185 protein-coding genes and 1 riboswitch (1 of these 186 only partly in view) are annotated in these 230,686 nt (G+C 49.2%); of the genes, 102 read left to right on the top strand and 83 right to left on the bottom strand.

The window, feature by feature from the left end; translation table 11 throughout:
* Nucleotides 1–154 precede the first annotated feature (154 nt).
* The 5 genes from ASG34_RS09190 (at nt 155) to msrA (ending at nt 6,440) form a co-directional block, all read left to right on the top strand.
* The gene (locus ASG34_RS09190) at nt 155–814 is read left to right on the top strand and encodes an SDR family oxidoreductase (protein WP_235559746.1); all 660 of its coding nucleotides are present in this window, start codon (nt 155–157) and stop codon (nt 812–814) included.
* A gap of 237 nt (nt 815–1,051) precedes the next feature.
* The gene (locus tag ASG34_RS09185) at nt 1,052–1,564 is read left to right on the top strand and encodes an RNA polymerase sigma factor (RefSeq protein WP_235559745.1); all 513 of its coding nucleotides are present in this window, start codon (nt 1,052–1,054) and stop codon (nt 1,562–1,564) included.
* Between the two features lie 38 nt (nt 1,565–1,602).
* On the top strand, nt 1,603–2,463 hold the full coding sequence (locus ASG34_RS09180; protein WP_235559744.1) for a FecR family protein: 861 nt from the start codon (nt 1,603–1,605) through the stop codon (nt 2,461–2,463).
* Between the two features lie 76 nt (nt 2,464–2,539).
* Complete coding sequence (locus ASG34_RS09175) at nt 2,540–4,906, top strand: TonB-dependent receptor (protein ID WP_055829761.1); 2,367 nt, start codon at nt 2,540–2,542, stop codon at nt 4,904–4,906.
* A gap of 268 nt (nt 4,907–5,174) precedes the next feature.
* Nucleotides 5,175–6,440 carry a peptide-methionine (S)-S-oxide reductase MsrA gene (msrA, locus tag ASG34_RS09170; protein WP_235559741.1) on the top strand — a complete coding sequence of 422 codons (1,266 nt, stop codon included), beginning with the start codon at nt 5,175–5,177 and terminating at the stop codon, nt 6,438–6,440.
* Between the two features lie 8 nt (nt 6,441–6,448).
* Here msrA and ASG34_RS09165 read toward each other — a convergent pair whose 3' ends face one another.
* The 19 genes from ASG34_RS09165 to ASG34_RS09075 form a co-directional block, all read right to left on the bottom strand.
* The gene (locus ASG34_RS09165) at nt 6,449–10,633 is read right to left on the bottom strand and encodes a bifunctional nitrate reductase/sulfite reductase flavoprotein subunit alpha (RefSeq protein ID WP_055829758.1); all 4,185 of its coding nucleotides are present in this window, start codon (nt 10,631–10,633) and stop codon (nt 6,449–6,451) included.
* A 30-nt stretch (nt 10,634–10,663) separates the two neighbouring features.
* Complete coding sequence (gene nirD / locus ASG34_RS09160) at nt 10,664–11,056, bottom strand: nitrite reductase small subunit NirD (RefSeq protein WP_055829756.1); 393 nt, start codon at nt 11,054–11,056, stop codon at nt 10,664–10,666.
* 16 nt (nt 11,057–11,072) lie between these two features.
* Nucleotides 11,073–13,637 carry a nitrite reductase large subunit NirB gene (nirB, locus tag ASG34_RS09155; RefSeq protein WP_055829754.1) on the bottom strand — a complete coding sequence of 855 codons (2,565 nt, stop codon included), beginning with the start codon at nt 13,635–13,637 and terminating at the stop codon, nt 11,073–11,075.
* A 461-nt stretch (nt 13,638–14,098) separates the two neighbouring features.
* Nucleotides 14,099–15,787 (bottom strand): bifunctional protein-serine/threonine kinase/phosphatase, encoded by a 1,689-nt coding sequence (locus ASG34_RS09150; RefSeq protein ID WP_055829752.1) that lies wholly within the window; start codon nt 15,785–15,787, stop codon nt 14,099–14,101.
* A gap of 59 nt (nt 15,788–15,846) precedes the next feature.
* Nucleotides 15,847–17,058: a nitrate/nitrite transporter gene (locus ASG34_RS09145; RefSeq protein WP_055829750.1), complete on the bottom strand. Its 1,212-nt coding sequence runs from the start codon at nt 17,056–17,058 to the stop codon at nt 15,847–15,849.
* Between the two features lie 61 nt (nt 17,059–17,119).
* The gene (gene cobA, locus ASG34_RS09140) at nt 17,120–17,899 is read right to left on the bottom strand and encodes a uroporphyrinogen-III C-methyltransferase (protein WP_055829748.1); all 780 of its coding nucleotides are present in this window, start codon (nt 17,897–17,899) and stop codon (nt 17,120–17,122) included.
* Nucleotides 17,900–17,923: 24 nt separating this feature from the next.
* Entirely contained in the window at nt 17,924–19,369 is a 1,446-nt protein-coding gene (locus ASG34_RS09135; protein WP_055829746.1) for an alginate export family protein, read from the bottom strand.
* Nucleotides 19,370–19,456: 87 nt separating this feature from the next.
* Nucleotides 19,457–20,266 carry an ABC transporter ATP-binding protein gene (locus tag ASG34_RS09130; protein ID WP_088178553.1) on the bottom strand — a complete coding sequence of 270 codons (810 nt, stop codon included), beginning with the start codon at nt 20,264–20,266 and terminating at the stop codon, nt 19,457–19,459.
* 29 nt (nt 20,267–20,295) lie between these two features.
* Nucleotides 20,296–21,222: a nitrate ABC transporter permease gene (gene ntrB, locus ASG34_RS09125; RefSeq protein ID WP_055829742.1), complete on the bottom strand. Its 927-nt coding sequence runs from the start codon at nt 21,220–21,222 to the stop codon at nt 20,296–20,298.
* An 18-nt stretch (nt 21,223–21,240) separates the two neighbouring features.
* The gene (locus tag ASG34_RS09120; RefSeq protein ID WP_055829741.1) at nt 21,241–22,545 is read right to left on the bottom strand and encodes a CmpA/NrtA family ABC transporter substrate-binding protein; all 1,305 of its coding nucleotides are present in this window, start codon (nt 22,543–22,545) and stop codon (nt 21,241–21,243) included.
* A gap of 354 nt (nt 22,546–22,899) precedes the next feature.
* Nucleotides 22,900–24,168: a nitrate regulatory protein gene (locus ASG34_RS09115; protein ID WP_055830025.1), complete on the bottom strand. Its 1,269-nt coding sequence runs from the start codon at nt 24,166–24,168 to the stop codon at nt 22,900–22,902.
* Between the two features lie 139 nt (nt 24,169–24,307).
* Nucleotides 24,308–25,762 (bottom strand): efflux transporter outer membrane subunit, encoded by a 1,455-nt coding sequence (locus tag ASG34_RS09110; RefSeq protein WP_235559738.1) that lies wholly within the window; start codon nt 25,760–25,762, stop codon nt 24,308–24,310.
* On the bottom strand, nt 25,755–28,919 hold the full coding sequence (locus ASG34_RS09105) for an efflux RND transporter permease subunit (protein WP_055829738.1): 3,165 nt from the start codon (nt 28,917–28,919) through the stop codon (nt 25,755–25,757). The genes ASG34_RS09110 and ASG34_RS09105 overlap by 8 nt, the downstream gene beginning before the upstream one ends.
* Nucleotides 28,920–28,975: 56 nt before the next feature.
* A complete protein-coding gene (locus tag ASG34_RS09100; protein WP_055830021.1) occupies nt 28,976–30,187 on the bottom strand; it encodes an efflux RND transporter periplasmic adaptor subunit in 1,212 nt (403 codons plus the stop codon).
* Nucleotides 30,188–30,412: 225 nt separating this feature from the next.
* Complete coding sequence (locus ASG34_RS09095) at nt 30,413–31,033, bottom strand: ANTAR domain-containing response regulator (protein WP_055829736.1); 621 nt, start codon at nt 31,031–31,033, stop codon at nt 30,413–30,415.
* Nucleotides 31,026–32,183, bottom strand: coding sequence for a transporter substrate-binding domain-containing protein (locus ASG34_RS09090; protein WP_055829734.1), 1,158 nt, complete (start codon nt 32,181–32,183; stop codon nt 31,026–31,028). Before ASG34_RS09090 ends, ASG34_RS09095 begins: the two co-directional genes overlap by 8 nt.
* Before the next feature lie 58 nt (nt 32,184–32,241).
* On the bottom strand, nt 32,242–33,261 hold the full coding sequence (locus ASG34_RS09085; protein ID WP_055829731.1) for an aliphatic amidase: 1,020 nt from the start codon (nt 33,259–33,261) through the stop codon (nt 32,242–32,244).
* Between the two features lie 259 nt (nt 33,262–33,520).
* Nucleotides 33,521–35,218 carry a YbaL family putative K(+) efflux transporter gene (ybaL, locus tag ASG34_RS09080; protein WP_055829729.1) on the bottom strand — a complete coding sequence of 566 codons (1,698 nt, stop codon included), beginning with the start codon at nt 35,216–35,218 and terminating at the stop codon, nt 33,521–33,523.
* Nucleotides 35,219–35,430: 212 nt separating this feature from the next.
* A complete protein-coding gene (locus tag ASG34_RS09075) occupies nt 35,431–36,027 on the bottom strand; it encodes a TetR family transcriptional regulator (protein WP_055830019.1) in 597 nt (198 codons plus the stop codon).
* Nucleotides 36,028–36,148: 121 nt separating this feature from the next.
* Between ASG34_RS09075 and ASG34_RS09070 the strand changes: the two genes are divergently transcribed.
* The 5 genes from ASG34_RS09070 to hflX all read left to right on the top strand — a co-directional run bounded on the left by ASG34_RS09070 (nt 36,149) and on the right by hflX (nt 44,275).
* Nucleotides 36,149–37,333, top strand: a complete 1,185-nt coding sequence (locus ASG34_RS09070; RefSeq protein WP_055829727.1) for an efflux RND transporter periplasmic adaptor subunit — start codon at nt 36,149–36,151, stop codon at nt 37,331–37,333.
* Nucleotides 37,330–40,440 carry a multidrug efflux RND transporter permease subunit gene (locus ASG34_RS09065; RefSeq protein WP_055829724.1) on the top strand — a complete coding sequence of 1,037 codons (3,111 nt, stop codon included), beginning with the start codon at nt 37,330–37,332 and terminating at the stop codon, nt 40,438–40,440. The genes ASG34_RS09070 and ASG34_RS09065 overlap by 4 nt, the downstream gene beginning before the upstream one ends.
* The gene (locus tag ASG34_RS09060; protein ID WP_055829722.1) at nt 40,430–41,824 is read left to right on the top strand and encodes an efflux transporter outer membrane subunit; all 1,395 of its coding nucleotides are present in this window, start codon (nt 40,430–40,432) and stop codon (nt 41,822–41,824) included. The genes ASG34_RS09065 and ASG34_RS09060 overlap by 11 nt, the downstream gene beginning before the upstream one ends.
* A gap of 227 nt (nt 41,825–42,051) precedes the next feature.
* Nucleotides 42,052–42,615 (top strand): PEP-CTERM sorting domain-containing protein, encoded by a 564-nt coding sequence (locus tag ASG34_RS09055; protein WP_055829720.1) that lies wholly within the window; start codon nt 42,052–42,054, stop codon nt 42,613–42,615.
* Nucleotides 42,616–42,934: 319 nt separating this feature from the next.
* A complete protein-coding gene (hflX, locus tag ASG34_RS09050; RefSeq protein WP_055829717.1) occupies nt 42,935–44,275 on the top strand; it encodes a GTPase HflX in 1,341 nt (446 codons plus the stop codon).
* A 6-nt stretch (nt 44,276–44,281) separates the two neighbouring features.
* Here hflX and ASG34_RS09045 read toward each other — a convergent pair whose 3' ends face one another.
* The gene (locus ASG34_RS09045) at nt 44,282–45,166 is read right to left on the bottom strand and encodes a LysR family transcriptional regulator (protein ID WP_055829715.1); all 885 of its coding nucleotides are present in this window, start codon (nt 45,164–45,166) and stop codon (nt 44,282–44,284) included.
* A gap of 106 nt (nt 45,167–45,272) precedes the next feature.
* On the opposite strand from ASG34_RS09045, the gene metE reads away from it, so the two are divergent.
* Nucleotides 45,273–47,564, top strand: coding sequence for a 5-methyltetrahydropteroyltriglutamate--homocysteine S-methyltransferase (metE, locus tag ASG34_RS09040; protein WP_055829713.1), 2,292 nt, complete (start codon nt 45,273–45,275; stop codon nt 47,562–47,564).
* Nucleotides 47,565–47,652: 88 nt separating this feature from the next.
* On the opposite strand, the gene ASG34_RS09035 is transcribed toward metE, so the two are convergent.
* Nucleotides 47,653–48,921: an OmpP1/FadL family transporter gene (locus ASG34_RS09035; protein ID WP_055829711.1), complete on the bottom strand. Its 1,269-nt coding sequence runs from the start codon at nt 48,919–48,921 to the stop codon at nt 47,653–47,655.
* Nucleotides 48,922–49,331: 410 nt separating this feature from the next.
* A riboswitch (cobalamin riboswitch) is annotated at nt 49,332–49,556 on the top strand.
* Nucleotides 49,557–49,685: 129 nt separating this feature from the next.
* On the opposite strand from ASG34_RS09035, the gene nrdA reads away from it, so the two are divergent.
* The 3 genes from nrdA to yfaE all read left to right on the top strand — a co-directional run bounded on the left by nrdA (nt 49,686) and on the right by yfaE (nt 53,804).
* A complete protein-coding gene (gene nrdA / locus ASG34_RS09025; protein ID WP_055829707.1) occupies nt 49,686–51,965 on the top strand; it encodes a class 1a ribonucleoside-diphosphate reductase subunit alpha in 2,280 nt (759 codons plus the stop codon).
* A gap of 205 nt (nt 51,966–52,170) precedes the next feature.
* Nucleotides 52,171–53,304, top strand: a complete 1,134-nt coding sequence (nrdB, locus tag ASG34_RS09020; RefSeq protein WP_055829705.1) for a class Ia ribonucleoside-diphosphate reductase subunit beta — start codon at nt 52,171–52,173, stop codon at nt 53,302–53,304.
* 86 nt (nt 53,305–53,390) lie between these two features.
* Nucleotides 53,391–53,804 carry a class I ribonucleotide reductase maintenance protein YfaE gene (gene yfaE, locus ASG34_RS14270; protein WP_055829702.1) on the top strand — a complete coding sequence of 138 codons (414 nt, stop codon included), beginning with the start codon at nt 53,391–53,393 and terminating at the stop codon, nt 53,802–53,804.
* A gap of 96 nt (nt 53,805–53,900) precedes the next feature.
* Here the strand turns inward: yfaE and ASG34_RS09010 are convergent, their stop codons facing one another.
* The gene (locus ASG34_RS09010; protein WP_235559733.1) at nt 53,901–54,116 is read right to left on the bottom strand and encodes a hypothetical protein; all 216 of its coding nucleotides are present in this window, start codon (nt 54,114–54,116) and stop codon (nt 53,901–53,903) included.
* A gap of 213 nt (nt 54,117–54,329) precedes the next feature.
* On the bottom strand, nt 54,330–57,206 hold the full coding sequence (locus ASG34_RS09005; protein ID WP_055829699.1) for a pentapeptide repeat-containing protein: 2,877 nt from the start codon (nt 57,204–57,206) through the stop codon (nt 54,330–54,332).
* 200 nt (nt 57,207–57,406) lie between these two features.
* Between ASG34_RS09005 and rlmF the strand changes: the two genes are divergently transcribed.
* From rlmF to ASG34_RS08985, 4 genes are all read left to right on the top strand, one after another.
* The gene (gene rlmF / locus ASG34_RS09000; RefSeq protein WP_055829698.1) at nt 57,407–58,324 is read left to right on the top strand and encodes a 23S rRNA (adenine(1618)-N(6))-methyltransferase RlmF; all 918 of its coding nucleotides are present in this window, start codon (nt 57,407–57,409) and stop codon (nt 58,322–58,324) included.
* A gap of 89 nt (nt 58,325–58,413) precedes the next feature.
* Nucleotides 58,414–60,606 carry an OsmC domain/YcaO domain-containing protein gene (locus ASG34_RS08995; RefSeq protein WP_055829696.1) on the top strand — a complete coding sequence of 731 codons (2,193 nt, stop codon included), beginning with the start codon at nt 58,414–58,416 and terminating at the stop codon, nt 60,604–60,606.
* 246 nt (nt 60,607–60,852) lie between these two features.
* Entirely contained in the window at nt 60,853–62,424 is a 1,572-nt protein-coding gene (locus tag ASG34_RS08990) for a DEAD/DEAH box helicase (protein WP_055829693.1), read from the top strand.
* Nucleotides 62,424–62,873: a YaiI/YqxD family protein gene (locus ASG34_RS08985; protein ID WP_055829691.1), complete on the top strand. Its 450-nt coding sequence runs from the start codon at nt 62,424–62,426 to the stop codon at nt 62,871–62,873. Before ASG34_RS08990 ends, ASG34_RS08985 begins: the two co-directional genes overlap by 1 nt.
* Here the strand turns inward: ASG34_RS08985 and ASG34_RS08980 are convergent.
* Nucleotides 62,870–65,119, bottom strand: coding sequence for an EAL domain-containing protein (locus ASG34_RS08980; RefSeq protein WP_055829690.1), 2,250 nt, complete (start codon nt 65,117–65,119; stop codon nt 62,870–62,872). The genes ASG34_RS08985 and ASG34_RS08980 overlap by 4 nt on opposite strands.
* A 373-nt stretch (nt 65,120–65,492) precedes the next feature.
* On the opposite strand from ASG34_RS08980, the gene ASG34_RS08975 reads away from it, so the two are divergent.
* Nucleotides 65,493–66,062 carry a hemerythrin domain-containing protein gene (locus ASG34_RS08975; protein ID WP_055829689.1) on the top strand — a complete coding sequence of 190 codons (570 nt, stop codon included), beginning with the start codon at nt 65,493–65,495 and terminating at the stop codon, nt 66,060–66,062.
* A gap of 116 nt (nt 66,063–66,178) precedes the next feature.
* Here the strand turns inward: ASG34_RS08975 and nadD are convergent, their stop codons facing one another.
* The 5 genes from nadD to leuS form a co-directional block, all read right to left on the bottom strand.
* Complete coding sequence (gene nadD / locus ASG34_RS08970) at nt 66,179–66,820, bottom strand: nicotinate-nucleotide adenylyltransferase (protein WP_055829688.1); 642 nt, start codon at nt 66,818–66,820, stop codon at nt 66,179–66,181.
* Nucleotides 66,821–66,900: 80 nt separating this feature from the next.
* Nucleotides 66,901–68,157 (bottom strand): glutamate-5-semialdehyde dehydrogenase, encoded by a 1,257-nt coding sequence (locus tag ASG34_RS08965; protein ID WP_055829687.1) that lies wholly within the window; start codon nt 68,155–68,157, stop codon nt 66,901–66,903.
* Nucleotides 68,158–68,195: 38 nt separating this feature from the next.
* Nucleotides 68,196–69,239, bottom strand: a complete 1,044-nt coding sequence (gene holA / locus ASG34_RS08960; RefSeq protein WP_055829685.1) for a DNA polymerase III subunit delta — start codon at nt 69,237–69,239, stop codon at nt 68,196–68,198.
* Nucleotides 69,240–69,243: 4 nt separating this feature from the next.
* Nucleotides 69,244–69,777, bottom strand: coding sequence for an LPS-assembly lipoprotein LptE (locus ASG34_RS08955; protein WP_055829683.1), 534 nt, complete (start codon nt 69,775–69,777; stop codon nt 69,244–69,246).
* Between the two features lie 37 nt (nt 69,778–69,814).
* A complete protein-coding gene (leuS, locus tag ASG34_RS08950) occupies nt 69,815–72,430 on the bottom strand; it encodes a leucine--tRNA ligase (RefSeq protein ID WP_055829680.1) in 2,616 nt (871 codons plus the stop codon).
* A gap of 289 nt (nt 72,431–72,719) precedes the next feature.
* Here leuS and ASG34_RS08945 point away from each other — a divergent pair, with 289 nt between their 5' ends.
* A complete protein-coding gene (locus tag ASG34_RS08945) occupies nt 72,720–74,885 on the top strand; it encodes a TonB-dependent receptor family protein (RefSeq protein ID WP_055829679.1) in 2,166 nt (721 codons plus the stop codon).
* 75 nt (nt 74,886–74,960) lie between these two features.
* Here ASG34_RS08945 and adk read toward each other — a convergent pair whose 3' ends face one another.
* The 5 genes from adk to ASG34_RS08920 all read right to left on the bottom strand — a co-directional run bounded on the left by adk (nt 74,961) and on the right by ASG34_RS08920 (nt 81,230).
* Nucleotides 74,961–75,614: an adenylate kinase gene (gene adk / locus ASG34_RS08940; RefSeq protein WP_055829676.1), complete on the bottom strand. Its 654-nt coding sequence runs from the start codon at nt 75,612–75,614 to the stop codon at nt 74,961–74,963.
* Nucleotides 75,615–75,710: 96 nt separating this feature from the next.
* Complete coding sequence (gene rsmA, locus ASG34_RS08935; protein ID WP_055829674.1) at nt 75,711–76,493, bottom strand: 16S rRNA (adenine(1518)-N(6)/adenine(1519)-N(6))-dimethyltransferase RsmA; 783 nt, start codon at nt 76,491–76,493, stop codon at nt 75,711–75,713.
* Nucleotides 76,494–76,539: 46 nt separating this feature from the next.
* Entirely contained in the window at nt 76,540–77,538 is a 999-nt protein-coding gene (pdxA, locus tag ASG34_RS08930; RefSeq protein WP_055829672.1) for a 4-hydroxythreonine-4-phosphate dehydrogenase PdxA, read from the bottom strand.
* Nucleotides 77,539–77,577: 39 nt separating this feature from the next.
* Entirely contained in the window at nt 77,578–78,897 is a 1,320-nt protein-coding gene (locus tag ASG34_RS08925) for a peptidylprolyl isomerase (RefSeq protein ID WP_200934488.1), read from the bottom strand.
* Nucleotides 78,894–81,230: an LPS-assembly protein LptD gene (locus ASG34_RS08920; protein WP_235559731.1), complete on the bottom strand. Its 2,337-nt coding sequence runs from the start codon at nt 81,228–81,230 to the stop codon at nt 78,894–78,896. The genes ASG34_RS08925 and ASG34_RS08920 overlap by 4 nt, the downstream gene beginning before the upstream one ends.
* Before the next feature lie 246 nt (nt 81,231–81,476).
* On the opposite strand from ASG34_RS08920, the gene ASG34_RS08915 reads away from it, so the two are divergent.
* Genes ASG34_RS08915 through ASG34_RS08905 form a run of 3 tightly spaced genes read left to right on the top strand, consistent with a single transcriptional unit; the run spans nt 81,477 to nt 83,574 of the window.
* Nucleotides 81,477–82,448 carry an aminoglycoside phosphotransferase family protein gene (locus ASG34_RS08915; RefSeq protein WP_055829667.1) on the top strand — a complete coding sequence of 324 codons (972 nt, stop codon included), beginning with the start codon at nt 81,477–81,479 and terminating at the stop codon, nt 82,446–82,448.
* 2 nt (nt 82,449–82,450) lie between these two features.
* Nucleotides 82,451–83,116 carry an N-acetylmuramate alpha-1-phosphate uridylyltransferase MurU gene (gene murU / locus ASG34_RS08910; RefSeq protein ID WP_055829665.1) on the top strand — a complete coding sequence of 222 codons (666 nt, stop codon included), beginning with the start codon at nt 82,451–82,453 and terminating at the stop codon, nt 83,114–83,116.
* Nucleotides 83,117–83,142: 26 nt separating this feature from the next.
* Nucleotides 83,143–83,574: a phosphate-starvation-inducible protein PsiE gene (locus ASG34_RS08905; protein WP_229006986.1), complete on the top strand. Its 432-nt coding sequence runs from the start codon at nt 83,143–83,145 to the stop codon at nt 83,572–83,574.
* A 13-nt stretch (nt 83,575–83,587) separates the two neighbouring features.
* Here ASG34_RS08905 and ASG34_RS08900 read toward each other — a convergent pair whose 3' ends face one another.
* The gene (locus ASG34_RS08900) at nt 83,588–84,622 is read right to left on the bottom strand and encodes a GGDEF domain-containing protein (protein ID WP_055829663.1); all 1,035 of its coding nucleotides are present in this window, start codon (nt 84,620–84,622) and stop codon (nt 83,588–83,590) included.
* 183 nt (nt 84,623–84,805) lie between these two features.
* Between ASG34_RS08900 and ASG34_RS08895 the strand changes: the two genes are divergently transcribed.
* The 6 genes from ASG34_RS08895 (at nt 84,806) to ASG34_RS08870 (ending at nt 90,426) form a co-directional block, all read left to right on the top strand.
* A complete protein-coding gene (locus ASG34_RS08895; protein ID WP_055829661.1) occupies nt 84,806–85,051 on the top strand; it encodes a DUF3820 family protein in 246 nt (81 codons plus the stop codon).
* A gap of 22 nt (nt 85,052–85,073) precedes the next feature.
* On the top strand, nt 85,074–85,817 hold the full coding sequence (locus ASG34_RS08890; protein ID WP_235559729.1) for a DUF2927 domain-containing protein: 744 nt from the start codon (nt 85,074–85,076) through the stop codon (nt 85,815–85,817).
* 87 nt (nt 85,818–85,904) lie between these two features.
* Nucleotides 85,905–87,215: an aminopeptidase P N-terminal domain-containing protein gene (locus ASG34_RS08885; RefSeq protein WP_055829657.1), complete on the top strand. Its 1,311-nt coding sequence runs from the start codon at nt 85,905–85,907 to the stop codon at nt 87,213–87,215.
* 30 nt (nt 87,216–87,245) lie between these two features.
* Nucleotides 87,246–88,430: an FAD-dependent monooxygenase gene (locus ASG34_RS08880; protein WP_055829655.1), complete on the top strand. Its 1,185-nt coding sequence runs from the start codon at nt 87,246–87,248 to the stop codon at nt 88,428–88,430.
* Nucleotides 88,420–89,646 carry an FAD-dependent monooxygenase gene (locus ASG34_RS08875; protein WP_055829653.1) on the top strand — a complete coding sequence of 409 codons (1,227 nt, stop codon included), beginning with the start codon at nt 88,420–88,422 and terminating at the stop codon, nt 89,644–89,646. The genes ASG34_RS08880 and ASG34_RS08875 overlap by 11 nt, the downstream gene beginning before the upstream one ends.
* A 30-nt stretch (nt 89,647–89,676) precedes the next feature.
* The gene (locus ASG34_RS08870; RefSeq protein WP_055829650.1) at nt 89,677–90,426 is read left to right on the top strand and encodes a DsbC family protein; all 750 of its coding nucleotides are present in this window, start codon (nt 89,677–89,679) and stop codon (nt 90,424–90,426) included.
* 100 nt (nt 90,427–90,526) lie between these two features.
* On the opposite strand, the gene ASG34_RS08865 is transcribed toward ASG34_RS08870, so the two are convergent.
* The gene (locus tag ASG34_RS08865; RefSeq protein ID WP_055829648.1) at nt 90,527–91,750 is read right to left on the bottom strand and encodes a type II secretion system F family protein; all 1,224 of its coding nucleotides are present in this window, start codon (nt 91,748–91,750) and stop codon (nt 90,527–90,529) included.
* A 32-nt stretch (nt 91,751–91,782) separates the two neighbouring features.
* Complete coding sequence (gene pilB / locus ASG34_RS08860; protein WP_055829645.1) at nt 91,783–93,504, bottom strand: type IV-A pilus assembly ATPase PilB; 1,722 nt, start codon at nt 93,502–93,504, stop codon at nt 91,783–91,785.
* 339 nt (nt 93,505–93,843) lie between these two features.
* Between pilB and ASG34_RS08855 the strand changes: the two genes are divergently transcribed.
* Nucleotides 93,844–94,047 carry a cold-shock protein gene (locus ASG34_RS08855; RefSeq protein WP_015831543.1) on the top strand — a complete coding sequence of 68 codons (204 nt, stop codon included), beginning with the start codon at nt 93,844–93,846 and terminating at the stop codon, nt 94,045–94,047.
* A gap of 103 nt (nt 94,048–94,150) precedes the next feature.
* Here ASG34_RS08855 and icd read toward each other — a convergent pair whose 3' ends face one another.
* Complete coding sequence (gene icd / locus ASG34_RS08850) at nt 94,151–95,386, bottom strand: NADP-dependent isocitrate dehydrogenase (RefSeq protein WP_369814571.1); 1,236 nt, start codon at nt 95,384–95,386, stop codon at nt 94,151–94,153.
* A 10-nt stretch (nt 95,387–95,396) separates the two neighbouring features.
* On the opposite strand from icd, the gene ASG34_RS08845 reads away from it, so the two are divergent.
* The gene (locus ASG34_RS08845) at nt 95,397–95,927 is read left to right on the top strand and encodes an rRNA large subunit pseudouridine synthase E (RefSeq protein WP_055829642.1); all 531 of its coding nucleotides are present in this window, start codon (nt 95,397–95,399) and stop codon (nt 95,925–95,927) included.
* Nucleotides 95,928–95,971: 44 nt separating this feature from the next.
* A complete protein-coding gene (locus ASG34_RS08840; protein ID WP_055829639.1) occupies nt 95,972–96,682 on the top strand; it encodes a type 1 glutamine amidotransferase in 711 nt (236 codons plus the stop codon).
* A gap of 19 nt (nt 96,683–96,701) precedes the next feature.
* Here ASG34_RS08840 and ASG34_RS08835 read toward each other — a convergent pair whose 3' ends face one another.
* A complete protein-coding gene (locus tag ASG34_RS08835; RefSeq protein WP_055829637.1) occupies nt 96,702–97,583 on the bottom strand; it encodes a lysophospholipid acyltransferase family protein in 882 nt (293 codons plus the stop codon).
* Between the two features lie 133 nt (nt 97,584–97,716).
* Here ASG34_RS08835 and ASG34_RS08830 point away from each other — a divergent pair, with 133 nt between their 5' ends.
* From ASG34_RS08830 to ASG34_RS08785, 10 genes are all read left to right on the top strand, one after another.
* Nucleotides 97,717–99,198, top strand: coding sequence for a lipopolysaccharide kinase InaA family protein (locus tag ASG34_RS08830; RefSeq protein ID WP_055829635.1), 1,482 nt, complete (start codon nt 97,717–97,719; stop codon nt 99,196–99,198).
* A 20-nt stretch (nt 99,199–99,218) separates the two neighbouring features.
* Complete coding sequence (locus ASG34_RS08825) at nt 99,219–100,937, top strand: carbamoyltransferase family protein (RefSeq protein ID WP_055829634.1); 1,719 nt, start codon at nt 99,219–99,221, stop codon at nt 100,935–100,937.
* Nucleotides 100,938–101,156: 219 nt separating this feature from the next.
* Complete coding sequence (gene edd / locus ASG34_RS08820; RefSeq protein WP_055829631.1) at nt 101,157–102,971, top strand: phosphogluconate dehydratase; 1,815 nt, start codon at nt 101,157–101,159, stop codon at nt 102,969–102,971.
* 156 nt (nt 102,972–103,127) lie between these two features.
* Entirely contained in the window at nt 103,128–103,757 is a 630-nt protein-coding gene (gene eda / locus ASG34_RS08815; protein ID WP_055829629.1) for a bifunctional 4-hydroxy-2-oxoglutarate aldolase/2-dehydro-3-deoxy-phosphogluconate aldolase, read from the top strand.
* A gap of 69 nt (nt 103,758–103,826) precedes the next feature.
* A complete protein-coding gene (locus ASG34_RS08810) occupies nt 103,827–104,504 on the top strand; it encodes an HAD family hydrolase (RefSeq protein ID WP_055829627.1) in 678 nt (225 codons plus the stop codon).
* 52 nt (nt 104,505–104,556) lie between these two features.
* Entirely contained in the window at nt 104,557–105,375 is an 819-nt protein-coding gene (locus ASG34_RS08805; protein WP_055830011.1) for a glycosyltransferase family 2 protein, read from the top strand.
* A 7-nt stretch (nt 105,376–105,382) separates the two neighbouring features.
* A complete protein-coding gene (locus ASG34_RS08800; protein ID WP_055829625.1) occupies nt 105,383–106,459 on the top strand; it encodes a glycosyltransferase WbsX family protein in 1,077 nt (358 codons plus the stop codon).
* A complete protein-coding gene (locus ASG34_RS08795) occupies nt 106,456–107,502 on the top strand; it encodes a glycosyltransferase (RefSeq protein WP_055829624.1) in 1,047 nt (348 codons plus the stop codon). Before ASG34_RS08800 ends, ASG34_RS08795 begins: the two co-directional genes overlap by 4 nt.
* A gap of 4 nt (nt 107,503–107,506) precedes the next feature.
* On the top strand, nt 107,507–108,103 hold the full coding sequence (locus ASG34_RS08790; protein ID WP_157256776.1) for a class I SAM-dependent methyltransferase: 597 nt from the start codon (nt 107,507–107,509) through the stop codon (nt 108,101–108,103).
* On the top strand, nt 108,096–109,619 hold the full coding sequence (locus ASG34_RS08785) for a hypothetical protein (protein ID WP_055829621.1): 1,524 nt from the start codon (nt 108,096–108,098) through the stop codon (nt 109,617–109,619). The genes ASG34_RS08790 and ASG34_RS08785 overlap by 8 nt, the downstream gene beginning before the upstream one ends.
* Here ASG34_RS08785 and ASG34_RS08780 read toward each other — a convergent pair.
* From ASG34_RS08780 to hrcA, 9 genes are all read right to left on the bottom strand, one after another.
* Entirely contained in the window at nt 109,616–110,344 is a 729-nt protein-coding gene (locus ASG34_RS08780; protein ID WP_055829619.1) for a hypothetical protein, read from the bottom strand. The two genes, ASG34_RS08785 and ASG34_RS08780, sit on opposite strands and share 4 nt — an antisense overlap.
* Nucleotides 110,341–111,366 (bottom strand): lipopolysaccharide heptosyltransferase II, encoded by a 1,026-nt coding sequence (gene waaF, locus ASG34_RS08775; RefSeq protein WP_055829617.1) that lies wholly within the window; start codon nt 111,364–111,366, stop codon nt 110,341–110,343. The genes ASG34_RS08780 and waaF overlap by 4 nt, the downstream gene beginning before the upstream one ends.
* Entirely contained in the window at nt 111,363–112,835 is a 1,473-nt protein-coding gene (rfaE1, locus tag ASG34_RS08770) for a D-glycero-beta-D-manno-heptose-7-phosphate kinase (RefSeq protein ID WP_055829615.1), read from the bottom strand. Before rfaE1 ends, waaF begins: the two co-directional genes overlap by 4 nt.
* Nucleotides 112,835–113,395, bottom strand: coding sequence for a D-sedoheptulose-7-phosphate isomerase (locus ASG34_RS08765; RefSeq protein WP_055829612.1), 561 nt, complete (start codon nt 113,393–113,395; stop codon nt 112,835–112,837). The genes rfaE1 and ASG34_RS08765 overlap by 1 nt, the downstream gene beginning before the upstream one ends.
* 85 nt (nt 113,396–113,480) lie before the next feature.
* Complete coding sequence (rfaD, locus tag ASG34_RS08760; protein ID WP_055829610.1) at nt 113,481–114,470, bottom strand: ADP-glyceromanno-heptose 6-epimerase; 990 nt, start codon at nt 114,468–114,470, stop codon at nt 113,481–113,483.
* A 132-nt stretch (nt 114,471–114,602) separates the two neighbouring features.
* A complete protein-coding gene (hemH, locus tag ASG34_RS08755) occupies nt 114,603–115,709 on the bottom strand; it encodes a ferrochelatase (protein ID WP_055829608.1) in 1,107 nt (368 codons plus the stop codon).
* 127 nt (nt 115,710–115,836) lie between these two features.
* The gene (locus ASG34_RS08750; RefSeq protein ID WP_055829606.1) at nt 115,837–116,334 is read right to left on the bottom strand and encodes an FxDxF family PEP-CTERM protein; all 498 of its coding nucleotides are present in this window, start codon (nt 116,332–116,334) and stop codon (nt 115,837–115,839) included.
* A gap of 150 nt (nt 116,335–116,484) precedes the next feature.
* A complete protein-coding gene (locus tag ASG34_RS08745; RefSeq protein ID WP_055829604.1) occupies nt 116,485–116,694 on the bottom strand; it encodes a glycine zipper 2TM domain-containing protein in 210 nt (69 codons plus the stop codon).
* Nucleotides 116,695–116,829: 135 nt separating this feature from the next.
* Nucleotides 116,830–117,846 (bottom strand): heat-inducible transcriptional repressor HrcA, encoded by a 1,017-nt coding sequence (gene hrcA / locus ASG34_RS08740; RefSeq protein WP_055829601.1) that lies wholly within the window; start codon nt 117,844–117,846, stop codon nt 116,830–116,832.
* 102 nt (nt 117,847–117,948) lie between these two features.
* Between hrcA and ASG34_RS08735 the strand changes: the two genes are divergently transcribed.
* The 3 genes from ASG34_RS08735 to ASG34_RS08725 are packed head-to-tail and all read left to right on the top strand — an operon-like array spanning nt 117,949 to nt 120,937.
* Nucleotides 117,949–118,818 carry an NAD(+) kinase gene (locus ASG34_RS08735; protein WP_082504855.1) on the top strand — a complete coding sequence of 290 codons (870 nt, stop codon included), beginning with the start codon at nt 117,949–117,951 and terminating at the stop codon, nt 118,816–118,818.
* 19 nt (nt 118,819–118,837) lie between these two features.
* Nucleotides 118,838–120,499: a DNA repair protein RecN gene (gene recN / locus ASG34_RS08730; protein ID WP_055829599.1), complete on the top strand. Its 1,662-nt coding sequence runs from the start codon at nt 118,838–118,840 to the stop codon at nt 120,497–120,499.
* 57 nt (nt 120,500–120,556) lie between these two features.
* The gene (locus ASG34_RS08725) at nt 120,557–120,937 is read left to right on the top strand and encodes a VOC family protein (protein WP_200934487.1); all 381 of its coding nucleotides are present in this window, start codon (nt 120,557–120,559) and stop codon (nt 120,935–120,937) included.
* Here ASG34_RS08725 and ASG34_RS08720 read toward each other — a convergent pair.
* Both ASG34_RS08720 and fur read right to left on the bottom strand, forming a co-directional pair.
* The gene (locus ASG34_RS08720) at nt 120,934–121,449 is read right to left on the bottom strand and encodes a DNA-deoxyinosine glycosylase (protein WP_055829596.1); all 516 of its coding nucleotides are present in this window, start codon (nt 121,447–121,449) and stop codon (nt 120,934–120,936) included. The genes ASG34_RS08725 and ASG34_RS08720 overlap by 4 nt on opposite strands.
* Before the next feature lie 71 nt (nt 121,450–121,520).
* Nucleotides 121,521–121,940 carry a ferric iron uptake transcriptional regulator gene (gene fur, locus ASG34_RS08715; protein WP_055829593.1) on the bottom strand — a complete coding sequence of 140 codons (420 nt, stop codon included), beginning with the start codon at nt 121,938–121,940 and terminating at the stop codon, nt 121,521–121,523.
* 171 nt (nt 121,941–122,111) lie between these two features.
* On the opposite strand from fur, the gene ASG34_RS08710 reads away from it, so the two are divergent.
* The 6 genes from ASG34_RS08710 (at nt 122,112) to ASG34_RS08685 (ending at nt 130,974) form a co-directional block, all read left to right on the top strand.
* Nucleotides 122,112–124,421 carry a L,D-transpeptidase Cds6 family protein gene (locus ASG34_RS08710; RefSeq protein WP_235559728.1) on the top strand — a complete coding sequence of 770 codons (2,310 nt, stop codon included), beginning with the start codon at nt 122,112–122,114 and terminating at the stop codon, nt 124,419–124,421.
* Nucleotides 124,422–124,460: 39 nt separating this feature from the next.
* Complete coding sequence (gene dapB / locus ASG34_RS08705) at nt 124,461–125,264, top strand: 4-hydroxy-tetrahydrodipicolinate reductase (protein WP_055829588.1); 804 nt, start codon at nt 124,461–124,463, stop codon at nt 125,262–125,264.
* Between the two features lie 227 nt (nt 125,265–125,491).
* Nucleotides 125,492–126,649, top strand: coding sequence for a glutamine-hydrolyzing carbamoyl-phosphate synthase small subunit (gene carA / locus ASG34_RS08700; RefSeq protein ID WP_055829583.1), 1,158 nt, complete (start codon nt 125,492–125,494; stop codon nt 126,647–126,649).
* Nucleotides 126,649–129,864 carry a carbamoyl-phosphate synthase large subunit gene (gene carB, locus ASG34_RS08695; RefSeq protein ID WP_055829581.1) on the top strand — a complete coding sequence of 1,072 codons (3,216 nt, stop codon included), beginning with the start codon at nt 126,649–126,651 and terminating at the stop codon, nt 129,862–129,864. Before carA ends, carB begins: the two co-directional genes overlap by 1 nt.
* Nucleotides 129,865–129,977: 113 nt before the next feature.
* Nucleotides 129,978–130,460 carry a transcription elongation factor GreA gene (gene greA / locus ASG34_RS08690; protein ID WP_055829578.1) on the top strand — a complete coding sequence of 161 codons (483 nt, stop codon included), beginning with the start codon at nt 129,978–129,980 and terminating at the stop codon, nt 130,458–130,460.
* A gap of 58 nt (nt 130,461–130,518) precedes the next feature.
* Nucleotides 130,519–130,974 (top strand): DUF4149 domain-containing protein, encoded by a 456-nt coding sequence (locus ASG34_RS08685; protein ID WP_055829575.1) that lies wholly within the window; start codon nt 130,519–130,521, stop codon nt 130,972–130,974.
* A 47-nt stretch (nt 130,975–131,021) separates the two neighbouring features.
* Here ASG34_RS08685 and yhbY read toward each other — a convergent pair whose 3' ends face one another.
* The gene (gene yhbY, locus ASG34_RS08680; protein ID WP_055829573.1) at nt 131,022–131,330 is read right to left on the bottom strand and encodes a ribosome assembly RNA-binding protein YhbY; all 309 of its coding nucleotides are present in this window, start codon (nt 131,328–131,330) and stop codon (nt 131,022–131,024) included.
* A 54-nt stretch (nt 131,331–131,384) separates the two neighbouring features.
* Here yhbY and rlmE point away from each other — a divergent pair, with 54 nt between their 5' ends.
* From rlmE to ASG34_RS08655, 5 genes are all read left to right on the top strand, one after another.
* The gene (rlmE, locus tag ASG34_RS08675) at nt 131,385–132,005 is read left to right on the top strand and encodes a 23S rRNA (uridine(2552)-2'-O)-methyltransferase RlmE (RefSeq protein WP_055829569.1); all 621 of its coding nucleotides are present in this window, start codon (nt 131,385–131,387) and stop codon (nt 132,003–132,005) included.
* A 145-nt stretch (nt 132,006–132,150) separates the two neighbouring features.
* Nucleotides 132,151–134,070, top strand: a complete 1,920-nt coding sequence (gene ftsH / locus ASG34_RS08670) for an ATP-dependent zinc metalloprotease FtsH (protein ID WP_055829566.1) — start codon at nt 132,151–132,153, stop codon at nt 134,068–134,070.
* 68 nt (nt 134,071–134,138) lie between these two features.
* Nucleotides 134,139–134,963, top strand: a complete 825-nt coding sequence (gene folP / locus ASG34_RS08665; RefSeq protein WP_055829563.1) for a dihydropteroate synthase — start codon at nt 134,139–134,141, stop codon at nt 134,961–134,963.
* A gap of 52 nt (nt 134,964–135,015) precedes the next feature.
* Nucleotides 135,016–136,368: a phosphoglucosamine mutase gene (gene glmM / locus ASG34_RS08660; RefSeq protein WP_055829560.1), complete on the top strand. Its 1,353-nt coding sequence runs from the start codon at nt 135,016–135,018 to the stop codon at nt 136,366–136,368.
* Between the two features lie 46 nt (nt 136,369–136,414).
* The gene (locus tag ASG34_RS08655) at nt 136,415–136,900 is read left to right on the top strand and encodes a hypothetical protein (RefSeq protein WP_055829558.1); all 486 of its coding nucleotides are present in this window, start codon (nt 136,415–136,417) and stop codon (nt 136,898–136,900) included.
* A gap of 23 nt (nt 136,901–136,923) precedes the next feature.
* On the opposite strand, the gene ASG34_RS08650 is transcribed toward ASG34_RS08655, so the two are convergent.
* The 6 genes from ASG34_RS08650 to ASG34_RS08630 form a co-directional block, all read right to left on the bottom strand.
* The gene (locus tag ASG34_RS08650; protein WP_055829553.1) at nt 136,924–137,760 is read right to left on the bottom strand and encodes a mechanosensitive ion channel family protein; all 837 of its coding nucleotides are present in this window, start codon (nt 137,758–137,760) and stop codon (nt 136,924–136,926) included.
* A gap of 16 nt (nt 137,761–137,776) precedes the next feature.
* Nucleotides 137,777–139,729 (bottom strand): alpha-amylase family protein, encoded by a 1,953-nt coding sequence (locus ASG34_RS08645; RefSeq protein WP_055829551.1) that lies wholly within the window; start codon nt 139,727–139,729, stop codon nt 137,777–137,779.
* A 12-nt stretch (nt 139,730–139,741) separates the two neighbouring features.
* On the bottom strand, nt 139,742–141,982 hold the full coding sequence (locus ASG34_RS08640; protein ID WP_082504854.1) for an HAD-IIB family hydrolase: 2,241 nt from the start codon (nt 141,980–141,982) through the stop codon (nt 139,742–139,744).
* A gap of 19 nt (nt 141,983–142,001) precedes the next feature.
* Entirely contained in the window at nt 142,002–142,142 is a 141-nt protein-coding gene (locus ASG34_RS14000) for a hypothetical protein (RefSeq protein WP_156376472.1), read from the bottom strand.
* 175 nt (nt 142,143–142,317) lie between these two features.
* Nucleotides 142,318–142,872 carry a flavin reductase family protein gene (locus ASG34_RS08635; RefSeq protein ID WP_055829548.1) on the bottom strand — a complete coding sequence of 185 codons (555 nt, stop codon included), beginning with the start codon at nt 142,870–142,872 and terminating at the stop codon, nt 142,318–142,320.
* A 13-nt stretch (nt 142,873–142,885) separates the two neighbouring features.
* On the bottom strand, nt 142,886–144,664 hold the full coding sequence (locus ASG34_RS08630) for a glutamine--tRNA ligase/YqeY domain fusion protein (protein WP_055829546.1): 1,779 nt from the start codon (nt 144,662–144,664) through the stop codon (nt 142,886–142,888).
* Between the two features lie 168 nt (nt 144,665–144,832).
* Here ASG34_RS08630 and ASG34_RS08625 point away from each other — a divergent pair, with 168 nt between their 5' ends.
* Genes ASG34_RS08625 through ASG34_RS08615 form a run of 3 tightly spaced genes read left to right on the top strand, consistent with a single transcriptional unit; the run spans nt 144,833 to nt 147,386 of the window.
* Nucleotides 144,833–145,822, top strand: a complete 990-nt coding sequence (locus tag ASG34_RS08625) for a biotin--[acetyl-CoA-carboxylase] ligase (RefSeq protein ID WP_055829545.1) — start codon at nt 144,833–144,835, stop codon at nt 145,820–145,822.
* On the top strand, nt 145,819–146,613 hold the full coding sequence (locus ASG34_RS08620; RefSeq protein ID WP_055829543.1) for a type III pantothenate kinase: 795 nt from the start codon (nt 145,819–145,821) through the stop codon (nt 146,611–146,613). Before ASG34_RS08625 ends, ASG34_RS08620 begins: the two co-directional genes overlap by 4 nt.
* A gap of 2 nt (nt 146,614–146,615) precedes the next feature.
* The gene (locus ASG34_RS08615; protein WP_055829541.1) at nt 146,616–147,386 is read left to right on the top strand and encodes an SPOR domain-containing protein; all 771 of its coding nucleotides are present in this window, start codon (nt 146,616–146,618) and stop codon (nt 147,384–147,386) included.
* A gap of 56 nt (nt 147,387–147,442) precedes the next feature.
* On the opposite strand, the gene ASG34_RS08610 is transcribed toward ASG34_RS08615, so the two are convergent.
* The 3 genes from ASG34_RS08610 to ASG34_RS08600 all read right to left on the bottom strand — a co-directional run bounded on the left by ASG34_RS08610 (nt 147,443) and on the right by ASG34_RS08600 (nt 150,406).
* On the bottom strand, nt 147,443–148,024 hold the full coding sequence (locus ASG34_RS08610) for a hypothetical protein (protein ID WP_088178551.1): 582 nt from the start codon (nt 148,022–148,024) through the stop codon (nt 147,443–147,445).
* 101 nt (nt 148,025–148,125) lie between these two features.
* A complete protein-coding gene (lpdA, locus tag ASG34_RS08605; protein WP_055829538.1) occupies nt 148,126–149,904 on the bottom strand; it encodes a dihydrolipoyl dehydrogenase in 1,779 nt (592 codons plus the stop codon).
* Between the two features lie 76 nt (nt 149,905–149,980).
* A complete protein-coding gene (locus tag ASG34_RS08600) occupies nt 149,981–150,406 on the bottom strand; it encodes a hypothetical protein (RefSeq protein ID WP_229007029.1) in 426 nt (141 codons plus the stop codon).
* A 253-nt stretch (nt 150,407–150,659) separates the two neighbouring features.
* Between ASG34_RS08600 and ASG34_RS08595 the strand changes: the two genes are divergently transcribed.
* From ASG34_RS08595 to ASG34_RS08580, 4 genes are all read left to right on the top strand, one after another.
* The gene (locus ASG34_RS08595; RefSeq protein WP_235559721.1) at nt 150,660–152,267 is read left to right on the top strand and encodes a glycoside hydrolase family 17 protein; all 1,608 of its coding nucleotides are present in this window, start codon (nt 150,660–150,662) and stop codon (nt 152,265–152,267) included.
* Between the two features lie 32 nt (nt 152,268–152,299).
* A complete protein-coding gene (locus ASG34_RS08590; protein WP_055829529.1) occupies nt 152,300–154,858 on the top strand; it encodes a glycosyltransferase in 2,559 nt (852 codons plus the stop codon).
* Nucleotides 154,859–155,041: 183 nt separating this feature from the next.
* A complete protein-coding gene (locus ASG34_RS08585; protein WP_055829525.1) occupies nt 155,042–156,130 on the top strand; it encodes a PA0069 family radical SAM protein in 1,089 nt (362 codons plus the stop codon).
* An 8-nt stretch (nt 156,131–156,138) separates the two neighbouring features.
* Complete coding sequence (locus tag ASG34_RS08580) at nt 156,139–156,549, top strand: gamma-glutamylcyclotransferase family protein (RefSeq protein WP_055829521.1); 411 nt, start codon at nt 156,139–156,141, stop codon at nt 156,547–156,549.
* 49 nt (nt 156,550–156,598) lie between these two features.
* Here ASG34_RS08580 and aceF read toward each other — a convergent pair whose 3' ends face one another.
* Nucleotides 156,599–157,942, bottom strand: a complete 1,344-nt coding sequence (aceF, locus tag ASG34_RS08575) for a dihydrolipoyllysine-residue acetyltransferase (RefSeq protein WP_055829517.1) — start codon at nt 157,940–157,942, stop codon at nt 156,599–156,601.
* A gap of 58 nt (nt 157,943–158,000) precedes the next feature.
* Entirely contained in the window at nt 158,001–160,670 is a 2,670-nt protein-coding gene (gene aceE / locus ASG34_RS08570; RefSeq protein ID WP_055829514.1) for a pyruvate dehydrogenase (acetyl-transferring), homodimeric type, read from the bottom strand.
* A 302-nt stretch (nt 160,671–160,972) separates the two neighbouring features.
* Here aceE and ASG34_RS08565 point away from each other — a divergent pair, with 302 nt between their 5' ends.
* Entirely contained in the window at nt 160,973–162,424 is a 1,452-nt protein-coding gene (locus ASG34_RS08565; protein ID WP_055829509.1) for a M17 family metallopeptidase, read from the top strand.
* Nucleotides 162,425–162,428: 4 nt separating this feature from the next.
* On the opposite strand, the gene ASG34_RS08560 is transcribed toward ASG34_RS08565, so the two are convergent.
* From ASG34_RS08560 to ASG34_RS08550, 3 genes are all read right to left on the bottom strand, one after another.
* Nucleotides 162,429–163,655, bottom strand: coding sequence for an NAD(P)/FAD-dependent oxidoreductase (locus tag ASG34_RS08560; protein WP_055829506.1), 1,227 nt, complete (start codon nt 163,653–163,655; stop codon nt 162,429–162,431).
* 176 nt (nt 163,656–163,831) lie between these two features.
* The gene (locus ASG34_RS08555; protein WP_055829505.1) at nt 163,832–164,254 is read right to left on the bottom strand and encodes a TIGR01244 family sulfur transferase; all 423 of its coding nucleotides are present in this window, start codon (nt 164,252–164,254) and stop codon (nt 163,832–163,834) included.
* Nucleotides 164,255–164,272: 18 nt separating this feature from the next.
* Nucleotides 164,273–164,605 (bottom strand): ArsR/SmtB family transcription factor, encoded by a 333-nt coding sequence (locus ASG34_RS08550; RefSeq protein ID WP_055830005.1) that lies wholly within the window; start codon nt 164,603–164,605, stop codon nt 164,273–164,275.
* A gap of 242 nt (nt 164,606–164,847) precedes the next feature.
* Here ASG34_RS08550 and ASG34_RS08545 point away from each other — a divergent pair, with 242 nt between their 5' ends.
* Entirely contained in the window at nt 164,848–165,510 is a 663-nt protein-coding gene (locus tag ASG34_RS08545) for a Crp/Fnr family transcriptional regulator (RefSeq protein WP_055829502.1), read from the top strand.
* A gap of 125 nt (nt 165,511–165,635) precedes the next feature.
* Entirely contained in the window at nt 165,636–166,262 is a 627-nt protein-coding gene (locus ASG34_RS08540) for a glycine zipper 2TM domain-containing protein (RefSeq protein ID WP_055829499.1), read from the top strand.
* Nucleotides 166,263–166,350: 88 nt separating this feature from the next.
* On the opposite strand, the gene ASG34_RS08535 is transcribed toward ASG34_RS08540, so the two are convergent.
* The 3 genes from ASG34_RS08535 to ASG34_RS08525 all read right to left on the bottom strand — a co-directional run bounded on the left by ASG34_RS08535 (nt 166,351) and on the right by ASG34_RS08525 (nt 168,759).
* Nucleotides 166,351–166,899, bottom strand: coding sequence for a Smr/MutS family protein (locus ASG34_RS08535; protein WP_055829497.1), 549 nt, complete (start codon nt 166,897–166,899; stop codon nt 166,351–166,353).
* Nucleotides 166,900–167,019: 120 nt separating this feature from the next.
* Nucleotides 167,020–167,970, bottom strand: coding sequence for a thioredoxin-disulfide reductase (gene trxB / locus ASG34_RS08530; RefSeq protein WP_055829494.1), 951 nt, complete (start codon nt 167,968–167,970; stop codon nt 167,020–167,022).
* A 324-nt stretch (nt 167,971–168,294) separates the two neighbouring features.
* The gene (locus tag ASG34_RS08525; RefSeq protein ID WP_055829491.1) at nt 168,295–168,759 is read right to left on the bottom strand and encodes a Dps family protein; all 465 of its coding nucleotides are present in this window, start codon (nt 168,757–168,759) and stop codon (nt 168,295–168,297) included.
* Nucleotides 168,760–168,868: 109 nt separating this feature from the next.
* Between ASG34_RS08525 and ASG34_RS08520 the strand changes: the two genes are divergently transcribed.
* The 4 genes from ASG34_RS08520 (at nt 168,869) to serS (ending at nt 174,472) form a co-directional block, all read left to right on the top strand.
* Nucleotides 168,869–171,184, top strand: coding sequence for a DNA translocase FtsK (locus ASG34_RS08520; protein WP_055829488.1), 2,316 nt, complete (start codon nt 168,869–168,871; stop codon nt 171,182–171,184).
* A gap of 82 nt (nt 171,185–171,266) precedes the next feature.
* Nucleotides 171,267–171,848, top strand: a complete 582-nt coding sequence (gene lolA / locus ASG34_RS08515; protein WP_055830003.1) for an outer membrane lipoprotein chaperone LolA — start codon at nt 171,267–171,269, stop codon at nt 171,846–171,848.
* Nucleotides 171,849–171,871: 23 nt separating this feature from the next.
* Nucleotides 171,872–173,197 carry a replication-associated recombination protein A gene (locus ASG34_RS08510; RefSeq protein ID WP_055829485.1) on the top strand — a complete coding sequence of 442 codons (1,326 nt, stop codon included), beginning with the start codon at nt 171,872–171,874 and terminating at the stop codon, nt 173,195–173,197.
* Nucleotides 173,198–174,472 (top strand): serine--tRNA ligase, encoded by a 1,275-nt coding sequence (gene serS / locus ASG34_RS08505; RefSeq protein WP_055829483.1) that lies wholly within the window; start codon nt 173,198–173,200, stop codon nt 174,470–174,472.
* Between the two features lie 25 nt (nt 174,473–174,497).
* On the opposite strand, the gene mltF is transcribed toward serS, so the two are convergent.
* Together mltF and rpiA are read right to left on the bottom strand one after the other, a co-directional pair.
* Nucleotides 174,498–175,967 carry a membrane-bound lytic murein transglycosylase MltF gene (gene mltF / locus ASG34_RS08500; RefSeq protein ID WP_055829482.1) on the bottom strand — a complete coding sequence of 490 codons (1,470 nt, stop codon included), beginning with the start codon at nt 175,965–175,967 and terminating at the stop codon, nt 174,498–174,500.
* 21 nt (nt 175,968–175,988) lie between these two features.
* Nucleotides 175,989–176,663 carry a ribose-5-phosphate isomerase RpiA gene (gene rpiA / locus ASG34_RS08495; protein ID WP_055829480.1) on the bottom strand — a complete coding sequence of 225 codons (675 nt, stop codon included), beginning with the start codon at nt 176,661–176,663 and terminating at the stop codon, nt 175,989–175,991.
* Nucleotides 176,664–176,835: 172 nt separating this feature from the next.
* On the opposite strand from rpiA, the gene mfd reads away from it, so the two are divergent.
* Nucleotides 176,836–180,228: a transcription-repair coupling factor gene (gene mfd / locus ASG34_RS08490; protein WP_055829477.1), complete on the top strand. Its 3,393-nt coding sequence runs from the start codon at nt 176,836–176,838 to the stop codon at nt 180,226–180,228.
* Entirely contained in the window at nt 180,228–180,851 is a 624-nt protein-coding gene (locus tag ASG34_RS08485) for a DedA family protein (protein WP_055829473.1), read from the top strand. Before mfd ends, ASG34_RS08485 begins: the two co-directional genes overlap by 1 nt.
* A gap of 46 nt (nt 180,852–180,897) precedes the next feature.
* Here the strand turns inward: ASG34_RS08485 and ASG34_RS08480 are convergent, their stop codons facing one another.
* The 3 genes from ASG34_RS08480 to ASG34_RS08470 are packed head-to-tail and all read right to left on the bottom strand — an operon-like array spanning nt 180,898 to nt 187,709.
* Nucleotides 180,898–181,557 (bottom strand): NAD(P)H-dependent oxidoreductase, encoded by a 660-nt coding sequence (locus tag ASG34_RS08480; RefSeq protein ID WP_055829472.1) that lies wholly within the window; start codon nt 181,555–181,557, stop codon nt 180,898–180,900.
* A gap of 24 nt (nt 181,558–181,581) precedes the next feature.
* Nucleotides 181,582–184,980 carry a UvrD-helicase domain-containing protein gene (locus ASG34_RS08475; RefSeq protein WP_055829469.1) on the bottom strand — a complete coding sequence of 1,133 codons (3,399 nt, stop codon included), beginning with the start codon at nt 184,978–184,980 and terminating at the stop codon, nt 181,582–181,584.
* Nucleotides 184,977–187,709, bottom strand: coding sequence for a PD-(D/E)XK nuclease family protein (locus tag ASG34_RS08470; protein WP_055829465.1), 2,733 nt, complete (start codon nt 187,707–187,709; stop codon nt 184,977–184,979). The genes ASG34_RS08475 and ASG34_RS08470 overlap by 4 nt, the downstream gene beginning before the upstream one ends.
* Nucleotides 187,710–188,000: 291 nt before the next feature.
* Between ASG34_RS08470 and ASG34_RS08465 the strand changes: the two genes are divergently transcribed.
* The 6 genes from ASG34_RS08465 to ASG34_RS08440 all read left to right on the top strand — a co-directional run bounded on the left by ASG34_RS08465 (nt 188,001) and on the right by ASG34_RS08440 (nt 191,020).
* A complete protein-coding gene (locus tag ASG34_RS08465; RefSeq protein ID WP_369814181.1) occupies nt 188,001–188,375 on the top strand; it encodes a hypothetical protein in 375 nt (124 codons plus the stop codon).
* Nucleotides 188,376–188,565: 190 nt separating this feature from the next.
* The gene (gene greB / locus ASG34_RS08460) at nt 188,566–189,048 is read left to right on the top strand and encodes a transcription elongation factor GreB (RefSeq protein ID WP_055829458.1); all 483 of its coding nucleotides are present in this window, start codon (nt 188,566–188,568) and stop codon (nt 189,046–189,048) included.
* 57 nt (nt 189,049–189,105) lie between these two features.
* Entirely contained in the window at nt 189,106–189,495 is a 390-nt protein-coding gene (locus ASG34_RS08455) for a hypothetical protein (RefSeq protein ID WP_156376471.1), read from the top strand.
* Between the two features lie 90 nt (nt 189,496–189,585).
* Nucleotides 189,586–190,260, top strand: coding sequence for a hypothetical protein (locus ASG34_RS08450; protein WP_055829453.1), 675 nt, complete (start codon nt 189,586–189,588; stop codon nt 190,258–190,260).
* Nucleotides 190,261–190,286: 26 nt separating this feature from the next.
* Nucleotides 190,287–190,628, top strand: coding sequence for a heavy-metal-associated domain-containing protein (locus ASG34_RS08445; RefSeq protein WP_055829450.1), 342 nt, complete (start codon nt 190,287–190,289; stop codon nt 190,626–190,628).
* Complete coding sequence (locus ASG34_RS08440) at nt 190,628–191,020, top strand: hypothetical protein (RefSeq protein WP_055829447.1); 393 nt, start codon at nt 190,628–190,630, stop codon at nt 191,018–191,020. The genes ASG34_RS08445 and ASG34_RS08440 overlap by 1 nt, the downstream gene beginning before the upstream one ends.
* Before the next feature lie 125 nt (nt 191,021–191,145).
* On the opposite strand, the gene ASG34_RS08435 is transcribed toward ASG34_RS08440, so the two are convergent.
* Nucleotides 191,146–191,808 carry an OmpA family protein gene (locus ASG34_RS08435; RefSeq protein ID WP_055829444.1) on the bottom strand — a complete coding sequence of 221 codons (663 nt, stop codon included), beginning with the start codon at nt 191,806–191,808 and terminating at the stop codon, nt 191,146–191,148.
* 221 nt (nt 191,809–192,029) lie between these two features.
* On the opposite strand from ASG34_RS08435, the gene ASG34_RS08430 reads away from it, so the two are divergent.
* The 6 genes from ASG34_RS08430 (at nt 192,030) to ASG34_RS08405 (ending at nt 197,276) form a co-directional block, all read left to right on the top strand.
* Nucleotides 192,030–192,929, top strand: coding sequence for a ZIP family metal transporter (locus ASG34_RS08430; protein ID WP_055829441.1), 900 nt, complete (start codon nt 192,030–192,032; stop codon nt 192,927–192,929).
* A 309-nt stretch (nt 192,930–193,238) separates the two neighbouring features.
* Nucleotides 193,239–193,742, top strand: a complete 504-nt coding sequence (locus tag ASG34_RS08425) for a hypothetical protein (RefSeq protein WP_055829437.1) — start codon at nt 193,239–193,241, stop codon at nt 193,740–193,742.
* A 108-nt stretch (nt 193,743–193,850) separates the two neighbouring features.
* Complete coding sequence (earP, locus tag ASG34_RS08420; protein ID WP_055829433.1) at nt 193,851–194,963, top strand: elongation factor P maturation arginine rhamnosyltransferase EarP; 1,113 nt, start codon at nt 193,851–193,853, stop codon at nt 194,961–194,963.
* A 41-nt stretch (nt 194,964–195,004) separates the two neighbouring features.
* Nucleotides 195,005–195,565 carry an elongation factor P gene (gene efp, locus ASG34_RS08415; RefSeq protein ID WP_055829430.1) on the top strand — a complete coding sequence of 187 codons (561 nt, stop codon included), beginning with the start codon at nt 195,005–195,007 and terminating at the stop codon, nt 195,563–195,565.
* Between the two features lie 191 nt (nt 195,566–195,756).
* Nucleotides 195,757–196,233 (top strand): hypothetical protein, encoded by a 477-nt coding sequence (locus ASG34_RS08410; RefSeq protein WP_055829427.1) that lies wholly within the window; start codon nt 195,757–195,759, stop codon nt 196,231–196,233.
* Between the two features lie 20 nt (nt 196,234–196,253).
* Nucleotides 196,254–197,276, top strand: coding sequence for a trypsin-like serine protease (locus ASG34_RS08405; RefSeq protein WP_235559720.1), 1,023 nt, complete (start codon nt 196,254–196,256; stop codon nt 197,274–197,276).
* Between the two features lie 28 nt (nt 197,277–197,304).
* On the opposite strand, the gene ASG34_RS08400 is transcribed toward ASG34_RS08405, so the two are convergent.
* Nucleotides 197,305–197,592, bottom strand: a complete 288-nt coding sequence (locus tag ASG34_RS08400) for a DUF2934 domain-containing protein (RefSeq protein ID WP_235559718.1) — start codon at nt 197,590–197,592, stop codon at nt 197,305–197,307.
* 206 nt (nt 197,593–197,798) lie between these two features.
* Between ASG34_RS08400 and ASG34_RS08395 the strand changes: the two genes are divergently transcribed.
* A complete protein-coding gene (locus tag ASG34_RS08395) occupies nt 197,799–198,971 on the top strand; it encodes a sugar MFS transporter (protein WP_055829420.1) in 1,173 nt (390 codons plus the stop codon).
* Between the two features lie 11 nt (nt 198,972–198,982).
* On the opposite strand, the gene ASG34_RS08390 is transcribed toward ASG34_RS08395, so the two are convergent.
* From ASG34_RS08390 to ASG34_RS08375, 4 genes are all read right to left on the bottom strand, one after another.
* Nucleotides 198,983–199,348, bottom strand: coding sequence for a glyoxalase/bleomycin resistance/dioxygenase family protein (locus ASG34_RS08390; RefSeq protein ID WP_055829417.1), 366 nt, complete (start codon nt 199,346–199,348; stop codon nt 198,983–198,985).
* A 6-nt stretch (nt 199,349–199,354) separates the two neighbouring features.
* On the bottom strand, nt 199,355–200,794 hold the full coding sequence (gene tldD, locus ASG34_RS08385; RefSeq protein ID WP_055829415.1) for a metalloprotease TldD: 1,440 nt from the start codon (nt 200,792–200,794) through the stop codon (nt 199,355–199,357).
* Between the two features lie 93 nt (nt 200,795–200,887).
* The gene (locus tag ASG34_RS08380) at nt 200,888–201,745 is read right to left on the bottom strand and encodes a carbon-nitrogen hydrolase family protein (RefSeq protein WP_055829412.1); all 858 of its coding nucleotides are present in this window, start codon (nt 201,743–201,745) and stop codon (nt 200,888–200,890) included.
* Between the two features lie 52 nt (nt 201,746–201,797).
* Nucleotides 201,798–205,664: a YhdP family protein gene (locus ASG34_RS08375; protein WP_055829409.1), complete on the bottom strand. Its 3,867-nt coding sequence runs from the start codon at nt 205,662–205,664 to the stop codon at nt 201,798–201,800.
* Nucleotides 205,665–205,941: 277 nt separating this feature from the next.
* Here ASG34_RS08375 and ASG34_RS08370 point away from each other — a divergent pair, with 277 nt between their 5' ends.
* The 12 genes from ASG34_RS08370 (at nt 205,942) to ASG34_RS08315 (ending at nt 220,911) form a co-directional block, all read left to right on the top strand.
* On the top strand, nt 205,942–207,846 hold the full coding sequence (locus tag ASG34_RS08370) for an ATP-binding cassette domain-containing protein (RefSeq protein WP_055829405.1): 1,905 nt from the start codon (nt 205,942–205,944) through the stop codon (nt 207,844–207,846).
* Between the two features lie 43 nt (nt 207,847–207,889).
* Nucleotides 207,890–208,465 (top strand): hypothetical protein, encoded by a 576-nt coding sequence (locus ASG34_RS08365; RefSeq protein WP_055829401.1) that lies wholly within the window; start codon nt 207,890–207,892, stop codon nt 208,463–208,465.
* A 168-nt stretch (nt 208,466–208,633) separates the two neighbouring features.
* Nucleotides 208,634–209,314, top strand: a complete 681-nt coding sequence (locus tag ASG34_RS08360; protein WP_055829398.1) for a response regulator transcription factor — start codon at nt 208,634–208,636, stop codon at nt 209,312–209,314.
* Nucleotides 209,315–209,417: 103 nt separating this feature from the next.
* A complete protein-coding gene (locus ASG34_RS08355; RefSeq protein ID WP_235559717.1) occupies nt 209,418–210,485 on the top strand; it encodes a sensor histidine kinase in 1,068 nt (355 codons plus the stop codon).
* 75 nt (nt 210,486–210,560) lie between these two features.
* Nucleotides 210,561–212,105, top strand: a complete 1,545-nt coding sequence (gene lysS / locus ASG34_RS08350; protein ID WP_055829392.1) for a lysine--tRNA ligase — start codon at nt 210,561–210,563, stop codon at nt 212,103–212,105.
* Between the two features lie 163 nt (nt 212,106–212,268).
* Nucleotides 212,269–213,738: a porin gene (locus tag ASG34_RS08345; protein ID WP_055829388.1), complete on the top strand. Its 1,470-nt coding sequence runs from the start codon at nt 212,269–212,271 to the stop codon at nt 213,736–213,738.
* Nucleotides 213,739–213,900: 162 nt separating this feature from the next.
* The gene (locus tag ASG34_RS08340; protein WP_055829385.1) at nt 213,901–214,092 is read left to right on the top strand and encodes a YezD family protein; all 192 of its coding nucleotides are present in this window, start codon (nt 213,901–213,903) and stop codon (nt 214,090–214,092) included.
* Nucleotides 214,093–214,151: 59 nt separating this feature from the next.
* Nucleotides 214,152–215,852, top strand: coding sequence for an alginate export family protein (locus tag ASG34_RS08335; protein ID WP_055829382.1), 1,701 nt, complete (start codon nt 214,152–214,154; stop codon nt 215,850–215,852).
* A 12-nt stretch (nt 215,853–215,864) separates the two neighbouring features.
* Nucleotides 215,865–216,872 carry a sulfate ABC transporter substrate-binding protein gene (locus ASG34_RS08330; RefSeq protein ID WP_055829377.1) on the top strand — a complete coding sequence of 336 codons (1,008 nt, stop codon included), beginning with the start codon at nt 215,865–215,867 and terminating at the stop codon, nt 216,870–216,872.
* Nucleotides 216,873–216,937: 65 nt separating this feature from the next.
* Nucleotides 216,938–217,216, top strand: coding sequence for a DUF2325 domain-containing protein (locus ASG34_RS08325; protein WP_029146612.1), 279 nt, complete (start codon nt 216,938–216,940; stop codon nt 217,214–217,216).
* Between the two features lie 176 nt (nt 217,217–217,392).
* Complete coding sequence (locus tag ASG34_RS08320; protein WP_055829374.1) at nt 217,393–219,054, top strand: putative bifunctional diguanylate cyclase/phosphodiesterase; 1,662 nt, start codon at nt 217,393–217,395, stop codon at nt 219,052–219,054.
* A gap of 222 nt (nt 219,055–219,276) precedes the next feature.
* Nucleotides 219,277–220,911 (top strand): putative bifunctional diguanylate cyclase/phosphodiesterase, encoded by a 1,635-nt coding sequence (locus tag ASG34_RS08315; RefSeq protein ID WP_235559715.1) that lies wholly within the window; start codon nt 219,277–219,279, stop codon nt 220,909–220,911.
* 3 nt (nt 220,912–220,914) lie between these two features.
* Here ASG34_RS08315 and ASG34_RS08310 read toward each other — a convergent pair whose 3' ends face one another.
* The 4 genes from ASG34_RS08310 to epsC form a co-directional block, all read right to left on the bottom strand.
* The gene (locus tag ASG34_RS08310) at nt 220,915–222,282 is read right to left on the bottom strand and encodes a TAXI family TRAP transporter solute-binding subunit (protein ID WP_055829371.1); all 1,368 of its coding nucleotides are present in this window, start codon (nt 222,280–222,282) and stop codon (nt 220,915–220,917) included.
* Nucleotides 222,283–222,432: 150 nt separating this feature from the next.
* Nucleotides 222,433–224,439, bottom strand: coding sequence for a family 2A encapsulin nanocompartment cargo protein cysteine desulfurase (locus tag ASG34_RS08305; RefSeq protein ID WP_055829366.1), 2,007 nt, complete (start codon nt 224,437–224,439; stop codon nt 222,433–222,435).
* Nucleotides 224,426–225,340, bottom strand: coding sequence for a family 2A encapsulin nanocompartment shell protein (locus ASG34_RS08300; RefSeq protein ID WP_055829363.1), 915 nt, complete (start codon nt 225,338–225,340; stop codon nt 224,426–224,428). The genes ASG34_RS08305 and ASG34_RS08300 overlap by 14 nt, the downstream gene beginning before the upstream one ends.
* Nucleotides 225,341–225,386: 46 nt before the next feature.
* A complete protein-coding gene (epsC, locus tag ASG34_RS08295) occupies nt 225,387–226,289 on the bottom strand; it encodes a serine O-acetyltransferase EpsC (protein WP_055829360.1) in 903 nt (300 codons plus the stop codon).
* A 403-nt stretch (nt 226,290–226,692) separates the two neighbouring features.
* On the opposite strand from epsC, the gene ASG34_RS08290 reads away from it, so the two are divergent.
* The 5 genes from ASG34_RS08290 to ASG34_RS08270 all read left to right on the top strand — a co-directional run.
* On the top strand, nt 226,693–227,673 hold the full coding sequence (locus ASG34_RS08290; protein ID WP_055829357.1) for a sulfate ABC transporter substrate-binding protein: 981 nt from the start codon (nt 226,693–226,695) through the stop codon (nt 227,671–227,673).
* A gap of 42 nt (nt 227,674–227,715) precedes the next feature.
* Nucleotides 227,716–228,585 (top strand): EAL domain-containing protein, encoded by an 870-nt coding sequence (locus tag ASG34_RS08285; protein WP_055829355.1) that lies wholly within the window; start codon nt 227,716–227,718, stop codon nt 228,583–228,585.
* A gap of 230 nt (nt 228,586–228,815) precedes the next feature.
* Entirely contained in the window at nt 228,816–229,646 is an 831-nt protein-coding gene (gene cysT / locus ASG34_RS08280; protein WP_055829352.1) for a sulfate ABC transporter permease subunit CysT, read from the top strand.
* A 43-nt stretch (nt 229,647–229,689) separates the two neighbouring features.
* Nucleotides 229,690–230,580 carry a sulfate ABC transporter permease subunit CysW gene (cysW, locus tag ASG34_RS08275; protein ID WP_055829349.1) on the top strand — a complete coding sequence of 297 codons (891 nt, stop codon included), beginning with the start codon at nt 229,690–229,692 and terminating at the stop codon, nt 230,578–230,580.
* Between the two features lies 1 nt (nt 230,581).
* Nucleotides 230,582–230,686, top strand: the 5' portion of a protein-coding gene (locus tag ASG34_RS08270) for a sulfate/molybdate ABC transporter ATP-binding protein (protein ID WP_055829346.1). Its footprint extends 873 nt past the window's final position; the window shows 105 of its 978 coding nt (coding positions 1–105); its start codon is at nt 230,582–230,584; its stop codon lies off the right edge, out of view.

Raw genomic sequence — 230,686 nt, 5'->3', positions numbered from 1 at the left:
TTTCAAAGGTGAAAAAACGGATTGGGTTGAGCTAATACCAACCTGTGATGTCGATAAGAAATGCATGCATGAAAGCTATCAATCGCTGATGTGTTTCTTTATCAACTGCAATGATGCTTTGAATTAAACCTACAATTTATAACTGACTGGAGCAATGATGAAAACATTCTTAAGTATTGGTAGTGGCCCTGGCATTGGTTTCGCCACGGCTGAACGTTTTGCCAAAGAGGGATTCCACGTAGTGTTAAGTGCGCGTACCGTAGAAAAAACCAGCGCCTTGGTGGAGAAACTCAAGGCTAAAGGTTATTCCGCGGAAGCGAAAACGGTGGATGCCGGTAATCCTGCCAGCGTAACAGCGCTGGTGAGCGCAGTCGAAAAGCAACAGGGTGCGATTGACGTGCTGCATTACAACGCAGCATTTATACGCCAGGCGACGATTGCTACACAACCTGTCGAAAGCTTTAATAGCGATCTGGCCGTGAATATCGGCGGCTCGCTGGCCGCTACCCAAGCGGCTGCACCAGGCATGATCAAGCACGGTTCAGGCACAGTATTATTAACCGGCGGTGGTTTTGCGCTGTCGCCGCATCCTGACTACCTTTCGATCAGTATCGGGAAAGCGGGGATACGCGCCCAGGCGCTGGCATTGTTCGAATCCCTAAAAGAGCAGGGCATCCATATAGCAAGTGTTACGGTAGCCACATTCGTCAATCCGGATTCCAAAGAGGCGACCGATATCGGTGAGGAATTCTGGAAACTGTATTCCCAGCCCAAAGATACCTGGACAGCTGAAGTGGTTTACCCGCAAAGCTAATTTTTCCATTCACCTTTAACCAGCACCCTCAGCCAGTCACTCCCTGAAAGTGGCTGCTGTGGTGTTTGCTGTCTTTTAGCCAGCCAATGGTTAGCATGCATTCGAGGATTGCAGCGCATATTGATGAGTGCAGCACCAAGTTAAAGTTTGTTGGATTGCAGCAAGCCAGGTTGCCAATGAGAATCATTATCAATATAATTGATTGTCTTTCAACCGTTTGTTCACAGAAGTATCTCTTTGCAGATTGATCTCACAAAAAGTAGGCTGCTGTCATCACTGGTCTTGCATTATGGTGAGTTAGTCAATCACCTTAATCATCATTTTGGCAGCCGCCATTTTGCCGAAGACGTCGTGCACGATGTCTGCATCCAGCTCATGGAGAATCCCCCAACTGCCGAGATCAGGACGCCATTGAGCTACCTGAGAACAATAAGCATGAACAGGGCGCTGGACCGCACCCGGCATGAAAAGGTAGGTGCGAGCTACATTGCAAATCTGCCTGCTGAAGGCGATAGCCATTTTTATGATGGCGCCGCCGCACTGGAGTTTGCGCAAAAAATTGAGCAGATCCGGCAAATGATTGATGCCTTGCCGAAAAAGCAACGGCAGGTATTTTTATTGCATCAGTTGTACGAAATTTCGCAGCATGAAATTGCGGTCGAAATGGGAATATCCGCCAATATGGTGTCACGGCATTTCAATAAGGCGCTGGTAAATATCACCATAGCCAGGAAACAGCTATCCATTTAGAATAAATAAGCTGTCAACCCACTCCCACTTCTTACCAGATGAATACTTCCAAACAACCGCAGCCGCATCAGCCTCCAGACACCGAGTCTACTATTTCGGATTTGTTGCCTTATATCAAAGCGGCTAGAGATAAGTTTCCATCGAAAGAGGAATTATTTTCTGAGGTGAACCGGGATAGAGATAACCGCAAAAAAGTCCTTAAAACGGTGCAATATACCGCAGCGCTGGTTTTCTGTGCTTTGGGGGTGTGGACGGTCAATCCAACCATTTCAACGGATACTTATTCCACTCGATACTCCGAGAATGCAGAGTACACATTGACTGATGGCAGTCGTGTGCATTTAAATTCCAACACGACATTGCTGACCAGATTCAGGTTGCATTCCCGGGAATTGACGCTGGATAAAGGGGAAGCTTCCTTTACGGTCAAACATGAGTGGCGGCCATTCACGGTTGCGGTGGATACATCCAAAGTGGTAGATATCGGTACGGTGTTTAATATCTCGAAATGGGAACAATCGTTTGTTACCACTGTTTTGGAAGGTGAAGTGGAGTTACAAACTGGTGACCAGCAGACCAGGTTGATTGCCAGTCAATCGATTAAAGCGTCTGCCGGGAAGGCTGGTACACCATATCTGGCAGAGATGGATGCGGTAACGGCCTGGCATATCGGGAAAATTCTGTTTAACAAAACGCCATTAAAAGACGCGATAGCCAGCATCCAGCGCTACCGAAAAGCGCCTATCCAGCTGGACCCCCGAGTAGAAAACATGCTGATCACTGGTATTTATGACGTCAGCAAGGTTGAGCAATTGCTCGATAGCATGGATACCATGTTCCCGGTAAAAGTGACTCGTTCGAATAATGGGGAAATAAATATTCAAAAAATGCATTCATGACGTGCTAGTTTCATCGACGTTAATCGCCTTAAGGGTATAGCGGCAAATGTAGTCGCAAATATTTTTAAGGGAAACCATGACAGCACGTACTAATTTTCAGCTTAGCCGTCGTACTAAGTTGAAACAGTTATCTATCGCCGCATTACTTTCAATCAGCCTGCATGTGCATGCAGCCACTGCCAATATAGATATTGTCGCGCAATCACTAGATCAGGCTATCCTGTCGCTGGGCAAGCAAAGTGGTGAAAATATTGCCTTCCCATCAGATTTGGCCAGCACACTGAAAGCGCCTGCTGTGAAAGGTAATTACAGTGTTCAGCAGGCTTTGGAGTTGCTTTTAAAAGGCACCGGCTTAACCACCCAGAAAACCCCGGCCGGGTATTCAGTCGTTAAACAGGTCGAAAATAATACTGAGACGCTGCCTGAGGTGCAAATCAAGGATAAAGCGATTAAAGATATCACCGCTGAATATCCCGGGGGCCAGGTTGCACGCGGTGGTAAAGTAGGTTTGCTGGGCAATAAGGATTTGATGGATACGCCTTTCAGCGCCACACAATATACTTCTAAATTAATCGAAGACCAGCAGGCGCAGAATCTTGGCGATGTGCTCGTGAACGACCCTTCCATCCGCAATACCTATTCGCGTGGCTCAGGCCGTGACGAATTCAATATCCGTGGCTTTACGCTATTCAATTACGATGCCATGTTTAATGGCTTGTACGGTATTTCGCCGCGTGACTCTAGTTCGATGATAGGTATCGAACGTGTTGAAGTGCTAAGAGGCCCGAATGCGCTGTTAAACGGAATCGCGCCCGGTGGCTCAGTAGGTGGTGCAATCAATCTGGTCCCTAAACGTGCCGGCTATCAACCGCTTAATCGTATGACCTTATCTTATATTGACGATAGCCAGCTGGCGGCCCATGCGGATGTGGCAAGACGTTTTGGCGCAGATCAACAATTTGGCGTGCGTTTGAATGCGATTAAAAGTTCTGGTGATACGCCAGTGGACCATTCCAAAGAACGGCTGGATGCCATTGCCATCGGTCTCGATTTTCAAGGCGAACGGTTCCGTCTGGAAGGTGACATCAATTATCAAAATCGCCTGACTTATGCGCGTAGCGGTCTGCTGTTTGCAGATACTGGGGTAAGAATAGGTTCAGCGCCAGACGCTAAGAGCAACTTTTTCCCAAAATGGACTTATTGGGACAGTAACCAGATTTCAGGCACAACACGTGCGGAATTTGACCTGACAACAAACTGGATGGTTTATGGTGCATTCGGTGGTTCTGAGTATGACTTCAGTAGTTTGCAAACAAGCTGGTTATTGACCAATCAACAAGGAGATATTGCCTCACGTCCAGCACGCACACAACAATATGTCAAAACCCTGACCGGTGAGATGGGAGTTAGAGGAAAGTTTGTTACAGGCGCCTTGAATCACCAGCCGGTGTTAAGTGTTACTAATTATTTTATGGAGTCTGGATTCCAATCAGATCGAATAGGAGCAACATTTTCAAATATCTACTCACCGCAAGACGTAGCTAAACCAGCTATTTCATTAATAGGCAATGTCCCGAAAGCGGTGGAGACCAGGCTTCGCAGTATTGCTTTGGCCGATACCATGTCTATTCTGGATAACGCAGTACAACTCACACTTGGCGTGCGTCATCAAGAAGTCATTGTCGATAGCTTTGACGCAGCTGGCAACCGTCGACTTGATCAACACTATGATGAATCTAAACTGACACCTACCGTTGCCGTGGTCATTCGACCAACCGAAAAGTTGTCTTTGTATGCCAACTACATTGAGGCATTGAATCAGGGACCTATCGACCCGAATAGCGGACAGACATTTGCTCCTATGGTCTCCAAGCAGCGCGAAGCAGGTATGAAATATGATTTTGGCCGGTTTGCCACTACTGTGAGTGTGTTTGAGATTGAGCGCGCAAGCGAGATTACTGACCCGGCCACTTTGCTGTTAGAAGTGAATGGGAAACAGCGCAATCGCGGGATTGAATTCCTAACGCAAGGAGAAGTAGTCGAGAATGTACGGATATTAGGTGGTCTGGCGTTGACTGAAGGAAAACTTGTTAAAACAGAGGGTGGTACAACCGATGGTAATACGGCACCTGCAGTGCCTAGACAGCAATTCAATCTTGCCGCTGAATGGGACACGTCCATGCTGCCTGGACTGACACTGACTGCCAGAATGTTGCACACTGGCGAGCAATATCTGGATCCTGAAAATACGCAAAAAATTCCGTCATGGAATCGCTATGATTTGGGTGCGCGGTATGCGTTTACTACCGGCAAAGTGCCTGTCACTGTGAGAGGATCTATTGAGAACCTGTTTGACAAAAACTACTGGCTTTCTGCTGCACGTCAAGGACTGTCAGTGGGGGCACCAAGAACTGTATTGCTCTCTGTGACGGCTGATTTTTAAATGCATTAAACAGAAATAAACAGGGTCGTATTGAATAGGGAAGGCTTAAAGCCTTCCTTTTTTCTTTTGTGGACATTCACAAAGCACTTGTGCACTTAAGCCGGCCGAAACTTGCGAGAAATAGTTAGTCATTTTCATCACCTTCTGTAACCAATCAGACCGTAGCAGCGTACTAACAAGTGAAAATTGCATCAAAAAACTGCATACGACGGAACAGCTTTTTTCTCGACATGTTCGAAGATACGTTAAGTCATAAGGAGTGATGACTATGTTAATCAAAAAAGTTCAGGCAGCAGCGCTATGTTTGCTTGCATGTGTTGCCATGTCTGCAAGTGCAGAAAACGCGACGGCATCTGACACTATTGTTTTAGGCATGGGTTGCTTTTGGGGTGCAGAAAAACGCATAGCAGAAACCCCTGGGGTTATCCGCACTGAAGTGGGTTACGCGGGCGGCAATACCAAGTCTCCGACCTATGAAACCGTTTCCAGAGAGGGGCACGCAAACAAAGCAGAAACCCATGCTGAGGTTGTCAAGGTGACCTACGATAAAAATGCGGGTACGCTGGAAAAAGTGTTAGCTGCGTTCTGGCAAAACCATAACCCAACCCAGGGTAACCGGCAGGGCAATGATGTTGGTTCAAATTATCGCAGTGCTATTTTTTATAGTTCTGATAGCCAGCAGCAAGCCGCTCTGCAAACCAGGGAAATCTACCAGCAGGCCCTGACCAAGGCCGGGTTGGGGAAGATCACCACTGAAATCACGCCGCTGAAAACGTTTTACCCAGCTGAAGGTTATCACCAACAATACCTGAAGAAAAATCCCAACGGTTATTGTGGATTAGGTGGTACTGGCGTTGCGTTTCCTGGGACCACGCAAGTGACGCCAGTCGCGACAGCACCACTGGATGGCAAGAAACTTGCGAACAGGCAATTGGTGGTTTTCGAGTCTGAAACCTGCCATTTCTGCAAAGCGTTCGAGAAGGACATCATGAGTCAGTGGAAGTCTGAACTCGCTATCGCTAAAACCTACTCTACCCAGGCGCCGGCTGGCTGGGCACTGAAAGATTCTTTATGGGCAACGCCTACTATTGTCTTGTTTGAAAATGGTAAAGAAGCGTCGCGCTACACCGGTTATGACGGTAATAAACAGCGTTTTTGGCGCTGGCTTGGGGTGCAGACCTTAAGCGCTGAGCAAAGGAAAATCGCGTTTGAAAAAGGTACCGAAATGACGTTTAGCGGTTCGCTGCTTGATAATCATGCGTCGGGCTATTATGTGGACCCGGTTTCCGGCGAGCGACTGTTCAGGAGCGATAAGAAATTTAACAGCAAAACCGGCTGGCCCAGCTTTTTTGACCCATTGCCAGGCGCGCTGGTGATGAAAGAAGATTCAAGCCAGGGCATGCGCCGCACAGAGGTACTCAGCGCCAGTTCCGGTATTCATTTAGGCCATGTGTTTGACGATGGTCCGCCCCCGACTGGCAAGCGTTACTGCATTAATAGTGCTGTATTGAAGTTTGTGGCTGATAAAATATAAGCATATGATTAGTACACATCACGCACATACCGTTTTTCTCGGGCCATGGTTGAAACGTAATCAGCCGCCTGTTCTGCGGTCATGTTGCCATGCGTCTTGATAATGGCTTTCAAGGTGGCATCCACATCTTTCGCCATGCGGCTGGCATCACCACACACGCAGAACTGCGCGCCCTGTTGCAGCCATTGCCACAACTCTGCACCTTGCTCCAGCATGCGATGTTGCACATAGATCTTTTCTTTCTGGTCGCGTGAGAAAGCAGTATTCAGCTTGTCCAGCACACCTGTTTTTTGCAGAGAATCGAGCTCTTCTTTATAGTAAAAATCAGTGGCGGCATGCTGTTCGCCAAAAAACAACCAGTTTTTACCTTTGGCGGCAATTGCCTGGCGTTCCTGTAAAAAGGCGATGAATGGGGCAATGCCAGTGCCAGGGCCCACCATGATCAGCGGCGCATCAGGGTTTTTTGGTGGGCGAAAGTGTGCAGAGCGTTGCAAGAAAATATAGACTTCTGCCTCTTGTGCGCGGTCTGCCATAAACGTAGAGCAGACGCCACCACGTGCCAGGTCTTTTCCGTAACGTACTGTGGATACCGTTAAATGCACCTGGTCCGGAAAAACTTTAGGGCTGGACGAAATGGAGTACAAACGTGGCTGCAAACGCTTTAATACGGCCAGCCATTTGCTAGCTTCGACTTTAAACGGGAAGGCCAGTAAAAGATCGATGATTTGTTTTCCCCATAGCCAGTCTTTGAGGCGTTCGTCATCTTCCATCAATAATGCCAGGGCCGGGCTGGCGCTATGTTCCTGCACAAATTTCACCAAGTCCGGGGTAATCCGTGCGATTTCGTAGTGATGTAGCAAAGCATCGCCTAGTGCAAGCTCACCTTGCTCTTTGACGGTGACCATGGTCGAAGCGGAAAGCTTTAATGCGCGCAACATTTCACTGACCAACTCCGGGTTGTTTGTTGGCCACACCCCCAGCGCATCGCCAGCTTCATATTTGAACCCGCTATTGTTCAAATCAAAGCCAAACTGGCGGATTTCTTTTTCAGCACCTTCCGCGTTCAGGCGCTGGTTGATGATCAGCCTGGTTTTTAGCGGATGTTGACGTGTGTATGCGGGCGCTGCCGGGTATGCTGCAATATCGCTGACTGCTTCATCGATTAAATCCGCCATTGCCAGCACCGGTTGGTTGACGGGGGCAGACACAGCCGCCAAAGCCGCCACTGTTTTCTCTAGCCAGGCATTGGCTGGTTCCTCAAAATCCGGTTCGCAGTCAACGCGGTCAAGCAGGCGTTGCGCGCCTAGTGCTTCCAGTCTGGCATCCAGTTTGCGGCCAAAGCCGCAGAACTGGGCATAGCTGGAGTCGCCAAAGGCCAGCACGGCAAAACGGGTATTTTCAAGTGATGGCGCATTCTCTGCCTGCAGTCCACTCCAAAACAGGCTGGCATTGTCTGGCGGGTCACCGTCACCAAAGGTACTGGTCAGCAGCAAGACTTGTGCGTATTTAGCCAGGTCTGCCATGTTGATACTATCCATGGCCTTGACTGACGTTTGCAGACCGCCTGATCTGATGCGCTCGGCACATTTCTCGGCAAAGCCTTCGGCATTGCCGGTTTGTGATGCCCATAGAATAGCCACAGTAGCGGCAGCCGTTGCCGGGTTGGCCGAAAAATCCGGCAAGCCGCTGGGAAACTGGTCGCCATGCGGTAACCAGCTACGCGCAAATAATCCCGCCAGCATGCCATTGACCAGCAGGTGTTTGGCCGGAGCCAGTGGTGCGCTTTCCGGCAGCATGGGTACACCGCCCATTTTGCGTGATTCTTCGCTACGTAAACCACTAATAAAACCTTGCAGATAAAGCTGTTCCTGCGCCTCGAGGACAATTTCGGGTGCGGTATCCAGGCCAAGTAACCTGGCCAAAGCATCGATATCTCTCATGTCGAGTTCCTTGTTATTCTTGCTCGCCTCACCGGTGGCGATCAGGGCAAGCTCTTCTGCGTCCTGACTAAGCGGGGCAGGCGCGCTGGCAACGCGTGTCATGGTCACGGCGCAAAATTTGAATTCGGGTTGTTGCGAGATAGGGTCAATCGCATCGCTGGTCACGGCATTGATTGTCAGGTCGTCGCCATACACATCATTCCAGTGGAAGGGGGCGAAGCAGTTGCCAGGGCGTACGCGGTCGGTCACCACGGCGGGTAATACTGCACGGCCGCGTCGTGAGCGGATTTCAACCTGGTCCTTGTCTTTAATCCCTAAGGCGGCGGCATCTTCAGGATGCATTTCAACAAACGGTCCCGGGTTGAGTTTATTCAGGGTAGCGATCTTGCCGGTTTTGGTCATAGTGTGCCACTGGTGCTGCAAGCGACCGGTGTTGAGCACAAACGGGAAGTCGTCGTCGGGCAGTTCGGCCGGATCCATATGCGGGCGGGCAAAGAACACGCCTTTACCACTCGCTGTCGCAAATGCAATACGTGGCCGGCTGCCGTCTTCACGTATTTTTAAAACCTGGTTGATGCCATCGTTAAGGTAGCGAATCGGGTTTCTGTCATTCTGGCTATCCGGTGAACACGGCCATTGCAGCGATGTTTCGCGTAACTTTCCATGGCTGACGCCACGGATGTCATAGCCGGTGTTGAGATTGGTCGTGCGCGTAATTTCTTCAAATACTTCGGCACCACTGTTGTAACTGAATCCATCGCTAAAACCCATCTCGCAAGCGACTTTGGCGATGATCTGCCAGTCAGCCATGGCTTCGCCAGGTGCATTGACTGCCTGTTGCATCAGGGTCATATTGCGTTCGGAGTTGATCATCACACCTTCTGCTTCGGCCCACAAGGCGCCTGGTAGCAGAATGTCGGCATAACGGTTGGTTTCGGTGTCGAGGAAGGCATCCTGTGCAATGACCAGTTCGGCTTTCTCTAGGCCGGCAATCACATTTTTGCGGTTGGCCATGCTGGCGACCGGGTTGGTGCAGATCACCCAGCAGGCTTTGATCTTGCCTGCCATCATCTGCTCGAACATGGCTACGGTGCCGCCGCCGAGACGGGTATGCAGGGTGCCTTCCGGCACTTTCCAAAGCTGTTCGATAAACTGTCTGTCCTGTTCGACCAGCACAGAACGCTGACCGGGTAAGCCCGGGCCCATATAGCCCATTTCACGTCCGCCCATGGCATTCGGTTGCCCGGTCAGTGAAAACGGGCCGCTACCCGGACGGCAAATCGCGCCGGTAGCCAAGTGCAGGTTACAAATCGCATTGGTATTCCAGGTGCCATGCGTGCTTTGGTTCAGGCCCATGGTCCAGCAACTCATCCAGTTTTTGCTGGTGCCTATCCATTCAGCCGCCTGGAGGATATCCGCGATATTCAGGCCGGTGATCTCGGCCACTTTTTCCGGCGAGTAATCTTCCAGAAAGGCCGGCATCACTTCCCAGCCTTCGGTAAATTCGGCGATGAATTCGGCATCAGTATGGCCGTTTTTCACCAGCAGGTGCAGCAGGCCATTCAGCAAGGCGAGGTCGGTTCCCGGCTTGATCTGCATAAACAGGTGTGCTTTATCGGCAGTGGTACTGCGGCGTGGATCTACCACGATCAGTTTGGCACCAGCCTTGACCCTGTCCATCATGCGCAGGAACAGGATAGGGTGGCAATCGGCCATATTGGCGCCGGTCACAAAAAACAGGTCGGTCTGGTCAAAGTCCTGGTAGGAACCCGGTGGACCATCTGCGCCTAACGACAGTTTATAACCGCTGCCGGCACTGGCCATACACAGGCGGGAATTGGATTCAATGTTATTGCTTCCGAGGTAGCCTTTGACCAGCTTGTTTGCCAGGTACTGGGATTCAATCGACATCTGGCCGGAAACATATAAGGCAATGGCGTCCGGGCCATGCTCGTCGAGAATGCCACGCAATCGGCGTGCGGTTTCCTTGATGGCTTCGTCCATGCCGGTACGCACGGACTCCTGCCCGCGTTCAGGGCGCACATAGGCAGATTCGAGGCGCCCGGATTCAGCAATGGCTTGTATGCAGGTGCTGCCTTTGGTACACAAGCGGCCATAGTTGGTCGGATGCTGCTTGTCACCGTAGACCTTGATCACGCGCCGGGTCTTGGTTGCTAAGTCATCCTCCACTTCCATGACAATGCCACAACCTACGCCACAATACGGGCAAACTGATTTAACCTGCTTCACCATTGTTGCTGGTCCCGATTCTATCCAGTCAGCCTATACCTGTACCCAGACTGCGCCATCGCGCAGTTCCACCGGGTAGGTTTGCAGGCGGATATCCGTATCTTCCACGCAGATGCCGGTACTCAACTGGTAATGGTGCTTGTAAATGGGGGACGCGACGACACGTTCGCCACCCAGGTCACCGACGATGCCACGCGAAATGACGTTGGCATCACTGTGCGGATCGTAGTTGTCGATGGCGTACAGCAGGTCGTCCTGCAAGCGGAAAATCGCCACCTGGCGACCCTCTACCAGGGCGCATACGCCGGTGTTGGGCCAGATATCATCCAGTGCGCACACTGCATGCCAGGTGCCTGAAGCGGCAGTGGAAATCGCCGCCTGATTGGCTGTACTGTCTGATACGGCTGCTTGTTGTAATTGACTCATCGTTCTACTCCACTCATTACTCGGTCGTTGCCAGGATTGGGATGACCTTTGCCTGCTTCTTTTCTTCTACTGTTGCCGGGCGCATCTGGTCGCGTTCCTTGACGAAGACGATGTTGTTGTCGCCAGCCACGCTGTTGACGAAGCTGCGGAAACGTTTGCGCACTTCAGGATCATTGACGGCGGTTTTCCACTCATCCTGGTAGTTATCCACCACATGCTGCATCTGCGCTTCCAGCTCTGCGCCCAGGCCCAGGCTATCGTTGATGACCACGTCTTTCAGGTAATCAAGGCCACCTTCCAGGTTGTCACGCCAGGTACTGGTGCGTTGCAAACGGTCAGCAGTGCGGATGTAGAACATCAGGAAGCGGTCTATCATGCGGATGGCGTCTTCTTTGCTGAGGTCGCTGGCGATGAGTTCGGCATGGCGAGGTTTCATACCGCCGTTACCGCAAACGTAAAGGTTCCAGCCGCTTTCGGTTGCGATCAAACCCACATCCTTGCCTTGTGCTTCGGCGCATTCACGCGTGCAACCGGAAACCCCAAACTTGATCTTGTGTGGCGCACGCAAGCCTTTGTAGCGGTTCTCCAGCTGTACCGCCAGGCCGACACTGTCGTCCACGCCATAGCGGCACCAGGTGGAACCGACGCAGCTTTTTACAGTACGTAGCGATTTGCCGTAGGCATGGCCGGATTCAAAACCGGCAGCGATCAGCTCTTCCCAGATATTAGGTAATTGCTCGACGCGGGCACCGAACATATCCACTCGTGCACCACCAGTCACTTTGGTATACAGCTTGTATTTCTTGGCGATCTGGCCGATGGCGATCAGGCCATCCGGTGTGACTTCGCCACCCGGCATGCGCGGTACCACGGAGTAGCTGCCATCTTTCTGGATATTGCCGAGGAAGTAGTCGTTGGAATCCTGCAGTGAAGCCAGGTCTTTCTTCAGGATAAAATCATTCCAGACTGAAGCCAGTACACTGGCGGCAGTCGGCTTGCAGATATCGCAGCCCAGGCCTTTACCATGCTTGTGCAACAGTTCGTCAAAGGTCCTGATCTGCTCTACGCGCACCAGGTGGTAAAGCTCCTGGCGTGAATAGGGAAAGTGTTCGCACAGGTGATTGTTGACGGTCATGCCCAGCTTGACCATATGCGCTTTCATCACTTGCGTCACTAAAGGTACGCAGCCACCGCAGGCCGTACCCGCCTTGGTGCAGGATTTGATGGCGCCTATGCTGCAATTGCCGGCAGCCACCGCTTCGCCAATCTCGCCTTTGTTGACGTTGTTGCAAGAACATAGCACCGCCGTGTCTGGCAATGCATCCACACCCAGGCCAGGTTTTTCCTTGCCATCACTGGCAGGCAGGATCAGGAATTCAGGATTTTCCGGCAAGGCCATGTTGTTGACGGTCATTTGCTGCAAGGTGCCGTATTCATCGGCATTGCCGATCAGCACCGCGCCCAGCAGTTTCTTGCCATCTTCGCTGACGACGATTTTTTTGTAGATGTTGCGCACTTCATCTGTGTACTGGTAGCTACGGCAGCCATGGGTCTTGCCATGCGCATCACCGACACTGGCGACATCGACGCCCATCAGCTTGAGCTTGGTGCTCATATCTGCACCCTGGAAAGTTGATGCGGTTTCGCCAGCCAGATGCGCGCAGGCCGTGCGGGCCATATCGTAGCCAGGGGCTACCAGGCCAAACATCTCGTCGTTCCAGCTGGCACATTCGCCGATGGCGTAAATGTCGTGGTCGCTGGAGCGTGAGAAATCGTCAATCGCGATACCGCCACGTGCGCCTATCGCCAGGCCGGATTCACGCGCCAGTTCATCACGCGGACGGATACCGGCAGAGAACACGATCATGTCGGTCTCCAGCCAGGTTTCATCAAAAAACACCATGCGGTGGCGTGCAGTCGCGCCATCGACAATCGCGGTGGTATTGCGGCTGGTATGTACATGCACACCAAGCTCCTCAATCTTGCTGCGCAGCACACGGCCACCGGCTTCGTCCACTTGCACCGCCATCAGGCGCGGGGCGAATTCCACCACGTGGGTATCCAGGCCCATGTCACGCAATGCCTTGGCGCATTCCAGGCCCAGCAGGCCACCGCCGACCACCACGCCGCTCTTGGAGGTTTTACCTGCCGCGGTCATCGCTTCAAGGTCTTCAATGGTGCGGTACACAAAGCAGTTTTCGCGGTCACGACCCGCCACCGATGGCACGAACGGTACCGAGCCGGTGGCCAGTACCAGTTTGTCGTATGGCAGCGTCGTGTTGTCAGTCAGGGTGACGACATGCTGATGTCTATCAATATGGCTCACACGCGCATTCAGTCGCAATTCCAGGCCAGGGCGGTCATAAAAACCAGGCTCAACCAGTGACAGGTCTTCAGCTGTGCTGCCGGAGAAAAAGCTGGAAAGATGCACACGGTCATAAGCAGGGCGTGGTTCTTCGCCCAATACTGTCACTTGCAGGTTGGCGGCCGCCAGGTCAGGGTGGCGCTTGACCAGCTCCTGCATAAAGTAATGTCCCACCATGCCGTTGCCGACAACTACTATGCGGGTGTGTTGATTCATCGTAATGTTCCCCATCAGATGCAAGCATGTGACACGTTATTTCATTGATCATGCATTGCTGTTTACTAAGCTAAAAACGAAAAAAGGCGTCCATAGCTTATCTAGCGACTACCGATGGCAGTTCGAAAAACAAGCTATGGACGCCGTTGTCCATAAAAACTAATCGTTAATAAAACGAGATTTAATATCTATAGAGCAATTAGCAAGCGACATGCCAATCTGGATATAGAGTATTGATAAAATCTGAAAATTTTTTAAGTGATTGTTTTATTGATGTTTAATTCCGGTTTTTGAAGTGTCTGGATGTATTTTTGTAAAGGTGGCATGGCTTGAAAAACCAGCTGAGCGCACGGGAATGATGCAAATTAGAGCGTTTGCACCAGAATGGGTCTTGATTGAGGGTAAGCGTTTCAATCTGAACCCAGAGATGTTTTTAATTCTTTACGAGTAGGGTTATCTGGTCAGGTAATAAACAACAAGTAGATCAGGATAAGATTAGCCAGCAACGAGCAGATAGCCAGCCACTGCCATTTGACAAGCCTGGCGCGCGCAATCAGTGGCATGCGTGGAATCACTACCGGCTTCAATTCGCCATGCTCCATGGCAAGCAGCATTTCTTCGGCCGTTTCAAAACGGTCTTCCGCTTTCCTGGCGATCGCTTTAAGAATCACGTTTTCCAGCCAGGCGGGGATTTCTGGCCGGTAGCGGCTGGGTTTGATCGGCTCGCCAAAACGTGGTGACTGGAAAGGCTCTATTTCGCCGTAGGGATATTTACGGGTGAGCAAATGATAAAGTGTCACGCCGGCTGCATAAATGTCTGCTTGTCGGTCAGCCACTTTACCGTCAAACAACTCGGGTGCCATAAAACTGGGTGTGCCCGGGTTTTCCATCTGCTCTGGCATCGGCAGGGTAGGGTTGAGCGCGACACCCAGATCCAGAATCCGCAGGCGGGTGTCACTACCGATATGGATATTGGCTGGTTTGATATCGCGGTGCACAATATTCAGGCGGTGCAACATGCTCAAACCGCGCAATAAATCCTGGCCGATATTGGCAACGCCATTCATGGTGAAATGGTGGCCGGCATCCAGCCGTTGCTGCAAGGTTGAGCCTTCGTGCCAGGTCATCACATAATAAAGTGCGCTGCGCTGTTCCAGCGTCAGCGGCAATATCTGCGGCACACATTGCGAGACGACGCGCTTGGCTAGCCACTCTTCATTCAGTAAAGCTTCGCAACTTTCCTTGTCGTCCGCACGTGAGGGTTGCAGGGTTTTTAAAACAAACAGTTGCCCGGCTGGATTTTTCACCTGGTAGAGGATACTCAGGCGCGAATCGTGAATCACCCTGGTCACGGTGAAACCATCGATCTGGTCGCCTACAGAAAGTTTAGGCGGCAACGGCAGGCTGAGCGCATCGGCTAGCATATCGGTCAGATGGTCCTGGCCGACGCTTTCAATATTAACGATCACCGCGGAAGCATTATCCTGGCCGCCTTTTTCGATCGCCAGTGCAGTCAGGTATTCAGCCACCATTTGCGGGGAGTGGTAGAGCATCAACGCGCGGTGAATTTCCGCATCGCCCACTGCATCCCATACCCCATCACTGAGGATGGCATACACATCACCGGGTTGCAGCAAGCCTTCAGCATAATCCACCGTTAGCTGGTCATCCAGCCCGATCGCACGTTTAAGCACATGCCGCATGTCCGGTCTGTCCCAAACGTGATCCGTAGTCAGGCACTGCAATGATTGCTCGCGCAGGCGGTAAATACGCGTGTCGCCCACATGTGCCAGCACATAGCGCTGACCGCGCAATACCAGCATGGACAAGGTCGTTGCCATGCCCGCCATCTTGCTGTTCTTGCGTGCCTGCGACAGTACCCACAGGTTGGCCGCCTGCACGACCTTGTCCAGCGCATGCTGCACCGTCCAGGTTTCCGGGGTGGCGTAATAATCCGCCGAAATACTCCTGGCAGTCATTTCCGACGCTTCAGCACCACCGGCACCACCGCTGACACCATCGGCGACCAGCATCAAGGCACCTTTGATTGCCAACTGCGAGGCAGCGGGGGTGACCACGGTGACATAGTCTTCGTTACGCAGCCTGGGACCGGTTACGCTATGTTCACCGACTGTAAAAACGAGACTCATAAGCCAGCCATTTAAAGGTTTTTGGAATTATACGGTGGCTAGTCTATCTATTGGCCGGTTTATACCTTGGCCGCCGTCACGCTCGCTGCACCCCAGGTAGTACGCCAGCGGTTTTTAACACCAGTCAAACCTACCAGTGCCAGGATAGCTAATCCGGCAAAAATAATTAAGCCCAGCTGATAGCTACCGGTGATCTGCTTGGAGTAACCCAGGCTGGAAGCCAGGTAGAAACCGCCGATACCACCAGCCATCCCTACCAGGCCAGTCATCACCCCTATCTCTTTGCGGAAGCGTTGCGGCACCAGTTGGAACACTGCGCCATTGCCCATACCAAGTGCCGCCATCGCCAGAATGACTATGCCCAGGCCAGCCAGTTGCGTGCTCATGCCGAAACTCAGGGTAAACAGGAATACAGCCGCCAGTGTATACATGGTACTTAAGGTACGGATACCACCGATACGGTCAGCCAGAAGGCCGCCGAACGGACGCACCAGTGAACCGGCAAATACGCAGGCTGCGGTAAAGTATCCGGCATGCACAGGGTCCAGGCCGTACTGGTCGTGGAAGTAAATGGTCAGTGAAGAAGCCATGCCGACAAAACCGCCGAAAGTCACGCAGTAAAACAGCATAAACCACCATGCGTCCTTGTCTTTAAGCACAGACAGGTATTGCGCCAGCGATTTAGGTGCAGGCGTATCCGGCGCATCTTTGGCAAACACCGTATATACAATCAATGCCAGCAATAAAGGGATCAGGGCCAGGCCAAACACATTGTTCCAGCCAAACGCCACGGCCAGGCCAGGCGCGAATAATGCCGCCAATGCCGTGCCAGAGTTACCTGCACCTGCAATGCCTAAAGCGGTGCCTTGGTGTTCAGGTGGATACCAGCGTGAAGCCAATGGCAAGGCGACGGCAAAAGCGGCACCGGCAAAACCAAGAAACACGCCTAACAGTAACGCTTGCTGATAAGTATGTATGCCATGCAACCAGGCAATCAACAAAGCAGCCAGCACAATCACCTGGCCAATCAGGCCGGCTTTTTTAGGCTTAAGCTGGTCTACCAGCACGCCCATCACGATGCGTAATAATGCGCCGGTGAGTACCGGTGTTGCCACCATCAGGCCTTTTTGTGCCGGGTTTAATTGCAAGTCGGCGGCGATCTGAACAGCCAGTGGTCCCAGCATGACCCACACCATAAAGCTAAGGTCAAAATAAAAGAACGCTGAAAACAGCGTAGGCTTGTGGCCTACATCCCAAAAACTCTTTTTCATGTTAAATCTCCGTTTATTTCAAAAACATTCTATTCTTGACGCGTGTGAATGAGGTCTTTTTCTAGTTGCCATTCACCGCTTGTAAATATTCAACCTGGCCCAGCATTTCCAGAGTCTTGGCACTATTCGCCATTGTCACCACTTCACCGACGACTATCATGGCCGGGCTTTTCATCTGGTGCTGGTGGCTCAGCATAGGCATGGCTTCAATGGTGCTGACCAGTGCGCGCTCATCTGCACGGGTGGCGCTTTCTACAATCATGCAGGGCATATTTGTTGACATGCCGGCAGCGATCAATTCGCGGCTGATGTCGGCCAGGTGTTGCATGCCCATATAAATCACCAGTGTGGTGTTGCTTTCAACCAGTGCACGCCAGGGTAATGGTCCGCCATCCTGCGTATGGCCGGTTACCAGTGTCACACCATGGTTCAAGCCGCGGTGCGTGGCCGGTACATCCATACTGGCGCAGGCGCTGAGGCCGCTGGTCATGCCGGGGATAATCTCATAGGTCACACCTGCTGCACGCATAGCCAGCATTTCTTCACCGCCACGGCCAAACACAAACGGGTCACCGCCTTTCAGGCGCACGACTGTTTGCCCTTGTTCGGCCAGCGCAATCATCATGCGGTTGATAAAGTGTTGCGGGGTAGACTTGCAGCCGCCACGCTTACCCACGTGCACGATGCGTGCCTGCGGGCAATGCGTGAGCAGGTCCGGGTTGACCAGGTCATCGACCAGCACGACTTCAGCTTGCTGCAAGGCCTTGATGGCCTTGAGCGTAATGAGATCGGGGTCACCGGGTCCGGCACCTACTAAAAAAACTTTTCCGGCTGGAGTCATCACTTTTTCCTTACATTCAGACAATTAAAAGGTGTACATGGCGGTCAGCCATAATTTCTCGGTATCTTGAAAACGTGCACGATTGGTCGCGCCATTGGTCACGGCATTAGGGCCTGCTGCGTACTGGTCATTTTCGGTATATTTGCCGTATTCAAATTTGGTCATCCAGTTTTTGTCGATATTCCAGGTGACGGCAGCATTCCACTCGCGGCCATAGCGGTTACCATTGGCAGTTGCACCGCCATTGACAGTGAAGAAATCCTCATCGGAACTGATGTCGTGGTAATCGACAAAAAACAGAAAGTCGCCATATTTATAAGTGGCAGTAATGAAAGAGTCCTTGATGCCCTGGCGTGGCGTCACCAGGAATTTGTCTACCCAGCCCTGGAATAAATGGTTGGTACCAAACGGCGTCTGGAATGCATACTGGCCGTCATTACTGGAGAGCAGTTCCTGGTCCACGCGCAAGTTGAAGTTATCTATGCCGAAGCCGCCGCCCACTTTGTAGTAATGGGCATCAATGCGGTTGTCACCGCCTTTGTAATCGGTCTGTTTGGCATATTCAGCCGTGTAATGTGCACGGTAGTTAGGCGTGAATGGGTGTGTGCCATCCAGGCGCAAGCCTATGATTTTGTTGGATTGGTCGGCCAGTAAATTATTGAACGTGTTGTTCAACGCGCCTTGTCCAAACCAGGCATTGCCCAGTCCCAGGTTTTCGAAGTTGGAGAAATAGCCGTAACCGACCAGGAATTCGGTAGGTGAGATGCGGTAGCGGGCATTGGCGATTTCAAGATCGCCGCTGCGGTGCGTGGTGAATATCTGTCTGACGCGGTCAAAGTGGGCTAAGTAGATCTCGGTATCCGGCAAGGTTTTATTGAAAACCGACACACCGTCAAATACCTGAGTGTTCTGGCGGAAGGCGATGTCGCCTATGAAACGTACGTTATCTAGGTTGATCGCCTGACGGCCTGCACGGACACGGGTGTTCTTGATACCGGTCCAGTCCACAAACAACTGGTTGATATCGGTATAGTCGGGGTCTACCACTTTGGCATAGTTGATCCTGTCGCTTTCGTTTGATGCGCCATTGGTCCTGACCGTATTGGTACTGTCATTAAAATCATCCTTGAGTTTGCTGACATTGGTGATTTGTGCGGCAAAACTCCAGTTTTTGTAAGGTGCAGTTTGCCAGCCGATCAGGCTGCGCAAAGTGACCGCGTTGGCATTGTCCAGCTCACGGTTTGCGGTCGGGTTGGCAGAGCCATTGGCAAAGGTTGCCGGCTGTAGGCCATCCTGGTCAACATGCTCGTAACGTAATCTGAAACTGGTCATATTCTTGCCGGTTTTAATGGCATCCATAAATGTGTATTCAGGTAAAACTTCTTCTTCAGCCACCACTTGCATGCTCATTGCTGCCATCAATACAGCCAATGAGACTTGACGCAATCGTTGGTAAGAGTTAGCTTTCATGTTGTTGCTCCTTTGCTTAAGTGGGTAACCATACTTCGATGAGGTATGCGGTGCTGGTGGGTTGCCGCCCGTCAGCACCACTTTTATTTATGCCGCCTTTTTGGCGTGTCTTTCATATAAAAACTTCAATACTTCGCTACGCAGGTGCGTGTAAGCAGCGTCTTCCACCAATTCCAGCCGGTGGCGCGGACGTGGTAGGTCGACTTCCAGGATTTCGCCTATGGTGGCTGCCGGGCCATTGGTCATCATGACGATGCGGTCAGACAGCAACACTGCTTCATCCACATCGTGGGTGACCATCACCGCAGTACAACCAGAACGTGCCATGATGTTCATCAGTTCATCCTGCAATCCGGCGCGGGTCAGCGCATCCAGCGCGCCAAACGGTTCATCCAGCAGCAAGACTTTGGGTTCCATGGACAGGGCACGGGCGATGCCCACGCGCTGTTTCATGCCGCCCGAGATTTCATTCGGACGCTTTTCCATGGCATGGCTCAAGCCGACCAGCCCCAATGCCGCGCTGGTGCGCTCTGCCAGTTGCATTTTGCTTTCTGTATCAGCAAAAACACGTTCTACTGCTAGGTACACGTTTTCAAAACAGGTCAGCCATGGCAGCAGGGAATGGTTCTGGAACACAACTGCCCGCTCAGGGCCGGGCTTGGCGATTTCACGCCCGGCACAGAACAGGTAGCCATCAGTCGGTTGCAGCAGCCCGGCAATCAGGTTGAGCACGGTGGATTTGCCGCATCCGGAGTGGCCGATGATGGAGATAAATTCGCCTTCGCGGATATCGAGGTTGATATCTTTCAAGGCCTGGAAGCTGCCTTTTTTTGTTTGAAACGTCATATTGACGTTTTCGATCAGGACATAACGGTCTTGCAGTGCGGTTGTCATCATGAATTCCTTTATGGGTTTATTGTGATGGCTTATTCGTAGCTGTAGCGTTTAGCTGCCAGTACCAGCAACTGTTCCAGCAACAAGCCGACAATGCCGACGATAAAAATGGCGATGATGATGTGCTCTACATTCAGGTTATTCCACTCATCCCATACCCAGAAACCAATGCCCACACCGCCGGTCAGCATTTCTGCCGCCACAATCACCAGCCAGGCGGCACCGATAGACAGGCGTACACCGGTCATCATGTAAGGCATGACATAAGGCAGCAGGATTTTGGTGACCACTTTCCATTCCGACAGGTTAAGTACCTTGGCTACGTTCATATAGTCCTGTGGCACCTTGCTGACGCCGACGGCAGTGTTGATGATCATGGGCCACACCGCAGTGATGAAAATCACCCAGATCGCCGCAGGGTCAGCGGCTTTGAAGACCAGCAGGCCGATTGGCAACCAGGCCAGGGGTGATACCGGTTTCAGCAGGCTGATGATGGGTGCTGCCATGCGCGACATGAATGCGTAACGGCCAATCACAAAGCCCATGGGAATACCGACAATCGCAGCCAGCGCAAAACCGGTCGCCACGCGTTTGAGCGAGCTGAGGATGTTCCAGCCTATGCCCATGTCGTTCGGGTTATTGATATAAAACGGGTCGCTAAACAGCTCGACTGCCGACTGCCAGGTTTTTACCGGGCCAGGCAAGCCTTGCGTCAGGGCTGCCACAGTCGCCCAAATGGCGCCGAATACCAGTAAGCCAATCACAGGCGGCAACAACCATTCAAACACAGGTTTGGTGGTTGCCGCCCATGCGCTCCGCCGCTGCAACGACGGAGTGGCTACTGCAGCTGTGGTCGAGAGAGGGATAACCACAGCAACAACAGGTTGTGCAGGCGCTGCTTGAACAGCGCTCTCGCTTGTCTGGATCATTTTTTCCTTGTTAAAGCTGACGACACTCATGGTGACTCTCCTTAAGAATTAAGCTTTAACCTTGAAGCTGTTGGCATAGGCTTTCGGGTCTTTACCATCCCAGACGACGCCATCAATCAGCTTGCTGCTGCGCATTGGGTCTGCGGGGACGTTAATGCCAAGCGCTTTGGCCGCTTCGGTGTAAATATCAATCCGGTTCACTTTCTTCGCCACGCCCAGGTAATCCGGGTCAGACTTCAGCAGGCCCCAGCGTTTGTGCTGTGTCAGGAACCACATACCGTCAGACAGGTAAGGGAAGTTGACCTTGCCGTCGTTGAAGAACTTCATGTAGTTAGGGTCTTCCCATTTTTTGCCGATGCCATTGTCGTAATGGCCGAGGAAGCGGCCTTCAATCACTTCTTCAGGCGCATTGACATAGGCTTTACCGGCAATCAGCTTGGCTACTTCAGGGCGGTTTTTGGTGGCGTCTATGTAGCGGCAGGCTTCCAGGATTGCTTTGGTCAGTGCCAGTGCGGTATTCGGGTTTTTCGTAGCAAAGTCTGCAGTAGTACCCAATACTTTTTCCGGATGATCGGTCCAGATATCCTGGGTGGTCGCCACGGTAAAACCGATCTTGTCGTAGATCGCACGTGCATTCCACGGCTCGCCAACACAGTAGCCATCCATATTGCCGATACGCATATTGGCGACCATTTGTGGTGGAGGCACGACGATGGTTTTCACATCTTTCATCGGGTTGATGCCGTAGTTGGCCAGCCAGTAATACAGCCACATGGCGTGGGTGCCGGTCGGAAAAGTCTGTGCGAACGTGAAGTCACGGTTTTCGTTGTCCAGCAGGCGTTTCAGGGTGCCGCCGCTGGTGACGCCTTTTTCTTTCAACTGGTTGGCAAGCGTGATGCCCTGGCCATTGTGGTTGAGCGTCATCAGTACATTCATGTCTTTTTGCTGGCCACCGATGCCCATTTGCACGCCATACACCAGGCCGTACAGCACATGTGCAGCATGCAGTTCACCGTTCACCATCTTGTCGCGCACGCCAGCCCAGGAAGCTTCTTTCGAAGGCACAATCTTGATGCCGTATTTTTTATCAAAACCCATTTGCGCGGCGACTACGATAGGCGCACAGTCTGTCAGTGGGATAAAGCCGACTTTCACTTCGGTGATTTCAGGTGCATCAGAACCGGCAGCCCATGCCTGGCTGCGGATTGCAGACGGCACCATGTTCATCATGGCGGCGGCTCCAAATGCACCGGCTAGGGTATGCATAAAGAAATGGCGGCGCTGGTTATCTACCTGCTCAGGTTGACTGTCTGCCGCGGGAAGAATGACTGTTTTCTTATCTGAACTGCTCATTGCTGCTCCTTGATATGATTAATCTGGATAATGATGAATTTGGGAAACGTAAAACGAAAAAAGGCGTCCTGAGTGCAAACGAGGGTTCGTTTACACTCAGGACGCCTTTGTCCTCAATCTTTAAAAACTGCTTACGATGAGTGGCCTGATTTTTATCAAGCTCGCAATTTCAACTTACTCTACTCGTATCCAACCGCCGTTAGCTGAGTACTTAAAACCTGTTCAGCAATTGTTATGCCAAAAATGGTGTTGGATTTAAGTGGTTGTTCTATTGAGGTTTTTTGTAATATTCTTTAAAGAAGTGAGCGATGTGCATCGCACCATACAAGTGCGGATGCACCAAGGAAAGCGTGATTAACCGGTGTTTTTGTGCAGGGCGAGGATATTCTCGGCGACATCAATCACCTTGCGGTTTTGTTCCATCGCCATGCTGCGCAGAGACTTGTAAGCCTCCATTTCATTGATGCCCAGTGTACTCATCAGCAAGCCTTTCGCACGCTCAATCTGCTTGCGTTCAACCAGGGCTTTGCGGGTATCCGCCAGCTCGCTTTCCATATCTGCGATCTGCTGTGATTGTTGCTGCAACAGGCTGATCATCGAGGCGATCGGGTAAGTCTGGATTGTGTCTTGCGCCTGGAAATTCAAGGCACTTTCCACCGGGATTGCCAGGTTGAAAAACGTGCTATCCAAGGTTGAAGAGCGCTTGGCCGCAATCGTATTTAAATATTCCTGCGTTTGTTCCAGATCGTGCCTGGCCTGGTGTGCCAGCGCTTTCAGCATGCTATGCATTTTCTCGATTAACTGGCATTGAATCTGCCAGATTTCAGTTTGCAGTTGCGTGCATAAATCAAACCAGATATCTGCATCACTGGATTTCAGCGGCTGCTGGTCCAGGGCGGAGGTCAGTTTATGACGATATTTCAGGTGCTGCCGGTGCAGGCTGGTTGCTTGCAATGCAGTCCAGGCTTGTCTTAACTCATCACCGCCCAGTTGGCTGAATAATTCAAAATGCCGCTCTTGCTGGGCGACCAGTTCCAGTAGTTTTTGCTGGTGCGGCAGTTGCAAGCTACCTGAACCAAAGATATAAGAACCGACCGCGCGTTCCTGGCCTGCAAACTCCTTACCTTGAATCAAGTTGTACAGCGTGAGTAAACAGGTGGAAATCTTATTGTTTACCGAACTATCCGTGATTTCAAAAATGAGCGAAATCAGGCTGGCAATCAGGCGGCTGAATGACTCAATGCAATCGGTAAAAGAAATCTTTTGCAGGGTGATCTGGTGGCGCAACGATGTTTGCTGGTCCAGGCCTAGCAGTATCCAGGAAATTAAAGTCAGCTGCTTAGCATCTGCCAGTGCGTTCTGATCAAGATGCTGCGTTAACGCCTTTTTGAAGCGTGTTTCCAGCGCAAGATTTTTGCTGATGATCTCTGCGCGTTCGGAAGCAAAGCGCTTGCCCGCAGAAGCCAGGTACAGGGAGCTTGCCCCACGTTCAGCCTGCATCTGGTGCACCATCTGGCCTATGCTTTCGACAAATTGAATGCAGGTATCCAGGCGTTCAAGCTCTTCGATATGCCTGATTTTGGCCAGGATAATGGTTTGTTCGGGGGAAATATCTGTACTCATTACTGAAAACCTAAGCAAAAAATGTGCACGTTCCCGATGCACATTCATTTTTGTTTAAAACGGAATTAAAGCAGGCTTAATGAAAGAGGAACCTGATACGGATGACGCGGCAGCGAAGCAGTCGTGAACCAGGAGTCCACTAATGCCAGCCACCACCCAATACTTTGTATAAGGTCAGTTGGCTGGCGGCATCGCTTAACTGCAAAGTCACCAGTGTTTGCTCGGCAGTATAAAGCGTTCTTTGCGCATCGAGAACGACCAGGTAACTATCGACGCCATTTTTAAAACGGGCATCGGCCAGTCTGAATGCTTCAGCGGCGGCGCCATTTAATGACTGTTGTGCTTCCAGCTGTGCCTGCAAACCTTCGCGCTGTACCAGTACATCTGCCACTTCCCTGAAAGCAGTTTGTACGGTTTTTTCATATTGCGCGAGCAGAATCTGCTGGTTTTTTTCACCAATTTCCAGGTTAGAGCGGTTACGACCGGCATTGAAAATTGGCAGGCTGATTTGTGGCACAAAAGTCCAGATGCGGGAGCCCGGACCAAACAAGCCATCCAGCTCGGTGCTGGCCGTACCGATGGTGGTGGTCAGGCTGATGGTTGGGAAGAACGCAGCACGCAGCGCGCCAATGTTGGCGTTGGCACCTTCCAGCAAGTGTTCGGCTGCACGTACATCAGGCCGTTGCTGCAAAGTCGTGGAGGTGACGCCACGCGGCAATGCTGTAGTAAGTGCCACGCTGGAAAGAGCGCTATCCGGCAAAAAGGTTGAAGCCACCATACTGCCAGCCAGCAGGTTGAGGGCGTTGATATCCTGCTTGATCTGGATATTGTAAGTGGCGACGGCGACGCGCGCATTATCAACACTGGTTTGCAACTGCCTTAAGGTCAGGGCGTTGGCGACGCCGAGCTCAAACATTTTCTGGTTGATCTCGTAAGTATTTTGCTGGCTTTTCAATGTTTGCTGGGCGATTTCCAGCCGCCGTTTATCGGCAGCCAGCGTCAGCCAGGCTGTGGCGACTTCGGCGACCAGGCTGATTTGCGTACTTTTGCGGTTTTCCTCCTGTGAATAAAACGTCTGCAAGGCCTGCGCATTTAGATTACGGATACGGCCAAACAGGTCCAGTTCATAAGCACTAAAACCAACCGTGGCGCGGTAAACATGCGATACGTTCCCGCTGTTATTATTACTTGCGGCGACAGTGCCTGCAGAGACATTGCCATTGTTGCCAACGTTAGAAAGACCTTTAGAGGCAGTTTCTGACAAGGTGGCGGCTACGGTGGGAAACAAATCTGCGCGCTGTACCTGATATTGCGCCCTGGCTTTTTCTATATTCAGCGAGGCCACCCGCAAATCGCGGTTATTTTTTAATGAAAGATCCACCACTTGCTGCAAACGTTTATCGGTAATAAACGATTGCCAGCCAAGTTCGGTCAGCGCTTTCTGATCATTGTCGACTGTGCCAAAGGTGGCAGGCACCGGTGCTTCAGGCGGGCTGAAAAACGGCGCCAGGTTGATGCAGGCAGTCAGTAATAGTGAGCACGTGATTAACGCAGCCTGTTTAAAATATTGGCTCATGGCATGCAGCTTACTCATGTTCTGCCTTACTGTGCTGTGATACATCGGCTGAAACACTTTCGACCTGATAAGGGAACAAAGTACGTATCAACACATAAAATAAAGGCACGAAAAATATACCAAGGAAAGTCGCCGTCAGCATACCGCCGAGTACCCCGGTACCAATCGCCTGGCGGCTGACGGCACCTGCGCCTTCACTGAACGCCAGCGGCAATACGCCGAAAATAAACGCCAGCGAAGTCATCAAAATAGGCCGCAGGCGCAATTGCACCGCTTCCAATGTTGCTTCAATCAGCGGCTTGCCCTGTTCTTGCAGGTGTTTGGCAAACTCCACAATCAGGATCGCATTTTTGGCTGCGAGCCCTATGGTGGTCAGCAAGCCGACCTGGAAGTAAACGTCAGCCGTCAATCCGCGCAAAGTGGTGGCCAGTACGGCACCCAAAATACCCAGCGGTACGACCAGAATGACCGAGAAGGGTACCGCCCAGCTTTCATACAATGCAGCCAGGCACAGGAAGACAAAGATGATGGAGACGGCATAGAGTAACGGTGCCTGCGAGCCGGATAAACGCTCCTGGTAAGATTGCGCACTCCATTCATAACCTATGCCATCCGGCAATTGTTTAATGATGTCTTCGGCAATCTGCATGGCTTCACCAGTACTGATGCCTTTGGCCGGTTCGCCAACAATTTCCATAGAGGAAATGCCGTTAAAGCGTTCAAGCAAAGGCGAGCCGGACACCCATTTCGTGCTGGAGAAAGCCGAGAACGGCACCATATCATTCGTGGTGTTGCGAACGTACCAGCGTTCGATATCTTCAGGTTGCATGCGGAACGGCGCGTCACCTTGCAGATAGACTCTTTTCACGCGACCTTTATTAATGAAATCATTCACATAGGTACCACCCATGGCAATCGAGAGCGTGGAGTTAATGCTGGCAGTTGTCAGGTTGTAAATGCCGGTTTTCTGGTCATCGATATTTACCCTGAACATAGGCGTGTCATCCAGCCCGCTCGGGCGCACCCGGTTCAATTTTGCGTTTTGTGACGCCAGTTCAATAAAGCGGTTCCTGGCCGCCATCAAGCCATCATGGCCCAACCCCCCTACATCTTTCAATTCCAGCGTAAAGCCGGAACCCTGGCCCAGGCCGCGCACCGGTGCTGGCTGCGTCACAAATAGCTTTGCATCGCGTATCCCGGATAAAGCTTTGGTCGCCCTGTCAGCCAGTGACGCGGCATCCTCGCCTTCGCCACGTACCGACCAGTCTTTAAGACGGATAAATGCGCGCCCCGAGTTCTGGCTGCCCCCACCACCTTGTCCCTGCCCTGCAATTGTTAAAAACTGGTCTATCACCGCATCCTGGCTATTCAGGTATTTTTCAACCTGTTTCAGCACTTGTTGCATACGTGCATCAGTCGCGCCTACCGGCAGCTGGATTTGTGCGCTCAGTGTGCCCTGGTCTTCGGTCGGCAGAAAAGAGCTGGGCAGTCTAGCGAATAACACTGCCAGCACTATGATGATGACGCCATATACCAGCATGGTCAGCGTTTTTCTACGCAGTATGGTTTCCACCGAGGCATGGTATCGGGCTGACATCGTATCGAACGCAGGGTTAAACCAGCGGAAGAACCAGCCAAACATGCCCCCCGAGGTGGATTTTTCATGCGAGACCGGTTTTAGCAAGGTTGCACACAGCGCTGGTGTCAGCGTTAATGCGACCAGCACGGACAGCAGCATGGCTGAGACGATGGTGATGGAGAACTGGCGGTAAATCACGCCCGTGGCACCACCAAAGAAAGCCATCGGGATAAATACCGCAGACAACACCAGTGAAATACCGACCAGCGCGCTGGTGATCTCGGTCATGGATTTGCGGGTGGCCTCCTTGGGACTCAGGCCTTCTTCACGCATGATACGCTCCACGTTTTCAACCACTACGATGGCGTCATCCACCAGCAGGCCAATGGCCAGTACCAGGCCAAACATGGTCAATGTGTTAATGGAGAAGCCAAATGCCGCCAGCACGCCGAAAGTACCCAGTAAGACCACTGGCACCGCAATCGCCGGGATCAGGGTCGCACGCAGGTTCTGCAGGAACACGTACATGATAATCACCACCAGTAAGATCGCCTCCACCAGCGATTTCACCACTTCCTTGATAGAAAGCCGCACGAATGGCGTGGTGTCATAAGGAATATACACGCTAAGCTTCAACTCAGCGGGGAAGTAGGGTTCAAGTTCGACCAGTTTGTCTTTCACTGCCTGCGCAGTCGCCAGCGCATTGGCACCGGAAGCCAGCCGTACCCCAAAAGCGGCCGAGGTTTTACCATTGAGCCTGGCGACCGGCGTATAACCCTCAGCGCCAAGTTCTACTCTGGCAACATCAGATAAATGTACCAGGAAACCGTCAGCCCCGGATTTGACGATGATCTTCTTAAACTGGTCTACCGTCTGTAATTTGCTGCGTGCGGTGATTGGCGCGTTGAGTTCCTGGCTGTTCACGGCAGGTAATGCGCCCAGCTGGCCGGAGGAGACTTCGGTATTCTGTGCCTGCACCGCGGCTGAAATATCGGAAGGGATCAGATTGTATTTTTGCAGTTTGGCCGGATCCAGCCAGATACGCATGGCGTAGCCCGAGCCCAGTGTTTGCACATCACCCACGCCATCCAGGCGGCTGATCTGGTCTATCAGGTTGCTGGAAATATAATCACCAATATCAATCGCGCTTACGCTGCTGTTATCGGACATCAGCGATACCACCATCAGGAAATCGATACCGGTTTTAGCGACTGTCACACCCTGGCTCTGGACAATCTGGGGCAACCTTGGCATGGCCTGCTGCAATTTGTTTTGCACCTGCATCTGTGCCACATCGGGGTTGGTGCCGGCATCAAACGTCAGACTGATACTGGCCGTGCCGGAAGAGGTGCTGCTGGCCGACATATAGGTCAGGTTATCGATACCTTTCATGTACTGCTCAATCACCTGGGTGACCGAGTTCTCGATCGTATCGGCTGCAGCACCGGTGTAAGTAGCGTTAATCGATACGCGTGGGGGGGCAATATCAGGGTATTGCTCCAGTGGCAGCCATTCGATGGAGCCTATCCCGGCCAGCATGATGACGATGGCAATCACCCAGGCAAAGATCGGACGTTGAATAAAAAAGGCAGCCATGAAGTTAGTCTTTATCGTATGTGATTGGTACGCTGTGAATGAGTTTTGGCAATCTCTTAACGCGGTTGGCTATTCGTTGTAGCCGCGGGAGTAATGACAGTCCCCGGTGCAGCGCCAGTCGCTTTGTCAAATGGTACCGGCTTGACTATCGTGCCAACGCTGATTTTCTGGACACCATCCATTACCACACGTTCACCGGCCTGCAAGCCTTTGCTGACTCGCCATTCATCCCCGTATGTACCATTGGTTTCTATGTTTCTCTGTTGCACCTTTTGCCCGGCGTCTACGACGAGTACCGTAGGTTCGCCACGCGTATTACGCGTCACTGCCCGTTGCGGCACCATGATGGCATCCTTATCCTGCGCCACGTCAATCAGGGCGTGTACATACATGCCTGGCAGCAATACGCCATCAGGGTTAGGCACGACAGCTCGTAGCGTCACTGCGTCGGATGCAGTATTCACACTCACGCCACTGAATTTGAGTTTTCCGGCATGTTTGTAAATAGAACCGTCCTCCAGCACGACCCGCACCGGCACTTCTTTTTGCGTATTGCCGGTCAGTTTGCCGGCAGCAATATCGCGTTTCAGTTTTAGAAGATCACTACTCGACTGAATCACATCCACATAAATCGGATCCAGCTGTTGGACTGTGGTTAAAGCCGTTTCCTGGTTGGCCGTCACCAGCGCGCCCGGGGTAAAGGTAGAGGTGGAAACAAAGCCGGTAATCGGTGATACCAGTTTGGTGAAATCCAGGTTGATTTTGGCGGTGCTTAGTGCCGCCCTGGCCGCCGCCACATCTGCTTCGCCTTGTTGCAGCGCGGCTTGGGTATCATCGTTATCCTGCCGGCTGATCGCGTTGATTTTGACCAATTCTTTATAACGGTCTGCTTTAAGTTTCAGGGTGACCAGGGTGGCTTCGGTTTTTTGCAGCGCTGCTGCAGCACTTTGATAACTCGCCAGATACGGTGCAGGTTCAATCTGGTAGAGCAGGTCGCCCGCTTTGACCAGTGCGCCTTCAGTAAAAGTGCGTTGGCGAATGATGCCGCTCACCTGCGGGCGAATTTCGGCAATCAGGTAAGCATTGGTCCGCCCGGGCAGATCGGCCACGATAGGCTGGGTAACCTTCTGCACAGTCATGACCCCAACTTCCGGGATTTTTGGGACAGGTTTATTGTCGCCCTTGCCCGAGGTGCAGGCGGTCATTGTCAGGCCAATGCCGCATATCAGCCACAGGCAGTGCTTGAAAAAGACGCAGGAAGTGTTCATAGAAGTACCAATGAGGAAGTCATTATTCATGTCTGACAAAATTGTACTGCGTTTGATTGCATGCAGGTGTAACGATACGTATCTGCATGTGTACAAGTTGAAGGGTGTGGTTAGTTGGACGTCAGGAAAAGATGAGATCGAGGCTATTTGTGAAGGAGGGAACGATTATTATCGCCATGGTTGAACATGAGCTGTAGCAGGGTTTCTTGCATACACAAGCATGCATTAATTGAATAAAGTCCCTTCGGCATGCACAATCGCTCGCGCAATTTCTTCCACTGTCACACGCTTGAGCATGGCTTGTTCGCGCATGAGTTTGTAGGCTGCGATGGCGCTGATACCGCGTGCACGGGCCAGGATCGCCTGTGCGGCGCTGATTTCATTTGCTGCCTGCAGTTTTTGCTCCAGGCGCTGGTTCCGCTTTTGTAAGGTCCTGACTTCATGAAAATGGTGAATCGCCATAATAAGAGTAGACAGGATGCCATGTGGTTGCGTCGGACTGACCAGAATGCCATGACAGCCGAGTGTTGTAGCCGTATCGAGAATGGTCGGGTTTTCATACTCAATCATGCCAATCAGCGGAATTGGCGAGTCAGGCATTAACCAGGGCAGTTTTTTTCTATTACTGGCCTCCGCATTCAACAGAAAAATCACCAGATCTGTTTTTTCGGGCAGTTCAGCAGTGGGTGGCCACAGTGACACGGTCTGGCAGCCTATGCGCTCTAGTTGCTGTATCAATGTACTGCATTTTTCATCGCGTGGATGAAAAATGGTCATGCGTGACTGTCGTAGCTGGCGGAATAGCTCCAGGGTTGAGCGTGAGCCTGTTGCACCTTTGTTAGCCAATTTGCGGCTCCGGCATCATAAACTGACGCCAAGTCTCATTGGTATGCGTGACAAGATATGGATCCGGGCTCACGCCGGCTGACTCGGCCACAATGTCGAACTGACCATGGTGATTGACGCGACCTATACGAGGATGCAGTAAAGTGTGATGGTTGGCGGGGTTAATCGCCACACGACCCTGCAGTGCCTGATGTTCACGACCGAGTATATGGGGCAACAACACATCGTAGGTATCGTCGCCTGCTGCACGCATGGCTTCAGCGAATAAGTGTGTTTGAAAGTAAGCGGCTTCCCAGCACATGTTAGGCTCAATCTCGTCGCCATATTGTTCACGGAACTTGCGTAGGCAGGCCTGGTTTTCTGCAGTCTGAATCGACTGGAAGTAGGGCGCTGACGTGAAATGTCCAGCCGCAATCCTGCTGCCCATTTCAGCGGCTTCCGCTTCACAAGTGGTCAGGCTTGCAATCGGTGTTTTCATGGCATCCATGCCAATGTCAGCGTAGGCCTGGTACAACATGCGGGTGGCTTTGCCAACCACAGTGGAGAATACAAAGTCAGGAGATTTTGCCTTGATGTCGCGCGCAATCGGCAAAAAGTCTTTTTCCGTGGCATCCAGTGGCAAATAGCGCTCGGCCAGCTTTTTGCCACCAGGGACCTCGAGGATAAAGTCACTCATGATACGGTTGGACTCATAGGGATAGATATAATCACAGCCAATCAGGTAAACACGCGCACCAAAGTGACGGGTCATATAATCCGCCAGTTGTGCACTATTCTGGTTAGGTGCGGCGCCTGTGTAAATCACATGTGGCGAAAACTCAAAACCCTCATAAGGGGTTGGGTAAAACAACAACTTGCGCCATTTCTCAACTACCGGGATCACCGCTTTGCGCGTGCTGGACATGTAGCAGCCAAAAATCACATTGACTTTGTCCTCACGGATCATGCGTTCAGCCAATGCTTGATATTGTTGCGAAATGCCTTGCGGATTGTAATGTACTGGCAACAGTTCGCGGCCACAAATGCCGCCAGCCGCGTTGATTTCGTTGATGGCGAAAAAGGTCGCAAATGCCTGTGAGCGTTCTATGGTTGCAGTGGCGCCGCTGGTCGAAAACAGGACGCCGACCGAAATCGGGTCGGTATTTGCCATGATGCTGTTCCTTGCGGCATCCCGTGTGGCCTGGATGCCGGATTGCGGTTGATTCGCTTTAGTTTGGTATGCCGTCTATTGGTGCTTCTTTGGTGCCCAAGGTGGGGCGTGTAAACGATTCTACCATGTCGCGTGCGGCTGCCGGGTCTTGTATCCACTTGCTGTAAAAGCTGTAAGGGCACTGTGCGATGCCTTGGTCACCATCGCCAGAGTTAAGCACCCCGGTATAACCGCGGTGCAGCAACTTGAATAAGTGATTTTCAGATTGACCATGTTTGCGAAAGTCGCGGATCAAGTGCTTGCTCAGTGCTGCATACTGCACGCCATTTTCCTCTTCGCCACATTCGCCCAGGGTCCGGCCGTCAAAACCGATAATCGCAGAGTGACCAAAGTAGGAATAGACGCCATCAAAGCCGGCAGCATTGGACACCGCGACATAGGTGTTATTGGCAAACGCCATGGCCTTGCTGATCAGGATTTGCTGCTCTTTGGCCGGATACATATAGCCCTGGCAACGTACAATCAGCTCGGCACCTTTCATGGCGCAGTCACGCCAGATTTCAGGGTAGTTGCCGTCATCACAGATAATCAGGCTGACCTTGAGTCCTTTGGGCCCCTCGCTGATAAAGGTTTCCTTGCCGGGGTACCAGCCTTCGATTGGCACCCAAGGCATAATCTTGCGGTATTTCTGAACAATCTCGCCTTTGTCATTCATCAGAATCAAGGTGTTGTAAGGCGCTTTGTTCGGATGCTCTTCGTGCTGCTCGCCAGTAATGGAAAACACGCCCCAGACTTTCGCCTTGCGACAGGCTTCGGCAAAAATGTCCGTCTCGGGGCCGGGGACCGTCGTCGCATTGTCATACATCTCCTGGCCATCATACATAATGCCGTGCGTACTGTATTCCGGGAAAATCACCAGGTCCATGCCAGGCAGGCCAGCTTTCATGTTGACCACCATGTCTGCAATGTTGCGGCAGTTGTCCAGTATTTCTGCTTTAGTATGTAGTCGTGGCATTTTGTAGTTCACCACAGCTACGCCGACGGTATCGTTACTGCTTGAAATATCACCATGTATCATGTGCTTCTCCTGAATAAAAGTAAGTGAAATGAATGAATCACGCTGGCAACAGACGAAAAAAAAGCTCACCTGCCGTTTTAAAACGGTGGGTGAGCTTTTTTGCTCTGCTCATCGCCGGCTCTGTTGACGGCGTGAGAAATATGTCAGGTGCCTGTAACGGCAATCTTCATTCGTGAAGCTAGTTTAAGCGGCGGTGTGGCAAACAGCTATGCGTTATTTGACGTAAATTGCCGCCCGGACTTTAGTTTTTATACGCGTATCAGAGTACATGGCGTTCAAAGCGTTTTAGGACGTGTGCTGACATACCTTTGGCCAATTCTTCCTCACCAAAAAACACCGTATCGCCGACTTCTTTTTGCAGGCGCTGATATTCGTCTTCGTGATGCGTGCGGATCACCACTTCGATATCGGGCTTCAACTGCTTGGCAATATCGACAATTTTACGGATATCCATGGAGTCCGGTGTGGCAATAATCAGCATGGCAGCGTTAGCAATGTGAGCCTGTATCAATACCATTGGGTCAGCTGCGTTACCTGACACCGCAGGCTGGCCCTTTTTACGCAGTTTTTCTACCAGTTCCCGGTTTTGCTCAGCCACCACAAACGGGATGCTGGAAGCTTCCAATGACATGGCAATGCGTTTACCAACACGGCCATAACCCACGAGTACCACCTGGCCTTCCAGGAATTTTCTTTCGGTAGTCATCGGCAATTCACCGTAGGGGTCTATGCGTTGTGAAAGGCGACGCGCGACATCAGATTTATTCACCACCCAGTTGGCAAACGGTTTGATCGAGGCAAACACTAACGGATTAAGTGCAATTGAAATCAATGCCCCTGCCAGTACCAGGCTCATTGCGTCCTGGGAGAGTAAGCCCAGCGAAACGCCCAGCCCTGCCAGAATGAACGAAAATTCACCAATTTGCGCCAGGCTGGCAGCAACAGTTAAGGCGGTGTTCAGCGGGTAGCGAAGCGCAAGTACGATAGCAACCGCTGCCAGCGATTTACCGACCACAATAATGCCCACTACGGCCAGCACCTGGTAAGGTTGCTTGATCAGGATGCTTGGGTCAAACAGCATCCCGACAGCCACAAAGAACAGGACTGCGAATGCATCGCGGAATGGCAGGGAATCTTCTGCCGCGCGATGACTGTATTCTGATTCGCGCATGATCATCCCGGCAAAGAATGCCCCCAGCGCAAAAGAGACGTTAAATAAGGACGATGCAAAAAAAGCGACACCAATCGCAACTGCAATCACGGTAAGCGTAAATAATTCACGTGAACCAGTGCCTGCGACATACCACAAAAGCCATGGCAATACACGTCGGCCAACCACCAGCATGACTGCGACAAAACCGGCAATTTCGAGCATAGTCATGCCTATGGTTTCCCAAATGGCACCGGCATTGGCAACCTCACCCTGACCGCCTAATGCGCCAGCCAGTGCGGGCATCAACACCAGTACCAGCACGGTAATCATATCTTCCACCACCAGCCAGCCTACGGCAATTTTGCCGTTCATGCTTTCGAGGATGCGTCTGGATTCCAAGGCCTTCAGTAACACCACGGTACTGGCGCACGAAAGGGATAAGCCGAACACCAGGCCATGACCCACGCTCCAGCCCCAATAATGGGCGACCAACATGCCCAGCAGGGTGGCCAATGCCATTTGCACGAGTGCGCCGGGCAAGGCAATCCGTTTGACTGACATCAGATCCTGGATGGAGAAATGCAAGCCGACGCCAAACATCAGCAGCATGACGCCTAACTCTGACAATTGAGACGCGATTTCAATATCTGCCACGAAGCCGGGTGTAGCCGGTCCGATTAATATTCCGGCAAATAAATAACCAATCAGGGCGGGTAATTTTAGTTTTTCGGCAATTAATCCAAAAATCAGCGAAAGCGCAAAGGCTGCGGCAATGGTAGTAATGAGGGAAAGGTTGTGATCCATAAGGCGTGTTTTTCTTCTGGCAGATTGATTAGGTTTTGTAAAAGCTGTTTTTATAAGTTTGAATGAATGACCATGTTCATACTAAAAAGTTGAACATTTATAAATTTACATAAATGCATTCAACCCTTATCTTGCAGGAAGCCAAGGCCAGTCGTCAATGTTTAATGCATGAAAAACCAGCCCATTTGCATATCCAGACAATGCCTGTTTTTCTAAGTCGAAAGCCGTTGCAGGCCATATTCACATAGCTGTTCGGCTTTATGCCAGCGCTGTGTTTCCGGCAAATTGCCAAAATGCACAATGCTGAATACTCCTTCAATGATAGATTGACAATACAGGCTCATCAGCTCGAAATCTGCATCTGGTTTCAACTCGCCAACAGTGATCGCTTGTTTGAGTAAAGCATTAATCTGTGTAATCCGTTTTTTTTCCCACGCATAGCGGTGTTGCAATAGTTCAGGCGAATCATCAATGCCGACATACAGAAAAAACAATACTTTCTGTATAGAGCTGGGTTCAATGTAACTGCGGATTTCCTGCAGGCAATAGTGTTTCAGATTGAGTAGAGGGCTCAGGTTTTCATTCCCATGAAAAGGTGCGACTTGTTCTATCACGCGTTCAGCCATTGCAGTTGCCAGTTCCAGCTTGCTTTTGTAATGACCATAGACGGCACCGCGCGAAAGTGCGGCGGATTCCGCAATGTCTGACATGGTGGTGAGCGTAAATCCCTTGTTGTAAAACACGGTTTCCGCAGCATCCATAATCTGGTCGCGGGTTTTTTGGGCATCCTCTTTGGTTTTTCTGGCCATGGCTAATGACATGCTTAAGAAATGAATGGCTTCATCATAGCAAAAAATAATTAATCAGTCACGATTGATTAATTAAATGGCAGCGGATAGAATGGAGGCAATCCGCATTTAAGGCATGTGTATGTCGCTATTCCGTTCAGTATCCATTTCCTTGTTTTTATTATTGTTTTTGGCTGCCTGCAGCAAAACTGAAGAGGCAGCCGTTGACCAGGCTGGCGCGCCCGAGGTTGAGGTGGTTCAGGTGCAATATACAGAAATACCTACGGAAGTGGAGCTGCCAGGTCGGGTAGAGGCTTTCCGGATTGCTGAAGTGCGGGCACGCGTCACCGGTATTGTCGCCAAGCGTTTGTACCAGGAAGGGCAAGTTGTCAAAGCCGGGACAATCTTGTTTGCGCTGAATCCCGAACAATTACAGGCTTCCAAGCTGGAAGCCGAAGCTGAGTTAGCCAGGACAGAAGCCAACCTGGTAAATGCCAATGACAAATTGCAACGCTACCAGGCATTAGTGAGCGACCAATCGGTGAGCCAGCGCGATTTTCGTGCGGCGCAAGCCGAAGCGCAGCTGGCAAAAGCCGAAGTGGCTGCCGCCCATGCCAAACTCAATCGCGCCAAACTGGATGTTGGCTATGCCAATGTGGCTGCACCTATTGATGGGGTGGCAAGACGTGCGCTGGTGACTGAAGGTGCGCTGGTGGGGAAGGATGAAGCCACGCATATGACCACGGTGGAGCAGGTAAATCCGGTCTATGTCAACTTCGCGCAATCTTCTTCTGAAGTGTTTGCCTTGCGCAAAGCACTGCGGGATGGACAACTCAAGGGCAGCGATGGCAAATTTAAAATCGAATTGATCCTTCCAGACGGGACAGCTTACCCAAGCGCTGGAAAACTGTCATTCTCGGATGTGTCTGTCAACCAGACCACAGACTCAGTAGTGATGCGCGCCATTTTTGAAAACCCGCAGCAAGAGTTGATGCCAGGCGCCTATGTGCGCCTGAAGATACGCCAGGCAACAAACCCGAAAGCCATTCTGATCCCACGTGATGCCTTGCTTCGCGACCAGTTTTCAGCAAGGGTTTGGGTAGTGAATGCACAGCAAGCGCTTGAATCACGTGAAGTGCAAACCGGCAGCCTGTCCGGCAAACAATGGGTGATTGAGCAGGGCTTGCAACCAGGCGAAAAGGTAGTGATCACCAATGCGGCTACACAAGTGGCGGGTACAAAAGTGAGGCCGAAAGTGGTCGGCGTAAATGATAAAGACGCTAGCAAAAGCGACACCACCGAAAAAACAACGAAAGCCGCTTCATGAGCAGATTCTTTATTGATCGCCCGATATTTGCATGGGTGATTGCTATCCTGATTGTGCTGGCCGGTATCCTGGCGATTAAACAATTGCCGATTGCACAATATCCTGACATCGCACCGCCAGTGGTCAATATCGCGGCGACTTATCCCGGCGCGTCAGCAAAAGTGGTCGAAGAAACCGTCACCTCGATTATTGAGCGCGAGATGAATGGCATGCCAGGCCTGATGTATGTATCGGCCACCAGCAATGTGGGCATGGCTTCCATCAGCGTCACTTTCCGCCAGGGCACTAACCCCGATCTGGCGGCGGTGGATGTGCAGAACCGCCTCAAGAGTGTGGAAGTGCGCTTGCCGGAAATCGTCCGCCGTAGCGGCATCATGGTCGAAAAATCTGCTGACAGCTTCCAGCTGATTGTGTCGCTGACTTCTGAAGATAACCGCTACAGCGAAATTGACCTTGGAGAGTTGTCTTCTGCCACTGTGATGCCTACGCTTAAACGCGTGCAGGGGGTGGGTAAGGTGCAATCTTTCAGCCCGGAATATGCCATGCGTATCTGGCCTGACCCGCAGAAGATGGCAGGCCTGAATGTTAGCGTGTCGGAAATTTCCAATGTTTTGCGTAGTTACAATACCCGCCTGACTCTGGGCCAGGTGGGTGCCAGCGGTGTGCCGGATGGCACGCCACTCAGTGTGTCACTGGAAGCAGATGCCACGCTTAAAACCGCGGAAGATTTCGCCAATGTGCCTATCCGCACGCAGCCGGACGGCTCAGCGTTGCTGGTCAAGGACGTCGCGCGCGTCGAAATGGGCAGCAGCGACTATACCTACAGCTCAAAAGTGAATGGTAAGAATGCAGCCGGTATGGCGATCAAACTGGCACCGGGTTCGAATGCGGTAGAAACGATCAAGCGCGTGAAGGTTGCCATGGAACAGATGCAGCCATACTTCCCGCCGAATGTGGTGTTCCAGCTATCGTATGACTCCTCTGCCTTTGTATCTATTTCGATCAAAAAAGTGATCCAGACCCTGATTGAGGCGGTGGTGCTGGTGTTTTTGGTCATGTACCTATTTATGCAAAACCTGCGCGCAACGCTGATCCCGACCATTGTGGTGCCGATTGCGCTAATGGGTACGTTTGCCGTGATGTACTGGCTGGGTTATTCGATTAATGTACTCACGATGTTTGGTGTGGTGCTGGCGATTGGTATCCTGGTCGATGATGCGATTGTGGTGGTGGAAAACGTAGAACGCCTGATTGTTGATGAAGGCTTGTCACCCTACGATGCTACTGTGAAAGCCATGTCGCAGATCAGTGGCGCAGTGGTTGGGATTACTGCCGTTCTGGTATCGGTGTTTATCCCGATGGCATTTTTCAGCGGTGCTGTGGGTAATATTTACCGCCAGTTTTCGCTGGCATTATCCGTCTCGATCAGTTTCTCTGCATTCCTCGCATTGTCGCTGACGCCTGCCTTGTGCGTGACCTTGTTACGCCATGAATCCGGGGCAAAAGCCGGTTTCTTTGTGTGGTTTAACCGCAGCTTTCAACACTTGACCGAGCGCTATACGCGATTGACTGGCGGCTTGCTCAAAAAACCATTGCGCTGGCTGGTAGTATTCACACTGATTGTGACCTTGGTCGGCTGGTTGTTTATGCGGTTGCCAGGCGCTTTCCTGCCGGAAGAAGACCAGGGAAACTTTATGGTGATGGTGTCATTGCCACAAGGTGCGACGCTGGCGGAAACCGCACAAGTGCTCGGTGATATGAGCAGCTATATCCAGAAGAACGAACCGGTGGATATCATTTTTGAAGTCAGTGGCTTCAGCTTTTACGGCACGAGCACCAATAGCGGCATGCTGTTTATCACGCTCAAAGACTGGGCAGAGCGGCCTGAGGCTGAACAGCAGGTGCAGGCGATTGTCAACCGCGTCAACCAGCATTTCTATGGCCGCCCCAACTTGACGATTTTCGCCATGAATGCGCCACCGCTGCCTGAGTTGGGTAGCGTAGGCGGATTTGACCTCAAGCTGGTGGACCGGGCGAGTGTCGGCATAGAAACGCTGATGAAAGCGCGTGACCAACTGATTTCTGAATCGGCCAAACATCCTGAATTAGCCAATGTATTGTTCGCAGGTTTGTACGATACACCGGTGGTTAACATGCAACTTAACCGCACTAAAGCCAATGCGCTAGGGGTGTCGCTGGATGAGATCAATGAGACGCTGGCGACGCTGTTGGGATCTAATTACCTGGGGGATTTTGTCTATGGCAACCAGGTGCGCCGGGTACTGATTCAGGCCGATGGCAAACAACGCCAGACGCTGGAAGATATTAAGAAAATCCGCCTGAAAGCGGCGGATGGCAGCCTGATACCGCTTTCTTCCATCATGACGCTGGATTGGGCCATGGGCACGCCGCAACGCACCCGTTTTAACGGTTTTCCTTCCTTTAATATCAATGGCGGGCCGGCGCCTGGTTACAGCAGTGGCGATGCCATGAAAAAAGTTGAGACGGTAGTGCAGGGCCTGGGCAAAGGCATAGGCTTTGAATGGGCCGGGCAATCACTGGAAGAAAAACAGTCCGGCAGCCAGGCTGCTTTGTTGTTCGGTTTATCTATCCTGGTGGTGTTCCTGGTGTTGGCTGCCTTGTATGAAAGCTGGGCGATCCCGTTCGCGGTGATGCTGGTAGTGCCTTTGGGGGTATTGGGCGCGGTATTAGGCGTGACCATACGGGGATTGCCGAATGACATTTATTTCAAGGTGGGCCTGATTGCCACCATAGGCCTGTCGGCGAAGAACGCCATCCTGATTGTGGAGTTTGCGCGTGAACATGTATTGCAGGGCATGCCATTAATTGAGGCCAGCCTGCTGGCCGCCAAAGAGCGTTTACGTCCGATTGTCATGACATCTCTGGCGTTTGGGGTTGGCGTGATCCCGCTGGCTTTCTCTACCGGTGCAGCATCTGGTGCCCAGGTGGCCATCGGTACCAGCGTGCTCGGCGGTATTATCACTGCCACCTTGCTGGCTATCTTTTTTGTTCCCTTGTTTTTTATGGTGGTCGGGCGCTGGATGCGCAAGCCGGAAACTCAACAAAAGGTGTCCCATGAAGTGTAGTCGTATCAAAGGCCAACTGGCAGCAGGCGTTGCGCTGGTGTTCGCGCTCAGCAGCTGCTCGCTGGTCCCTGAATATTTCAGGCCCCCAGCACCGGTGCCTGAAGCATATCCCGGACAACCCGCCAGTGATGCCGTGACCGAGGTGCCACCATTAACCTGGCAAAGTTACTTCCCGGATACCGATTTACAAAAACTGATTCAGGTAGCTTTAGAGCACAACCGCGACCTGAAAACGGCGGTGTTGCGCATGGACGAAGCCAAAGCCACTTATGGCATCCAGAAAGCCGACCGGTTACCAACCATACAAGGCAACCTCGCTTACGACCGCAGCAGAACCGTATTCAGTTCCAGCCAGGCCTTTGAAGCAGAGTTATTCCGGGTAGGCGTTGGTATCTCCGAGTACGAAGTGGATATATTTGGTCGCGTTAAAAGTTTATCTCAGGCCGCACTGGAACAATATCTGGCTGTCGCGGAAAACAGGCAGGCGATACAGGCTTCACTCGTCACCGAAATCGCCACGCAATACGTCAACCTGTTGACCATACACGCACAGCTCAAACTCGCACAGCAAACGCTGGATGACAGAAAACAGACTTTGCAGCGCACCCAGCGCCGTTTTGATGCAGGCTTAGACCAGATACTGGATGTGAAATCCGCACAGATTCAGGTAGAGCAAGTGCAGGCGCAATATGCGCAATGGCAACGCCAACTGGAAACCACCAAGAATGCGCTTTATTTATTGTTAGGCGAACCCTCACAGCGCACGGCGTTGATCGTCAAGCCACTGGAAGCACTCAGGCTAGGTAATACACCCGCCGGATTGCCTTCAACGCTGTTAACCAGAAGAGCCGATATCCGCGCAGCCGAGCATCAGTTGAAAGCCGCCAATGCCAATATCGGTGCTGCCCGCGCTGCGTTTTATCCGCGCCTGCAATTGACCACCAATGTTGGCCTGGTCAATTCTGACTTTTCCAAACTGTTTACCCAGACCGGCAGCAATTACTGGGCATTCAGTCCGCAACTGGTTATCCCGATCTTTAACTACGGCAGAAACAAAGCCAACCTGAACCTGGCAGAAGCGCGCCAGCACATCGAAGTCGTTAATTATGAAAAAACCATACAGACTGCATTTAAAGAAGTGATGGATGTGCTCTCTACTCGCACCGCAATTGAAGAAGAGTCCGCCGCCAGGACTCGCTTGAATGACCTGGAAAGCAGTCGCCTGCAACTGGTCAAACGCAAACTGGATCAGGGGCTGGTGACCTATTTGGAATTATTGGATGCTCAACGTAGTGTGCTGGATGCGCAGGCACAGGCATTGCAAATCAGGCAGCTGGCACTACAGAATCAAGTGAGCCTGTATAAAGCGCTTGGTGGCAGTTAAAAGATAGAAAAGTCAGTGGAGATATTTAATCTTGCGTTAAGTGTTGAGTTAACAAAAATTTTCACCTGAATTCATTTGCAACAAGGGAAAGTCAATTGCAAATTTCATTGATGAATGTATATTTAAATCAAATATTAAAAAAATATAAATAATATAGTTTCAGGGCGATTTCCCAGTTTTTTAAGCGTTTTTTGAAGTTCTTATTATTTCTAATTGAGGAGACCCATATGAAACAACTTAGTAAATTTGCAGTTGCCTTAAGCTTGGCATTCGGCTACACGCAGGCTTTCGCTGCAGCGTCAATTTTTGTCACAGAACCCGGTGCCGATGGTTTTCATATCGAAACTGGTGGTTTTAACGGTTCCAGCTATGAAATCACCAAGCTGGTTTTTGATTTTAGTACTGCAATCACCTCAGATGGAAGTGCCCTTGTCATTGACGGAACTCCAACTTCCGTGACCAATCCATCAGGTGGTACAGCTACATTCTTCGGTAGCGGTTCCGTATTCGGTTTTGATTTCACAAGTTTCAATACTTTTGATACGTTCAGCTTCACATGGGATCCTGACTCAGCCCTGAACCCTGATTTTGGTGCAACAGGTCTTGATTTCATCGGTGGTATTGTCACTGCTTATACCACTAACGGCCTTTACTCAGGCAGTTTCCAGTTAGTGGGTAGTGGTCCGGATGTAGCTGCTGCACTTTCACCAGTGCCAGAACCAGTATCTAGCGCAAGCTTCCTGGCTGGTCTGGGTGTATTAGGTTTGATTGCTGCTCGCCGTCGTTCATAGTTCGATCTGCATATAAAAAGCCCGTCACAATGTGATGGGCTTTTTTATTTTTACTCACATAAAACCTGATATTAAACCTGGGCTTTTACAAGCGCACAATCGCCAGTAATCAAGCTATAACAAATTGCCGAGTATCAGATAAAAACAGGTTTAAATGCTTTTTAAGCTGAAAGAAATCTTTGATAGTTATAGGAAAAATGTTACAGAAACCGTGGCATATATGATGTGTCACTTCTGACTATATTTCAACGCGCATGAGGGAGATACTCGAATTTACCGTACTATCTACCCTCACCAATCCAAGAGATAAAACTCCCTAATGCAAAGTGAAGTAAAAGAGCCTATCAGATACGCCGTAGTTGCGGCTGTTCAGCTACCCAATGTGAGTGATATCGAGTTTGAAGCCTCTTTGAGCGAGCTGCGCGAACTGGCAAAAACGCTGGGCTACAAAATCGTAAACACATTTGTGCAGAAGCGCACCAGCTTTGATACGACCGGCTATCTTGGGATAGGTAAGCGCGAGGAAATCCGTGATTATGTAAGTATTGAGTCTGCCGAGGATGAATCTCAGTCGCTGGATGCACAGTTACCTATTATTGAGGCCGTTCTGGTTGACCACGAAATTTCGCCGGCTCAGGCGCGTAACCTGGAAATTGAAGTGGGCTGTGAGGTGATGGATCGCACCATGGTCATCCTCGAAATCTTTCATCGCAATGCCCGCTCACGCGCCGCACGCGCCCAGGTGGAGATCGCGCGTCTTGGCTATATGGCGCCACGTTTGCGCGAGGCGGCGAAACTGGCAGGTCCGCAGGGCCGTCAGCGCAGTGGGGCGGGTGGCCGCGGGGCAGGTGAGTCGCACACCGAGCTGGACAGGCGCAAGATTCGCGACCGCATTGCCGATCTGCAGCAGGAAATTATCGTGATGGATGGCGAGCGCAGGACACAACGCGCCCGCCGTCAGGAGCGCCAGACGATGGCGAGTGTCGCCTTGGTCGGTTATACCAACGCCGGTAAATCTACCTTGATGCGCGCACTGACTGGCAGCGAAGTGCTGGTGGCGAATAAGCTTTTCGCCACACTGGACACCACGGTGCGGGCCCTGTACCCCGAGAGTGTGCCACGCGTGCTGGTCAGTGATACGGTCGGCTTTATCAAGAACCTGCCGCATGGCCTGGTCGCCTCTTTCAAGTCCACGCTGGATGAGGCGCTGGATGCGTCATTGCTGCTGCATGTGATTGATGCAAGCGATCCCGGTTTTGAGCGCCAGCTTGAAGTGACAGATAAAGTACTGGAAGAAATCGAAGCGGACGATGTGCCGCGTATCCGGGTGTTCAACAAGATAGACTATGTTGGCGATGCCACGGCGCAAGCCGAGTGCGATGCTGCCCTGCGTCTGAAATACCCGGATTGCATAGTGATGAGTGCCCGCCGCCCGGATGAAGTGGCGGCGCTCCGCCAGAAACTGGTCGACTTCTTCCAGCAGGACCTGGTTGAAGCCGAGATTTTTGTGCCCTGGTCCGCACAACAACTGCGCGGCAAAATTTACAGTACCTGTCAGGTAGTGAGCGAGCGCTCGGAGGATGACGGCACTTTTTTCACTGTGCGTGGCGAAGCCAACGATATCGATAGCCTGCGTGAACAGTTAACCCAGCTAGAGTGATGACAGTCACTTCCGACCCTGAGCCAATTCAATAAACGCCTGCACATAATCAATCTGGGTATCGGTTTCACGGATACCCAGGTAGATCTGTTTGGCGATACCTTGCTTCCCCAGCTTTACCGGCGTGACGTCAAAACGGTTTTGATATTCCTCCACCAGCCAGCGCGGTAAAGCGGCTACCCCACGGCCACTGGCCACCATTTGCAGCATGATATCTGTGGTTTCAATCGGTTTATGCACGTGCGGGCTGATGCCCGCCGGTTGCAGAAACTGGTTATAGATATCCAGCCGGTCTATCTCGACCGGGTAGGTGATCAGCGTTTCGTTGCTTAACTGTTCAGGCACGACATAGGCCGATTTTGCCAATGGATGCTGGTGGTTCACGATAAGCACTTGTTCATAATCAAACACCGGTTGAAATACCAGGCCAGGTTTGTATAACGGGTCCGGCGTGACCAGCATATCGATCTCGTAGCCAAACAGCGCGCCTATGCCACCAAACTGGAACTTCTGTTTCACGTCCACATCCACATCCGGCCAGTCGGCCAGGTAGGGTGACACTACTTTCAGCAACCACTGGTAGCAAGGATGGCACTCCATACCTATGCGTAAGGTGCCACGCTCGCCCTGGGCAAACTGGCGCAGGCGCTCTTCCGCCAGCGATAACTGTGGCAGCAAACGGTTGGCGACTGCCAGCATATATTGCCCGGCCTGGGTCAGGCGCAAACTGCGGCCCTCGCGTAGCCAGATATCCGTGCCCAGTTGCTGTTCCAGTTTTTTGATGGAGTGGCTTAGGGCAGATTGCGTGACAAATAATTTTTCAGCCGCTGCTGTCAGCGAGCCTTGCCGTTCAACCTCACGAATAATCGCCAAATGGATACGTTCAATCATCGTTTATGTATGAATAAAATTAATCGATGATTGAAATAATACCATTTTACTTCATGGTTTGTGTTTTCTAGAATGCGTGTTCTTAACGATTACAGGCGAGACAACCATGGTCACCACACACAATCTAGGATTTCCGCGCATAGGCGCAAAACGCGAATTGAAATTTGCCCTTGAGGCATACTGGAAAGGGCAGTCTTCACTAGAGGCTTTAAAGCAGATCGGCAAAGATTTACGCCAGGGTAACTGGTCGTTGCAGGCTAGTTTGGATTTAGCGCCTGTAGGTGACTTTGCATTTTATGACCAGGTGCTGGACATGAGTTTTACCCTGGGTAATTTGCCAGCACGTGTGCAGGACTTTCATGGCGACCAACTGGATAATTACTTCCGTGTAGCGCGTGGCCGTTCCACAGCGTCTGGCGAAGAGCATGCACATTGCTGCGGCGGGGTTACCGCCGGGGAAATGACCAAGTGGTTTGATACCAACTACCACTATATCGTGCCTGAATTCACCGCTGAGACCCAATTCAAGCTGGATGCGACTCGTCTGCTCGAACAATTAGCCGAAGCCAAAGCGCAAAACGTCAGAGCTAAACCAGTGATTGTTGGCCCTGTGACTTACCTTGCGATTGGTAAAGTCAAGGATCACTCAAACCGGCTAGCCTTGTTGCCACAATTGCTGCAGGTGTATACAGAGTTGCTGGAGACATTGGCCGCGCAAGACGTGGAATGGGTGCAGATTGACGAACCACTCCTGGTGACCGAGCTGGATGCGGAATGGCAGCATGCATTTAACCTGGCCTACCACCAGTTAAAGAGCTGCCGCGTCAAGTTACTGGTCGCCACTTACTTTGGCCAACTTGTCGATAACCAATACCTGGCGGCCAATTTGCCGGTGGCTGGCCTGCATGTGGACGTCATCAACGCACGTAGTGAAGTCGTTTCTTTGATTGGCATGTTGCCTGCGCATAAAGTGCTTTCAGTGGGTGTCATCAATGGGCGCAATATCTGGAAAACGGATTTGAATGCCACACTGGACTGGTTGGAACCGATTGCAGAACGCCTCGGTGATCGTTTGTGGTTGGCGCCTTCTTGTTCTTTATTGCATGTGCCTGTGGATCTGGAGAGTGAGCAAAAGCTGGATAGCGAGATTAAATCCTGGCTGGCGTTTGCTACCGAGAAACTACAAGAATTAAATGTTCTGGCTACCGCCTTGAATCAAGGTCGAGCGGCAGTCAAAGACCAGTTGGCAGACAATCAGGCCGCGATTGAAGCGCGTCGCAGTTCGCAACGCGTCAATCATCCGGTGGTGAAAGCAGCATTGGAAAAACTGACGCCACAATTAGGTCAGCGCAAGAGTGCTTATGCACAACGTGTGGCCAAACAGGCGGCATTGCTCAAGCTGCCTAAATACCCTACCACCACCATTGGTTCTTTCCCGCAAACTGCTGAGATTCGTCATGCCCGCAGTGAGTTCAAGGCAGGGCGCCTGGATGAGGCTGGCTACAAAATAGCCATGGAAGCTGAAATTGCCCGTAGCGTCAAAGAACAGGAAACCCTGGGTCTGGATGTATTGGTGCATGGCGAAGCCGAGCGTAATGACATGGTGGAATATTTCGGTGAGCAGCTGGATGGCTATGCGTTCAGCCAGTTTGGCTGGGTGCAGTCCTATGGCTCACGTTGTGTGAAACCACCTATTTTGTTTGGTGATATCAGTCGTCCCAAAGCCATGACCGTGGAGTGGATCAAGTATGCCCAATCATTGACCAGCAAGCCGATGAAAGGCATGCTGACCGGTCCGGTCACGATACTGAACTGGTCATTTGTACGCGATGACCAGCCGCGTTCTGTCTCGTGCTACCAGCTGGCATTGGCAATACGCCAGGAAGTGCTGGACCTGGAAAAAGCGGGCATCAATATGATCCAGATCGACGAAGCAGCCTTGCGTGAAGGGTTGCCATTGCGCAAGTCGCAATGGAATGAATACCTGCAATGGGCAGTGGAGTCATTCCGCATCACCGCCAATGGTGTCGCCGATGAAACACAGATTCATACCCACATGTGTTATTCGGAATTCAACGATATCATCCAATCGATTGCCGACATGGATGCCGATGTGATTACCATTGAAACCTCGCGTTCAGATATGGAGCTGCTGGATGCATTTGATGGCTTCAACTACCCGAACGAGATCGGGCCTGGCGTTTACGATATCCACTCACCGAATATTCCTAGCGAGGCACATATTGTGCAGTTGATGCAAAAGGCCGCCGAGCGCATACCTGCGGAGCGTTTATGGGTCAATCCGGATTGCGGCCTGAAAACACGACAATGGGCGGAAGTGTTGCCGGCGCTGACGAATATGGTGGCAGCAGCTAAAACGTTGCGGGCAAACGCTTAGTGAGTCTGTTTTAAGCGTATTTTTGGCTAAAAAGCGCTGATATCCGTAATAGATATCAGCGTTTTCTTTTTATAGCTGGTCATTAAACCTACCAGCGGCGGCTCAGCATAAAGTGCAGCACAATCGCCTCATTACGGATTTCCGAGTCGCCTAGCAATGCACTGTTGTATTTTACGCTGACCGGCAGCATCCACTCCACGCCACCGGTTGCAAGCCAGTTCTGGTCTATCTTGCGCGCGGCACCAAACGTCAGGTGATGCTCTAAAATGCCAGCCAGTAACGGGTTGGTAGTCTCACGTGGAATCGGGTTTCTGCCATAGTTGTGGCCCGCATAAATGGTCGTGCGGTCATCCCAGTTGTAAGCAACGCCGGTGGCGACCACCCACTGGTTTTTCCAGTCAGCAGGGTTGGTTGAACCATACACAGCAGGTGCTAAAGAATTGTTAGGGTTGGTGGCGCGTAATTTCACGTCATTGATCGCATCATCCCAGTTAAGCCAGTTTAGCTTGAATGAAAGCAGCCAGGCATCCGCCGGTTTAAATGCCAAACCCACAGCGACTTCACGCGGCAACGCGAAGCCTTTGACTGAGGCATCGGAATACTTCACCTTACCTAACCCTGCGCCGGTGAAATCAGCTACTAATGAGCCGCCAGTAAGTGGTAATTCAGTCTTTTCGCTGTAAGCGGCAGCCAGGGTCAATGTTGGAGTGACACGGTATTGCATGCCCAGCTTGAATCCGGTGCGTATTGCCGATGCATCTTCTAACTTATAGCCAATAAAGGGCGCAGCAGGGACTGAGGTATTGGCAAAAAAGTCCTGCTCTATGCTTGCATAGACAAAGTTCAAGCTGGCCCCGATTGAAAGTTTCTCGTTCACTTCGCAGCCAATGCCGGGAATAACCTTAGCGATGCCGAACAGTGATGATAAATCATCGCGATTGCCAAACGGCGTGCGGATTTTATCAAATACACCACCGGCGCCGCCTTGTGCGAAGAAACCTACGCCCGCCGTGCAGGATGTGTCTTCAATTGGTCGCGCATAACCACCGCCGCCTAGAGGCGTGTAACGGTTAGAGGCATGTTCTTCGTTGCGGGGGTCTTTATGCACCAGGTCGGTGGTGCGTAGTATCGAGCCAAACATGTCCAGCAGCGGCGCCTTGATCTGCGTCAGCCCGGCCGGATTGGTATTCAGCGCGCTGGTGTCGCGTGCAACTGCTACATCAGCACCCGCCATCAGGCTGGATTCAGCGCCAAAGCCTATCAGGTTAATACCATTGGTGGCATGTGCAGCACTGCCAGTGATAGCCAAAATCAGGACGGTTGCCAGGCGAATCGTGGAGAAATTGAAGTAAGTCATTGCGAGTGTGGTTTTCGTTAGTGGCTTATAGTTTTACATAAACAGGCAAAACAGTATCGCGATAATAGAGCGGCAATTGCACTGTATTTTTAACCTGGAAAAGAGTTTTCTAACAGATTCATTTTGCCGATTTTGTCGCTGATAGCATAGTCTCATATTTGTTGGAGATCACCACTTGCAAGACTTGCGTTTTTATCGCCCATTCCTGTTTTAAGCACCCTGATTAAAAATGTTTCAGCTTTGTAACAAGCAATGCGCAAATTTATTAAAAATGCAATGCATTTCCACAAAATTTTCTTAAAAAAAATCTTAAAAATAATTCTTTAATAGAAACAACCAGTTGACTATTTTGGCGTGACTTTATAACTATATCTTGTGTTTTGTCTGATTGAAAAGCCATAGATATTGTTTTATAGTCGCATCCATACGGTTTGCAGGAGAAACACTTCTTCTGCATTTAAAAGGGAATCTGGTGCGTGAAACACTGCACGGTATTCATCAAGCCAGGGCTGCCCCCGCAACTGTGATCAGCGAGTTGTTTGCGAACACTTTAAGCCACTGAAGTAATTCGGGAAGGCGACAGCAAATAATCATGACCTGAGAGCCAGGAGACCGACCGTCAGTTTTTTTACTTGTTAACGTTTGAGGCGGGGTGTCCTCGGCAGTTGCAGTGCATTTATCATGATGTCGGGTGTTGCCCGGTGTGCCATGTTTGCGTTTGCGTCTTTGCTCCTGACCCCCGCTGCCAGAATTGGGAGCCATCAATGTCACAATACGAATCCATGCAGGCCACAAAAAGAGATGGTCGCAAGGAACCTATCAATCTCGACAAAATTCACCGCGTGATTGATTGGGCAGCACAAGGCCTGAATAACGTGTCGGTGTCGCAGGTAGAGTTGCGCTCCCATATCCAGTTCTATGATGGCATCCGCACTGATGCCATTCATGAGACCATCATCAAATCCGCGGCGGACCTGATCTCTGAAGAAACACCGGATTACCAGTACCTCGCAGCCCGCCTGTCGATTTTCCATTTGCGCAAGATTGCTTATGGCCAGTTTGAGCCACCGCACCTGTTTGACCATGTGACCGGCCTGACCGAGCTCGGCAAATATGACCAGCACTTGTTGCGTGATTACAGCCGTGAAGAATTCGATGTGCTCAATGGCTATATTGACCACTGGCGTGACCTGAATTTCTCTTACGCGGCGGTCAAGCAGCTTGAGGGTAAATACCTGGTACAAAACCGTGTCACCAAGAAAATCTACGAGAGCCCGCAGTTCCTGTACATTTTGGTGGCCATGTGCCTGTTTGCCAACTATAAAGGCCAGGCGCGTCTGGACCTGATCAAGCGTTTTTACGACGCTGTTTCCACGTTCAAGATTTCTCTGCCTACGCCTATCATGTCCGGCGTGCGTACGCCTACCCGCCAGTTCAGTTCCTGTGTGCTGATCGAGTGTGATGACAGCCTGGATAGCATCAACGCCACTTCCAGCGCGATTGTGAAATACGTCTCGCAACGGGCCGGGATCGGCGTCAACGCTGGCCGCATCCGCGCCCTTGGTAGCGAAATCCGTGGCGGCGAAGCGCAACATACCGGTTGCCTGCCGTTCTACAAACTGTTCCAGTCCGCAGTGAAATCCTGCTCGCAGGGTGGTGTGCGTGGTGGTGCGGCAACCTTGTTCTACCCGCTGTGGCACCTGGAAGTGGAGTCATTGCTGGTGTTGAAAAACAACCGTGGTGTGGAAGAAAACCGCGTGCGTCACCTCGACTACGGCGTACAGATCAACCGCCTGATGTACCAGCGCCTGATCAAGAGCCAGAACATTACCCTGTTCTCGCCGCATGATATTCCTGGCCTGTACGATGCTTTCTTTGCCGACCAGGATGAGTTCGAACGCCTGTATACGCAATACGAAAACGATGACAGCATCCGTAAACGGACTATTCCGGCGGTGGAGTTGTTCTCGCTGATGATGCAGGAACGCGCCGGTACCGGCCGTATCTACATCCAGAACGTTGACCACTGCAACACGCACAGCCCGTTTGACCCGGCTGTCGCGCCAGTGCGCCAGTCCAACCTGTGTATGGAAATCGCGCTGCCAACCAAGGCATTGAATGACATCAATGATGAAGAAGGCGAAATCGCACTGTGCACTCTGTCAGCCTTCAACCTCGGTGCGCTGGAATCACTGGACGAGCTGGAAGGCCTGTCTGACCTGGTGGTGCGTGCGCTGGATGCCTTGCTGGTATACCAGGATTACCCGGTCAAAGCTGCCTCGAACGCGACCGACAAGCGCCGCTCACTGGGTGTGGGTGTGATCAACTATGCGTATTACCTGGCGAAAAACGGCACCAGCTATACCGACGATGCAGCGCTGGGCCTGACCCACCGTACCTTTGAAGCGATCCAGTATTACCTGCTGAAAGCTTCGGTACAGTTATCACGTGAATTCGGCCCATGCCAGGCGTTTAACGAAACCACTTACGCCAAGGGCATTCTGCCAATTGATACCTATAAAAAGGATCTGGATAGCGTGACGACGGAACCGTTGCTGCTGGACTGGGAAAGCCTGCGCAAAGAAATCCAGAAAGATGGCTTGCGTAACTCCACCCTGACCGCGCTGATGCCATCAGAAACTTCCAGCCAGATCGCCAACGCGACTAACGGTATTGAGCCACCGCGCGGCCTGGTCACCGTCAAGCAATCCAAAGACGGTATCCTGCGCCAGGTCGTGCCGGAGATCGACCGCCTGCGTGACCAGTACCAGTTACTATGGAAAATGCCTAACAACGATGGCTACCTCAAGCTGGTGGGCATCATGCAGAAGTTTGTCGACCAGTCTATTTCTGCCAACACCAACTACGACCCGACCCGTTTTGAAGGCGGCCGTGTGCCGATGAAGCAGTTGCTGAAAGATCTGCTGCAAGTGTACAAACTGGGCATCAAAACGCTGTACTACCATAACACGCGTGACGGAGCCACCGAAGGCGGCACCGAGGCGGAGGATGATGGTTGTGCCGGTGGTGCCTGCAAAATCTAAATAATAAGTGGCTGCGCCGGCGAATAGCGGCGTTGCGCGGTACTCACAACCTCGCCGTACTATTTGTACTGTCTCGGTTGTTGCGTTCCGGGCGCCTTGCACTTCATCCGGCTCGCTCACTTATTTGGTATGTTTTGCAGTGAAGTAGTAAATACATTTTAAAAAGCAGTTTGAGTATTGAAACTTAAACATTAGGAACACGGCCATGGCCTACAGCATCTTTACCAAAACAGACAACGATCAACTCAAAGAACCCATGTTCTTCGGTCAGCCCGTCAACGTGGCGCGTTATGACCAGCAGAAATATCCGGTATTCGAGCGGTTGATCGAGAAGCAGCTTTCTTTCTTCTGGCGTCCGGAAGAGGTGGATGTGTCGCAGGACCGTTCTGATTACCAGAACCTGCCGGAGCATGAAAAGCATATTTTCCTCAGCAACCTGAAGTATCAGACGCTGCTCGATTCCATCCAGGGCCGTAGCCCCAACGTGGCTTTGCTGCCGCTGGTGTCACTGCCAGAGCTGGAAACCTGGATCGAGACCTGGGCGTTTTCCGAGACCATCCACTCGCGCTCATACACCCATATCATCCGCAACATCGTCAATGATCCTTCCATCATTTTTGATGACATCGTGCGCAACGACAACATCACTGCCCGTGCATCGGATATCGCCCATTATTACGATGAGCTGATCCAGCAGACCATGCTGTATTCACAGCTGGGCGAGGGCGATCACGTGATCAATGGCGAGAAAAAAGTGGTCAATCGCCGCGAGCTGAAAAAGCTGTTGTACCGCTGCCTGATGAACGTGAATATCCTTGAAGCGATCCGTTTCTACGTCAGCTTTGCCTGCTCATTCGCCTTTGCCGAGCGCAAGGTGATGGAAGGCAACGCCAAGATCATCCGCCTGATTGCACGTGACGAAGCTCTGCACCTCACCGGCACCCAGCACATGCTCAACATCATGCGTTCGGGGCAGGACGATGCCGAGTTCGCCGAGATCGCCGCCGAGTTGCACCAGGAATGTTTCGAGATGTTTAAAACTGCCGCCGAGCAGGAAAAACAATGGGCAGAATACCTGTTTAAAGATGGCTCCATGATAGGCCTCAACAAAGACATCCTCTGCCAGTATGTCGAGTACATCACCAACACACGCATGGCGTCGGTCGGCCTGCCACCGGCTTTCCCCAATGCCAAAAGCAACCCGATTCCATGGATCAACACGTGGCTGGCGTCAGACACCGTGCAAGTCGCCCCGCAAGAAGTGGAATTAAGTTCTTACCTGATTGGTCAGATTGACTCGGAGATGTCGGCAGATGATCTCAACGACTTTGAACTCTAATAAGTGGCTGCGCGGGTAAATTGCGGCGTTGCACTGATCCCTCGCGCACTTATTCAAATTGACTTTTTAAGTGAACACCACCCCACGTGAGCGTTGTACAAAGCCAGCACATCCGCTTTAACCTTATCCCGCAGGAAACCCTGCTCGAAGGCCTTGAACGCACCGGGCACGAAGTAGAGTACCAGTGCCGGAGCGGTTATTGTGGCGGGTGCCGCGTTCGCTTGCTGGCGGGGGAAGTGGAATACCTTGAACAACCGCTGGCATTTATCGGTGCGGACGAAATCCTGCCTTGTTGCTGCGTACCCAAATCAGACATCCGGGTCGATTGCGAGCTCAGGCTTGATGTGCAAAAAGCCCAAATGCAAAACGATATGTTCCCTGCGCAACAATCCCTGTTTGATGAGCCTATGCTCACCCCCAAACATGCGCCAGTGAAAAAGCCAGCGAGAAAAAGGGCAGCCAAAAACAATACACGGGCAAACAACCTGTCATTGTTCTAATTTGCAAAGTACCAATAAAAAAGGCGCCTGTATCAACAAGCGCCTTTAGAGTCGGCAATCAGGGCTGGTTCTTAACGCCAGCCTGTCCTCCCCATGTTAGGGGCGTACCCACTGCATTTTTATATGTGGTGTACGTGCTTTCGAATCCTTCTTCACAACAATATCGCAACTGATAATTTCACAGCGCCAGTACATCTGGCGAATCTTCTCATCTGCTTCGGTGCGAGACTTGCCAAACACCTGCAAATTCTCAACCAGCACCCCATTCGCACTGCGTATGGTGTACAAATACTTTCCTGATATGTCCATCATCAATAAACACCCCGCGTATTGATCGGTGTAAAACACCGTAATTTTTCTGATATTTGCAACATTAACAGACAATTTTGTGTATGTATACACTGTAAAGATACTGTTTTGCTAGTCAATTCAATGCTTTAAGGGGTGTTTTGCATAAATTAACTTCGATTTCGCTGCTAACATTGTCTTCTAGTAAATCACAAAAGATTTTTTTGTTGCAAATGACTAACTATTTTCTTCACCATCAGAGTCCTCCTCATCTATTTCTTCTTTCTCCGAAAATGCATATCTTTGGTTAGCAGGAAGAAAATGGCTTAAGCAAAAATCCACTTTTGTAATTCCTTCTTTTACATAGTCCAGAGTTGGAATGTCACAATTATTAAGGACGGCACCCGTAAATAAAGCTCCTTCTAAATTTGCTCCGTCAAAGTTTACCTTTGCAATATATGCTCTGCGAAAATCGGCCCCTGCGAGATTAGCACCTTTAAAACTTACATTCCCAAGCGTTGCACATAGGAAATTTGCTCCAATTAATGTTGCATTGTCAAATCTTACTGATTCTAGAAAAGAGTTTTCAAATCTTGCATAAGATAAATTCGAATTTATAAAATGAGTTCCAGAGAGAATCGAATAAACAAAATTTGTCTTTTCACAGATAGAGTCTTCAAAATTGGCATATCTACAGTCTGCGCTTACTAAATTTGAATTGCTAAGATTTGCCTTATAAAGATTGGCATTCCACAAATCCTTACCAATTAAATTTAAACCCTCAAGGTCTAAATAACTCAATGCATCTAAAGCAAACAATTTCTCCCAAGTCGGACGTTGTCTACAAACTGTAGATAACCAAGTACTAAAGGTTGTTTCTGTTGGAAATCGTAGTTTAGAATTTTCCTTAGTGGCTCTAGCACAAGCATTAAGCACGACTAAAAGACCTTCTTCGGCATTTCGAGAAATGTTAATTTCTTGTTCGAAAGTAGGCCTAGGCGTTAGTCTCTCTAATGGGGTGCCATGTTTGAAAATACTAGAAAGAAGTCTAGATAAGTTAGATTGCCAATTTTTTATCATTAGAGGTGTGGCTAAAAATAGTTGCTCAATTTCATTAATGATAAAATTAAATATGTAGGAATCCAGAGCTGTAGCGCCGCACGTAATTATCCATTTATGCAATGCTTCTCGCTCATCCCATCCTTCATCAGGGTCTAAATCATGTTCTTCAAGCTTTTTATTTATTAGTCGTATTTCACGAACTATTCTTTTAGCAGTTAAAAATTCACCAAAGCTTTTATGCGTAAATTCGAAAGTTTTCTCTCCGCCAAAGTCTTTGCCATTTTGTCGAAAATAGAATGCGGTAAGAAGTTGAGTGACTTTTGCTTTCGTATCAGTTTCCATTCCTGCCTGAAATTTAGCCAACAATGAACTGAGTCCGCTATTTTTGCAGTGACTCTCTATTTCTTTAACAGTGGTTGTGCGTCCATTCCCATGCCAGGAAGAAAGAGCTATTTCCTCCAAGATTCTAACGAAGTCTTTTTCTTCGATACCATCTAGTGCGGCATAAGGGTTGCTTGCCCATGCTCGTTCGTAAATCGCCTTGAGGAGATCTGCATATATGGCATTGAGATTTAAATTCTTTGAAAAATCTAAAATTCCTCTTTTTAAGCTTAACGCCACCAAATAATTCAGAAGTGGTTGAGTCGTGATTTCTACAAGATCGTCAATATCTAGTTCAATTGGAAGCCCATAGTAACTGACACCTGTTGCATTACCGTATTTTCTCCACCATTCATTTCTTTGATCTAATTCAAGAAAATTATTTGGATCTGAGTAATTTTCCTGTTCATGAGTGGGAGTCCAATAAGGTAAGACATGTAAGATTTGTCCAATTTTTCTGAAACTACTTTCATTTGCTTGAATAACTAATTCACGACCAGTGATGATCACTTGAGCGGTGAGTTTTTGTTGATTTAATCTATCAGTTTTCCTTTGAACTTCTCTTACAAAATCTTGAGCTACTCTTTCTCCAACTTTACCCTGCATTGATAACTCATCAAGTCCATCAAAAATTATAATTATTCTGTCCTCTTTTTGATCGCCAAGAATTGGATTTACAGTTAGAAAACCATCTTGTTGCACGAATTTCTCAATTGCGTCTAACAAGTCGTTATCGTGATTTAAATGATGTAACGAGATAAATAGTGTTGGAATTTTTCCCGCGCGAGCAAGGCTTGCTGCTAAAACCTTTGCAAATGAAGACTTTCCACTTCCAGGTCCTCCGCTTATTAATCTTATTGCATCATCCTTATCTGATTTTTGAATCCATAAATTAATCTCTGTCTCTAAATCTACGACATGACGTACATTTTTTTCGGAAGAGTTAATGTCAAAATCTGAATCATTGTTTTTTTGTATTTGTTTGCTTAAATAAAATGCTCTTAATGGTACGTAAACCTGATTTAAACTAAATACTTCAAGAAACAGAGGTTGATCAATTTGTTTGCATAGCCAAGATGAGTAATTAGACCATCCTTGAGCTCGAGCATTGGCTTGGGTAAAAGGTGTATTTAATTTATTAATTAATAAGTTATAGGTTTGTTGGTGATTCACCCACTCCTCGTTAAGAGCATTTGCAAAATAAGAAGGTAATCTATCTGCAATTGCATTTGCACTTGGCGAATCAACTTCTAATTGTAAAAGCCAATCTACAAAAGATTTTTTTATTATATTAACAATAGGATCTTTGTCTGGTTTGTCAAAAAATACTTTGTTAATTTGTAACGTGTGTGACTCTAAACTTACATTTACAAATTCAATTAAACTTTCGATAGGGAAATCTTTGCCAAGTCCTATTTTTTCGCTCCACAAAGATTTAATAGTTCTTATCAGAGACCGAAAAATTAGTAGCCATGCAACTTCTTCAGCCTCTGTTTTTAATCCTAGAGTTGAAAGAACCTCGAGTCCATTTTCGCTGGCACTGTCAAATTTTGAGGTAACTAGGGCTATACCCGTTTTAGCGATTGCTATGCCAAAACCTTTGAAGTCAATTTTTATTGACTTTTTTAAAGTAGGGATTGGTTTTGCAATGGAAATATTGATTTCATTCATAATTTTTCTCTTATTTTTTAGATTGTTTAGAAATTCTTCCCAAATTTTTTTAGAGCAATTGTTATCTTAACTTGTAGAAAGATACTTATTGAAATTTATACGCTGCTGAAACTTTTTTTGATCTGAGTCACCGAAATTTAAGCAGGGCCGTCTATAATTTTCTGTGTTTATCATCTATTCAAAGCTAAGATATAGCTTTCATGAAATCAGAACCATCCTCCTCAGCTCTTCATGTTTGTAACAAGCATCGCACTGGCTATGATTTCGTTGTACTTGTTAAAGCCCATCCAATATTATCCCAATACGTCCGCCCAAACGCGTATGGCGATGACTCAATAGACTTCGCAAACCCACAAGCCGTAAAAGCTTTAAACCAGGCCTTACTCAAGCATTATTACGGTGTGGCGGTATGGGATATTCCAAAGAATTACTTATGTCCGCCTATCCCCGGGCGGGCGGATTATTTGCATTATCTGGCGGATTTATTGGCAGAGACTCTTCCAAACTTAGCCCCGGAGCAAGTGCGGTTACTGGATATTGGCACGGGTGCGAATCTGGTTTATCCGCTGATTGCTGCGCATGCTTATGGCTGGCAATGTGTGGGTGTGGATATTGATAGTAAAGCTTTGAGTAATGCACAACAAATCATCGACGCGAATGGTTTGCAGCAGCAGATCAGTTTGCGTCAGCAGCCTAAGCCTGAATCTATTTTCAAAGGTGTGATTTTGCCGGGCGAGCAATTTACGCTCACTTTATGTAACCCGCCTTTTCATGCATCTGCCGCTGAAGCGTTGGCGGGCACGCAGCGCAAATGGCGCGGGTTGGGTAAAAAGCCGCCGCAGGCACTGAATTTTGGCGGGCAGTCTAATGAGCTGTTTTGTGCGGGTGGTGAGGCGGCGTTTTTAACCACCATGATCAGCGAGAGCAGATTGTTCACTAAGCAATGCGTTTGGTTTACCACGCTGGTCTCCAAATCCACTAATTTGCCGTTGGTGTACCGCGAACTCAAAAAAGCGCAGGCGGTGACAGTGAAAACGGTGGAGATGGCACAAGGGCAGAAACAAAGCCGGTTTGTGGCGTGGACGTTTCAGCCTGAATTATCTAAAAAGCGCATTTAATCAGCAGCTTGCAAATAAACTTTAGGCGGCTTAAGCGTTGTGAGGGATAATAGCGCCCTTATCTTTTTGCAGCAGTCGGAGTTTCCCCCATGGAAGTCAAAGTCAACTTTCTCGATAAGTTACGTCTTGAGGCCAAGTTCGATGACTTCACGGTGATTGCCGACCAGCCTATCCGCTATAAAGGCGATGGCTCGGCGCCTGGGCCGTTCGATTACTTTCTGGCTTCATCAGCTTTGTGTGCGGCTTATTTTGTGAAGCTGTATTGCAGCACGCGCAATATCCCTACCGAGAACATCCGCCTGTCGCACAACAATATCGTTGACCCGGAAAACCGCTACAAACAGATTTTCAAAATCCAGATTGAATTGCCGACCGATATCTCTGAAAAAGATCGTATTGGTATTTTGCGTTCGATTGACCGTTGTACTGTGAAAAAAGTGGTGCAGGCGAGCCCGGATTTCATCATTGAAGAAGTAGCTAACCTGGATGCGGATGCACAGGCGTTGCTGACAGTGGATACGGCAGCAGAATCGCAGACGTATATCACCGGCAAAGACTTGCCGCTGGAGCAGACCATCGCCAATATGACCAGTGTGCTGGCCGGGCTGGGGATCAAGATCGAGATCGCTTCGTGGCGCAATATTGTGCCTAACGTGTGGTCGCTACATATCCGCGATGCGCATTCGCCGATGTGTTTTACCAACGGCAAAGGATCGACCAAGGAAAGCGCGCTGGCGTCAGCGCTGGGCGAGTATATCGAGCGGCTGAGTAACAACCATTTTTATGCCGGCTCGTACTGGGGCGAAGAGATTGCCAATGCAGAATTTGTGCATTACCCGAACGAGCGCTGGTTCAAGCCTGGCCGCAAGGATGCGTTGCCGAAAGAGATTCTCGATGAATACACGCTGGAGATTTATAACCCGGATGGCGAACTGCGCGGCTCGCACCTGATAGACACCAATTCCGGCAATGCCGAGCGCGGTATCTGTTCACTGCCGTTTGTGCGGCAGTCGGATGGCGAGACGGTGCACTTTCCGACCAACCTGGTGGAAAACCTGTTTGTCAGCAATGGCATGAGTGCGGGCAATACGCTGGTGGAAGCGCAGGTGCAATGTTTATCCGAGATTTTTGAGCGTGCAGTGAAACGCGAAATCATTGAAGGCGAAATTAGTTTGCCGGATGTGCCGCAGGAAGTGCTGGCGAAATACCCTGGCGTGGTGGCGGGGATCAAAGGGCTGGAAGAGCAGGGTTTCCCGGTATTAGTCAAAGATGCCTCATTGGGCGGTGAATATCCGGTCATGTGTGTGACTTTGATGAATCCACGTACTGGGGGCGTATTCGCCTCATTCGGTGCGCACCCGAACATGGAAGTTGCGCTGGAACGCAGCCTGACCGAATTGCTGCAAGGCCGCAGTTTTGAAGGCCTCAATGATCTGCCGCAGCCTACCTTCGCCAGCGAAGCGGTGACTGAGCCGAATAACTTTGTTGAACACTTTATTGATTCCAGCGGCATCGTGTCGTGGCGCTTTTTCAGTGCCAAGGCCGATTACGAATTCGTGGAGTGGGATTTCTCCGGTGAGGGCGATGATGCCAATGCCGAGGAAGCCGCAACCATGTTTGGCATGCTGGCCGACATGGGTAAAGAAGCTTACGTGGCGGTGTATGACCAATTAGGCGCGACTGCATGCCGTATATTGGTGCCGGGTTACTCCGAGATTTACCCGGTAGAAGACCTGGTGTGGGATAACACCAACAAGTCGCTTCTGTTCCGCGAAGATATCCTGAACTTGCATACTCTGGATGACGCCAGCCTGGAAGTATTGCTGGACCGCCTGGAGAATAACGAGCTGGATGATTACGGCGATATCGGCACTCTGATCGGGATTCAGTTTGATGAGAATACTGACTGGGGTCAGCTCACCGTGCTGGAATTGAAGTTATTGATAAACCTTGCCTTGCAGCAATTTGAAGAAGCGCAAGAGCTGGTTGGCGCCTTTTTGCAATATAACGACAACACGCTGGAACGCGGCTTGTTTTACCAGGCGCTGAATGTGGTGCTGGAAGTGATGCTGGATGACGAGCTGGAACTGGCCGATTATGAAACCAATTTCCGCCGTATGTTTGGCGATGCGCGCATGGATGCTGTGATCGGTTCAGTCGATGGCAGTGTGCATTTCTATGGCTTGACGCCAACCAGCGTGAAGCTGGAAGGGCTGGACAGGCATCATCGCCTGATTGATAGCTACAGGAAGCTGCACGCGGCGCGGGGCAAGGCCGCTTAGATGATTTGCTGCTTGATTTAACAGGCCGCGAAAGCTGAAATATATTGCAATCATTAGAAAACGTTGAATAGGGCGTATAATAGCTTCACCCTGTGACCTTCCAATCATCACAGCGGCCTAGCAAACCTCTATAAATATAATCTTCGTTTGTCCAGATTGGTGTTGCGATTCGCAACAGACCAGCGCCCAATAATTTGTTGTGTGGCCTTTTCATATGCGCCACACACGCTCTATAAGTGAATTACTTTGTCCATAGAAAACAATACCCCTGCAAACGTGACGTTTGCTGATTTAAATTTATGCGAGCCGGTGCAACGTGCGATTGCCGATGCCGGCTACACCATCCCTACGCCTATCCAGGCACAGGCGATCCCTTATGTATTACGCGGCGGTGATTTGCTGGCCGGTGCACAAACCGGTACCGGCAAAACAGCTGGTTTTACCTTGCCGATTTTGCATCGCCTGACTGAACATCCTTTAAACACACCTGCCGGAAAACCGCGGTGCCTGATTCTTTCACCGACGCGCGAGCTGGCGGCGCAAATTGGTGAATCAGTCACCACTTACGGTAAATATCTGCCACTTAAAAGCATGGTGGTGTTTGGCGGTGTGGGCGTGAATCCGCAAATCAACCGCTTGCGCAAACCGGTGGATATCCTGGTGGCAACCCCTGGACGTTTGCTGGACCTGGTGCAACAGAAAGCGCTGGATTTATCCGGCATCGAAATCCTGGTGCTGGATGAAGCCGACCGTATGCTGGACATGGGCTTTATCCATGACATTAAAAAAGTGCTGGCTTTGCTGCCGAAGAAACGCCAGAGCCTGCTGTTCTCGGCCACCTTCTCGGATGACATCAAGAAACTGGCGGATAACCTGCTGAATGCGCCTGACCTGGTGGAAGTGGCACGTCGCAATGCGTCGAACGCGCTGATTGAACAGAGTGTGCACATGGTGCCGCAAGCGCATAAACGCGCCATGGTCAGCCACCTGATCAAACAGAACCAGTGGACGCAGGTGTTGATTTTTACCCGCACCAAACATGGTGCCAACCGCCTGGCTGAGAAACTGGTGAAAGATGGCATACCCGCCATGGCGATTCACGGCAACAAGAGCCAGAATGCGCGCACCGCGGCATTGGCCGAGTTTAAAGCAGGCACGATTCCGGCGCTGGTGGCGACGGATATTGCCGCACGCGGGCTGGACATTGACCAGTTGCCGCAAGTGGTGAATTTTGAACTGCCGAATGTGCCGGAAGATTATGTGCACCGCATTGGCCGTACCGGCCGTGCAGGCAGCACTGGCGCGGCAATTTCACTGGTAGATCGCGAAGAGCTCGGCATGTTGAAAGACATTGAGAAGTTGATTAAACGCGAAATCCCACGTGTGGCGGTGGAAGGCTTTGTTGCTCCGGAAAAAGGCAGTGAAGAGCCGGATCGCCCGCCACGCGGACAGAATCCGCGCGGGCAAAATAACGGTCGTTCCAAACAAGGGCAGCCACAGAAATCCGCTGGCAATGCGAATAACCAGAAATCTCCTCAGCAGCGCCAGTCACAGCCTAATGGCCAGCGTGCGGCGCAGGTGGATGGCAACAGGCCTGCGCAGGGCAATGCTGGTCAGCGCAATGGCAACCAGGCGAATAAGCCTGCACAACATCGCCAGGGCGCTAGTGCTCAGGGTGGTAACCAGGGCGCTGGTCAATCACAAGGCAATAGACCTCAAGGGGCAAATAGGTCTCAAAATGGCAATAAGCCACAAGGTGCGTTGTTTACACCTAAGCCAGGAGCTAACGCTAACAGGCAAACCCCGAAAGCGCGTTAATGCAAATTTGGGTGGATGCTGACGCGTGCCCGGTGGTGATCAAGGAAATCCTGTTCCGCGCCGCCGAACGCGCAAAAATATCCACCATTTTTGTTGCCAATAAATTGCTGCGGGTGCCACCTTCGCCTTATTTGCGGGCGATGCAAGTCGCTAAAGGCTTTGATGTCGCCGATAACGTGATTGTCGCGGCACTGGAAGCCGGGGATCTGGTGATTACGGCTGACATCCCCTTTGCTGCGCAAGTGATTGAAAAGGGCGGTCACGCACTGAACCCGCGCGGGGAGTTTTATTCGCGTGAAAACATCAAGGAATGTTTATCCATGCGCGATTTTATGGAGTCATTGCGCGCAAGTGGTGTGGAAACCTCAGGCCCGAGTGCCATGCAATCTTCCGATCGCCACGCGTTCGCCAAACAGCTGGACCAGTTTCTGGCGCGGCTTCCACGTTAAACTTCCTCTAAACCCACCTGTGACATATCCCTGATGGTGATTGGCCTGGCCCGGTAAAAGCCTTGTGAGTAGTCACAGGCCATTTCTTTCAGCAGATTCTCCTGCGCCAGCGTTTCCACCCCTTCTGCTATCAGCCTGATATTGAGTTGTTTCCCCATATAAATAATGGTTTTGCACAAGGCCAGGTCGTTGGCATTTTCTGTGATGTTGTTGATAAATGATCTATCAATCTTCACGTAATCAATCTTGAACTTGTTCAGGTAAGCCAGTGATGAGTAGCCGGTGCCAAAGTCATCCAGTGCCAGCCGGATACCGTGTTCATTGATCTTGCTCAGGTTATCCAGCACATGGTTGGAAGGTTCCAGTAACAGGCCTTCGGTAATTTCAAAACAAAAATGTGCGCCAGGGATATTGCGGCTGGTGATATTGGCGATAAATTGATGAATAGATTCTGACTGTGCAAATTGAATCGGTGACAGATTGATGCAGATTTCGATGTCGCCAAAGTGTTGAGTTAGGGTTGTGAAATCACTAAGCACCTGCTGGAACACCCATTCGCCAAGCTCGATAATACTGCCGTTTTCTTCGGCGATGCCGATAAAAACATTGGGCGGTACGGTGCCGAATTCGGGGTGGTACCAGCGCAGTAATGCTTCAACTTTTTCGCAGCGCTGGTTCTGCAGGTTAAAGATCGGCTGGTATTGCAGGTAAAGCTGGTGTCTTTCCACCGCATGGCGCAACTCGTTGCCCAGCTGGGTGCGCTTGGTAAATACTTCATGCATGTTTTCATTAAACAGGATGAATTTATTCTTACCTGTTCTTTTTGCCTGGTACATGGCCTCATCGGCAAACATGATCAGTTCTTCCACATTGCGGCTGTTATCCGGGAACAGCGAGGCGCCCATGCTGATGGAGACCAGGAATGACTTTTGCTGAACCTTGAACGGTGCCTCCATGAGCTCGATCAGCCTTGCGCAGAAAGTATTCAACGCCTGGTGATCAGAGTTTTCCTGCATCAGGATCAAAAACTCATCACCTCCAAAGCGGGCAATGATGTTGGGCGGCGCAATAATGGACTTGAGGCGGTCTGCCACCTTGATCAGCACTTCATCGCCGATGGCATGGCCGGCGGTATCGTTGATTTCCTTGAAATTATCCAGGTCGATAATGATGACGCCAATTTTAGCCAGGCCGATTTCAGACTGGTTTAAAGCCTCTGACAGCTTGGTTTTCAGGAGATAACGGTTAGGTAACTCTGTCAGGAAATCGTGATTGGCCTGAAAGCGGATTTTCTCTTCGGCTTCCATCGCCTGTTTTTTGCTCGATTTATACAACTTGATCAGCTGGAACAACAGCACGATCGCAAAAAACGAGATGGTCGCGATCAGGTATTGGATAAACGGATTCTCGGGCTTCTTTTGCCAGGTATCCAGTATATCGGGCGGATTGGTGCCGATCTGCAATACCGCTTTATTGAGGATGCTTCGCAGCAACGGGTGTTCGTCGCTGACCGCCATAAACACTTTGCTGGTGATGGGCGTGGTGCCGCCTTTCCTGATGGATTTTATTTTGTGGTAATCAATGTGGTAGTCCAGCACCAGTTCGTTGCCGATATAAGCATCTACCGCATGCGCATCCAGTTGCTCAAACGCATCGTCAGCGATGTCGAATAATTTGAGGTCTATATCCGGGACTGCTGCTTTCAGTTCCTGCCCGACCAGCCCGCTTTTAAATACCGCCACTTTTTTTTGCGAGAGCTGGTTGAGGTTGGTTTGGCCTGGATTGAACCCGCTGTTAGCGGCAACATAAATGGCATTGGTAACATCCAGGTAAGGTGTGGCAACCAGGTGGAAACCCTGCGGCAGGCGTTTGTTGCGAATGCCGGTGATCACCTCGGCTTCATTGCCATTGATGTTGGGATGGTAGTCAACAATGGTAAACGTCAAGCCCGTAAGCAGGCTGATTTGGTGCAGGTAATCAACCGAAATACCAGCGTGCTTTTGATTCTCCAGTTGAAACTCAATCGGCATCCAGCCACTCTTGACGGCAACCCTGATGCTGGGGTGCTCTTTGATCCATGCTTTTTCCTGCACTGAGAGTGGAAGAGGGGTAAGCAGGTTGACTTCAGGAAGATGGTTAGGCAGCACTTCTTCAGCGAAAGCCAACATGGAGACAAATGTACCAATGACTAATGCCAACTGTTTAAGCCTGCGTAAACGAGATGCGATTAAGCGGTCTGATCCCATATTCTTTTAAGTCCTTGGCATTGCGGTGATTTCAATCAGGCTGTGTTGATGTCAATGCCTACAGAGAATGGATAAGCGCATGGGTTGTTTGTATATTGATCATTATATTTATTTTTATCTAAGAACGACCATATTTCACTGCACTCTTTTTAAGTTGCAAATATGAATTGAGCGTATGGATAAAAATCCTTGGATGAAGAAGACGTTGGTTTTATAAACCCAGGTTGAATCCGTGCGATTCTTCCTACAGTAAATTCAGAAGAAAAGGCATAGTACGTTTGCAGGTAAGTCCGCATGATTGAGCCTAATAAAACAAAGTCATTCGATAGGCGGATGACTGAATTTAAAATTGCTACTTACCAGGAGATTTACCATGAGAACCGTATCAGATGCGCCATCAAAAAAAGCTACCCCAGTGACTGCCGTTAAGCACGATGTGATTGTGCTGCTGAAAAATGACCATGACGAGGTCAAAAAAATGTTCAAGCAGTTTGATAAGCTTGCTGAAAAAGGCGATATCAAAGGCAAGGTCAGCATTGCCAATAAAATCTGTTTAGAACTGATTGCACATACTATTGCCGAAGAAGAAATTTTCTATCCTGGTGCACGTGCCGCTACCGAAGATGACGCGATGATCAATGAAGGTATTGTTGAGCATGAAAGCGCCAAAGAGCTGATTGCTCAAATCCAGGAAATGGACCCTGAAGATGAAATGTACGATGCAAAAGTCACCGTGCTTGGTGAGTACATTAATCACCATGTGGATGAAGAAGAGGAAGAAATGTTTCCTGAGGTAAGGAAATCCAAGGAATTGGATTTACGTGGACTGGCAGTGACCTTTACCGCGCGCAAGGAAGAAATACTGAGCAAATTGAACGGCGACAACGGTGAAATTAACGTCCAGGAATTGAAAACACTAGTTGGCGTGCCATCAAAACACTAATGCTTTTGAGTAGGCAAACGCCTGCTTTTAGAGTTGTTTAGAAAAGACCCAGGAATTGTTTCCCGGGTCTTTTTCTTTGCATTAAAGATGGCGGGTAGTGTGGAAAAGCGGAAATTCTATGATTGGTATAAATGATTAGCTTTGATGTAATACAGCACTTTTTCGGGTATTCCAGGGACGGACGCAACCTCTAGCTGGCCCAACGCTTCTCGAATGCGCGTGGATGAAATATCCGGCGGGGTCACAGGCAAGTAACTGATAAAGCCATGCGCATTCTCGGTAAATTGCTCTGCTGCATGAGCAATATCCACCAGCCTGTTTTCGTGTTCGGTATGCAGCTGTAACTTTTGTTCAGCATCTGCTCTATGCACGACCAGTAAATGGCAGTAATCAAGTAGCTCCAGCCAGCGGTGCCAGGTGGGCAGCTTGAGGTAACTGTCTTGTCCCATGATCAGACACAGTACTTGATCCGGCAGGCGCTTGTGCAATAAGTGCAATGTTTCTATCGTATAGGATGGACCCTGGCGATCAAGTTCGCAGGTGTCCAGGATAAAGTCAGGATGATCCGCAATCGCCAACTGGACCATAGTGGCTCTATGTTGTGCAGTGACTGCCGGGATGGCTTTGTGTGGCGGAATCGCCGATGGGATAAAACGTATCTGGCTGCAGTGTAAGGTATCGAGTACGGTTTTCGCCAGCACCAGATGCCCGCTATGGATGGGGTTAAAGGTGCCGCCAAAAATGCCTATAAGTTCCATCTTAGTAGTTCTTTCGGCCCATCAATAAAATTTGAAGATTGCATCAATCGAGCACCGCGAAGCGCTCGATTTACGCAATTTTAAGCGCGAACGTGGCCGTCACCGAGGACGATATACTTCAGCGACGTCAACCCATCCAGACCCACCGGTCCGCGCGCATGCAGTTTATCGGTGGAAATACCAATCTCCGCGCCAAAACCGTATTCAAAGCCATCGGCAAAGCGGGTGGAGGCGTTGACCATCACACTGCTGGAATCCACTTCACGCAAGAACTGGCGTGCTTTGGTATAGTTCTCGGTCACAATCGCTTCGGTATGCTGGCTGGAGTGCTGGTTGATATGTGTAATCGCCTGTTCCAGGCCGCTGACCACTTTGCAGGAAATAATTGCATCCAGGTATTCGGTGTAATAGTCTTCTTCCGTCGCAGCAACCGCTTGTGGTACCAGTGCGAGTGTCTCTTCGCAACCCCGGATTTCAATGCCTTTGCTAATGAGCATTTCCGCCAGTTTAGGCAGGGCAGTTGCCGCAATGCTACGCGCTACCAGTAGTGACTCGGCAGTGTTGCAAGTCCCCAGTCGCTGGGTTTTGGAATTTTCCAGAATACGCAGAGCTTTATCCAGGTCGGCTTCGTCATCCACATAGACGTGACAATTGCCATCCAGATGTTTGATCACTGGAATGCGTGCCTCATTGCTGATACGCTCGATCAGCCCTTTGCCGCCACGTGGCACGATCACATCCACATATTGTTTCATGGTGATCAGTTCGCCAACCGCCGCGCGGTCAGTGGTTTCGACCACCAGTACCGCAGCTTGTGGCAGTCCGGCTTGCGCCAGGCCCTGATGAACTAATTTAGCCAGCGCTTGGTTGCAATGGATGGCTTCAGAACCGCCACGCAAAATACAGGCATTGCCGGATTTGATACACAAACCGGCCGCATCCACCGTTACGTTTGGACGTGCTTCGTAAATAATGCCAATCACGCCTAGCGGTACCCGCATCTGGCCGATCTGGATACCGGAAGGACGGTATTTAAAATTGCTCATTTCGCCGATAGGGTCAGCCAGGCTGGCGATTTGTTCCAGGCCTTCTGCCATGGTGGCGATAGATTTTTCGCTCAGCGCCAGGCGATCCAGCATCGCGGCTTCCATGCCATTGGCTTTTGCGGCGTCCAGATCTTGCTGGTTGGCGGCGAGCAGGGCTTTTTCATGATGGCGGATCAGGGCAGCGATATTGCGCAATGCCTGGTTCTTGGTATTGGTATCCGCCTTCGCCATTAAACGGGAGGCGGCACGCGCCTGCTCTCCCAGTTCTTTCATGTAGTGTTTAATATCCATAGCCTGTTATTTTATCCTAAACCCACTTCACCCAAAAATTAGCGTGTTCTTGTTGCGCCGGCTCTAGCCGATTTACTTGCTGCCATCCTGGCGATGCCGGTACACAGCCTGGATAATTCCAGCCAGGCATCGCCATCGCCTACACCTTTGGCAATTCGGTCAATGTCTGACAGTTTTTGCAGTGCAGCTTCGATATGTTTTTGCGGTAAAAATTCCAATGCGCGTTTAACTAATTGCTGGCGGTCGCCAAACAGCCTGGCCTGGGTCAGTGCATTTTGCATGGATTGCCCGCTTTGCATGGCCAGCCGGACTTGCAATAGCGGGCGGAATAACCATACCAGCGGGTTCATCACGGTGACAGCGGTTTCGCCTTCTTCACGCAGGCCTTCAATGATACGCAGGATGCGGCTCTGGTCGCCGTGCAACATCGCTTCGCCTAATTGTGAAACATCGAAACGCGCGACATTCAGCACACATTGCCGAATAGCCTCTTCAGTTAAGGCACCGGCAGGATACAACAATCCCAGTTTCTGTATTTCCTGGTGCGCTGCCAGCAAATTACCTTCAACCTGCTCGGCAATGAAACGGCGGGACACTTCATCTGCAGTCTGTTGTTGTAAAGCCAGCCGCTGGCCTATCCAGTCAGGCAATTGCGCTAATGGCACCTGGTTGTGGATTAATACCACCCCTTGTTGTAACAGCGCTTCGTACCAGGCACTGTTAGTCATGTCCCGGTCTGGCGCGGGTAGGGTGATGATAATGGTAGTGTCTGCTGCAGGTAATCCAGCTAATTCCTGCAAGGCTTTGCCACCCTCAACACCGGGCTTTCCGGTGGGAATATTGATTTCGAGAATACGTTGCTCGGCAAACAGCGAGAAGCTTTGCAAGAACTGGCTGACCTGGCCCCAATTGAAATAGCGCTCTACAGTAAAACTGGCGCGCTCCTGGGCGCCATGCTGGCGTGCCGCAGCGCGGATTTTATCTATGGATTCGGTAATTGAAAGCGGCTCATCACCTGCCAGCACATATAAATGCTGTTTGGGTGGCAGGTGTTGCGCCAGTTGCGCAGCCTGGATGCGCATAAACTTACTCGGCTTTTTTCAATGCTGACAGGCGACGCAAAATACCGTTTAGCACGTCAGTTTGCATGCTTTCGGTCAGCAGTTTTTGTTCTTGCTGTTTAGCGAGCAAATTGGCATCGTTATAGGTATAGTCGCGACGGCCTTCCATCACCAGTGGCAGGCCCCAGACAGGTTCACCGGCTACCTTGGTACGGTATTGCACACGGTAGTACAGTTCATACTCACGCACCACACCAGTACCGCTCAGGGATAGAATGCGTTGCTCGTTTTCTTCCTTTAATAACTCTAGCTGTAACTCGGCATCTTCAGCACTTTCGACCAGTTTGATCCCTTGCTCGGTCAACGCTTTGCGTAAAGGCTTAGAAATGGTGGAGCTGCCAGAAATGAACATGGTCTTGAACGCAATTGGCGATGGCTGGCGCAATTGAAAACCGCAGGAGGTTAACGCTGCCACTAATACCAGCCAGCCACAATTTTTCACAATACTGGTTAGTGAAAACCGGTTCAGCGAAAATGGTGTCAGGCGGGAAAGCAGCATGGTCATCCTTTCTACGAAATTCAACGCTAATATTTAGCTAAGCGACAACGATGTTAATCAATTTATTTGGCACGACAATGATCTTTTTGACGCTGCCTTCATTAAGGAATTTTTGTACAAAGTCCTGGTTGACGGCGGTCGCTTCAATTTGTTCTTTTGCCATACTCTTGGGAATATTAATACTGCCACGCAACTTGCCATTCACTTGAACGACATATTCAACTTCGTCCTGCACCAGTGCCGAATTGGCAGGCTCAGGCCATTTCGCAGCCAAGATATCTTCTCCCAGGTTCAACGTTTGCCACATGACTTGTGCGATATGCGGTGCGATGGGTGACAGTACACGTAACAGAATGCTGTAGCCTTCAAAAGCCACTGCCTGCCAATCTTTTTCTGCGTCTTTCTGTACTTTTTCCAGCGTGTTGAGTATTTTCATACATGCTGAAGCCACGGTGTTGAATTGCAGCTTGGCCAGGTCAACATTGGCTTGCTTTAAGACAGTATGAATTTCGCGGCGGTGATTAGCCAGTTCCCCAGTCAGCTTGTTTGGCATTTCACCTGGCTGAGTTTCAGACAGCACATAACCGTAATTCCAGACACGTTTCAGGAAGCGGTGCGAGCCTTCAACACCGCTGTCAGACCATTCCAGCGTTTGCTCAGGTGGTGCGGCAAACATCATGAAAAAGCGCGCGGTATCTGCACCGTATTGTTCAATCAGTGATTGTGGGTCGACGCCGTTACGCTTGGATTTGGACATGGTGCCTATGCCCTGGTAATCAATCGCCGAGCCATCAACAACCAGTTTGGCACCGGTGATCTTGCCATTGTCATCCTGCACCAGTTCGACTTCTTCAGGCGCAAAGTACTCAATGCCGCCTTTTGCGGTACGGCGTGAGAAAATATGGTTGAGCACCATGCCTTGGGTCAGCAGGTTGGCAAACGGTTCATCGTAATTGACCAGGCCAAGGTCACGCATGACCTTGCTCCAGAAACGTGAGTACAGTAGATGTAAAATCGCATGCTCAATGCCGCCGATGTACTGGTCTATCGGCATCCAGTGATTGGTTTGTGCATCGACCATTGCATCTGCGCTGAACCCAGACGCATAACGTGCGTAATACCAGCTGGAATCGACGAAGGTATCCATGGTATCGGTTTCGCGCTTGGCTGGTTTGCCGCAGCTCGGGCAGGTGCAATTCAAAAAGTCTTTGCGCTTGTTTAGCGGGTTGCCTGAACCATCCGGCACGCAGTCTTCCGGCAATTTGACCGGTAACTGGTCGTCTGGCACCGGGACGCTACCACAGCTTTCGCAATGGATAATAGGGATCGGGCAGCCCCAGTAGCGTTGACGGGAAATGCCCCAGTCACGCAGGCGCCAGTTGGTCTGTTTGCCGCCCAGGTCTTTTTCGGCCAGGTCAGCAGCCACAGCATCTATCGCTTGCGTATAGTTCAGATCGTTGTATTTACCGGAGTAAATGCAAAGCCCTTTGCTTTTCTCGCCGTACCATTCCTGCCAGGCGCTGTTGTCAAAGGATTGATCCATCACGCTAATGACCTGCTTGATGGGCAGACTATATTTCTTGGCAAAGCCAAAATCGCGTTCGTCGTGCGCAGGCACAGCCATCACAGCACCTTCGCCATAAGTCATCAGCACATAGTTACCTACCCACACCGGCACCTGTTCACCAGTCAGCGGATGGGTGACAGTTAGCCCGGTATCCATGCCTTCTTTTTCCATGGTCGCCATGTCGGCTTCCATGACGGAACCTTGCTTGCATTTATCAATAAAGGCTTGCAGGGCAGGATTGTTTTGCGCGGCATGCGTGGCCAGCGGATGCTCGGCAGCCACCGCGCAGAAGGTTACGCCCATGATAGTGTCGGCGCGAGTGGTGAATACCCACAGCTTGCCATCATCGATCAGCTTGCCATCATTATTTTGGATGGTATGCGGAAATGCAAAACGCACGCCCACACTTTTACCTATCCAGTTGGCTTGCATGGTTTTCACACGCTCTGGCCAGCCTGGCAATTTATCCAGGTCATCCAGCAGTTGCTGGGCGTGGCCGGTGATGTTCAGGTAGTAGCCGGGAATCTCTCGTTTCTCAACCAGTGCACCCGTGCGCCAGCCGCGGCCGTCAATCACCTGCTCATTGGCCAGTACGGTTTGATCGACCGGATCCCAGTTCACGACCTGGGTTTTTTTGTAAGCAATGCCTTTTTCCAGCATGCGCAGGAACAGCCACTGGTTCCATTTGTAATATTCAGGCTGGCAGGTCGCCAGTTCACGGCTCCAGTCAATGGCAAAGCCTAGGGACTGTAATTGTTTGCGCATATAGGCAATGTTGTCATAGGTCCATTGTGCAGGCGGAACCTTGTTCTGGATGGCAGCATTTTCGGCCGGCAGGCCAAACGCATCCCAACCCATAGGTTGCAATACGTTAAAACCTTTCATGTGATGGTAGCGGCTAAGTACGTCGCCAATGGTGTAATTGCGAACATGACCCATATGCAACTTACCGCTTGGGTAAGGAAACATGGATAAACAATAGTACTTGGGTTTGCTGCTTTCAGGCTTGGCTAAAAAGCTTTGTCTGGCGCCCCAGAATTGCTGTGCCTGTTGTTCGACTTCTTTAAATGGATACTGCTGTTGCATGTGATTGGGACGCGATTACTAAAAAAGTAATTATACCTGAGAACCCTGCAGCTTGTGGTTTGTGAGAGATATGACAGGCAACGGCCAAACCACTTAATGGTTGATATAAACCGATTGAAACTGATATCGGTTTTTATCAACCGACCTCTCCGCCCGGCATGGGTCAGGCAGCATTAGCGAAATATCTCATTTATGTAAATTAATCAACGAGATAATTATTGTTGTAGTTTTTTTGGTGTGGATGTTGCTAAACAAGGTGCACAGTTTTACAACGAGAGGATGAAGAGGGATGCACAAACCTAATAAAAAAATCATGGTCGCGGCTACAAGTTTTGCGATAAGTGTGAATGTTTTAAACGCACTAGCTGATCAGACAAATAGCCTGGATGTTGGCCCTGTCATGGTGAAAGGCATTTTGCCGGATAGGCTGGAAACAGTACCAGGATCTTATTCAGTTGTGGATGAAAAAGCACTTAACGAGCGTAGACCGTTTTCAATTCAGGAAGCGATCAATAATGTGCCGGGCGTGCATATTGTGGGTGAAAACACTTTTGGCCTGGGCGTCAATATCGGGGTAAGAGGCATGGATCCAAGACGCACATCCCGCACATTGTTGATGGAAGATGGTATGCCATTGTTCCTGGGGCCCTATGGCGATCCTTCCGCACATTACACGACACCTATCGAACGTGTACAACGCATTGAAGTCGTCAAGGGTTCAGGCCAGATTTTGTATGGCCCACAGACGGTTGGCGGCATGATTAACTTTGTGACCAAGCCGGTACCGAAAAATGGGTTTGAAGGTAGTGTCACCGGTATGGTGGGTAACAATGACTTTACCGGTTTTGCCGCAAACTTGGGTGTGGGCGGTGAGCAGGGCGGCATCATGATCGATGCGATTCAGAAAAAAGGTGATGGCATCCGCAAGAACCATGACTTTGAAATGCGCGAGTTGATGGTAAAAGGCCAATTGAACCTGACTGAGAGCCAAAGAATCATTGCGAAAGTCGGTTACTACGAAGAGGATTCGCATGTCTCTGAAACCGGCTTGGGTGCAGTGGAATATGCGCAAGATAAATACCAGGCGCCAACTGGCAAGAATGACAGGTTTGAATATCAGCGCAAGTCATTGCAATTGCAGCATATATTCGATATCAATGCGAATGCTACTTTAACCACCAATGCATATTATGTAGATGCTTTCCGCACTTCTTTCAGGCAAATAAACGAGTCTGGTAGCTTAGGTGGCGTTTCTGTCATGGACAGGTGTACTGGATTGGGGCCTGCGACAGTTGCAAATGCTGAGCAGTGCGGCGGTCGCCATCGTCCTAGAAGCTATGATTACTATGGTTTTGAACCACGCTTGGATATAAAGCATAGTCTTTTTGGGATTGATAGCACCGCTGTTGTCGGATTCCGTTACCATGAAGAAGGCAACAAGCGTCAGCAGTTCAGGGATGGTGATCCCCGTGCGCAAAGTTTGTCTTATGCTAAGGCATTCGGTGATTTCAGGGAAGATATCCGCATTGATATTGAAGCTAAATCTTATTATGCGCAAAACACTTTTTACCTAGGTGACTGGACATTAACCCCGGGTTTGCGTGTAGAAGATTATAAAAAGAAAATCAATGTGCTGCAGGCTGAGGGCGATCCTCAAGGGTTTGCTAAAACCAACAGCCAGACAGTCTGGTTGCCAGGCATAGGCACAACCTGGAATGGGATTGCGAATACGACAGTATTTGCAGGGATACACAGGGGATTCGCACCACCAAGACCATCACGGGATATTGACTTTGAGATGTTAGCTGGCCTGGATGCGATCAGTAGCACCAAAGCTGAAGAAAGCACTAACACGGAAATCGGTGTGAGATCTTCCTATTTCAAAGGCGTTGGTTTTGAAGCTACATTGTTTAATGTCGATTTTGATGAAATTGTGATCCAAAGAACTGCGGGGAATTTTGTCAATGCCGGAAAATCGCAAATGACCGGTGTGGAACTGGCAGGGCGTATAGATTTCGGCAGAATGTATGACAGTCCGCATAATTTCTACATTGCCGGTAATTACACAAACCTGTTTACTGCCAAGTTTGACAAAAACACTGATCAGACCACCAGCGGTAACCGTTTGCCGTATGCGCCACGCGATATAGCTTCCCTCAATTTTGGGTATGAGCATCCGATTGGTTTCAATGCACGTATCGGTGTGGATTATGTCAGCCAGCAATATGTGGATCCGGACAATACGACAGTTGAGGTCCTGAACGGACAGGAAGGCAGGATCCCAGCCTATACTTTGTTAAATGCTTCGCTTAACTTTAGACCAGTGGGTTCGAAACTGACTTACTTTATGAGCGGCCACAATCTGGCGGACAAAGAATATCTGGTCAGCCGTGTTGACGGTAAAGTGGCAGGACGTCAGCGCCAGGTGTTTGCTGGTATTCGTTATGATTTCTAGAGCAGAGAGAAAGCGCTAATTCTTGAAGCAAATAAAAAGCCCGCATCAAGCGGGCTTTTTATTAAAAAAAGATGACTATTTCAATGCTGCAAAGATTTCTTCTTTAATGGTATTCAACTCACCCAGGCCATTGACCTTGACGTATTGTGGTGCGCCAGCGACACCGGACTTTGCCCAGTCTGAGTAGTAACCAATCAATTGTTCAGTTTGGTCGTGATATACCTGCAAGCGTTTGAGCACGACCTCTTCTTTATCATCATCACGTTGTACTAGCTCTTCGCCGGTGACATCGTCTTTACCCTCAGCTTTAGGCGGGTTGAATTTGACATGGTAAGTACGGCCTGAAGCAGGGTGGCTGCGGCGGCCGCTCATGCGCTCAACAATCGCTTCATCAGGGACATCGATTTCCACGACATAATCAATCGCAACGCCAGCATTTTTCATCGCTTCCGCTTGCGGGATGGTGCGTGGGAAACCATCAAACAGGAAACCATTGGCGCAATCTGCATCTTTAATGCGTTCTTTCACCAGGCCGATGATCACTTCATCAGGCACCAGGCCGCCTGCATCCATGAATTTTTTGGCTTCCAGGCCAAGCTGAGTGCCTGCTTTTACGGCTGCACGTAACATATCACCAGTAGAAATTTGCGGAATGTTGTATTTTTCTTTGATGAAAGTGGCCTGAGTACCTTTACCGGCACCAGGTGCACCCAGCAGAATCAAACGCATGTCATGCTCCAGAGGATTGTTTTTGAGGAAAAAAGGATTATATCAGGCTAGAAAAAGCTGACCTATACTCAATTGGCTAAACTTGATTTCTAAAACTTAAAGAAAGATTGGGTTAGCAGCCACAAAATTGCTGATAGTCACAAACTCTGCCACGCTAAGATTTTCCGCTCTCAATTGCGAGTCTATATTCAGCGCAATAAAGCCGGCGTCATCCAGCAAGCCTTTGAGGGTGTTGCGCAATGTTTTACGGCGCTGGCCAAATGCGGCCATTACCACTTTTGCAAACAATGCTTCATCGGTTGCAGGGTAAGGTAATTGTGCAAATGGCACACAGCGTACGAAAGCAGACTCTACTTTAGGCGCTGGTTCAAATGCTTCTGGTGGCACAGTGATCAGGTATTCCATCTGCAAACGGTATTGCAACATCACGGAGAGCCTGCCATATTCAGAAGTAGAGGGCGCTGCCACCATGCGTTCTACGACCTCTTTTTGCAGCATGAAGTGCATGTCGATAATTTGCGACGTATTTTCGAGCAGCTTGAACAGGATAGGGCTGGAGATGTTGTAGGGCAAATTACCTACCACTCGAATACGCTCTCCTAACGTCCTGAAATCAAATTTCAGGACATCTGAATTATGAATGCTGATTTTTTCGGCAGGGTAAAAAGACTGCATCCATTGAATAATGTCGCGGTCGATTTCGACCACGTGCAAATGACGCAATTGTTTGAGCAAAGGTTGCGTCATGGCGCCCAGGCCGGGGCCAATTTCAACCATCAGGTCATCAGGCGCGGGTTGAATCGCAGTGATCAGGCTACCGATAATGCCCTGGTCCGTGAGAAAGTTTTGGCCGAAGCGTTTTTTTGCTAGGTGTTTCATTTACATTCTTAAAGTGGCTTTATACCAGTTGAGAGATTCAAAGGTATTATTCTTGGGCTGCAGCACGTTTTTGTGTAATTTCGATAGCCAGGTGGATGGCACTCAGCATGCTGCCTACATCTGCTTGCCCGGTCCCGGCAATATCCAGCGCCGTGCCGTGATCCACTGAAGTACGGATAATCGGCAAGCCTAGTGTGACATTCACACCCTCACCAAAACTGGCATGTTTGAGCACAGTCAGGCCCTGGTCGTGATACATCGCAAGAAACGCATCGGCCTTAGCCAGGTTTTTATGTGAAAACATGGTGTCCGCTGGCAATGCGCCTATCAAATGCATACCCTCTGCCCGCAACGCATCCAGCACCGGATTGATGGTGTTGATTTCCTCATCGCCCAGATAGCCATTTTCACCAGCATGTGGATTGAGGCCGGCAACATAGATGGTAGGTTCTGGAATACCAAATTTTCGGATCAGATCTTGATGCAAAATTCGCAAAGTAATCGTCAATGATTCCTGGGTAATCGCTCTGCTTACCTGTGTGATGGGCAAGTGTGTGGTGGCTAATGCCACTCGCATACCGCCGCCGACCAGCATCATCACGACCTGGCTAGTATTGGTGGTTTCTGCCAGGTATTCGGTATGTCCGGTAAATGAAATGCCGGCGTCATTAATAATGCCTTTATGAACCGGTGCGGTGACCATAGCGCCAAACTCATTGGCGATACAACCATCACGTGCTCGATCCAGCATGGCCAATACATACTGACTATTGCTGGTTTCCAGGCTACCAGCTGTTACCGCTGTGGTGGCTGGAACAGGTAAAACGCACAAACTGCCATCCCCTGCATGCTCTGGCACAGTGTCATGATATGTATGCAGCATTAATGGGAGATTTAATTCAGCAGCCCTGGCTTTCAGCGCATGTGGGTCGGCCAATACTACCAGCGAGGCTGGCAGTGGTTTGTGTGCAAGTTTGACGCAGATATCCAGCCCTATCCCGGCAGGCTCACCAGAGGTAATCGCAATGCGGGGGAGGGTGGTCATCCGGTTAGAAGTTTTTGAATTAAAACTTGTCTTTACGCTTTAAAATTTGTCTTCTAAGCGCAACTCAACAAACGCTTTATCACGCAATTCGTGAATCCACTCGCTGTAAGCTTCTTCAGCTTTACGGGCACGAATTTCCTGACGTGCTTTCAGGCGTTTGGACTCTTTGGACATGTCCTGTTTGCGGCGTTCTATCACCTGGATAATATGCCAACCAAACTGGCTGCGTACGGGTGCGCTGACTTCGTTCGGAGCCAGTTCTGCCATGGCTTTTTCAAAAACAGGCACAGTATCACCAGGGTTGATCCAGCCCAGGTCACCACCATTGGATGCACTGCCATCGTCAGAGTATTGACGTGCCATGTCCTGGAAAGGCGTGCCGTGATCAATACGCTCCTTGATGGATTCAATTTTTTGCTGCGCTTCTTTGTCAGACAGCACTTCATTAGGCTTCAGCAAGATGTGGCGCACGTGTGTTTGGTCTACGATCAATGTGCTTGAACCCGCGCGTCTTTCTTTCAATTTGAAAATATGGACCCCGGTACCGCTACGTATAGGGCGTGACACACCGCCCACATCCAATGCCTTGATCAACTCTACAAACTGTGGGGGCATTTGCTGACCACTGCGCCAGCCAAGGTCGCCACCTTCAAGGGCATTAGGTGCGTCAGAAAAGTTTGCAGAGGCTTTCTCAAAACTCATGCCTTCTGACATGGCTTTAATCGCCTGTTCGGTGCGAATCCTTGCTTTCTGGATATCTTCAGGTGAGCTGTCTTCAGGCAGGCGAATCAGAATTTGGGAAATGTTAAATTCATCCAGGTCACCTTCCTTTTCCTGTGAGCTCAGGTAGTTATCAATTTCAGCTTCGGAAATATTGATTTTATTATCGACATCACGCTCTCTCAAGCGGGTAAGGATAATGTCATTACGGATATCTTCACGAAACTTGTAAAACTTGGTGCCATCTTCTTCCAGCGCTTTTTTAAAGGCTGGCATGGTCAATTTGTTCTGCTCGGCAATACGCTCTATGGTTTTATCCAGTTGCGCATCATCTACTTTAATCCCGGTTTGTGCGGCCAGTTGCAATTGCAAACTATCAACAATCAAGCGTTCCAGGATTTGCTTTTGTAACACATCATCCGGCGGTAGTTCTACGCCTTTTTTGATCATTTGTGTGCGTACAGACTCAATGCGGTCCAGCATTTCGCGTTCGGTAATAACAGATTGATCAACGACGGCAATAATTCGGTCCATCTTTTCTATGGACGGTTTATCAGCAGCGTGGATATTGATTGAGGTGCCTAGCAGAAGCGCAACACCCATCGCAGAGTGTAAAAAAGGTGATAAGTATTTCATCATTGGGTATTCTGGTCTCTGTAAATTCCCGGGATGTCATTGGTACGCATGTAAGTCGGGATATTGCGCTTGATGACGTTTAATGGGTTGGCGCCGATAGAGGTCAGCCCACCCAGTTCGAGTTGAAAAAACATGGCATAGTTCGCGTCAGCAGTTGCTGTTTGCACGCGTTGCATGACGGCTCGGCCTTGCCAGCATCCCGCATCATACTCTAGGCCAGCAAGCATTTGTACCGCATTGCCATCACGAATGGAGTAGTTCAGGCGGCCAACACCGTACCACCTGTTACCCAACGGCCATTGGCCGGCCGTATCAATTTGCTCAAGTACGCTTGCCGTGTAACGGTAACCAAAACTGAATGATTTTCCAGGCTCGGGATTATAACGCAGCAAGTAATTATTACGCTCCATATTGCCGCGATCGGGGTCATATTGCCAGTAGGTGTCCAGGTTGAGGCGGCTGGAAAGCCGTGCCGTAAATGCTGCCAGAATATCAGATGACTTACGCGTATCAGGCGAAGTTGTTGGCATGTACACTTGTTGATCATCAAAGTAAAAGCGCTGGCCAAGTGTACCGCTGAGCCGTTCTATCCCGGTTTCACTATCAATCAGACGGCTAGTCACAGCCAATGTGACCTGGTTGGCGTTATTGATGCGGTCATCGCCACTGAACTGGTTTTCGTAAAAAATAGAGTTCTGGTTCAGTGTGTTTAATGAAGTATCAAAAATAGGAATCTTAGTCTGGTCGCGATACGGGATATACACATAGTAAGCACGCGGTTCCAGGGTGTGCGTGTAACTGGTATCAAACAGGCTGGTTTGCCGGTCAAAATACAGGCCTGAATCCAGGCTGACAATCGGTAAAGTTCTGTTCAACTGGTTGTATTCTTCGGTGTAACCCAGAGGCACATTACCAGTCAGGTTGTATTGGGTGGTTTGCACCCCGACTTTGGGTGTGACAAAACCATACGAATTCTTCATCGGATAAGAAATCGAGGGGTATAAGCTAAATCGGCTACCACTAGGCGCCGTGGTCATTTCTTTCATGGCGTCAAAATAGACATATTGGGCACCGGTATTGGTGGTAAACCCTTTCCAATCATTGGTGTAGCTTGCTGTCAGTTGCGGCAATCGTTGGTATACAAATGACAGATTATCCAGGTTCTGATAGCGCTGTACGGTACCATTGAATGTCCAGTGCTCATCCGCATAATTCACATAAGCAGTTTGCCCAAGATTAACCCTAGAAGTCACTTGAATCCTGGTCGCCATCTCAGAGAAGTATTTATCATCCGAGACTTTTTCCAGGCTATAACCGCCAGACCAGTGGTCACTAAACTGGTGGCGATGCGCCAGCTTGGCATAAAACCGGTCTTGGCCGGTCATGCTGTCATTATCCAGGTACTCGAAGTTATTCGAGCCCATGTAGTTCTCACCCAGGTAGCGAAATTCGCCTTGAAATTGTATGCCTCGCTTGCTTAATACGCGGGTAGCAAGTGTGGCATCTTTATCCGGGCTGATATTAATGTAGAAGGGGGTCAGCAGCTCGAAACCACTGCGTGAAGTCGTCCCCCATAACGGAGCTAGCAAGCCTGTTTTACGCTGGTTGTTATAGGAAAAACTCATCCATGGCGTATACAGGATGGGCACACCCTTAAATTCTACATAGGCATTGGTTGCTTCGCCGGTGCGGGTGTAATCATTTAATTCCAGGCTGCCGGTTTTGATATACCAGTCATCGACATCGGCAGCACAAGAAGTGTAGCTGGCACTTTTCAGGCGCTTGATATTCTGCCCTTCGAAAAACACCTGTTTGGCTGATGCGCGGATATTATCGAAAGTACTCTTTTTTTCCTGATTGCTGAATGAAGCGTTGTCATCAACATATCTTTTAGGATCACTGACGAGGATGGCCTGGTCATCGAGTAAGGTATTGGTGTCCTGATTGCTTGGTCTTGGCGGAGCACTCTTAAACTCTATCGTGACATCGCGCATTTCGCCAATATTTTCACTCAGCCGCATGCGCAACATCGGGCCTTTAATCGTAGTTGTTCCCGCCGAAATAACCGCATTACCGTCTACCTGTAGCTCATCATTCTGCATGTCATAACGGATTTCGTCACCGGTGACTTGTTGACCATCTTTGCGGATCACGGCATTGCCGGTGGCCCACATCTGGCGATCCATACGCAATTTTAGCGTGTCACCTTCTATTTCAACTGCGCCAGGCAATGCCGCGTTTTCGGCGACTACTACAGGCGGCGTGGTCGCCTCATCGGCACGTGCATGCATGGCCGCAAGTGAACCAGTGGCGACCAGAGCTAAGATAATGCGCATGCCGCGTTCGCGAGAAGTGGAGGAATAAACTTGCAAGTTAGTCAAAGAGTGATAATTTCAGTAGGCTCTGCGGGTCGCAGAGTGGTTATATGCATGCAATTTTTTCCACCTTGCGATTTGCCCCATTCATTTGGGCTATATTATTCATGAAAACGCTTAAAAAGTCATTTTTCACTTAAAATGTGAGCCGCATTTTACCAGCAAGCGCACAAGCTTGAATCGCTTATTAATGATCCGGGAAAATTTGTGGATAGAACACAACAACTTCAAAATTGGCTGGCACAAGTAATAGACCAGCCTTTTACACTGACAACCGCGTCTGCAGACGCCAGTTTCAGGCGATATTTTCGCGTGCATTTGCCTCAAGAAACCTTGATTGCCATGGATGCGCCGCCGCCGCAGGAAGATTGCCGGCCTTTCGTGAATGTGGCTGAGATATTGCTCGCCGCCGGTTTGAATGCTCCCAAAGTGATGGCCCAGGATCTCGAACAGGGGTTTTTGCTATTAAATGACCTGGGCAATGATACCTATCTGTCCAAATTGACTGCTGAAAATGCCAAAACTTTATATGGCGACGCCTGCCAGGCACTTATCAAAATGCAACTGGCAACAGATCCGCAGGCTTTGCCTCCGTATGATGCCGCGTTGCTTATGCGGGAGTTGCAGCTGTTCCCGGAATGGTATGTGGCTAAACATTTAGGTAAAACCCTAACTGTGGAACAGCAGGCAGTAATGGATAAAACCTTTGCATTGCTCATCGACAATATTCTGCAACAACCGCAAGTGACGGTGCACAGGGATTACCATTCCCGCAACCTGATGGTTACTTCAGAGAATAATCCTGGTGTGCTGGATTTCCAGGATGCGGTGATAGGCGCAATCACCTATGACCTGGCTTCATTATTTAAGGATGCCTACATCCGTTGGGATGAAGACCATCTCATGGATTGGGTAGTGCGCTACTGGCAGGCCGCTAAAAAAGCCGGTTTGCCTGTCAACGAAGACTTCGGCGAGTTTTATAAAGACTTTGAGTGGATGGGTGTCCAGCGCCACATCAAGGTGTTGGGCATTTTTGCGCGCCTGTATCATAGGGACGGCAAGGACGGCTACCTGAAGGATATGCCGTTGGTGATGCAATATTTACAGGCTGCCTGTGAGCGTTATGTAGAGTTGCGCCCGTTTTTCAAGTTATTGCTGGCGCTGGAAAAGGCTGATTAAACATGCGGGCCATGATACTGGCAGCGGGACGCGGCGCCCGCATGCGTCCGTTGACCGACCATACGCCCAAACCTTTACTCGAAGTAGGCGGCAAACCTCTGATTGTCTGGCATATCGAGCGCCTGGCGCAGGCGGGCATTACCGAGCTGGTGATTAACCATGCTTACCTTGGCCAGCAAATTGAGGATAGGCTTGGCGATGGCACCCAGTGGCATGTATATATCCAATATAGTGCTGAACAAACCGCGCTTGAGACTGCAGGTGGTATTGCCAAAGCCTTGCCATTATTAGGTGACGAATCTTTTCTAGTGGTAAATGGCGATGTGTTTACCGATATCGACTATGCCGCCACAAGTTTACCTGTTGGCAAGCTGGCACATCTGGTCATGGTGGATAATCCGCAGCAACATGCTGAAGGCGATTTTGCCTTGCAGGATGGCCTGGTTAAACAGGCAGCCGACAATAGACTAACTTTTTCGGGTATTGGCGTTTATCATCCAGACCTGTTTAAATCAGTTCAAAGCGGTGAGGCCGCCAAATTGGCGCCACTGTTAATTTCTGCCATGCAGCAGGGCTTGGTCAGCGGTCAACACCACACTGGCGTATGGCATGATATAGGCACGCCAGAGCGTTTAGCGCAGCTCGATCATTGGTTAAAAACAAGATAATCTATAAAAAAACAAAATCAGGGGGAATGATGAAACCACCATACGAGCATAAAACTGACAAGATTGCGCATCAGGCCTTAATGTGGATAGAGCGGCTGGGCTTGGGATTAGTCACGATCGCGACGTTTTTCTCTCTTGCGCACGAATTGGCCAGGATGTGGCAGGCCGGTATGGTCGGTTTGGGTGATTTGTTGCAGCTGTTTTTATATCTGGAAGTCTTTTCCATGATCAACAGCTATTTTGGCACCGGAAAATTGCCCATGCGCTACCCTATTTACATCGCCATGGTGGCTTTGGCGCGCTATTTGTTGCTGGATATGAAAGAAATGACCGAGACACATATGCTGGCGGTGTCTGCGGCTATTCTGATACTGGCAATTTCAGTACTGGTGATGCGTTTCGGGCATTCGCGCTATCCGTATGAGGATATTCCGGAACAGAAGCGCGACCTGCTTTAAACACTAAATCTGCTTATGCTGCAGCCAGTGCCTCATCGGCGATCAGCGTGACCTGGTTACGTCCTTTTGCCTTGGCTGTATACAGGGCCTGGTCAGCGCGATTCAAAAAGCTTTCTGCCGTTTCGCCTGGTTGATAGGCAGTCAGCCCCAGCGAAATCGTGACATTCGAAATCAGTTTGCTGGTGACATTGTTTTTAATGCTGATATTGGCGACATGCTGGCGGATACTTTCAGCGACTTCCCTGGCGGTATCCAGCGATGTATGAGGTAACAGCATCACAAATTCTTCGCCACCATAGCGCGCTGAGGTGTACAGGTCACCTGAAACAGTTTTCATGATTCTGGCGACCGCTTGAATCACTTTATCGCCGAATAAATGACCGTAACTGTCGTTCACGCGCTTGAAAAAATCAATATCACCAATGATCAAACAGGTATCTACATAAGGCGTGGTTGATTCAAGCGTTTTTTTCAAGGCAACATCGAAGCCCCTGCGATTCATCAAGCCAGTCAGTCCATCTGAAATCGCTTCTTGTCTAGCTTTTACGATTTCGTTTTTTAAATTCGCAATTTCGTGCAGGCTGGTTTCCAGATGCTGCTGCAACGTATGCATAGACTGTTGAATATTGGCGGTCTGGGATAATAAATCGCCCATATGGCGCGATACTTCTCCATCCAGTTGCTGGAGTTCGCCCGACCATGCATCCAGGGTTTTGCGGAATTGCGTGGTGTCTTGACCCGCTTTCTCAGTGGTGGAGCTGATATCCGACACCATATTATTAAAACGATCAACGATATTCTGTGCGCTGTCGGCATCCAGGCTGGCGATATGTTTGTTAAATAACTGGGCGGTACTTTTTTCGTTGAGTTTTTTCTCTTTTTCAATAAGCGTGTTTACTTCATCAATCAGGTGCGCATGCTCGCCGGACGAATATTCGTACCAGACAGCGTAACTGACGGGATGGAATGCAGTATCCTGCATAGACATATGCTGGATGGCCTGTCGCAGATACTCTGCACTTTTTTCTTTACTGATTTCGTATTGCATCGTGCCTCTTAAGCGATGGTAAAATTCACCGCAAATTATTTTTGTCATGGCTATCTATTAACCATCTAATGGTATTAACGGATGCCCATAGGATTTTTTAAGAGCGCCAAATGATAATTTTTATAAATTATTTTTATGATTAAGTAATTTTCTGAATTCGCATTTCTTTTTCGAATGATGTCCATGAATAAAAATGATCTGATACAACTGGTGACTCTCAAAATGCCTTATGGAAAATACAAAGATCGCCTGATTGCCGATTTGCCCGGACACTACCTCAACTGGTTCGCGAGAGAAGGTTTTCCTAAGGGGGAGTTGGGACGGTTATTGCAGTTGATGCAAGAGATTGATCACAACGGATTAAAGGACTTGCTGTTGCCTTTGCGTCACTTTTCCGGAGAAAATCAGGGCGGAGCAAAGTATGATTAACTTTTGCCGGTTGGGGCTGGGCATGCTTTTTTTTTCGATGCTGGCATCTGCACAGGAACCATGGCAATCGACCGAATATTTGCAGCAGGCGTTTACAGAGATTGCCTTGCATAATGAATACACGCCTGGTGAACAACCGGTACGCAAGTGGATGCAACCCGTCAAAGTATGGCTGGAGCATCATACAGACCAGCAGGAACAGCATGCGCTGCTGACCAAATACCATTTTCAACATCTAGCCAAAATCACCGGTCATTCCATCAGTTTTGCCAGATCCCGCCAGGAAGCCAATTTTATTGTGGTGTTTTCGCATTTGCAGCTTTGGCGTAATGATATTGCTTTGGTTAGCGGCAATTTATTAATTAAGCCTCCTGATGACGCGGCCTGCATGTTTGGACTGGGTCTAGATGCAAAGAATGCGATTACAAAAGCCTGGGTGGTGATTCCGGTTGATTTTGCGCAGGAACACCGGCAATTACTGTCCTGTATAGTTGAAGAAACCACGCAGGCGATGGGACTGCCTAGCGATTCTGACAAAGTATTCCCTTCCATATTTAATGACCACACTCCTGAATCGTTATTAACCGGCCTGGATGCCTTGTTGCTGAAAATGCTTTATCAGCCAGCGATCAAACCCGGCATGCGTGCAGCCCAGGTTAAACCTGTACTGGCAAACATTTTGCAAAAATGGCAGGCGGATGGCACGGTTCTGGATGCCGAGAAAAATGTCAGGCAATCTGAGCTATATGAAATGATGGGTTTTTAAAGCCGGTCTAGCCGTGAACCATTCCTGCAAATGCGCACCAAATAGGCTAAAATGCTTAACCATTCAGGATTACCTTTGAGTTTTTCCATGCACGAATTTCCCCTGCAAGAATTTAGCCGTCGCCGTCAGCAATTGATGTCCACTATGCAGGCAGGGATTGCCATTATTCCTACTGCTCCGGAGGTAACGCGTAACCGCGACAGCCATTATCCCTATCGCTTTGACAGCTACTTTTATTACCTGACCGGGTTTAAAGAGCCTGAAGCCGTCTTGGTTTTGGTCGCCGGCTTAGAAAATAAAAGCATTCTGCTTTGTCGCGATAAGGATATTGAGCGCGAAATCTGGGACGGTTTCCGTCATGGTCCCGCAGCAGCGCGCGATGAGTTTGGTTTTGATGAAGCCTACTCGATTACTCAGCTGGATGAATTATTGCCAAAAATGATGGCCAATCAGCCGGCACTCTTTTACAGCCTGGGTACAGATGCCGGTTGGGATACTAAAATCACTGGCTGGTTGAATACAGTGCGTGCGCAAACACGCAGCGGTATACAGGCGCCAGCCACAGTGGTTGATGTGCGTCAACATATTGATAACTTGCGCCTGGTTAAATCCCCTTGGGAAATCGACCTGATGCGGCGTTCGGCAGAGATTGCCGCCAGCGCCCATAACCGGGCTGTCCGGGTGGCAAAACCAGGTAAATGGGAATATGAACTGGAAGCCGAATTCTTGCATGAGTTTTATAGGCAGGGTGCTCAGGCGCCAGCGTATACCAGCATTGTTGCCGGGGGTGCCAACGCATGTACCCTGCATTACAACGCCAATAATGCAGAATTGAAAGACGGGGATTTGCTCTTGATAGATGCAGGTTGCGAGCTGGACGGCTATGCTTCAGATATAACACGGACTTTCCCCGTCAATGGCCGCTTTAGCTCGCCACAAAAGGATTTATATGAACTGGTGCTGGCTGCGCAGGCAGCTGCGATCGCCAGTGTCAGTTCACATCATCACTGGAATGCACCGCATGAAGCTGCACTTAATGTGCTTGTAGATGGCTTTATCCACTACGGGCTATGCCAGGGGACCCGTGATGAAGTGCTGGAAAACGGTAGCTATCGCCAGTTTTACATGCACAGAACGGGCCACTGGCTGGGGCTGGATGTGCATGATGCCGGCGAATACAAAACTCCGGCCGGCGATTGGGTGATGTTACAGGCCGGGAATGTGCTGACAGTTGAACCAGGCTGTTATGTGCGCCCGGCAGATAATGTACCGGCGCATTTCTGGAATATTGGAATTCGCATTGAAGATGACGTCTTGGTAACAGAGAGCGGCCGTGAAGTGATTACTGCTGCCGCGATTAAATCAGTCGCTGATATTGAAGCGTTGATGCGAGGCTAATGACATGAACAGCTACAGAAGGCAGCAAGGTTGAAGCAAACTCTGACACATCCGGTGGTAGTTGGCGGCGGTCCGGTAGGCTTGGTGCTGGCGTTATCGTTGCAACAGTCCGGTGTGCCGGTGACTGTGCTGGAGGCACAGCCACCTGGCGCCATTTATGGCGATGGCCGTGCGCTGGCGTTGTCATCCGGAACGCGACAAGTGCTGGAACAACTCGGCGTCTGGAACGCACTGGAGTCAAAAGTGACTGCGATTGACACTATCCATGTGTCGCAGCAAAAAGGCTTTGGTCGCGCCTTGCTTAAAGCGGGCGAACATCAATTGCCAGCACTTGGTTATGTCGTTTCTTATGGCGCGCTGATGCAGGCATTGGATGCCCGCATCGCTGAATCTTCTTCTGGCCTGGAGATTCAATATCAGGTGCCGGTGCAAAACCTGCATATGGATGCAAACGCCGCTGAAATCACCTTTCAAACGGCTGGTGCTACCGATACACAAAGCACTGATGTGATTGCCACTCCGCTGGCAATTATCGCTGATGGTGGGCGCAGTCTTGAATCGATTCCCGGCCTGGTCAGGGAAACCAAACACTACGGCCATGATGCTCTGGTCGGACTGGTACAGACTGAGCTGCCACACCGCAATATTGCTTATGAACGATTTACTCCGTTCGGCCCGATGGCACTGCTGCCGAATGGTGAGCATTTTTCCCTGGTCTGGACCGGTGAACAAACATATATCGACCAGATCGCCGCACTAGACGATGCCGCTTTTTTGCAGGCTTTACATCAGGCATTTGGTGATCGCGTAGGCAAGTTCTTGCATATTGGTAAACGTGGCAGATTTCCACTCAAACTAAGTAAGCTGGAACAGACTTTTCCTGCACATTGCGTGGTGATCGGCAATGCAGCACAAACTATGCACCCGGTGGCCGGGCAGGGGTTCAATGTCGGCATTCGAGATGCGATGGCTTTGGCCAGAAATATTACAGCGAGCTCGGCTGCTGAGTGGGGAACCGTGCACAGGTTAGCTGAATATCATCAGTCACGCGCCCGCGATACCGGCCGTGGGTTGATATTTACAGACTTTCTGGTGAATGTGTTTTCCAATGATCTGATAGGCGTTGGTTTGTTGCGTGGTGCGGGTTTGGGTGCGCTCAGCATGCTGCCGTTTGCACGCCGGTTACTGGTGAATAAAATGAGTTATGGTAGTTAGTAAACCCCTGATCACTAGCAAAACCATACTCAACAGTGAGGTGGTTATTGTCGGCGCCGGGTTGGTAGGCCTGACTGCGGCTATTGCTTTATCCAGGCTGGGTAAACAAGTTGTATTGACTGACGCGCAAGCTTTACCCGCATTTTCTCTTGGCTGGATTGAAGATACCGCACACTGGGATACGCGCATTTATGCCTTAACCAATGAGACTGTGCATTGGTTAACAGAAATCGGCGTCTGGCAGCATGTCCCAGCCAATCGGGTAAATGCCATGGCTGCGATGCATTTGTGGTCACCCACCGATGTGCATTCCAAGCCAAGTCTGAGTCTGGATGCCGCAGATGCGCATTTGACACAAATGGGTTTTATTGTCGAAAGCCAGGCCTTGTTATATGCGTGCTGGCAGGTATTGGCCAGCACTGACGTGACCATCATCACCGACGCCCCGGCTCAAGTACTGCAACATGCTGGTCATAAAGTACAGTTAACGTTGCCGCAGCATGAAATTGAAGCACAATTGCTGCTAGGCGCTGATGGCGGTCGTTCATGGGTACGTGACCAATGTGGTGTTAATGTCACTACTGTGGATTTTGAACAGACGGCGCTGGTGACGAATTACATCGCGGAAAGACCGCATGGCAATATTGCCCGGCAATGGTTTGGCGCACACGAAACATTGGCACTGCTGCCACTGCCGCAGCAACAAGTGTCATTGGTGTGGGCCTTGTCCCAAGACCAGGCTAGTGTAAAACAGAATTTGTCGCCAGAAGCATTGGCAGCCGAAGTGGAGCAGCGCTGCGGATATGCGTTAGGCAAGCTGACACCAGCTGGCGCAGTACTAGGGTTTCCACTGGTGCAGAAAACAGCAGAGACAATGGCATTGCCTTCCGTATTGCTGTTGGGGGATGCCGCACATCAGGTGCACCCAATGGCCGGGCAAGGTGTCAATCTGGGATTCCAGGATGTGCAGGCGTTGTGCCGCGAATTAGGTAATTTGTCAGCCTTGCGTCCGCTCGGGGATGCAAGCTTTTTGCGTCATGTCATGCGAACCCGGCAATTGGATATCCTGAAAATGCATACCCTGACACGCGGCCTGGATAAATTGTTTTCGCGCCCTGAGCCCGCATGGACACATGCGGCTATCCTGGGCTTACGCGGGGTTGAAAACAGTGCTATGCTAAAACGTTTTTTAATTCGCACAGCCACGCAAGGCTAAGTACTGTGCAAGCTTGAGAAAGAGTAATTGATGAAAAAAAGTATTTGGAGTTCTGCAACTCGCTGGGTCAGTTTGTCAGTGTTGCTAAGTGTCGGTTTGTTAGGCGCAGTGACCAGTGTTGCAGATGAAGCTTCTGTTAAAAAAGCCATTGAAGCGGCTTACCCGAAAATCAAAGTCGATAGCGTCACTAAAACCAACTACGCCGGTTTGTACGAAATTTTCATGGGTGGTCAGATTATTTATACCGATGAAAAATTCAGTTTCCTGATTGCCGAAGGCCGCCTGGTTGATCCTAAAACTAAAAAAGACATCACCGGCGATCGCCTGGATGAACTCACTAAAATTGACTTCAATAGTCTGCCACTGGACCAGGCTATTAAGGTCGTTAAGGGTAACGGCAGCCGCAAGCTGGTCGTATTTTCAGATGTGGATTGCCCGTTCTGCAAGCGCCTGGAACAGAATGAATTGACCAAGATCAATGATGTGACTATCTATACTTTCTTGTATCCGATTGAGCAATTACACCCTGATGCCGCTAATAAATCGCGCAGTATCTGGTGCGCCAGCAATCGTGTAAAAGCCTGGCAGGAATGGATTTTCAATAACAAATTGCCATCGTCTACCGCTAAATGTGAAGTGCCGCTGGAAAAAGTCGGTGAACTTGCCCACAAGATTGGGGTAAACAGTACGCCGACCATGTTCTTTGAAAATGGCAAGCGTATGCTTGGCGCACAGCCTTCTGACGAGATTGAAAAAGCATTGCAGACAGCAAAAAAATAGTGCTTCAGTGTTAACAAACAAAAAGGCCGGAATTTCCGGCCTTTTTGTTTTAGTGACTTTTAATCAAAGTCGTTTGAGTAATGAAAGTTTCCAGTGCGAATTAACCACTGCCGCTAACGACTTTGCCCATTTTGAAGATAGGCATATACATTGCCACTACCAGGCCGCCAATTAACACGCCCAGCACCACCATAATCACCGGTTCCATCAGGCTGGAGATTGCTGCGACGGCATCATCCACTTCACCCTCATAAAAGTCAGCCACTTTGGTCAGCATCGAATCCAGTGAGCCCGATTCCTCACCAATCGCTGTCATCTGGATCACCATATTCGGGAACACATTGGCATTTTGCATGGAGACGGTGAGGCTGGTACCGGTACTCACTTCACTCTGTATTTTTTTCGTGGCGTCATAATAGACTTTATTCCCTGATGCACCAGCCACTGAATCCAGCGCTTCCACCAACGGTACGCCGGCAGCAAACATGGTGGATAGGGTGCGGGCAAAGCGGGCGATAGTGGCTTTACGAATCAATTCGCCAAAGATCGGTAAGCGTAGCAATAACCTGTCCATGGACGCCTGCAATTTTTCCGAACGTTTCCAGGTGTACAGGAAAAACCAGATACCAAAACCTAGCGTGCCGAAAATGGCCCACCACCATTTCACAAAGAAATCGGAAAGATTGATAACTACGACAGTGGGCCCTGGAAGATCGGCGCCAAAACTGCTAAAAAGATCCTTAAAAGCCGGGACTACAAAGATCATAATCACAGCAGTAATGACAAATGCCACCACAATAATCGACACCGGGTATACCAGCGCAGATTTGATTTTGCTTTTAATCGCCTGAATTTTTTCTTTATATGTTGCCAGCCGGTCCAGCAAGGCATCCAGAATACCGGCTTGTTCACCGGCCGCGACCAGGTTGCAAAACAGGTTGTCAAAATACAAAGGATATTTGCGGAAACCTGCACTCAGGCTGCTACCGGTTTCGACATCGGCCTTGATATCCGCCAGCAACTTTGAAACGGCTGGATTATGATGACCTTTGCCGACAATATCAAATGCCTGCAATAGCGGCACACCCGCTTTCATCATGGTCGCCAGTTGGCGCGTGAATAAGGTAATGTCTTTATCCGTGACCTTGCCTTTGATCCTTAGGGAACTTTGCTTTTTGACCTTGGTGACTGCAATGCCCTGGCGGCGCAGGGTGGCGTTGACAACGGCTTCGCCATTGGCACGCATTTCACCTTTGACGACCTTGCCTTTACGGTCTTTGCCTTCCCACAGGAAAACGGATTGTTTTACATTTGCAGTTGCCATAATTTTCTATCTAATGACTCATTGATTGTGCATTATTCATTGGTAACAGCTTCAACTTCCTCAATAGAAGTCAGGCCTTGTTTTACTTTAAGCAAACCTGACTCCCGCAAGTCTTTGACGCCTTCGCGTTTAGCCTGGGCGGCAATGTCCATGGCATTGCCGCTAGCCATGATAATCCGTGCCATTTCTTCGCTGACCGGCATCACCTGATAAATACCGACGCGTCCTTTGTAGCCATTGTTGCAATGTTCACAGCCACCTTCTTTGGCATCATATAACTGCCAACTGCCATCCAGGTCCACTTCCTTAAAACCTACGCTAAGCAGCGCTTCTTTGGGCACATCGAGCGGTATCTTGCAATGCTTGCATAAGCGTCTTGCAAGACGTTGTGCTGTAATTAACGTCACCGCCGAGGCAATATTGAATGGCGCGACACCCATATTCACTAAACGGGACAATGTTGTCGGCGCATCATTGGTATGCAGTGTTGACAAAACCATATGGCCGGTCGAGGCAGCTTTGATCGCCATGTCAGCGGTTTCCAAGTCACGGATCTCACCAATCATGATGATGTCGGGGTCTTGCCGCAGGAACGATTTCAGCGCTGCCGCAAACGTCAGGCCCTGTTTATCATTGACGTTTACCTGGTTAATGCCTGCAAGCGGGATTTCTGCGGGGTCTTCAGCGGTAGAAATATTTACGCCTGGATCATTAAGCAGGTTCAAACAGGTATATAGCGATACCGTTTTACCCGACCCGGTTGGGCCTGTTACTAGTACCAAGCCGTAAGGTCGTTGAACAGCCTTTAGCAATGCTTCTTTTTGCTCAGGCTCGTATCCCAATGCTTCAATGCCAAGTGTGGCGCTGGTCGGGTCCAGAATCCTCATCACAATTTTTTCGCCATAAATGAGTGGCAAAGTGCTGACGCGGAAATCGATTGAGCGGGTTTTAGATAGCAGCAACTTCATGCGGCCATCTTGCGGAATTCTTTTTTCAGAAATATCCAGGTTGGAGATAACTTTAATGCGCGAAGCAAGTTTGTCCTTGATTGCCAGGGGCGGCTGCGCCATATCCCTGAGCACGCCGTCAATGCGGAAACGGATGCGGTAGAACTTTTCGTAGGGCTCGAAATGCAAGTCAGATGCACCCATATTGATTGCATCCATCAGTATTTTTTGCAGGAATTTAACGACAGGCGCATCGTCCACTTCTTGCGCGAGTTCAGTTTCCTGTTCTGTTGCGGTATCTTCTAGGCCCAGATCAAAGTCATCACCACCGACACTGAGTGAAGCCATGCTCGTGTCTTTGGACTCTACGATCTTGTCTATCCATTTTCCGAGTTTGTCATCTTCCACAACCAGCGGGGACAATGTCGCACCCATCTGAAACTGAATGGTATCCAGTGCGTGGAGGTTGGTCGGGTCAGAGACCGCAATATAGGCAATGTTGTTTTTTTGTTGCAGTAACAATACACGTTGAGACTGCATGAGTTTGATATCGATGGACTTGTCAGGTAACGAATCCTGGTCTAGTGCGTCCAGATCAAAAAATGGAAATCCAAAGGCGTCGGAAGCTGCTTGCGCGATATGGCGCGATGAAATTTTTTTCTGGGCGATGATCGCCGCCACAAAACTGATCTTTTGCGTATGGGCTTTTTCCTGCAGCACACCCGCCTCATCTTCGCTAATAAGCGCAGATTGCACCAAAGTACGTGCCATGCCACCAAGTTTATGCGTACTGCCAAGCGTTGCCATAAAGTAATACCAGGGCTCGAGTTAATCCGGTTAATGTATTGAAACAACAATACTTTTTACGTGAGTATACGGGAAATGGCTTTTATTCAAATCAAGGAAAAGACGCACACTCGTGCAGCATTTATACAAATTTTAACCAGATTTACGTGAATTCGTTAAAAGATGAAAAATTACACTTGACATTTAAATAATGCTGAATGTATAAAGCCCTTAAGGCGTTTGCGTTCAGGTTTTTTGTAGCCGTCTTTAAGTAAAGCAAAGCTTGTTTATTGCGACTTAAGTACTTGAGACAAACTTTTGGGGCGCCTCCCTGCATAAGTAAAAAAGTAAGGAAGTAAAATGGCAACAGGTACCGTGAAGTGGTTTAACGATTCTAAGGGTTTTGGATTCATTACTCCTGATGATGGCGGTGACGATTTGTTCGCGCACTTTTCCGCAATCGTTGAGTCTGGTTACAAAAGCTTAAAAGAAGGCCAGCGTGTCAGCTTTGATCTGACAGAAGGCCCTAAGGGCAAGCAAGCAAGCAATATCCAAAAAGCATAAAGATTGTTTAGGGGCACTAAATGCAAACGGCTCACACATTGGTGAGCCGTTTTTTGTTTCGCCGTTTTTAATGGCTGTGCTTTAGCGATTTTCGCTTAGTAGGCTACATGTTTTTGATGATTTCATCACCAAATTCAGCCGTGCTGACCTGGGTCGCACTTTCCATCTGGCTGGAGAAGTCTCCGGTCACGCGTTTGCTGGCAATCGCTTTGCCTACCCCGTTAAGTACAAGGTCTGCGGCTTCTATCCAGCCCATATGACGCAGCATCATTTCTGCTGACAGAATCAATGAGCTCGGGTTGGCCAGGTTTTTACCGGCGATTTTTGGCGCAGTCCCATGCGTCGCTTCAAACATAGCAATGGTATCGCTCAGATTAGCGCCTGGCGCAATCCCAATGCCACCGACCTGGGCAGCCAATGCATCGCTGATGTAATCGCCATTCAGGTTTAGCGCGGCAACCACATCATAATCTTCCGGATGCAACAGGATCTCCTGCAGGAATGCATCAGCGATACAGTCTTTAATCACGATGCCGTTAGGCAGTTTGCACCATGGACCGCCATCAATCAGTTCCGCACCAAACTCTTCTTTGGCCAGCTGGTAACCCCAATCACGGAAGCCACCTTCGGTGAACTTCATGATATTGCCTTTGTGAGTAATAGTCACCGATTTGCGGTTGTTATCAATCGCATATTGAATGGCTTTGCGTATCAGGCGTTTACTGCCATCGATAGAAACTGGCTTGATACCGATCGCAGAAGCTTCAGGGAAGCGGATTTTTTTACGCACGCCCATGTCACTCAAGAAGTTAATGACTTTCTTCACTTCTTCTGTGCCGGCTGCCCATTCGATACCCGCATAAATATCTTCAGTATTTTCGCGGAAAATCACCATGTCGGTTTTTTCAGGATGCTTTACCGGACTAGGTACGCCATCAAAATATTGAATCGGGCGCAGGCAAACGTATAAATCCAGTTCCTGGCGCAACGTGACGTTCAGCGAGCGGATACCGCCACCGACCGGTGTAGTCAATGGGCCTTTGATTGAAATGACATAGTCTTTCAGCACGGCCATGGTCTCATCAGATAACCAGTTATCTTTACCATACACTGTCGTTGACTTTTCACCCGCGTATACTTCCATCCATGAAATCTTGCGTTTACCGCCATACGCTTTTTCAACAGCAGCATCGACTACTTTGATCATCGGCGGCGTAATATCTATGCCAATGCCATCGCCTTCGATAAAAGGGATAATAGGTTGGTCTGGGACATTTAGGGTATTATCGGCATTAACGATGATTTTGCTGCCAGTTGCTGGCACATTGATTTTTGACATAGTGCTTTCCATGTTGTTACTGTTTAACAAACCTTTTAACGTCGTCTGCCAGTTTACTCCTCATGAGAAACATGCGACGCTTAAAGACTATATTCCGATTCCCAACGTATATGCGGCCGGGCGGCTGGATACCGATTCTGAAGGATTGCTTATTTTAACCGATGACGGTGCTTTGCAACATCGTTTAAGCCATCCCAAATACAAAGAAGTTAAAACCTATTGGGCTCAGGTAGAAGGTGCTGCTACAGAAGCAGATTTGATGCCATTGCAGCAAGGTGTTGATTTAGGTGATTTTGTAACCCAACCTGCACAAGTGCGTATCATCGATGAACCTGCCCATTTGTGGCAGCGAAACCCGCCCATCCGTGAAAGAAAAGCCATCCCCACTACCTGGCTGGAGCTGAAAATCATCGAAGGTAAAAACCGCCAGGTGCGCAGAATGACGGCCCATATAGGCTTTCCGACCTTGCGACTGGTGCGTTATGCAATCGGGCCTTACAATCTGGACGGAATCTTGCTTGGTAAATACAAAACACTTTAGTTATGCAAATGACAGTTTCAAGCAAAGGAAGCGAAAAGGTTAGTATGAAACCGGTAGTTGTTTTCAGGCACGCCTGCTGCGAAGGTGCAGGTTATTTAGGCACTTTTTTAGCGCAACATGCTATTCCATGGTGCGAAGTGCGGATTGATAAGGGTGAAGCTGTTCCTTCCTCACTCGACGCTTATAGCGGCATTGTGCTGATGGGCGGACCTATGAGTGTCAATGATGATTTGCCGTGGATTCCTCCGTTGTTGAGCCTGATCCGTCATGCGGTGGATCAGGATGTACCCTTGTTAGGCCATTGCCTTGGCGGCCAGTTGATCAGTAAAGCCCTGGGCGGCACCGTGAGCAAAAACCCGGTGAAAGAAATTGGCTGGGGACAAGTCTCTGTGCTAGATAACCAGCTAGCGAAAGAATGGTTTGGCGATCTGCCAGCCTTTAATAGTTTTCACTGGCATGGTGAAACGTTCACCGTTCCTGAGGGCGCAACCCATGTGCTAGCCAGCCCATATTGCGAAAATCAGGCATACGCCTTTGGAAAACATATCGGATTTCAATGCCACATTGAAATGATGCCGGAAATGGTCAGGATGTGGACGGATAAATGGAAGGCAGACATTGCCGAGGCCTCATCTAGCCCAGCCGTGCAATCTGCAGAGGTGATGCTGGCTGACGTGGATGCTGGTTGCGAAACATTACACACAGTTGCTGATAAAGTATATAGCCGCTGGATCCAGGGCTTGGTGCACAATTAAATTTTACTGGAATTCTTAGTTAATCTGGCTGGTTTGTTTTTGTCGTAGAAGCGTGCTGTTCAAGTTTATGCATGGCATAGCGGCGCTGTTTGAAACGATTGTACTGCCATAAATATTGTTCCGGGCATTGCGCGATCTGCCGTTCTATCGCCTGGTTCAGCAGGGTGGGGGTGCTGATATCGTCTACCCGTTTCAGGTGAATATCAAATCCCTTGCCATCCGGCAAACGCTGACCAAATGCCATCACTACCACCGCGTTGGTTTTGCTGGCCAGTTTGCTGGCAAGTCCCATGGTATAAGCGGGTTTGCCAAAAAAATCCGCCCATTCACCTTCACCGCTACGGGGAATCTGGTCAGGCAATATACCGACCGCTTGCCCGTTTTTAAGTGCCTGTAATAATTTCCTGACGCCACTGGCATTGGCTGGCGCCATCTCCACTTTACCTTTTTGTCTTCCGCTAACCACCAGATTGCTAAGCGATTGCATTTTGGGCGGACGGTAAAGCACGGTAATCGGAGATTGCGAGCCGTAGTAAATGGAAGTGATTTCAAAACAGCCCAGGTGTGGTGTCAGGAAAATAAGGCCTTTGCCATTCTTTTGCGCTTCGCTGACGGTTTCCCATCCGTGCACTTGCTGAATGAACGGTAATAATCGCTCCGCCGATTGACCCCAGATAAAAAATGTTTCAAGTAAGGCTTTGCCGGCTTCCAGTCGGCTGCGCTTCATTAATTGTTGGGCTTGTAAGGGATTCTCAGCCAAACGGCTTTGCAGAATATTATTTAATGCAATCTGGTTACTTTTGCGATCCAGGCAGTATGAAAGCCAGCCTAATCGAGCGCCCAAGCGGTGTACCAGACTTAATGGCAGCCAGGCGATAAATTTACAAAAGTAGAGCAGCATGAATATAAACAGTCATCGAAAAGTAATGAGCATCTTAACAAACTCTTGTACGCAGCCAGCGCATGGCAGTCAAGTTTTTATGCTGCGCGTCGGATTGCAGTAAAATAGCAAAAATCCTGAAACTTGAATCTGCATGTCTGATCTGGAAACCACAAATACGCTGACCGAGAACATTTATCCGCTGCCTTCAGTATGTCCGGTGGTTGAGAATAATGCAGTGACATTGTCAGATGGCAGTGTATTGACCACATTGCAGGTGCATCGAATGTTACCCGGTCGCCGTTGGGTATTCAGTGGCATGTGGCAAGGCCTGTCGGTTTTCGCCAAGGTTTTTATTGGCGCCCAAGCAGGTAAATATGCCAACCGGGATGCGCAAGGCGCGGTGTTGCTTGCTGAGGCAGGCTTAAAAACGCCTGCGTTATTATGGCAAGGTCTTACTCAAAATGCACAGGCAAGCGTATTGATTTATGCTGCGATTCCACATGCCGAAAATGCGCATCAGCTTTATGCGCAAAGCGACACTGCACAAAAATTCACACTAATTGAAAAAATAGTACGCGTGCTGGCGCAGCAACATGCTGCCGGTCTCGTGCAGACTGACTTGCACTTGAAAAATTTTGTGCTCGCTGATGATGCCGTGTGGTCAATTGATGGCGATGGCATACGCAAAAAGGATTTATCCCGCAAAGCTTGTTACCAGCAACTTGCCGAGTTAGTAGCCAAGCTTGCTATCCTGGATCAGCAAGCATGGGCATTGGCTTTGCTTGCCGCTTATCAACAACAGCGCCAATGGTCGGATTCGTTTAGCTCACAACAGATAATCGCTTGGGCTAAGCGCCATAAAGCGCAAGAAGTGCGTGAGTATGTGGAGCGCAAAATTTTCCGTAATTGTACCGATGTCGTCTGGCAGCAGGCCACCACATTTGTATTGGCGCACAATGCACATGTGGCCTTGCCTGAATTGACTCCCGATGTACTTGAATCGGCCATGCAAGCGGGGGATATGCTGAAAGATGGTAATACCAGTACCGTGGTGCGTACCCATCTCGCACAGCTGGGTGCAGTGATCAAACGGTATAACATCAAGAATATATTCCATGCAATTGGGCGGAGTTGGCGACCGAGTAGGGCAGCTATTTCGTGGTCTAACGCACATCGTTTGCAATATTATGGAATCCTGACGCCTAAACCATTGGCGATGCTGGAAAAGCGTTTTCTTGGATTGCGTGGCGAGGCATATTTTGTCTCTGCTATTAGTGCATTGCCTGATGCATTCACTTTTTTCAAAACCATCAGCGATGATGCACTGCGTACGGAAGCGCTCAGGCAGCTTGTATTAACCTGCTACCAGTTTTACCTGCTGCAAATTTCGCATGGCGATATGAAAGCCACAAATTTACATGTGAATGCTCAAGGCCAGATTGTTATCTTGGATTTAGACAGCATGCAGCAGCACCGTTGTGCTAAACGTGCGTTGCGTGCGCATGTCAAAGACATCCGCCGATTGCTGCAAAATTGGAAAGACGATACTTCGCTGTATAATGCGCTGTTGCAAAGTTTTCACGCGGTGTATGTGGATCATACGCCTCTGAAGCTGGCAGGCATTTCCATTTAAATCAATTGACGAGTCACTGAATGATTGTATTAGGGTTATCTGGCGCATTGGGTCACGATGCTTCTGCGGCTATTCTGGTGGATGGCAAAATTATTGCCGCCGCCGAAGAAGAGCGCTTTATACGCGATAAGCACGCCAAAAATCATTGGCCGTATGAGGCCGCCAAGTTCTGCCTGACACAGGCAGGTGTGACGGCTGACCAGGTTGATATCGTCGCTTTTCCCTATGCTGAAATTTCCCTGGCTTCGCCTGCTCGCTGGCATTACGCCAGGCGTTATTGGTATGCGCCAGACCGTGCGTTGGACGCGATTTTTAATGGTAATCGCCGCTTCAGACGCAACCGCGATAAATCGCTTCAATTAATGCAAGATTTGGGATTGAAAAATGCCGAATTTGTGCCAGTGGAACACCATTTGGCACATGCTTCCAGTGCTTATCATTTAAGCGGTTTTAAAGAAAAAACTGCCATTGTCGGCATTGATGGTAAGGGCGAATATGCCACCACCTTCTTCGGTTACGGTGAAAATGGCAAAATTCATAAAATTAAAGAATTCTATGATCCGGATTCGCTAGGTGGCTTATATGGTGCCATCACTGAATACCTGGGCTTTGAAATGCTGGATGGCGAATTCAAGGTCATGGGCATGGCGCCTTATGGCGATGCCAAGAAATATGATTTAAGCCGCCTGGCCAAGTTCGAGAATGGCGAGCTGGTGATTAACACCGAGTACGTCAATGTCGTGGGTTTGCGCCGCTACAAAGAAAACGGCAAAGGCTTTTATTTCACGCCAAAACTGATCGAATGGTTAGGCCCCAAGCGTTCCGGCGATGAGATCGATGATCCTTATATCCATTACGCCGCCAGCGTTCAGCAATTGCTGGAAGACCTGGCGCTGCAAATGATTGAGTATTATCTGGGCGACATTATCCGCGAAACCGGCAAGATCGTGATGGCAGGTGGTGTGGCGCTGAATGTGAAACTTAACCAGCGCATTATTTCCTTGCCGCATGTGAAAGAGTTATTCGTGCAACCGGCAGCCGGCGACAACGGCACCAGCCTTGGCGCTGCGACTTATGCTGCGCACCAAGCTGGCGAGACCATTCATAAAATGGAACATGCTTATCTGGGGCCTGCCTTCAGTAATGAAGAATGTATCGCCGCCTGTGAAGCGCATCCGGAAAAACCGAAATTTACACGTGTTGAAAATGGCCCGCAAAAAGCAGCCGAGTTATTGGCAGCCGGCAATCCGCTGGCCTGGTTCCAGGGGCGTATGGAATTTGGTCCGCGTTCATTAGGCTGCCGCAGTATTCTCGGCGACCCGAGCTTTCCTGGCGTGGCCGACCGTATCAATGCGCAAATCAAATACCGCGAGCGCTGGCGGCCGTTCTGCCCGAGCATGCTGGATCGCGTAGCGGAAGATATTTTACAAACCAATCATCCGGCGCCTTACATGACGTTTACTTTTGATGTAAACCCGGCCTGGAAGTCTCGAATACCGGAAGTTGTACATGAAGATGGCACCGCACGCGCGCAAGTCGTTACCAAGGCAACCAACCCGCGCTACTATGCGCTGATTGAACATCTGGAAAGCCTGCGCGGCAATGGGGTGGTACTGAATACTTCATTGAACCGTCGTGGCGAACCGATGATCTGTAGCCCGACCGATGCATTGAATATGTTTTATGGCTGTGATCTGGAGTATCTGATGCTGGAAGATGTGCTGGTGACGAAAAGTTAGATTCATAAGTTATATTATTCCGATTTAAGTGATTGGAATCATTCAAAAAAATCCATTTGGACGCGCTTTTGGTTTGACTGATTCCAGTTGTTTAGCGATAATCAGGAATAGAGTCCAGTTTGGACTCATATACAATAAATCCCAAAACTGTGATTAAAAGTAAGTCAAAGCAGTTCATCAGGATAGTTCAGTAGTTAAAACACAGTTGAGCGATAGTCAATGAAACAATCTCACATTGAAGTAACAGAACGCATCATCGAGCGCAGTCGACCGACCCGCAAGGCTTATTTGCAGCGTATTGATGATTATCTCAACCGTGACAAAGGGCCGGATCGCCTGGGCTGTGCCAACGTGGCACACGCATTCGCGGCCATGCCACAGAATGATAAATTCAAGATTTATGCTGAAAAGCCAACTCATATCGGCATTGTCACTGCATACAACGAAATGTTGTCTGCACACCAGCCCTATGTGAATTATCCGGACATCATCCGTGATGAAGCCCGCAAGCATGGGGCGACCGTACAGGTTGCTGGCGGCGTGCCAGCCATGTGTGATGGCATTACACAAGGTGAGCCTGGCATGGAGCTGAGCCTGTTCAGCCGCGATACCATTGCCATGAGCACAGCTGTGGCGCTGTCACATGATGTATTTGATGCTGCGTTGTTGCTAGGCGTCTGTGACAAGATTGTGCCGGGCTTACTGATTGGTGCTTTGCATTTCGGCCACTTGCCATGTGTATTCGTGCCGGCCGGCCCGATGAGCACCGGTATTGATAACACCTCCAAATCCAAAGTGCGTGAGCAATATGCGCAAGGCCTGGTTGGCCGTGAAGAGTTGCTGGCAAGTGAGTCTGCTGCTTACCATGGCGCGGGTACCTGTACTTTCTACGGTACCGCTAACAGCAACCAGATGTTGCTGGAAGCCATGGGCTTACATGTGCCGGGTGCTGCATTTATCCATCCGCACGATGGCATGCGTGAAGACTTTACCCGCGAAGCGGTACGCATGGTGATACAAAATACCCAGAAAAACAGATTCGTGCCGATTGGCCGCCTGGTTGATGAGCACGTCATTGTGAATGCGATGGTGGCTTTGCTCGCCACCGGCGGATCAACCAATCACCTGATTCACTGGGTTGCTGTGGCTCGTGCTGCCGGTATCGTGATTGACTGGACTGATTTCCACTACTTGGCGAGAGGAACGCCGCTGCTGGCAAGCGTGTACCCGAATGGTAAAGCCGATGTGAATGAATTCCAGCAAGCCGGTGGTCCAGGTTTCGTGATTCGCGAATTGATCGAAGGCGGTTATATGTATCCTGATGTATACACCGTCAGTGGCGGTGGCATGCGTGATTACGGTAAGAAGCCTGAAAAAGAAGCTGACAAGCTGGTATGGAAAGACTACCCGGCTGAAAGTGGTGATGAAACCATCGTCCGTACTGCTGCGCATCCATTTAATGAATCTGGTGGCCTGCGTTTGCTGAAGGGTAACCTGGGCCGCAGTGTGATCAAGATTTCTGCCGTGCCGGAAGACCGTCATATTATCGAAGCACCGGCCATTGTGTTTGATGCGCAAGAAGAGTTGCTGGCAGCCTTTGACCGTGGTGAACTGGAAAAAGACTTTATTGCCGTGGTGCGTTTCCAGGGCCCTAAAGCGAATGGTATGCCTGAATTGCATAAACTGACACCGCCATTGGCCGTATTACAGAACAAAGGTTTCCGCGTGGCGATTGTGACTGATGGTCGCATGAGTGGTGCATCAGGCAAAATCCCGGCAGCGATTCACTTGAGTCCAGAAGCCAGTGCTGGCGGCCCGATTGCCAAGATCCGTAATGGCGACATTATCCGGTTGAACGGCACGGTTGGCCAGTTGAATGTGCTGGTTGATGAAGATACCTGGGCTGAGCGTGAGACTGAAGAGCTGAGCGATGCCAAACGTCACCACAATGCCCACGGACTAGGTCGTGAGTTGTTTGGCGGGATGCGCAAGAATGTACTTTCAGCCGAAGAAGGCGCAATCACTTGGTTGTAATTAAAACTTCGTCGCAATACGTTGTTGCAGTCGCTTGCCGTACTAATCGTACTGTCTTCACTCCTGCGCCTAGTCTTGCTTAGAACTTTTAATTACAGAGATACTAAAAGTTTATTTCTTTAGAATTCAATTATTAATTAGGTAAATATTCATAACATGAGCACATTAGATTTAGCGAACCATGGCCCGGTCATCCCGGTAATTGTCATCAACAAGGTGGAAGATGCTGTGCCTATGGCAGAAGCGCTACTGGCGGGTGGCGTGAAGGTGCTGGAGGTGACTCTGCGCTCACCAGTTGCTTTGCAGGCCATGGAGCAAATTGCCAAGCATGTACCTGATGCGATTCTTGGTTCAGGCACCGTGCGTAACCTGAAAGATGCGCAAGCTTCTAAAGATGTAGGATGCCAATTCGCTGTGAGCCCTGGTTACACCAGCGAGCTGGGCCAATTTGCCCGTAAAATCGGCCTGCCATTATTGCCAGGCGTGTCTACCGGTTCTGAAATCATGATGGCGAATGCCGATGATTACTACTTCCTGAAGTTGTTCCCGGCTGTAGCTGTTGGAGGTATCAACCTGCTGAAAGGTTTTGCCGGCCCATTTGCTGATGTGAAATTCTGTCCTACCGGTGGCGTGAGTGTTGAAAGTGCACCTCAATTCCTGGCACTGCCAAACGTAGTGGTATGTGGTGGTACCTGGTTAACCCCTAACGACGCTGTTGAGCGTAAAGACTGGGCACATATTACCAAACTGGCGAAAGAAGCTTCAGCAATCGTCGCAGCCAAATAATTCAATAAGGAAAATCAGCTATCATTAAAGGCTTGTAGTCTTACAGGCCTTTTTTATTGCCAGCCGCTTATGACAAATCCCTTGAATCTAGAAAAATACAAAACCATCGTGCTGGATTGTGATGGAGTCGTGCTCAATAGTAACCAGACCAAGGTGGATGCTTATTACAATACGGCCAAACGTACCGGTGGTACCGATGCGCAGGCACAGGCATTTGTGGATTACCATATCAAGCTCGGCAGCATTCCGCGTAATGACAAAATCCGTTACTACATCAGCGATATCCTTAAACAGCCATTCACTGAAGAATTTTTCCAGACATTGATGGATACCTTCACCGAGATTCTGGATGAAACGCTGATGCAATGTGAGGTTGCGCCGGAACTGGAGAAATTGAAGCAAAAAACTTCACAAGCCAAATGGATGCTGATGTCAGGCGGTGACCAAGAGGAGCTGCGTAAAATATTCCCGCGCCGTGGTCTCGACCATCTGTTTGAATTAGGGATTTACGGTGGCCCGACAAAAAAGAACGAGCATCTGGCAACCATGATTGCGGATGGCACAATTCAGTTTCCTGCATTGTTTATTGGTGATAGCCGCTTCGACCACCAGGCTTCTACTGGCGCCGGCTTAGACTTTGTGTTTGTCTCCGACTGGACAGATATGCCGGACTGGGAAAGTTATTGCAAACAACATCAGGTGACCGTCAGCCATCACCTGGAGTTGCAGCCTTACACCGACTTTTAAGTGATTAGCTATCCTTTTGAGTCAACGATTACACTAGCCTATAATGCCGGTCATGACGACAGACAATAAACAAGTCACCATTCTGGTGCCTAATTATAAAACGCCGGAAATCACCAAAATCTGTATGCGTTTGTTGCGTAAATATACTGATTTCAATCAGGTTGAAGTGATTGCGATTGATAACAACTCGCAGGATGGATCAGTAGAGTATTTGCGCTCCTTGCCTTGGGTCAGATTGATTGAACGCAAGCCGGCAGCTGATGACACTGTGCCACTTTCACATTCGCGTGCGCTGGATCTCGCGCTCTCTGAGGTCAAGACGCCATACGTACTTTCTATCCACACCGATACCTTTGTTAAACGATCGGATTGGTTGCAGATGCTTTTGCAGCCCTTCAACAATAATCCCAAGCTGGCTGGTGTAGGTTCCTGGAAACTGGAATCCAAGACCACCTTGCAGCGTTGGGGAATCCGTTTCGAACAATCATGGAAAAAAGTGTTACACCAATGGTTCGGTTATCGCGGCTATAACCCCAATCGATTGGATGAGAGCAAATACTATTTACGTAGTCACTGCGCAATGTACCGCACCGATATCATCCGTGCACTCAATACATTTTTTTCGGATGGGAGCCAGACCGCAGGCATGGTAATGCATCAGAAAATGATTGCCGCTGGCTATGAGATGCGGTTTCTTGACTCAGTGCAATTGGGCCAATACGTAGATCATCTTAACCATGCCACGCTGATATTTAATCCTCAACTGGGCACCAGTGAAAAAAATATGCGTGAGGGTGCAAAACGTATCAATGCCAAATTGCGAGGCATCGATGGTGAAGCCATTCTCGCAAACGATAGTTTGGACAAGTAATACACACATGACAAACCGTTTGCTTAGCCTTGCATACTACCTGCCGCAATTCCACGAGATTGAAGAAAACAATCGCTGGTGGGGGCCAGGCTTCACCGAGTGGCAGCAGCTGAATACTGCGAAGACTTATTTTGACTGGCAGCACATACAAAAACCTAAAACCCCCTTCGGTGATTACAATCTGCTCAATCCTGCCGTGTTTGAATGGCAACAATCTATTGCGCAAACGCATGGTATTGATGGTTTCCTGGTGTTTGACTACTGGTTTGGAGAAGGGAAAAAATTACTCGAAAAGCCTATGCAAATGGTGCTGGATCACCAGCTGGATTTTAAGTATGCCTTCTGCTGGGCCAACCATACCTGGTATAACAAACGCGAAAATATCACGCTGCAATTGCAGCAATATCTAGGGGCTGGGGATTACACAGCTTATTTCGAGCAGTTATTGCCGCACTTTCATTCTGCCAATTACATCAAAGTTGAAGGCAAGCCGGTTTTTTCAATTTTCAGTCCAAAAGAAATCCCGGACCTCGAAGTGTTTATCCAAACCTTTAATAAGTGCGCTGCTGAACATGGTTTTGCCGGCATTTACTGGCTGGCAGACAACACCGAGCCGCATCAGCCCTGGAAAAAGTATTTTGATGGTTACAATAAATCCGGCAGCATTTTTAAATGGCGTAAGCGCGATAGCTGGTGGTCTTATATACGTGAAAAGCTGGCCAGAACGTTTCATTACAAACAGCTAGGGCCTTTTGTATATAACTATCATGGACTGGTGATTGATAACGATCCGTTAACTGAAGATCCTCATCAAATCCCGATTGTATTTACAGGTTGGGATACCACGCCACGGCACTTGCGTCGCGGTACCATATTAAAAGGATTTAATCCGCAATCTTTTGCCATGCATTTAGAGCAGATTTACCTGCAATTGAGTAAAAGAAAACAGCATTTACCTACCCAGGTGGTTGTGATCAAATCATGGAATGAGTGGGCGGAGGGCAATGTGATTGAGCCTGATACACTGTGGGGTGATGCACTATTGAATCAATTTTTGCTGTTTACTCAAAAGTTTACAAAATGACGCGGTTTTCCTGGCCAAAGGCTATCAATAATCTCATCTTCAAATGTCGGAAATTCAGGTATCAAGCCAGGGATGAGCATTCTGAGCATGCGTTGACTTTGACTTATCTGTGCCCGAACGCCAAAAAAGCCTCAGGTGGCGTCAAGGTGATTTATCGGCATGTTTCTCTTATTAATAATATGCAAATAGCAGGAGTCAAAGCACAAATTTTTCATCCAAAAGATGTAAATTTCCGTTGTGAAACACCATTCTCCAATTTGAATTTTAAGAAAAACTTCGTCTTTAATAAAAAGCATGAAGTATTCGTGATTCACGAAATGTGGGCGGCACGAGAAGCCAAAATCGCGCGTGACAAAGGCATCCGATATATCATTCAAGTCCAGGGTGGCTATGATGTTTTTCGCAAAGCAGACGTTGACTCCGTGTATGCCGCTTATCAACATGCGGAATTGATTACCTGCGTATCAGATGATATTTATGCATGTCTGGTTTTCCTGTTTCCCGAATTTGAGCAGAAAATTTACCGTCTGCATTTGTCTGTTGAAGAAGATTTGTTCAAGCCAGCCGAGCATAAAGAGAACATCATTACTTACATGCCTCGCAAGCTGGAGAAACATTCGACACTGGTGCTGAATTTTATTGCCAGGAAATTGCCTTCTTCCTGGAAGATTTTTCCTATCCAGAACATGAACCAGCAGGGAGTGGCTGAAACGTTGTCCAAGTCAAAAATCTTCCTGTCCTTTAGCGAACTTGAAGGTTTGGGCTTGCCACCGATTGAAGCTGCTTTAGCGGGGAACCTGGTGATTGGGTATACAGGGCAAGCAGGAAAAGAGTATTGGGTGGATGGGCAGTTTCATGAGGTGAATTGTGGCGATATCCGCGCTTTTTCAGAAACGATATTAAGTAAAATTAAGGAAATTGATAACGGATATTTTGATTTTATCGAGATAAAACAAAATATTACTACCTTGCAGAACAAATATTCTCCTGCAAAGGAGCTGGATGGTTTGCGCGGATTGGTAGATCAACTCAGGAAGGGTTAAACAAGTGCGAGCAGCTAGACATCATCTCGATTTGGGCTGCGGTGCTAAGCCAAGAAATCCTTTTTCTTATGAAGTAGTGTGCGGCATTGATCTGGTTGCACATTCAATCCCGGAACAGGGTGTGGAAATTAAAACAGCAAATCTGTCTATTGATCCCATTCCTTATCCGGATAGTACTTTTGATGCTGTTTCTGCATTTGATTTTATAGAGCATATTCCTCGGATTCTCAGTGGTGGCGTATATGGCACACGCTTCCCCTTTATTGAGTTAATGAATGAGATCTGGCGCGTGCTAAAGCATGATGGAATGTTTTATGCCTTAACCCCTGGGTATCCCAGCAAAGAGGCTTTTATCGATCCGACACATGTGAACTTCATTACTGACGGTACCCATAGCTATTTCTGTGAGGGTCGCTGCTATGGCAAAAACTACGGCTTTACCGGTATGTTCAAGGCCAGGCGTGTGGCTTGGGTCTATCCTAGATTGCATTACCATGCCAATGATGATTTTTCTACCAAATTTAAAACGATCTTCAGAAAATTAAAACTCAAACCGCAAACTCATATTTTATGGGAGTTGCAAGCGATTAAACATGATTAACCACCGCAAACACTTACCACTCTATCTGGCCTTCGCCCTGGCATTTGTTACCTGTATTCGCATCATCGTGATTCAGCATGGCTGGGTTACCAATGACTCTATTCTATACATAGAGATGGCCCGCCATTTTTCTATGGGCGACCCACATCCCTTTGAAGGTTATAGCTGGGGTTTTTACCCTGCGTTGATTGCATGCTTTCACACGATCAGTGGGCTGGGGTTACAAGCCTCGGCAAATGTGCTGATCGTGTTTTTCTTTATGCTACTTGTATGGGGGCTGATGCGAATGGTCAGCATTGCCGGGGGTAATGACTGGACACAATTTTATGCAGTAGTGTTGTTATTGGGCTCCGGTTACATTGTGGGCAACATATTGCCTATGGCCAGCCGTGACCTAGGTTACTGGGCCATGATGGTACACGCAGTTAACCAACTCATTTTGTTCTATCAGCAAGGGCGCTGGAAGCAAGTCATTTACTGGCAAATTTTTACATTATTGGCCACGCTTTTCAGGATAGAAGGCGCTGTACAGTGGCTGGTGTTACCGCTTGCGGGCTTTTTTATTGCTCATCAGGCCTCTGGCAGGCTGAAAAAAATTGCTGCACCTTATTCCCTGCTTATCATTGGCTGTATTCTTGCGCCGGTTGTTCTAATGTTTATGCCCATCAGTCTGGAAGATCTTGGGCGGGTCAAAGAGCTATTTACCGGGTTTCAGGATATCAAGCTGAATGTCACCCAGCAGATTACACATCGCGTGGATGTGATGCGTGATGAGGTGATTGGCGAGCCATTCCAGGAGTATGCCTGGTTTGCATTCCTGCTTGTGTATATTGCGATTCCGACATTGAAGTGTCTGGGAGTTGCTGGTTGGGGTCCGACCTTATTCGTTGCGGCTGAAAAACATACCATCAAAAAAAACATCCAGCCTGTGGCATATCAAGTGCTGTTGTTCTGGTTATTTGTGTCGTGGGTCATCGGCTGTTTAATCACTTTCAAAGTCAACCTGCTGTCCGCCCGCTATGTGGCATTGTTTGGCTTTGTTTTGATTGTATTTTCAAGTTTTGCAGTGCAGAAATTATTACATCATCCAAAAACGAAAGTTACTCCTGTAAAAAGGTTGTTGTTAATCATAGCTGCGCTCATCGTATTGGCGGGGTTTGTCAATAACGTTAAACCTAAAGGTACGGATTTTTATTATGAAATTGATGCGGTCAAATATGTGAAGTCCAGATTGCCGGACGGTCAGCAGGCACTCTATGCTTCTGCCAAGCAAAGGTTTTATGCAGATGTGCCTTATGATGGCAGAAGCGATTATGAATGGGATGATCTGTCAAAACGCATTGCTGACGGGCGTATCCAGCAATATGCTTATCTGGTGATTAAACTTGGCGACACGCCTGAAGAAAATGCCAAGTTAAAAGCGTTACAGCAGCAACTGACTGGCTTTAAATTAGAAAAAACGTTTTACGGACATAAAAACCGAAAACAATTGCTAGTTTTTAAACGTGTCAGCTAGTGTGGAGGATGCAGCAAATATTGCTGCATTTTCTCTCTGAGCGTATTTATTTCAGATGCACTTAATTTTGCATGTTCAAAGTAGCTATCTAGCAATATTGCCCAATTAGATAAGCCAAAAGGCGCATTCATCCTGGCATAACGTGTCAAATGTCGAAAGCTGCGTAGCCTTGTCCTGAACCACAGTGACCACGGGTAAATCTTCATATCTGCAATATCAATCAAGCCCATCTTGCCTTCGGTCGTGAGCACAATATTCCCCAAATGTAATGACCGGAAGTGAATACCTTTTTTATGTAGCTCGGCAATAAAAGCGCCTAGCTGTACAACATGGTGTGTTTGTAATTGCTGCTGATCCAGCAAGGTTTTTAGTGTTTCGCCGGCCAAGGGTGCGTAATGAACAGCAAAAGTATGGCTTGAAGCCTCTGAATCTTCAGCCTTTTTATGCTCATTAACTGACAGTGGATAATCAAGCAGGCTGGCATTTTTTACTTCATAGCAATCGATCACTTTAACTGTAGGAATGCCTAATTTAACGAGCTTAAATGCGTTCTTTGAAAAGCGTTGCGCATAACCCTGAAAACGGGCCCAGCTAAAGCGGTGGCGCAGGCGAAACACTTTCAGGTAATCGCCGTTCGGCAACTGCACCACTTTAATCCCTCGCGGGTCACGCTCGATCACGCGTGCATCGCTCAGGTGTTGCGCTGTCAGGAGAGGATAAGTCATGCCTTAATCGCTTGCGCGCTTAATGAAAGATGCTTTATCACCCGTGCCGGCGGTATTTGCTTCAAGCAATTAAGGTGTCCCAGTGGGCAAACACGTTCAAAGCACGGGCTGCAGGACAATCCCAGATACTCAATGATTGCTTGTGGATGCATAGGTGGTGTATGGCTAGGGTCGGATGAGCCATAGATGGCGACCAGTTGTTTATCAAGCGCCGCTGCAACGTGCATGAGGCCAGAGTCATTACTGATGATGGTATGGCAGGCAGACATTAAATCAATCGCTTCACCCAGCTTGGTTTTACCGGCCAGGTCTACGCAGCGTTGTTGTGTGTGACTCTGAATTTCTGTCGTAACCGTCTTGTCTTTATCCGACCCAAACAGCCAGACTTGCCAGCCGTGGTTTAAGGCCGCATTAGCCACCTCGGCATAATATTCAATAGGCCAGCGCTTGGCTTCGCCGTATTCTGCTCCTGGACATAAGCCAAGCACAGGTTTGCCCGTAGATGTAATAGCATGCTGCTGCATTAATGCAGGAATGCTGTCACGATTGGCATTCAATGCGGGCAACCGTAATTCAACGGGCAAATCAGTGTGCTTTGGGCGACCAAGTGCAACAAAACGCTCCACAGTTTTTTTTAGGATGGATTTGTCTAATGGCCGCATATCGTTAATCAGGCCATAACGCATTTCGCCTTTAAAACCGGTGCGGATAGGGATGTTGGCAGCCCATGGCAAGATTGCCGATTTCAGGCTGTTAGTGAGCAAAATGGCCTGGTTGTAGCCATGTGTGGATAGTTGTTTACCAAATCGATAACGCTCGCCTATGGCTAAATCGCCGTGTTTAAAAGGCAACGCAATTGCCTGCGACACTTCCGGCATTCTTTCCAGCAATGGTAAGGTCCATGCAGGGGCGGCGACATCAATCTGGCAATCCGGCTGGTCAATTTTGAGTTGCTTGAACATGCTTTGCGCCAGCACCATGTCACCCACCCATGATGGGCCCATCACCAGAATCTTGTTCATGCGTGCATTTTTTTAATCAGGTTGCTGGTACTGCGGCCTTCCACCAAGTCAATCAGCGCGATTTCACCGCCCCAGGCTAATACTTCCTGCCCACCAACCACCTGGTCAGCCGTGTAATCACTGCCTTTGGCGATTACATCCGGGCGGATGGCATTAATCAAGTTGAGCGGCGTATCTTCGTCAAACAAGATCACGGCATCGACAGATTCCAGTGCCGCCAGAACCCGGGCACGGTCATTTTCATTCACTACAGGGCGGGTGGGGCCTTTAAGAGCAGACACCGAGCGGTCGGTATTCAGGCCAAGCACCAGCTTGTCACCGCGTTTTTTTGCACCTTCAAGGTAAGTCACATGGCCCGCATGCAATAAATCAAAGCAGCCATTGGTGAAAACGATTTTTTGGCCTTGCTGTTTCCAGGCAGAAACTTTTTGTAGCAGTTCGGGTAACTCGCTGACTTTATGCGCCTGGGCACTACCTTGAGCACTTGCAATTGCATAAACCAGGTCAGCCTTGGTAATGGGTACCGTGCCCACTTGACCAACTACCACGCCGGCGGCAATGTTGGCCAGTGATAAGCTTTCCAGTGCCGACAAGCCATGTATCAGGCCAGCGGCCAGTGTGGCAATCACTGTATCTCCGGCGCCGGAAACATCAAATACTTGTTTGGCGGTCGCGCTGAGATGTTCTATGCGCTCGGTGATGAGGCTAATGCCTTCTTCACCACGCGTGACGGCCAGAAAATCAAGGGATAAGCCGGCTTTTAAGGTACTCGCCTTTTCAATCAGAGCAGAATCATTGACCTGGGTATCACAAGCCTCGGCCGTTTCTTTCTTGTTAGGTGTAAGGGCAGTTGCGCCACGATATTTATGGTAATTGCGTCCCTTAGGGTCAACCAATACGGGAATTTTGTGCGCACGGCAATAATGAATCACATGCTGGCAAATATCTTCGGTCAGCAAACCTTTGGCATAGTCCGACAGAATGACCAGTGCTGGCTGCTGCTCAAGTGCAGCCTGGATGGCTTTGGTGACATGACTTACTTCACTGGCGGATAATTCATCTGTGATTTCCTGATCCAGTCGCATCATTTGTTGATGCCCACCCATAATACGGGTTTTTGCAATGGTCGGCCGCGCTGCAGTTTTAATCATCGCTTGCGTATCTATACTATGGTTGTGCATGGCATTTACTAAGAGCGAGGCTTCATTATCTTCGCCTATCAGGCCGATCATGCGCGTGTGTATACCCAGCAAAGCCAAGTTTGCCGCTACGTTTGCGGCACCACCTGCACAATGTTGTTCGGATTTAATGAGTAGCACCGGCACCGGCGCTTCTGGCGAAATGCGGTTTACTTCGCCGATTAAATAGCGATCCAGCATCACATCCCCAATCACCAGTACCTGTTGATTGTTTTCACCAAAGTGTTGAACCAGTGTTGCCAGGCTGGCAGTCGTGTGTGTGCCAGCCATCAGGATTCCAGAATCTCGCACAGACTGTGGCCGATGAAAATATGGGCTTCCTGGATGCGCGCAGTCACATTCGAGGGCACCACAATATTGTATTTGCAGAGCGTATTCAATTTGCCGCCACTACCGCCGGTTAAACCAATAGTGGTCGCGCCGATCTCATTGGCTGCTTCAATCGCTCGCACGACGTTAGCGCTGTTGCCGCTGGTGGTCAGGCCGATCAGCATATCTTCCGGACGACATAAGGCCTCTACCTGCCGCGCAAAAATGTAATCGTAGCCGTAATCGTTGCCTACCGAGGTGAGGATTGAGGTGTCAGTAGTCAATGCAATCGAGGGCAAACCTTTGCGCTCTTTTTTAAAGCGGCCGACGATTTCAGCAGCAATATGCTGGCTATCGGCTGCACTACCGCCATTACCACACAGCAGGATTTTCCCACCCTGCTGAATACATTGACGCATCGCCAATCCCACTTCACTGATCAGCGGAAAGCTGGCTTTCAACGCTTGAAACATGGTCATATGTGCCGCATGTTCGCCTTCCAGATATTCAATATAGCTCATGATACCGCCCTTAAGTAGGTGTATGTATACGCATCAAATGCGGGCAATTGAGTGAAATTACAACTAGGGAATAAAAGGCGCATGGTTAGCAATAGGGGTCGTCTTGCATTAAATATTGTTGCACATAATCTTTCACACCTTCTTCCAGGCTGGTGAAAGGTTTTTTGTAGCCTGCATGACGCAACTTTTGCATCTCTGCCTGTGTGAAATACTGGTATTTACCCTGTAAATCCTGTGGCATATCAATGTAGGTAATGTGGGGTTCACGCGCCATGCTGGTCATGACATTGGTTGCCAGATCTTTGAAGCTGCGTGCCTGGCCGGTGCCTATATTGTAAATGGCGCTGGTGGCCGGTTTTTGCTTCAGGGCTGCTTCAAGGAAAAACCCCATCACATCAGCGACATCTTTAACATAGACAAAATCGCGTAGCTGCATACCATCTTCAATGCCTTCTTTAGTGCCTTTGAACAGGCGCATGGTGCCGGTTTCGCTGAACTGATTAAAGGTATGGTAAGCAACACTAGCCATGCGTTCCTTATGATATTCATTTGGACCATAGACGTTAAAGAACTTGAATCCTGCCCAGGCAGGCGGGGTGATCTGTTTTTGCGCCACCTGCTGTAACACCCACTGGTCAAAAAAATGTTTGGAGTAACCATAGCCATTCAAAGGGCGCAGGTTCTCAATGCTGGCATCATCGTAACCTTGCTCACCACCACCATACGTTGCCGCAGAACTGGCATAAAAGAACGGTACTTCATATTCCGCACACCACGACCACAAGTCCTGCGAATAATGCATGTTATCAGCCACCAGCTTGTTAAAGTCACGCTCGGTGGTCGCGCTGATGGCACCCATATGAATCACTGCAGTGATGTCATCGTTATCTTCGAGGAAATCGAACAACTGGTCTTTGTCCAGGTATTCTGCATAGTGCCTGTGTACCAGATTTTGCCACTGGTTTTCATGCGTGATGCGGTCAACAATCACCAGGTCTTGTCGGCCAAGCTTGTTATTTAAATGCCAGGCCATGATAGAACCTATCATGCCTGCGCCACCGGTGATAATGATCATATGGAGCGATTAAAACGTTAAAACGCGATTATAACGCGTAATCGGCGACGGCTGGCATAGAATGGCGTGTTAACGCATCACACCGTTCTATGACAAATCAAAGGGATGGAGAGCCTGCGCGTAGTATGAAGTTTATTTTTCAGCGCCCAGTGCTAAAGCCCGCGCTTTACTATCTTGCGCCTCTGCTTCTGCATTTACTGAGTCAAACTCGTCACTAACCCAGCCCTGCAAGTGCTCCAGGGCAATATCACGCATGGCCTCAATCCACACCGCTTCGCTGTTCAGTGCCGGTATGTAGTGATAATCCCCGCCGCCAACAGACTGGAACAAATGTTTACCTTCCATGGCGATTTCTTCCAGGGTTTCCAGGCAATCGCTGCTGAAGCCGGGACAGACGACATCTATACGTTTGAGTTGTTGTTTACCTAGGGCATCCAGCGTATTGGCGAGATAGGGTTGCAGCCATTCCTGGCGGCCAAAGCGGGATTGAAAGGCGATTTGATATTGTTCTTTGCTTAAGCCCAAAGCCTCTGCCAGCAAGCGTGCTGTTTTGTGGCATTCGCAATGGTAGGGGTCGCCTTTAAGCAGATGGAATTTTGGCACACCGTGAAAGCTCATGACCAGTTTTTCTGGCTGGCCGTGTTGTTGCCAGTAGGCTTGGATATGGCTGGCAAGCGCTTGAATGTACAGCGGGTGATCGTGGTAGTGCTTGATAGTGCGGATAGCCGGCACATTGCGCATTTTGAGCAGTACTCGCCACACTGCATCCAGTGCGGCAGCCGTACTACTGGCGGCATATTGCGGGTATAGCGGAAAAACCAGGATACGGTCACAGCCTTGTGCCTTAAGGGACTCAATGGCGCTTTTCATGCTGGGGTTGCCATAGGTCATCCCCAGTTCGACAGCAAAAGGCGAATTGATTTTTTGGGTCAGGTAGCCTTGCAGCAGTTTTTTCTGTTGTTGCGCATATATCATCAGCGGTGAGCCTTGGTCTGTCCAGACACTCGCATATTTTTCTGCCGATTTTTTTGGGCGAATCACCAGAATGATGCAGTGTAAAATCCAGCACCAGATAAAGCGTGGGATTTCTACCACGCGCCTGTCCATCAGAAATTGCTGTAAATAAGGACGGAGGGCTTTGGCTGTAGGAGCTTCGGGCGTACCCAGATTGGCTAGCAGTATACCCACTTTTGGTTTACTGCCGTGGGTGTAAGCAGGTTCTGGCTGATAATAGTTCATATGCTTATTCTATGCGATTCAGGCTGTCAAAGGTAATAGCTTCAATTAATACAGTTGATTATTCAAAGATAATAAAAAATCCCCGCAGAAGCGGGGATTTATCTGAACTCATAAACAGTGAGCTAGTTTAGGCACCAAGACTTTTTTTACGACCCATTAAGCCCACCAAGCCCAGACCCGCTAGAAATAGAGCGTATGTTTCTGGTTCTGGTACTGCAGCAGCAGTGAATGTGGTGATAGTGCCATTGTAACCGGTGGTTGCACCAACACTAGTGCCTACGACATGCAGGAAAAAATTCCCGTACTGTGCGCTTTCAAGGTAGCCAAAAGATACTTTCGGAGTGCCATTTAAAACAGAACCGGTCGCAACAAGATTCTTATTGGCATCAAGTAGATTAAATGTTTCAAAGGTGAATGCCGTGCTACTGGAGCCTGAGATACTGGCTACGATATTCTGCAAGCCTTCCGTGTTAAATCTTATGTAGTCATTGAAACTGGTATCACCAGAAAATGAACTGCTGAATTGATAGCCATCACCTGACAAGGTCGCATCATAAGTTGCGGCATATGCAGTATTCAAGACAGTGCTTAGCCCGAACGCGAGTAATAATAAAGACTTTTTCATACTTAAACTCCTAACAACGATTAAAAAAACGGATCAATACAAAATATCTAGGCTCTCCAATGCCCTTGCAAAAAGAAAAAAGCCATAGCCTGCAAATTCATGGATGGTTTGAATGTTTGGAGGACTCAAATCCAAGACTGAGTCAGTTGTTTACTTTTTATTAATTTGATTACCAACTACACCACCCACTGCAGCGCCACCCACAGTGCCAATTGCACTACCGCCGGTAAGCACAGCGCCGCCCACTGCGCCTATGCCTGCACCAATAGCGGTACTTTTGCCACGTGAACTCATAGAACCACAGCCTGAAGTACCCAGTGCAATTACTAAAAATAAGGAACAAACTAATGGCTTTTTCATTTAACCACCTCATTGGACACAAATTGAAGATGGATGAATTATGAAAACTAATTTAGCGGATGCTAAGAGGTATGGAACTGATTGTCCTGTCGGACGATTCAGACATTTGAGAAAAATTTGTAAAGTTATAAAAAACTATTGATTGGATAGCGCGTTTGAAAGAAGTTTAGCAGTGATATCGACAATCGGAATAATGCGTTCGTAAGCCATTCGTGTAGGGCCGATCACACCAAGTGTCCCGACGACCTGTCCATCCGCCTCATAGGGAGCAGTGATCAGGCTACATTCATCCAGAGGCAGATAACCGCTTTCGCCTCCGATAAAAATCTGGATACCGTCGGCACGTTGACTGTGGTCCAGCAATTGCATGAGTGCCGTGCGGCGCTCAAAAATTTCAAAAAGTTTACGCAGGCTGGTGACATTAGTAGAAAGCTCATCTACCTGCAATAAGTTGCGCTCGCCTGAAATGACTACAGTTTCTTTGGCGGATTGTTCAGGTTGACCAGCAGCATCTAGCGCGGCAGACATGAGCCGGTTAATATCGGCCTGCATCTGTTGTAGTTCTTGCTTTAACTTATGCTGCAATTCATCCAGTGTTAATCCCTGGCAATGACTGTTAACATAATTGCTGGCAGCTATCAGTTCGCTGGCACTAAATGTCTTCTCGGCCATCAGAATACGGTTTTGTACCTGACCATCCTCAGTAACTAATATCACCAGGATTTTCTTTTCACTCAGATGCAGGAATTCCATATGCTTGAGCACATTGCGTACGCGCTTGGGCGTCATGACCAGCCCGGCAAATTGCGTCAGTTGCGACAGCATATCTGCCGCACTACTGATCAGTTCCTGCTGATTGGGGGAGGAAAGCCCGGTTTTGAGTTGCGCGACAGACTGGTTATCCAGCGGTTGTACAGTCATTAATGAGTCAACAAACAGCCGGTAACCCTTTTTGGTCGGGACTCTGCCTGAAGAAGTATGCGGACTGGCAATAAAACCCAGTTGTTCCAGATCACTCATGACATTGCGGATAGTAGCAGGGCTGACATCCAAGCCGGAATGTTGCAACAAAGTGCGTGAACCTATCGGTTGACCGGCACTAATATAATGCTCGACCAGGGTTTTAAGTAAAATTTGCGCGCGTTTATCCAATTTTTACAGCCTTAATAACATAGGGGGATTTTGCCCGATTTATGCTCAGGATAACAGCCCCCTGTGCTTTTCAGTTCAGGGCTTCTGTGCTTTAATGCGCGCATGCTTCCTTACTTTCGCTCGGTTGCCATTGTCGGCAAATACATGGATGAGTCAGCACTGCAACACATGTGTGATGACTTGACGCGTTTGGTTCAGCATCTCTTGTCTCAGGAACTGCATGTCTGTGTAGAAGAACAAACCGCCCGTTATGTAAAATATGAAGGTTTTCAGCTGGCGAGCCTGGAAAATATCGGCAACAAAGCGGATTTGGTAGTGGTAATGGGCGGTGACGGCACGATGTTGAGTGTGGCGCGCTCACTACGCAAAACCAATGTACCTTTGATTGGTATCAACCGTGGTCGCCTGGGTTTCCTTACTGATTTGCAAACTGACAATATGCTGGGCGAAATTGATAAAATTCTGCAGGGGGAGTACCAGCTTGAGTCGCGCATGCTGCTGCAATCTGAGGTGTCGCGTGCAAATACCCGATTGCAACAGACCGTTGCGTTAAATGATGTCGTGATTAAAAGTGCATTTCGCCTGATCGAGCTGGAAGTGCATGTAGATGGAAAGTTTGTCTCGCGCCAACGGGCTGATGGCCTGATTCTGGCGACACCTACGGGTACCACTGCTTATGGGCTATCCGCAGGTGGGCCTATCATGCACCCCGACCTGCATGCGATTTCAATTGTGCCGATTAGTCCGCACACGCTCAGTAACCGGCCGATTACTGTCCCTGCGGATAGTGTAATTGAGGTGATTATGGTGAATACCGGTGATGCACAGATCAGTTTCGATGGTCAAGGTCAGCATGCATTACTTGAAGGCGACCACATCCGTATCGCGCGTGCCGAGCAAGAAATCCAATTAGTACACCCTAAAACTTACTGTTACTTCGACATGTTGCGTAACAAACTAAATTGGGGCTAAAACCAGTCTTCAAAAATATATGTTACAAGCCCTTTCTATTCGTGATTTTGTGATTGTTGAGTCGCTGGAACTTGAGTTTTCGGCAGGCTACACCGCATTGACCGGGGAAACCGGTGCCGGTAAATCCATCCTGATTGATGCGCTTTCGCTCAGTTTGGGCGCCCGCAATGAAGGTGATGTCACCCGCAAAGGCCATGATAAAGCCGAGATCTCCACTACCTTTGATATCTCTCACAATCAGGCAGCCCAAGACTGGCTTCAGGCGCAGGAAATCGAGCTCGACGATACGTTAGTGTTGCGACGCGTCATTTATGCTGACGGCCGCAGCCGTGCTTTTATTAATGGCGTGTCTGCCACAGTAGGGCAATTGCGGGATATTGGCGAAACCTTGATTGATATCTACAGCCAGAATGCCCACCACTCTTTATTGAAAGTGGCTACCCAGCGCGAGATTCTGGATGCGTATGCGCAGGCGACTCCGCTGGCAAAAGAGGTGAGTCAATTATTTAAAGCCTGGTCACAATTGCATCAGCAACAATTGACCTATGAAGAAAACGCCAGCCAGTTTGCCGATGAGTTGGCCGAACTGCGCGATAGCACTCGTGAACTCAAACAATTAGCATTCGCAGTTGAAGAATGGCAAACGCTGCAACAGGAGCATGTGCGCCTGAGTAATGGTGCCAGTTTGCTCAGTGGCATGGAAAGCTGTTTACAATGGATGAGTGAAGATGGCGAAGTGAATGCACTTGAGCTGCTCGCACAAGTGCAAGCCAAACTTAGCGAGCTGCAAGCGATGGATGCCGGGTTGCAGCCAATCGCGGAAATCCTGGATTCTTCCGTGATTCAGCTGGAGGAAGCCAGTCGTGAGCTTAACCGCCATTTGCAAAAAAGTGAACTTGATCCGGAAAAGTTAGCGGAAATCGAAGCGCGCATCCAGGATATTCACGGCGCAGCCCGCAAGTATCGCGTGAAACCGGAAGAGTTGCCTGAATTACTGGCTCAGCAATTGATTCGTATGCAAGAACTCGAAGGGTTTGCCGACGATGGTGCGTTAGCCAAGCAGGTGCAAAGCGCCTGGCAAGGATATCAGCAAGCCGCAGGACAACTTTCAACGCAACGCCAGCAAGCTGCCAAAAAACTGGCACAAACCATCACAGAAGAAATGCAAACGCTGTCACTCAAAGGCGGAAAATTCGCCATCTCGCTGATGCCATGCGAGGCAGCCGCTTATGGCATGGAGCAAGTCGAGTTCCTGGTCGCCGGGCATGCCGGTGTCGAGCCAAGACCTTTGAATAAAGTAGCTTCGGGCGGTGAATTGTCGCGTATTAGTCTGGCTTTGCAAGTAACGACTGCCTCGTTAGGTAGCGTACCGTGCATGATTTTTGACGAGGTGGATGTCGGTATCGGTGGCGGGGTGGCTGAAGTGGTTGGGCGCCTACTCAATCAATTAGGCCAGCAACGGCAAGTGCTGGTGATTACCCATCTGGCGCAAGTTGCCGCGCAAGCGCAGCAACATTTGCAAGTGAGCAAGTCAGAACATAATGGTGCTACGCTGAGCCACATTCGAGGTTTGGCTGCCGATGAGCGTGTAGAGGAAATAGCCCGCATGATAGGTGGTTTGCAGCTTACTGAAGCTACCCGTAATCATGCACGGGAAATGTTGAAGCTGGCGACGCATTAATGCCAGGCGCTGCTTGTGGTTTTTAAACTTAAGCTAGTTGTTTTCCTTTGAAAAATCATGACTATGCCGGCTGTATTAACTACCATCATTATTTACGCGCGTAATATCCATAAAACGGTTGCTTTTTACAGCCACTATTTCGGGTTTGAAACGACAGGTGCAATCACAGAAGGTCTGGTCGAGTTAAAGGCCAGTCAGGGCGGTATCAATATTCTGGTGCACCAGGCTGCCAAATCGGTCAAGCTTGGACAGGCCGGCGTAAAACTATCTTTTGATGTAGAGGATATCGCAGCATTTGTGCTCGCTGCACAAGCGCAAGGCCTGGCGTTTGGCACTATCCATCAAGCTTACGGCTACCAGTTTGCCAATACCAAAGATCCGGATAACAATTCAATCAGCATTTCTAGCCGCGCTTTCAGGAATAACTCAACTGTTTAATCCCGAAACGCCAGTATTTGTGACCATTTTTCCAGCTTTGTAGCATAAGGAATTCCGGCGTTTGCCGGGCTCGTGGATGGCAGAATGACAGTCGCGACCGGTCGTGACAGCTGTATATGTTTCTTGAATAAACTAGCGGCTGCATTACCATTGAAGGCCACCAGTTTTAAGGATGGATGTTCTTTCAGTAAGCCATTTATATCATTTGCAACCACAGTATTTTGTGTGATGGCGCTGTCCAGACTGCCGGGGCGATAAGCTGAGTGGCACACATCCCAGATTGCCAGTTTTGCTGCTTTTGCCTGTTCGCAACGTGTCGCATAATCTACGTTGGCAGGAATTTGAAACAGCGCTTCCAGCACGCGCCAGAATGCATTTTGTCTATGCGCGTAGTATTGCTGTTGTGTGATGGAAGCGATGCCCGGTAACGAACCCAATATCAGAATATCCGGATGCTCACCGAGGATAGGTGGAAAACCAACTGAATGATGGCTGGCTGAGAGGTCAGACAAAGTCTGGGAAGAAATTCTGCTAGGTTGAAAACCGGGTTAGCATATTGAGGAGATGCCAACCCCTTAACTAATTATTCGTTACAAGGCTGGTCTTTGCAGACACCGTAAATAGTCAGTGAGTGATCCTGCATGGTGAAACCATATTTTTGTGCAGCATCCTTCTGCCTTTTTTCGATTTCTTCGTCATAAAACTCTTCAACGCGGCCGCATTTGATACAGACAATATGATCATGGTGGCTACCTTCGTTTAATTCGAATACCGCTTTGCCGCTTTCAAAATGATGGCGCACCAGCAAGCCGGCTTGTTCAAATTGGGTTAATACCCGGTAGACGGTTGCCAAACCCACATCTTCGCCGTTACCAATCATGACCTTATAAATATCTTCAGCGGACAAGTGACGCTGTTGACTACGCTCAAACAATTCCAGGATTTTCAAGCGTGGCAGAGTTGCTTTCAAGCCGGCATTTTTGAGATCTTTTGAGTCATGCATAGTGTTTTGTCCATTGTTGTGTAGTCCGGCATATTTGATTGCGAAACTACGTGGTATATTAATGTTTGTGTTCAATATACCGATTATAAAGTGAATCCAATGCGTAATTCTATCTTTTTTGTGTTGGTTGTAGCATCTCTTGGGAGTGGGTGTGGTGCAAAGCTTCCATCCATGAAGCCTTTCAAGATGGAAGTGCAACAGGGGAATGTCGTTACATCGAAAATGCTATTGCAGTTACGCCCGGGTATGACGCGCTCGCAAGTGCGCTACATCATGGGGACACCACTAGTTGTAGATAGTTTCCGTGATAACCGCTGGGATTATTTCTACGAGTTGCGCAAGCAAGGTGCAGTGGTGGAAAAGCGCAGGGTGATTCTCGACTTTGATAAAGATAGTTTAGTAACTGTACGTGGAGATGTCATTCCATCCGCAGAAAATCCGGAAATCAAAACGATTGCCGAAACACCTAAACAAAAAGTGGCCGAGGCGCAAGATCAAAGCTGGTCAGATAAACTCAAATTCTGGAAAAGCGATGAGGCGGCTGGTGCCGCTGCTACAGGAGCAGTTGCTGGCGCAGCAACTGCTGAGTCTGATAAAAATTCTGCAAATGAGCCACAGCCATCCAATGCAGATCAACCAAAGTCCCAGTTGACTACTACACCTGAAGTGCCTGCGACCGCAAAAGCTGCTGAAGTACCTAAAACGCCTGAAGTAGCCAAAGTACCAGAACCTCAAGCTGTCAATGCTGCTGACAATGAAGTTGTGCCATACATTCCTGAAGGTGAGTATTCCGCAGCACCTACCCCGCAAGATATGGCGAAAGGTAATCTGGATGCTTCTGCTAACCAGGTGGCAGATGCTAGCGCACATGCCGTGACCGAAAAAGGGGTGGCACCTAAACCTTCTGAAGTAGTTGAGCCACCGCCGGTGTTTGAGCAAGAGGCAGTGGCTGCGCCTGCCGTAGCTGAGCCTGAGCCAGTATTGCCTCCGCCTGTGAAAGCTTCTCCGCCTTCAGCAGCTGGCAAAAGTGTAGTGGCGCCAGTGACATCGGCTGCAATTGCTACCCCCGCGGTAGTTGCAGTGGCCAAGAATGCTCCTTCAAAATCTACAGAGACTAAAAAAGTTGAAACCAAGCCTGCCGCGACCAAGCCATCAGTCACGCAAGCCCCTGCGACTAAAAAGAATGAGCCAACAATCGTCAAAACACAGCCAACCTCGCCCGACGATGACGAGGTGATCCCTTATATCCCTGAAGGGGAATATGTAGAGCAAGTCATCCCGACTGAAGGGGAGATGATAAAGGGCAATATGGCTGAAGCCAACGCACCGGCTATTGATGCGCAAGCGCACCAAGTGACAGAAAAAGGCGTTGCACCCAAGGTAACTGATGAATCAAACCCTACGTTTATCGCTGAGCAATTGCCGGAACCAGAGCCTGAGCCAGAATTGCCGCCACCACCGCCTAAGCCTGTTGCTAAGCAGAATATTCCACCGGCAGCCATAGCTGCTGCAGCTGAAGCGGCAACCGAAGCTAAGCCCCCGGTTGTTAAACAGGCCGCCGTACCGGTTGCAGAACCAACTGCACAGGCATCAGCCACTAGCGATGCTGGTGTCAATCAATCTGTGGCGGCCTGGGCGCAAGCTTGGAGAAGCAAAGATGTGAATGCCTATTTTGCAGCTTATGCGCCAGAGTTTGTGCCTGATGGTATTGCAAGCAGGAAAGTTTGGGAGGCGCAACGCAGACAACGTCTTTCTTCCAAACAAGGCGAAATCACCCTGGTGTTGAATAACTTGCAGGTACAGCGTGATGGCGGTGAAGCCGTTGTACAGTTTGAGCAGAAATATGCTGCTAAAACTTACAAGGACGAACTGTTGAAAACGCTGGAATTGCGTTATGAGCCGGCTCAAAAACGCTGGTTAATTACACGTGAGCGTACTGCAGCAATAGGGTCTTCTCCAGTACCTGAAGTGGTAGCCTTGCCTAACAAGGCAGAGGTGGCAGTCCCTGCCGCTACCGCTGCAAAAGTGGAAATTCCTGTTGCAACCGAGCCAACTGTTGAAGCCGCGATTGAAACCTGGGCACAAGCCTGGCGCACCAAAAACATTAAAGCCTATCTGGCAGCCTACTCTCCAGATTTTAAACCTGAAGGATTGCCTAGCAAGAGTGCATGGGAAGCACAGCGTAAAAAACGTCTCGCCCCAACTCAAGGCAATATTAGCCTGGAAGTTGATGCGGTGAACGTTGAGCGTAACGGCGATAGCGCAGTGGCCACCTTTAACCAGAAGTATTCAGCCAAGGCTTACCGTGATGTGATGGTTAAAAAGCTGGAGTTTAAACTGGACCCTGCAACACAGACATGGTTAATCGTACGTGAAACTGCTACTTCTGCCACTGAGTTGCCGACCGCTAAGCAACAGGTGATAACGCCTGAAAACAGCCCGGAGCAGTCAGAGCCTGCGGCTGAACAAATCGGGTTTTAAAGAAACCCCGTGTAATTTTAAGAATGTATTGAGCGAGTTATGTTAAAAGTAGTGATTGCAGGCGTGTCAGGCCGTATGGGGCATGCCCTGCTGGATGGTGTGTTTTCCGATAGTAGTTTGCAATTGCATGCTGCATTGGATAGAGCTGGCAGTGGAATGATAGGCCGTGATGCTGGTGAGCAATTTGGTAAAGTCAGCGGTGTAAACATTACTTCAGATATTTCTGCGGCCTTGCAAGGTGCAGACGTGCTGGTTGATTTCACCCGGCCTGAAGCCAGTCTGCAATATTTGCAAGCTTGCCAGCAAGCCAAGGTTAAGTTGGTGATTGGCACAACCGGTTTCAACGAGACTGAAAAAACAGCGATTGAACATGCGGCGCAGCAGACAGGTATTGTGTTTGCCCCGAATATGAGTGTGGGCGTGACCTTGCTGATTAATCTGGTTGAGCAGGCGGCACGCGTATTGAATGATGGTTACGATATTGAAGTGGTTGAAATGCATCACCGTCACAAAGTAGATGCGCCATCCGGAACCGCGTTGCGCTTAGGTGAAGCAGCTGCCAAGGGGATTGATAAAGCATTGAAAGATTGTGCGGTCTACGCACGTGAAGGTGTGACTGGCGAACGTGAAGCCGGCACCATTGGCTTTGCTACCCTGCGTGGTGGCGATGTGGTGGGCGACCACACAGTTGTGCTGGCGGGTACGGGAGAGCGGGTAGAGTTAACCCATAAAGCTTCCAGCCGTGCTACCTTTGCGCAAGGCGCATTGCGTGCTGCCAAATTTCTGGCAGATAAGCCGAGCGGCTTGTTTGATATGCGCGATGTACTCGGTTTTGCTAAATAGATTTTGCGGTGATGTCAGGCAGGTTTTAGCAAAACTAAGTAATTTACATATCTAGCTGCTCTTGAGTGAGTGGTCTTAATAGGCTATAATGCTGCAATTCTGAAACGGGAAGAGTCCAAAAAGCTTTTCCCGTTTTGCACATCTATTCACCGGAGCTTGAATCACCTTCAACCCCCAGGCTGAACCCTCTAAAGGATGTGTTTCGTATCAAACTTAAGGAGCTAAAGGTGTCAAAAACAATTCCAGCGATTTTAGTCTTAGCAGATGGAACTGTTTTTAAGGGCATTAGCATTGGCGCTTCAGGTCATACGACCGGTGAAGTAGTGTTTAACACTTCTATCACTGGTTATCAGGAAATTCTTACCGATCCTTCGTATACCGAACAAATTGTGACACTGACTTATCCTCACATTGGTAACTATGGTACCAATAGTGAAGATGTAGAGTCAGGCAAAGTCTATGCTGCAGGTCTGATCATCCGTGACTTGCCCTTATTGGAAAGCAATTTCCGCAGTGAACAAAATCTTTCAGATTATTTGAAAACTAACAATGTGGTCGCGATTGCCGATATTGACACCCGCAAACTGACGCGCATATTGCGTGAAAAAGGTGCGCAGGCAGGCTGTATTATGGCTGGCGAATCTGTTGATGAGGCGCAAGCTCTCTCATTAGCCACAGGGTTCCCTGGTTTAGCAGGCATGGACCTGGCCAAAGTGGTGAGCTGTAAAGAAACTTACGAATTCACCGAGCCTGAATGGCATTTGGGTAAAGGCTTCAGCAAGACTACTGAGCAGAAGTTTCATGTGGTAGCGTTTGACTACGGCGTTAAACGCAATATCTTGCGCATGCTGGTTTCTCGCGGCTGTAAAGTCACAGTACTGCCAGCCCAAGCGACTGCTGAACAAGCACTGGCTTACAAACCTGACGGTATCTTCCTGACCAATGGTCCTGGTGATCCGGAACCATGTGATTACGCGGTTAAAGCGATTAAAACATTGGTTGATAGTGGTATTCCCACATTTGGTATCTGTTTGGGACACCAGTTACTGGCTTTAGCCAGTGGCGCCAAAACATTGAAGATGAAATTTGGCCACCATGGTGCAAACCATCCGGTGCAAGACGTTGAAACCAAGCGTGTATATATAACCAGCCAAAACCATGGCTTTGCGGCCGACCCATCTACTTTGCCTGCCAATATTAAAGTGACGCATATCTCATTGTTCGACGGCAGCCTGCAAGGTATAGCACGCACAGACAAGCCAGCGTTCAGCTTCCAGGGCCATCCTGAGGCCAGCCCAGGCCCGCAAGAAATGAGCGTGTTGTTTGACCGCTTCATACAGTTAATGCAAGACAGCAAATCAACGCTAGAAAGAAAGTCCAGCTAATGGCAAAGAGAACTGACATTAAAAGTATTCTGATCATCGGCGCCGGTCCGATTGTCATTGGCCAGGCCTGTGAGTTTGACTACTCTGGTGCGCAAGCCTGTAAGGCTCTGCGTGAAGAAGGTTACCGTGTGATTCTGGTGAACTCGAATCCGGCAACCATCATGACCGATCCAGAAATGGCGGATGCGACTTACATCGAGCCGATTACCTGGCAAATCGTCGAGAAAATCATTGAAAAAGAGCGTCCTGATGCGCTGTTGCCTACCATGGGCGGCCAAACCGCTTTGAATTGCGCGTTAGACCTGGACAAGTACGGGGTACTGGAGAAATACAAAGTTGAATTGATCGGTGCTTCAAAAGAAGCGATCGATAAAGCTGAAGACCGTCAAAAATTTAAAGAAGCCATGACCAAAATTGGTTTGGGTTCGGCGCGCTCTGCGATTGCGCATAGCCTGGAAGAAGCACTGCAAGTGCAGGCGACAATTGGTTATCCAGCGATTATCCGTCCTTCCTTCACCATGGGCGGTAGTGGTGGCGGTATTGCCTACAATCGTGAAGAATTTATTGCCATCTGCGAACGTGGCCTGGATGCCTCACCCACTAACGAATTACTGATTGAAGAGTCGTTATTGGGTTGGAAAGAATATGAGATGGAAGTGGTACGCGACAAGGCGGACAACTGCATTATTATCTGCTCGATTGAAAACCTGGACCCGATGGGTGTGCATACCGGTGACAGCATTACAGTTGCGCCAGCGCAAACATTGAGCGACAAAGAGTACCAGATCATGCGTAACGCCTCGTTGGCGGTACTGCGTGAAATCGGTGTTGATACCGGTGGTTCCAACGTACAGTTTGCGATTAATCCAGATGATGGCCGCATGATTGTGATTGAGATGAACCCGCGTGTCTCACGTTCATCTGCATTGGCTTCCAAAGCCACTGGTTTCCCGATTGCAAAAGTGGCTGCCAAGCTGGCAGTCGGCTTTACATTGGATGAGTTACGTAACGAAATTACCGGTGGCCAGACGCCTGCATCGTTTGAGCCTTCTATTGATTATGTTGTAACCAAAGTGCCGCGTTTCGCCTTTGAGAAATTTCCGCAAGCCGATAGCCGCCTCACCACTCAGATGAAATCTGTAGGTGAAGTGATGGCGATGGGCCGCAGTTTCCAGGAATCTTTCCAGAAGGCATTGCGTGGCCTGGAAGTGGGCGTCGATGGTTTGGACAGCTTGACTGATGACAAGGATCGTATCGTTAAGGAAATGGGTGAGCCAGGTCCTGAGCGTATCTGGTATGTGGCTGATGCATTCCGTTTAGGCATGACTACCAACGAGATTTTTGATATCACCAAAATAGACCGTTGGTTCCTGGTGCAAATTGAAGAAATTATCAAACTTGAGCAGTCGCTGATAGGCAAACATATTGCCGATCTGAGTAAAGAAACAGTATTCAGGTTGAAGCGCAAAGGTTTCTCTGACCGTCGTCTGGCCAAGTTGCTGGATACTGACCAGCACGCGGTGCGCGCTTTCCGGCAGGCTTTGGGTGTGCGTCCGGTTTACAAGCGTGTGGATACTTGTGCCGCAGAATTTGCGACCAATACCGCTTATATGTATTCAACCTATGAGGAAGAATGCGAGTCCAACCCAACTGACAAGAAAAAAATCATGGTATTGGGCGGTGGCCCGAACCGTATTGGCCAGGGTATTGAGTTTGATTATTGCTGCGTACATGCGGCTTTTGCGATGCGTGAAGATGGTTACGAAACCATTATGGTTAACTGTAACCCGGAAACCGTGTCTACCGATTACGATACTTCCGACCGCCTGTATTTTGAACCGGTGACGCTGGAAGACGTGCTTGAAATCGTCAATATTGAGAAGCCGGTAGGCGTGATCGTGCAATATGGTGGCCAAACGCCATTGAAATTGGCGCGTGACCTGGAAAAAGCTGGTGTGCCTATCATTGGTACTACTCCAGATGCGATTGACCGTGCCGAAGACCGTGAGCGCTTCCAGCAAATGTTGCACAAGCTAAACCTCAAACAACCACCAAACCGTACTGCGCGTGCGCCTGAAGAAGCGATACGCCTAGCGATGGAAATCGGTTACCCATTAGTGGTACGTCCATCGTATGTGTTGGGCGGCCGCGCGATGGAAATCGTGCATGAGCAAAGTCAGCTTGAGCGTTATATGCGCGAAGCGGTGAAAGTGTCTAACGAATCACCGGTATTGCTGGATCGTTTCCTCAATGACGCGATTGAAGTAGATGTGGATGCGCTAAGCGATGGCGAAGATGTATTGATCGGCGGCATTATGCAGCACGTGGAGCAAGCAGGGGTGCACTCCGGTGACTCAGCCTGTTCATTGCCACCTTACAGTTTGAGCGACGAATTGCAGGATGAATTGCGTAGCCAAACTGTCCAGATGGCGAAAGCATTAGGCGTGAAAGGCCTTATGAACGTGCAGTTTGCCGTGCAGAACACTGAGCAGGGTGAAGTGGTGTATGTGCTGGAAGTGAACCCGCGTGCTTCACGTACCGTACCGTTCGTCTCCAAGGCTTGTGGTTTGCAACTGGCAAAAATCGCCGCGCGCTGTATGGCGGGTCAATCACTGAAGTCACAAGGGGTGACCAAAGAGGTGATTCCGCCTTACTACTCAGTGAAAGAGGCGGTATTCCCATTCATCAAATTCCCAGGAGTAGATACCATCCTCGGGCCTGAGATGAAATCGACTGGTGAAGTGATGGGTGTAGGCAACACGTTTGCCGAAGCATTCGTCAAATCACAATTAGGTGCTTCAGTGAAAATGCCTACCGGTGGCCGTGCTTTCATCAGTGTGCGTAATGAAGATCACCGTAAGGTTATTGATATCGCCAAAGATCTGGTTAGCCTGGGCTTTACCATCGTGGCGACCAAAGGTACTGCGCGGGCTTTGTCCGAGCAGGGTCTGGATGTGACGCCGGTGAACAAGGTAGCCGAAGGTCGTCCGCATATTGTTGACATGATCAAGAACAATGAAATCAGCCTGATTGTGAATGTGACCGAAGACAAAAAAGCAATCACCGATTCATATGAGATCCGTCGTAGTGCCTTGCAAAACAAGGTTACCTACTACACCACATTGGCTGGCGCCCGTGCTGCCTGTATCGGTATGGCACAAAGCAAGGACATGGATGTGTATTCGGTGCAAGACTTGCACAAACGTCTGGCATAACTTACACTGAGGTCATTGCATTAAGAAATATTGCACTGACTGTTATTGAAATAAGCCACGCTCGACCGGGTGTGGTTTATTTTTTTTATACTAATTTTTTCAAGGTTTTCGTTATGGCAGTAAATCAATTTCCTGTGACCGTGCTTGGTGCAGAATTATTAAAAGAAGAATTACAACGTCTTCGCGCGGTTGATCGCCCGAATATTATTCAGGCAATTGCTGAGGCGCGTGCGCAGGGTGATTTGTCAGAAAATGCAGAATACGAAGCGGCTAAAGAACGCCAAAGCTTTATTGAGGGTCGCATTTCCGAATTGGAAGCCAAACTTTCCAACCTGCAGATTATTGACCCGGCGACATTAAATGCAGAAGGCCGCGTGGTATTCGGGGCGACCGTACGTTTTGAAGACCTGGACTCAGGCGACAGCAAAATCTACCAAATTGTGGGTGAAGATGAAGCAGATATCAAAAATGGCAAAATCTCGGTGAGTTCACCGATTGCACGTGGCCTGATCGGTAAATCCGAAGGCGAAGTGGCGGAAGTGCAATCTCCAGGTGGGATTAAAGAGTACGAAATTATAGAAGTACTTTATAAATAGTATTTATTGAAATACTCATCCAACTTAGTAAGTTTCTTTCAACACAAGGGAAGCGCAAATGGCATCTAAAGCTGGATTTACCGGATGGTTAACTCCGGTGCTGCTCACATTATGGGTAGGTGCGTTGTGGATGACGGGTATCACTGCCAGTGTGCTGTTCCAGAATATTGTTGATCGGCAACTGGCCGGGCTGGTTGCAGGCAAGCTGTTTACCATTGTCAGTTATATCGGTATTGTCAGCGGTTTGTGGTTGCTGGTGCAGCGCTTGGCAGCAGATGGCTTTTCAGCTTTCAAGCAAAGCCTGTTCTGGATAGTGTTGATAATGTGGGTGCTGGTATTGGTAGGCGAGTTCGGTATTCAACCATTGTTAGCGCAACTGAAAGCCAGCGCCCTGCCTAAAGATGTCATGCAGAGTGTATTTGCAAGTCGCTTTAAAACCTGGCACGGGATTGCAAGTGTTGCTTACTTGGCAGAGTGTGTGCTCGGGTTGTGGCTGGTCATTAAATCCAGATAACAAAAACGCGCAATAAATGCGCGTTTTTTAATCAGCCAATCAGCTTGTTATAATTTTGGGATAACAATTTTCGCTGACGCTTTAACGGTGTCGCTAGCACGATAAAACACCAATTGTTTACCGATATGATGCACCACAACTGCATTCACCTTGCTGGCGATTTCATCCAGCATAGCTTTACGTGACGCGCGGTCATCACCTGAAACCTGCACCTTAATTAATTCATGCGCATTCAGGTTGAGGTCAATCTCTTTTAATACAGATTCAGTCAGCCCGTTGTTGCCAATCATGACCACTGGATTAAGCGTGTGGGCCAGCCCACGTAAATGCGCGATTTGTTTACTATTTAATTGCATAAAAGCATTCCTTCAAGACAACCTCTATTTTAGCACGAAGCCAATACTCACCCTATGAAACCTTCTAAAACCAGCAAGGCATGGATGCAAGAGCATCTGAATGACGAGTACGTCAAACGTGCACAAAAAGAGGGCTACAGGGCGCGTGCAGCTTATAAACTGCTGGAAATCGATGACAAAGATAAATTAATTAAACCGGGTATGACCATCGTTGACCTCGGTTCTACCCCGGGCAGCTGGTCCCAGGTCGCCGTGCAACGCCTGAAAGGGCAGGGGCGGGTGATTGCACTCGATATCCTGGAAATGCATCCTATTCCGGGCGTAGAGTTTATTTGCGGTGATTTCCGTGAGGAAACCGTACTCAAACAACTGGAAGCAAGTCTGAATAATAAGTTGGTCGATTTAGTGATTGCAGATATGGCCCCGAATATGAGCGGCCTTAAAGATGTCGATCAGGCAGGCGCAACTTACCTGACTGAACTGGCATTGGAATTTTGTAAAGATTGGTTGAAACCGGGCGGACATATTCTGGTCAAAGTGTTCATCGGCAGCGGATTTGATGAATTAATCAAACAAATGCGCAGCCAGTTTGAAAAAGTCGTCACCCGCAAACCCAAAGCTTCACGAGATCGCAGTAGTGAAGTCTATTTGCTGGGATTACATCGAAAACCTTGAAATGCAATGGTTTTCGGTGTTTAGTTTCGTCGCAAAACCAAAAAATTGTGTATACAATACAATTAAGGCTTGAATTTTTTGGCTTTGCCTCCATAGTCACTTGTAGGGATATTCCCGGCCTTCTGTTTTTAGTTAAGGAACCATCTTGAACAATCTATTGAAGAATATCGCGATTTGGGTAGCTATCGCCTTGTTGTTGATGACGGTATTTAATCAATTCAACGGCACCAGCAAGAATAGCGGTCAGGTGGTTTACTCACAATTTATGCAAGAGGTGAGAGATGGCCGCGTGGCAAAAGTCCAGATTGATGGGCGTAATTTGCATGTGACTACCAATGAAGGTAAAAATTATGACACCTTCACGCCTTCCGACCCATGGTTGGTCTCAGATTTATTAAAAAATAACGTCATTGTTGACGCTAAACCAGAAGAACGCGAATCTATGCTCATGAGCATTTTCGTATCCTGGTTCCCGATGATTTTGCTGATTGGCGTCTGGATTTTCTTTATGCGCCAAATGCAGGGCGGTGGTAAGGGCGGTGGTCCATTCTCATTCGGCAAGAGCAAAGCGCGTCAATTGGACGAGTCCAATAACAGCACTACCTTTGCAGATGTGGCTGGATGCGACGAAGCCAAAGAAGAAGTCTCGGAGCTGGTTGAGTTTCTTAAAGATCCTAGCAAGTTCCAGAAACTGGGTGGCCGTATTCCCCGTGGTGTATTAATGGTCGGCCCTCCAGGCACTGGTAAAACCTTATTGGCACGTGCCATTGCCGGTGAAGCTAAAGTACCATTTTTCAGCATTTCTGGGTCTGACTTCGTTGAAATGTTTGTCGGTGTAGGTGCTGCGCGTGTACGCGACATGTTTGAAAATGCCAAGAAAAATGCGCCTTGTATCATCTTTATTGATGAAATTGATGCAGTTGGTCGTCATCGTGGTGCCGGTACTGGTGGTGGTAACGATGAACGTGAACAGACACTGAACCAGATGCTGGTTGAGATGGATGGTTTTGAAGCTAACTCCGGTGTGATTGTGATCGCTGCGACTAACCGTGCAGATGTACTGGATAAAGCATTGTTACGTCCTGGTCGTTTTGACCGGCAGGTAATGGTTGGCTTGCCAGACATTAAAGGCCGTGAGCAGATTCTGAACGTACATATGCGCAAAGTGCCGATTGATCCGGATGTTAAGGCTGATATTCTGGCCCGTGGTACGCCTGGCTTCAGTGGTGCAGATCTGGCTAACCTGGTGAATGAAGCAGCATTATTCGCAGCTCGCCGTAACAAGCGCACTGTAGACATGCAAGACTTTGAAGATGCCAAAGATAAAATCTTCATGGGTCCTGAGCGTAAATCTATGGTCATGCGTGAAGAAGAGCGTTTGAACACGGCTTACCATGAGTCTGGTCATGCTGTTGTTGCCAAGTTGTTGCCTACTGCTGATCCTGTGCATAAAGTCACCATCATGCCGCGTGGCTGGGCTTTGGGTTTAACCTGGCAACTGCCAGAGCATGATCGTATCAGCAACTACAAAGACAAAATGTTGCATGATATTTCCATTCTGTTCGGCGGCCGTATTGCTGAAGAAATTTTCATGCATCAGATGTCAACCGGTGCTTCAAACGACTTTGAACGTGCAACCAAACTGGCGCGTGATATGGTGACCAAATACGGTATGTCTGATAGCTTGGGGACTATGGTCTATGCAGGTAGCGAGCAGGATTCATGGATGGGCAGCATGTCTTCCCGCACCGTGTCTGAAGCTACCCAGCAAAAAGTGGATGCTGAAATCCGCCGTATTCTGGATGAGCAATATGCACTTGCCCGCAAACTGCTTGAAGACAACCGCGATAAAGTGGAAGCCATGACCAAAGCATTAATGGAAATGGAAACCATCGATGCAGACCAGATAAACGACATCATGGCTGGGTTGCCAGTGCGTCCAGCCAAGCCAAAAAATGGCCCAACTGTGACGACAAGTGGTGGTAGTGGAACTGGTGGTGCTGTGGTAAATACGTCGCCACAACCTACTGCAAAAACTGAGGAAAATGATTTAAAACATCAATAGACTCGGGGCTTAAGTTAGAATGTAAAGGCTGGCTTTGCCAGCCTTTATTTTTTTATAGAATTGTTTATATGCAGTTTCGTTGCGGCGCATTTACATTAGATCTTAACACCCCCCAGGTGATGGGTATCATCAATGTCACACCGGATTCTTTCTCGGATGGTGGGCAATATTCGCAGACAAATTCCGCTGTAACGCATGCCCTTAAGTTGATTGAAGACGGCGCTGCCGTGCTGGACATAGGCGGAGAATCTACCCGCCCCAATGCCACACCGGTGCCATTGGAAGAAGAATTGCAGCGTGTGATTCCGGTCATTGAGGCATTAGTCTCAGAAAATATTCCGGTGCCGATTTCAATTGATACATATAAGCCTGCCGTGATGAAGGCGGCTATGGATGCCGGTGCCAGTATCGTCAATGATGTGCGTGCCTTATTAGAGCTCGATGCATTGCAGATTGTTGCAGGCAGCAACGCTGGCGTGTGCCTGATGCATATGCAGGGCACCCCCCAGACCATGCAGGAAAATCCACATTATGAAAATGTGGTTGCTGAAGTCAAAGCGTTTTTACGCCTCCGACGCGATGCCTGCCTGATAGCTGGCATTCCACAGGATCGCATTTTGCTCGACCCTGGATTTGGCTTTGGTAAAACGCGCGCGCATAATATTACCTTGGCTAAATCCCTGGCCGATTTGCTGGATCTGGATTGCCCGCTTTTAGTTGGGTTATCGCGCAAATCGGTATTAGGGCAGGTGACCGGCAATGATGTCGATGCCCGCTTGTATGCAAGCATCGCTGCGGCAGTTGCTAGCGCCATGCAGGGCGCACATCTGTTGCGCGTGCATGATGTCAAGGCCACTGTAGAGGCCTTAAAAATTGTCACAGCGCTAAAGTAAATCAAAAACAAACTTAGCATAAACCGAGAGTAAAACAGGGAAATTATTAAGTATGAGCAAACAGTATTTCGGCACCGATGGCATTCGTGGGCGTGTAGGTGAGTCAGTCATCAATCCCGAATTCGTCATGAAGCTTGGTTATGCGGCAGGGCGCGTATTGGCTAGCCAGGAGCAGCTACCTAATGGGCAACGTCCCACCGTGTTGATAGGTAAGGACACGCGTATTTCAGGTTATATGCTGGAAGCGGCGCTGGAAGCGGGATTATCTGCGGCAGGCGTTGATGTGCTGTTGACCGGGCCTATGCCAACGCCAGCAGTGGCTTATCTGACCCGGGCCTTACGCGCACAGGCTGGCATCGTCATCTCTGCTTCGCACAACCCCTATTACGACAACGGGATCAAGTTCTTCTCAGCCCAGGGTACAAAACTGGCCGATGATGTTGAATATGCGATTGAAGCTGAAATAGCCAAACCGATGCAGGTGATGGAATCAGCCAATCTGGGTAAAGCCAAACGTGTCGATGATGCGGCCGGGCGCTATGTTGAGTTCTGTAAAAGCACTTTCCCTAGCCACCTCGATTTGCGAGGCCTGAAAATTGTACTCGATTGCGCACACGGCGCTACCTACCATGTGGCACCTGATGTGTTTCATGAACTGGGCGCTGAAGTCATTTCCATAGGCAACCAGCCGGATGGGCTCAATATTAACGAGCAAGTAGGCTCTACTCATCCTCAGGCCTTGCAAAAAGCCGTGGTTGAACAGCAGGCTGATCTTGGCATCGCTTTTGATGGCGACGGTGACCGCGTCATGATGGTCGATGGTGCCGGCAATTTGCTGGATGGTGACCAGTTGCTCTATATCATTGCCATGGGGCTATATGCCAAAGGCAAACTCAAAGGTGGCGTGGCGGGCACACTCATGACCAACCTGGCATTGGAACATGCACTGCAAAAACACCAGATCCCGTTTGGACGCGCTAAAGTCGGTGACCGCTATGTGCTCGAACTACTGCAAAGCAGAAACTGGAAACTGGGCGGGGAAAATTCCGGCCATATCCTGACCCTGGATAAACACAGCAGTGGGGACGCCATCATTGCATCTTTACAGGTATTGCATTCCCTACGTGAAAGTGGCAAAACGCTACTGGAGCTGGGCGCTGGTCTTGCCCTGTACCCGCAAGTATTAATCAATGTGACGACCAGTCAGAAGCTCGATCTGGAGCAAGCTGCGGTCCAGCAAGCCGTTAAGCAGGCAGAAAATGCACTTAATGGTGAAGGCCGTGTCCTACTACGGGCTTCCGGCACTGAGCCGAAAATTCGCGTCATGGTCGAGGGCTTAAACCATGCCGTGGTACAAGCGCAGGCTGAAACGCTCGCTACGGTTATCCGCCAACTGGCTGCTTAATTTCAGAGGTTTGATTTTAAAAGTTTGATTTCAGAGGAAAACATGCATGGATACTTTTAGTCACGCGCTCTGGGGCTATGGCCTGTTTGGTATACGCAAATACCCTAAATTTGCGGCACTGATGGGTGCCATGCCAGACCTGATTTCATTTGGCGCCCTCATGCTCACTCGTGTGATTGATGGCACTTATCGATGGGGAAAGCCAGCGCTGGCAACATTACCTGCCTGGATATATCCGGCGTATACCATAGGCCATAGTTTCGTGATTGCTTTTACTGTGATTGGCCTGGTTGCCATCTGGCGTAAGGATATTGCGTTCGCGATGCTGGGCTGGCCGTTTCATATCACGCTGGATTTTCCGTTCCATAGCCTGGAGTATTTCCCCACTCCCATGTTCTGGCCGATTTCAGATTACAAGATTGACGGTATTCCCTGGTCAAACTGGTATATCTGGTTCCCAAATGTGGCTGGTATTATTTTATTGCTGGCTTACCGTCAGCGTCAGAAGAAAAAACGCCTGACCGGACTTTAAGTTGTCCGTCAGGGCATTTTCATCTAAGAATTAGGTTTTAATTCGATCTGTTGCTGGTTAAAGGCAAGTCTAATACGTTTGAAGTATTCGCGCTTGACCGCTACTTTCTCCTGCGGCAACACCTCAAAGCGGCAACGAATAACGACTGCTGAATCGGTCAGCTTATCCAGATCGGTGATCTCTGCCGGCGCAATGATTTTGTTTTTAAATACAGGGTCCTTATACAGATTATCTGCGACTTCCTGCATGATCTGAAATGCCTCAGGAATGTTTGCATCGTAATCCAAGATTACTTCAACCACCGCATAAGAAAAGTCGCGTGAACGGTTGGTCACTGTCAGAATCTGCCCATTTGGCACATAATGCACATTACCGTCATCGTCGCGCATTTTAATGTAGCGCAGCGTAATGGCTTCCACCTGACCGGATTTGCCCGCTACCTCAATCACGTCATCTTTACGGATCTGGTTTTCCAGCAACAGGAAGAAACCGGTGAAATAATCCTTCACCAGGCTTTGCGCACCGAAACCAATCGCCAGTCCAACCACACCAGCTGCCGCTAATACCGGGGCAATCGAAATACCCAATTCATGCAGCACTTCAACGATAGTGATGGCAATGATGACTGTGGTGATAATGTAGCGAAGCACCATGGTCACTGTATTGATACGCTTCACTTCTTCCACATGATTCACCGCTTTATTGCTCAGGTTTTCACGCAAGGCATCTAACGCCCGTTTGCTAACGCGATTGAGGAAATAGGCAATCGCAATAATGAGTGCGATACGCAGCAGGGTTTTGGTCAGTATCAGGGCTTCTGCCGGATTAGCGATTCCAAAATATGTAAACCATTCAGTCATTGAGTTTCTTTCTGTATTAAGCAGCCAGCCAGTAAGCTGTCAGTTTAGGCAGGACAATGGCGTCATCTTCAATCTGTACGGCCTGGCCACTGCATAAATCTATCAATCTGCCTTCAGCTTTGTGCAACCCTTTTTGTTTGAACAAGTGCAACGCAGCGCGTTGGGGATGCACATCAAAATTAGCAATCACCACTACGCTAGGATTCATGCCGGTTTGTACGTAACGATGGAAGGCAAATAAATGCGGATTAATCATATCGATCAGGTCGCGGTTATTTAAATCGGCAAATGCAGAAATCTCTTTACGGATAGCGATCATCTGCTTGATCTGGCTGAACAGGCGTTGTTGCACCGTACCCGGTTCGTTCCTGAGCGCCATCATGTCCCAATCCAGTGTTGGGCGATGCACCCAGCGGTTATCATGCATTTTGGAAGAGTCTTGCAGGTAACCGTCATTGTTCAGAGTACCTACAGAGTCGCCATAATAAATCAGTGGAATACCTCCAAATGACATGATCAGGTTATGTAGCAGGACAATAGTGAGGATGGCATTATCGACTGCCGGCTGGTCCTTATTCGCCAGTGCGGTTTCAAGCCCGGCCAGGGACGCCAGAGCGCCGGAAATACGCGCATCACCGGTTTTACGGTTCACGCCAAACGCAAAGCCTCGTGCATTGGAATCAGGGTATTGCCCAGTGTAGTAATCGACCAGGAAACGACGGTGTGAAACCGGGTCAAAACCGGAAGCGATAATTGCCTGGTCGCTAAAGCCAAGACCGATATCGTCATGGCAACGTACATAATTCAACCAGGTCGCCCGGTCCAGTTTTTCCGGCAGATCTTTGACACCGTTGGTCAGTAATACCGTATTTTTGGTCGCAACTGCATCCCATAACAGGGCCATAAAGGTAGCGTTATAGGCGATTTCACATTCCTTGGCATTGACCGCATCCTCACCAAAGTATTTGATGATTTCAAGCGGAGCCACAATCGCCTCTGCAATAAAGATCACACCAGGTGCAGTGACCTGGCAACAGTCTTTGAGCAGTTGCAGGATTAAGTGCGCTTCACGTTCATTCTGGCTGGTGCTGCCTATTTTTTTCCACAGGAAAGCGACCGCATCCAGCCGCAGGATATCGACGCCTTTATTGGCCCAGAACAGGATGATGTCGACCATTTCAATCAGTACTGCCGGATTGGTGTAGTTCAGGTCCCATTGGTAATTATTGAATACCGTCATTACCCATTTGCCGGTTTCCTCGTTATAAGTAAAACTACCAGGCGCATGCTCGGGAAACACTTCCGGCATGGATGCTTCAAACATATCCGGTATCGTGCGGTCAGGATACATATAGTAATAATCCTGGTAATGCTGATCGCCACTCTTCGCTTTCAAGGCCCAGGCATGTTCATCAGAAGTATGGTTCACCACAACATCGAGGGTCAGCAAGGTATCGCATTGCTGCATGGCAGTGATTAATTGCTCCAAGTCCTCCATTGTGCCGTAGCGAGGATCTACTTTGCGGAAATCACGCACTGCATAACCACCATCATTGGCCTGTTCAGGGCAATCGCAAATCGGCAGGATATGGACCAGGTTTACACCTAACTCCTGAAAATAGGTCAGCTTGTCTTTCATATTCGCCAGGTCACCGGCAAAACCTTCGCAATACAAGGCCATACCAACCAGCTTCTGCTGCATGAACCAGTCGTGATTTTTTTCACGCTCCAGGTCTTTGGCTTTTAAATGTGGTGCACGGTTGGCATATTGCTCAGAAAGTACCGAGACCAGGTTTGCAAGCTGAGCTTTGAAATCCTCCCGCTGACCATATAAATGTTGAAATAAAGAATAGATGGCGTAAAAGTTAGCGCCCAGGCGAGTATAAAAATGTTGCCCATCGCTGGCAGCCGGTTGTTTATGTTGCGTCAGGATGTCATTCAATAAAGAATGCGAAATTTGTTCGTACATGATGAGTGCTCCCTAAGTCACTTTTTCAACGTTATCGGACGTTTTCTTGGTTGTGGGTTTCCTCTTTGTAGGGTGTTCCTCTTTGTGCTTCCCATTCGCTGGCATACCAAACTTGTAATGTTGCATGCCTTCCAGAATGCCGTGCGCATAGCTTGCCTCTGCAAAATAAATCCGGTTAACGCCCTTAAGGTGATTGAGCTCTTCACTATGATTGCCAACGACCACTGCCATGGTATCGCCCATCAACATTTCAATGTCATTGCCGGAGTCACCCGAAACCAGGAAGTTAGCCAGTGGTATGCCCCATTTATAGGATAAATAGCGGATGGCATGACCTTTTGAAGCACGCATCGGCAATAAATCCAGAAACTCACCATGCGAATAAATGACTTGCGCGTGCAAATGCTCTTTGCGTAAATGCGCATGAATTTCATCTAACGATGGCATTTTTTTGTCATCGACAATGTAAGAGATTTTGAATTCACGCTGGTTTTCAGCGGATTGCAATTTAATGCCGGGTATCTTCTTCATCGCTTCCAGTAAATAGTCGCGACGCCATAAATGACGAATATGATTTGCCCAGCCTACATCGGGGATGCTGCGTAAACCGTAATGGATTTCCGAGCCTACAGAAGTGATTAATACATCAGGAATCGGAATACGGTTTTTGCGTAGAATTTCAATGGCGCTTTCCAGAGGCCTGCCGGTCGCGATACCGAATATGTTATAGCCGGAGTTAGCCCGTAACCAGGCTACCAGCGCTTCATGCCCTTCACGGTTGCCCAATAAAGTGTTATCTATATCGGTAATAAAAGCATACTGCGCTAATGGAATTTGGGATTTGCCGTTATGGGCAGCAATCTGTTTCCTGCGCAGATTTTTGCGCTGTTTGCGTAATAGATTGCGTACTTCTTTAATATATTTATCGACATGTCCGGCCCAGGTATAGTGGCGTTTTACGTTAAGCACGCCACTTTTGGACCATTTACTCCAGCGACGCTTATCAGTCAGCGCAGAAAGTAAAGTTTCGCCTATCGTATTGCTATCGAGGGTATTTACCAGCAAACCGTGATGGCAGTTGCCTAAAATATCACGTGGACCGCCATCATCCGGTGCAATCACGGGCAGGCCACAAGCCGCTGCTTCAAGCAGCGTTAAACCAAATGGCTCGGTAAACGCCGCATTAATAAAAACGCCACGGCTTTTTGCTGCCATGCGATAGATTTCCGGGACATCTTCCTGCGCATGGTTTTTTGGAATCGCTACTTTTCCCCATAAATCATAAGTATCTATATCCAATAACAAGTCAGTCAGCACGGCCGCTTGCGATTTATCCAGATCACGAATGTTTTCCCTGCTACCTGCAATCAGCACCAGATTGGCACGCCGTTGCAACGCAGGGTTATTGCCGTAAGCTGCGATTAAACCCTTGATATTTTTGCGCACCTCTGGTCGGCAAATACATAGGATCATCGGCTTTTTAGGATTGTCCAAAAAACGGTTAATGCTTTGTTCAACATGAGGGGCAATCGGACGTCTGCCAGGCGGCAAAAATTTAGAGGTATCAGTGCCGGGCGGGATGACGCGGAAACGTTTGGGGTCGGGGCGGGTATACATGCCATATTGCAACTCTACTTCCTGCCGGGTGCTCGTCACAATCAGCGAGGCATGTTGTACCAGGGCTTCTTCCTCAGTAATACGTTTTTCAAAGTTGAATTGCTTTTCGATTTTTTCCGCTTTGCGACCACTGGAAAGCAAACGCTCCTGTTTGGGTTTGCCAAGCGAATGGCCGGTATGAATTTGCGGAATCCCCAATAACATCGAGAGCTGGCGACCCACATAGCCAGCATCGGCATAATGTGAATGAATCACATCAGGCAAGCGGCCTTGCTGACGTAAATAATGCAGGCAACGATCTACCATCTGGTCCAGATGCGGCCACAGCGCTTCTTTACGCATATACCGTTTTGGCCCGCAAGGTACACGGATAATACGTGCTTTATCGCTGATTTTCTCCTCAGGTTGCGCATAGTCGTCGCTCACGTCAGGGTCTTCAATGAGGCGAGTCAATAAATCCACCTTGCCCACTTGTGGATGTTCAGCCAACGCCTTGGCGAGGTCAAGCACATAAGTACACTGGCCACCGGTATCCGCGTCTACACCAAGCTCCAGCTCCTCGCCACGGATCAAGCCATGGACGCTGATAAGTAGTACATATAAAGGATCATTTTTTTGTTGAGGTTGTGCACGCATACATTCCTTACTGCTAACTCTATAAAACCTGGACGACAATCAGCTCGCGGAATGGCTGATTGTCTAAATGCTTATTACTGGCTAGTGGTTTGGAGGAGGGATGCAATGCCAACACATTTGCTTGTTTGAATGCAGCAGCATCCGATTTCAAAGCTATCAAGTAGAAAGCCCGTGTCACTAACCAGCAAAATTAATAGTTCATTTAAACTGACATTAGCGTACCGCAGAAGTTTAGGTTTGGTCTGTAGGAATCGTCTGAAATTAAAAAGCCCCGCGAGTGATTCGCAGGGCTTCGGTTAAGGCATTGAAGGAAATTAGTTTGTAAGCATAGTTGATTAATATTCGTGTCCGGTGGAAAAAAATACACCGCCCGCAACATGATGGATAGTACGCAAGTTATCATGCCCATTAAAATGCCAGTGACCATCGCTAAACACGCGTTCATCCGCATGCGCAGCAATCACTTCAGCAATAAATAAATCGTAAGTGTTCTGGTTATGCTGCTCAGAGATGATTTTGCACTCCAGCCAGGCCACACAATCTTTCACCAAAGGTGCAGTGATTCCCTGTGCGGCAAATGTCTGGATGTTGTATTCCTTGAATTTGTCGGAGTCCGGAAAGTCGCGTCCGCTGATACTACCTACTTTTTTTACCATCTCGATTTGTGTTACGCAAGGGAGGTTAATCGCGAATGTGCCTTCCGCTTCTATTAAGTTGCGGGTGTAGGTTTTGCTATCAATCACCACAGTGACTTTGGGCGGGTTAAAGTCCAAAGCGCATACCCATGCGGCCGCCATGATATTTTGTTTTCCCGCATGGGCCGAAGTAATCAGGGTTGTTGGGCCATGATTTAGTAACCTGAACGCTTTAGTAAGCTCGACTGGATGCATGATCGCTATTGGCTTATTTCTGCCAAGTGTCCTTCAAAGTCACCGTTCTATTAAACACAGGTTTGCCTGGCACGCTGTCTTTGCGGTCAGCCACAAAATAGCCATGGCGTTCAAACTGGTAAATATCACCTGCATTGGCTTCTTGAGCGCTTTGCTCTAATTGAGCGGTGATTGATCTGACTGAGTCCGGATTAATGTCATCCAGAAAGTCTTTGTCGCCGCTACCTGGATGCGCGTCTTTGAACAGACGGTCGTAAAGACGAATTTCAGCCTCATAAGCATGTGCTGCGCTGACCCAGTGAATATTGCCTTTAACTTTGACGCTGTCTGAACCTGGTGTGCCCGATTTGGTATCTGGCAGGTATTCGCAATGGACAACGGTGACATTGCCAGCGGCGTCTTTCTCACATCCTATGCATTTCACTACGTAGCCGTAACGCAAGCGCACCATGTTACCGGGGAACAGGCGGAAGTAGCCTTTGGCAGGTTCTTCCATAAAGTCTTCACGTTCGATCCAGAGTTCTTTAGATAGTTTGACTACGCGTTTGCCCAGGTCCGGTTTTTGCGGATGGTTGGGTGCGTAACAGTCTTCCTCTTGACCTTCTGGGTAGTTATCGATGATCAGTTTAATCGGGTCAAGCACACCGATTTTGCGCGGAGCTGACTCATTAAGCACTTCCCGCATACAGTCTTCAAGAATGCTGTAATCAATCCACGAATCTGCTTTGGAAACACCGATACGGTCAGTAAACAGTTTAAAACCTTCTGGCGTGTAACCACGGCGGCGCGCACCGGCCAGGGTTGGCAGGCGCGGGTCATCCCAGCCGCTGACGTGTTTTTCTTCTACCAGTTGTATCAGTTTGCGCTTGGAAAGCACGACGTAAGTCAGGTTGAGTCGTGCAAACTCATATTGGTAAGGCACCGGGTTTGCCAGCAATCCAGCTTCCACCAGGCGTGCCATCAGCCAGTCGTAGAACGGGCGTTGGTCCTCAAATTCCAGCGTACAGATGGAATGGGTGATTTGCTCCAGCGCATCCTCAATCGGGTGGGCAAAGGTATACATCGGGTAGATGCACCATTGGTCACCGGTATTGTGATGATGTGCGCGGCGAATACGGTAAATGGCCGGGTCGCGCATATTGATGTTAGGCGACGCCATGTCAATTTTGGCGCGTAACAACATGCTGCCATCGGCGTGTTTGCCATCACGCATTTCGCGGAAAATACGCAGGTTGTCTTCGACACTGCGATTGCGGAAAGGTGAGTCTTTACCCGGGTCAGTCAATGTGCCGCGGTTAATACGCACTTCTTCAGCAGTTTGTTCATCTACATAAGCGTGACCATGTGTGATCAGCGCTTCAGCGGCCTGGTACATGACATCAAAATAATCTGAAGCAAAATATAGATTGGTTTCGGGACCATTTGGGGTGCTATTGTTCCAGCCAAAACCGAGCCATTGCACCATGTCTGAAATGCTGTCTACGTACTCCTGGCTTTCTTTTTCCGGGTTGGTGTCGTCAAAACGCAAATGGCAGACGCCGTTGTAATCACGTGCCAGGCCAAAATTGAGGAAAATGGATTTGGCGTGACCGATATGCAAGTAGCCATTCGGCTCGGGCGGAAAGCGGGTACGGATCTTGGCGAAGTCTACCTGGCCGGTGGACTGGTGTGCAGCGTCACCTGGCGAGCCAGCCCAATGTTTATTGGCATATTTCTCTTCAGCCAGGTCTTTTTCAATAATGGCGCGAATAAAGTTGGAGGCGGCTGGGGTGGGTTCTTTTTCTGTAGACATGGCAAATCTTGAGGTTTCTAAAGTGTAGTTATTTTACACGGTTCGTCGTGCGACCCAAAACGGTTAATACATATGGCCGCGGCCTTCAAGCTACGGGCTTGGCGGGGCGATTATGCTAAACTGCGGGCTAATATAAACGCACCTGAAGATTCGCTAAACAATCATTCCATGAACAAACTGGCATTTCCGATCTTAGCGGTGTTGGCCGACGGCAAGTTTCACTCCGGTGAGGCCCTGGCACGGCAGTTTGGGGTCACGCGTGCCACGGTTTATAACGCCATCCAGGCTGCACAGACCCTGGGAATTACCGTATTTTCAGTGCGTGGCCGCGGCTATCGTTTGCCTAAGCCGGTCACGGTACTGGATGCGGATGCTATTCTGCAAGCCTGTGGCGAGTATGCACCCTGGTTCCACTTGCAGGTGCTGGCGCAGGTTGATTCGACCAATCGTTATCTGATGCAAGAGAGTGCGCGTGGCGTTGCCCATGGCACTTGCGCGGTGGCGCAAATTCAAACAGCCGGTCGCGGCCGTCGCGGTCGTACATGGTTATCCCAGTTAGGCGGTAGCCTGACCTTTTCATTGTTGTGGCGTTTTCAATGTGGCGCGGCCGGGCTTTCTGGCTTAAGCCTGGTTATTGGCTTGGCACTCTTGCGAGCCTTGCATGAAATCGGCTTGACCGAGGTGCAACTGAAATGGCCCAATGATCTGGTGGTGATGGATCAGGGGCAATGGCATAAGTTAGGTGGCATCCTGATTGAGCTGCAAGGCGATATGGAAGGCCCGAGCGCGGCGGTGATTGGCATAGGACTTAATCTGGAAATTGAGCAGGCCATGCGCCAGCAGATTGAGCAGCCGGTGCTGGGCCTGAATCAATTATCCGGACAATCCTTAAATGCGAATGAATTGCTAGGCCGTTGTCTCGCAGCACTGGCGTTACATTTGAACCAGTTTGCCGAGCATGGTTTTATCTATTTCCAGGAATCGTGGATGGCGCATCACGCTTTCCATCAGCAGGCGGTCAATCTATTAATGGCGAATGGTCAAGTGGTGGCGGGACAAGTGATCGGTGTGGCGGAAGAGGGTAGTCTGCTGGTGGAAACTGCGCATGGGCGCCAACGTTTCAATGCTGGCGAGATTAGTTTAAGGAGTGCCGCATGAAACTATTGATTGATGCGGGTAACACGCGTACCAAATGGGCATGGTTTCCCGACAGGCCATGGGCGCTGGATATGCACTTGCAGATGTTCGCGCTTGAAAATCAGCAATGGCTGAATGACAGCAGATGTGCGGATAGCCAGGCGTTGCATGCGGCCATTGTGCAAGCGGATGAGGTTTGGGTAAGCAATGTGGCTGGTGCTGAATGGCAGCAGTCACTGGATGCGGTGAAAGAGAAAGTCACGCTGATCAAAGCGTCACCGGGCGTATTGGGTTTAAATAACAGTTACGGTATGCCGGCGCAATTAGGCAGCGACCGCTGGTGCAGTTTGCTGGCTGTTTGGCGATTGCATAAACAGGATGCACTGGTGGTCACTGCAGGCACGGCGATGACGATGGATGCCCTGGTTATCCAACCTGATGCTGAAGAACGCACCGCCACTTTTGCAGGTGGTAGCATACAGCCGGGATTAAATCTGATGTGGCAAAGTTTACAGCAAGGCACTGCGCAGCTGGATTATGAATATCCGCACAATACCGCGCTAGCGAATGGCTTCGCCCGCAATAGTCAGCAGGCAATGTGGGCCGGTTGCGTGCAGGCATTGATTGCGCCGATGACCAGCCAGTTTATAGAGTTGCAATCCATGACCGACGGGCGTCAGCCCGCATTGGTATTAAGTGGTGGCGATGCGGTCATCTTGCAGAGATATTTACCAGATGCATTGTCATTGAATGCCATTATTGTGGATAATCTCGTATTAAAGGGGCTGGCCTGTTTGGCTGAAAGTACATAACAATGAAAAGACTATTCTGGATACTGCTGGTGCTAAATCTGGTCGTGTTTGCCTATTTCAAGCGCGATGCCTTGTCACCTGCAGTGAGTAGCCTAAAGCCTGAGGTTCATCCCGAACAAATCAAGCTGCTAAGCGCCAGTGCGTTGGAATCTTACCCCAAGCGCACGGTTGCGCCAGCGCAAGACACTTCATTGGTTGCCAGCCCGCCACCTGCTGAAGCCGGCACTCCCGCTGCATCTGCAACTGAATCCAAAGTTGCTGATAAAAAAGATCCGGTCAAAACAGCCGAAACACGCCCCGCAGCTCCAGGCGTCTGTTATGAATGGAGCAGCTTTAATACGGCGAGAGTCAACGAAGCCGTTAATCTGGCGCAACAATTAAATATCAAAACCCAGGTGGGCCAGACGGTATACGGTCCTGAAAATATTCGCTACTGGATTTATAAGCCACCAATGGCTACCGCCGAAGCGGCGCAAACTAAAGCGGATGAGCTACGTAAACTGGGCGTGGAAGACTTCTTTATCGTTCAGGATGACCCGAAATGGCGTAACGCCATTTCTTTCGGCGTGTTCCGCGATGAGAAACTGGCTGACAAATTGATGGAAGACCTGAAAGCCAAAGGTGTGAGGTTGCTGATCAAATCTACTCGCAATGGCGGGCAAGGACAGGCCGCTATTAAACTGCAACATGTGAATGCCCAGCAATTTTCCAGTTTGCAGAAATCACAATCGCAGTTCCCGGATGCCGTATTGAAGGAAATACCTTGTCAGTAATTCTTTAACGGATTCAACAAAAAGCCCGCATTCGCGGGCTTTCATTTTTAAAACAATTAATTAGCTTCTGTTGGTGCAGCTGCTTGTTGAGGTTGAGGAGCAAGCGGTTGTTCAGCAGCTAGTTTTTTTGCTTCGTCTGCTTCTTTTTGCTTGTCTGCTTCAATTCTTTTAAGCAATTCACCACTGGCGGCCTGGCCGGTCATGATCTGATTTTCGACATTATTTTTGCGGTCGAACACCAGGTTATCACCTAATATCACTTTCACCCAATCAGGGTAGCTATATGCAGTGCCTTTGTTATGGTCAATAATCGCACCAATACCACCGCCAAACAGGATGTTGCCCCACATGCCGCCGTTGGCTCTTGATACCAGGGTTGCAAAACCGGTCGCGGAATTTTCTTTATTACATCTGACTTGCAGGTTTTCACCCGAACGGTGTACGACTAAACTGCCAGGCGTTTTGGTAGACCATTCGCCACGCTCATTTTTCGCTGAGCAGGTAACCCCTTCTACCATAGTGTTTTGTTGATTGTAAGTTTCAACGCGAATCGGTTGATTTGAATCTTTGGTTATAGATGCGCAGCTGGATAATGCAATGCTGGATGCCATCACAAAAAAAGCGTGATGTATTTTCATTATGTCTCCCTTTTATTGTTTTTTAGTTAATCCTTGTAATCAAGGATTAACTAAATTATAGGGGAGTTGCCTGAATTGTGGTGAATAGGGGAATTAAATAGTTAACGTTTTTTAGGCGGTAACATATCCGTAATTGTGCCTTCTTTAAGCTCAGCAGCAAAACATACGGTTTCAGACAAGGTAGGGTGTGCGTGAATGGTTAAACCCAAATCATGCGCATCAGCTCCCATCTCAATCGCCAGCACTGCTTCAGCCAATAATTCCCCCGCATTGATACCGACAATGCCGGCGCCAATCACACGATGTGTGTCTTTATCAAAGATCAGCTTGGTTGCGCCTTCGGTACGTGCAATGGATAAAGCACGACCACTGGCTGCCCAGGGGAAACTGGCTTTTTCGTATTCTATGCCTTTGGCTTTGGCGTCGGTCTCGGTCAATCCGACCCAGGCGATTTCCGGGTCGGTGTAAGCGACGGATGGAATCACGCTGGCAACAAATTCAACTTTGTGGCCGGCAATGACTTCGGCCGCCACTTTCGCTTCATGCGTTGCCTTGTGGGCGAGCATAGGTTGACCAACGATATCGCCAATGGCAAAAATATGGGGTACATTGGTACGCATTTGTTTGTCCACAGCGATAAAGCCACGCTCATCGACTGCAACGCCTGCATGTTCAGCGCCTATATTTTTACCATTGGGACGGCGGCCGATAGATACCAGCACGCGGTCATATTTCTGGGTTTCTTTAGGGGCATTGGCGCCTTCGAAGTCTACATAAATGCCATCGGCTTTGGCCTCAAGTTTTGAGACCTTGGTCGATACCATAATACTTTCAAAGCGTTTTTCCATACGCTTCTGCAATGGACGGATCAAGTCTCGATCAGCGCCAGGAATCAGGCCATCCATAAATTCAACGACGCTGACTTTGGTGCCGAGCGCGTCATAAACAGTGCCCATTTCGAGGCCGATAATGCCACCGCCAACTACCAGCATCCGGCCTGGAATATCTGCCAGTGCCAATGCGCCAGTGGAATCCATAATACGTTTGTCATCCGGCGCGCCAGGGAATTTAGTTGCTTGTGAGCCTGCGGCGATAATGGCGTTTTCAAAACCGACCAGTGTCACTTTGCCATCTTCCGCAGTCACTGCAATCTGGTTAGGGCTGGTAAATTTACCCAGGCCGGTGATGACAGTCACGCCGCGCGCTTTTGCCATTTGTGCCAGGCCGCCGGTCAGTTTGTTAACCACGTCATTGGATTTCCAGTCACGCAGCTTGTCCAGGTCAATATTGGGTTTGCCGAAGCTCAGACCGTGGTGTTCGGTTTCTTCCGCTTCGGTGATGACTTTAGCGGTGTGAAGCAATGCTTTGGAAGGGATACATCCTACATTGAGACATACGCCGCCCAAGGTCGGATAGCGCTCAACCAGCACCACCTTTAATCCAAGGTCGGCCGCGCGGAAAGCGGCTGTATAGCCGCCAGGGCCTGAGCCAAGTACCATCACCTGGCAGGTAACATCATGATTGCCAGTGGCAACGGCAGGTTGTGGAGCAGGCGTCTTGTTTTCAGTTGCCGCTGGAGCAGTTGCAGGAGCTGATGCCGGTGCAGGGGCTGCCGGTTTTGTTTCTGCTGCAGCCTCAGCGGCAGTTTCTACTAACAAAATCAGGCTGCCTTTGGCGACTTTATCGCCAACCGCAATTTTCAGTTCCTTGACAACACCCGCGTGGGATGAGGGAATATCCATGGAAGCTTTGTCAGACTCAACTGTGACCAGTGAATCTTCTTTAGCGATGGTGTCGCCGACCGCAACTAACACTTCGATGACATCGACGCTGTCAAAATTGCCGATATCCGGCACCACTACTTCAACCATTTGACTCATGAAAACCTTACGTTCAAAAGAATTCTGCTATTTTAACACCAAAAAAACGATATCAGTTTTAGCGTGCTCTGCTGGCTTAACGGTTAGTCACCGGAATTTTTCCATTTGCAGGTGCTGAAAGCAGGAGTGGTTTTTGCGTGCAGATTTCGTGACCGTAATTACCGCCGGTATCATCAGGCTCATAATAGTCATTCTTGAATGACCAGAGCTTGCCTGCTTTGGTGAATTGGCCAAGGCCGGTAGAGAATTCTGCAAACTTAGCATCAGACAGTTTAAATGTCATGGCAAGTTGTTTATTGCGCGTAATCGCTTGCCCGGTGTAGCTTTGTTTGTTTTCGGTATGAGTGGCCAGATCATAGACTGCGATTTGTGAAGTGCTGTTGCGCCGGTTCTTTTTCAGGTAGATGGTGACTTCATAATCGCCGACAGTGATGTTGTTACCTTTGCATAGGTATTCACCACTGTAATCGATTGTCGGGGCAGGGGCCGCCGAAGCAGGCATTGAAAAAGCGGATAGCAAACAAAGTGCTGTCAAACAGGATTTAACGTTCATATGACTTCTGAGATAATTATTTGGCGAGAAAGTGTTTAAAAGTATGCAGTTTAAACCATACTTTTTGAATATCGTTTCATCATAATTCCAATTGCCCAAATTACCAAGTCTCTTTTGCCAATCCCGGGTGATCGCTTAATCGCGTGTAAGGCGCATGCTCGGGATATTTGTGAGAGAATACAGGCTCTTTCTCAAGAATTAATTGTCAGAATCCACTATGGTGCAACGTTCGTTTTTCCGTATTCCAGCGTTATTTTGGGCAAGCCTGTTTCTGATAGGAACACTTATCTATATATGGCGCCTGCAACAACCACAACCATTGATCGAAGTGCCTTCAGACGTTCTGCCGTTGCAATGTGTTTCGTATGCACCTTATTACAAGCCTGGCATGAACCCAACGCTCAAAGGTACCTTTGTCGATCCGGTGCAGATTGAACAAGATCTGCAAGCGTTGTCCAAAGTCACCAAATGTGTGCGTACTTATTCCGTTTCCCAAGGGCTGGATTATGTGCCCAAGGCCGCGCAGAAGTTTGGGATGCAGGTGATTCTTGGCGCCTGGGTGGGCTGGGTCGATGCCGACAATATGAAAGAACTTGAGCTGGCAGTGCAACAGGCAAATCAATACCCTGACACGGTGCGTGGTCTGGTGGTCGGTAACGAGGTGTTATTGCGTGGTGAGCAGACTGAAGCCAAGATGCATGAATACCTGCAATGGGCCAAAGAGCGTACCAAAGTGCCTTTAACCTATGCGGATGTATGGGAGTTCTGGTTGAAGTATCCGACACTAGAACAAGAAGTCGATTTTGTGACAGTACATATCCTGCCTTACTGGGAAGATAAACCAGTGGCGATTGACCAGGCGGTTGCGCATACGGCATCGGTGATGGGTCATTTAGGCACTGTGTTCAAAAAACCGTTATTGATCGGCGAAACTGGCTGGCCTTCACAAGGGCGTCAACGTTTCCGTGCCAAACCGAGTGTGGTAAACCAGGTGCTGTACGTACGCGGATTTTTGCAGGCCGCCAAGCAAACCGGCTGGCAATACAATATTATTGAAGCCATGGACCAACCCTGGAAGCGCGAACTGGAAGGTACGGTAGGTGGTTTCTGGGGTATTTTTAATGACCAGTTGCAACCAAAATTCAATTTGCAAGGTCCAGTATCAGAACGCTCTGATGGCTGGGTGCCTTATATCATCGCCCTGGTTCTAGCGGCCGGTGCTGTTGGTTGGGGATTTCACAAACAATTGCCGAATAGCCAGAAAGCCTTATTAGGCGTGGTGGCTGCCGGTTTAGGCCTGCACGGTTTTTTACAAGTCGATTATGTGCAACTGGCCGCACGCAATACATTAGAGTTTGCTGCTTTGGGCGGGTTTATACTGCTGGGCTGGGCGTTAGTGTTACTGCAACTGCGTCATTGGTTAGGCTTAACCCCAAAATCATGTATTGAGCAATGCCTGTTACGGCTATTTGCGATAGGCTTGTTTGTGACCAGTGCCGGATTGGCTTTTAATGGACGCTATCTTGATTTTCCGTTAATTCTGTCATGGTTACCTTTGATAGCCTTGCTGATCTCGCTACTCACTGATGAAGAATCTGATGCGACTTTTGCACCGGGCCGACAGACAGGTATCTGGTTCACCGTGGTGATGGTACTGCTCGCAGCAAATCTGTCTGTGGCTGTGGCGATGATGGAGCCTGGTAACCTCACCGCCTGGTGGTGGAGTGCCGTGTGCGGTCTGGCCTTGTTTGTATTACCGGCCAAAAGCATGCAGCTGGGCCACAAAGCCGACTGCGCTAGATCCGTTTAAAGAACAAATTGTTTAAGAAGGTGTAATAAGTGATGGTGTCTTGGTTTAAAAAACTGGTTCCTGGCCTGGTATTTGCCATTCTGTTTTCTGCATTACACTTTGGGCTTTGGGCGCTGACTAACCGCGCGTTACCACTGATCAATGTCAAGCCCGCTGTCAATGGCTTCGCCTACAGTGGCTACCGAGGCAATCAGAGTCCACTGGATGGGCAACATCCGAACACTGCCGAACTGGCAGAAGATCTGGACCTGATGTCAAAACATACGAAACATATTCGTATGTACTCTTCGCTCGATTTGAATGAGACGATTCCACTCGCTTCCAGACGGAATATGAAGGTCATTGCCGGGGCCTGGATTGATACCGATGGTGCCAAAAACACGCGTGAAGTGTCAGCGTTACTGGAGAAGATCGAAAACTACAGCAACATTGATCGTGTGATCGTCGGTAACGAATCTTTACTGCGTAATGATTTACCTACCGAAGCATTAATCAAATACCTGGATTTTGTCAGGGAACACAGTACGGTCCCTGTCTCAACCGCTGAGCCTTGGCACGTATGGCTCAAACACCCTGAACTGGTTAAACACGTGGATTACATCGCAGTGCATTTGCTGCCCTACCACGAAGGCGTCCCCGTTGAAGGTGCTGTGCAATACACCATCGAGCGTTATAACCAGTTGATGGCGGCTTTCCCACGTAAGAAAATCGTGATCACCGAGGTGGGCTGGCCTAGCCGTGGGCCTTCTATCGGTGCTTCTGTTGCCAGCGAGGTGAATCAGGCGCGCTTTATCCGTGAATTCCTGGCACGTAATTCGATTGAAGACCTCGATTTTTATCTAATGGAAGCTTTCGACCAGCCATGGAAAGTGGCGCTGGAAGGGTGGGCGGGTGCCTATTGGGGCATGTATAACGCTGACCGCCATCAAAAATATTCCTTACAAGGCGCAGTCCCGCCAAACACGCGCTGGATTGCCAAGGCAACCTGGTCAACCGTGCTGGCATTTATTCCAATGATGTTTATCGCCTGGCGCTTCAAGCACTGGGGCATTGGTGGTGTATTGTCGATGGCGATATTGTTCCAGGCGTGTATCACCACGCTGACCATCGCCTGGAACCTGCCGGGAGATTATTACTACACGCTGCGTGATTTTGTCGTGCTGATAGGCTTGATTCTTGCCATTGCGCTGACTTCGATGGTGCTGATGATTTATGCCGCAGAGTTCAGTGAAGTGATGTTCAAACCGCAATGGCGGCGCCTGTTCAAACGCGCCACGCCTTTGCCAGCGGATGAAGAGCTGTTCGTTTCTATCCATTTGGCCTGCTATAACGAACCGCCGGATATGGTGATTGCCACCATCGAAAGTCTGCGCAACTTGCATTACACACAATACGAAGTGATTGTGGTTGATAACAATACCAAAGACGAAGCCAAGTGGAAGCCAATTGAAGAGTATATGGCAAACCTGCCGGACAACTTCCATTTTTACCACTTACCCTCGTGGCCAGGCTTTAAAGCTGGGGCATTGAATTTCGCATTGGATAAAACACATGCGGATGCCCAGGTTGTCGGCGTAGTCGATGCAGATTATGTGGTGACCACTGACTGGTTGTCTGACCTGGTACCGCATTTCCGCGAGACACAAGTTGCTGTAGTACAGGCACCCCAGGCGCACCGTGAATGGGAAAACCAGTTCTTCCACCGCATGTGTAACTGGGAGTTCGAAGGCTTTTTCCGTATCGGCATGCATCACCGCCATGAGCGTAATGCGCTGATCCAGCACGGTACGATGACGCTGATCCGCCGTGAATCATTGCAAACGCTTGGAGGCTGGTCTGAATGGTGTATTTGTGAAGATACCGAACTCGGTTTGCGTTTGCTCGAAAACAAAATGGAGTTGCGCTATATCGATGAAACGTTTGGCCGTGGCCTGACGCCGGCTAACTTCAAGGCACTCAAGTCACAGCGCAATCGCTGGGCTTTCGGCGCCATGCAGATCCTCAAGCACCATATGCCGAAGTTGCTGGGTAAATCGACCCTGGATTTCAGCCAGCGCTATCACTTCCTCACCGGCTGGTTTGGCTGGTTTGGTGAAGCGTTGCAACTGATATTTACCCTTGGCTCCGTGTTATGGACGGTTGCCATGCTGGTATTCCCGAAACACTTCAGTCTGCCGGTAGTCGTCATGATTGTGCCTATCCTGTGTTTCCTGGCCATCAAGGCAATTCTGGGGCCGGTGCTTTACCGTAAAACCATGCATTGCAGCTGGACCGATATTTTTGGTGCTTCGCTGGCCAGCCTCGGTTTATCTCATGCCATTGCCAGGGGGATTATCGGTGGCCTCACTCACAAAGCAGGCGTGTTCGTGGTTACCAACAAAACCAAGGGTAAACTCAGCAACTGGCAATTGATTGATCCAATTAAAGAAGAATTACTGATCCTTATCCTGCTGGTTTTAAGCGGTTCAGCCATGTTGTACGCGCGTGGGTTCAGTAATCTGGATGCGCAATTATGGGTTTCCATGCTGGCATTGCAATCGTTACCTTACTGGAGTGCGGTCGCTTGCCAGTGGATTTCAGAAAAGCGTTAGGAATACCGAAACACGCTAGCAGTTGCAGTCAAACGCTCATCACTTCAGAGATACGCGTGATTTCAGAATAACGTTAATCGATTCCAACAATCGATTAACGTTCTATTTAACTTAAGGTTTTGGCAGGTTAAAAACAACAACGAATAGCATTTTGTCAGAGGCCTTTTTTCAGGATGATGTTTGATGAATGAAAAACCGCTTATCTACAAAGGCCGCGCGGCGAGCAGTAACCATGTTAGCCGCTTTGACCCGCACACCCGCGAGTCGCTCGATGATGGTTGGGGCAGCCTGGATGAAGAGCCGCCACTGTTACGCACTGAAGTGATGCTGGACGCAGCCAAGTCAGTCATTAACTACATTCAATCGCCAGACTTACCTTTTGATCGCACCCTGAATCCTTACCGTGGTTGTGAGCATGGCTGCATTTATTGTTACGCCCGTCCTACCCATGCTTTTTTAGGTATGTCACCAGGGCTCGATTTCGAATCAAAATTACTGATGAAACCGGATGTGGTGGATCTGCTTAAAAAGGAATTGGCCCATCCGAAATACAAATGTGCACCGATTGCTCTGGCGATGAATACCGATGGCTACAAGCCGATTGAACGGGAATATCAGCTTACGCGCCAGGTGATAAAAGTGCTTAGTGAAGCGAATCATCCTTTCAGCATGGTCACTAAATCGTCATTAGTCGAACGCGATATTGATTTGATAGCGCCTATGGCTGCCAAAGGTCTGGCCACTATTTACCTCAGCATTACGACTTTAGACAGGCAGATTGCGCGCCGTCTGGAACCACGTGCTGCTGCGCCTGAACGACGCTTTGAAACCTTGCGCAAATTAAGCGAGGCGGGAATACCTACAGGTGTCATGGTCGCACCGGTGATTCCGGCATTGACTGATAGTCACATGGAGCAGATCCTCGAAAAAGCGTATCAGGCTGGCGCAAGAAAAGCAGGTTATGTTTTCCTGCGTTTGCCGCACGAACTGACTAATTTGTTTGAAGAATGGTTACAACAGTACTTTCCGTTAAAAGCACAGCATGTCATGAGCCTGGTTAAGCAAAGCCGTGGTGGTAAGAGTTATCAAAGTGATTTTGGCAAGCGTATGCGTGGCGAAGGGATTTTTGCGGATTTGCTGGCGAACAGATTCAAGCTAAGTTGCCAGAAACTTGGCATGTCCGGCGAGCGGACCGGTTTTCGTACAGATCTGTTTAAAGTGCCAGAATCCTGGCGTCATAAACCCACTAGCGCACAGTTGGTGCTGTTTTAGAGTTTTATATGTCTGACTTGCTATTTGTTTACGGAACGCTGCGTAAAGGTCATTCGAATAAGATGGCAGAATATCTTTCCGTGCACGCTGAATTTTTAACGGAAGGCTGGTTTCAGGGGCATATGTACCAGATCAGTTATTATCCCGGAGTGATTGCCTCTGATGTTATCAATGACCGTGCATATGGTGAGCTTTACAGGTTAAATGATCCGGAAACCGCGTTGGCGATATTAGATGATTATGAAGAGTGCAGTGCGCAGCATGCGCAACCTGCTGAATACAAGCGTATCACCACACCTATTAGTACCATGGATGGGAACATATTCGAACAGGTCTGGATTTATCTTTATCAATGGCCAATCACTGACAAGCTACTTATCAAAGAAGGTGATTTTATGAAACTGCTTGTAGAATCTTAAAAAAATAAAGGGCGCTGAATGCGCCCTTTATTTTTGTAATGTCAAAGAATTACAGCAACAAACGTCTTACATCACTTAGCATCACACGCAGGTGGCTGGTGAATCTTGCGCCATCAGCCCCATCAATCACACGGTGATCGTATGACAGTGACAATGGCATGATCAGGCGTGGGTCAAACCCGCCTGAATCTTTGTTATAGACTGGTTGCATCGCAGCACGTGAAACCCCCAAGATCGCCACTTCAGGGCAGTTGATGATAGGGGTGAACATGGTACCGCCGATACCGCCCAGGCTGGAAATGGTAAAGCAACCGCCTTGCATTTCTTCAACCTTCAACTTGCGCTCACGGGCTTTGGCAGACAGGTCAGCCAGGTCGCGTGCAATATCCATCACATCTTTCTGGTTCACGTCACGTACCACTGGCACGACCAAACCATCCGGCGTGTCGCAGGCAAAGCCAATGTTGTAATATTGCTTGAGGATCAGGCTATCACCTTCAGGTGACAGGGAAGCATTGAAGTTAGGGTATGTGCGCAATGCATTAACCACTGCCTTCATCAGGAAAGCCAGCAATGTCAGCTTCACGCCGCGCTTTTCAGCTTCGACCAGCATAGATTTGCGGAAATCTTCCAGATCTGTGATGTCAGCTTCGTCAAATTGGGTGACGTGCGGAGCGGTGACCCAGTTACGGTGCAAGTTGGCACCAGACAGTTTTTTGATACGTGACAAAGGTTTGTTTTCGATTGCGCCAAACTGGCTGAAATCTATTACCGGCATAGGCAATGTGCTTAAGCCTGTACCAATACCCATATTTTCACTACGCGGCTTGGATAGCTCGCCTTTGACATAGGCTTGCACGTCACTTTGCACAATACGGTTCTTGGGGCCAGTTGCCTTAACCAATGACAGGTTGACACCCAGTTCACGCGCAAATTTGCGTACGGAAGGGCTGGCATGTGCCAGCTTGCCTGTTGCACCTACGCTGGATTCAGCAACAGGATTTGGTGTGGATTGCGGTTGCACGACCTGCGGCGCTTCAGCGATAGGGCGGCTAGGCTCTGGAATCGCGACTGTTTTTTCATCTACCTTAACCGTGGCCACTACAGGCGTAGCGGTTGGTTGTGGTGCTGGTTTCTCAGCCGGAGCCGCTTCGCCAGCGGTATCCAAGGTAATGATCAACGCGCCTTGCTTGGTTTTATCGCCCACATTAATGTGGATTTCTTTAACGACACCAGCAAGAGATGAGGGGATATCCATCGAGGCTTTGTCAGATTCTACGGTAATCAGAGAGTCTTCTTTTGCCACCGTGTCACCCACGCTGACCAGGACTTCAATGACGTCTACACTGTCAAAGTTGCCAATATCTGGCACGAGAACTTCTTTTAAGCTCATGTGTTAAACCTTTAATAAAAACGCGGTACTGCAACTAAGCAGCACCGATAATGGCAAATTAAATCGTTGTCGGGTTAGCGCGGCTGATATCAATATTGTATTTCTTGATCGCCTCAGTGGCTTTTGCCGCTGGCAATTTGCCGTCGTCAGCCAGGGCTTTCAACGCGGCCAATACGACGTAGTATCGGTCAACTTCAAAGAAACTGCGCAAAGCTTCACGGGAGTCAGAACGACCGTAACCATCTGTACCCAGTGTTACAAAACGGTTGCTGACATAGTTGCGGATCTGGTCGGCAAATGAGCGCATGTAGTCGGTTGATGCGATCACCGGTCCTTCTGCATTAGCCAGTGACTGTGCCACGTAGCTTAGTTTTGGCTTGGCTTCAGGATTCAGCAGGTTTTGACGCTCGGCATCAATACCGTCTCTACGCAATTCAGTGAAGCTGGTTACGCTCCAGATATCGGCAGACACGCCCCAGTCTTTTTCCAGTAATTCGGCCGCAGCAATCACTTCACGCAGGATCACGCCGGAACCCATCAGTTGTACTTTTGGGCCTTTGGCTTTGGATTTACTGAAGCTGTACATGCCTTTCAGGATGCCTTCGGCACTGCCTTCCGGCATCGCTGGATGGCTGTAGTTCTCGTTCATCAGGGTGATGTAGTAATACACATCTTCCTGGTTTTGCACCATGCGACGCATGCCTTCCTGGATGATCACGGCCAGTTCGTAAGCAAAGGTCGGGTCATAGCTGATGCAGTTCGGGATCGTCGCTGACATCAGGTGACTATGGCCATCTTCATGCTGCAAGCCTTCGCCGTTCAATGTGGTACGACCTGCGGTTGCACCTAGCAGGAAGCCACGTGCACGGCTGTCGCCAGCGGCCCAGGCAAAGTCGCCAATACGCTGGAAACCGAACATGGAGTAGTAAATGTAGAACGGGATCATCTGGGTGCCGGTGACGCTGTAAGACGTCGCAGCTGCCAGCCAGCTGGCGAATGAACCAGCCTCGTTAATGCCTTCTTCCAGGATCTGTCCGCTTTGTGATTCCTTGTAGAACATCACCTGGTCAGAATCCTGTGGTTCATATAACTGGCCGACAGAAGAGTAAATACCCAGCTGGCGGAACATGCCTTCCATACCAAAGGTACGGGCTTCATCCGGCACAATAGGCACTACATATTTGCCAACCTGCTTGTCTCTCACCAAAGTGGACAGGATACGCACAAACGCCATGGTGGTAGAAATTTCACGCTCACCGGTAGCGCCTAGCATATTTTCAAAGGCAGATAGCTCAGGTACGGTCAGTTCGTTACCTTTACGGCGACGGGCCGGTACAAAGCCACCCAATGCCGCGCGACGTTCCATCATGTACTTGATTTCCGGGCTATCTTCGCCTGGATGGTAGTAAGACAAGCTTTCTACCTGTTCATCAGTCAATGCCAGGTCAAAGCGGTCACGGAAAGCTTTCAGTGAAGAAATGTCCATGCTTTTTTGCTGGTGAGTAGTGTTCTGGCCTTCACCGGCGTCGCCCATGCCATAACCCTTCACGGTTTTCGCCAGGATGACGGTTGGTTGACCTTTGTGGTTTACCGCTGCGTGATAGGCAGAATAGACTTTATGCGGATCATGACCGCCACGGTTCAGGCGCCAGATATCTGCATCAGACATCGCAGCCACCATTTCGCGCAGCTCAGGGTACTTGCCAAAGAAGTGTTCACGCGTATACGCGCCACCTTTTTGCTTGAAGTTCTGGTATTCGCCATCCACGCATTCTTCCATGCGTTTGCGCAGAAGACCATCTTTGTCCATGGCCAGCAATGGATCCCAGTAAGAACCCCAGATGACTTTGATCGCATTCCAGCCCGCACCACGGAAGTTGGATTCCAATTCCTGGATAATCTTGCCGTTACCACGTACCGGGCCATCCAGGCGTTGCAGGTTACAGTTAATGACGAAAATCAGGTTATCCAGGCCTTCACGCGCGGCCAGTGAAATCGCGCCTTGTGATTCCGGCTCATCCATCTCGCCATCGCCGCAGAATACCCATACTTTACGGTCAGCCGTATCGGCAATGCCGCGGTTATGCAGGTACTTGAGGAAGCGTGCCTGGTAAATACCAGCCAATGGGCCTAGCCCCATAGACACCGTTGGGAACTGCCAGAAATCAGGCATCAACCATGGGTGTGGATAGCTGGAAAGACCATTGCCACCGGTTTCCTGGCGGAAATTATCCATTTGCTCTGCTGTAATGCGTCCTTCAAGGAAAGCACGTGCATACACGCCTGGGGAGGAGTGGCCCTGGAAATACACACAGTCGCCACCAAAACTTTCGTTTGCAGCGCGGAAAAAATGGTTAAAAGCAACGTCATACAAAGTAGCCGCTGACTGGAAGCTGGCAATATGACCACCGATGCCTGGCGATTTTTCGTTCGCGCGCAGCACGGTCATAATAGAGTTCCAGCGGATCAGCGCGCGGATGCGACGTTCCATCTCCGGGTCACCAGGCAGTTTGCTTTGTTGATGCGTTGGAATCGTGTTGACGTATGAAGTCGTTGCTTTGTACGGCAAATGGCCGCCTGAACGGCGGGCCTGATCAATCATTGCTTCCAGCAGGAAGTGGGCACGTTCTGGCCCTTCATTCTCAATAACTGCGCTGAGTGCGTCTAACCATTCCTGGGTTTCTTGAGCATCAGTTTCATTGAGGTGTGCTTGCGAATGCGTTGCCATGCGTGAGGATTCTCCGAGTTTTAAGTCGCTGTGCGTATAATCCAGGTCTGTACTTACCAAATATCAGTGCCTGGAGTTGAGCAATTGTTGATTACCAAGAAGGGGTTCCGAAGTCGGATACTTGTTATTTTAATGGTATCACGTTGCGCGCCGCCATGGTGATGGCGAGGCCAACCTTTCAATCAGCCATAAGTGTCTCTTTTTTAGTGCTTTTGGTCAAGTTTTGCTTGAATTAACAATGCCTAACTACAGGTATTTGCTACGTTTATTTGATATTTTATATAAGAGTGTTTTCTGACTGTATGCATATTAACTGGTCCCATTATTTAGCCTTGAACGAATCATCCATACTGGATTTTTCGCAGCATGTATTACTGGTATTTGTTGATGCATTGCCAGCAACCATGCCATTTCACACCTCGCTGGAAAATAAACTCAAACGCAGCCAATCCACGTTGAAGGATATAGAGGAGAAGCCTGTTTCTTTAGAATTGGCTGATGGCGCATTGATCAGTATGGTGCAGCTTAAAACTGCACAGTCAGTTTTTGAGCAGCAGACTTTGCTCAGGCAAGCACTTAAACCGCTGCTGGCCGAACGACCAACCAGACTTGCAATGGCTGTTTACGGGCAAGCCATAGATTCCGTTGCAAAGTTGGCCGCATATGTCGCGCTAGTGAATGCTCAGAATTTACCTGCGTTGAAGCGCGACGCTAAATTAGCCGGGTTAAAAGATATCTGCATATTTGGCATTGATGCATTGCCGTGGATGACTGAAGTAGAAGCTACCGCCGCCGCTAACACTTTATGCCGCACACTTACGCTAACACCGCCCAATCAGCAGACGCCAAAGTTATACAGGGAGCGCTTGCAGGCATTAGCCAGCGAGCAAAACTGGCAGTATGCCGAATGGAATGTCGAACAACTGAAAGCCATGGGCGCTGGCGCTTTTGTGGCGGTTGCACAAGGGTCTGAGACGCAAGATGCCGCCATCGTAAAACTGTCTTACCGTCATGCGCAAGCATCGAAAACCCTGGCATTGGTAGGCAAAGGTATTTGCTTTGATACTGGCGGCCATAACCTCAAGTCTTCAAAATATATGCAGGGTATGCACCAGGATATGAATGGCAGTGCGGTGGCAGTCAGCATTTTGCAAGCCATTAGCACCCAACAATTGCCGGTTAATGTGGATTGCTGGCTGGCCCTCGCGCAAAACCATATCGGGCCTAATGCTTATAAGCAAAACGATGTGGTGACGGCGCTCAATGGCATGACCATTGAAATTGTGCACACCGATGCCGAAGGGCGCATGGTGCTGGCAGATACCTTAACACTAGCCAGCCGTGAAAAGCCGGATACTATCCTGGATTTCGCAACCCTGACCGGCAGCATGCAAACAGCTTTGGGCACGCGTATGAGTGGCATTATAGCCAATTCACAGGCGTTGGCATCTCAAGTAGCTGAGGCGGGTATCGTCAGCGGCGAGCGCGTAGTGGTTTTTCCGTATGCCGAGGATTACGACAGCGAGCTGGATAGCGAGATTGCCGATATCAAGCAATGCACTATGGAAAGCGATGCCGATCACATCATTGCCGCACGCTTTCTGGGCAAGTTTTTAGAAGACAACATCTCATGGTGTCACGTCGATTTGTCTTCTTATGCGCACAAAGACGGGCTAGGTGCGGTAGCAAGTGAGGTCAATGGTTTTGGCGTTGCATTGACTTTGCAATGGTTAAAAACTTTTCTTGCCGAATAGTCCTTTAACCGCAGGCGCCGCAACGGGCCAGCCATTCGCGTCCCTTAAGCATCAGGTTCCAGTATAGCCATGGTAAAACATATTTCTTCAGCAACCAGGCAGAGCGGCGCGGTTTGGTGGAATCCCAGGGGAACGTAGGCACAATCTTGCCACCATACCCGAATTCGGCAAGGATGATTTTGCCTTTTTCCACCGTCAACGGGCATGAACCGTAACCATCGTAGCGTGAAGGCAATGCTTTTCCTTCACGTTGCGCCAGCAGGTTTTCGGCAGCGATCACCACTTGCTTGCGCGCAGCTGCGGCGGTTTTTGCATTAGGTGTGCTGGTGCAATCGCCGACGCCAAATACTTCAGGGTAACGGACATGCTGCAAGCTGTGCTGATCCACTTCCACCCAGCCATCCGCATTTACTAACGGGCTTTGCTTCAAGAAATCCAGTGCTGTTTGTGGTGGCACTACATGCAGTAAATCAAACGGTTTGCTGATGCGGGTCACATTGCCATCCGCATCTTTCACATTGAACCAGGCCATTTTGGCTGGGCCATCTACTTCTACCAATGTGCTATTGAGGTTGAGATTAACTTTATAACGGCGGATATATTGCATTAAAGGCTCAACGTACTCTTTTACGCCAAACAACGCCGGTGTTGAGCTATAGAATGAAGCTTTAATATGACCCAAGCGGTTTTTGCCTTGCCATTCTGCGCATGAAAGATAAAGTGCTTTTTGTGGTGCACCCGCGCATTTGATCGGCATGGGTGGTTGAGTGAAAATCGCCTCACCTGATTCCAGTTGCTGTACCAGTTGCCAGGTATAAGGTGCCAGATCAAATCGGTAATTTGAAGTAACGCCATTTTTGCCTAAGGTCTCAGTCAGGCCTTTAATGCCTTCCCAGTTCAGTTTCAAGCCCGCCGCAACCACCAGTTGTGTGTATTGAATAGTGCCTAGTTTGTCTGTAATCACTTGTTTCTCAGCCGGCTGAAATTCCGTCACCGCTGCCTGTAACCAGGTAATACCGTCGGGAATAGCCTCAGACATTGGCCTGACGGTTTTGTTGACGTCAAATTCGCCTGCGCCTACCAGTGTCCAGGCCGGTTGATAATAGTGTTTATCGGAAGGTTCGATGATGGCAATGGTGAGTGATGGCGCGCGCTTTTTTACACTTGCCGCAAGTGCGCTGCCAGCGCTGCCGCCTCCCACAATGACAATGTCATAGGATATGTGACTCATAATATTTTTCCCTAAGTAATGAGGTCAGAATTCAAGATAAACGGAATAAGTGTCTGTGCGAGCGAATTGCGTCGTTGCACGGTACTTGAAATCTTTATACATATTGCAAGTATGCCGGTTTCTGCATGCCGTGCGCCTGCCACTTCATTTTGCGGGACGACTTATTCAGTGAATCATTAACGTTTAAGCCAGCCTAGCACACGTGACGACAGGTTCTGTCCGTCACCGCCTTGCTGGCTGCAACAGTCTGGTTTGTTCATGGCGTCAGACTGTAATGTTTGCTGATAAACGTTATTGGCCCGGTTGCCGGTACGGCAAAAGCCAAGCGCTGACCCTTGATGCAGGCTGAGCAGGGCGCGTAACTGATTGACATGCTCAGGTTGAATCTGGTTGGGAATCACAGGTATATAGGCATAAGCCAGCCCTAATGCTCTGGCTTTTTCGGCAAGCGCTGCATTGGTTGGTTGTGCCTCTCCACCTTCATTATCCGGGCGGAAATTGATCACTAATTTGAAACCCTGACTGGCGACGGTTTCCAAATCGGCTTCAGTTAATTGACCGCTGGTACTAAAGCGTTGATCAATTTTTTTGATATCCATACAGGCTCCTGGGCATTCTTAAAACTGGATTGCGACGGCTTTTTGGCAAAACTCACGGTGCAGTACCTGTATGACAGACAGCGCAGCGGGGCTGCTGATACTGTAATACATATTTTTGCCTTCACGGCGGGTAGTCACCAGTTGCGCTTCACGCAAGACGGTTAATTGTTGTGACAGGCTGGGTTGGCGTAAATTCAAACTGGTTTCCAGTGCACTGACAGACTTCTCACCTTGCGACAGCTGGCACAACAGCATCAACCTGTCGCTGTTCGCCATCACTTTCAAAAGACTGCTGGCTTGGTCGGCCGACGCTCTCAACTGCTCAAAAATATTTGCTGCAATTTCCGACATCTGCGTAATACCCCTATTGAAGATCATTATTTTTATATTATGTGAATGGATTCATTGATTCTCAGATCAATAGCCAGTGATGCGAATCAATAAGGACAAGCAGAATATGTCCTGATGATTGTCACTACTTTGATAGCTGATGACTCAATTATGATAAAGTTTATCGCATAAAAGTGTGTCGTTGGAAGTTCTGCGTTAACGCGCGGACTCAAAATAAAAAACAAACTGGGGAACTGGATATTATGCAATCACTGTCATGGATGAGTCTGTTTCCCGAGCTGGAAGCACTTGAAGAGTCGAATAAAAAATTATTATTGCAATATGCCCGTATCGTAGAAGCGCCGGTGGGCACGATTGGTTACCAGGAGGGCGATCACTGTAGTGGCTATGTTTTACGCCTGAAGGGCCGTTCACGTGTTTACAAAATGTCTGCCAGCGGACGCGAAATCCTGCTTTACCGCGTAGGCGCCGGTGAAACCTGCGTCATTACCACCACCTGCCTGTTAGGCAATAGCCAATATCCAGCTTCCACCATTGTGGAGGAGGAGATCCAGGATGTGATTGTGCCGGATGCGATTTTTCAGCGCCTGATGATAGATTCCCCGGTATTTCGGCAATATGTGATGCAGAATTACGGGGCATTGATCAGCGACCTGATTGTGCTGCTGGACGAAGTGGCTTTTCAGACGCTGGATGCGCGCCTCGCTAAGTGTCTGCTGGATGTAGGCAATAACACCATTCAACGGACGCATCAGCAGATTGCCGATGAACTGGGCACCGCGCGCGAAGTCATCAGCCGCCAGTTAAAACGGCTGGAACAAAAGGGCTGGCTCTCAATGGGTCGCGGCGTGATTGAAATACAGCAGCGCGGCGAATTACTCAAACTCGCCAATAGCAGTCAGTAAAAAATCTGTATCTGCATCGATACAAATCCGCCACAGACCGATACATCCGGCAGTCGTCTCTCATGATTGAATGCACGTTATGCAAATAACTGCATCAAGCAGGTTTTGTTGAGAGGAAAAAGTGAATGCGAAAACTCATATCAGTAAGTGTTGTATTAATGGCAACCAGCCAGATGGCGTTTGCTGACCAAACGTTTATTGACAGGGCGCGCGTGCTGTCGGTCAGTCCGCAAGTGCAGCGTGTCAACCAGCCCCGCCAGGAATGTCAAACTGCCTCTGTGCGCGAAAGTGTGTATGCGCAACCTCAGCGTTCTAACACTGGTGCCATTATCGGAGGGGTGGCCGGTGGTTTATTGGGCAGTACGATTGGTAAAGGCGGTGGGCGCGTCGCTGCGGCTGCAGTCGGTGCAGGTGTTGGCGCGATTGTGGGTGATCGGGTCGGTAACCAGAATGTATATAGCCAGGAGCGTGTAGTGACACGCCCGGTTGAACAGTGTGTAGTGGTTGACCAATGGCAAATGGTGACGACTGGCTATATGGTCAATTATGAGTATCAGGGCCGTCAATACAGTACTTTAATGGATAGGGACCCTGGTCCGGTGATGGATGTGACTGTTAGGATGAGGCCGCATTACACCCAGATTCAACCTGTACCGGTGATTTATCGTCCTGTGGCCTACGGAGCTTCGGATTTTCATCCAAGACCTGGCAAAGGGCATGGAGCACATAAGCCACGTCGCTATTGGGAGTAAAGCGGGAATTCAGGATGTGAGCGAAAATTTAACTTGAACGGATAGCGCTCTGAATGAGAAGCGTGATCCCCGATAACGGGATCGCGCTTTAAGCTTTAAGCAACACAATCACCGCGCCACTGCCACCATCTGTCTGCCTGGCCTGCGCATAAGCAATCACTTCGTCTTTTTGCATCAGCCAGTTTCTCAACTTGTGTTTCAGCACCGGCTCTTTGTTTCTAGAGCCTAATCCTTTGCCGTGTACGATGCGTACGCAACGCAAACCACGCTTTTTACAGTCAGCGATAAATTCAGATACATAAAGTCTTGCTTCATCACTGATTAATCCATGCAAGTCGATATGTGCCTGCACTACCCAGTGACCACGGCGAAGTTTGCTTAAGATGATAGGCGATTGCCCATCACGCAAATAAAGTAATTCTTCGCCACTCTCCAGTTCATGCGCAGGAATATAGTGATCACTTAATGAATCCCTTAGCGCCTGTTGCTCATCACGAATCAATTGCCGTGGAATAGGTTTTGGTTTTTTTGGTGCATGCAGGATACGCTTGGGCTCTACCGGGCGTGCGCCTTTGACTGCTTCAAGGAACAGGTGAATGTCGTCGTCATCCTCTGTGTTTGGCAGGTCGCTGGTCATGGCGATATATTTTACTAGCTCAAGGCTGCATTCTAAAAGAAAAAAGCGCACCCTAGTTATATTAGCTTGGGGTGCGCTTTTTATTGGCTGCGTATTTGTGACTAAATATCCGGGCCGAACTTATTCCAGGTTTGTCAGATAGCGCTCAGCATCCAGTGCGGCCATACAACCGGTACCTGCGCTGGTCACGGCTTGACGGTAGATATGGTCCTGCACATCGCCTGCCGCAAAAACACCTGGCACGCTGGTCGCAGTAAAATTACCCTGGCGTCCAGCCTGGGTAACGATGTAGCCACCTTCCATATCCAGCTGGCCTTCAAAAATCTGGGTATTCGGCTGGTGACCAATGGCAATAAATACGCCTTTAAGCGGCACATCCTTGGTCGTGCTGGAATTCACATCCTTCAGGCGCATGCCGGTCACACCGGTGTTGTCGCCCAAGACTTCGTCCAGGGTATGAAATGTTTCCAGCACTACTTTGCCTTCTTTGACGCGTTCCATTAATTTATCAACCAGGATCGCTTCAGCTTTGAATTTGTCGCGTCTGTGGACCAAAGTCACTTTGCTGGCAATGTTAGCCAGATAAAGGGTCTCTTCGACAGCAGTGTTACCGCCACCAATCACGGCTACTTCCTGGTTGCGGTAGAAAAAGCCATCACAAGTAGCACAGGCAGAAACGCCCTTACCTGCAAACGCTTCTTCACTTGGCAGGCCCAGGTATTTGGCTGAGGCGCCGGTCGCAATAATCAACGCATCACAAGTATATTCACCATTATCACCTACCAGGCGGATTGGTTTTTCCTTGAGGTGAGTGGTGTGGATATGGTCAAAAATCATTTCGGTATTAAAACGCTCAGCGTGTTTCTGAAAACGCTCCATCAATTCCGGCCCCATCACGCCGTCAGCATCCGCAGGCCAGTTATCCACTTCAGTCGTCGTCATTAATTGACCGCCTTGCGCCAGGCCGGTGATAAGGACCGGATTTAAGTTGGCGCGGGCCGCATAGACGGCTGCACTGTAACCGGCAGGACCGGAGCCTAGAATCAATAAACGCGCATGCTTGGTAGCCATACTTTTCTTTCTTTTTTGGTTTAATCTGTTCAATAAAATGGGGATGAAATCACTTGTTGCAAGGTTTCATCCCCAGATTTAATAGCTAATTAAATTGCACCGCCTTTGCAATGCAATAAAGGTTATTTCTCTAATAAGCCACGTAACATCCACGCAGTTTTTTAGTTTTGGCGTAACCTGAAGGTTAGCCTACACTGAAAGACTGCTTGGAGTTACTTTTCAAGCAAGCTTCTGAGCATCATCCAAGCAGTCTTTTGGCTACGGCCGTTTTACTTAACATCGGCTTCGCCGAGTTAGCCTTCGCCGAAAAACCGCATACGTAGCTTATTTCTCTAACAAGCTACGTAACATCCATGCTGTTTTTTCATGCACCTGTAAACGCTGTGTCAGCAAATCGGCAGTCGCTTCATCAGCGGCTTTTTCTGCGGCTGGGAATACACTACGTGCAGTACGACAGACAGCTTCGTGACCGGCGACCAGTTCGCTGATCATGTCCTGTGCTTTTGGCACATCCACAGTTTCCTCGATAGAGGTCAATTTGGAGAACTGTGCGTAAGTACCTGGCGCATGTACACCCAGCGAACGAATACGTTCGGCAATTGCATCAACCGCCAGTGCCAGTTCTGTATATTGTGTTTCAAACATCAGGTGCAATGTATTGAACATTGGCCCGGTGACATTCCAATGGAAGTAGTGGGTTTTCAGGTACAAAGTGTATGTATCTGCCAACAGTTTTGATACGCCCTCTGCAATTTCGTGGCGGTCTTTATTATTAATACCAATATCCATGATGTCTCCTTGTTGTCGTTGAATGTATTTTAAAAGCTAGAGTGCCTGTGTGCAATTTGATTTTGTTATAATCATTTAAGTTCACTTGCGTAAAGAAAGAGATAACGCATTGTTTTTTAATAAAAAAAATGTATCCAATGCACGTTTGGAAAAAGTGTCGACAGAAAAACAGCTGCGCGACGCCAAATTGCTGCGCGAAGTCAGCTGGATTGCATTGGCTGCGCTTGGCGTATTTCTGGCAGTGATCCTTGCATCATACTCGCATGAAGACCCGGGGTGGACTCATGCGATCGGCGAGAATGACATTATTCATAATGCCGGTGGCACAGTCGGCGCCTGGATTGCCGATGTGCTGCTCTCTTTATTTGGTTTCTCTTCATGGTGGTTTGTGGTGCTGGCCTTTTATGTGGTGTGGTTGATGTATGAGAGACTGCATCTGGATGCCATTGAAAGACAGGACTGGTGGTTAAATGGCGTCGGTTTTGCGTTGTTGATATTGGCTTCTGCCGCGCTTGAATCCGGCCACCTGGTCAGCTTTCCTGCTGACTTCCCTTTAAAACAGGGTGGCGTCATTGGCAGCGGCATAGATCATCTGTTGCGCAATATGTTTGGCTTTGCAGGCTCTACCATGCTACTGCTGGTACTGTTTGCAACGGCTTTCAGCCTGTTCACAGGCTGGTCCCTGATCACAATGAGCGAGCGTCTGGGTGAATGGGTGATTCAATTTCACCAATGGAGCACACTGAAGTTTCAGGATTGGCAGGACCGCAAAGTCGGGCGCCAGGCTTTGCAGGCGCGTGAAGAATTTGTCGAGTCTGAACGCAAGCGCGTTGAAGACCGTAAACCTGTAGAAATTGCCGTGCCTGAAGTACTGGTAGTGCCCAGTGAACGTGTGATTAAAGAAAAACAAACCGTTTTGTTTGAAGCCATTGAGCAGGAAGGCTTGCCAGCACTGCATCTGCTGGATGCACCTAATCAATCTGTGGAATTACAATCGGCAGAAACCCTGGATTTTACCTCACGCCTGATCGAACGCAAGCTGATGGATTTCGGTATCGAAGTCAAAGTCGTGCTCGCCCAGCCTGGCCCCGTGATTACGCGCTATGAGCTGGACCCTGCACCTGGCGTAAAAGGTAGCCAGATCACCAATTTGTCCAAAGACCTGGCGCGTGCATTGTCTGTTATCAGCGTGCGGGTAGTCGAAACCATTCCCGGCAAAAGTTATATGGGTCTGGAAATTCCTAACCCCAAACGCCAGATTGTTTCCCTGTCTGAAATCATGGGCAGCCAGGCGTATGCCGATATGAATTCACCTATCGCGATTGCCATGGGTAAAGATATTGCCGGTAAGCCGATTGTGGCCGACCTGGCAAAAATGCCGCATGTGCTGGTCGCGGGTACGACCGGTTCCGGTAAATCGGTTGCGATTAATGCGCTGATCCTGAGCCTGCTCTACAAATCAGAGTCCAATCGTGTGCGCATGATCCTGATTGACCCAAAAATGCTGGAGTTATCCGTGTATGAGGGCATTCCGCATTTACTGGCGCCAGTAGTGACGGATATGCGCCAGGCCGCTAATGCATTGAACTGGTGCGTAGCCGAGATGGAACGCCGTTACAAACTGATGTCTACTTTAGGCGTACGTAACCTGGCCGGTTATAACCAGAAAATCCAGGAAGCCAAAAAGCAAGGCACTTCGATTCCGCACCCGTTCAGCCTGACACCGGATGAGCCGGAGCCGTTGGACGAAATGCCATTGATTGTTGTCGTGATCGATGAGCTGGCCGACCTGATGATGGTCGTCGGCAAAAAAGTAGAAGAGCTCATTGCCCGCCTGGCACAAAAAGCGCGTGCATCCGGTATCCATCTTGTATTGGCAACGCAACGCCCTTCAGTAGATGTGATTACCGGTTTGATTAAAGCCAACGTGCCGACCCGGGTGGCTTTCCAGGTTTCGAGCAAAATTGACTCACGCACGATTCTTGACCAGATGGGTGCTGAAACGCTTTTGGGTCAAGGCGATATGCTCTACCTGCCACCAGGTAGCGGTTATCCGCAGCGTATCCATGGAGCCTTCGTCAGCGATGGAGAAGTGCATAATGTGGTTAACTTCCTCAAGGCGCAGGGTGAACCTAATTACATTGAAGGCATTCTGACCAATGAGACCGAAGGTGGCGACATCGATGGCGTGCTGGGTGGTGGCGAGGATGCCGGTGGCGAAAAAGATCCACTGTATGATGAAGCGGTTGCGATTGTGCTGAAAACCCGCCGCGCGTCTATTTCCTCTGTGCAACGCCAGTTGCGCATAGGCTATAACAGGGCGGCAAGATTAATTGAAGATATGGAGCGTGCAGGTTTGGTATCCGCGATGCAAAGTAATGGTAACCGTGAAGTATTGGTAAAAGCTGGAGGTGACCATGAGTAATGTTTTTAATAACCAAAAGTCAGGCGGTGCAGTTTTTTCACGGATACGTGCGCTATTCGGCGCTGCTCTATTGGTGATAAGTATGATTCCGCCATTGACAGCGTACGCCGATGGTGTAGATGATTTAAAGCAGTTTTACCAATCTACGCAATCGATGCGTGCCAAATTCACACAAACTGTATTCGACCAGAAGGGTCGCAAGCTGCAGGAAGTGAACGGTAATATGCTGCTGCAACGGCCTAACAAATTCCGCTGGGATTATCAAAAGCCTTTTGAGCAGCAAATCATCAGCGACGGCCACCAGGTATTTTTATTTGATGTCGATTTGCAGCAGGTCAGCGTTCGTACCCTGGATAAAGTGTTAGGCACCAGCCCGGCTGCCTTATTGGCCGGTGGACCAAATGTGGAGGAAAGTTTCCGTCTGACGCGGCTAGTGGATTATGAAGGCTTGCAACGCGTGCAAGCCAAGCCAAAACAAAAAGACAGTGGTTTCCAGGTGGTGATTATCTCGTTTGACCATGGCAAGCTCGCAGAAATGCGGCTGGTGGATGCCTTTAGCCAGAGTACGCATATTGTGTTTTCAAATGTTGAAGTCAATCCGTCATTAAACACTTCACAGTTCCTGTTTACCGTGCCAAAAGGGGTGGATGTGGTGGGTGAGTAAATCTTCACCACCGCATACGTAATATGTCTTCCCTGTTTGAGCCCGCAACGCCTTCTTCAGTACCGCTAGCCGAGCAACTGCGCCCCAAAACACTGAACGAAGTGGTCGGGCAAACGCATTTGCTGGGTGAAGGTAAACCGCTGCGTCGCGCGTTTGAATCCGGCAAATTGCCCTCCATGATTTTGTGGGGGCCGCCGGGTGTCGGCAAAACTACCCTGGCGCGTTTGATTGCACAGACTGCCGATGCGGAATTCGTACCTTTATCTGCGGTATTGTCCGGTATCAAGGATATACGTGAAGCGGTAGAGCGTGCCGAGCTGACATTGCAGCAAAGCGGCCGCAATACCATTCTGTTTGTGGATGAGGTGCACCGCTTTAACAAAGGCCAGCAGGATGCGTTTCTGCCATTTGTTGAAAGCGGACTCATCACTTTTATCGGCGCAACAACCGAAAACCCTTCATTTGAAGTAAATAGCGCGTTGCTAAGCCGTTCACAGGTGTTTGTGCTGTCCGCGTTGACTGAAGATGAGCTGGCTGAATTACTTGAACGTGCACGCCTCAAAATGGCGCCAAAGGTTACCCTTAATAATAAGGTCAAAGAACAGGTATTAGATTACGCCGATGGCGACGCCAGGCGCTTGCTTAACTTTTCTGAAGGGCTGTTCAACGGCGCCCTCACTGCCAATATAGATACCATTGACGAGGCATTTTTGCAGTCCAGTATGGCCAGCAAATTGCGCCGGTTTGACAAAGGCGGCGAAGCGTTTTACGACCAGATTTCCGCTTTGCATAAATCAGTACGCGGTTCCAACCCTGATGCAGCACTGTACTGGTTTGTACGCATGCTCGATGGTGGCGCAGACCCTTTATACCTCGCACGACGTATCGTTCGCATGGCGGTGGAGGATATCGGCCTGGCTGATCCTAAAGCACAAACGATGGCGCTGGAAGCCATCCAGATTTATGAGCGCCTTGGTTCGCCGGAAGGCGAGTTAGCACTCAGCAATGCAGTGATTTACCTTGCTGTGGCAGCGAAAAGTAATGCTGCCTATATGGCGTATAACCAGGCCAAAGCGTTTGTCTCGCAAGATAAGTCGCGGGCCGTGCCATTACATTTGCGTAACGCACCCACCAAACTGATGAAATCGCTGGATTACGGCAAAGAATATCGCTATGCGCACAATGAACCGAATGCCTATGCCGCTGGCGAGCAATACTTTCCCGACGATTTGCCAGCGCAGACATTTTACGAACCCACACCACGTGGATTGGAAGGTAAAATAAGCGAAAAGCTCAACCACTTACAAGAACTTGACCAGCAATACTTGAACAGCAAAGCGAAAAAATAAATGTTAGATATTCAACAACTTAGAAACGACTTGGACAATGTGACTGCGCGCCTGAAAGCGCGCAAGTTTGATTTTCCAGCTGATGCTTTTAAAGCCATGGAAGCCGAGCGTAAAACTATTCAGACCAATACCGAAAACCTGCAGGCCAAGCGTAACGCTGCTTCCAAGCAGATTGGCATTGCAAAATCCAAAGGCGAAGATGCCAGCGCAATTCTGGCAGAAGTTGCTGGACTAGGTGATGAGTTAAAAGCGGCTGAAGCGCAATTGAATGAAATTCAGGCCAATTTGCAAGCCTTGATGCTGAATGTGCCTAACTTGCCGCATGAAAGCGTGCCGGTGGGTAATGATGAAACGCAAAATGTAGAAGCCCGTCGCTGGGGTACGCCACGTAGTTTTGACTTTGAAATCAAAGACCATGCCGATGTGGGTGCACCATTAGGCCTGGATTTTGATACTGGTGCTAAATTGTCAGGCGCACGTTTTACACTGATGAAAGGCCAGATTGCCAGATTGCATCGCGCGATTGCGCAATTCATGCTGGATACGCAAACTGAAAAACATGGTTACACCGAGTGTTATACACCTTATATGGTGAATCGCGAAACGCTGGTCGGCACCGGCCAGTTGCCCAAGTTTGAAGAAGACCTGTTTGTTACGCCACATAACGATAGCAAGTTGTACCTGATTCCAACTTCTGAAGTGACTTTGACCAACACTGTGCGTGACGAGATCGTCGCGCTGGAATCACTGCCGATTAAACTCACTGCACATACGCCATGTTTCCGCTCTGAAGCTGGTTCTTATGGCCGTGATACCAAAGGCATGATCCGTCAGCACCAGTTTGATAAAGTGGAAATGGTGCAGATCGTGCACCCTGAAAACAGTTACCAGGCGCTGGAAGAAATGGTTACCCATGCCGAAAACGTATTGCAGGCTTTGGAATTGCCTTATCGCGTCGTGTCATTGTGTACTGGCGATATGGGCTTTGGCGCTGCAAAGACGTATGACCTGGAAGTTTGGTTGCCTGCGCAAAACACTTACCGTGAGATTTCTTCTGTGTCTAACTGTGAAGCTTTTCAGGCGCGTCGTTTGCAGGCACGATTCAGGAATGCCAATGGCAAGCCTGAGTTATTGCATACCTTGAACGGGTCCGGTTTGGCGGTAGGGCGTACGCTGGTGGCGGTGCTGGAGAATAACCAGAATGCTGACGGTAGTGTGACGATTCCGAAAGTATTGCAGCCTTATATGGGCGGTAAAACCACTATTACTGTTTGATATTTATACACAGGCGCTTTTTAAACTAATCTGCCTTGGCTATCAGCCAGGGCATTTTTGTATCGGCAATCCGGTATGGATCCAGGTTAGGTTCATAGACGGGATAGTATTTCTGCATGATCTGGTAATAGCTGCGCACTAGTTCAGTGTAAATCACCGGCGCGCCACAGCTGCAGTAGCCATGTTTGGCATTCACGTAATGCGCAGGATCATTCAGGAGTTGATAGCCGCGTTTGACATCCGCCCAGCTGTCCGGATTCAACCCCAGCCGTTGCGCAATAATGCGCGCATCTTCCAGATGGCCGACGCCATTGTTATAAGCTGCCAGTGTCATAAAGGTGCGGTCGGGTTCGGGAATGCGTGATGGCAGCCTGTCTTTCAGCCATAGCATAAATTTAGCTCCTGCCATAATGCTTTGCTGGGGGTCCAGCCGGTTAGTCACATTCATCATGTTAGAGGTTTGCTCGGTCAGCATCATCAAGCCGCGCACATTGGTCGGTGATGTGCTGTAATTGTCCCAGTGTGACTCCTGGTAACTCAGTGCTGCCAGCAATCGCCAGTCTATGTCGGTGATTTCCTGGGCGCTTTTAAACAGTCGCACATATCTGGGTAGCAAAGTATTGGATTTACTTAAAAAAGTCGCTACATCCACCTGTTTAAGGCGTTTGGTATGGCCATAGTAACGATCAAGCAGGTTACGCAAGGTGCCGTCTTTCTCTATCTTCTTGAAAAAGGCCTGTACCTGTTTCAGTTTTTCTTCGCCAGAAAATTTATTCAGCGCCCAGGCAATTTTATCCACCGGGCCCAGCATCAGCCCGGCATCCAGTTGCGGATAAAGATATTGCATGATGGCGAGAAGATGATTATCGGCTACCGTGAAATCAATTTCATTGCGAGCCACGGCTTCTATCAATTGTTCTGAACTGAGCTTTTCAGTTTCGCGCCAGGTCAGTTGCGGATGCTGAGACTGTAGTTCGCGCATGCGTTCAACAAAGCTGGTGCTTTTCGGCAATACAATTCTTTTATTGAATAGCGCATCTGGCTTGACTGGTTCACTGTTGTGGTCACGGTTGTAAACCACCATAGACTGCACCTGGTTAAAGGCAGGCCCAAACAGGAACTGGCGTTTGCGCGAAGCGGTAATGCTGATATCTGCCGCAGCAATATCGGCCTCGCCGCGCATCAGGGTAGGGAAAACCTTATCAAAGCTCTCCACGACAATAAATTCAAGCTTGTAAGGCGATCCGAGGAAGTCAACAAAACGTTTGGCCAGGTCATATTCCAGCCCGGCATAATTATTCTGGCTATCAATGAAATAGGTATCAGGGCTGTTGATGGTGACGAAGCGGATGGTGTAGGGGTCTGGCTTGGGTTTTTCTAACGTGCGTTGCTTGGGCGAGTTGGCGTCGTTGCAGGCGAATAGCACCCCGCATAAACAGGCAACAAAAGCCCATTGCCATGCGTGACGTGCGGAAATACAGGGTAGAGAACGCATGCGATAGCGCGAAAAAAGCGATTAAGACCGCGTTTCGACCTTGCCCTGGTCGGCAATCAGTATTTTGCTTGCCAGCTTGGCGAAAATACCGTGCTCAACCACACCGGGGATATTGTTGAGCAAAGCATTCAACTGATGGCTATCGATATTGGCATCAAAGCGCATATCCAGCACCAGGCTGCCATGACTGGTGATACAGAGGCCATCTTTGGCCGCGTTAGGGCGTAAATCGCCAGTGCCGCCAATCGCTTCAATGCTGCGTTTGGCTGCTTGCCAGGCAAACGGGATTACTTCAATCGGGATAGGGAAGTTTTCGCCGATACGGCTGACCAGTTTGCTTTTGTCGGCCACGACAATAAATTCTTTTGCTGCCTTTGCCAGCAGTTTTTCCATGACCAGGTCATAACCACGACCCTTGAGCAGGCTGTTATCGGCGGTGATTTCGTCGGCACCATCGACATACAAGTCAACCTGGCTTAACTGCGCCAAACTCAACACCGTTAATCCAACCGATTGTGCCTTGATCATGCTGATATTGGAGCTGGCAACTGTGGTGATGCGCAGGTTTTCCTCTTGCTGGCGGGCAGCCAGTGCCTCAATAAAGTAATTGGCTGTGGAACCTGTGCCCAACCCCACAATCATATCGTTCTTGACGTAGCTGGCTGCTTCCAGCGCGACGGCCTGTTTATCGTTCATATGGTTTCTCCGTGCCGGAAATGTGCCTAGATTATAGTCTAGGCAACGTTATCGCTCGAGCGCCTCATTATAATGCCGGTACAGCCAGCGGACGCTTGCAGTTATAATAGCAAACTCGGCAGATTCGCCAAGAACTACTCACCTAACCTGAGCAATAAGATTTTATTCTTTTATGGCAGTTTCACTTCCCGTCGTCGGACATCCCCAGCGTTTTTCTTTCCATAGTCAGGGATTAGATAGTAAAGCATTGGCCGAATTGGCCTGTGGTTTAAAAGCAACACAATCACCGCTGGTGATTTTAACTGCCAATGCGTTTGAAGCGCAGCGCTTGATGGATGAGATTCCCTATTTTGCCAAAGGCATCGAAGCCCATTTGCTGCCGGATTGGGAGACACTGCCTTATGATGTGTTCTCGCCGCACCCTGATTTGATCTCAGAGCGTTTGTCTACGCTATACCAGTTAAGCCAAAACCAGAGTGATGTGGTGATTGTGCCACTTGCAACGGCTTTATTACGCCTGCCACCGGTGGCTTACCTGGCGGCACATACCTTTATGCTGAAAAAAGGCCAAAGGCTTGATGTAGACGCTCTGCGCAATCAATGTGCGCAGGCGGGTTACCATCATGTCAGCCAGGTCATGAGCCCAGGTGAATTCAGTGTGCGTGGCGGCCTGGTGGATTTATATCCCATGGGCAGTACACTGCCTTACCGTATTGATTTGTTCGATGACGAGATCGAAACCATACGCACGTTTGATATCGATACACAGCGTAGTGTGTATCCCGTCACCGAAATCCGTATGCTGCCGGCCCGTGAATTCCCTATGGATGATGCTGGAATTACATTGTTCCGCAGCCAGTTCCGGGAATATTTTGAGGGCGACCCGCAACGTGCAAAAATTTACAAAGATGTGAGTAAAGGCACGGCCAGTGGGGGTGTTGAGTGGTATCTGCCACTGTTTTTTGAGCAAACCGCCAGCCTGTTTGATTACCTGCCCAGGCAAACCGTATTATGCCTGCATGGTGACCTGGATAAAGCCGCACAAACCTTCTGGGCCGATGCTAACAGCCGTTATCGGCTGATGGCTTACGATGCCGAAAAACCGATTTTGCGGCCCGAAACCCTGCTGCAAAAAACCGATGAGTTTTTCAAACAGACGCATGCATTTGCGCTGGTGCATCAGCAGATACAAAACGTGACGACGCTATCGCCGGTGGAAGTCGACCGTCGTGCTGAACAGCCATTGCATAAACTACAGGAATTTATCAGCCAGTTTGACGGCCGCGTGTTAGTCGCGGCTGAAAGCCTGGGTCGCCGCGAAACCATTGCACAGCTGTTCAGCGAACACGGCGTCACTTTTTCACTGGCTGAGGACTGGGCCGGGTTTGAGAAAAGCCAGTTTCCGGTCATGCTGGGCGTATCGCCTTTACACCAGGGCTTTATCGATGGCCAATTAGCCGTCGTTACCGAAGCCGAGCTTTATGCCAGCACTGTGCGCCAGCAACGACGCCGTAACCAGGAAAAAGCCCGCAATACCGAGGGCATGCTCAAAGACCTCTCCGAGCTGCGGCTGGATGACCCGGTCGTGCACGAACAGCATGGGGTAGGGCGTTATAAAGGCCTGGTCAATATCGATTTTGGCGAAGGCGAAACCGAGCTGTTGCTGATTGAGTATTTCGGTGAAGACAAATTATATGTGCCGGTATCGCAACTGTTCCTGATTTCACGCTATTCCGGCGGCCCGCCTGAAAGCGCACCGCTCCATCGTCTAGGTAGTGGCCAGTGGGAAAAAGCCAAGAAAAAAGCACTCAAGCAGATCCGTGATACTGCGGCCGAATTGCTGAATTTGTATGCGCAACGTGCCGCGCGCCGTGGACACGCCTTTACCCTGAGCCTGCAAGATTACGAAGCTTTCTGCGAAGGCTTCCCGTTTGAAGAAACGCCGGATCAGCTGGAAGCGATTGAGAACGTCATTAAAGACATGCAATCCGGTCGCCCGATGGACAGGCTGGTATGTGGCGACGTTGGCTTTGGTAAAACCGAGGTTGCGCTGCGTGCTGCCTTTGTCGCCGTGATGGGTGGCCGCCAGGTGTCAGTATTGGTGCCAACCACGTTATTGGCCGAACAGCATTACCAGAACTTTGTTGATCGCTTTGCCGAATGGCCGATCAAGATTGCCGAGATTTCCCGTTTCCGCAGCGCCAAAGAGCAGGCTGAAGCGTTGAAAGGCCTGGAGAATGGCAGCATAGACATCATCATCGGTACCCACAGACTGATCCAGAAAGACGTGAAATTCAAGAATCTGGGCCTGGCGATTCTGGATGAAGAGCACCGTTTCGGCGTGCGCCAGAAAGAACAGATGAAAGCGTTGCGAGCAGAAGTGGATGTGCTCACCCTGACCGCGACGCCGATTCCGCGTACTTTAAGTATGGCAATGGAAGGCTTGCGAGAATTCTCGGTTATTTCTACCCCGCCGCAAAAACGGCTGGCGATTAAAACCTTCCATACCGAATATTCCGAAGGCATTATCCGTGAAGCGGTGATGCGCGAATTCAAGCGCGGCGGCCAGGTGTATTTCCTGCATAACGAAGTGGATACCATTTATGTGATGAAGGAAAAACTGGAGAAGTTTTTACCTGAAGCGCGGATTGCGATTGGTCATGGTCAATTGCGTGAACGCGAACTGGAACACGTGATGCGTGACTTCTACCAGCAGCGCACCAATTTATTGCTGTGTACCACGATTGTTGAAACCGGTATCGACGTACCGACCGCCAACACCATGATTATCAACCGCGCGGATATGTTCGGCCTGGCGCAATTACACCAGCTACGTGGCCGCGTGGGGCGTAGCCATCACCAGGCTTATGCCTATTTGCTGACAGACCCGCACCGTACAATCACTCCCCAAGCACAAAAGCGTCTGGATGCAATCCAGTTGCTGGAAGACCTGGGCGCCGGTTTCCACCTCGCCATGCATGACCTCGAAATCCGTGGCGCCGGCGAGTTGCTAGGTGATAGCCAAAGCGGCGAGATGCAGGAGATTGGTTTTACCCTGTATTCCGATATGCTGAATCATGCGGTGAAACAGTTGAAAGCCGGCAAGGAACCTGACCTAGATGCACCATTAGGTGTGACGACAGAAATCAACCTGCATACGCCAGCCTTGTTACCCAGCAACTATTGCCCGGATGTACATGAGCGCCTGGTGCTGTACAAACGCCTCGCCAATTGTGAAGACGACGAAGCCTTGGATGTGATGCAAGAAGAGCTGATAGATCGATTCGGGTTACTGCCGGAGCCGGGAGAAGCCCTGATTGCCTGCCACCGCTTGCGTATTGCGGCCAAACCGTTGGGTATCATCAAGATTGATGCATCCGATGCCGCCATCCAGTTACAATTTAATATCAAGGCTGATCTTGATCCTATGAAACTGGTGAGCTTGTTGCAACGTGACAAACGCTGCCGCATGAATGGGCCGGATAAATTACGTGTTACAGTGCAGCTGGGAAATTTGAATCACCGGGTCGAATTGGTAAAAACGCTTTTGAAGGAATTCAGTTAATGCTAGAAAAACTATTAGCCGCCATCGCCACCTGGATCATGGGTGTGATTTCCACCATGGGTTACGGCGGTATTGTATTGTTGATGGCGATTGAATCTGCCTGCATTCCGTTACCTTCAGAAATCATCATGCCTTTTGCCGGCTTCCTGGTCTCCAAAGGTGAAATGACTTTGTGGGGGATTGCGCTGGCGGGTGCGATTGGCTGCGTGCTCGGGTCGATTCCTGCCTATTACCTCGGGATGTACGGTGGCCGTCCGCTGGTAGAGAAGTACGGTAAATATGTGCTGATCAGCAAACGGGACCTGGATATGGCGGACCGCTGGTTTGCTAATCATGGCGAGATCATTATCTTTATTGCACGCCTGTTGCCAGCGGTGCGTACCTTCATTGCTTTTCCCGCAGGTGTGGCGCGCATGAACATGACACGTTTTATTGCATACACTTTTGTTGGCTCACTGATCTGGTGCTGGGTACTGGGTTACATCGGTATGAAAGCCGGCCAGCATTGGGAAGACCTGAAAGTTTATTTCCATGAATCCCATTACGTGATTGCCGCGCTGGGCGTGATATTTGTCATCTGGTATGTGCGCCGGCATTTTAAGAACGAGCACGAAGTATCATAAAAAAGCTGCCAACCGGCAGCTTTTTTATTGCTTTATTTCCAGGTCACTATTTCCATGACACAACCTGATTCATATCCCGGCGGGTTTTCGGCCGCGGTTCATTTTTGCGATAGCCAAACGCGACCATATAGGCCAGGCCATATTCTTCCAGGTTTACGCCAAATTGTTCGGCCAACAGTGCATCTGTTTCCTTCTGTTTAAAACCTTCAATCGGGCACGAGTCTATGCCGCGCATGGCGGCTACTGTCATCATGTTTGCCAGCGGGATATAACATTGCTTGCTGGCCCAGTCGAACAGTTTGCGCTCGTCTGTCAGGTCAAAATCTGATTGCTGAAACTGGCTGTAAAAGCCCAATCGCATGTCAGCCACTTCTTGCGGATGCTGCTGCACTTCGCGCATAAATTTAGGCAGGTAAGAACCTTTAGGATCAAGAAACGGTGACTTCATCGCCAGGCACAGGACAAAGTGGCTGGCGGTATCCAGTTTCAGCGGTGCGCCCCAGGCGTGTTGTTTCAGGCTTTCACGCAAAGCTTTGTCTTGCACCACAATAAAGTGCCAAGGCTCAAAGCCGAATGAGCTGGGCGAAAGGCGGGCGGATTCAAGAATTAACTCAAATTCTTCAGCGGGGATTTGTTTGCTGGCATCAAACTCTTTGCAGGCATGGCGAAACTGGAAGGCATCCAGGATAGCTTGTTGTTCAATCATATTTAATCCTTGTTTATTTAACGCTTATTCGATGACGACTAGTTTACCGACACTTAAAAATAAAATTGCTGTTTTGACAGGCAAGCCTTCCTGCTGGAATAACTGTGCGTAGGACGACAATTGCTGGGTAAATAGCCCAGCCAGGCTGTGCAAATCTTGCTGTTCAGTGACCGGCATGGATTTGTAATCCACGATCCAGCGTACACCATCGGCGACAAAGGTACGGTCTATGACCTTTTTACCATCCGCCAGTTGTTCAATCGCCAGCTCGGAAGCGGCGTGAGTGTGTGCTTGCAGCACCCATTGCCCGTCGTCAGACTGCACAGTCGTGGTTAATAATCTGGCCGCTTTGGCTGTGGCTGTCGTTGCGTCATTGTCTGTGTAACCGCGCTGTTTAAACCAGCGCTGCATGGCAGCAGTGTGCATCAGGAATTGGTTATTTACACTATCGTGCCAGCGGGCAAGGCCTTGTTCGGCAATCAGTTGCAGGTATAGGTGGGCGAGGGTGCCGGTATCGGCTTCCAGTGCCGCCACTGTCGCATCCTCAGTAATTTGTCTATAAGCTGGGGTTGCCAGAGTATCGGCAACTTGCAATACAGCCGGTGTCAGGGCTTGCTGTACGCGGATGAGTTTCGGCACGAATTGCTGAATATCGGCGTCAGTTTGCGTATTTGTCGCGCGCGCCACAATGTCATTTTCAGGGGTAAACTGCGCATTCACAGCTGGCCATAACAGATGCAGGAAGGTGTTTTTACGAGGTTGGGGGTCACCGTTTTTATCCGGTTTTGCAGCGCCTAATAAATGTAATTGCCGTTCAGCACGCGTGGCAGCGACATACAGCACACGCGCATCTTCATAAGCGGCGCGGGTTTTGTCGAGGTCGTTCAAGTAATCATAAGCCGTGACGGTAGAAGCACTAGCCTGCTGGCGCTTGCGGGCCGCGGGCACATAGGGCGCAGCGACAAGTTCGGTGGAGCCGTCAGCCAGCGTTACTTCTTCCCATATCACCAGCTTCGCATCATCTGGCGGGTTGCCGCCATCCAGGCCTGGCAGAATCACGGTATCAAATTCCAGGCCTTTGGATTTATGTATGGTCATGAATTGCAGAGTGGCATCGGCTTTTGCATCGGGTGCGGCGTAGAGTTTTTTCACATCTTCAGCCAGTGCTTGCGGGCTGAACTGGTTGTGCTGCTCCAGCGCTGCGATACGCGCAAAAAATGCCTGTACGTCCTGCACATCATTTTCATTCCACAGGCATTGCGCACCGCCCAATCTTAACCAGGTGTTGTGCACCCAGCGGCTGACGCTAGAGCGGCCACGAAAATCCAGCGCAGATTGCATGACTTCGCAGACATGGCGTGCGCGCTGTTGACCATCTGCGCTTAGCCTGGCAAGCACGGCCTCATCGGAAAGCAAATGCATCACACTGCGATGACTGTCCAGGCCGATCAGCGCATGCAGGTCAGCCAGAGTCAGGCCACACCAGGGGGCACGCAGCAATGCCAGCCAGTGCACACGGTCGGCGCGCTGATGCAGCGCATAGGTCAATGTCAGCAAATCCTGCACAATCTGGCGGTTGGCGAGTTCTTCAATCTCAACTGCCTGGAAACTCAATTCACTGTGGTTACGGCGCATTTCACTGACCAGGGCGTGCAGATGCCTGCGTGCGCGCACCAGCACGGCGATGGTGGCATCCGGTTTATTTGCGCGCGTATCCTGGATGATACGGATGATCTGTTCAGCTTCCAGATGGCGGATATCGGCAGGTTCTTCATCCGCTTCAGTCACGGGGATTAATAGCGGATGTACAAATATCCCTGCACCTTCTGTATCAGCACGGGTAGCGACAAACGGCCGGTAAGCAATAGCGCCTTGTTGCGGCGCGTCTCTCGCGGGCAGCATGCCTTTAAATGTCTGGTTGATCCATTCCACCACCGGTGGCCGGGAACGATTGTTACGCCAGAGTTTAAGCGGTGTCAGTTGGATGTCTCCTATGCCATACACAGCGGCATTGAGGAACAAACCGACATTGGCTTTGCGGAAGCGGTAAATCGACTGCATGGGGTCGCCGACCGCAAACAGGGTGCGGCCATCGCCTGGCAGCCAGCCGCGCGTGAGTGCCTTAAGCAGGTCGATCTGCATCGGGCTGGTATCCTGGAACTCATCGACTAACAGATGCTGAATACGGTAATCCAGGCGCATAGCCAGTTCGGTGGAAACGCCACCTTCAACCAGTGCGGCCAATGCGCGCTGGGCTATCTCGACAAAATCCACTTCATTCTGCGCCTGGAAACATAACCATAATTGTGCCGCTGCAATATTTAACAGCTGGCTGAGCGCATGGATAATCGCATCGTCTTCACTATCCGGGTCGGGAAGCATGCGGATGCGGGCAATGCTGGCTTCGCTGTCACCCTGTTGCGCCAGCCCATCCAGTATGTCTGTTAATGCTTCTTTGTAGGGTTTTGCTTCATCGGTGGCGGGCAAGCCCATGTTTTTATCCAGCCGTTTGCGCAGGGCACCGCTGGCGGTCAGTAACAAGTCGGCCAGTGCACGCCAGCCGGGTAAGTCTTCAATAGTGGCTGAAAGTGGTGCTTGCCAATCGAGTAAACCAGATATTGCATGATCAGGTGGAAGCTGGCTGGAAGCATAACGCGCAATGGGCATTAGCGCAGATTGCAAGCGGGCGGGTAAAGCCTGTGCCGCCTGCTGTAACTCACTTTCAATCAGATGTAACAATGCCAGCCGGGCAACTTCGCTTTGCTTTATCTGATTGGGATCGCCGCCTGTCTGGCTTAAATGCAGCCATTGCTCACGTTTAGAGAGCATTGCCATCAACAGGCCTTCAAGGCGCGCCTGGTCGTTATCCATGTAGCGCAGCACTAGTCGCACCGGCGCTCCCAGTTGCGGGTCATCCATCGTTTGCAGCGCTTGACCGGCCGCTTCGCGGTAATATGCCCAGGCATCTTCAGTCACGGCCGGTTGCGTACCAAAACGGCTTAATAAGGGCATTTGCCTTGCCAGGTTGGCGCACAGCGAATCAATGGTATAAATGCGTAATCTTGCAGGTGTTTCCAGCAAATGCCAGTTCAGCTCGGCTGAGCGCTGCAAGGCCTGACGGCCTAGTTCAAAGGTGATCTGTTTATGAGGCGCTTCCGGCATCACACCTGCTGCTGCCAGTTGCAGGCTATCAAGAATGCGCGCACGCATTTCTGATGCAGCTTTATTGGTAAAAGTGATGGCAATGATTTCTTCGGGTGCCTGCACGGTTTGGAGTAACTTGAGCACACGTTGCGTCAGCAGTTCGGTTTTGCCCGCACCCGCTGGCGCTTCGACAATAAAGGATTCTATATCCAGTGCGCGCTGGCGGTTAGCGGTGTCGTTAGCCAGGGCTTGTTGCAAGTCGAATACAGAGATCGTCATGACTGCTTACCCAGATGCTGGTACTCAAACTGCAATTGCCGCTCAGGCAACCGTAACAATGGCAACACATCGCAATAATCCAGATCTTTTTCGGATTCAAATACCACAGAGGCATCGCCTGCTTTTAAAGCCTGGGCGGTATGCGTAATCTGCCGGCGCCAGTGCTGCAGTATCGAAGGCCAGTCGGGAAATGCTTCCGGATCGAATAATTTGTTTTTTTCGTGGTTGAACGCCTTGATACCCGAAACGATGTCATCTTCAGCGGCGACGCCGGTGAACCCGCCATCGGTCAGGCGCAACTTGCCAAAACAGACTGCGGCAATGTCTGCATCCTGCAAGATAAAGGCGGCATAAATCGGCAATTGTGGCTCGGTGATTTTGTCGCTGGCCCAGTTTTTATAATCAGGCGCGCTGCCGGTTTTGTAGTCAATCACCACCAGGCGGCCATCTGCCAACGTATCCACACGGTCTATCACCAGCTTGACCTGTATGCCTTCAATCAGGGGATTGAATTTTTTCTCTACCATGCTGACGCTGAAGGCTTGCGGGCGTTCGCGTTCGACTTCCCATAACCAGGTCAACGCCAGCTTGCTTAAGCGTTCAGTTTCCAGCTGGCAAAACACTTCGGAAAAAGGTTGCGAGAATTCCTGGTTAAACTCGCTGATGACTTGCGCTGATACCTGGTCCAGCTGACTTTTTAGTGTGGCTGGTTGAACAGCAGACCAGTCCAGAGCCGGTTGTTGTGACCAGAATGCTGCCATGACTCGGTGGATTAGATCGCCGCGCTGCATGGCATCCAGGCCATTGTGCGGAGTTTCCAGTTTGCGGGCTTTTAATCGGTATTGATAAAACGCCCAGGCCGGGCAAAGCGCTTGTGCGCGCAGTAAACCAGTACCACCACTGACATGCTCACCGTCTTCAACCGGTGGCGCCTGGTGGTCGTCCAGCCATTGCCAGTCTTGTGCATTATTGTGTGCCAGCGTTTCGGCAAGGGTGGCTGCGCCTGGCGTAGCAGCCGTCTCCGGTATCGCGTAAATCAGCGGACTCAGGCGTAATAGCCGATCCCCCTCTTTGTTTGCATAAGAAAAAATAACCTGCCTGGCTGAACGCAACAGACGTTGGTGAATCTGGTTGGCAAAGTCAATTTGAACTTCGCTGCTGGCGTTGGGCGTGGCTGCCTGGCGTTGCAGTTCTGCGGGAATCAGCGCGTTGGTGCGCGACAAGGGGGGCCACACATGGTCATTCATGCCCATCACCCATACGCCATCCAGGGGTTGTGCGGAGGCTTCCAGCATGCCCATCAGCGTGATATTTGGAGAGCGTATGGTTTGTGGCTGGAAAATCTGCGCCTGGCACAATTGCGATAAACGGTGCAAGGCAGACATGGCATCAATCGCACCCAGCCACGCATCCAGCGCTGCCAACTGGCCGAGTACACGCTGAAACGATTGCTGGCGTTGATATTCGTGACTGGATAAACTGCGCTCGCCTGGCCAATGCGTGGCTTCAAGTAACTGGTTAAAACTGGCGACCCAGGCAGAAGGTGCTTGTTTGCGGGGTGTCTGTTTTGCGAGTGTGAGCAGTGCGCTCAGATCAGCTGTCAGCGCCGGACAAGTAATTGGGTGTATATCTTGCTGTTTACGCTCAACAAACCGCAAAAAAGTTGAAGCTTTTACCTGCAAAGGCAATTGCCTGCGCATCTCGGCATCCAGCGCTGCGCGTGGGTCGGCTTCGTGTTGCGCTTGTGACCAGTAGACGTTGCCAAGAAGGGCTGAAAGCTCGGTTTGCGTGAAAGGTGACTGTTGAAACGCTAGTCTCAGCAAGCTGAGTGCGGTATCCACAAGTGGCCAGCGGCTAAGCGGCAATCCTAGCGAAAACTCGTAACAACGCGGTGTTTCAGCATGCGCAGGGTGCATTGCCTCCGGGTGAAATACATCGTCTAACAAATTTGCCAGTGTGTCACGCAAGTTGTCGAGTTCCGGCACTACTATCGCCAGCCTGGCCAGAGGGTTGGCGGCTAAGTGCTGTTGTGCCCAGTGCACCGCGGCCCGGCATTCGTCCATCGCTTCCGCGAATGCCATTCGCTGGACAACATCAGCGGTGATACCCGTTTCATAAGTAGCTACGCTGACGCCTTGTTTCTGGAATTCATTTATAAATGCCTGCAAATGCGGGTTGATACGGTCAAACCCGGCTAATTGTATTTCGGCTGGTAATGAATAAGGGTGTTGCTGCAATTGTCGCAGCTGCCATGCCTGGTAACGTACACTTTCGAGGTAACCACTTTGTTTGCACAACAACTGGAATTGCTGGCGCCATTGCATAAACTGGCGTGTTTCCTCAGTTGCCGTCGACATGTCCAGGCTGATGCTCCATTCGATCAGGTAGCGGTTGGCTTCCATTGCAGCACTGGCCAGACCACTGGTATTAAACAGCGTAGCCGCTTCATGACGGCTAAGGCTATGCTGGATCGCCTGTTCCCATAGCATGGCTTCCTGGGTGGCGGAGAGCATGCCGAGTGGTGCATCGGCCACATTAATCTGCCCGCTTAAAATAGCGTGTTCGGTGAGCTGGTCAAGCCAGTCCTGTAACGGAAAAACCTCGGGCGTTCGCCATTGTGACAAGGCTTTTTGCTGGAATTGTGCGTGCAGGGTTTGGCGTATTCCCTGCGCCAGACGCGCGGATGCACATAGAATAATGCGCTTGTTTTCAATGGGCTGGGAATGCATCCGGTAGATAATAATTTTATGAGAATGAGTGGGTGAGCATTGTTACAGGCGGATTAAACTATAAATCAGCTTGCATGGCATATTGTCGCGCTTAAATATGATGCAGGCAAATGAACTGTATGCGGCTTGGGATTAATCCGCATTATTTACCGATAATATCTCCAAGAGAAACTTGATGAACATGACTGGAATATAAAACTGGTTTCATTGCTTCGCCCGATGATTTTCTCAGGTAATATCAACCTTTACTGCTCGCTGATTTTAACAACTTTAATTAGGTGAATATCAAACATGGGGAAATTTATAAAAATAATATTTTGGCTGATCTTGTTTCCAGTGGTTTTTTTGACGCTCTACACCTGGGCATCCCTGAACTGGGTATATTCCTACGGTGAGCGGATCGGTTATGTGCAAAAGCTATCCAATAAAGGCTGGGTATGCAAAACCTGGGAAGGTGAGTTGGTGCTGGTGACGATACCGGGCACGCAGGCTGAAAAGTTTCATTTTACGGTGCGTGATCCGGCGGTGGTATTGAAAGTAAATCAGCTGGCAGGCGAGCGTGCAAGGCTGCTATACAAAGAACACAGAGGCGTGCCTTCTAACTGTTTCGGTGAAACCAGTTACTTTGTCTATGACGCACAACCTATTGAAGATGAAAAGCAGTAATTATTTCAACGGTTAAAAATGGCCGTTCAACACTCGATGCTGCTCTGGATTGGTCGTTTTGCAGCGCCTCGCAACACATAATTTTTAAGCCGTGTCTTAAAGGCTTTGCTGGAAGAAATCTTGAACGGTTGTATGATGAGCAAGGATAGAATGAACAAGAGCAGGGAAACCTGAATAGAGTTGGTAATCAATGGCAGAGTACAAAAATTACATTACGCCGGAAGGCTACGCGGCAATGGAGAAAGAGTTTCAATACCTTATTAAGGTTGATAGACCGGAAGTGGTGCGCGTAGTAAGTTGGGCGGCGGGTAATGGCGACCGTAGTGAGAACGGCGACTATATCTATGGCAAGAAACGCCTGCGCCAGATCGATTCGCGCATACGCTTTCTGACCAAGCGTATGGATGCGGCCGAGATTGTGTATAGTCGTACACAAACCAGCACCGAGAAAGTATTTTTTGGTGCCTGGGTGACATTGTTCAATCTTGAAGATGAGAGTGAGATCATCATCCGTATTGTCGGGCAGGATGAGCTGGATCCCGCGCAAGGGTATATTTCCTGGGTATCGCCTATGGCGAAAGCGTTGTTAGGTAAAAATCTTGGCGATGCTATACGGGTAGTCACGCCTGCTGCGGAAACAGAATACGAAATTATTGATATCCGCTATGAATAACAGCGCACTGATGCGTTTTTTGAACTAAAATTGCCGGGTTGCTCTCTTAAAATTAACATGAAAAGACGTCTTTGCATTTTCCTGATTTGCTGGTTGCCATGCTTTGTCATGGCCGCTAACGTCATGGCGATGCAAATGTTGCTTGTACAGGCAAATCCTGTTTCACAACAGTTGCATGACACACATGCCAGTCACGAAATTGACGCGATGAGTGAAATGCCTTGTCATGAGCACGAAGCTGCCCATGATTCTGCTACAACGACATCGACCAAAGCGCACCATTGCGATGTATGCGGATTTTGCGCTATCAGCGGCGGCGTTGCGCATTTTCACGCCGTTCCCGTTTTAGCCATAACAGCTTCACGTTCGGCCACGCCGTTATTTATGGTCGAGCCTGTCCACTCCCAAACCTATCCCCCCGCTATCAAACCACCCATATTCAGCTAGCAGGCAGGACAAATCCGTCTATCGGTTTGTCCGCTTTGTAGATCACGCTTTGTTCTAAAGCGTTTTTGCCAAGTTGAATATGGAGGGCTTATGTCCAAGCAATACACCATTGCACCTTTTTCCGTTTTCTCACTGGGCGCCTTGTTTTTTAGCCAGTTAGTTGTGCCGGCTCATGCCGCTGCACTGATGGGGTTTGAAGATAGCGCCATGCTGATGACCGAAATTGGTCGCTATAACCAGGAATGGATGTTGAACTACTCGCCCGCACTCGGGCATGCCATCGGCGTAGAGCAGATGCGCATGTCAGGTAAAGGCGAGCAGGCCACCACCATTACTGGCATCAATTACACCGGCTTGATCAAACGCTGGAATCTGCCTTCTGTCCAAGCCAACATCTGGTTTAACGGCAGCGTCGGCGAAGCCAAAGGGCAATATGATGGTTTTGCCTACACGCCAAGCGTGCAGTTTGATATGGAATCCACACGACTGTATTTTCTTGCCAAAGCCCGCATGATCCGTGCGCCCGGCATGAACTACGACACCGCTGCAGTCCAGGCCGGGTTTTCATTTTATGAAGCCGGTTTTGACGACACGCAGCCATGGTTCGTGATTGAAGCCAAAACCATGCGCAACAATGATCCCGGCTTGCAGGTGACGCCTGCAATACGCCTGATCAACAAAAATTACTTTCTCGAATTTGGTGTAACCAATCCATGGCAGGGTGAGGGCTTCGCGCCACGCCTGAACGCCATGTTTGTGTTTTGACCACTCTATTTTTAAAGGATTTTAAAATGAAAAAATTATTGATTACCCTGATGTTAACCGCCATGACACCTGCTGCATTTGCGGTCACTACGCTAAAAGCAGAAGTCAATGGCATGGTGTGCGCCTTTTGTGCCAAGGGCATAGAGAAAAAACTCAAAGCCTTGCCGGAAGGGCATGCGGCATTTGTCGATTTAAAAAGCCGTGTGGTGGCCTTTCAGCTAAAAGATGGGCAAACCCTGACTGATGAAAAATTTAATAAAGTCATTCAGGATGCAGGATATTCGGTCACTAAAGTCGAGCGCGTCAACCAAACTGTTGCAGACATCCAGGCGCAACTGAGTAAGTCCGGCAAAGAAGGTAGTAAGTAATGGCTAGCGAAATCAATCATTTGCAAACGACAAAACGGTTGAATCTACTCTCACTGTTTACGAGTGGATCAACACTGATTTGTTGTGCATTGCCTGCAACGCTGGTGGCAATTGGTTCGGTGGCTACACTCACCAGCCTCGTCAGCCAGTATCCGCAATTGATCTGGATTAGCGAGCACAAGGCCCTGGTATTCGGCCTTGCCGCTGTCATGCTGTTATTGGCAGGCTGGTTGCAATGGCGTGCAAGATCATTACCTTGCCCGACTGATCCTCAACTCGCTACGCTTTGTATGAAGACGCGCCGGCAAAGCCTGTGGGTTTACTGGGGATCTGTAACATTGTTTCTGATTGGTTCTTTTTTTGCGTTTGTGGCACCGTTGTTGATTGAGTAAATTGTCACCTAAGGCCTATCGTTTTAATTAAGGATGGGATTTCAGCAATATTAAAAAGCCGACGCGAAGTCGGCTTTTTAATATTGCTGCGTATCCTGAAATTGCTACTTCAGGATTATGGGAAATTATTTAGGTGCAGCTGGATCCGGCTCAGCAACAAAAATCTCTACGCGGCGGTTTTTTGCCCGGTTAGCTTCTGTGTCATTTGCCGCAACCGGCTCATGTGAACCGCGTCCATCAATAGTGATGCGACTGGTTGCAATGCCGCGATCGGACAGGTATTTACGAGCACTGGCAGCGCGATTAACTGATAACGGGTCATTGACGGCATCGGAGCCACTGCTATCAGTGTGTCCAATGATGTTGATACGTGCTGCCGGATTGTTTTGCAAACCGCTGGCAAATTTATCCAGGATAGGGCGGAAATTCGGTTTGATATCGGCTTTGCCTTTATCGAAGGATATGTCACTTGGAATCTCAAGTTTCAGCTGGTTGTCGCCGGTTTTGGTCACGGCAACACCGGTACCTGCAGTGGCTTGTTCCATTTCCTGCTTCTGTGCTTCCATTTTTTTGGACCAGATATTACCGGCAATGGCACCCGCACCAGCACCTATCGCTGCACCAATGGCGGCACCCTTACCACCACCAGCAACTGCACCAACTACACCACCGGCTGCAGCACCAATACCGGCACCTTTGGCTGTTCCTTTTTGCGTTTCGCTCATATTCGCGCAGCCCGACATGCTGATTGCAGCCGTTAACACTGACACAGTAATTATTTTATGCATTTGTTTTTCTCCCGTAAAAGTTTTTGTAACTCCCGTTGGTCACAAATCTGCAAGACTAAGTTCAGTCATTCCGCCTCTTACAACGAATTTTTTTAACTGTTCCGAGTCACACTTTTATGCTGTTAACTGCATTATTAATGTTAATGATTCTTATTTTTAATGATTGAATAGTGATTTTCTACTTCAGGCTGAGCTTGAGTCCTATGATCGAAAGGTATTAGATGCACACCAACGCTGAGAAAAATGGTTCCAGACTTGCCGTGAGCTATGGGCGGACATTGGGCTATCTGTTGTGTGCAGTTGGCATTGTGTTTCTATTAAATGAAGCCTGGCAGTTAATTTCAAGCAAGCCAACCTTACGTATTGCGTTAGGTTCTGGCTCCATAGCAGCATTGGCAACTGCCTTAGGTGTTATACCTATGCTGGTTACCCGTGAACCAGGACGCCGTGTGCAAGATACTTTGATGGGATTTGGTGCGGGCGTCATGCTTGCAGCCTCCTGTTTCTCTTTAATTGTGCCATCGCTTGATATCGCTCAAACACAAGGTATGGATCGCTGGGGTGCTTCGATGCTGACCGGCGCTGGCATATTGATGGGGGCAGGCTTTTTAATGCTGCTGGAACGTAAGTTGCCACACCAGCATTTTTTTGGAGGGGCGGGTACAGAAAGTGCGCAACGCATCCGCAGACTATGGTTATTTGTATTTGCGATAGTGTTGCATAATATTCCCGAAGGGCTGGCGATAGGCGTTTCTGCCGCAGGTAATGACGCTGCACGTGCCGCCGCATTGGCAACCGGGATTGCCATCCAGGATGTGCCGGAAGGGCTGGTAGTGGCCCTTGCGCTGAGCAGTGTCGGCATGGGTAAATGGAAATCGGCATTATTAGGTGCAGCATCCGGTCTGGTTGAACCAATTGCCGCCGTGCTGGGTGCTGCGGTATTGATCTACAGCCAACCGATGCTGCCATGGGGCTTAGCGTTTGCAGCGGGCGCTATGCTGTTCGTCGTCAGTCACGAAGTGATTCCTGAATCCCATCGGCAAGGACATGAGCTATTTGCAACGACAGGCCTGCTGGTGGGTTTTGTACTGATGATGATCCTGGACACCGCACTGGCGTAAAGCCACATGATATCTGCCATACTGATATTTGCAGGGTCTGGTAAGCGATAACGCACCAAGGCAATTCGCATTTATATCGGCGGGCTTACCTGCAAGCACTCGCAAACTCGCATGATTGATAGTCGTGAGAAAAACTTGCGCAAAAAATGATAAGCGATTGAAAATGCATGGTTTTTAGGCAATCAAACCATATGTCCTCGCGTATAATCCCAGTTTTACTAAGCAAACGTTGAGTTAAAGTGTGTCATCGCACTCTCTGCGTGACATAGTGTTTTCGACACAAGATTTGCAAATACAAAAAAGCCACACATGACTCCCCCCATTATTCTGGATATTGAAGCCTCCGGCTTTGGCGTAGGCAGCTACCCGATTGAAATCGGGTATGCTGACGCCAGCGGGGCAACCTGGAGCGCGCTGGTGCAGCCGCAAGCGGGCTGGGTGCATTGGGATGACAAAGCTGAAAAACTACATCAACAATCCCGTCAGGCATTAGTTGAAAATGGGCAAACGCCACATGCGATTGCCACTCACCTGAACCTTACATTCAATGGACAAACGCTGTATACCGATGGCTGGTATCAGGATTTTGTCTGGCTGCACAGTTTGTATGATGCAGCAGGCTTGAATCCTTTTTTCAAGCTGGAAGATTTAAGCGTATTGCTGACGATTGAGCAACAATCCGCCTGGCATGATACCGAGCAGACTATCCGCAACACGTTTGCATTACCTGAGCATCGTGCTGCGATGGATGCAAAAGCATTGCAACTGACCTGGTTGAAAACTGCTGAGTCAATGCCCGCCCTAGTGGGTTAATTGTCTGATGGGCTAATCTTCGTCGTAGGTTAATTTTATTAGCCGCTAGCAGCGTTTCACTGTTCAGGTACACTACCTCGATTTTTCTAGCTTCTTTAAAAACACTTCATGTCGTCTTTTACTTCTAAACGCTGGGATATGTTCTGCCAGGTCGTCGATAATTTTGGCGATATCGGTGTCAGTTGGCGCCTGGCCTGTCAGTTGGCGGATGAACACAACGTGACTGTCACTTTATGGATAGACGATTTAACCGTTGCAAAGAAAATTTTCCGGGCAGGGCATTCCAAAGTAAAGGTGCAACACTGGCATGCCCAGGCAGATTTCCCGGAAATAGCTCCCGTTGTTATTGAAACATTTAGCTGTGGATTACCGGAGCGCTATCAGCAAGCGATGTCACCACAAACCCTCTGGTTGAATGTGGATTACTTATCCGCCGAGGATTGGGTAGAAGGATTTCATGGCCGGCCATCACCTCAGGCTAATGGCCTGGTACGTCATTTTATTTACCCGGGGTTCAGCACGCAGACAGGCGGATTGCTGCGTGAGAGCTTTTTACAGGCACTGAAAAAACAGGCTGAACAATCCACACCATCGGCATGGCAGCAGTTAGGCTTGGCGCCAGCACCCGGTGTCATTAATCTTTCTCTTTTTTGCTATGCGCATGCACCAATCAAGGAGTTGCTGGATAGCCTGGCTGCATCACCATACCGAAGCAGGCTGATTGTGCCTGAAAGTATGGCAACTGCCGTTTCACAAGCACTCAAGTTAGACGCGATTAAGTCGGGTCAAAGTGTACAGCACCAAAATTGTGAGATAACCGTCATACCTTTCCTGTCACAAATTGACTATGACCTGTTGCTAGCGCTATGTGATGTGAATTTCGTCCGAGGGGAAGATAGCTGGATTCGTGCCATCTGGGCAGCAAAACCCATGGTTTGGTTACCCTATCAGCAGTCTGAAAATACCCACCTGCAAAAACTGGATGCTTTTCTAAAGCATTACCTGGCGCTAGCGGATGATGAAGTGAAAGCGCAAGTGACATCTGTGATGCAGGCTTGGGCCACGGGTGCATGGTCTGACGAGCGTTGGCGCGCGTTTGTAAGTCATCGCGAGCACATCACGCGACATGCGCAAGCCTATGCCTGCCAGTTGGCACAGCAGCCAGACCTTGCCACTAACTTGGTGATTTTTATTGAGAAATTGCAAAAAAATCGGGTATAATGCGCGGCTTTATTATTCCCACATTCAATTAAAGGCATTGTATGAAAATCGCTCAGGACTTACGCGTAGGCAACGTGATCATGATTGGTAATGATCCTATGGTAGTTGTGAAAGCCGAATATAACAAATCCGGCCGTAACTCAGCAGTGGTCAAAATGAAGATGAAAAACTTGTTGACTGAAGCGCCTAGCGAGAACGTTTATGCGGCACAGGACAAGTTTGACGTGATCGTACTGGAAAAGAAAGAAGTGACTTTTTCTTACTTTGCTGACCCAACCTATGTATTCATGGATGCCGAATACAACCAATACGATGTAGATGCTGAGTTTATGGAAGATGCATTGCCATACCTGGAAGACGGTATGCCATGTGAGGTGCGTTTCTATGAAGGTAAAGCGATTTCTATCGAATTGCCAACCACAGTCGTGCGCGAAATCACTTACACAGAGCCAGCGGTAAAAGGCGATACTTCCGGTAAAGTGATGAAGCCTGCAAAAATTGCTTCCGGTTTTGAAATTCCAGTGCCACTGTTCGTAAGCCAGGGTGACAAAATCGAAATCGATACCCGCACTGGTGAGTACCGTAACCGTGTGATGAAATAATCGTAACGCTTACCCAGAGTTAAAAAGAAAACCCCAGGCTTGCCTGGGGTTTTTGTTATTCATGAGTGTTGGTTTGTGAATGTTTAGGGAAATGTTTATCTTAATCTTGGGAATGATTCACTATTGGTTATGATTTTTTTCACTGACAATCGCTGACAGCTTTACATCATCTCATCTTGAGGAGGGTTGCAATGCGTCATCAGCAGGTCAGCTATAAGCGAATCATTGTTATGTGTCTGTTGAGCTGGACGGTGCTCTCTATCGATGCAGCACTCGCGGCTGAAGCAGACGCGCGTTCCCTAAAACACCCCCTGGTCGGTTACTGGGAGTCAAAAATTCCCGAGACCGGTTGCCTGGAATCTTACTGGTTTAAAGAAGATGGCACAGCGGTGTTTACCAGTGGCGATGAGCAGCTCGAAGCCCGCTATGAAATAACCCCACAACCGGACGTGCAGGGATTCTTCAAACTTACTCACCGTGTGACCTTAAGCAATAAAGGACTGGACTGCACCCGCCAGACTTCCGAAATCAACACCGAGCAAACCAGCTATGTGCTTTTCCAGCCGGATGGCTACAGTTTCATTTCCTGTGACGATGATAACCCATCGTTAGAGGCCTGCTTTGGCCCGATTGAATTAAAGAATAATGCGACCAGAAGTTTGCCCTGAGATCTAAGGGCTTAAGCTACATGTGGCAATCGGCATTACTGCTGCTCAGGCGTATCATGCCAGTGATGGTGGCGAGCGTCGGGTTAACCCTAGGCCATTCTTCCCAGGCGCTGATTCATGGATTGACGTTTCCCGGTATGGCGATTTCCACCGTGAAACTGAGTATCAAGCATGCTCATTTTTTGCAGTCCGTAGAAAAATGGGAATATTACGATTCCCTCTGTAGCGGAGTCATTGTTGGACGCAAACCCCTGACACTGATCACGGCAGCCCATTGCCTGAAAGAAGTGCAATTGAATGGCCCCAAAGGGCTGCCTGTATTATCCATCGTCCAACCGGAATTGCTCGGTATTGAGGATATCCGGCTGCAGCAAGCATTCTATCGGCCATTTGCAGCCGTGGCTGAGGATTTAACCCAGGACATTGCAGTGCTGGTGTTTGAGGCTAATATCAAAAGCCCAATACAAGCTCTGCGCATCCGCCTGGATGATCGTTTGCCAGAGAGCATCATGATTTGCGGTTATGGCCGAGGATACGGCGAGGCTGATACAAGGCATCCCCGATGTGGCGAACGCAAACCCTTGCCTGACCTGTCAGACTTTTTTCAGGTACTGCCCAGGGCCTACCGCGAAATGGACGAAATGCTGCATTTGCAGGCGCAGACACAGTTCGCTTACACGCAGGAGTTGGTACATGCCGAAAAAGCACTGCTGGCGGTAAATCGCCTGAATGACAGCGATCAATACGACCACACAATTCCCATGCCTACAGTTGGCGATTCGGGTGGCCCCTGGCTGGTGCTGAATGCATGGGGACAATACGAGTTGCTGGCGATCACCAGTCTGGTAGAGCGCTTTTATAATCCAAGCGCACATTGGCCTTTTTTCCAGAAACAGGTGCCATTATCAGAATATCCCTATATCGCTTATGGCTTGCGCTTGAGTCATCCTGAAGTATTGGGGTTTTTACGCTACGCACAGCATAGCGGTGCCGACATACAATTCACTTCGGCACCGATGTATCCTTTTATCGACCAGCACTAACTTGAGTACTGGGCCTGGCTAAAACGCCTTAAGCGTTCAGTTTGCTATCGATCTGTTTTTCTGCTGCAAGCCAATGGTCAGTACTAGGGCCATGGAAACCATGTTTTTCGGCAATATAGTATGCGGCTTCTTCAATCATCTGCAAGCGCTTGGCGCTGGTAACTATCGCAGGTGAACGGGTTTTCTTGCTAGTGCTCGTGGTCTTGCTGGCAGTCTTTTTGGCGGCGGGCTTGGAAGCCGCTGTTTTTGTCGTCACTTCTTTTTTGGCGGCGGGTTTTTTGCTGCCGTTTTCGGTACTTTTGCTGGTGGCCATCATATCTCCTTGATCTAGAGTGAAATAAAAGTGCGAGGCTTGTGACCTCATGTGAATCATCTTATAAAAATGTAACACTTGCCGTCAAGCCGTTAAATGAGCAGACTCTGAATTTGATGGGGAGTTCGCAGCTTTATTTTGGAATATTTCCTTTTCAAGCCCGGCTATTTATGATGTAGTGCATGCGCACCCGCAATTAAAGGAAATCCATGTATAAAAAGGCCCTGACGTCACTCACCATCCTGTTTTTCATGATGGGGTTTATTACTTGTCTGAACGATATTCTGGTGCCATACCTGAAAGCCATTTTTTCCCTCAGCTATAGCCAGGCGGCATTGGTTCAGTTCTGTTTCTTTGGCGCTTACGGGCTGACTTCTATACCATTTAGCAAGCTGATTGAACGTGTTGGCTACCAGAAAGGCATGGTGATCGGTTTTGCGCTGGCGGCAGTGGGGTGCTTGCTGTTTTACCCGGCAGTGATATTACATACCTATCCACTATTTCTAGGTGCCTTGTTTGTGCTGGCATCCGGCATTGTGTTGTTGCAGGTAGCCGCAAACCCTTGTGTGTCTGTTATTGGGCCGAAAGAAACGGCTTCTTCGCGCCTGACCATGGCGCAGGCCTTTAACTCACTGGGCACTTTTATTGCCCCGTTATTTGGGGCCTATTTCATCCTGTCCGCACTTAAAAACTCGACGCATGCTGAAGGGGTTGTCTATCCTTATTTCTTTATTGCTTCTGTGTTGATCATCATCGCTGTGGTGCTTTCGCGCATCAATCTTACCGGCCTGGAAACCACCCAAGCCGATGAAAGCCGCTGGATTGAGGTCATCAAAGAAAAAAGCTTGTTACTTGGCGTAATAGGGATATTTGCTTACGTGGGGGCTGAAGTGGCGATTGGCAGTTTCCTGGTCAATTACGTGATGGACATCAGCCAGGTCACAGAAACGCAAGCTGCGCCATTAGTCGCTTTCTATTGGGGTGGCGCGATGGTAGGGCGCTTTCTCGGCATATTCACTCTGAAAGCGTTTGCGCCAGCCAGAGTGCTGATGACCCACGCCTTGCTGGCAGTGATCCTGATTATTATCTCGATGCAGGCTTCAGGCACATTGGCAATAGGCAGTATGGTGCTGGTTGGTTTGTGTAACTCTATTATGTTTCCCACGATTTTTACCCTGGGGATCAAAGACCTTAAAGCCGGGCAGGAAAAGAAAGGTTCTGGATTGCTGGCAACTGCGATTCTTGGAGGGGCGATTGTGCCCTTGTTGACCGGCTTACTGGCTGATCGTATGGGGCTGCATCATGCATTTATCTTGCCAGTGATCTGCTATGTTTACATCGCGTGGTTTGGTTTTAAAGCGTTGGCTGGCAAAGCGCATTAAATCATTTTTTGTTAATCAGAAGCCAGCCCACGCAAGCCAATGCAATTTCCCCATGGATCTTGAAGCTGGCAAATGGCATAACCATTTTCAATGTGCAACGGGCCACGATAGAGCTTGGCGCCGATAATTTGGGCATGTGCCAAGGCTAGGTTAAGTTTTGGAACTAACCAATAAACGACAGAGCCGGCAGGTCCCGAAGACACTTTCTCATCAGCGTGGACGAATTCCAGTGAGATGCCATCGAGAGACAGGTATTTAAAATTGTCTGCTGCCAGGCGCTGCCGCTGAGCATTAGGAAATAATTGCTGATACCAGTTCAAAGCCTCCGGAACCGAGGATACATGAATCATCACGGCTGCAATTGGTTGCGCTTGCATTGAGGCCTAAGCGGATGTTCCACCCACGGTTAAACCATCAATCTTCAATGTAGGTTGACCGACACCCACCGGTACGCTCTGGCCTTCTTTACCGCAGGTACCTACGCCGCTATCCAATGCCATATCGTTACCAATCATGCTGACTTTGGTCAGCACATCAGGGCCGTTGCCAATTAAGGTAGCGCCTTTGACCGGGTAAGTGATTTTGCCATCTTCAATCATGTAGGCTTCAGCTGCGCTAAATACAAATTTACCGCTGGTGATATCTACCTGGCCGCCGCCAAAGTTAGCTGCATAAAGGCCTTTTTTTACTGACTTGATAATCTCTTGCGGGTCTTTATCGCCATTCAGCATATAAGTATTGGTCATGCGTGGCATGGGGATATGCGCATAGCTTTCGCGGCGCGCATTGCCGGTCAATCCCATGCCCATCAGGCGGGCATTCAGCGTATCCTGGATATAACCCCGCAGGATGCCATCTTCAATCAGCACGGTGTTTTGGGGTGCATTACCTTCATCGTCCATAGTTAATGAACCCCGGCGATTGGCAATAGTGCCATCATCGACAATGGTGATGCCTTTGGCAGCTACCTGCTGGCCTATCATGTTAGAAAAAGCAGAGCTGCCTTTACGGTTGAAGTCGCCTTCAAGACCGTGGCCAATCGCTTCGTGCAGCAGGATGCCTGGCCAGCCACTGCCTAATACCACGGTCATACTGCCGGCCGGGGCAGGGCGTGCATCGAGATTCACCAATGCCTGGTGTACGGCTTTTTGTGCGTAATCCTGCAATACCTCATCGGTAAAGAAGCTGTAATCAAACCGGCCACCGCCACCACTGCTACCTTGTTCGCGACGGCCATTGTGTTCGGCAATCACTTGCAGCGAGAGGCGCACTAGCGGGCGAACATCGCCAGCCATCACGCCATCACTGCGGGCTACCATCACCACTTCATATTCGGCAGCGATCGAGGCCATTACTTGCGTCACGCGTGGGTCTTGCGCTTTTGCGTATCGCTCGAGTTTTTCCAGTAACTTGACCTTGGCATCGGCGCTCAGGCTGGCAATCGGGTCTTGCGGTAGGTAGAGTGGGGCGTGGCTACGGGTGAGTATGCTATGGCCGGTTTTTTCCTGGCCCAGATTAGCAATCGCACGCGTGGCATTGGCCGCCTCTTGCAAGGCATCCAGGTGAATATCATCGGAATAGGCAAACGCGGTTTTTTCCCCACTCACTGCTCGTACGCCTACACCCTGGTCAATATTGAAGCTGCCGGATTTAACCTGTCCTTCTTCCAGCCCCCACGACTCACTGCGGCTGTACTGAAAATATAAATCGGCATAGTCAATATTGTGCGTCATCATGCCAGACAAGACTTTGCTTAAAGCTTCCTGGTCCAGCCCGGCCGGGCGGAGTAGCGTATCGTTCGCAGTGGTGAGTAGCGTTTGCATATGGGTCAACTTAATAAAGAGTCGTTCGGCTGGTTAAGACTAATGGTTGGAATAAATTTGATGAAAAGAGTGCCGTAGCGCGGCTCAGCATTTTCATGAAATAGCGGTAATTGTTTTGTGTTTCAAAGCCGGCAGGCTCTGACGCAGGTTCTTAATATAATTGCGGTTGATGTTGGCAATTACAATCCCTGATCCACGTGGTAGTCTGTCCAGCACTACGCCCCAGGGGTCGACTATCATGCTGTTACCATGGGTTTCACGGCCTGAGAGGTGGTAACCGCCCTGGGCAGAGGCGACCACATAGCAGATATTTTCAATGGCGCGGGCACGCACCAGCGTTTCCCAGTGGGCTTTGCCGGTGGTTTCTGTAAACGCTGATGGCAGAACAATCATATCGACTTCACCCATGGCGCGGAATAATTCAGGGAAGCGCAGGTCATAACAAATTGCCAAGCCTATGCGCCCAAAAGGCGTGTCAATTGCAACCACGCTATCGCCAGGCTCTATCGTGTTTTCTTCGTGGTAGTGCTCGGTGCCCATGTCCAGGCCAAACAGGTGGATCTTGTCATAACGGGCAACCTGATCACCTTTTTCGTTATACACCAGGCAGCTGTTGCGGATTTTCTTTGGCTGATTGCTTTGCATGGGTACCGACCCGGCAACAATCCATATCTTGAAAGCTTTGGCAGTTTTACTTAGAAAGTGCTGGATAGGCCCGTCATTCTGTTTCTCGCTGATAGCCACTTTGTCTGTATCTTTCAGGCCCATGATGCAAAAGTATTCGGGCAACACCACCAGCCTTGCGCCTTGTTCGACGGCCATCTCAATCAATCGCTTGGCCTCTACCAGATTTGCGGCCACACTAGGGCTGGATGCCATCTGGATGGCGGCGACCTTGATGATATCGTCTTTAGCTGCGGATTTCAGTTTTTTAGTTTTATTGTCTGCCATGGCATCTTTTCCGTTGGTACTAAATAAATTTAGAATCTAAGTCAGTTTGACATCACTGAGCATTTTTCAAGGGTTGAACAGGCGTCTTAGTTGGCGCTGTTTTATCAATTTCAACCTCTTGTGGATTATCCCAGGTTCCCGTAATCATATATTCACTGGCGCTGATTTTGTTGAGTGGGTCTTTCAACAGTTTTTGCGCGACAAATGCTGCAACACCGACAATCGGACCCGCTGCCAGTGCAGCCAGGGAGACTGAGTCTGTGATATGCGGAGTCACTTTGACTTTAAGACGCTGGGTTTCGGTTTTTAAATTGGTTTCACCTTTCAGTCTGGCTTCGGCAGCCGGTCCGGTCATAAACAAGTCATCACTGCGCAAAATGCCATCGCGGATGTTGGCGGTAGAGGTGATCTTGTCAAACGCAAAGCCCTGGCTGAATAAATCACGGAAATCCAGCGTTAACCGGCGCGGCAAACTTTGCAAGCTTAACAACCCAAGCAACCGGCCCACCCCTGGCTGCACTTTAAGGATTTGGCCTTTTTCAAGTTGCATACTGAAATTACCATCCAGGCGCTCAACGGCAAATTGATGCGGGCTACCAGGCCAGCCAACTTGTCCGGCCATATTGCCGGTGCCACCTTTGACCATTTCACCGCTAGGCTGGAAGCGTTGCAAGGTTTTGCCCAGGTTGTTTGAAGTCAAATTGAATTTAAGTGACGTTTGCGGGTTGCGTACGGAGTTACGCCAGGTGCCATCAGCGGTAAGCTGGCTATCAGGGCTATTAAGATTCATTTTCTGGATTACCCAGTTTTCACCGCTGTTAAAGGCCTTGATATCCAGGCTGCCCAGCTGTTTGTCGCCAAACTGGAAATCCTGTGCTGAAATTTCCACTTCGGGATAGGTCATGTTCAGGCGACGCACCTCAGTGGTTGCCGTAGTTGTTTCATCTGTATCCATACTCCTCGGCACTTTTAAATAACTTAATTTTGCGATCAACTTGTTATTCGGTTTGACGGATATCCAGTCTACATCACCAGCCAGTTCCTGGCTCTGGATCTTCATTTTCAGCCGGTCCTGGTCAGGGGTGACATTCAGTTTGATCTGGTGCAGGTTGCGATCAAACACATGCAATGTGCCGGCATTGAGTTCAATACGGTTGAGCGGGATATCTGCAGTTCGAGCAACGTCAGTGTTTGAACCAGAGCCCTGGTTGGTGTAAGCCAGCCACTCATCGACATCCAGTTTCTCGAAATCCGCACGCAGGTTGATACCATCGGTGGATGGCATACGCGGTGGCGTATTAACCGAAATTTCGCCAGCACTGATTTGCGATTCCGAGCCGCTGGTAGTACGCAGGAAGTTGGCATGCAACCAGTCGTTATAATGAATGGCAATTTTATCAGGCTGGTTGTTTTCCTGACGTAAGCGGATGGTTAAATTGGCCGGTGTTTCAACCGTTTTTTTCATCGGCTCGGGTAAATCAACCGCCATGCCAATCAACTGCGAGCGGATATCCAGGCGGACATTGTTAGGTGGTTGGATCAGGATATTACTTTTCCAATCTGTAGTGCCATGTAACGCTTTAGTCAGTAAGTTGCTATCCATTTTTTTGAGCGCAACATCGGTGATGCGCCCGCTGCCTTGGATAATCACTGACTTATCACTTTGAGTGTTCAGGCTGATGGTTGCCGGGTTATCAAACATCGACAATTGTACAGCCTGTGCCTGCAGGCCTTTTTCAGTAAACTTCAGGTGGCCGTTGATGTTGTTCATCTCCGGTAATGCGATTTGAGCATTTGCCGCGATGCGACCATTTTTAATCGCATAATCCCCTTGAAACCGGCTGGCATCCACATCGTTCAAGGGGATTTGTAAGGCCAGTTTCAACTCGGCATCACCGTTGGCTTTCAGGTAGTCGGTAAAGCCCATCGTTACCTCTCGTACAGGGCTGTTGTTCACAAATTTAACCCCTTGCTCGACACTGCCAACTACTGTTGCCTTCACATTGAGCATGGGCCAATCAGCATCAAGTTGTGGAATCTCAACGTGCGCCTGTGTGATGTGCTGGCCTACCGTAGTGCCGTTTTTCACCGAGATATCCATACGCTTGCCTTCAAACTTAAGCCAGGCATCTACGTTCTGGACCAAAGGCCAGCCAGTACCGTATTCTAGGCTGGCATGATCTACCTGGGCGGTGACTTTGAATATTCCCAGTGCGGGGTCTGCCTGGTGCGCTGCATTCACAAACGGAAAGTCTTTCATGCGACCTTTGATCAGTACTTCACCACGGCGGATCTGTCCGGAGAGAATCGAGGTATCCAGCCAATGCAGCGTAGATTCACCAAGAATAAGCGGGTAATAGAATGGCGCGTGTTTGGCATCACCACGCTCAATCTGGCTTTGCAATTGAATAGTGTCACCCCCGGCAGCACCGAGTTGATATTCCAGGTTGGTGCGAACGGCGATGTGCGGGTTTGAAAGTTGCAGATTGTGAGTGCTGATTAATAGTTTCTTGCCGTTGTTGTCCCACTCGATGTTGCCCTGCAAACGGTCAATCGGTACCGGCCAACGTAGAATTTTTGCTAAGTCGATACTGGCATTCTGCGTGTCGAGGTCAATGCTGCCAGCATTCGGATGCAGCGATAATCGCCCTGACCAATTCTTCAGGCCCGGCAACTGTTCATAAGCTTTGGTATGCACGGCATTCAGGTTAGCTTCAACCGCATAGTCTTGCCATTTATCCTGCTGATAAAGCCAGCGTAGCTTGATTTGACCAGCATTAAAAGCAGGGGCGATTTGTTCAAGATAGTTAGCGGCTTCAGATTGCGAATCCAGCCATTTTGCAAATAACGCTCCCTGCTCAAGTGTGACTTTTTTCACGGTCAGCACGCCTTCATGACCATGGGCGTCCCATTGCAACTCGCCATTCGCATCATCAAGCTTCAGACCGGTCTGGATGTCGGCAGAAATGTGTTTCAGATAGATCATGTGGCGTTGCTCTACCCGCTGCCAGCGGAACTCACCACTCATGCTATCGGCCAGAAAAGTTTCTGTTGTATTGGGCGGGGTAACGGAAACTGACTTTAAATTGATTTGTGCGGCCATACGTTGCAGTTGCATCGCTTTAAAGGCCAGTGTCGAGGTCATGCTGCCTTGTCCTGTATGCACTTTTAACGGCAAGTCCAGCCAAGGGCTCCAGGCCGCCAAGTCGATTTGCGGCAAGCGCAGAGATATTTCGCCGTGCCATGCCTCAGGCTTTGTCACGTCATCACCGACCAGCACAGAATCCAGCGTAATACGTTGTTTAGTGCCGTTAGAAACCAGGCTATCCATATGCACCGTATGCCGGTTTAGCAGGCGCTGCCAGACCGGCGTCAGTATTTCTATATTCAGGTCTTCCAGCAGCAAAGGCGGTGCCTGGCGCTGTTCATCTACCCAGGTCACCGTGGCGTGGGTGATCTTGATACGCCTTTGTTCCAGCAACCAGTTGGAAAATGCCGGGTCGCCCTTGCCTGACATGGAAATCCCTGCCAGGAAAAGCTCCCCGTCGGCGGTGCGCCGGATAATCAGGTTAGGCGCATCAATGCGCAGGCTGATGAGGGAAGGTGACAACAGCACCAGGCTGCTCCAGGACAAGCGGGTGGTGATTCGTGAAAGTTCAAGGGCAGGGCGCTTTTGCGTGTCGAATATGGTGACATCCCCAAGCGATACCTGTGGCGCCAAGCCACGCCAGCGAATGCCTATGTGCGCAATCGTGACTTCCTGCTTCATCGATTGGCTTAGTTTCTGCGCAATGCGTTCTTTATAATCATCAATATGGGGGAAAACATAAAACTGGATCACCGCGATCATGCCTGCCAGGACTACCAATATGACAATAAGCAGAGTGAGTAGCCAGCGTTTAATTTTTTGCAGGGGCATGAGCAGAGGCGGGTCTTGAATGCAGGGGTTTATCAACTGACTATTTTACTCGAAAACAGTTGCAGCACTGCAGCGGATGGTGGCGTAAAGGGAGAATTATGCAGTCTGATGCAGGCGAATCGTTTAAAATGCCGAATTTGCAGGGTTCTGGCCCGTCGCGGGATCAGTATTTTAAGGTTTAAGCGCGGTTGGGCGATTATCGCGCGTTAGTTCAGGGTCAGGTCAAGGAAATGAAAAGTCACACAATACGCATCAGGTTAAGTGAAAGTGGTCAGCAGTGATTCAGTTTAAGCAACTGACTTTTTCAAGAGCCGGTAAAGCACTGGTTGAAGATGCCAGTTTTCAATTGCATCCCGGCCATCGGGTTGGTTTAACAGGTGCCAATGGCGCTGGTAAATCTACTTTATTTGCGCTGCTTCGCGGTGAACTGGTCGCTGATGCAGGCGATTTGTTGATTCCTGCACATTGGGTGATCGCGCATGTTGCCCAGGAAACCCCTGCACTGTCACAATCCGCACTGGACTATGCGCTGGATGGTGATGAAGAATTGCGTACATTGCAGGCACATCTGGCAAAAGCACATTCTGCTGATGACCATGATAATGCTGATCCATTGTTGGTAGCCGAATGGCATCAACGCCTTGCCGATATCGATGGTTACAGTGCTGAATCAAGAGCAAGCACTTTATTAGCCGGCCTAGGCTTTTCCCAAGCACAGTTATCACAGGCTGTGAGTGATTTCTCCGGTGGCTGGCGCATGCGCTTGAATCTGGCACGTGCCCTTATGTGCCGTTCTGATTTGCTGCTGCTGGATGAGCCCACCAATCACCTGGATATTGAGGCAGTGATTTGGCTGGAAAGCTGGCTTAATGCTTATCAGGGAACTTTGTTATTGATCTCGCATGATCGTGAATTTCTTGATAATACAGTCAATCATATTTTGCATATTGAGCAGCGCAGGTTGGATTTATACCGTGGTGGCTACAGCGATTTTGAACGGCAACGGGCTGAAAAGCTGGCATTGCAGCAGGCCAGTTACCACAAGCAGCAACAACAGGTTGCGCACTTGCAAAAGTATATTGACCGTTTCCGCGCGCAAGCGACCAAGGCCAGACAGGCGCAAAGCCGTATAAAAGCACTTGAACGCATGGAGCGCATCAGTGCCGCGCATGTTGATTCGCCATTTAGCTTTGGTTTCAGGGAACTGGGGTCTGCCCCTGACCCGTTGCTGGTTTTAAACCAAGCCAAACTGGGCTATAACGACAAAGTGCTGGTCAGTTTCGCACATCTGGCGATCCGCCCAGGTGAGCGCATAGGATTGTTAGGTAAAAACGGAGCCGGTAAATCGACGTTGATTAAAACGCTGGCACAGTCGGAGACTTTGTTGTCCGGTGAGCGCATTGAAGGCAAGGATTTGCGCATCGGTTATTTTGCCCAGCATCAGTTGGAGCAACTGGTTGCAACCGACTCGCCATTGCAACATTTGCAACGGCTGGACGCGACAGCGCGCGAACAGGAGTTGCTGGATTTTCTCGGCAGTTTTGATTTTCGCGGGGAAATGGCCAAAACCGCCTGCGGTCCGTTTTCAGGAGGGGAGAAATCCAGGCTGGCATTAGCCATGCTGATCTGGAAGCGGCCTAACCTGATTTTGCTGGATGAGCCCACCAATCACCTGGATATAGAAATGCGGCACGCATTATCGTTGGCACTGCAGGCGTATGAAGGCGGAATGGTGATGGTCTCTCATGATCGTACTTTGCTGGCAACCTGTTGCGAAAAGTTCTTGCTGGTGGCCGATGGCAAAGCGGAAGTATTTGATGGTGACCTCGAAGATTACAAGCAACACTTACAAACGCAAGGTCAAACATCCGTTGCCAGTGAGAGCCCATCTACTCCCAAGCAAAACAGTTATCATCAACAAAAAGCTGACCGCCAGGCCAGGCTCAACGAGCGGCGGCCTTTGGTTAAAGTGTTAGCCAGTCTGGAAACACAATTAGCAAAGCTGGAGACTGAGAAAAATTTATTAGAAAGTCAGCTGGCTGATAGTGATATTTACAACGTTGATCAAAAAGCTACTTTACAAAAAGTGCTGATGGCGCAGGCAGAGAACAAAAAACAATTGGAAATAATAGAAGTCCAGTGGCTGGAGTGTCAGGAAAAACTCGAAGCGTTACCTGAGTAATTCATGATTCACCGTAAAGAGATTACTTGAAGAAAGATCAAACATGGAAATGACCTACACCGAGCGCGTGAAATTATTGCATCAGTTATGCCAGGTAGAAACCAGGCAGGCGACAGGGCGTTCAGAAGACGAAGCCAAGGCTGCATTTGCGAATGCAGATGTTGAACAAGCAACTTATTATATTGCCAGTTTCGTTACTTTCAGGGCTATTCAAGCCGCCGAGCGGCACCCCGGTGAAGAGTTACAAAGCGACTTTGAAATGCTGGGTGTCTACCAATGTTTTGCCTTGATGGTATATGCGTTTCTGTTTATGCCACTGACACAGGAAGAGCATCAGCCGGATTATGATGAAGCTCAAGTGGCGATCGGTAGCACTTTATTTGAAGGAATTGCACCGGAGTTGCTGGCTGAAATTATTGAGTCCGGTTTTCACAAATTCAAATTGATTGCAGAAGCTGATGCTGAACACTGGCTGGAATATCGGGAAAATCTTGATAAAGTCACCATTAGTTATATTGTTGCCGCCACCGATGATGAAAGTCCGCATGACGCTGCCGAAGTGTTGCCATTGTTTGGGCAACTCCTTAGTCAATTATGTGAAGCTTTCAGTGCAATTTAAATATATTGATCTAAATTACTTACATGTATAATTTAATATTGTTAACAATTTTGACATACTTTGAAAACTTTAGTAAATTTATTGCTTAACGCATGTTAATCAATATGTTTCTTCGATAAGATCCCACGGTTTAGGTCCTAGCCTTCAATTAATCAGTAAGAGGATAAAATGAGCAAACTGCTGTTGATTGACGATGATGTCGAATTAGCTAACATGCTGAAGGAGTTTCTGACGCAAGAAGGTTTTGGCGTCACCACTGCCCACGATGGATTAACCGGTGAGCAATATGTGCTGGCTGGCAAATTTGAGCTGGTGATTCTTGACGTCATGATGCCAGGTCAAGATGGTATGCAAACTTTAAAAAATATCAGACAGCATTCAGATATTCCTGTACTGATGCTGACGGCAAAAGATGATAACGAAGGCCGTATCGAAGGTCTTGAAGGCGGCGCTGACGATTATGTGCAAAAGCCCTGTCTGCCACGTGAGCTAGTTGCCCGTATTCGTGCCATTCTGCGTCGCCAGAATAGCGATGGTCCTAAAGGTAACGATATCGTGGTGGGACAATTAATTGTTTCCGGTGAGCGCAGAAAAGTATTTTGGGGCGACCAGCCGATTGTATTTACCAGCACCGAATTCAGTTTGATCGAGATTCTTGCCAAACATGCCGGTACTATCGTCAGCAAAGAAGATTTATCTATAAAAGCTTTAGGTCGCTCATTGGTTAAATATGACCGTAGCATTGATGTGCATTTGAGCAGTATCCGTCAAAAAATATCAGAAGCTTCAGGTGGCGTAAACGTGATCCAGACTATTTATCGCGTAGGATACCAGTTAGTCCGGGACTAATTATTAAGACTTGATAGCGGGGGCTATGGGGCGCCTTTTCTGGAAGCTGTTTGCAGCGTTATTTCTGGCTTTGATCTCAACCGTCATTACGGTAGGGAACATAGTGCAGTGGGAACTGCACCAGAAACATCCGCACATGCAGAAAGTGCCCTCGCAATCATGGTCAGCTGCAAATCGTTCTACGCCTGCGCCTAACTCTCAAAACCAGACCGGTTACGTACACTCTTCCAATGAGCTCAATTATGTTGAGCTGTTATTAAATTTCCCTTTTTCCGCGCTGGTTTTTTGTTTAATCACCAGTGCCATTTTTGCCGGCATACTGGCCTGGTCAATTTCTCACCCTATTAAACTGCTGCTTGAACATTTGAAGACTGCCGCTGATGGCAATCTCCTCATTCGCGTCAGCCCTAAAATTAAGGTGAGTCATGATGAGTTTGCCGAGCTAGGTGCTGCGTTTGATTTGATGGCCTTGCGTTTGAACAGCATGATCAAAAGCCAATCCAATATGCTACATCATGTATCGCATGAACTGCGTTCGCCACTGGCGCGCATTCAAATGGCCGTTGGACTGGTGATGCAAAACCCCAAGAAAATGCAAAGCTCATTGCAACGTGTAGAACTTGAGGCGGTGCGGATGGAAAAGATGATTGCCGAATTGCTGGAGATTTTTCGCCTGGAATCCGGCATGCAAAAACTGCAAAAAACTGATCTCGATTTAAAGGGATTGCTTGCTGGAATTGTGGGGGATGTACAGTTTGAAAAGCAGGATGCGCGTATTCACCTGGATATGCCTGACAAAGTGATTTTGATAAATGGCCAACTGGAGTTATTGCAGCGTGCGATTGAAAATGTGGTCCGCAACGCAGTGAAATATGGCCCTGCATTGGGTAAGGTCGCCATTGAATTACAGCGCAGCGAGCGCACTGGTGAAGTCATTATTGAAGTACAGGATCAAGGCAATGGCGTGGAGCAGCAAGAGCTTGAGCAGATTTTCAAGCCATTTATCCGCGGGCGGAGTGCTTCACAAATTGATGGTCACGGTATTGGCCTGGCGATGACCAAACACATTGTCGAAGCCCATGGCGGTTATGTGAAAGCCTCGAACCTATCCCCGATTGGTTTTATGGTACGTATACATTTGCCATTGGCCAACAAGTCTTCTGCTGGCTGAATTCACACGTATTCACCTGCAACAATGTTAAAATAAGCGGTTTTAAAGATCACTCAGGCGAAAAGCCGGATAACTATGACAGTACAACCATCCAATCAACCTTCAACAGCAACAAATGAAGTGGCCATTGACGAAAACCATGTCATCGCAGAACGCAGGGAAAAATTGCGCCTGATGCGCGAACAGGCTGCAGCTACCCAGTCAGCAGTTTTCCCAAATGATTTCAGGCCTGAACATAAAGCAGCTGATTTGCAAGCCAAGTATGGCGAAGTCGATAAAGAGACGCTGGACCCACAGGAGATTCCGGCAGTAGTTGCTGGCCGGATGATGTTGAAACGAGTGATGGGCAAAGCCAGTTTTGCGACGATTCAAGATAGCAGCGCAAGGATTCAGTTGTATATAGCGCGCGATGAGATCGGCGAAGAGCTTTATGAAAGCTTTAAACACTGGGACATGGGCGATTTTCTGGGCGCTCGCGGCCGGCTGTTTAAAACCCGTACCGGTGAATTATCCCTGCATGTGACCGAATTACGCCTGTTGACCAAATCCCTGCGTCCGTTACCAGAAAAATTCCATGGCTTGCATGATCAGGAAACCAAATATCGTCAGCGTTATGTAGACCTTATCACTTCTGAAGAAACCCGCGAGACTTTTAAAGCACGTTCAAAAGTGGTGAATGCGATTCGCCAGTTCATGAATGAAAATGAGTTTCTTGAAGTAGAAACGCCCATGCTGCATCCGATCCCCGGCGGTGCTTCAGCCAAGCCATTTATTACCCACCACAATGCGCTGGATATGCAGATGTTTATGCGTATTGCGCCTGAGTTATATCTGAAGAGATTAGTTGTTGGCGGTTTTGAACGTGTGTTCGAGATTAACCGTAACTTCCGTAACGAAGGTTTAAGTGTGCGCCATAACCCTGAATTCACCATGATGGAGTTTTATGCGGCTTACACTGACTATCACTGGTTGATGGATTTTACCGAGCAATGTATTCGCGCTGCCGCAGTTGCCGCACGCGGTACCGCAGTGCTGAGTTATGCAGATAAGGAAGTAGACTTAAGCAAACCGTTTGAGCGCCTGACGATTATCGGCGCCATCCAGAAATATGCGTCGCAATACACACTCGAGCAGTTAAATGATGCAGACTTCCTGCGTAAAGAATTACTCAAGCTGGGTGTGAAAGCGTTTGACCACGCCGGGTTAGGCTCACTGCAATTATCCCTGTTTGAAGAAACGGCCGAGAGCCAGCTGTGGCAACCTACTTATATTATTGATTACCCGGTTGAAGTGTCCCCGTTGGCGCGTGCTTCGGATAAGCACCCTGAAATCACTGAACGTTTTGAGCTGTTTATTACCGGTCGTGAAATGGCCAATGGCTTTAGTGAGCTGAATGACGCTGAAGACCAGGCAGCACGTTTCCAGGCGCAAGTAAAAGCCAAAGAAGCGGGTGACCAGGAGGCAATGTATTATGATGCCGATTTTATTCGTGCACTTGAATACGGCATGCCTCCAACTGGAGGCTGTGGTATTGGGATTGATCGGTTGGTCATGTTGATTACGGATAGCCCAAGTATCCGCGATGTTATTTTGTTCCCGCACATGCGTGCTGAGCAATAGTTTAAACAAAAAAAAGGCCACCTAAGGGTGGCTTTTTTTATGCCTATAAACGGACTAGTGATTCTTTAGTACCAAGACATATAGTTGTCATCAAATTGTCATATTACCTGTTCAAAATACGCCCCGTTGTTTCAATAAAATAGATTTCAAACAGGGAAAAAATATGAATTCGAAATTGCATCGCATCGTCCTAGCTGCGGTGGCGAGTAGCATGCTTGCCGGCTTGTCATTTTCAGCAACAGCAGACTCAAATATTGATTTGGTTCAGGCGCTGGTGTCTAAAGGTGTACTCACTGAAGAAGAAGGTGCTTTGCTGACTAAAGGCCGCAACACCGAAGTCGAAGTTCAAAAGAAAAAAGAAAGTAAAAGCTGGACTAGCCGCGTGAACTTGCGTGGTTATGTGCAGGTGCGTAATACCACTATGTTAGGTGGTGATGAAGGTGTCAACCTTTGGTCTGACCGCTCAGTTGGTGATGATCAGTCTTTAGGTGATGCGGATAAAAATTTCCTGATTCGCCGAGCACGTCTGATTATCTTTGGTGACTTTGGCGATCATTTGAGCTACTACATCCAGCCTGACTTTGCGAGCTCAGTTGGTGGCACCACAAACTCTAACGCCAGCGGTGCCGGTAACTTTGCCCAGTTACGTGATGCTTATGGTGATGTGTATATTGATAAAACACGTGTACACCGTATCCGTGTCGGTCAATCCAAAGTACCTTATGGTTTTGAAAACCTGCAATCAAGCTCAAACCGTTTAGCATTGGATCGTAACGATGCATTGAACAGTGCGGTGCGTGATGAGCGTGATTTGGGTGCTTTCTACTACTACACACCAACTGATATTCAAGCATTGTTTGAAGACATCAACAAACAAGGTTTAAAACACTCAGGCAACTACGGTATGTTCGCTCTGGGTCTTTACAATGGTCAGGGCGCAAATGCCAGAGATCAAAACGACAACTACCATGTCGTTTCTCGTTTTACTTATCCATGGAAAACAGATAGCGGCCAAATTTACGAAGCAGGTATTCAGGCTTACAGAGGCGATTATGTTTCAACAGTCGGCAACTATAGTCGTCGAAATGCTGCAGGTGTACTGGCTTCCGCTACGCCTAATCTAGGTACAGGCATTGCTCCTGCCTCTGGCAGAAACGGTATTGAAGATGAGCGCGTAGGTATTAGCTTTATTATGTATCCTCAACCTTTCGGTATACAGGCTGAGTGGAACTGGGGTAACACACCAGGTTTAGATATATCTAAAAATATTATCGAGAAAAAAAGCCTTAATGGTGGTTATGTGCAGGCGATGTACAAGATTGATAATTTCCAGTTCTTGAGTACGAATGGCACTTTAATTCCTTTCGTTAAATGGCAATACTTTGATGGTTACAACAAAGCTGAAACTAACTCTCCAGAAAATCATGTCAATGACTGGGAGTTGGGTGTGGAATGGCAGTTGGCACCAGAGGTTGAAATTGCGATGGTGTATCACCGTATGAATCGTACGAATTTAGTAACTGGCAACCGTGTAGCTTCTGCTGCAAACACAGCAAGCAATTTGCAGCCAAGAGAAGATTACGAAAACTTCAAAGCAGAAGCATTGCGCGTACAGTTGCAATACAACTTTTAATCATCAAATAATAAGTTCTTAATTGAATCCCGCCACTTGGCGGGATTTTTTTATTTCATATATAACAAATTGGAATATAAAAATAATAAATAATTATTTTTTAAAATATGCGTATTCTGAAATAATCCCGCTCATTCATTAACACTACAAGCGAGAAACGCAATGTCGTCAACACTGACCAAGCCAGAGATAGATTATGACGAAGCTGTGCTGGCTGCTGTGAATGCAGCCATTGTTGCTGTACAGCGTGATACCGGTTATGGCTCTATTGAGGTTACAGTACATGATGGACGAGTGACTCAAATTGAACGGCGCGAAAAAGTACGTTTCGAATCAAGTAAACCGAAAAGGTAATGATTGTTTTTATGGCTCTGACCAGACGGCTGGAAGCTTTATTCACTAGGGAGATTTAAATGCAGTTCAAAAAAATAACGCTCGCAATGGCTGCGTCCGGGCTATGGTGGGCAAGTGGTGTCGTCGGGGTTTCGCAAGCATACGCAGCGGAAGAGACCACTGAAGCTCAGGTTGAAGATGCTGAGCAGAAGAAAAAAATAGAGGCGCGTCTGGCCGAGATCAAGGCTGAAGAAAAGGCCGCTGCCAAAGCTGCCAACGGCTATTACGTTGAGCGCCGAAGCTACGGTACACAAAAAGAAACTGAGCCACCACGCTATGTTAAACAGCTTAACAAAACCTGGCTAAAAGAATATGACACGTTCGCAGATATTGACTGGCTGGATGTAGGCCTGGAATATCGTGCACGTTATGAATATCGTGACAATGACTTCCGCCGCCAAAGAGAGAACTTGGATGAGCCACTGTTGCTGCGTACACGTGCCTATCTTGGTCTGAAAAATATTCTGGACCCATTCCGCTTTGCAGTAGAAGCGCAGGATTCTCGCCGTAATAACAGTGATTACACACGCAGTAACGATACCCGCGACGTGGATAAGGCAGATTTTGTACAGGCATACCTGGAGCTATATTACAAAGACAGCATCTTTGGTAAAGATGATCTTGGTAACAGCCGTCCATTCTGGGTCCGTGGCGGACGTTTAGCTTGGGAAAGTCTGGATCGCCGTCTGATTGCTCGTAACGAATGGCGTAACACCACCAATACGTTTCAGGGTGTACGCGCCAATATCGGTGAGAAAAAGAATGACTGGCAACTTGAAGCGTTTGCAGTACAACCTGTACAACGTTTTACAGACAAGCTGGATGAAGTGGATCACTCACAAAACTTCTATGGTGTGATTGGTGATTGGCGCCGTTGGTCTGAGTACGTGACTATCCAGCCTTATTATTTTCTGTTGAAACAAAATGGGGATGATGTTGTATATGACACGAATGGTAACTCTTACAGCGACCGCCGTGTTTACACTGCAGCTCAGCAGAACCAAGCAAGAATCGATCGGGAAATTCACACTGGCGGTATTCGCTTATTTGGTATTGTTCCTAATACACAGTGGGACTATGACGCAAGTTACGTAAAACAGTGGGGACATCAACAACGTTTTATCAGTAATGCCATTGGCTATGTAAATGTTGATCATGATGCCTTTGCGTACAATGGAGAAGTTGGTTACACCTTTGCCAAGCATCCCTGGAAACCACGTTTCAGTGCTTCTTATGGTGTAGCATCTGGCGATAAAACAACACCTGCGGGTAATGACTTTTCAGATAATGGACGCTTTGACCGACTCTTTGGTTTTGCACGTCCCTGGTCTAACAATGACTACATCCAGATGGAAAACATTCGTGCATCGAAAATACGTGTGGAGTTTGATCCACAAGTACCTTATCTCACCAATGTAAAAGTAGATACAGGCTTTAGCTGGTATCAACTGGATGATGCGAGTGATCGTTGGAACGCTGGTGCAAACTTGCGTGATAGAACGGGTAACTCTGGTAGAGATTTGGGTAAAGAGTATGACTTGCGTATCCGCTTCCCTATCAATCAATACGCATCTTTAAACTTGGGATATGCACACTTCTGGGCAGGCGATTTTGTTCAGGATGCAGTAAGCGCTAACGCGGATAACCGAGCAAATTTTGATCAAAACCGGTCAAAAAGCTCAGACTTTTTCTACACAGAATTAACCTTATACGGCTTCTAATAGAGGATAAATATGAAATTCCCCCAAACAATTAAAAGGGCAGTATTGATCGCCGCTCTTAGCTCGCCGTTCGCGGCCTGGGCAGCGGATGTTAACCTGCTGAATGTGTCATACGATCCGACTCGCGAGTTGTATCAGGACTATAACGTAGCGTTTGCCAATTACTGGAAAGCCAAAACCGGTGACAATGTGATCATCAAGCAGTCACATGGCGGTTCCGGCAAGCAGGCACGTTCTGTAATTGATGGCTTGCAGGCAGATGTGGTGACTTTGGCTTTGTCTTATGACATCGATGAAGTCGGCAGCAAAGGCAAGCTTTTCGGTCCAGACTGGCAAAAGCGTTTGCCGCACAACAGCTCGCCTTACACGTCTACAATTGTTTTCCTGGTGCGTAAAGGTAACCCGAAAAATATCAAGGATTGGGGTGATTTGGTCAAACCTGGTACTTCAGTGATTACGCCTAACCCTAAAACTTCTGGCGGCGCGCGCTGGAATTACCTGGCTGCTTATGCTTATGCACTCAAGCAAAATAACCAGGACGAAACCAAAGCTAAAGAGTACTTGAAAAAACTGTTTAAAAATGTGCCGGTGCTGGATAGTGGCGCACGTGGATCAACCACGACCTTTGTTGAACGCGGGATTGGTGATGTGTTGCTGGCATGGGAAAATGAAGCATTCCTCGCTCAAAAAGAGCTTGGCCCGGACAAGTTTGATATCGTCGTGCCATCTTTATCTATCCTGGCCGAACCGCCAGTGACCGTGGTGGATAAGAATGTAAAGCGCCACAATACCCAGGCAGTTGCTGAGGCTTATCTACAGTATTTATACAGTGAAGAAGGTCAGGAAATTGCAGCGAAAAACTATTACCGTCCAACGCTGGAATCCGTTGCCAAGAAGTATGAGAAACAGTTTCCAAAGGTCAATTTGATCAAGATTGATGAAACGTTTGGCGGCTGGCAGAAAGCGCAAAAAACACATTTTGCCGATGGCGGTGTGTTTGATGAGATTTACCAAAAATAAGCTGTGATTTTAGAAAAAGGCATTTACCAAATGCCTTTTTCTTTTTCTCTTATAAGGAGAGTGTTATGTCAAAAGCATTAGTCATTGGTGGTGACCGTATTGAAGGTATTAAACAGGTATTGCACGCGCAAGGGATCGACAAAATTGATCACTGGACTGGCCGTAAACCAGGAGATGTAAAGCGTGAATTGCCTGCCAATGTAAACGTGATTGTACTGGTGACAGGTTGGTTAAATCACTCCATGATGTATCGCATCAAGCATGTTGCACACAAACGCGGATTGAAAGTTGTATACACGCGGAATAGTGCAGATGGCATGCAGCGAGTGCTTGAAGCGGCATAACTCCAAGTTGTTTGGTATCAAATATATATTGTTTACATTTTTATATTTAATTTAGTCTAAATTTATCCTCCTTATTAACCGATAAACACTTAGAGTTTTGAGGTTAAATGGCATAGCTCATCAGCATTCTGTGCAAAATGCACAGAATGGCGATAATGAGTTTATAAGGGTAAATAATGAGTCAAACCGGGATTGGCGGCAAAACAGCGCCACTCAACGAAAATGCTACGCAGCGCCAGTTTATGCGCCATCGTCTTGTACGCAAAGTACAGGACAATACGCATTTTTTGGCCATGACCAGCATGGTTTGTGGTTTGTTAGGCTTTCCCCATTATTTGCTGGATGTCGACAACAATGTCTGGCTGGCACAGCTACTCACTTATCTCACTTTCATCCTGGTGAGCTACAACCTGCTACTGGAAAATGGCCGCACTAATCTGGCAATGCTGACCATGTCCTTAGTGACAATCAGTTTGTTCGTCGTCCAGCTTTCGCCGTATGCGGCAGATTTTAATGATACTGCACACGTGCTAAGAATGACCAGTGATCTGCAGGTGCATCATTTCTCCCAAGTGCTTGAATATGCGGCCGGAGCTTTGCTGGCTTGCCTGATTGCCACTTCTTACTTATTCCAGCGTTCCGGCTGGTTAGCCACCAGCCAGGCGATTTTATACGTGGCAGTGATGATTCCATTGATTCCGCTGTTAGGTTTCTTCTGCGGCGTTGCGCAACCATACGGCATCATGTCGCCACTGACCACCTTGAGTGGCTTGTTGTGCGCGTTCAGTTTACTTGCCAAGCATGCCTCTCACCCACCCATGAGCTATCTGCTGCTAATGGACGATAACGGCAAACAGATACGCTTCAGCATTGTGTTTCTGAGTTTTTTTGCCATTTTGCTGGCCAGGGCGGGGGTGGAGTTTGGTGACAATATGCTGCGCGCGCTTCCGGTCGTGGTGGTGGTGTCGATTCTGGCAATTATTTACACCATGACGGCTACTTACTACCGCAAAGGGCAAACCAGTGAACAGATTGTGTTGCCCGCCGCCGATATGGACTTTGCCAGCCAGGTTGAGACCGCACTGGATAACCAGCAGTTTTTTATGGTGTATCAACCGCAAATCGATTTCAATACCGGAAAACTGAAAGGCGTAGAAGCATTGATCCGCTGGCGGCATCCAGTGAAAGGGATTATCTCGCCAGAAAAATTCATACGCATGGCTGAACTGACCGGGCTCATTGTGCCATTAGGCAAATGGGTGATGCGTACCGCTTGTACAGATGCAGCCAAATGGAATGATGACCCGGTGCTCGGTAAAATTGAAGTGGCTGTGAATGTCTCAGCGCTACAACTGAAATCCGGCACGCTGGTTGAAGATATCTTGCAGATACTGGAAGAAACGGGCCTGGCACCTGAGCGTTTGGTCGTTGAGCTGACTGAAAGCGCATTCGTACAAGATGATGGCCAAAATGCCAGTACCATGCACCAATTGAAAGAGGCGGGAATCAAGCTGGCCATTGATGATTTTGGTACTGGTTACTCTTGCCTGTCTTACCTGCGTGATATTCCTGGCGACTATCTTAAAGTAGACCGTTCATTTGTGATGGAGCTACCTGGGAATGAAAAAGCAGAAGCGGTGATCAAGGCGATCGTCAGCCTGGGTAAAAGCCTGGGCTACCGGATTATTGCCGAAGGCGTTGAAACTGAAGCGCAAGCCAGGTTTCTTAAAGACATCGATAGCGATATTGCCCAAGGCTTTCTTTATTCAAGACCGCTGGAGGCAGAAGCTTTGCAACATTGGGCGATAGAAAATCTACCGGCTCAAACCCCTCAATAGTGATATCTCATAAACCCATTGATTTCTCAGTTTCTTATATGAACTGAGGTCTATAGGGGGACCATTTTTTTGATAAAAATTAAATTTTACAGATATCAATCATATGAAAAGGAATATAAATCTAGTGTTACTCCGTCAGTAACTCTTTTTCCTGAGCGCCTATAGTGTAAAAAACCACCGTTCAAACGGGGATAATAACAGTCAGGGTTAAGGGGGCATCATATGTCAGTTTCCAGTGTCGACTGGTTAGCTGTGAATGTTCAAGAGTGCGCGACGCAACGCCAGTATATGCGGCATCGTTTTTTGCGCAGCGTTCAAAAGCAGGCACCATGGCTGGCGATTGCCAGCATCATTGCAGTATTACTGACATTCCCTTTTATTACCTTTCCTGATGAATATGGCTTATGTATCGCGTTAAGCCTCGGTTATATTATTTTTATCATAGTGAGTCTGCGTACCATGCTGGAAACATGGCGTGAGACCCGATTCAGCAAGATAGTCACCACTTCAGTAATACTTTTATTCCTTTCTGAAATATTCCTGGTCATCGGCGATCATCGTCATATCGATGTGGATATTGCCAATACTACTTTCGCCACTGCCTTGAATAATGACCAGTTGCTGACCGATTTATTAATGGCTTTCTTGGTCCTGCTCGCCTCTATTCTGTGCCATATACAATGGAGTAAATGCAGCCAGGCGCTGCTGTGTGTGGTCATCATGCTGCCGGTCAATGGCTGGCTGGCGTGCTTGTATGGTATCCCGGATGCTTATGGTCAACTTTCAATGCTGGCCAGCCTGGGTGGCTTGCTGTGTGCAGCGGCACTGCTCGCCAAGCAGATCTCGAATACTTCGATGAGCTATTTGTTACTGCTGGATGATTCAGGCAGGCATCTTCGCTGGATAGTTTGCATTTTATTTTTATGTGCCATCACGATTGGTGGCATGGGCGTATTTTTCAAACATGATCCGCGTGTCACGCCAATCCTTGTGACGTTGGCGCTGATTTCAATCGTCAGCATCATGACCATCACTTACTACCGCAAAGGTGTGGTCCATGAGCAGGTTTTGCCGCCAGAAGACCTGGCTTTCGCCAGCGAGCTCGAGGCAGCGATTGCCCACGAGGAGTTTTATCTGGTTTATCAACCACAAATTGATTTCAACAGTGGCAAGCTGGTCGGCGTGGAAGCGTTGATCCGCTGGCAACATCCGCAACACGGGGTAGTCCCGCCTAATAAATTTATTGGTGTGGCGGAGTTGACCGGTTTGATCGTTCCCATGGGCGCCTGGGTGCTCAAAGCCGCCTGCCAGCAGGTTGCCGGATGGAAAGACCAAGAACTAGCAAATGCCAAGGTTTCCGTAAATGTGTCGCCCATGCAATTGAATGCAGAAGGCTTTACCGATTATGTGGTGCAGGTATTGCGTGAAACCGGGCTGGCAGCGGAACGCCTGGTGATCGAGCTCACCGAAAGTGCATTCGTACATTCAGAGTGCAAGAGTATGGAAAACCTGCAGGCACTCAAGCGTGTTGGCGTCAAACTGGCAATTGATGATTTCGGGACCGGATATTCCTGCCTGGCCTATCTGCGGGATATTCCGGGTGATTACCTGAAAGTAGATCGCTCCTTTGTCAACGATGTTCCCGGCAAAGAGCGCTCGGAGGCAGTCACAAGTGCCATCGTCGTGCTAGGAAAAAACCTGCATTACCAGATAGTAGCCGAAGGTGTGGAAACAGAAGCGCAGGCCGAATATCTAAAAGGCCTGGGCTGTGATTTCGTGCAGGGATTTTTATATGCCAAGCCGATGACAGCACGTGCGCTTCAAGAGTGGGTGCAAGTACGGGCTAGCGCAAAATAGCTTTTAAGATTGTTGTGATTTGGGATCAGCCGCTGTCACGGGATCAGGCGAGTCGTATTTGCGATGCTGCAGCTTTGACCTGACCAATTCAATATGGGCGCGTAACTCATACGCGTACTGAGAAAATGGCACAGGTAACTGAACATTTATTACCTTCAGCTCAATCTCGTTCAACTTCTCTAGAAATAATCGCTGGTCTTCAGCGGTTTTGATTTCCTTGAGTTGCGTATCCAAATAACGCAACTCGCCGTAATAGCGAAATAATTTCCGCTTCACCAGCCAGACATAAATCATCGGAATGATTTTAGTCAATGGGATTAATAGTGCCAGCAAGGGCAAAATCACGATCAAAGTACGATTCACAAATGTAGCAGCCCAGAATGGCAAATATTTATCGATGAATGGCAAGCCGGATTTATAGAAATTCAAGGCCTGGGTACTCAATGGGAAATCAGTATCCTTGGCCGATGGAAACTCATCCTTGGTATTAAACAAACCGGCGCCGCTATGCACTTGCCGGATAACCTTCATCATCAGATACACCAGCGCCGGATGCATGTTTTCCTTCACTACTAAAGTCGCTGTTGGCGCCACCATATGCACATCATGCGGTGGCGTATTGTTAACCAGGTCCATCGCACCTTCAGGTAGCACCAGGTGATGCAGGAACGAGAATTTTCGTGAAAACGCTTCCGCAGTGTCCATGCTAAGTAGGCTGAGTCGTTTATCTTCGATCATGCTGCGGATCACATAGGAGGTTGGCACATCTACGAAGAATGCAGCTTCCAGTTTGCCATTACGCAAGGCCTCTGCGGCTTCTTCGCCACCTGTTTCGATCAACTGGCTGTTTTCTGCGGTGACGCCGCTTTCAGCTAACAGAGTGCTTACCAAAGTATTGGTGCCATTTCCGGTGTAACCAATGGCAATTTTTTTACCTTTGAGTGCGGAGAGATGCGTGGTTTCAAATTTGCAACGACAGAAAATCCACACCGGTTGGTAATACAAACTACCCAGTGAAAGCAAAGTACCAGCGCCCTCGGCATGTGCTTCACCATCCTGGATAAATGCGATGTCCACATCAGATTCCGGGTCTTTCAGCAGACGCAGATTTTCTTTATCACCAGACGTTGATCTGGTTTCTAAGGTAATGCCTTCCTGTTTCAGGAATACGCCATAAATGGCCGCCAAAGCATTGTAATTGAGGTCGTTATTACCGGTGGCAATCACGATTTTGCGCGGTGGGGCAGGATCTATAAATTTGTAGGCAACAAACAGGGCCAGGCAGATCAGTATGATCGAGGGCAGCATGGCTCCAAGTATTTCACCGGTGAAGATAGCCGTAAATTTGTTATTACGTGGGTCAAATTTCATCTGGAATGGCAGTTCATCTTAAAAACGGATGAATTATTTTGTTGTCAGGATGAACTTGATTTTACAGAGGCTGGGACAGAATGTCACAACAGAAGAGGGACGTGACATGGAAAGAAAAAATGCAACCAGGAAACCTGGCTGCATTCTTAATCAGGGCTGACGCGCTGAAAGGCGTTGTAATACGATAATCATGCGATCAATTTCTTCATAGGTGTTGTAAAACGCCACTGAAGGACGCACGGTCGTTTCTACCCCAAAGCGGCGCAGAATCGGTTGTGCGCAATGATGACCGGAACGCACGGCAATGCCTTCCTCGTTCAGTGCTGCACCTACTTCTTCGCTCTGGTAGCCTTTGAGTGCAAAAGACAATACGCTGGCTTTGTTTTTAGCCGTACCAATCAAACGCAAATGCCGGATATCGCGCATGGCACCAGTCGCATACTCCAGTAAAGCATGCTCATAATTGGCAATATTTTCAATGCCAATCCGCTCCACATATTTCAGCGCTGCGCCTAGGCCAACAGCATCTGCAATATTGCCTGTACCTGCTTCAAACTTGGCTGGCGCCGCATGATAGACGGTTTTTTCAAACGTCACGTCTTGAATCATGTTGCCACCGCCTTGCCAGGCTGGCATGTCTTGTAGTGCATCGGCTTTGCCATAAACCACACCGATACCGGTAGGCCCAAATATCTTGTGACCGGAGAACACGAAGAAATCTGCATCCAGGGCTTGTATATCGATACGCATATGCGAGATCGACTGCGCGCCATCCAGCAAAACCTTGGCACCCGCACGATGCGCCATCGCAATCATTTCCTGTGCTGGCGTCACTGTGCCCAGCGCGTTAGATACTTGCGTAAACGATACCAGTTTGGTCTTCGGTGTCAGTAGTCTTTGGTACTCTTCAAGAAGAATCTGACCGCTATCGTCGACAGGAATCACTTTCAAAACCGCACCGGTTTCCTGACACAACTGCTGCCAAGGCACGATATTGGCGTGGTGCTCAAGGTTGGAAACGACGATTTCATCGCCTGCGGCTATGTGTTTCTTGCCCCAGGTTTTGGCGACCAGGTTAATACCTTCAGTCGTGCCACGCACAAAAATCACCTGATTCACCGATGGTGCATTGATAAAACGACGCACGGTTTCGCGGGCATCTTCATATGCATCAGTCGCACGTGCGGCCAATTCATGTGCAGCACGGTGAATGTTGGAGTTTTCATGCTGATAGAAGTAGCTGACTCTATCAATGACTACCTGTGGTTTTTGCGTAGTTGCCGCATTATCAAACCAGACTAGTGGCCTGCCATTGACTTTCTCATTCAGGATGGGAAAGTCACGGCGAACGCTCAGCACATCAAATGCCGGATGCGCAGAAGCAGGTAAACTTCCATGTAGCGCGGGCTGCTCAGCTTGCAGGAAGTAGAATGACTGGCTATTGGATGATGCTTTGGCGGGTGGTACATTGCCAGGCGTTCCGTGACCTTGGGTTCCTTGAGTGAGAGTGCCAGGATTACGACTTCCATGACTCGGAGCTCCGTGGCTTGGATTTCCGAACCCTGAATGTCCAAAACCCGGCACTTGGGTTTGTGGTGTCGGATTCGATGGGTTTGACTGCCCCAGCCAACGATTCAATTCCTGTTGATATGGGATTTCAATGCCCAAGCTCGCAAACTGTCCCGGTACGAGATAGTCCGGATCAGTATGGAGTACGTCAACATGGTTAGGGTCACTAGCCAATGTTTCAACACCAGGCGCATGCGTTAACTGCTGTGCTTGTGCTTCCATAATGGCAGGTTGAAAAGTGGATTGCACATAACTAGGTGAAGAAACACCGCCGGTGGCATGCCCTAAGTGAGTAGTCAATGAGTCAGTCGCCGGTATGGCTGCCTGTGGCTGCTTGGGTGTGCTCAGCGATTGGGCAAAGTCTGCCGCATGAAAAGGTGCTGTCGCCGGAAAACCTTCGGCATATAACTCGTTTGCCAGGCGATTGAGTGTGTCTATATCCAATCCGCCAGTTTGCTCAAGTTGTCTGCCCACACCGAGCGCAGCTGCCATTTTAGGATGCTCGCCCGGAAGCGAACCCAAGATGGCTTCTGGCTCAAAGCTTGCCAAATCCAGACCCTGATGAGTATTTGGATTACTTGTAGTCATAATAGTGGTCAACTCCGACATCTTCCAGCACGGCAATCGCATCTTCAGTTAACACTGCCAGTGAGCAGTAGAGTGAAACCAGATAAGAGGCAATCGCTTTGTGGTTAATGCCCATGAAGCGCACAGACAAGCCCATGTTTTGTTGACCAGGTAAATTCGGTTGATACAAACCAATCACACCTTGTTTGCTCTCGCCTACGCGTAACAACAGGATTTTTGATTTGCCATTCGCGATAGGCAATTTGTCACTAGGGATTAGTGGAATACCGCGCCAAGTGATGAATTGTGAACCGAACAGGGATACTGTTGGTGGAGGCACACCACGGCGGGTACATTCGCGGCCAAATGCGGCAATTGCTTTCGGGTGAGCCAAGAAGAATGCTGGTTCTTTCCAGACTTTGCTCAGCAACTCGTCCAGGTCGTCAGGTGTAGGGTAGCCATTACGTGTTTTCACGATTTGTGATTTGGCTACGTTATTCAGTAAACCGTATTCTTTGTTATTGATCAGTTCGCTTTCCTGACGCTCTTTGACCACTTCAATGGTCAGGCGTAACTGCTCTTTAATCTGGTTATGCGGACTGCTGTACAGGTCAGACACACGGGTATGCACGTCTACCACAGTGTTCACTGCATTCAATACATATTCACGGCCCCACTCTTCGTAATCAACAAAGGTAGCTGGCAGCTCTTTTTCGTCTTTATTAGAGCAATCAACCGTAATTGCCGCTGGATCTTTCGCCTTGTTAACGCGGTAAATACCTGCTTCAACCGGTACCCAGTTCAGTAAATGCACCAGCCAGCGTGGGCTGATAGTACTGAGCATAGGTACCGATTTGGTTGCATTGGCAAGCGTCCGTGCGGCGACATCGCCTAATGCGGTCTGAGATGGCTGTTGTGACATATGTTCTCCTTATTCGTATGACTTCAAATGGCTATAAAACAAAAAATCAAGCAGCGGCCGAAATGGGCTTAGCATCCGAATGTGCTTGTGTAACATGGCTGTTGGCTGGCACGTTGCGGGTAACCCACACGTTACCGCCAATGACGGAATGTTTGCCTATGGTAATGCGGCCTAGAATGGTGGCACCGGCATATACCACCACATAATCCTCTAAAATCGGGTGGCGTTCGAATTTCTTCACAAGGTGGCCATTGGCATCTTTAGGGAAGTTTTTGGCTCCCAATGTTACGGCCTGGTACAAGCGTACATGGTTACCAATGATGGCAGTCTCTCCAATCACAACGCCTGTGCCATGATCTATGAAGAAGTGATCGCCGATATGCGCACCGGGGTGTATATCTATCCCGGTCTGTGAATGTGCAATTTCGGTCATCAAGCGCGCAATGATGGTTAACCCCAAGCCATGCAGTACATGGGCAATGCGATAGTGAATCAGCGCCAGAATGCCAGGGTAGCTGACAAGGATTTCATCCACACTATCTGCGGCGGGATCCCCTTGATAAGCGGCCTCGAGATCGGTATCAAGTTGTATGCGGATACGCGGCAGATGCTCGGAAAACTGCCCGGTGAGGGTATGCGCTTGTAAATGGAACTGATTGGCCACTTCACTGGGCGCTTTAAATGCCAGTTCAAGGCGGATCTGGTGCTGTAGTTCGCGCAGGGCTTTATCCAGTGTGGTGCCAACGTAAAAGTTAATCGCATTCGCCTGGATATCAGGTTCACCAAGACGGTTGGGGAATAAAGCCGCTGCCAGCCACTCCACGCACTGCCCCAACGCTTTACGTGAGGGTAACTTGGGCGGTTGCGATAAGCGCTGCCGCTGTTGCAAAGCACTTTCCCTTATGTTGGCCAGTTCTTGCACGATATGCTCAATCGCAATCTCTTGCATGGTAAATTGTCCTGTCAGTATTGCATTAGCTGATTAAAAAAGAAAAGCCAGATGCACTTTGTGTGTGCATCTGGCCTCTAGTCATCTAGTCAGCTTTTTGTATGCGCACACTATAAAATAAAGTTTTGTAATTGACCAGAGTTAAAGTCAAATAATTTTTAATTATTTACTTATTCTATTTGGTTATTAGTTAAGAAGTTTTAAAAAATCAGTCTTCGCCTATTGGAGTAAATCTATTCGAGCTATTAAACTACTCCTTCAAATCAAGACTTGCAATGAAATCTATATGAAATAATTAAGGCAATTTAATATGCTTAACAAGTATAAACATATTATTTTTTATTCTTTTTAAAAATATGTATACCTCTGTATAGTGCAGCCCATTCATCTTAAGGAGTTATGTATGTCGTCTATTTTGCGCAGTGTCTTGCTGGTTGCATTATTCAGCAGTGTGTCACTGCAAGCCGCCGAATTGTTAAACGCTTCTTATGATGTGACCAGGGAGTTTTATAAAGACTTTAACCCGGCGTTTATTCAATACTGGAAAGAAAAAACAGGCGAGACTATCACCATCAACCAATCACACGGAGGCTCTACAAAACAGGCGCGCTCGGTAGTGGATGGTTTGCCAGCAGATGTGATTACGATGAACCGTAGCGCGGATATTGATATCCTGACCCAAAAAGGCAAATTGATTCCTGCCAACTGGCAAACACGTTTACCAAACAACAGCGTGCCTAGCGCTTCGCCAACTGTGTTTCTGGTACGCAAGGGCAATCCTAAACGTATTAAAGACTGGGATGATTTGATTCGTCCGGGTGTGGCATCTGTGATCCCCAACCCGAAAACTTCAGGTAACGGTAAATATAGTTACCTGGCTGCCTGGGGATATATCACGCAAAAAGGCGGTGATTCGGCCAAAGCCCGCCAGTTCGTCACCGAATTGTTCAAACACGTGCCGGTGCTGGATACCGGTGGTCGTGGCGCCACCACAACCTTCGCACAACGCGAAATCGGTGATGTACTGGTGACATTTGAGAATGAAGTGTATCTGCTGCAAAAAGAACTTGGCGAAGACAAATATGAAGTTGTTTATCCTTCAGTCACCGTGTTGGCGGAAAACCCGGTAGCCGTGGTAGACAAAGTGGTCGATAAAAAAGGCACACGCAAGCAGGCACAAGCCTATCTTGAATTCCATTTCTCGCCGCAAGGCCAGGCCATCGCCGCGAAACATTATTTGCGTCCGCAAATCAGTGAAGCATCCCAGCCAGCGTTTAAAAAGATTCATACCTTTACTGTGAAAGAGGTATTTGGTAGTTGGACTGATGCCGAAAATACACACTTCAGTGATGGTGGCATCTTTGACCAGATTTACCAGAAATAAACGTTTCAGCGTTTAACGTAGCAACGAACAGAGGAGGGGATGATGACCCAGCGACAACCACATCAGGAACCAGAACATGTAGTGCAATTACGCGCCGAATTAAAACAGGTGCTATCGTTAGATCTGGAAGAGTTAGGACTGATTGAAGCCAACACCGGCGAGTATGAAAGTACTTTTATCGGCGTACATTTGAAAACGGCTTTCCAGCCTATTTATGATGCCAAACAAGGGGATATCTACGGCTATGAAGCTTTGATTCGTCCTTCGCTATTTGGCACGCTGGGCAGTACACCGGAATTTGCATTTACCTATGCAGAGCAATCCGGAAAACTGGTGCAATTCGACCGCGTATGCCGCTCACAGCATGTGCTTAACTTCCGTGCGATTCACCAGGAAAACGGTCTGCTGTTCTTGAATGTCCATCCCAAACTGTTACTGGAAGTCAGCGCACACGGTAAGGTATTCGAGCAAATACTGCACCAGTACTCGGTGCCGACGGATCGCGTGGTACTTGAAATTAATGAGTCGTTGATAGACCAGGACAAACACCTGATTGCGGCGATTGAAAACTACCGTTCACTGGGCTACAGAATCGCGTTTGACCATGTGGGCAATCACCATAGCAAGTTATACCGCTTGTGGGGTGTGCAGCATGACTTTATTAAGTTTGATATTTCTGTGATCCACCAGGCAGCAAAACAGCCTTCACTGGCCAAAGCCTTGAGTGGATTGGTGCATGCAGTACAGGATCTGGGCAGTACACCGGTGATCGTTGGTGTTGAAACCCAGCAGCAGTTGGATATCGCAATTGCTTCAGGTGCGACTATACTGCAAGGCAATTTCCTGGCTGAACCTGTCGTCGCCAAGGTGTTGAATGACCAGTTGCATCATCGGTCCCCGAAAGTGGCCTGATCTTTTTTTCAGTAAATTAAAACGCATGGTATTGGCAGCTTAAGTGCCTAAGGGTCAAGACATCCTTACCACTTAAGCAGCCTTATTTATTAAAATAAAAACTCCAACAAAAGAATTTAATCATCAAATGTACTGATATAACAGTCAGTTATAAATTAATGATTAATCATTCTTTTGTGAATAATAAGAATCCGGCTACATTAGCCCCTGTTTAAAACGGCACGAGCCATATGACAACTAGAAAAAAACATTTATTGCCCGGCTTTGGTCTGTCGCTTGGCTATACATTGGTATATTTAAGCCTGATCGTATTAATTCCCCTGGCAGCTGTTTTTCTTCGCACTACCGAATTAAGTTTTAGCGAATTCTGGGCCATTGTGACCACGCCGCGTGTATTGGCCACTTACCGCTTAACATTTGGCGCTTCATTACTTGCTGCAGTGATCAATCTGGTATTTGGCTTGCTGACCGCTTGGGTGTTGGTGCGCTACCAGTTTTTTGGCAAAAAAATCCTGGATGCACTGGTTGATTTGCCATTTGCCTTACCTACCGCAGTAGCCGGTATTTCCCTGACCGCCATTTATGCCCCCAATGGATGGCTTGGTCAATGGCTGGAGCCTCATGGTATTAAAGTCGCCTTTACGCCACTGGGTGTGGTTGTCGCCCTCACCTTTATCGGTTTGCCTTTTGTGGTGCGTACAGTGCAACCTGTGCTGGAGGATTTCAGTACTGAGTTGGAAGAAGCCGCCGCCAGCCTGGGCGCCAACCGCTGGCAGACATTTTTCAAGGTTATTCTCCCGGCTATCTGGCCGGCGTTACTTACCGGTTTCTCGTTATCTTTTGCCCGCGCAGTCGGCGAGTATGGCTCGGTGATTTTTATCGCCGGTAACATGCCGATGATTTCAGAAATTACGCCATTGATGATTATCACCAAGCTTGAGCAATATGATTACGCCGGCGCCACAGCGATTGCAGTAGTGATGCTGGTCATTTCCTTTGCCTTGCTGCTGTTGATTAACCTGTTGCAGTGGTGGAGCAGCCACCGTCATGGCGGCAAGTAGAGGTTTTACATTACTCGCTCACTGAATCTACTAAACGAAAAATATGCATACAACACAACTAGAACAATACCAGGGCAAAGTGGCTTATAAACGTGCCACTTCCGAACCTCCATGGGTGCGCTGGACACTGATAGGCATTGCGTTAGTATTCCTCGCTCTGTTCCTGCTGATTCCGCTGGCAGCGGTGTTCGCAGAAGCACTGCGCAAAGGCTGGGGAGTGTACCTGGCGGCGATTACTGAGGCTGATGCTTTGTCTGCAATGAAGCTGACGTTGATTGCCTCATTGGTATCCGTACCTCTCAACCTGGTGTTTGGCGTGGCTGCTGCCTGGGCGATTACCAAGTTTGATTTCCGCGGCAAAAGTTTCCTGATTACCTTGATCGATTTGCCATTTGCGGTTTCGCCCGTGATCGCCGGTTTGATTTTTGTGCTGATATTTGGTCTGCAAGGCTGGTTTGGCGAGTGGCTGATTGATCATGATTACAAAGTGGTATTTGCGGTTCCCGGCATTATCCTGGCGACCATTTTTATTACTTTCCCGTTTGTTGCCCGCGAGTTGATTCCTCTGATGCAAGCGCAAGGTAAGGAAGAGGAAGAAGCTGCATTAGTGCTCGGCGCTTCCGGTTGGAAAATGTTATGGCATGTGACCTTGCCAAATGTGAAGTGGGGTTTGATCTATGGCGTGATTCTTACCAATGCCAGGGCGATGGGTGAGTTTGGCGCGGTATCTGTGGTGTCGGGACATATCCGTGGCATGACCAATACCATGCCACTGCATGTGGAAATTTTATATAACGAATATAACTATGCAGCAGCGTTTGCAGTGGCCTCACTGCTGACTTTGCTGGCATTGGTAACCCTGGTTTTGAAAACCTATGTCGAATGGCGGGCATCACACGATGCAGCTATTCAGGAAAAGGAAGTGACGGTTTAATATGGGCATCACCATACAACAAATTAGCAAGGGTTTTGGTCAATTCAGCGCGCTGCGCGACATTGATCTGGAAGTGCCAAGTGGCGAGCTGGTTGCTTTGTTGGGA

It is taken from the genome of Methylophilus sp. Leaf416 (genome assembly GCF_001424665.1).
GTDB lineage: Bacteria > Pseudomonadota > Gammaproteobacteria > Burkholderiales > Methylophilaceae > Methylophilus.
The sequence above is the reverse complement of the archived record's forward strand: the minus strand, read 5'-3'. Positions and strand labels throughout refer to the sequence as shown.

Coding starts and splice junctions, on each gene's coding strand:
- ASG34_RS09190 (WP_235559746.1), top strand. CDS start 155: ATGATGAAAACATTCTTAAGTATTGGTAGTGGCCCTGGCATTGGTTTC.
- ASG34_RS09180 (WP_235559744.1), top strand. CDS start 1,603: ATGAATACTTCCAAACAACCGCAGCCGCATCAGCCTCCAGACACCGAG.
- ASG34_RS09175 (WP_055829761.1), top strand. CDS start 2,540: ATGACAGCACGTACTAATTTTCAGCTTAGCCGTCGTACTAAGTTGAAA.
- msrA (WP_235559741.1), top strand. CDS start 5,175: ATGTTAATCAAAAAAGTTCAGGCAGCAGCGCTATGTTTGCTTGCATGT.
- ASG34_RS09165 (WP_055829758.1), bottom strand. CDS start 10,633: ATGGTGAAGCAGGTTAAATCAGTTTGCCCGTATTGTGGCGTAGGTTGT.
- nirD (WP_055829756.1), bottom strand. CDS start 11,056: ATGAGTCAATTACAACAAGCAGCCGTATCAGACAGTACAGCCAATCAG.
- nirB (WP_055829754.1), bottom strand. CDS start 13,637: ATGAATCAACACACCCGCATAGTAGTTGTCGGCAACGGCATGGTGGGA.
- ASG34_RS09150 (WP_055829752.1), bottom strand. CDS start 15,787: ATGAGTCTCGTTTTTACAGTCGGTGAACATAGCGTAACCGGTCCCAGG.
- ASG34_RS09145 (WP_055829750.1), bottom strand. CDS start 17,058: ATGAAAAAGAGTTTTTGGGATGTAGGCCACAAGCCTACGCTGTTTTCA.
- cobA (WP_055829748.1), bottom strand. CDS start 17,899: ATGACTCCAGCCGGAAAAGTTTTTTTAGTAGGTGCCGGACCCGGTGAC.
- ASG34_RS09135 (WP_055829746.1), bottom strand. CDS start 19,369: ATGAAAGCTAACTCTTACCAACGATTGCGTCAAGTCTCATTGGCTGTA.
- ASG34_RS09130 (WP_088178553.1), bottom strand. CDS start 20,266: ATGATGACAACCGCACTGCAAGACCGTTATGTCCTGATCGAAAACGTC.
- ntrB (WP_055829742.1), bottom strand. CDS start 21,222: ATGAGTGTCGTCAGCTTTAACAAGGAAAAAATGATCCAGACAAGCGAG.
- ASG34_RS09120 (WP_055829741.1), bottom strand. CDS start 22,545: ATGAGCAGTTCAGATAAGAAAACAGTCATTCTTCCCGCGGCAGACAGT.
- ASG34_RS09115 (WP_055830025.1), bottom strand. CDS start 24,168: ATGAGTACAGATATTTCCCCCGAACAAACCATTATCCTGGCCAAAATC.
- ASG34_RS09110 (WP_235559738.1), bottom strand. CDS start 25,762: ATGAGTAAGCTGCATGCCATGAGCCAATATTTTAAACAGGCTGCGTTA.
- ASG34_RS09105 (WP_055829738.1), bottom strand. CDS start 28,919: ATGGCTGCCTTTTTTATTCAACGTCCGATCTTTGCCTGGGTGATTGCC.
- ASG34_RS09100 (WP_055830021.1), bottom strand. CDS start 30,187: ATGAACACTTCCTGCGTCTTTTTCAAGCACTGCCTGTGGCTGATATGC.
- ASG34_RS09090 (WP_055829734.1), bottom strand. CDS start 32,183: ATGGCAAATACCGACCCGATTTCGGTCGGCGTCCTGTTTTCGACCAGC.
- ASG34_RS09085 (WP_055829731.1), bottom strand. CDS start 33,261: ATGATACATGGTGATATTTCAAGCAGTAACGATACCGTCGGCGTAGCT.
- ybaL (WP_055829729.1), bottom strand. CDS start 35,218: ATGGATCACAACCTTTCCCTCATTACTACCATTGCCGCAGCCTTTGCG.
- ASG34_RS09075 (WP_055830019.1), bottom strand. CDS start 36,027: ATGGCCAGAAAAACCAAAGAGGATGCCCAAAAAACCCGCGACCAGATT.
- ASG34_RS09070 (WP_055829727.1), top strand. CDS start 36,149: ATGTCGCTATTCCGTTCAGTATCCATTTCCTTGTTTTTATTATTGTTT.
- ASG34_RS09065 (WP_055829724.1), top strand. CDS start 37,330: ATGAGCAGATTCTTTATTGATCGCCCGATATTTGCATGGGTGATTGCT.
- ASG34_RS09060 (WP_055829722.1), top strand. CDS start 40,430: ATGAAGTGTAGTCGTATCAAAGGCCAACTGGCAGCAGGCGTTGCGCTG.
- ASG34_RS09055 (WP_055829720.1), top strand. CDS start 42,052: ATGAAACAACTTAGTAAATTTGCAGTTGCCTTAAGCTTGGCATTCGGC.
- hflX (WP_055829717.1), top strand. CDS start 42,935: ATGCAAAGTGAAGTAAAAGAGCCTATCAGATACGCCGTAGTTGCGGCT.
- ASG34_RS09045 (WP_055829715.1), bottom strand. CDS start 45,166: ATGATTGAACGTATCCATTTGGCGATTATTCGTGAGGTTGAACGGCAA.
- metE (WP_055829713.1), top strand. CDS start 45,273: ATGGTCACCACACACAATCTAGGATTTCCGCGCATAGGCGCAAAACGC.
- ASG34_RS09035 (WP_055829711.1), bottom strand. CDS start 48,921: ATGACTTACTTCAATTTCTCCACGATTCGCCTGGCAACCGTCCTGATT.
- nrdA (WP_055829707.1), top strand. CDS start 49,686: ATGTCACAATACGAATCCATGCAGGCCACAAAAAGAGATGGTCGCAAG.
- nrdB (WP_055829705.1), top strand. CDS start 52,171: ATGGCCTACAGCATCTTTACCAAAACAGACAACGATCAACTCAAAGAA.
- ASG34_RS09010 (WP_235559733.1), bottom strand. CDS start 54,116: ATGATGGACATATCAGGAAAGTATTTGTACACCATACGCAGTGCGAAT.
- ASG34_RS09005 (WP_055829699.1), bottom strand. CDS start 57,206: ATGAATGAAATCAATATTTCCATTGCAAAACCAATCCCTACTTTAAAA.
- rlmF (WP_055829698.1), top strand. CDS start 57,407: ATGAAATCAGAACCATCCTCCTCAGCTCTTCATGTTTGTAACAAGCAT.
- ASG34_RS08995 (WP_055829696.1), top strand. CDS start 58,414: ATGGAAGTCAAAGTCAACTTTCTCGATAAGTTACGTCTTGAGGCCAAG.
- ASG34_RS08985 (WP_055829691.1), top strand. CDS start 62,424: ATGCAAATTTGGGTGGATGCTGACGCGTGCCCGGTGGTGATCAAGGAA.
- ASG34_RS08980 (WP_055829690.1), bottom strand. CDS start 65,119: ATGGGATCAGACCGCTTAATCGCATCTCGTTTACGCAGGCTTAAACAG.
- ASG34_RS08975 (WP_055829689.1), top strand. CDS start 65,493: ATGAGAACCGTATCAGATGCGCCATCAAAAAAAGCTACCCCAGTGACT.
- nadD (WP_055829688.1), bottom strand. CDS start 66,820: ATGGAACTTATAGGCATTTTTGGCGGCACCTTTAACCCCATCCATAGC.
- ASG34_RS08965 (WP_055829687.1), bottom strand. CDS start 68,157: ATGGATATTAAACACTACATGAAAGAACTGGGAGAGCAGGCGCGTGCC.
- holA (WP_055829685.1), bottom strand. CDS start 69,239: ATGCGCATCCAGGCTGCGCAACTGGCGCAACACCTGCCACCCAAACAG.
- ASG34_RS08955 (WP_055829683.1), bottom strand. CDS start 69,777: ATGCTGCTTTCCCGCCTGACACCATTTTCGCTGAACCGGTTTTCACTA.
- leuS (WP_055829680.1), bottom strand. CDS start 72,430: ATGCAACAGCAGTATCCATTTAAAGAAGTCGAACAACAGGCACAGCAA.
- ASG34_RS08945 (WP_055829679.1), top strand. CDS start 72,720: ATGCACAAACCTAATAAAAAAATCATGGTCGCGGCTACAAGTTTTGCG.
- adk (WP_055829676.1), bottom strand. CDS start 75,614: ATGCGTTTGATTCTGCTGGGTGCACCTGGTGCCGGTAAAGGTACTCAG.
- rsmA (WP_055829674.1), bottom strand. CDS start 76,493: ATGAAACACCTAGCAAAAAAACGCTTCGGCCAAAACTTTCTCACGGAC.
- pdxA (WP_055829672.1), bottom strand. CDS start 77,538: ATGACCACCCTCCCCCGCATTGCGATTACCTCTGGTGAGCCTGCCGGG.
- ASG34_RS08925 (WP_200934488.1), bottom strand. CDS start 78,897: ATGATGAAATACTTATCACCTTTTTTACACTCTGCGATGGGTGTTGCG.
- ASG34_RS08920 (WP_235559731.1), bottom strand. CDS start 81,230: ATGCGCATTATCTTAGCTCTGGTCGCCACTGGTTCACTTGCGGCCATG.
- murU (WP_055829665.1), top strand. CDS start 82,451: ATGCGGGCCATGATACTGGCAGCGGGACGCGGCGCCCGCATGCGTCCG.
- ASG34_RS08905 (WP_229006986.1), top strand. CDS start 83,143: ATGATGAAACCACCATACGAGCATAAAACTGACAAGATTGCGCATCAG.
- ASG34_RS08900 (WP_055829663.1), bottom strand. CDS start 84,622: ATGCAATACGAAATCAGTAAAGAAAAAAGTGCAGAGTATCTGCGACAG.
- ASG34_RS08895 (WP_055829661.1), top strand. CDS start 84,806: ATGAATAAAAATGATCTGATACAACTGGTGACTCTCAAAATGCCTTAT.
- ASG34_RS08890 (WP_235559729.1), top strand. CDS start 85,074: ATGCTTTTTTTTTCGATGCTGGCATCTGCACAGGAACCATGGCAATCG.
- ASG34_RS08885 (WP_055829657.1), top strand. CDS start 85,905: ATGCACGAATTTCCCCTGCAAGAATTTAGCCGTCGCCGTCAGCAATTG.
- ASG34_RS08875 (WP_055829653.1), top strand. CDS start 88,420: ATGGTAGTTAGTAAACCCCTGATCACTAGCAAAACCATACTCAACAGT.
- ASG34_RS08870 (WP_055829650.1), top strand. CDS start 89,677: ATGAAAAAAAGTATTTGGAGTTCTGCAACTCGCTGGGTCAGTTTGTCA.
- ASG34_RS08865 (WP_055829648.1), bottom strand. CDS start 91,750: ATGGCAACTGCAAATGTAAAACAATCCGTTTTCCTGTGGGAAGGCAAA.
- pilB (WP_055829645.1), bottom strand. CDS start 93,504: ATGGCAACGCTTGGCAGTACGCATAAACTTGGTGGCATGGCACGTACT.
- ASG34_RS08855 (WP_015831543.1), top strand. CDS start 93,844: ATGGCAACAGGTACCGTGAAGTGGTTTAACGATTCTAAGGGTTTTGGA.
- icd (WP_369814571.1), bottom strand. CDS start 95,386: ATGTCAAAAATCAATGTGCCAGCAACTGGCAGCAAAATCATCGTTAAT.
- ASG34_RS08845 (WP_055829642.1), top strand. CDS start 95,397: ATGTTGTTACTGTTTAACAAACCTTTTAACGTCGTCTGCCAGTTTACT.
- ASG34_RS08840 (WP_055829639.1), top strand. CDS start 95,972: ATGAAACCGGTAGTTGTTTTCAGGCACGCCTGCTGCGAAGGTGCAGGT.
- ASG34_RS08835 (WP_055829637.1), bottom strand. CDS start 97,583: ATGCTGCTCTACTTTTGTAAATTTATCGCCTGGCTGCCATTAAGTCTG.
- ASG34_RS08830 (WP_055829635.1), top strand. CDS start 97,717: ATGTCTGATCTGGAAACCACAAATACGCTGACCGAGAACATTTATCCG.
- ASG34_RS08825 (WP_055829634.1), top strand. CDS start 99,219: ATGATTGTATTAGGGTTATCTGGCGCATTGGGTCACGATGCTTCTGCG.
- edd (WP_055829631.1), top strand. CDS start 101,157: ATGAAACAATCTCACATTGAAGTAACAGAACGCATCATCGAGCGCAGT.
- eda (WP_055829629.1), top strand. CDS start 103,128: ATGAGCACATTAGATTTAGCGAACCATGGCCCGGTCATCCCGGTAATT.
- ASG34_RS08810 (WP_055829627.1), top strand. CDS start 103,827: ATGACAAATCCCTTGAATCTAGAAAAATACAAAACCATCGTGCTGGAT.
- ASG34_RS08805 (WP_055830011.1), top strand. CDS start 104,557: ATGACGACAGACAATAAACAAGTCACCATTCTGGTGCCTAATTATAAA.
- ASG34_RS08800 (WP_055829625.1), top strand. CDS start 105,383: ATGACAAACCGTTTGCTTAGCCTTGCATACTACCTGCCGCAATTCCAC.
- ASG34_RS08795 (WP_055829624.1), top strand. CDS start 106,456: ATGACGCGGTTTTCCTGGCCAAAGGCTATCAATAATCTCATCTTCAAA.
- ASG34_RS08785 (WP_055829621.1), top strand. CDS start 108,096: ATGATTAACCACCGCAAACACTTACCACTCTATCTGGCCTTCGCCCTG.
- ASG34_RS08780 (WP_055829619.1), bottom strand. CDS start 110,344: ATGACTTATCCTCTCCTGACAGCGCAACACCTGAGCGATGCACGCGTG.
- waaF (WP_055829617.1), bottom strand. CDS start 111,366: ATGAACAAGATTCTGGTGATGGGCCCATCATGGGTGGGTGACATGGTG.
- rfaE1 (WP_055829615.1), bottom strand. CDS start 112,835: ATGGCTGGCACACACACGACTGCCAGCCTGGCAACACTGGTTCAACAC.
- ASG34_RS08765 (WP_055829612.1), bottom strand. CDS start 113,395: ATGAGCTATATTGAATATCTGGAAGGCGAACATGCGGCACATATGACC.
- rfaD (WP_055829610.1), bottom strand. CDS start 114,470: ATGATCATTATCACCGGTGGCGCAGGCATGATAGGTTCTATCATGGCC.
- hemH (WP_055829608.1), bottom strand. CDS start 115,709: ATGAACTATTATCAGCCAGAACCTGCTTACACCCACGGCAGTAAACCA.
- ASG34_RS08750 (WP_055829606.1), bottom strand. CDS start 116,334: ATGAAAAAGTCTTTATTATTACTCGCGTTCGGGCTAAGCACTGTCTTG.
- ASG34_RS08745 (WP_055829604.1), bottom strand. CDS start 116,694: ATGAAAAAGCCATTAGTTTGTTCCTTATTTTTAGTAATTGCACTGGGT.
- ASG34_RS08735 (WP_082504855.1), top strand. CDS start 117,949: ATGCTTCCTTACTTTCGCTCGGTTGCCATTGTCGGCAAATACATGGAT.
- recN (WP_055829599.1), top strand. CDS start 118,838: ATGTTACAAGCCCTTTCTATTCGTGATTTTGTGATTGTTGAGTCGCTG.
- ASG34_RS08725 (WP_200934487.1), top strand. CDS start 120,557: ATGACTATGCCGGCTGTATTAACTACCATCATTATTTACGCGCGTAAT.
- fur (WP_055829593.1), bottom strand. CDS start 121,940: ATGCATGACTCAAAAGATCTCAAAAATGCCGGCTTGAAAGCAACTCTG.
- ASG34_RS08710 (WP_235559728.1), top strand. CDS start 122,112: ATGAAGCCTTTCAAGATGGAAGTGCAACAGGGGAATGTCGTTACATCG.
- dapB (WP_055829588.1), top strand. CDS start 124,461: ATGTTAAAAGTAGTGATTGCAGGCGTGTCAGGCCGTATGGGGCATGCC.
- carB (WP_055829581.1), top strand. CDS start 126,649: ATGGCAAAGAGAACTGACATTAAAAGTATTCTGATCATCGGCGCCGGT.
- greA (WP_055829578.1), top strand. CDS start 129,978: ATGGCAGTAAATCAATTTCCTGTGACCGTGCTTGGTGCAGAATTATTA.
- ASG34_RS08685 (WP_055829575.1), top strand. CDS start 130,519: ATGGCATCTAAAGCTGGATTTACCGGATGGTTAACTCCGGTGCTGCTC.
- yhbY (WP_055829573.1), bottom strand. CDS start 131,330: ATGCAATTAAATAGTAAACAAATCGCGCATTTACGTGGGCTGGCCCAC.
- rlmE (WP_055829569.1), top strand. CDS start 131,385: ATGAAACCTTCTAAAACCAGCAAGGCATGGATGCAAGAGCATCTGAAT.
- folP (WP_055829563.1), top strand. CDS start 134,139: ATGCAGTTTCGTTGCGGCGCATTTACATTAGATCTTAACACCCCCCAG.
- glmM (WP_055829560.1), top strand. CDS start 135,016: ATGAGCAAACAGTATTTCGGCACCGATGGCATTCGTGGGCGTGTAGGT.
- ASG34_RS08655 (WP_055829558.1), top strand. CDS start 136,415: ATGGATACTTTTAGTCACGCGCTCTGGGGCTATGGCCTGTTTGGTATA.
- ASG34_RS08650 (WP_055829553.1), bottom strand. CDS start 137,760: ATGACTGAATGGTTTACATATTTTGGAATCGCTAATCCGGCAGAAGCC.
- ASG34_RS08645 (WP_055829551.1), bottom strand. CDS start 139,729: ATGTACGAACAAATTTCGCATTCTTTATTGAATGACATCCTGACGCAA.
- ASG34_RS08640 (WP_082504854.1), bottom strand. CDS start 141,982: ATGCGTGCACAACCTCAACAAAAAAATGATCCTTTATATGTACTACTT.
- ASG34_RS08635 (WP_055829548.1), bottom strand. CDS start 142,872: ATGCATCCAGTCGAGCTTACTAAAGCGTTCAGGTTACTAAATCATGGC.
- ASG34_RS08630 (WP_055829546.1), bottom strand. CDS start 144,664: ATGTCTACAGAAAAAGAACCCACCCCAGCCGCCTCCAACTTTATTCGC.
- ASG34_RS08625 (WP_055829545.1), top strand. CDS start 144,833: ATGAACAAACTGGCATTTCCGATCTTAGCGGTGTTGGCCGACGGCAAG.
- ASG34_RS08620 (WP_055829543.1), top strand. CDS start 145,819: ATGAAACTATTGATTGATGCGGGTAACACGCGTACCAAATGGGCATGG.
- ASG34_RS08615 (WP_055829541.1), top strand. CDS start 146,616: ATGAAAAGACTATTCTGGATACTGCTGGTGCTAAATCTGGTCGTGTTT.
- ASG34_RS08610 (WP_088178551.1), bottom strand. CDS start 148,024: ATGAAAATACATCACGCTTTTTTTGTGATGGCATCCAGCATTGCATTA.
- lpdA (WP_055829538.1), bottom strand. CDS start 149,904: ATGAGTCAAATGGTTGAAGTAGTGGTGCCGGATATCGGCAATTTTGAC.
- ASG34_RS08600 (WP_229007029.1), bottom strand. CDS start 150,406: ATGCCTGCTTCGGCGGCCCCTGCCCCGACAATCGATTACAGTGGTGAA.
- ASG34_RS08590 (WP_055829529.1), top strand. CDS start 152,300: ATGGTGTCTTGGTTTAAAAAACTGGTTCCTGGCCTGGTATTTGCCATT.
- ASG34_RS08585 (WP_055829525.1), top strand. CDS start 155,042: ATGAATGAAAAACCGCTTATCTACAAAGGCCGCGCGGCGAGCAGTAAC.
- ASG34_RS08580 (WP_055829521.1), top strand. CDS start 156,139: ATGTCTGACTTGCTATTTGTTTACGGAACGCTGCGTAAAGGTCATTCG.
- aceF (WP_055829517.1), bottom strand. CDS start 157,942: ATGAGCTTAAAAGAAGTTCTCGTGCCAGATATTGGCAACTTTGACAGT.
- aceE (WP_055829514.1), bottom strand. CDS start 160,670: ATGGCAACGCATTCGCAAGCACACCTCAATGAAACTGATGCTCAAGAA.
- ASG34_RS08565 (WP_055829509.1), top strand. CDS start 160,973: ATGCATATTAACTGGTCCCATTATTTAGCCTTGAACGAATCATCCATA.
- ASG34_RS08560 (WP_055829506.1), bottom strand. CDS start 163,655: ATGAGTCACATATCCTATGACATTGTCATTGTGGGAGGCGGCAGCGCT.
- ASG34_RS08555 (WP_055829505.1), bottom strand. CDS start 164,254: ATGGATATCAAAAAAATTGATCAACGCTTTAGTACCAGCGGTCAATTA.
- ASG34_RS08550 (WP_055830005.1), bottom strand. CDS start 164,605: ATGTCGGAAATTGCAGCAAATATTTTTGAGCAGTTGAGAGCGTCGGCC.
- ASG34_RS08545 (WP_055829502.1), top strand. CDS start 164,848: ATGCAATCACTGTCATGGATGAGTCTGTTTCCCGAGCTGGAAGCACTT.
- ASG34_RS08540 (WP_055829499.1), top strand. CDS start 165,636: ATGCGAAAACTCATATCAGTAAGTGTTGTATTAATGGCAACCAGCCAG.
- ASG34_RS08535 (WP_055829497.1), bottom strand. CDS start 166,899: ATGACCAGCGACCTGCCAAACACAGAGGATGACGACGACATTCACCTG.
- trxB (WP_055829494.1), bottom strand. CDS start 167,970: ATGGCTACCAAGCATGCGCGTTTATTGATTCTAGGCTCCGGTCCTGCC.
- ASG34_RS08525 (WP_055829491.1), bottom strand. CDS start 168,759: ATGGATATTGGTATTAATAATAAAGACCGCCACGAAATTGCAGAGGGC.
- lolA (WP_055830003.1), top strand. CDS start 171,267: ATGATTCCGCCATTGACAGCGTACGCCGATGGTGTAGATGATTTAAAG.
- ASG34_RS08510 (WP_055829485.1), top strand. CDS start 171,872: ATGTCTTCCCTGTTTGAGCCCGCAACGCCTTCTTCAGTACCGCTAGCC.
- serS (WP_055829483.1), top strand. CDS start 173,198: ATGTTAGATATTCAACAACTTAGAAACGACTTGGACAATGTGACTGCG.
- mltF (WP_055829482.1), bottom strand. CDS start 175,967: ATGCGTTCTCTACCCTGTATTTCCGCACGTCACGCATGGCAATGGGCT.
- rpiA (WP_055829480.1), bottom strand. CDS start 176,663: ATGAACGATAAACAGGCCGTCGCGCTGGAAGCAGCCAGCTACGTCAAG.
- mfd (WP_055829477.1), top strand. CDS start 176,836: ATGGCAGTTTCACTTCCCGTCGTCGGACATCCCCAGCGTTTTTCTTTC.
- ASG34_RS08485 (WP_055829473.1), top strand. CDS start 180,228: ATGCTAGAAAAACTATTAGCCGCCATCGCCACCTGGATCATGGGTGTG.
- ASG34_RS08480 (WP_055829472.1), bottom strand. CDS start 181,557: ATGATTGAACAACAAGCTATCCTGGATGCCTTCCAGTTTCGCCATGCC.
- ASG34_RS08475 (WP_055829469.1), bottom strand. CDS start 184,980: ATGACGATCTCTGTATTCGACTTGCAACAAGCCCTGGCTAACGACACC.
- ASG34_RS08470 (WP_055829465.1), bottom strand. CDS start 187,709: ATGCATTCCCAGCCCATTGAAAACAAGCGCATTATTCTATGTGCATCC.
- ASG34_RS08465 (WP_369814181.1), top strand. CDS start 188,001: ATGGGGAAATTTATAAAAATAATATTTTGGCTGATCTTGTTTCCAGTG.
- greB (WP_055829458.1), top strand. CDS start 188,566: ATGGCAGAGTACAAAAATTACATTACGCCGGAAGGCTACGCGGCAATG.
- ASG34_RS08455 (WP_156376471.1), top strand. CDS start 189,106: ATGAAAAGACGTCTTTGCATTTTCCTGATTTGCTGGTTGCCATGCTTT.
- ASG34_RS08450 (WP_055829453.1), top strand. CDS start 189,586: ATGTCCAAGCAATACACCATTGCACCTTTTTCCGTTTTCTCACTGGGC.
- ASG34_RS08445 (WP_055829450.1), top strand. CDS start 190,287: ATGAAAAAATTATTGATTACCCTGATGTTAACCGCCATGACACCTGCT.
- ASG34_RS08440 (WP_055829447.1), top strand. CDS start 190,628: ATGGCTAGCGAAATCAATCATTTGCAAACGACAAAACGGTTGAATCTA.
- ASG34_RS08435 (WP_055829444.1), bottom strand. CDS start 191,808: ATGCATAAAATAATTACTGTGTCAGTGTTAACGGCTGCAATCAGCATG.
- ASG34_RS08430 (WP_055829441.1), top strand. CDS start 192,030: ATGCACACCAACGCTGAGAAAAATGGTTCCAGACTTGCCGTGAGCTAT.
- ASG34_RS08425 (WP_055829437.1), top strand. CDS start 193,239: ATGACTCCCCCCATTATTCTGGATATTGAAGCCTCCGGCTTTGGCGTA.
- earP (WP_055829433.1), top strand. CDS start 193,851: ATGTCGTCTTTTACTTCTAAACGCTGGGATATGTTCTGCCAGGTCGTC.
- efp (WP_055829430.1), top strand. CDS start 195,005: ATGAAAATCGCTCAGGACTTACGCGTAGGCAACGTGATCATGATTGGT.
- ASG34_RS08410 (WP_055829427.1), top strand. CDS start 195,757: ATGCGTCATCAGCAGGTCAGCTATAAGCGAATCATTGTTATGTGTCTG.
- ASG34_RS08405 (WP_235559720.1), top strand. CDS start 196,254: ATGTGGCAATCGGCATTACTGCTGCTCAGGCGTATCATGCCAGTGATG.
- ASG34_RS08400 (WP_235559718.1), bottom strand. CDS start 197,592: ATGATGGCCACCAGCAAAAGTACCGAAAACGGCAGCAAAAAACCCGCC.
- ASG34_RS08395 (WP_055829420.1), top strand. CDS start 197,799: ATGTATAAAAAGGCCCTGACGTCACTCACCATCCTGTTTTTCATGATG.
- ASG34_RS08390 (WP_055829417.1), bottom strand. CDS start 199,348: ATGCAAGCGCAACCAATTGCAGCCGTGATGATTCATGTATCCTCGGTT.
- tldD (WP_055829415.1), bottom strand. CDS start 200,794: ATGCAAACGCTACTCACCACTGCGAACGATACGCTACTCCGCCCGGCC.
- ASG34_RS08380 (WP_055829412.1), bottom strand. CDS start 201,745: ATGGCAGACAATAAAACTAAAAAACTGAAATCCGCAGCTAAAGACGAT.
- ASG34_RS08375 (WP_055829409.1), bottom strand. CDS start 205,664: ATGCCCCTGCAAAAAATTAAACGCTGGCTACTCACTCTGCTTATTGTC.
- ASG34_RS08365 (WP_055829401.1), top strand. CDS start 207,890: ATGGAAATGACCTACACCGAGCGCGTGAAATTATTGCATCAGTTATGC.
- ASG34_RS08360 (WP_055829398.1), top strand. CDS start 208,634: ATGAGCAAACTGCTGTTGATTGACGATGATGTCGAATTAGCTAACATG.
- lysS (WP_055829392.1), top strand. CDS start 210,561: ATGACAGTACAACCATCCAATCAACCTTCAACAGCAACAAATGAAGTG.
- ASG34_RS08345 (WP_055829388.1), top strand. CDS start 212,269: ATGAATTCGAAATTGCATCGCATCGTCCTAGCTGCGGTGGCGAGTAGC.
- ASG34_RS08340 (WP_055829385.1), top strand. CDS start 213,901: ATGTCGTCAACACTGACCAAGCCAGAGATAGATTATGACGAAGCTGTG.
- ASG34_RS08335 (WP_055829382.1), top strand. CDS start 214,152: ATGCAGTTCAAAAAAATAACGCTCGCAATGGCTGCGTCCGGGCTATGG.
- ASG34_RS08330 (WP_055829377.1), top strand. CDS start 215,865: ATGAAATTCCCCCAAACAATTAAAAGGGCAGTATTGATCGCCGCTCTT.
- ASG34_RS08325 (WP_029146612.1), top strand. CDS start 216,938: ATGTCAAAAGCATTAGTCATTGGTGGTGACCGTATTGAAGGTATTAAA.
- ASG34_RS08320 (WP_055829374.1), top strand. CDS start 217,393: ATGAGTCAAACCGGGATTGGCGGCAAAACAGCGCCACTCAACGAAAAT.
- ASG34_RS08315 (WP_235559715.1), top strand. CDS start 219,277: ATGTCAGTTTCCAGTGTCGACTGGTTAGCTGTGAATGTTCAAGAGTGC.
- ASG34_RS08310 (WP_055829371.1), bottom strand. CDS start 222,282: ATGAAATTTGACCCACGTAATAACAAATTTACGGCTATCTTCACCGGT.
- ASG34_RS08305 (WP_055829366.1), bottom strand. CDS start 224,439: ATGACTACAAGTAATCCAAATACTCATCAGGGTCTGGATTTGGCAAGC.
- ASG34_RS08300 (WP_055829363.1), bottom strand. CDS start 225,340: ATGTCACAACAGCCATCTCAGACCGCATTAGGCGATGTCGCCGCACGG.
- epsC (WP_055829360.1), bottom strand. CDS start 226,289: ATGCAAGAGATTGCGATTGAGCATATCGTGCAAGAACTGGCCAACATA.
- ASG34_RS08290 (WP_055829357.1), top strand. CDS start 226,693: ATGTCGTCTATTTTGCGCAGTGTCTTGCTGGTTGCATTATTCAGCAGT.
- ASG34_RS08285 (WP_055829355.1), top strand. CDS start 227,716: ATGACCCAGCGACAACCACATCAGGAACCAGAACATGTAGTGCAATTA.
- cysT (WP_055829352.1), top strand. CDS start 228,816: ATGACAACTAGAAAAAAACATTTATTGCCCGGCTTTGGTCTGTCGCTT.
- cysW (WP_055829349.1), top strand. CDS start 229,690: ATGCATACAACACAACTAGAACAATACCAGGGCAAAGTGGCTTATAAA.